234 protein-coding genes, 2 tRNA genes and 1 riboswitch (2 of these 237 only partly in view) are annotated in these 224905 nt (G+C 65.5%); of the genes, 95 read left to right on the top strand and 141 right to left on the bottom strand.

Annotation, left to right across the window (positions count from 1 at the left end; all coding sequences use genetic code 11):
* The 4 genes in view from U9J33_RS05345 to U9J33_RS05330 are tightly spaced (each overlapping or abutting the next) and all read right to left on the bottom strand, a layout consistent with a single transcriptional unit that may run on beyond the window.
* A protein-coding gene (locus tag U9J33_RS05345) for a xanthine dehydrogenase family protein molybdopterin-binding subunit (RefSeq protein WP_324698364.1) crosses the window boundary here: on the bottom strand, window positions 1–172 show its start. The gene continues 2579 nt to the left of window position 1, outside the view; 172 of the gene's 2751 nt are visible here — the first part of the coding sequence; its start codon is at window positions 170–172; the stop codon falls past the left edge of the window.
* On the bottom strand, window positions 169–672 hold the full coding sequence (locus tag U9J33_RS05340; protein WP_324698362.1) for a (2Fe-2S)-binding protein: 504 nt from the start codon (window positions 670–672) through the stop codon (window positions 169–171). Before U9J33_RS05340 ends, U9J33_RS05345 begins: the two co-directional genes overlap by 4 nt.
* Window positions 669–1538: a xanthine dehydrogenase family protein subunit M gene (locus U9J33_RS05335; protein WP_324698360.1), complete on the bottom strand. Its 870-nt coding sequence runs from the start codon at window positions 1536–1538 to the stop codon at window positions 669–671. Before U9J33_RS05335 ends, U9J33_RS05340 begins: the two co-directional genes overlap by 4 nt.
* Window positions 1535–2278, bottom strand: coding sequence for a CoxG family protein (locus U9J33_RS05330; RefSeq protein ID WP_132469489.1), 744 nt, complete (start codon window positions 2276–2278; stop codon window positions 1535–1537). The genes U9J33_RS05335 and U9J33_RS05330 overlap by 4 nt, the downstream gene beginning before the upstream one ends.
* 201 nt (window positions 2279–2479) lie before the next feature.
* Between U9J33_RS05330 and U9J33_RS05325 the strand changes: the two genes are divergently transcribed.
* A complete protein-coding gene (locus U9J33_RS05325; protein ID WP_324698357.1) occupies window positions 2480–3271 on the top strand; it encodes an SDR family NAD(P)-dependent oxidoreductase in 792 nt (263 codons plus the stop codon).
* Between the two features lie 30 nt (window positions 3272–3301).
* Here U9J33_RS05325 and U9J33_RS05320 read toward each other — a convergent pair whose 3' ends face one another.
* The 14 genes from U9J33_RS05320 to U9J33_RS05255 form a co-directional block, all read right to left on the bottom strand.
* Entirely contained in the window at window positions 3302–3670 is a 369-nt protein-coding gene (locus U9J33_RS05320) for an EthD domain-containing protein (RefSeq protein WP_324698355.1), read from the bottom strand.
* Window positions 3671–3836: 166 nt separating this feature from the next.
* On the bottom strand, window positions 3837–5528 hold the full coding sequence (locus U9J33_RS05315; RefSeq protein ID WP_054440066.1) for a flotillin family protein: 1692 nt from the start codon (window positions 5526–5528) through the stop codon (window positions 3837–3839).
* 165 nt (window positions 5529–5693) lie between these two features.
* The gene (locus U9J33_RS05310; RefSeq protein ID WP_324698352.1) at window positions 5694–6332 is read right to left on the bottom strand and encodes a YqiJ family protein; all 639 of its coding nucleotides are present in this window, start codon (window positions 6330–6332) and stop codon (window positions 5694–5696) included.
* Complete coding sequence (locus U9J33_RS05305) at window positions 6325–7011, bottom strand: hypothetical protein (protein WP_243692691.1); 687 nt, start codon at window positions 7009–7011, stop codon at window positions 6325–6327. The genes U9J33_RS05310 and U9J33_RS05305 overlap by 8 nt, the downstream gene beginning before the upstream one ends.
* A 41-nt stretch (window positions 7012–7052) precedes the next feature.
* Window positions 7053–8267, bottom strand: coding sequence for a toxic anion resistance protein (locus U9J33_RS05300; RefSeq protein WP_054440060.1), 1215 nt, complete (start codon window positions 8265–8267; stop codon window positions 7053–7055).
* 92 nt (window positions 8268–8359) lie between these two features.
* Window positions 8360–9196 (bottom strand): formate dehydrogenase accessory sulfurtransferase FdhD, encoded by an 837-nt coding sequence (gene fdhD, locus U9J33_RS05295; RefSeq protein WP_324698349.1) that lies wholly within the window; start codon window positions 9194–9196, stop codon window positions 8360–8362.
* A 38-nt stretch (window positions 9197–9234) separates the two neighbouring features.
* The gene (locus tag U9J33_RS05290) at window positions 9235–10140 is read right to left on the bottom strand and encodes a formate/nitrite transporter family protein (RefSeq protein WP_054440056.1); all 906 of its coding nucleotides are present in this window, start codon (window positions 10138–10140) and stop codon (window positions 9235–9237) included.
* Window positions 10141–10191: 51 nt separating this feature from the next.
* Window positions 10192–11181 (bottom strand): aldo/keto reductase, encoded by a 990-nt coding sequence (locus tag U9J33_RS05285; protein WP_324698347.1) that lies wholly within the window; start codon window positions 11179–11181, stop codon window positions 10192–10194.
* Window positions 11182–11183: 2 nt separating this feature from the next.
* On the bottom strand, window positions 11184–12140 hold the full coding sequence (locus U9J33_RS05280; RefSeq protein WP_324698345.1) for a Gfo/Idh/MocA family oxidoreductase: 957 nt from the start codon (window positions 12138–12140) through the stop codon (window positions 11184–11186).
* Window positions 12141–12205: 65 nt separating this feature from the next.
* The gene (locus U9J33_RS05275) at window positions 12206–13105 is read right to left on the bottom strand and encodes a class III extradiol dioxygenase subunit beta (protein WP_324698343.1); all 900 of its coding nucleotides are present in this window, start codon (window positions 13103–13105) and stop codon (window positions 12206–12208) included.
* A gap of 1 nt (window position 13106) precedes the next feature.
* Window positions 13107–13559 carry a protocatechuate 4,5-dioxygenase subunit alpha gene (ligA, locus tag U9J33_RS05270; RefSeq protein ID WP_324698341.1) on the bottom strand — a complete coding sequence of 151 codons (453 nt, stop codon included), beginning with the start codon at window positions 13557–13559 and terminating at the stop codon, window positions 13107–13109.
* Complete coding sequence (locus tag U9J33_RS05265) at window positions 13556–14581, bottom strand: amidohydrolase family protein (RefSeq protein ID WP_054440050.1); 1026 nt, start codon at window positions 14579–14581, stop codon at window positions 13556–13558. The genes ligA and U9J33_RS05265 overlap by 4 nt, the downstream gene beginning before the upstream one ends.
* 2 nt (window positions 14582–14583) lie before the next feature.
* The gene (locus U9J33_RS05260) at window positions 14584–15447 is read right to left on the bottom strand and encodes an NAD(P)-dependent oxidoreductase (protein ID WP_324698339.1); all 864 of its coding nucleotides are present in this window, start codon (window positions 15445–15447) and stop codon (window positions 14584–14586) included.
* Between the two features lie 78 nt (window positions 15448–15525).
* On the bottom strand, window positions 15526–16680 hold the full coding sequence (locus U9J33_RS05255; protein ID WP_054440047.1) for a LysR family transcriptional regulator: 1155 nt from the start codon (window positions 16678–16680) through the stop codon (window positions 15526–15528).
* 102 nt (window positions 16681–16782) lie between these two features.
* On the opposite strand from U9J33_RS05255, the gene U9J33_RS05250 reads away from it, so the two are divergent.
* From U9J33_RS05250 to U9J33_RS05240, 3 genes are all read left to right on the top strand, one after another.
* The gene (locus U9J33_RS05250; protein WP_054440045.1) at window positions 16783–17856 is read left to right on the top strand and encodes a 4-oxalomesaconate tautomerase; all 1074 of its coding nucleotides are present in this window, start codon (window positions 16783–16785) and stop codon (window positions 17854–17856) included.
* Between the two features lie 121 nt (window positions 17857–17977).
* Window positions 17978–18487, top strand: coding sequence for a c-type cytochrome (locus tag U9J33_RS05245; RefSeq protein ID WP_207906124.1), 510 nt, complete (start codon window positions 17978–17980; stop codon window positions 18485–18487).
* Entirely contained in the window at window positions 18484–19155 is a 672-nt protein-coding gene (locus U9J33_RS05240; protein WP_324698336.1) for a cytochrome b/b6 domain-containing protein, read from the top strand. The genes U9J33_RS05245 and U9J33_RS05240 overlap by 4 nt, the downstream gene beginning before the upstream one ends.
* A gap of 77 nt (window positions 19156–19232) precedes the next feature.
* Here U9J33_RS05240 and U9J33_RS05235 read toward each other — a convergent pair whose 3' ends face one another.
* The 3 genes from U9J33_RS05235 to U9J33_RS05225 all read right to left on the bottom strand — a co-directional run bounded on the left by U9J33_RS05235 (window position 19233) and on the right by U9J33_RS05225 (window position 24553).
* Complete coding sequence (locus U9J33_RS05235) at window positions 19233–21023, bottom strand: acyl-CoA dehydrogenase C-terminal domain-containing protein (RefSeq protein ID WP_324698334.1); 1791 nt, start codon at window positions 21021–21023, stop codon at window positions 19233–19235.
* A 69-nt stretch (window positions 21024–21092) separates the two neighbouring features.
* Entirely contained in the window at window positions 21093–23420 is a 2328-nt protein-coding gene (locus tag U9J33_RS05230) for a 3-hydroxyacyl-CoA dehydrogenase/enoyl-CoA hydratase family protein (RefSeq protein ID WP_324698333.1), read from the bottom strand.
* On the bottom strand, window positions 23417–24553 hold the full coding sequence (locus tag U9J33_RS05225) for a thiolase family protein (protein WP_324698331.1): 1137 nt from the start codon (window positions 24551–24553) through the stop codon (window positions 23417–23419). The genes U9J33_RS05230 and U9J33_RS05225 overlap by 4 nt, the downstream gene beginning before the upstream one ends.
* Before the next feature lie 188 nt (window positions 24554–24741).
* Here U9J33_RS05225 and U9J33_RS05220 point away from each other — a divergent pair, with 188 nt between their 5' ends.
* From U9J33_RS05220 to U9J33_RS05200, 5 genes are all read left to right on the top strand, one after another.
* Complete coding sequence (locus tag U9J33_RS05220) at window positions 24742–25188, top strand: DUF2147 domain-containing protein (RefSeq protein ID WP_054440036.1); 447 nt, start codon at window positions 24742–24744, stop codon at window positions 25186–25188.
* Between the two features lie 59 nt (window positions 25189–25247).
* A complete protein-coding gene (locus U9J33_RS05215) occupies window positions 25248–26546 on the top strand; it encodes an OmpP1/FadL family transporter (protein ID WP_185997935.1) in 1299 nt (432 codons plus the stop codon).
* The gene (locus tag U9J33_RS05210) at window positions 26546–28255 is read left to right on the top strand and encodes a long-chain-fatty-acid--CoA ligase (RefSeq protein ID WP_054440032.1); all 1710 of its coding nucleotides are present in this window, start codon (window positions 26546–26548) and stop codon (window positions 28253–28255) included. The genes U9J33_RS05215 and U9J33_RS05210 overlap by 1 nt, the downstream gene beginning before the upstream one ends.
* 71 nt (window positions 28256–28326) lie before the next feature.
* Window positions 28327–28740, top strand: coding sequence for a MerR family transcriptional regulator (locus tag U9J33_RS05205; protein ID WP_185998849.1), 414 nt, complete (start codon window positions 28327–28329; stop codon window positions 28738–28740).
* Window positions 28733–29587, top strand: coding sequence for an acyl-CoA thioesterase (locus U9J33_RS05200; RefSeq protein WP_185997936.1), 855 nt, complete (start codon window positions 28733–28735; stop codon window positions 29585–29587). The genes U9J33_RS05205 and U9J33_RS05200 overlap by 8 nt, the downstream gene beginning before the upstream one ends.
* 101 nt (window positions 29588–29688) lie before the next feature.
* Here the strand turns inward: U9J33_RS05200 and U9J33_RS05195 are convergent, their stop codons facing one another.
* Window positions 29689–30849, bottom strand: coding sequence for an isovaleryl-CoA dehydrogenase (locus U9J33_RS05195; RefSeq protein ID WP_324698326.1), 1161 nt, complete (start codon window positions 30847–30849; stop codon window positions 29689–29691).
* A 118-nt stretch (window positions 30850–30967) separates the two neighbouring features.
* Between U9J33_RS05195 and U9J33_RS05190 the strand changes: the two genes are divergently transcribed.
* Window positions 30968–31870 carry a LysR family transcriptional regulator gene (locus U9J33_RS05190; RefSeq protein ID WP_324698324.1) on the top strand — a complete coding sequence of 301 codons (903 nt, stop codon included), beginning with the start codon at window positions 30968–30970 and terminating at the stop codon, window positions 31868–31870.
* Here the strand turns inward: U9J33_RS05190 and U9J33_RS05185 are convergent.
* The 4 genes from U9J33_RS05185 to U9J33_RS05170 all read right to left on the bottom strand — a co-directional run bounded on the left by U9J33_RS05185 (window position 31846) and on the right by U9J33_RS05170 (window position 38214).
* On the bottom strand, window positions 31846–32955 hold the full coding sequence (locus U9J33_RS05185; protein ID WP_324698322.1) for a purine nucleoside permease: 1110 nt from the start codon (window positions 32953–32955) through the stop codon (window positions 31846–31848). The two genes, U9J33_RS05190 and U9J33_RS05185, sit on opposite strands and share 25 nt — an antisense overlap.
* 68 nt (window positions 32956–33023) lie before the next feature.
* A complete protein-coding gene (locus U9J33_RS05180; RefSeq protein WP_324698320.1) occupies window positions 33024–35447 on the bottom strand; it encodes a TonB-dependent siderophore receptor in 2424 nt (807 codons plus the stop codon).
* 203 nt (window positions 35448–35650) lie between these two features.
* Window positions 35651–37213 carry an adenosine deaminase gene (locus U9J33_RS05175; RefSeq protein ID WP_324698318.1) on the bottom strand — a complete coding sequence of 521 codons (1563 nt, stop codon included), beginning with the start codon at window positions 37211–37213 and terminating at the stop codon, window positions 35651–35653.
* Window positions 37210–38214: a purine nucleoside permease gene (locus tag U9J33_RS05170; RefSeq protein WP_324698316.1), complete on the bottom strand. Its 1005-nt coding sequence runs from the start codon at window positions 38212–38214 to the stop codon at window positions 37210–37212. The genes U9J33_RS05175 and U9J33_RS05170 overlap by 4 nt, the downstream gene beginning before the upstream one ends.
* A gap of 386 nt (window positions 38215–38600) precedes the next feature.
* On the opposite strand from U9J33_RS05170, the gene U9J33_RS05165 reads away from it, so the two are divergent.
* Together U9J33_RS05165 and U9J33_RS05160 are read left to right on the top strand one after the other, a co-directional pair.
* Window positions 38601–39521: a LysR family transcriptional regulator gene (locus U9J33_RS05165; RefSeq protein WP_054440025.1), complete on the top strand. Its 921-nt coding sequence runs from the start codon at window positions 38601–38603 to the stop codon at window positions 39519–39521.
* A 112-nt stretch (window positions 39522–39633) separates the two neighbouring features.
* Complete coding sequence (locus tag U9J33_RS05160) at window positions 39634–40167, top strand: phosphoribosyltransferase (protein ID WP_054440022.1); 534 nt, start codon at window positions 39634–39636, stop codon at window positions 40165–40167.
* Window positions 40168–40225: 58 nt separating this feature from the next.
* On the opposite strand, the gene U9J33_RS05155 is transcribed toward U9J33_RS05160, so the two are convergent.
* From U9J33_RS05155 to U9J33_RS05070, 18 genes are all read right to left on the bottom strand, one after another.
* Window positions 40226–41332, bottom strand: coding sequence for a nucleoside hydrolase (locus tag U9J33_RS05155; RefSeq protein ID WP_324698313.1), 1107 nt, complete (start codon window positions 41330–41332; stop codon window positions 40226–40228).
* Window positions 41329–42348 (bottom strand): adenosine deaminase, encoded by a 1020-nt coding sequence (locus U9J33_RS05150; RefSeq protein WP_324698311.1) that lies wholly within the window; start codon window positions 42346–42348, stop codon window positions 41329–41331. The genes U9J33_RS05155 and U9J33_RS05150 overlap by 4 nt, the downstream gene beginning before the upstream one ends.
* Window positions 42345–43631, bottom strand: a complete 1287-nt coding sequence (guaD, locus tag U9J33_RS05145; protein ID WP_324698309.1) for a guanine deaminase — start codon at window positions 43629–43631, stop codon at window positions 42345–42347. The genes U9J33_RS05150 and guaD overlap by 4 nt, the downstream gene beginning before the upstream one ends.
* 36 nt (window positions 43632–43667) lie before the next feature.
* Window positions 43668–44000, bottom strand: coding sequence for a hydroxyisourate hydrolase (gene uraH / locus U9J33_RS05140; protein ID WP_132469494.1), 333 nt, complete (start codon window positions 43998–44000; stop codon window positions 43668–43670).
* Window positions 43997–45424 carry an NAD(P)/FAD-dependent oxidoreductase gene (locus U9J33_RS05135; RefSeq protein ID WP_324698307.1) on the bottom strand — a complete coding sequence of 476 codons (1428 nt, stop codon included), beginning with the start codon at window positions 45422–45424 and terminating at the stop codon, window positions 43997–43999. Before U9J33_RS05135 ends, uraH begins: the two co-directional genes overlap by 4 nt.
* The gene (gene uraD / locus U9J33_RS05130) at window positions 45421–45861 is read right to left on the bottom strand and encodes a 2-oxo-4-hydroxy-4-carboxy-5-ureidoimidazoline decarboxylase (protein ID WP_324698305.1); all 441 of its coding nucleotides are present in this window, start codon (window positions 45859–45861) and stop codon (window positions 45421–45423) included. The genes U9J33_RS05135 and uraD overlap by 4 nt, the downstream gene beginning before the upstream one ends.
* Window positions 45858–46238: an oxalurate catabolism protein HpxZ gene (hpxZ, locus tag U9J33_RS05125; RefSeq protein ID WP_324698303.1), complete on the bottom strand. Its 381-nt coding sequence runs from the start codon at window positions 46236–46238 to the stop codon at window positions 45858–45860. The genes uraD and hpxZ overlap by 4 nt, the downstream gene beginning before the upstream one ends.
* Complete coding sequence (puuE, locus tag U9J33_RS05120) at window positions 46235–47116, bottom strand: allantoinase PuuE (protein ID WP_324699008.1); 882 nt, start codon at window positions 47114–47116, stop codon at window positions 46235–46237. Before puuE ends, hpxZ begins: the two co-directional genes overlap by 4 nt.
* 14 nt (window positions 47117–47130) lie before the next feature.
* The gene (locus U9J33_RS05115) at window positions 47131–48336 is read right to left on the bottom strand and encodes an alanine--glyoxylate aminotransferase family protein (protein WP_324699007.1); all 1206 of its coding nucleotides are present in this window, start codon (window positions 48334–48336) and stop codon (window positions 47131–47133) included.
* 43 nt (window positions 48337–48379) lie between these two features.
* Window positions 48380–49690 carry an allantoate amidohydrolase gene (locus U9J33_RS05110; RefSeq protein WP_324698301.1) on the bottom strand — a complete coding sequence of 437 codons (1311 nt, stop codon included), beginning with the start codon at window positions 49688–49690 and terminating at the stop codon, window positions 48380–48382.
* Window positions 49684–51267: a gamma-glutamyltransferase family protein gene (locus U9J33_RS05105; protein ID WP_324698299.1), complete on the bottom strand. Its 1584-nt coding sequence runs from the start codon at window positions 51265–51267 to the stop codon at window positions 49684–49686. The genes U9J33_RS05110 and U9J33_RS05105 overlap by 7 nt, the downstream gene beginning before the upstream one ends.
* 4 nt (window positions 51268–51271) lie before the next feature.
* Window positions 51272–52198 carry a 5'-methylthioadenosine/S-adenosylhomocysteine nucleosidase gene (locus tag U9J33_RS05100; protein WP_207906125.1) on the bottom strand — a complete coding sequence of 309 codons (927 nt, stop codon included), beginning with the start codon at window positions 52196–52198 and terminating at the stop codon, window positions 51272–51274.
* On the bottom strand, window positions 52198–53565 hold the full coding sequence (locus tag U9J33_RS05095) for an NCS2 family permease (protein WP_054440136.1): 1368 nt from the start codon (window positions 53563–53565) through the stop codon (window positions 52198–52200). The genes U9J33_RS05100 and U9J33_RS05095 overlap by 1 nt, the downstream gene beginning before the upstream one ends.
* A gap of 11 nt (window positions 53566–53576) precedes the next feature.
* Window positions 53577–54920, bottom strand: coding sequence for an AtzE family amidohydrolase (locus U9J33_RS05090; RefSeq protein WP_324698297.1), 1344 nt, complete (start codon window positions 54918–54920; stop codon window positions 53577–53579).
* Window positions 54917–55075: a hypothetical protein gene (locus U9J33_RS05085; RefSeq protein WP_156336725.1), complete on the bottom strand. Its 159-nt coding sequence runs from the start codon at window positions 55073–55075 to the stop codon at window positions 54917–54919. The genes U9J33_RS05090 and U9J33_RS05085 overlap by 4 nt, the downstream gene beginning before the upstream one ends.
* A gap of 274 nt (window positions 55076–55349) precedes the next feature.
* Window positions 55350–56630, bottom strand: coding sequence for a spinster family MFS transporter (locus tag U9J33_RS05080; protein ID WP_420719862.1), 1281 nt, complete (start codon window positions 56628–56630; stop codon window positions 55350–55352).
* Window position 56631: 1 nt separating this feature from the next.
* Window positions 56632–57501, bottom strand: coding sequence for an alpha/beta hydrolase (locus U9J33_RS05075; RefSeq protein WP_324698295.1), 870 nt, complete (start codon window positions 57499–57501; stop codon window positions 56632–56634).
* A gap of 89 nt (window positions 57502–57590) precedes the next feature.
* Entirely contained in the window at window positions 57591–59939 is a 2349-nt protein-coding gene (locus tag U9J33_RS05070; protein WP_324698293.1) for a TonB-dependent receptor, read from the bottom strand.
* Window positions 59940–60132: 193 nt separating this feature from the next.
* Between U9J33_RS05070 and U9J33_RS05065 the strand changes: the two genes are divergently transcribed.
* Both U9J33_RS05065 and U9J33_RS05060 read left to right on the top strand, forming a co-directional pair.
* Entirely contained in the window at window positions 60133–60732 is a 600-nt protein-coding gene (locus tag U9J33_RS05065; RefSeq protein ID WP_324699006.1) for a TetR/AcrR family transcriptional regulator, read from the top strand.
* 134 nt (window positions 60733–60866) lie between these two features.
* Window positions 60867–61508, top strand: a complete 642-nt coding sequence (locus U9J33_RS05060; protein ID WP_054439992.1) for a L,D-transpeptidase family protein — start codon at window positions 60867–60869, stop codon at window positions 61506–61508.
* Between the two features lie 38 nt (window positions 61509–61546).
* Here the strand turns inward: U9J33_RS05060 and tilS are convergent, their stop codons facing one another.
* The 5 genes from tilS to U9J33_RS05035 all read right to left on the bottom strand — a co-directional run bounded on the left by tilS (window position 61547) and on the right by U9J33_RS05035 (window position 67443).
* Window positions 61547–62566 carry a tRNA lysidine(34) synthetase TilS gene (gene tilS / locus U9J33_RS05055; RefSeq protein WP_324698291.1) on the bottom strand — a complete coding sequence of 340 codons (1020 nt, stop codon included), beginning with the start codon at window positions 62564–62566 and terminating at the stop codon, window positions 61547–61549.
* Window positions 62547–63494: a hypothetical protein gene (locus U9J33_RS05050; protein WP_324698289.1), complete on the bottom strand. Its 948-nt coding sequence runs from the start codon at window positions 63492–63494 to the stop codon at window positions 62547–62549. Before U9J33_RS05050 ends, tilS begins: the two co-directional genes overlap by 20 nt.
* A 140-nt stretch (window positions 63495–63634) precedes the next feature.
* Window positions 63635–64567 carry a helix-turn-helix domain-containing protein gene (locus U9J33_RS05045; protein WP_324698287.1) on the bottom strand — a complete coding sequence of 311 codons (933 nt, stop codon included), beginning with the start codon at window positions 64565–64567 and terminating at the stop codon, window positions 63635–63637.
* Window positions 64568–64790: 223 nt separating this feature from the next.
* Complete coding sequence (gene ptsP, locus U9J33_RS05040; RefSeq protein WP_054439983.1) at window positions 64791–67067, bottom strand: phosphoenolpyruvate--protein phosphotransferase; 2277 nt, start codon at window positions 67065–67067, stop codon at window positions 64791–64793.
* 220 nt (window positions 67068–67287) lie between these two features.
* Window positions 67288–67443, bottom strand: a complete 156-nt coding sequence (locus tag U9J33_RS05035) for a DUF465 domain-containing protein (RefSeq protein WP_082370483.1) — start codon at window positions 67441–67443, stop codon at window positions 67288–67290.
* Between the two features lie 222 nt (window positions 67444–67665).
* Between U9J33_RS05035 and U9J33_RS05030 the strand changes: the two genes are divergently transcribed.
* Window positions 67666–67863 (top strand): YdcH family protein, encoded by a 198-nt coding sequence (locus tag U9J33_RS05030; RefSeq protein ID WP_054440133.1) that lies wholly within the window; start codon window positions 67666–67668, stop codon window positions 67861–67863.
* Between the two features lie 136 nt (window positions 67864–67999).
* Window positions 68000–68500: a DUF1465 family protein gene (locus U9J33_RS05025; protein ID WP_054440131.1), complete on the top strand. Its 501-nt coding sequence runs from the start codon at window positions 68000–68002 to the stop codon at window positions 68498–68500.
* On the opposite strand, the gene glpK is transcribed toward U9J33_RS05025, so the two are convergent.
* A complete protein-coding gene (glpK, locus tag U9J33_RS05020) occupies window positions 68466–69944 on the bottom strand; it encodes a glycerol kinase GlpK (RefSeq protein ID WP_324698282.1) in 1479 nt (492 codons plus the stop codon). The genes U9J33_RS05025 and glpK overlap by 35 nt on opposite strands.
* A gap of 62 nt (window positions 69945–70006) precedes the next feature.
* On the opposite strand from glpK, the gene U9J33_RS05015 reads away from it, so the two are divergent.
* The 3 genes from U9J33_RS05015 (at window position 70007) to nadA (ending at window position 72789) form a co-directional block, all read left to right on the top strand.
* Window positions 70007–70894 (top strand): MBL fold metallo-hydrolase, encoded by an 888-nt coding sequence (locus tag U9J33_RS05015; protein WP_324698281.1) that lies wholly within the window; start codon window positions 70007–70009, stop codon window positions 70892–70894.
* 76 nt (window positions 70895–70970) lie between these two features.
* Complete coding sequence (locus U9J33_RS05010) at window positions 70971–71690, top strand: hypothetical protein (protein ID WP_324698279.1); 720 nt, start codon at window positions 70971–70973, stop codon at window positions 71688–71690.
* A gap of 112 nt (window positions 71691–71802) precedes the next feature.
* Window positions 71803–72789, top strand: coding sequence for a quinolinate synthase NadA (nadA, locus tag U9J33_RS05005; protein WP_054439973.1), 987 nt, complete (start codon window positions 71803–71805; stop codon window positions 72787–72789).
* Between the two features lie 22 nt (window positions 72790–72811).
* Here the strand turns inward: nadA and U9J33_RS05000 are convergent, their stop codons facing one another.
* The 3 genes from U9J33_RS05000 to U9J33_RS04990 all read right to left on the bottom strand — a co-directional run bounded on the left by U9J33_RS05000 (window position 72812) and on the right by U9J33_RS04990 (window position 74645).
* Window positions 72812–73360 (bottom strand): pseudouridine synthase, encoded by a 549-nt coding sequence (locus tag U9J33_RS05000; protein ID WP_185997959.1) that lies wholly within the window; start codon window positions 73358–73360, stop codon window positions 72812–72814.
* 44 nt (window positions 73361–73404) lie between these two features.
* A complete protein-coding gene (locus U9J33_RS04995) occupies window positions 73405–74388 on the bottom strand; it encodes a TerC family protein (RefSeq protein ID WP_185997960.1) in 984 nt (327 codons plus the stop codon).
* A gap of 71 nt (window positions 74389–74459) precedes the next feature.
* Window positions 74460–74645 carry a DUF465 domain-containing protein gene (locus U9J33_RS04990; RefSeq protein WP_054440127.1) on the bottom strand — a complete coding sequence of 62 codons (186 nt, stop codon included), beginning with the start codon at window positions 74643–74645 and terminating at the stop codon, window positions 74460–74462.
* Between the two features lie 287 nt (window positions 74646–74932).
* Between U9J33_RS04990 and U9J33_RS04985 the strand changes: the two genes are divergently transcribed.
* The 6 genes from U9J33_RS04985 (at window position 74933) to U9J33_RS04960 (ending at window position 78150) form a co-directional block, all read left to right on the top strand.
* A complete protein-coding gene (locus tag U9J33_RS04985; protein ID WP_054439968.1) occupies window positions 74933–75847 on the top strand; it encodes an SPFH domain-containing protein in 915 nt (304 codons plus the stop codon).
* Between the two features lie 13 nt (window positions 75848–75860).
* Complete coding sequence (locus U9J33_RS04980; protein ID WP_324698273.1) at window positions 75861–76070, top strand: toxin-antitoxin system HicB family antitoxin; 210 nt, start codon at window positions 75861–75863, stop codon at window positions 76068–76070.
* Window positions 76067–76336: a hypothetical protein gene (locus U9J33_RS04975; protein WP_324698271.1), complete on the top strand. Its 270-nt coding sequence runs from the start codon at window positions 76067–76069 to the stop codon at window positions 76334–76336. Before U9J33_RS04980 ends, U9J33_RS04975 begins: the two co-directional genes overlap by 4 nt.
* Before the next feature lie 67 nt (window positions 76337–76403).
* Window positions 76404–77351, top strand: coding sequence for a right-handed parallel beta-helix repeat-containing protein (locus U9J33_RS04970; RefSeq protein ID WP_324698269.1), 948 nt, complete (start codon window positions 76404–76406; stop codon window positions 77349–77351).
* 76 nt (window positions 77352–77427) lie between these two features.
* Complete coding sequence (locus U9J33_RS04965) at window positions 77428–77787, top strand: hypothetical protein (protein ID WP_054439959.1); 360 nt, start codon at window positions 77428–77430, stop codon at window positions 77785–77787.
* 63 nt (window positions 77788–77850) lie between these two features.
* A complete protein-coding gene (locus U9J33_RS04960) occupies window positions 77851–78150 on the top strand; it encodes a hypothetical protein (RefSeq protein ID WP_054439957.1) in 300 nt (99 codons plus the stop codon).
* A 113-nt stretch (window positions 78151–78263) separates the two neighbouring features.
* On the opposite strand, the gene ribA is transcribed toward U9J33_RS04960, so the two are convergent.
* The 8 genes from ribA to U9J33_RS04920 all read right to left on the bottom strand — a co-directional run bounded on the left by ribA (window position 78264) and on the right by U9J33_RS04920 (window position 87481).
* Complete coding sequence (gene ribA / locus U9J33_RS04955; protein WP_082370482.1) at window positions 78264–79394, bottom strand: GTP cyclohydrolase II; 1131 nt, start codon at window positions 79392–79394, stop codon at window positions 78264–78266.
* Complete coding sequence (gene xth / locus U9J33_RS04950) at window positions 79343–80131, bottom strand: exodeoxyribonuclease III (protein WP_054439955.1); 789 nt, start codon at window positions 80129–80131, stop codon at window positions 79343–79345. The genes ribA and xth overlap by 52 nt, the downstream gene beginning before the upstream one ends.
* Window positions 80132–80606: 475 nt before the next feature.
* Window positions 80607–81263, bottom strand: a complete 657-nt coding sequence (locus U9J33_RS04945; protein ID WP_324698266.1) for an outer membrane lipoprotein carrier protein LolA — start codon at window positions 81261–81263, stop codon at window positions 80607–80609.
* 60 nt (window positions 81264–81323) lie between these two features.
* Window positions 81324–81491, bottom strand: a complete 168-nt coding sequence (gene rpmG, locus U9J33_RS04940) for a 50S ribosomal protein L33 (protein WP_039391223.1) — start codon at window positions 81489–81491, stop codon at window positions 81324–81326.
* A gap of 146 nt (window positions 81492–81637) precedes the next feature.
* Window positions 81638–82432, bottom strand: a complete 795-nt coding sequence (gene ppk2, locus U9J33_RS04935; RefSeq protein ID WP_054439951.1) for a polyphosphate kinase 2 — start codon at window positions 82430–82432, stop codon at window positions 81638–81640.
* 15 nt (window positions 82433–82447) lie between these two features.
* The gene (locus tag U9J33_RS04930; protein ID WP_054439948.1) at window positions 82448–83260 is read right to left on the bottom strand and encodes an undecaprenyl-diphosphate phosphatase; all 813 of its coding nucleotides are present in this window, start codon (window positions 83258–83260) and stop codon (window positions 82448–82450) included.
* A gap of 75 nt (window positions 83261–83335) precedes the next feature.
* On the bottom strand, window positions 83336–85501 hold the full coding sequence (locus U9J33_RS04925; protein WP_324698261.1) for a M13 family metallopeptidase: 2166 nt from the start codon (window positions 85499–85501) through the stop codon (window positions 83336–83338).
* A 129-nt stretch (window positions 85502–85630) separates the two neighbouring features.
* Entirely contained in the window at window positions 85631–87481 is a 1851-nt protein-coding gene (locus tag U9J33_RS04920) for an ABC transporter transmembrane domain-containing protein (protein ID WP_324698259.1), read from the bottom strand.
* Between the two features lie 189 nt (window positions 87482–87670).
* On the opposite strand from U9J33_RS04920, the gene U9J33_RS04915 reads away from it, so the two are divergent.
* The 5 genes from U9J33_RS04915 (at window position 87671) to U9J33_RS04895 (ending at window position 92035) form a co-directional block, all read left to right on the top strand.
* The gene (locus tag U9J33_RS04915; protein ID WP_324698257.1) at window positions 87671–88915 is read left to right on the top strand and encodes a polyhydroxyalkanoate depolymerase; all 1245 of its coding nucleotides are present in this window, start codon (window positions 87671–87673) and stop codon (window positions 88913–88915) included.
* A 260-nt stretch (window positions 88916–89175) separates the two neighbouring features.
* Window positions 89176–89754, top strand: coding sequence for a murein L,D-transpeptidase catalytic domain-containing protein (locus U9J33_RS04910; RefSeq protein ID WP_243692695.1), 579 nt, complete (start codon window positions 89176–89178; stop codon window positions 89752–89754).
* Window positions 89755–89845: 91 nt separating this feature from the next.
* A complete protein-coding gene (locus U9J33_RS04905) occupies window positions 89846–90448 on the top strand; it encodes a TetR/AcrR family transcriptional regulator (protein WP_185997970.1) in 603 nt (200 codons plus the stop codon).
* 1 nt (window position 90449) lies between these two features.
* A complete protein-coding gene (locus U9J33_RS04900) occupies window positions 90450–91451 on the top strand; it encodes an XdhC family protein (protein WP_324698254.1) in 1002 nt (333 codons plus the stop codon).
* Window positions 91448–92035, top strand: coding sequence for a nucleotidyltransferase family protein (locus U9J33_RS04895; RefSeq protein WP_324698252.1), 588 nt, complete (start codon window positions 91448–91450; stop codon window positions 92033–92035). Before U9J33_RS04900 ends, U9J33_RS04895 begins: the two co-directional genes overlap by 4 nt.
* A gap of 25 nt (window positions 92036–92060) precedes the next feature.
* Here the strand turns inward: U9J33_RS04895 and U9J33_RS04890 are convergent, their stop codons facing one another.
* Window positions 92061–92570, bottom strand: coding sequence for a YqgE/AlgH family protein (locus U9J33_RS04890; protein ID WP_185997973.1), 510 nt, complete (start codon window positions 92568–92570; stop codon window positions 92061–92063).
* A 154-nt stretch (window positions 92571–92724) separates the two neighbouring features.
* Here U9J33_RS04890 and U9J33_RS04885 point away from each other — a divergent pair, with 154 nt between their 5' ends.
* The 6 genes from U9J33_RS04885 (at window position 92725) to U9J33_RS04860 (ending at window position 97896) form a co-directional block, all read left to right on the top strand.
* On the top strand, window positions 92725–93417 hold the full coding sequence (locus U9J33_RS04885; RefSeq protein ID WP_324698250.1) for a fumarylacetoacetate hydrolase family protein: 693 nt from the start codon (window positions 92725–92727) through the stop codon (window positions 93415–93417).
* 7 nt (window positions 93418–93424) lie between these two features.
* Window positions 93425–95452 carry a TonB-dependent receptor gene (locus U9J33_RS04880; protein WP_132469498.1) on the top strand — a complete coding sequence of 676 codons (2028 nt, stop codon included), beginning with the start codon at window positions 93425–93427 and terminating at the stop codon, window positions 95450–95452.
* Window positions 95452–96186 (top strand): metallophosphoesterase family protein, encoded by a 735-nt coding sequence (locus U9J33_RS04875; protein WP_324698248.1) that lies wholly within the window; start codon window positions 95452–95454, stop codon window positions 96184–96186. Before U9J33_RS04880 ends, U9J33_RS04875 begins: the two co-directional genes overlap by 1 nt.
* 61 nt (window positions 96187–96247) lie before the next feature.
* Window positions 96248–96820 carry a (2Fe-2S)-binding protein gene (locus tag U9J33_RS04870; RefSeq protein ID WP_054439936.1) on the top strand — a complete coding sequence of 191 codons (573 nt, stop codon included), beginning with the start codon at window positions 96248–96250 and terminating at the stop codon, window positions 96818–96820.
* On the top strand, window positions 96817–97161 hold the full coding sequence (locus U9J33_RS04865) for an arsenate reductase family protein (RefSeq protein ID WP_054439934.1): 345 nt from the start codon (window positions 96817–96819) through the stop codon (window positions 97159–97161). The genes U9J33_RS04870 and U9J33_RS04865 overlap by 4 nt, the downstream gene beginning before the upstream one ends.
* Window positions 97162–97263: 102 nt before the next feature.
* Complete coding sequence (locus tag U9J33_RS04860; protein WP_054439932.1) at window positions 97264–97896, top strand: class I SAM-dependent methyltransferase; 633 nt, start codon at window positions 97264–97266, stop codon at window positions 97894–97896.
* A gap of 79 nt (window positions 97897–97975) precedes the next feature.
* On the opposite strand, the gene U9J33_RS04855 is transcribed toward U9J33_RS04860, so the two are convergent.
* Window positions 97976–98788, bottom strand: coding sequence for a hypothetical protein (locus tag U9J33_RS04855; protein WP_054439929.1), 813 nt, complete (start codon window positions 98786–98788; stop codon window positions 97976–97978).
* A gap of 93 nt (window positions 98789–98881) precedes the next feature.
* On the opposite strand from U9J33_RS04855, the gene lipB reads away from it, so the two are divergent.
* Together lipB and U9J33_RS04845 are read left to right on the top strand one after the other, a co-directional pair.
* Window positions 98882–99565: a lipoyl(octanoyl) transferase LipB gene (lipB, locus tag U9J33_RS04850; RefSeq protein ID WP_185997979.1), complete on the top strand. Its 684-nt coding sequence runs from the start codon at window positions 98882–98884 to the stop codon at window positions 99563–99565.
* Entirely contained in the window at window positions 99562–99900 is a 339-nt protein-coding gene (locus U9J33_RS04845) for a hypothetical protein (protein WP_292636172.1), read from the top strand. The genes lipB and U9J33_RS04845 overlap by 4 nt, the downstream gene beginning before the upstream one ends.
* A gap of 36 nt (window positions 99901–99936) precedes the next feature.
* Here the strand turns inward: U9J33_RS04845 and U9J33_RS04840 are convergent, their stop codons facing one another.
* Window positions 99937–101103: an N-acetyltransferase gene (locus tag U9J33_RS04840; RefSeq protein ID WP_132469499.1), complete on the bottom strand. Its 1167-nt coding sequence runs from the start codon at window positions 101101–101103 to the stop codon at window positions 99937–99939.
* 184 nt (window positions 101104–101287) lie between these two features.
* Between U9J33_RS04840 and U9J33_RS04835 the strand changes: the two genes are divergently transcribed.
* Window positions 101288–102379, top strand: a complete 1092-nt coding sequence (locus U9J33_RS04835) for a fatty acid desaturase family protein (protein ID WP_185997980.1) — start codon at window positions 101288–101290, stop codon at window positions 102377–102379.
* An 89-nt stretch (window positions 102380–102468) separates the two neighbouring features.
* On the opposite strand, the gene lptG is transcribed toward U9J33_RS04835, so the two are convergent.
* On the bottom strand, window positions 102469–103566 hold the full coding sequence (gene lptG / locus U9J33_RS04830; protein WP_185997981.1) for an LPS export ABC transporter permease LptG: 1098 nt from the start codon (window positions 103564–103566) through the stop codon (window positions 102469–102471).
* 1 nt (window position 103567) lies between these two features.
* Window positions 103568–104794 (bottom strand): LPS export ABC transporter permease LptF, encoded by a 1227-nt coding sequence (gene lptF / locus U9J33_RS04825; RefSeq protein WP_054439920.1) that lies wholly within the window; start codon window positions 104792–104794, stop codon window positions 103568–103570.
* 468 nt (window positions 104795–105262) lie between these two features.
* On the opposite strand from lptF, the gene U9J33_RS04820 reads away from it, so the two are divergent.
* On the top strand, window positions 105263–105571 hold the full coding sequence (locus U9J33_RS04820; RefSeq protein ID WP_324698238.1) for a hypothetical protein: 309 nt from the start codon (window positions 105263–105265) through the stop codon (window positions 105569–105571).
* Between the two features lie 22 nt (window positions 105572–105593).
* Here the strand turns inward: U9J33_RS04820 and clpS are convergent, their stop codons facing one another.
* The 3 genes from clpS to U9J33_RS04805 form a co-directional block, all read right to left on the bottom strand.
* Window positions 105594–105971 (bottom strand): ATP-dependent Clp protease adapter ClpS, encoded by a 378-nt coding sequence (gene clpS, locus U9J33_RS04815; protein WP_324698236.1) that lies wholly within the window; start codon window positions 105969–105971, stop codon window positions 105594–105596.
* A gap of 187 nt (window positions 105972–106158) precedes the next feature.
* Window positions 106159–107232: a phasin family protein gene (locus U9J33_RS04810; RefSeq protein ID WP_324698234.1), complete on the bottom strand. Its 1074-nt coding sequence runs from the start codon at window positions 107230–107232 to the stop codon at window positions 106159–106161.
* 410 nt (window positions 107233–107642) lie between these two features.
* A complete protein-coding gene (locus U9J33_RS04805) occupies window positions 107643–109511 on the bottom strand; it encodes a class I poly(R)-hydroxyalkanoic acid synthase (RefSeq protein ID WP_324698232.1) in 1869 nt (622 codons plus the stop codon).
* A gap of 217 nt (window positions 109512–109728) precedes the next feature.
* On the opposite strand from U9J33_RS04805, the gene U9J33_RS04800 reads away from it, so the two are divergent.
* Both U9J33_RS04800 and U9J33_RS04795 read left to right on the top strand, forming a co-directional pair.
* Window positions 109729–110928, top strand: a complete 1200-nt coding sequence (locus tag U9J33_RS04800) for an LL-diaminopimelate aminotransferase (protein ID WP_054440116.1) — start codon at window positions 109729–109731, stop codon at window positions 110926–110928.
* 196 nt (window positions 110929–111124) lie between these two features.
* On the top strand, window positions 111125–111802 hold the full coding sequence (locus U9J33_RS04795) for a response regulator transcription factor (protein ID WP_324698230.1): 678 nt from the start codon (window positions 111125–111127) through the stop codon (window positions 111800–111802).
* Window positions 111803–111830: 28 nt separating this feature from the next.
* On the opposite strand, the gene mobA is transcribed toward U9J33_RS04795, so the two are convergent.
* On the bottom strand, window positions 111831–112355 hold the full coding sequence (gene mobA / locus U9J33_RS04790; RefSeq protein ID WP_185997983.1) for a molybdenum cofactor guanylyltransferase: 525 nt from the start codon (window positions 112353–112355) through the stop codon (window positions 111831–111833).
* 159 nt (window positions 112356–112514) lie between these two features.
* Here mobA and U9J33_RS04785 point away from each other — a divergent pair, with 159 nt between their 5' ends.
* Window positions 112515–113900, top strand: coding sequence for an RNB domain-containing ribonuclease (locus tag U9J33_RS04785; protein ID WP_324698227.1), 1386 nt, complete (start codon window positions 112515–112517; stop codon window positions 113898–113900).
* A 72-nt stretch (window positions 113901–113972) separates the two neighbouring features.
* Window positions 113973–114046: transfer RNA gene (locus tag U9J33_RS04780), tRNA-Cys, on the top strand.
* Between the two features lie 343 nt (window positions 114047–114389).
* Here the strand turns inward: U9J33_RS04780 and U9J33_RS04775 are convergent.
* A tRNA-Ser gene (locus tag U9J33_RS04775) sits at window positions 114390–114480 on the bottom strand.
* A gap of 78 nt (window positions 114481–114558) precedes the next feature.
* Here U9J33_RS04775 and U9J33_RS04770 point away from each other — a divergent pair.
* Window positions 114559–115494 carry a peptidylprolyl isomerase gene (locus tag U9J33_RS04770; RefSeq protein WP_324698225.1) on the top strand — a complete coding sequence of 312 codons (936 nt, stop codon included), beginning with the start codon at window positions 114559–114561 and terminating at the stop codon, window positions 115492–115494.
* Window positions 115491–115814, top strand: a complete 324-nt coding sequence (locus U9J33_RS04765; protein WP_420719861.1) for a DUF1905 domain-containing protein — start codon at window positions 115491–115493, stop codon at window positions 115812–115814. The genes U9J33_RS04770 and U9J33_RS04765 overlap by 4 nt, the downstream gene beginning before the upstream one ends.
* 16 nt (window positions 115815–115830) lie before the next feature.
* On the opposite strand, the gene U9J33_RS04760 is transcribed toward U9J33_RS04765, so the two are convergent.
* Entirely contained in the window at window positions 115831–117924 is a 2094-nt protein-coding gene (locus U9J33_RS04760) for a RelA/SpoT family protein (RefSeq protein WP_185997986.1), read from the bottom strand.
* 278 nt (window positions 117925–118202) lie between these two features.
* Here U9J33_RS04760 and U9J33_RS04755 point away from each other — a divergent pair, with 278 nt between their 5' ends.
* The 6 genes from U9J33_RS04755 (at window position 118203) to rutA (ending at window position 121723) form a co-directional block, all read left to right on the top strand.
* Window positions 118203–118388 carry a hypothetical protein gene (locus U9J33_RS04755; protein ID WP_324698223.1) on the top strand — a complete coding sequence of 62 codons (186 nt, stop codon included), beginning with the start codon at window positions 118203–118205 and terminating at the stop codon, window positions 118386–118388.
* On the top strand, window positions 118385–118672 hold the full coding sequence (locus U9J33_RS04750; RefSeq protein ID WP_324698221.1) for a hypothetical protein: 288 nt from the start codon (window positions 118385–118387) through the stop codon (window positions 118670–118672). Before U9J33_RS04755 ends, U9J33_RS04750 begins: the two co-directional genes overlap by 4 nt.
* Window positions 118673–118751: 79 nt before the next feature.
* Entirely contained in the window at window positions 118752–119501 is a 750-nt protein-coding gene (gene rutB / locus U9J33_RS04745) for a pyrimidine utilization protein B (protein ID WP_324698219.1), read from the top strand.
* The gene (rutC, locus tag U9J33_RS04740) at window positions 119501–119884 is read left to right on the top strand and encodes a pyrimidine utilization protein C (RefSeq protein WP_054436454.1); all 384 of its coding nucleotides are present in this window, start codon (window positions 119501–119503) and stop codon (window positions 119882–119884) included. The genes rutB and rutC overlap by 1 nt, the downstream gene beginning before the upstream one ends.
* Window positions 119877–120662, top strand: a complete 786-nt coding sequence (rutD, locus tag U9J33_RS04735) for a pyrimidine utilization protein D (protein ID WP_324698216.1) — start codon at window positions 119877–119879, stop codon at window positions 120660–120662. Before rutC ends, rutD begins: the two co-directional genes overlap by 8 nt.
* Before the next feature lie 2 nt (window positions 120663–120664).
* Window positions 120665–121723 carry a pyrimidine utilization protein A gene (gene rutA, locus U9J33_RS04730; RefSeq protein WP_324698214.1) on the top strand — a complete coding sequence of 353 codons (1059 nt, stop codon included), beginning with the start codon at window positions 120665–120667 and terminating at the stop codon, window positions 121721–121723.
* Window positions 121724–121797: 74 nt separating this feature from the next.
* On the opposite strand, the gene U9J33_RS04725 is transcribed toward rutA, so the two are convergent.
* The 6 genes from U9J33_RS04725 to hemF form a co-directional block, all read right to left on the bottom strand.
* Entirely contained in the window at window positions 121798–122157 is a 360-nt protein-coding gene (locus U9J33_RS04725; RefSeq protein WP_054436456.1) for a hypothetical protein, read from the bottom strand.
* 209 nt (window positions 122158–122366) lie between these two features.
* Window positions 122367–123152, bottom strand: a complete 786-nt coding sequence (locus tag U9J33_RS04720) for an SDR family NAD(P)-dependent oxidoreductase (RefSeq protein ID WP_132469908.1) — start codon at window positions 123150–123152, stop codon at window positions 122367–122369.
* A gap of 108 nt (window positions 123153–123260) precedes the next feature.
* Window positions 123261–123656 carry a hypothetical protein gene (locus U9J33_RS04715; RefSeq protein ID WP_324698211.1) on the bottom strand — a complete coding sequence of 132 codons (396 nt, stop codon included), beginning with the start codon at window positions 123654–123656 and terminating at the stop codon, window positions 123261–123263.
* A gap of 62 nt (window positions 123657–123718) precedes the next feature.
* Entirely contained in the window at window positions 123719–124057 is a 339-nt protein-coding gene (locus U9J33_RS04710) for a hypothetical protein (protein WP_054436458.1), read from the bottom strand.
* A 70-nt stretch (window positions 124058–124127) separates the two neighbouring features.
* Window positions 124128–125249 carry an adenosine deaminase gene (gene add / locus U9J33_RS04705; protein WP_324698208.1) on the bottom strand — a complete coding sequence of 374 codons (1122 nt, stop codon included), beginning with the start codon at window positions 125247–125249 and terminating at the stop codon, window positions 124128–124130.
* A 137-nt stretch (window positions 125250–125386) separates the two neighbouring features.
* Window positions 125387–126253, bottom strand: coding sequence for an oxygen-dependent coproporphyrinogen oxidase (gene hemF, locus U9J33_RS04700; RefSeq protein ID WP_324698206.1), 867 nt, complete (start codon window positions 126251–126253; stop codon window positions 125387–125389).
* Window positions 126254–126313: 60 nt separating this feature from the next.
* On the opposite strand from hemF, the gene pdeM reads away from it, so the two are divergent.
* Together pdeM and infC are read left to right on the top strand one after the other, a co-directional pair.
* On the top strand, window positions 126314–127018 hold the full coding sequence (gene pdeM / locus U9J33_RS04695) for a ligase-associated DNA damage response endonuclease PdeM (protein WP_185997993.1): 705 nt from the start codon (window positions 126314–126316) through the stop codon (window positions 127016–127018).
* 162 nt (window positions 127019–127180) lie between these two features.
* Window positions 127181–127702 carry a translation initiation factor IF-3 gene (gene infC / locus U9J33_RS04690; protein ID WP_054436461.1) on the top strand — a complete coding sequence of 174 codons (522 nt, stop codon included), beginning with the start codon at window positions 127181–127183 and terminating at the stop codon, window positions 127700–127702.
* A gap of 139 nt (window positions 127703–127841) precedes the next feature.
* On the opposite strand, the gene U9J33_RS04685 is transcribed toward infC, so the two are convergent.
* From U9J33_RS04685 to hisB, 17 genes are all read right to left on the bottom strand, one after another.
* Window positions 127842–129140 carry a chloride channel protein gene (locus U9J33_RS04685; protein WP_324698203.1) on the bottom strand — a complete coding sequence of 433 codons (1299 nt, stop codon included), beginning with the start codon at window positions 129138–129140 and terminating at the stop codon, window positions 127842–127844.
* Window positions 129141–129299: 159 nt separating this feature from the next.
* Window positions 129300–129833, bottom strand: a complete 534-nt coding sequence (locus U9J33_RS04680) for a J domain-containing protein (RefSeq protein WP_132469909.1) — start codon at window positions 129831–129833, stop codon at window positions 129300–129302.
* Window positions 129834–129953: 120 nt separating this feature from the next.
* The gene (gene pal, locus U9J33_RS04675; protein WP_231635780.1) at window positions 129954–130487 is read right to left on the bottom strand and encodes a peptidoglycan-associated lipoprotein Pal; all 534 of its coding nucleotides are present in this window, start codon (window positions 130485–130487) and stop codon (window positions 129954–129956) included.
* Between the two features lie 136 nt (window positions 130488–130623).
* Window positions 130624–132042, bottom strand: coding sequence for a Tol-Pal system beta propeller repeat protein TolB (tolB, locus tag U9J33_RS04670; protein ID WP_185997995.1), 1419 nt, complete (start codon window positions 132040–132042; stop codon window positions 130624–130626).
* A complete protein-coding gene (locus tag U9J33_RS04665; protein WP_324698200.1) occupies window positions 132039–133016 on the bottom strand; it encodes a hypothetical protein in 978 nt (325 codons plus the stop codon). Before U9J33_RS04665 ends, tolB begins: the two co-directional genes overlap by 4 nt.
* Window positions 133017–133030: 14 nt before the next feature.
* Window positions 133031–133489 (bottom strand): ExbD/TolR family protein, encoded by a 459-nt coding sequence (locus U9J33_RS04660; RefSeq protein ID WP_054436464.1) that lies wholly within the window; start codon window positions 133487–133489, stop codon window positions 133031–133033.
* Window positions 133489–134199 carry a protein TolQ gene (gene tolQ / locus U9J33_RS04655; RefSeq protein ID WP_132469911.1) on the bottom strand — a complete coding sequence of 237 codons (711 nt, stop codon included), beginning with the start codon at window positions 134197–134199 and terminating at the stop codon, window positions 133489–133491. Before tolQ ends, U9J33_RS04660 begins: the two co-directional genes overlap by 1 nt.
* Entirely contained in the window at window positions 134196–134660 is a 465-nt protein-coding gene (locus U9J33_RS04650; protein WP_185997997.1) for a YbgC/FadM family acyl-CoA thioesterase, read from the bottom strand. The genes tolQ and U9J33_RS04650 overlap by 4 nt, the downstream gene beginning before the upstream one ends.
* Before the next feature lie 144 nt (window positions 134661–134804).
* Window positions 134805–135182 carry a histidine triad nucleotide-binding protein gene (locus U9J33_RS04645; RefSeq protein ID WP_054436465.1) on the bottom strand — a complete coding sequence of 126 codons (378 nt, stop codon included), beginning with the start codon at window positions 135180–135182 and terminating at the stop codon, window positions 134805–134807.
* A gap of 41 nt (window positions 135183–135223) precedes the next feature.
* Window positions 135224–135550: a phosphoribosyl-ATP diphosphatase gene (locus tag U9J33_RS04640; protein WP_324698195.1), complete on the bottom strand. Its 327-nt coding sequence runs from the start codon at window positions 135548–135550 to the stop codon at window positions 135224–135226.
* A gap of 55 nt (window positions 135551–135605) precedes the next feature.
* A complete protein-coding gene (locus U9J33_RS04635) occupies window positions 135606–135776 on the bottom strand; it encodes a PEP-CTERM sorting domain-containing protein (protein WP_292637113.1) in 171 nt (56 codons plus the stop codon).
* Between the two features lie 170 nt (window positions 135777–135946).
* Window positions 135947–136708: an imidazole glycerol phosphate synthase subunit HisF gene (hisF, locus tag U9J33_RS04630; protein ID WP_132469913.1), complete on the bottom strand. Its 762-nt coding sequence runs from the start codon at window positions 136706–136708 to the stop codon at window positions 135947–135949.
* Between the two features lie 4 nt (window positions 136709–136712).
* Window positions 136713–136958, bottom strand: a complete 246-nt coding sequence (locus U9J33_RS04625) for a hypothetical protein (protein ID WP_054436467.1) — start codon at window positions 136956–136958, stop codon at window positions 136713–136715.
* On the bottom strand, window positions 136955–137683 hold the full coding sequence (gene hisA / locus U9J33_RS04620) for a 1-(5-phosphoribosyl)-5-[(5-phosphoribosylamino)methylideneamino]imidazole-4-carboxamide isomerase (protein ID WP_054436468.1): 729 nt from the start codon (window positions 137681–137683) through the stop codon (window positions 136955–136957). The genes U9J33_RS04625 and hisA overlap by 4 nt, the downstream gene beginning before the upstream one ends.
* 4 nt (window positions 137684–137687) lie before the next feature.
* Window positions 137688–138326: an imidazole glycerol phosphate synthase subunit HisH gene (hisH, locus tag U9J33_RS04615; protein WP_054436469.1), complete on the bottom strand. Its 639-nt coding sequence runs from the start codon at window positions 138324–138326 to the stop codon at window positions 137688–137690.
* The gene (locus U9J33_RS04610; RefSeq protein ID WP_054436470.1) at window positions 138323–138616 is read right to left on the bottom strand and encodes a YciI family protein; all 294 of its coding nucleotides are present in this window, start codon (window positions 138614–138616) and stop codon (window positions 138323–138325) included. The genes hisH and U9J33_RS04610 overlap by 4 nt, the downstream gene beginning before the upstream one ends.
* Window positions 138616–139218, bottom strand: a complete 603-nt coding sequence (hisB, locus tag U9J33_RS04605; RefSeq protein ID WP_324698189.1) for an imidazoleglycerol-phosphate dehydratase HisB — start codon at window positions 139216–139218, stop codon at window positions 138616–138618. The genes U9J33_RS04610 and hisB overlap by 1 nt, the downstream gene beginning before the upstream one ends.
* 188 nt (window positions 139219–139406) lie before the next feature.
* Here hisB and U9J33_RS04600 point away from each other — a divergent pair, with 188 nt between their 5' ends.
* The 8 genes from U9J33_RS04600 to U9J33_RS04565 all read left to right on the top strand — a co-directional run bounded on the left by U9J33_RS04600 (window position 139407) and on the right by U9J33_RS04565 (window position 143856).
* Window positions 139407–139916, top strand: a complete 510-nt coding sequence (locus U9J33_RS04600; protein WP_054436472.1) for an SspB family protein — start codon at window positions 139407–139409, stop codon at window positions 139914–139916.
* A 34-nt stretch (window positions 139917–139950) separates the two neighbouring features.
* Entirely contained in the window at window positions 139951–140430 is a 480-nt protein-coding gene (locus U9J33_RS04595) for a hypothetical protein (RefSeq protein ID WP_185998000.1), read from the top strand.
* A gap of 107 nt (window positions 140431–140537) precedes the next feature.
* Window positions 140538–141191 (top strand): guanylate kinase, encoded by a 654-nt coding sequence (gene gmk, locus U9J33_RS04590; protein ID WP_054436474.1) that lies wholly within the window; start codon window positions 140538–140540, stop codon window positions 141189–141191.
* Window positions 141192–141407: 216 nt separating this feature from the next.
* Complete coding sequence (gene dapD, locus U9J33_RS04585) at window positions 141408–142244, top strand: 2,3,4,5-tetrahydropyridine-2,6-dicarboxylate N-succinyltransferase (protein ID WP_054436475.1); 837 nt, start codon at window positions 141408–141410, stop codon at window positions 142242–142244.
* 137 nt (window positions 142245–142381) lie between these two features.
* Window positions 142382–142669 (top strand): hypothetical protein, encoded by a 288-nt coding sequence (locus U9J33_RS04580; RefSeq protein WP_324698186.1) that lies wholly within the window; start codon window positions 142382–142384, stop codon window positions 142667–142669.
* Between the two features lie 3 nt (window positions 142670–142672).
* Window positions 142673–143113 (top strand): DUF1810 domain-containing protein, encoded by a 441-nt coding sequence (locus U9J33_RS04575; protein ID WP_185998002.1) that lies wholly within the window; start codon window positions 142673–142675, stop codon window positions 143111–143113.
* Between the two features lie 108 nt (window positions 143114–143221).
* The gene (locus tag U9J33_RS04570) at window positions 143222–143428 is read left to right on the top strand and encodes a hypothetical protein (RefSeq protein ID WP_054436527.1); all 207 of its coding nucleotides are present in this window, start codon (window positions 143222–143224) and stop codon (window positions 143426–143428) included.
* Between the two features lie 116 nt (window positions 143429–143544).
* On the top strand, window positions 143545–143856 hold the full coding sequence (locus tag U9J33_RS04565) for a hypothetical protein (protein WP_324698183.1): 312 nt from the start codon (window positions 143545–143547) through the stop codon (window positions 143854–143856).
* A 3-nt stretch (window positions 143857–143859) separates the two neighbouring features.
* Here the strand turns inward: U9J33_RS04565 and U9J33_RS04560 are convergent, their stop codons facing one another.
* Window positions 143860–145119: a dipeptidase gene (locus U9J33_RS04560; protein ID WP_324698181.1), complete on the bottom strand. Its 1260-nt coding sequence runs from the start codon at window positions 145117–145119 to the stop codon at window positions 143860–143862.
* A 459-nt stretch (window positions 145120–145578) separates the two neighbouring features.
* Between U9J33_RS04560 and U9J33_RS04555 the strand changes: the two genes are divergently transcribed.
* Entirely contained in the window at window positions 145579–147168 is a 1590-nt protein-coding gene (locus tag U9J33_RS04555; RefSeq protein ID WP_324698179.1) for a GMC family oxidoreductase, read from the top strand.
* Window positions 147169–147215: 47 nt separating this feature from the next.
* Here the strand turns inward: U9J33_RS04555 and U9J33_RS04550 are convergent, their stop codons facing one another.
* The gene (locus tag U9J33_RS04550; RefSeq protein WP_324698177.1) at window positions 147216–148046 is read right to left on the bottom strand and encodes a sugar phosphate isomerase/epimerase; all 831 of its coding nucleotides are present in this window, start codon (window positions 148044–148046) and stop codon (window positions 147216–147218) included.
* Between the two features lie 94 nt (window positions 148047–148140).
* Between U9J33_RS04550 and U9J33_RS04545 the strand changes: the two genes are divergently transcribed.
* Window positions 148141–148623, top strand: a complete 483-nt coding sequence (locus tag U9J33_RS04545) for a cupin domain-containing protein (RefSeq protein WP_324698175.1) — start codon at window positions 148141–148143, stop codon at window positions 148621–148623.
* 36 nt (window positions 148624–148659) lie between these two features.
* On the opposite strand, the gene U9J33_RS04540 is transcribed toward U9J33_RS04545, so the two are convergent.
* From U9J33_RS04540 to U9J33_RS04530, 3 genes are all read right to left on the bottom strand, one after another.
* Window positions 148660–149184, bottom strand: coding sequence for a hypothetical protein (locus U9J33_RS04540; protein ID WP_324698173.1), 525 nt, complete (start codon window positions 149182–149184; stop codon window positions 148660–148662).
* 90 nt (window positions 149185–149274) lie between these two features.
* Window positions 149275–149586, bottom strand: coding sequence for a hypothetical protein (locus U9J33_RS04535; protein WP_324698171.1), 312 nt, complete (start codon window positions 149584–149586; stop codon window positions 149275–149277).
* 176 nt (window positions 149587–149762) lie between these two features.
* Complete coding sequence (locus U9J33_RS04530; RefSeq protein WP_231635781.1) at window positions 149763–150233, bottom strand: hypothetical protein; 471 nt, start codon at window positions 150231–150233, stop codon at window positions 149763–149765.
* Window positions 150234–150284: 51 nt separating this feature from the next.
* On the opposite strand from U9J33_RS04530, the gene U9J33_RS04525 reads away from it, so the two are divergent.
* The 3 genes from U9J33_RS04525 (at window position 150285) to U9J33_RS04515 (ending at window position 151414) form a co-directional block, all read left to right on the top strand.
* Window positions 150285–150515 (top strand): DUF2061 domain-containing protein, encoded by a 231-nt coding sequence (locus tag U9J33_RS04525; protein ID WP_054436483.1) that lies wholly within the window; start codon window positions 150285–150287, stop codon window positions 150513–150515.
* Between the two features lie 110 nt (window positions 150516–150625).
* Complete coding sequence (locus U9J33_RS04520) at window positions 150626–151054, top strand: OsmC family protein (protein WP_054436529.1); 429 nt, start codon at window positions 150626–150628, stop codon at window positions 151052–151054.
* A 51-nt stretch (window positions 151055–151105) separates the two neighbouring features.
* Complete coding sequence (locus U9J33_RS04515) at window positions 151106–151414, top strand: alkylphosphonate utilization protein (protein ID WP_054436484.1); 309 nt, start codon at window positions 151106–151108, stop codon at window positions 151412–151414.
* A 251-nt stretch (window positions 151415–151665) separates the two neighbouring features.
* On the opposite strand, the gene U9J33_RS04510 is transcribed toward U9J33_RS04515, so the two are convergent.
* Window positions 151666–152142: a COG3650 family protein gene (locus U9J33_RS04510; protein WP_054436485.1), complete on the bottom strand. Its 477-nt coding sequence runs from the start codon at window positions 152140–152142 to the stop codon at window positions 151666–151668.
* 324 nt (window positions 152143–152466) lie between these two features.
* Here U9J33_RS04510 and U9J33_RS04505 point away from each other — a divergent pair, with 324 nt between their 5' ends.
* Window positions 152467–152754, top strand: a complete 288-nt coding sequence (locus U9J33_RS04505) for a hypothetical protein (RefSeq protein WP_054436486.1) — start codon at window positions 152467–152469, stop codon at window positions 152752–152754.
* A 95-nt stretch (window positions 152755–152849) separates the two neighbouring features.
* On the opposite strand, the gene U9J33_RS04500 is transcribed toward U9J33_RS04505, so the two are convergent.
* Entirely contained in the window at window positions 152850–153248 is a 399-nt protein-coding gene (locus U9J33_RS04500; protein ID WP_054436487.1) for a hypothetical protein, read from the bottom strand.
* Between the two features lie 139 nt (window positions 153249–153387).
* Here U9J33_RS04500 and U9J33_RS04495 point away from each other — a divergent pair, with 139 nt between their 5' ends.
* A complete protein-coding gene (locus tag U9J33_RS04495) occupies window positions 153388–153981 on the top strand; it encodes a hypothetical protein (RefSeq protein ID WP_324698165.1) in 594 nt (197 codons plus the stop codon).
* Window positions 153982–154010: 29 nt separating this feature from the next.
* Here U9J33_RS04495 and U9J33_RS04490 read toward each other — a convergent pair whose 3' ends face one another.
* The 8 genes from U9J33_RS04490 to thiC form a co-directional block, all read right to left on the bottom strand.
* Complete coding sequence (locus tag U9J33_RS04490) at window positions 154011–154397, bottom strand: YybH family protein (RefSeq protein WP_185998011.1); 387 nt, start codon at window positions 154395–154397, stop codon at window positions 154011–154013.
* Window positions 154394–154708, bottom strand: a complete 315-nt coding sequence (locus tag U9J33_RS04485) for a YciI-like protein (protein ID WP_324698163.1) — start codon at window positions 154706–154708, stop codon at window positions 154394–154396. Before U9J33_RS04485 ends, U9J33_RS04490 begins: the two co-directional genes overlap by 4 nt.
* 216 nt (window positions 154709–154924) lie before the next feature.
* Window positions 154925–155524 carry a hypothetical protein gene (locus tag U9J33_RS04480; RefSeq protein WP_324698161.1) on the bottom strand — a complete coding sequence of 200 codons (600 nt, stop codon included), beginning with the start codon at window positions 155522–155524 and terminating at the stop codon, window positions 154925–154927.
* A gap of 131 nt (window positions 155525–155655) precedes the next feature.
* Window positions 155656–156318: a hypothetical protein gene (locus U9J33_RS04475; RefSeq protein WP_132469915.1), complete on the bottom strand. Its 663-nt coding sequence runs from the start codon at window positions 156316–156318 to the stop codon at window positions 155656–155658.
* 167 nt (window positions 156319–156485) lie between these two features.
* A complete protein-coding gene (locus U9J33_RS04470) occupies window positions 156486–156842 on the bottom strand; it encodes a hypothetical protein (RefSeq protein ID WP_324698158.1) in 357 nt (118 codons plus the stop codon).
* A 71-nt stretch (window positions 156843–156913) separates the two neighbouring features.
* Window positions 156914–157681, bottom strand: a complete 768-nt coding sequence (locus U9J33_RS04465) for a DUF72 domain-containing protein (protein WP_324698157.1) — start codon at window positions 157679–157681, stop codon at window positions 156914–156916.
* Window positions 157678–157974: a hypothetical protein gene (locus tag U9J33_RS04460; protein WP_054436494.1), complete on the bottom strand. Its 297-nt coding sequence runs from the start codon at window positions 157972–157974 to the stop codon at window positions 157678–157680. Before U9J33_RS04460 ends, U9J33_RS04465 begins: the two co-directional genes overlap by 4 nt.
* A gap of 115 nt (window positions 157975–158089) precedes the next feature.
* Window positions 158090–159973: a phosphomethylpyrimidine synthase ThiC gene (gene thiC, locus U9J33_RS04455; protein WP_324698155.1), complete on the bottom strand. Its 1884-nt coding sequence runs from the start codon at window positions 159971–159973 to the stop codon at window positions 158090–158092.
* A 49-nt stretch (window positions 159974–160022) separates the two neighbouring features.
* Window positions 160023–160168, bottom strand: a riboswitch (TPP riboswitch).
* Between the two features lie 44 nt (window positions 160169–160212).
* On the opposite strand from thiC, the gene U9J33_RS04450 reads away from it, so the two are divergent.
* Window positions 160213–160839: an SOS response-associated peptidase family protein gene (locus U9J33_RS04450; protein WP_132469918.1), complete on the top strand. Its 627-nt coding sequence runs from the start codon at window positions 160213–160215 to the stop codon at window positions 160837–160839.
* An 18-nt stretch (window positions 160840–160857) separates the two neighbouring features.
* On the opposite strand, the gene U9J33_RS04445 is transcribed toward U9J33_RS04450, so the two are convergent.
* Window positions 160858–161157 (bottom strand): hypothetical protein, encoded by a 300-nt coding sequence (locus U9J33_RS04445; protein WP_054436495.1) that lies wholly within the window; start codon window positions 161155–161157, stop codon window positions 160858–160860.
* A gap of 528 nt (window positions 161158–161685) precedes the next feature.
* Here U9J33_RS04445 and U9J33_RS04440 point away from each other — a divergent pair.
* Window positions 161686–164067 (top strand): arylsulfatase, encoded by a 2382-nt coding sequence (locus tag U9J33_RS04440; protein ID WP_324698151.1) that lies wholly within the window; start codon window positions 161686–161688, stop codon window positions 164065–164067.
* A gap of 78 nt (window positions 164068–164145) precedes the next feature.
* Here the strand turns inward: U9J33_RS04440 and U9J33_RS04435 are convergent, their stop codons facing one another.
* Complete coding sequence (locus tag U9J33_RS04435) at window positions 164146–165234, bottom strand: Gfo/Idh/MocA family protein (protein WP_185998019.1); 1089 nt, start codon at window positions 165232–165234, stop codon at window positions 164146–164148.
* A gap of 30 nt (window positions 165235–165264) precedes the next feature.
* On the opposite strand from U9J33_RS04435, the gene U9J33_RS04430 reads away from it, so the two are divergent.
* The 4 genes from U9J33_RS04430 (at window position 165265) to U9J33_RS04415 (ending at window position 170995) form a co-directional block, all read left to right on the top strand.
* The gene (locus tag U9J33_RS04430) at window positions 165265–166185 is read left to right on the top strand and encodes an aldo/keto reductase (protein ID WP_324698148.1); all 921 of its coding nucleotides are present in this window, start codon (window positions 165265–165267) and stop codon (window positions 166183–166185) included.
* The gene (locus U9J33_RS04425; protein ID WP_324698146.1) at window positions 166182–167264 is read left to right on the top strand and encodes an LLM class flavin-dependent oxidoreductase; all 1083 of its coding nucleotides are present in this window, start codon (window positions 166182–166184) and stop codon (window positions 167262–167264) included. The genes U9J33_RS04430 and U9J33_RS04425 overlap by 4 nt, the downstream gene beginning before the upstream one ends.
* A gap of 136 nt (window positions 167265–167400) precedes the next feature.
* Window positions 167401–168636 (top strand): MFS transporter, encoded by a 1236-nt coding sequence (locus U9J33_RS04420; protein ID WP_132469919.1) that lies wholly within the window; start codon window positions 167401–167403, stop codon window positions 168634–168636.
* Window positions 168637–168709: 73 nt separating this feature from the next.
* On the top strand, window positions 168710–170995 hold the full coding sequence (locus U9J33_RS04415) for a TonB-dependent receptor (protein WP_054436499.1): 2286 nt from the start codon (window positions 168710–168712) through the stop codon (window positions 170993–170995).
* Window positions 170996–171041: 46 nt separating this feature from the next.
* On the opposite strand, the gene U9J33_RS04410 is transcribed toward U9J33_RS04415, so the two are convergent.
* Window positions 171042–172406 carry an FAD/NAD(P)-binding protein gene (locus tag U9J33_RS04410; RefSeq protein ID WP_324698144.1) on the bottom strand — a complete coding sequence of 455 codons (1365 nt, stop codon included), beginning with the start codon at window positions 172404–172406 and terminating at the stop codon, window positions 171042–171044.
* A 173-nt stretch (window positions 172407–172579) separates the two neighbouring features.
* Here U9J33_RS04410 and U9J33_RS04405 point away from each other — a divergent pair, with 173 nt between their 5' ends.
* A complete protein-coding gene (locus U9J33_RS04405) occupies window positions 172580–173185 on the top strand; it encodes a uracil-DNA glycosylase family protein (RefSeq protein ID WP_324698142.1) in 606 nt (201 codons plus the stop codon).
* Between the two features lie 8 nt (window positions 173186–173193).
* On the opposite strand, the gene U9J33_RS04400 is transcribed toward U9J33_RS04405, so the two are convergent.
* Entirely contained in the window at window positions 173194–173751 is a 558-nt protein-coding gene (locus U9J33_RS04400; protein ID WP_054436500.1) for a GNAT family N-acetyltransferase, read from the bottom strand.
* 95 nt (window positions 173752–173846) lie between these two features.
* On the opposite strand from U9J33_RS04400, the gene crtY reads away from it, so the two are divergent.
* The 6 genes from crtY (at window position 173847) to U9J33_RS04370 (ending at window position 179093) form a co-directional block, all read left to right on the top strand.
* A complete protein-coding gene (gene crtY, locus U9J33_RS04395; protein ID WP_324698140.1) occupies window positions 173847–175040 on the top strand; it encodes a lycopene beta-cyclase CrtY in 1194 nt (397 codons plus the stop codon).
* Window positions 175037–176515, top strand: a complete 1479-nt coding sequence (locus U9J33_RS04390; RefSeq protein ID WP_132469920.1) for a phytoene desaturase — start codon at window positions 175037–175039, stop codon at window positions 176513–176515. The genes crtY and U9J33_RS04390 overlap by 4 nt, the downstream gene beginning before the upstream one ends.
* Window positions 176512–176946, top strand: coding sequence for a hypothetical protein (locus U9J33_RS04385; protein WP_054436502.1), 435 nt, complete (start codon window positions 176512–176514; stop codon window positions 176944–176946). Before U9J33_RS04390 ends, U9J33_RS04385 begins: the two co-directional genes overlap by 4 nt.
* 3 nt (window positions 176947–176949) lie before the next feature.
* Window positions 176950–177546 carry a TIGR00730 family Rossman fold protein gene (locus U9J33_RS04380; RefSeq protein ID WP_054436504.1) on the top strand — a complete coding sequence of 199 codons (597 nt, stop codon included), beginning with the start codon at window positions 176950–176952 and terminating at the stop codon, window positions 177544–177546.
* A gap of 69 nt (window positions 177547–177615) precedes the next feature.
* The gene (locus U9J33_RS04375) at window positions 177616–178629 is read left to right on the top strand and encodes a phytoene/squalene synthase family protein (protein ID WP_324699004.1); all 1014 of its coding nucleotides are present in this window, start codon (window positions 177616–177618) and stop codon (window positions 178627–178629) included.
* Between the two features lie 314 nt (window positions 178630–178943).
* Window positions 178944–179093 (top strand): lmo0937 family membrane protein, encoded by a 150-nt coding sequence (locus tag U9J33_RS04370; RefSeq protein ID WP_132268417.1) that lies wholly within the window; start codon window positions 178944–178946, stop codon window positions 179091–179093.
* Between the two features lie 60 nt (window positions 179094–179153).
* Here U9J33_RS04370 and U9J33_RS04365 read toward each other — a convergent pair whose 3' ends face one another.
* On the bottom strand, window positions 179154–180413 hold the full coding sequence (locus U9J33_RS04365) for a multidrug effflux MFS transporter (RefSeq protein WP_185998025.1): 1260 nt from the start codon (window positions 180411–180413) through the stop codon (window positions 179154–179156).
* Between the two features lie 91 nt (window positions 180414–180504).
* On the opposite strand from U9J33_RS04365, the gene dinB reads away from it, so the two are divergent.
* Window positions 180505–181626, top strand: a complete 1122-nt coding sequence (dinB, locus tag U9J33_RS04360) for a DNA polymerase IV (RefSeq protein WP_324698132.1) — start codon at window positions 180505–180507, stop codon at window positions 181624–181626.
* 10 nt (window positions 181627–181636) lie between these two features.
* Here the strand turns inward: dinB and U9J33_RS04355 are convergent, their stop codons facing one another.
* The 7 genes from U9J33_RS04355 to U9J33_RS04325 form a co-directional block, all read right to left on the bottom strand.
* Window positions 181637–182161, bottom strand: a complete 525-nt coding sequence (locus U9J33_RS04355; RefSeq protein ID WP_185998027.1) for a GNAT family N-acetyltransferase — start codon at window positions 182159–182161, stop codon at window positions 181637–181639.
* A complete protein-coding gene (locus U9J33_RS04350) occupies window positions 182154–182642 on the bottom strand; it encodes an NUDIX domain-containing protein (RefSeq protein ID WP_324698130.1) in 489 nt (162 codons plus the stop codon). Before U9J33_RS04350 ends, U9J33_RS04355 begins: the two co-directional genes overlap by 8 nt.
* The gene (locus tag U9J33_RS04345; protein ID WP_324698128.1) at window positions 182630–183250 is read right to left on the bottom strand and encodes a 6-phosphogluconolactonase; all 621 of its coding nucleotides are present in this window, start codon (window positions 183248–183250) and stop codon (window positions 182630–182632) included. Before U9J33_RS04345 ends, U9J33_RS04350 begins: the two co-directional genes overlap by 13 nt.
* A gap of 124 nt (window positions 183251–183374) precedes the next feature.
* Window positions 183375–183833 (bottom strand): Dps family protein, encoded by a 459-nt coding sequence (locus tag U9J33_RS04340; protein WP_054436512.1) that lies wholly within the window; start codon window positions 183831–183833, stop codon window positions 183375–183377.
* Between the two features lie 98 nt (window positions 183834–183931).
* Window positions 183932–184489 (bottom strand): hypothetical protein, encoded by a 558-nt coding sequence (locus U9J33_RS04335; RefSeq protein ID WP_324698126.1) that lies wholly within the window; start codon window positions 184487–184489, stop codon window positions 183932–183934.
* Window positions 184490–184517: 28 nt separating this feature from the next.
* Complete coding sequence (locus U9J33_RS04330; protein WP_054436516.1) at window positions 184518–185270, bottom strand: HAD-IIB family hydrolase; 753 nt, start codon at window positions 185268–185270, stop codon at window positions 184518–184520.
* Between the two features lie 142 nt (window positions 185271–185412).
* Window positions 185413–186459: a mannose-1-phosphate guanylyltransferase gene (locus U9J33_RS04325; RefSeq protein WP_324698124.1), complete on the bottom strand. Its 1047-nt coding sequence runs from the start codon at window positions 186457–186459 to the stop codon at window positions 185413–185415.
* Window positions 186460–186689: 230 nt separating this feature from the next.
* Here U9J33_RS04325 and otsB point away from each other — a divergent pair, with 230 nt between their 5' ends.
* The 4 genes from otsB (at window position 186690) to U9J33_RS04305 (ending at window position 191246) form a co-directional block, all read left to right on the top strand.
* Window positions 186690–187502, top strand: coding sequence for a trehalose-phosphatase (gene otsB, locus U9J33_RS04320; RefSeq protein ID WP_324698122.1), 813 nt, complete (start codon window positions 186690–186692; stop codon window positions 187500–187502).
* Window positions 187499–189313: a glycoside hydrolase family 15 protein gene (locus tag U9J33_RS04315; RefSeq protein ID WP_132469400.1), complete on the top strand. Its 1815-nt coding sequence runs from the start codon at window positions 187499–187501 to the stop codon at window positions 189311–189313. Before otsB ends, U9J33_RS04315 begins: the two co-directional genes overlap by 4 nt.
* A gap of 58 nt (window positions 189314–189371) precedes the next feature.
* Complete coding sequence (otsA, locus tag U9J33_RS04310; RefSeq protein ID WP_054436544.1) at window positions 189372–190787, top strand: alpha,alpha-trehalose-phosphate synthase (UDP-forming); 1416 nt, start codon at window positions 189372–189374, stop codon at window positions 190785–190787.
* 162 nt (window positions 190788–190949) lie between these two features.
* The gene (locus U9J33_RS04305; protein ID WP_231635786.1) at window positions 190950–191246 is read left to right on the top strand and encodes a hypothetical protein; all 297 of its coding nucleotides are present in this window, start codon (window positions 190950–190952) and stop codon (window positions 191244–191246) included.
* Between the two features lie 6 nt (window positions 191247–191252).
* On the opposite strand, the gene U9J33_RS04300 is transcribed toward U9J33_RS04305, so the two are convergent.
* Window positions 191253–191666 (bottom strand): hypothetical protein, encoded by a 414-nt coding sequence (locus U9J33_RS04300; RefSeq protein ID WP_324698117.1) that lies wholly within the window; start codon window positions 191664–191666, stop codon window positions 191253–191255.
* A 159-nt stretch (window positions 191667–191825) separates the two neighbouring features.
* Between U9J33_RS04300 and U9J33_RS04295 the strand changes: the two genes are divergently transcribed.
* Window positions 191826–193610: a right-handed parallel beta-helix repeat-containing protein gene (locus U9J33_RS04295; protein ID WP_324698115.1), complete on the top strand. Its 1785-nt coding sequence runs from the start codon at window positions 191826–191828 to the stop codon at window positions 193608–193610.
* Window positions 193611–193632: 22 nt separating this feature from the next.
* Here the strand turns inward: U9J33_RS04295 and U9J33_RS04290 are convergent, their stop codons facing one another.
* The 4 genes from U9J33_RS04290 to U9J33_RS04275 form a co-directional block, all read right to left on the bottom strand.
* Window positions 193633–195168 (bottom strand): lipopolysaccharide biosynthesis protein, encoded by a 1536-nt coding sequence (locus tag U9J33_RS04290; protein WP_185998035.1) that lies wholly within the window; start codon window positions 195166–195168, stop codon window positions 193633–193635.
* Window positions 195161–196417, bottom strand: coding sequence for a hypothetical protein (locus tag U9J33_RS04285; protein WP_324698112.1), 1257 nt, complete (start codon window positions 196415–196417; stop codon window positions 195161–195163). Before U9J33_RS04285 ends, U9J33_RS04290 begins: the two co-directional genes overlap by 8 nt.
* A 254-nt stretch (window positions 196418–196671) precedes the next feature.
* Window positions 196672–197556: an N-acetylneuraminate synthase family protein gene (locus tag U9J33_RS04280; RefSeq protein WP_054436556.1), complete on the bottom strand. Its 885-nt coding sequence runs from the start codon at window positions 197554–197556 to the stop codon at window positions 196672–196674.
* Window positions 197557–197913: 357 nt separating this feature from the next.
* Window positions 197914–198039 carry a hypothetical protein gene (locus U9J33_RS04275; RefSeq protein WP_255351627.1) on the bottom strand — a complete coding sequence of 42 codons (126 nt, stop codon included), beginning with the start codon at window positions 198037–198039 and terminating at the stop codon, window positions 197914–197916.
* A 32-nt stretch (window positions 198040–198071) separates the two neighbouring features.
* On the opposite strand from U9J33_RS04275, the gene U9J33_RS04270 reads away from it, so the two are divergent.
* Window positions 198072–199343, top strand: a complete 1272-nt coding sequence (locus tag U9J33_RS04270; protein WP_132469404.1) for a hypothetical protein — start codon at window positions 198072–198074, stop codon at window positions 199341–199343.
* On the opposite strand, the gene U9J33_RS04265 is transcribed toward U9J33_RS04270, so the two are convergent.
* From U9J33_RS04265 to U9J33_RS04225, 9 genes are all read right to left on the bottom strand, one after another.
* Window positions 199310–200302, bottom strand: a complete 993-nt coding sequence (locus U9J33_RS04265) for a hypothetical protein (RefSeq protein WP_324698108.1) — start codon at window positions 200300–200302, stop codon at window positions 199310–199312. The two genes, U9J33_RS04270 and U9J33_RS04265, sit on opposite strands and share 34 nt — an antisense overlap.
* On the bottom strand, window positions 200302–201486 hold the full coding sequence (locus U9J33_RS04260) for an acylneuraminate cytidylyltransferase (RefSeq protein WP_324698106.1): 1185 nt from the start codon (window positions 201484–201486) through the stop codon (window positions 200302–200304). The genes U9J33_RS04265 and U9J33_RS04260 overlap by 1 nt, the downstream gene beginning before the upstream one ends.
* Window positions 201487–201502: 16 nt before the next feature.
* On the bottom strand, window positions 201503–202603 hold the full coding sequence (locus U9J33_RS04255) for a glycosyltransferase (RefSeq protein WP_185998040.1): 1101 nt from the start codon (window positions 202601–202603) through the stop codon (window positions 201503–201505).
* A gap of 27 nt (window positions 202604–202630) precedes the next feature.
* Entirely contained in the window at window positions 202631–203908 is a 1278-nt protein-coding gene (locus U9J33_RS04250) for a hypothetical protein (protein WP_185998041.1), read from the bottom strand.
* Window positions 203909–203943: 35 nt separating this feature from the next.
* Window positions 203944–206109: a GumC family protein gene (locus U9J33_RS04245; RefSeq protein WP_054436568.1), complete on the bottom strand. Its 2166-nt coding sequence runs from the start codon at window positions 206107–206109 to the stop codon at window positions 203944–203946.
* A gap of 53 nt (window positions 206110–206162) precedes the next feature.
* Entirely contained in the window at window positions 206163–206825 is a 663-nt protein-coding gene (locus U9J33_RS04240; protein WP_324698103.1) for a polysaccharide biosynthesis/export family protein, read from the bottom strand.
* 549 nt (window positions 206826–207374) lie between these two features.
* Window positions 207375–208505 carry a hypothetical protein gene (locus U9J33_RS04235; RefSeq protein WP_324698100.1) on the bottom strand — a complete coding sequence of 377 codons (1131 nt, stop codon included), beginning with the start codon at window positions 208503–208505 and terminating at the stop codon, window positions 207375–207377.
* Window positions 208502–209938 carry an O-antigen ligase family protein gene (locus U9J33_RS04230; RefSeq protein ID WP_324698098.1) on the bottom strand — a complete coding sequence of 479 codons (1437 nt, stop codon included), beginning with the start codon at window positions 209936–209938 and terminating at the stop codon, window positions 208502–208504. The genes U9J33_RS04235 and U9J33_RS04230 overlap by 4 nt, the downstream gene beginning before the upstream one ends.
* Before the next feature lie 164 nt (window positions 209939–210102).
* A complete protein-coding gene (locus tag U9J33_RS04225; protein WP_054436577.1) occupies window positions 210103–210360 on the bottom strand; it encodes a hypothetical protein in 258 nt (85 codons plus the stop codon).
* 213 nt (window positions 210361–210573) lie between these two features.
* On the opposite strand from U9J33_RS04225, the gene U9J33_RS04220 reads away from it, so the two are divergent.
* The gene (locus tag U9J33_RS04220; RefSeq protein WP_324698096.1) at window positions 210574–211392 is read left to right on the top strand and encodes a M48 family metallopeptidase; all 819 of its coding nucleotides are present in this window, start codon (window positions 210574–210576) and stop codon (window positions 211390–211392) included.
* 63 nt (window positions 211393–211455) lie between these two features.
* On the opposite strand, the gene U9J33_RS04215 is transcribed toward U9J33_RS04220, so the two are convergent.
* Together U9J33_RS04215 and U9J33_RS04210 are read right to left on the bottom strand one after the other, a co-directional pair.
* Complete coding sequence (locus tag U9J33_RS04215; protein ID WP_132469408.1) at window positions 211456–212766, bottom strand: UDP-glucose dehydrogenase family protein; 1311 nt, start codon at window positions 212764–212766, stop codon at window positions 211456–211458.
* A 51-nt stretch (window positions 212767–212817) separates the two neighbouring features.
* Entirely contained in the window at window positions 212818–213831 is a 1014-nt protein-coding gene (locus U9J33_RS04210; protein WP_185998046.1) for an SDR family NAD(P)-dependent oxidoreductase, read from the bottom strand.
* Between the two features lie 255 nt (window positions 213832–214086).
* Between U9J33_RS04210 and galE the strand changes: the two genes are divergently transcribed.
* On the top strand, window positions 214087–215091 hold the full coding sequence (gene galE / locus U9J33_RS04205) for a UDP-glucose 4-epimerase GalE (RefSeq protein WP_054436580.1): 1005 nt from the start codon (window positions 214087–214089) through the stop codon (window positions 215089–215091).
* Between the two features lie 93 nt (window positions 215092–215184).
* Here the strand turns inward: galE and U9J33_RS04200 are convergent, their stop codons facing one another.
* From U9J33_RS04200 to U9J33_RS04190, 3 genes are all read right to left on the bottom strand, one after another.
* The gene (locus U9J33_RS04200; protein ID WP_324698092.1) at window positions 215185–218343 is read right to left on the bottom strand and encodes an autotransporter outer membrane beta-barrel domain-containing protein; all 3159 of its coding nucleotides are present in this window, start codon (window positions 218341–218343) and stop codon (window positions 215185–215187) included.
* Window positions 218344–218408: 65 nt separating this feature from the next.
* On the bottom strand, window positions 218409–219350 hold the full coding sequence (locus tag U9J33_RS04195) for an intradiol ring-cleavage dioxygenase (RefSeq protein ID WP_324698090.1): 942 nt from the start codon (window positions 219348–219350) through the stop codon (window positions 218409–218411).
* Between the two features lie 151 nt (window positions 219351–219501).
* Window positions 219502–220296, bottom strand: a complete 795-nt coding sequence (locus tag U9J33_RS04190; protein WP_054436586.1) for a response regulator — start codon at window positions 220294–220296, stop codon at window positions 219502–219504.
* Window positions 220297–220973: 677 nt separating this feature from the next.
* On the opposite strand from U9J33_RS04190, the gene U9J33_RS04185 reads away from it, so the two are divergent.
* From U9J33_RS04185 to U9J33_RS04170, 4 genes are all read left to right on the top strand, one after another.
* A complete protein-coding gene (locus tag U9J33_RS04185) occupies window positions 220974–223124 on the top strand; it encodes an ATP-binding protein (protein WP_324698087.1) in 2151 nt (716 codons plus the stop codon).
* Window positions 223124–224107 carry an autotransporter outer membrane beta-barrel domain-containing protein gene (locus U9J33_RS04180; protein ID WP_324698085.1) on the top strand — a complete coding sequence of 328 codons (984 nt, stop codon included), beginning with the start codon at window positions 223124–223126 and terminating at the stop codon, window positions 224105–224107. Before U9J33_RS04185 ends, U9J33_RS04180 begins: the two co-directional genes overlap by 1 nt.
* Window positions 224108–224228: 121 nt before the next feature.
* Window positions 224229–224399 (top strand): hypothetical protein, encoded by a 171-nt coding sequence (locus U9J33_RS04175; RefSeq protein WP_324698083.1) that lies wholly within the window; start codon window positions 224229–224231, stop codon window positions 224397–224399.
* A gap of 133 nt (window positions 224400–224532) precedes the next feature.
* On the top strand, window positions 224533–224905 hold the beginning of the coding sequence (locus U9J33_RS04170) for a glycosyltransferase family 2 protein (protein WP_324698081.1). The gene runs 560 nt beyond the window's last position; only the first 373 of its 933 coding nucleotides appear in the window; its start codon is at window positions 224533–224535; its stop codon lies beyond the right edge, outside the window.

Below are 224905 nucleotides of genomic sequence, written 5' to 3'. Positions count from 1 at the left end.
CCAGCCTGCCGCGCGCCACCGGACTGCGCACGAACGCGACGTGAAGCATGCCGGGCAGCACCACATCATCCGTGAACTGGCCGCGCCCCGTCAGCAGGCGCGCGTCTTCCTTGCGCGGAACCCGCTTCCCGATCCAGCGCGCAGCGCCAATGCCCGAGGGTTCTGCGTTCATGCCGCCTCTCCCGCGCCGGAGACGGATTGGGCCAGTGCCTTGGCCGCGCGGCGTATGCCCTGATATCCGGTGCAGCGGCAGATATGGCCCGACATCGCCTCGATCATCTCCTGCTCGCCCGCGGCGGCCTCTCCCGCCGTCAGCGCGGCAAAGGTCATCAGCACGCCGGGCGTGCAGAAGCCGCACTGGAGCCCGTGCGCATCGCGCATCGCCTGCTGGACCGGGTGGAAAGTGCCGTCAGGCGCGGCAAGGCCCTCCACCGTGGTCACCTCCGCCCCATCGGCCTGGACCGCCAGCATCAGGCACGATCGTACCGCCCTGCCGTCCACCAGCACCGTGCAGGCACCGCAAACCCCGTGCTCGCAGCCGAGGTGGACACCGGTGCAGCCCGCCTCCAGCCGCAGATAATCGCCAAGGCTCGTGCGCGGCTCGACGGTGGCGCTGCGATGCTGGCCGTTGACGGCGAATTCGATCCGCCATTCGCTTTGAGGCTCGCTCATGCCGCATCCCTCAGGTCGAGTGTTTCACGAAGCGTCCGCGCGAAGATCCTGCGGCCCACGGTCCGGCGGTATTCGGCGCTGGCGTGGTGATCGTCGAACGGTGCGGCGTCGGCCACGGCCAGTTCCGCCACGGCGCCGGGATCGATCTCGGAAAGGCTCCTGCCGATCAGCGCGGCTTCTGCCCCGCGCATTCGGATCGGGGTCGGGCCCATGCCGAACCAGGCCAGCCCGGCCCGGGAAACGACGCCGCCATCCAGAACCACGCAGCCCACCATGCCGACCAGCGCGAAATCGCCCGGTCGCTGCGCCACTTCGCGAAACAGCACGAGGTGGCCCTCGGGCCAGTCGGGATAGACGATGCCGGTCAGCAGTTCGTCACTCTCCAGCACAGTCATGTAAGGGCCTATGTAGAAGTCCGTGGCGGCAACCGTTCGACTGCCGCGCACCGAGGCGATCTCCAGCGTCGCGCCGAGCGCCACCGCCGTGGCCGGCATTTCGGCTGCAGGCTCGCCCAGCGCCACCGAACCACCCACCGTTCCCCGGTTCCGCGTCTGGTAATGCCCGACATGGCCAAGCGCCGTCACCATCGCCGGCAGATGGCGCGCCAGCGTGGCATCGGCCAGGGCATCGGCCTGCCTTGTCATCGGCCCGACGCGGATGCCGCCCGTGACGTGGGACACGCCGGTGAGTTCGGGAATGCGGTTGATGTCCACCAGGATGAAGGGCTGGCTCATCCTGAGATTGAGCAGCGGCATCAGCGTTTGCCCGCCCGCGATCACGGTTGCGCCGCCGCCGGCCTCGGAAAGTATGCGGCAAGCCTCGGCCACGCTGGATGGCCGGGCATAGTCGAAGGGAGCAGGCTTCATCGGCGCGCACCTCCAACGTTTCCGCGTCGCCCGGCCTCGAAAGCCGCTGCCGCAGTCACCACGAGCAGCATGAGCACCACCAGCATCTCCGCATGGAGGCCGCGCGCGCCCAGCGTGAAGCCGGCGAGCAGTGCCAGCACCAGTGCGGCGATCCAGCCCCAGATGGTGCCGCGACCAGCCGCCGCATCGGTAACGACGGGCCTGAAGGCGGCAGGTGCCGCTGCCGCTGCGGCTGCCTCAGGCTCTGCCTGTCCGGCGCCGGTTGCCTGCTCCCCCGCAGCAACCGGCGCCGGAGCGCCCCCCGTGACCACATCGCCGAACTTCGAAAAGAACTTCCCCGCAAGGTTTCTTGCCGTGGCGTCGATGATCGGACCGCCAAGCTGCGCCATGCGCCCGCCCACTTCCGCCTCCACCTCATACACAACCAGCGTACCGCCATCGCCGGTGTCGCTCAGCCGGACGTTCGCGCCGCCTTTGGCGCTTCCGGCGATCCCGCCGTTACCCGTTCCCGTGATCCTGTAGCCGTTGGGCGCATCGAGATCGGAAAGCTGCACCTGCCCTTTGAACCGCGCACCGATCGGCCCGATCTTCACTTCGGCCGCCGCGACGAAACGGTCTTCGCCATCGCGTTCGAGGCTCTGGCAGCCGGGAATGCACTGTGCGAGCACTGCCGGATCGTTCAGCGCCTCCCAAACCTTTCGGCGCGGTGCTGCGACCCTCTGCTCGCCATTCATCTGCATCCGCGCACTCCCAGATCGCTGCCGTCTTGCCCGCGGCCCATAGGCGCGGATGAAACGACGGGATGCGGTTCAATGCAAGAAGTATGAGCGACACTGTATCTTATTCCCCGGGGCGATGAGTGCCTCAGGCGCTGGCTAGACCTCCCGGCGCCCGTTACCACTTCGCCCGATGCCGAAGGAACGGCGCGAAAAGGAGAGGTCATGAGCGCAACCGTCATCATCACTGGTGCCGCCGGAGGCATGGGCCGCCCGGCCGCAACCCGTTTCGCCGCGCAGGGCTATTCCCTGCTCCTGTGCGATGTGAACGCCGAACGCCTTGCCGCGCTCGCATCGGAACTTCGCGCGGGCGGCACCGAAGTCTCGACCCTCGCCGGGGACATTTCCGCAGCGGAGTTCCCGCAGCAGCTGCTGGACGCATTGGGCGACGCCCCGCTGTTCGCGCTCGTTCACACCGCCGGGCTCTCGCCCACCATGGCAGAAGCGCCGCGCATTCTCGAAGTGAACTATTTCGCCACCGAAAGGCTTGTCGCCGCCCTCCTGCCCCGCTTCGAAGCGGGCGGATGCGCGGTGCTGATCTCGTCGATGTCGGCTTATCTGCTGGGCGACCCCGCCATGGTATCGGCTGTGCAGGACCTCGTCGCCGGCAAGGGCCGCGAAGGGGTGGACGGGCACGCAACCAATCCCGGCATGGGCTACACGCTTTCCAAGCGCGCAGTGATCGGCCTCGTCGGACGCGAAGCTGCAGCCTACGGTGCACGCGGCGTGCGGATCGTCTCGATCGCGCCGGGCTTCATCGATACCGAAATGAGCCGCGCCGAAGCCAAGGCCAGCGAACAGATGGTGCGGATGATGGGAATGACCCCGCTCGGCCGCCTCGGCGTGGGCGACGAAATCGCCTCGGTCGCGGAATTCCTCTGCTCTCCGGCGGCAAGCTACGTCAGCGGGTGCGACATCAAGGTGGATGGCGGAATCATGGGGCGGCTGGGAATCTGATCCCCCCGCCGGGGTGATTGCCCGCGGCTTTCACCCCGTCGATGCGCTTTCGTATTCCACCACCGTCGCGATCCGAAAAGAGGCGCGGTCGAACAGATTGCGCTCATCGGCAACGATCTCATCCGGCATCAGGCTGGTGGTGATATAGCCGAGCGTGGCGCGATAGATCGCCTCGTCCTCGAACCAGAGTTCGGTAATGACGTCCGGCCCATCAAGGAAGGCGCCGGTTTCGGGATGGACTTGCGGATCGACATAACGCCGGATGTAGCGACTGACCCCGCGCGAATAGCGTTCCGCCAGCGGCGCATGACGCGTCTCGTAATAAGCGCGGAACTGCTCGACCGTCAGATCGGGCCGACGCTTCATGAACAGCAGGATCTTGTGGAATGGCCCGGCCATGACGCATATCTCCCGTTCCACCGGTTCGTCCGGCGTTCGCGGGATGGCCTAACATGGCCTTTCTCCGGAAGGCAGGGCGGGCCGTGCCGCCACGGCGATAAGGGACGCCAGGCGGTCCGGCGTCCCTTTATTCTGTCAGGCAAACCATTCCAGCCGCCCGATCACCTCATTCGGCTTCGCCGAGCGGCGCGCCCCTGGCATCATTTGCGGCGGCTACGATCGGAACCGAAGCGGGCGCCTGCACCGCGCCCTGCACCAGATTCGCAAGCGAAGCACCGTCGAGCCCCAGTTCCTTCATCAGCCCGTCGATCACCGGCGCCTGTGCCCGATAGGCCAGCGCCGCGCTGACCGCGTCGTTGGCCAGATTGCCCGAACCACCTGCCGCAGCCGGGGAAGCTCCCGCGCCGCCCTTCTGGGTCAGCCCGTCAACCTGCACGATCTTGATCGAATCGATAGCCTCCAGCGGCCGCACGGATTCGCGCACGATTTCCGGCAGTACCTTGAGCAGCGCCAGCTTCATCTGGAGCGAGATCTGGTCGGACGAAAGGAGGTTCGCCGCCTCGTTGACGGCACGCTGACCGGCCGCCTCGACCTCGAAGCGCACGCGCGACGCTTCGGCGCGGAGCTTTTCCGCTTCGGCCTCACCTTCGGCGGCCAGCCGGAAGGCTTCCGCCCGGTTGGCAGCCGCCTCGCGCTCCGCCTCGGCCTCTACCTTGATGGAGATCGCCTGCCGCTCGGCTTCCTTGCTGGCCTCGATCAGTTCGATACGCTTGACGCGCTCCGCCACCTCGGTTTCACGGCTGGTGACGACCTGTTCCTCTGCGGCGACCGCCTTGGCGCGCGCCTCATCGGCCTCCGCCTTGGCCTGGCTTTCCTCGCGGCTCTTGTTCTGGATCGCGATCTGCTGGCCCTGCCGCGCCAGTTCGACGGCCTGCGCCTGCGCGATCTTGGCCTGCTGGATGGTGCGGTCCGATTCGATCTGCTGGGAATCGACCTGCTGCTTGGCGATGATCCGGGCTTCTTCCGCCTCACGGCTGCGCAGCGCCTGTTCGCGCGCCACTTCCGCGGCCTGTTCCGCGCGGCGCATCTCGATCTCGCGCTCCTGCTCCAGCTTTGCGAACTCGTTGTCGCGCTGGATCGAAAGCGAAACGCGCTCCGCTTCGAGGTTCTTCGTCTCGATCTGGACGCGGGTGTCCTGCTCGATGTCGTTCCGGGCCTTCTTGCGCAGTTCGATCTGCTCGGTCAGCTTGGTCAGACCCTCGGCATCGAAAGCGTTGTTTGCGTTGAAGTGTTCGATCGAGGTCTGGTCGAGGCCGGTCAAGGAGACCGATTCCAGTTCCAGCCCGTTCATCGCGAGATCGGACGAGGAGACCTGCTGCACCTTCTGCACGAAATCCGCGCGCTGTTCGTGAAGCTGGTTCATCGTCATGCCTGCCGCCACCGAGCGCAGCGCATCGACGAACTTGCCTTCGACGAGTTCCTTCAGCGCCTCGGGATGCATGGTCCGCGCGCCAAGCGTCTGCGCCGCCATGGCGATGGCGCCCGCATCCGGGCGGACGCGGACGTAGAATTCCGCCTTCACGTCAATTCGCAGTCGATCGAGAGTGATGAGCGCATCCTGGTTCTTGCGCTCCACCGCGAGACGCACGGTGTTCATGTTCACCGGCATCGTCTCGTGGAATACCGGCAGGACCAGCGCGCCGCCGTTCATCACGACCTTTTCACCGCCGAAGCCCGTGCGAACGAACCCGATTTCCTTCGAGGCACGCTTGTAGAGCCGCGCCAGCATGAGGCCGAGCGCCAGGAACAGGACCAGAGCGATGCCGGCCAGAATCGCGATGCCGACGAGGTCTTGCATGTTAAGAATTCTCCCGTTGATGCCCGCCCGAGAAAAATGGCGCGCGAGCATTGAATTTCACGGAAGTTCTTATCCGAAATTCGCAAAATCTTCCATAAAAACCGGGCCGGTTTGCTCGATTTTCAGTGCTTTAATCGAACCGATCCGGAGTTTCCCATCCTCAATTCAGTCAAGGCGCGGAAGATAGTGGTCGCCCCGGGCGATGCCCTTGAATACATCGCCATCGCGGCGGACCAGCAGGACCTTTTCGCCCTGCACGAAGCGCTGGCCGTGCTCGTCGGGCTCGACCATGACATTGTGGGGCTGCCCATGGAAATCCACCACCCGGCCCCGCGCGGGACTGCCCGGCGTTGCCGTGCCGACGAGAATCTCCGCCTCCCGGCCGACGAGGGCGGAAATGTCGATCGCGGTCGTCTCGTCCTGCGGGATGATCCGCCCCAGCCCGCGCGACAGCATGCCGCTGACCGGCAGCGAAGCGAGGCCGACGACCGGGGCGACCAGCCATGCACTCCAGGTGTGGCCCGTCAGCGAGAGCAGCAGTTCCTGCGCCGAAATGCCCACCAGCCCGAATACGGTGAGCAGCAGCATCAACCACATCAGGAACGGCACGCGGCCGATGCCGAGAACCGAAAGCAGGCCTGCGTCGATCCCGCCATGCGCATGGACGCCGGCATGGGCATCGACATCCGCGTCACCGCCCAGAAAGTCGCCCGCGCCCACGATCTGGAGCAGCGCAAACATCAGCATCAGCGCCAGCGCGACGGAGAACGGCAGGCTCCCCGCCCGCGTCAGCAGGTCAACCATCGTCGCGGGCGTCGATATACTTGGTTTCGAGAAAGCGTCCGCGCGTCGCCAGCGCGTCGAGATCGTTGCGCGACAGATCCAGACTCATCGTCTCGATCTGCCCGGCGATGACATCGAGGCCCTCGACCAGTTGCTGCGAAGGCGTGGTTCCCCCGGCATGGGGCTTGTTCCGCAGTTCTGCGGGAATCCGGGTATAGCTGTCCACCAGCGAGGGCAGGTGTTCGGACAGCAGCTTCCGCACCTCGCGCGCGGCGGGGCCGCTATCCTCCAGCGTGGCGAGTTGCGGCGCCAATTGCTCCAGGCGCACGCCGATCATGTCCACCGCGTCCACCGCGGCATTGGGCAGGGCGCGGCGGCGGCTTTCCAGCCAGAGTTCGGTCGATCCCGCCAGTTCCGGCAATGTCGCGCTGCCGAGTTGCTCGGCACGGGGCCGGGGCGAAGAAGGATAGATCGAGAGAACGATGAACACCGCAAAGGCAAGCAGCGTGGTGAGCACCGTCGTCGTGAAGGAAAGCCCGCCCAGGATGAGGCCCGCCGTCAACGCCACGATGAAGATGCCGAACAGCGCCAGGAACGCCCGACGAATGCGGCGCCAGCGGAAGTTCCAGCGCTCCTTGCGCGCGTTATAAAGCCGCGCCGCGCGCTGGCGGCGGGCGGCGCGGATGATTTCCTGGTTCACGGCACTGCGATTGCGGGGAGTGACGGGATTGGCCATGGCGGTCAGTCGAGCGCCTCCAGCATGGCTTTCGCCGCCTTGTCGCTACCCAGCGCGGTGCCTTCGGCCTGCCCCTGCGCGCGGGCGATATAGGCCTTGGACTTCGTGACCTCGCCTTCGAGCGATTGCACCGTCTGCTTCATCGAATCGAGCGCCTGCATCTTGAAGGTGTCGATCGAATCCATCGTGTCGTAGATGTTCTGGAAGGCGCGGCTGAGGGTTTCCAGCGGGATCGTGGAATTCGCCGCCTGCTCGTGGATGCGGGCGGTGTTGTCCTTCAGCATCTGGCCGGTGCCGTCGATGATCCGCGCGGTCGTGGTGTTGAGCGCGGTGATCTGGTCCAGCACCAGCTTCTGGTTGGCCATCGCCTGCGCCACGGTAACCGCGGTGCGCAGCGCGCCGACGGTGGTGGTGGAAGCCCGGTCCACGCCCTTGATCAGTTCGACGTTGTTCTTCTTGACCAGATCGAGCGCGAGGTAGCCCTGCACCGAAACCGCCATCTGCGTCAGCAGGTCCTGCGTCCGCTGGCGCACGTAGAACAGCGCGGATTCGCGCACCGCCTTGGCCTTGGCAGGGTCGGTATGGTCGAGATCGTTGGCCTTCTGCTCCAAGGTCTCGTCCAGCGCCTTCGACATGAAGATCATCTGTTCGAGCTTGCCCATCGCCGCCCAGAGGTTCTGCCGCTCCACGTCGATACCGGCATTGTCCATCAGCAGTTCGTCCTTGCCCCCCTGCAGGCGGGCGAGGATCGCGCTGATGTGGCCCTGCGCGCTCTGATAGCCGTCGAAGTAGTTGCGCAGCTTGTTGCCCATCGGGATGATCCCGAAGATCTTGCGGCGCGAGAGCAGGTCGCCCTTGGTCGAGGGGTCGAGGTCTTCCACCGTGCGGCGCAGCTCGGCAAGGTCGGCGCCGACGCCGGCGTCCTTGTCCATCGCCCGCACCGGACGATCGAGGAAGCGGTTGGACTGGCCGGCGGCCTCGGAAATCTCCTTGCGGCCCATGTTGGTAATCTGGTCGACACGGCGGCCGAATTCGGGCGAGTTAACGTCCTGGGACACCAGGTCGTTCACGAATTCATCGACGCGGACCTGCAACTTGGACTTCTGCTCGTCGCCCACGGGGACGAGACCGGCCGCCTTCTCTGGCTGGACCACCGGCACCGGATCGGGAGGCGTCAGCTTCAGCTCGCCTGTGGTCGCCTGATCGGTCGTAGTGGCCATGGAAGAAAGTCCCGTCCTTCAAGAAGTGTAGTCGTCGTCTGCGAATCTAGGATTGCGCGCGAATACTGCAAGCAAAACAGGAAGACGCCGGTTTACGGTTCGACGAGCCGCATGGCACGTTCGTCGGTCTCGTCGCAGTCGTGTACCAGCAGCATCGTATCGTCCCGCGCCACGAAGCACAGCTTCAGCCCCGCCGCCCGCGCCCGGCGAACGGCCAGGTCGGTGGGTGCGGAAATCGCGACGAGCAACGGGCAACCGGCGCGCGCGGCCTTCTCCACCAGTTCGTAGGAACAGCGCGAGGTGACGATCATGAAGCCCGCGCCCGGATCCATCCCGGCCCGGGCGAGCGCGCCGACCAGCTTGTCCAGTGCATTGTGCCGCCCCACGTCCTCGCGCACCAGCACCATGCGGCCGGACTCGTCGCAGAAGGCGGCGGCATGGGTGGCATGTGTCTCGCGCCCCAGCGCCTGCCCGGCCTGCAAACCGTCAAGCCCGCGCCGGATCGCCGCTGCCGTCGCCCTGCTCGGCCGCTTCAGCACCGGCAGCGGACGCAATGCCGCTTCCACGCCTTCGATGCCGCAGATGCCGCAGGAACTGTCTCCCACGCGCCGCCGCGCCCGCGCCACGATCGCGCCGATGCGCTCAGGCGGCAGGTTCACGCGGGCCACGTAGCCGGTGCCCCATTCGCCGTTCTCCACCCGGTGCACGGCCACTTCGCCGACTTCGTCCGCCTCGGCGAGCCCCTCGGCCATCAGGAAGCCGGTCACGAAATCCTCGATGGCGGTCGGAGTCGCCATCATCACGGCATAGGCGATGCCGTTGGTCTCGATGGCGATGGGCGCCTCTACCGGAATGGCGAAACGTTCTCCCGCGCGCAGGTCCGTCCCGTAAGCATTGCGGCGGACCGTGATCGTCTTTGCACCATTCATCTCGCCGTCCTAGCCTGCATGCCGGGCAAGGTCATCCGTCAGATTTCGGCCTTGATCTGCGCAAAGGCCAGAAGCGCGAACAGACCGGTGCCGCCGATCACATTGCCGACCAGCGTGGGCGCCAGATGGAGAGCGAAGGCATCGAGCATCGGTATCTCGCCGTGAAGGACGAGGAGGAACATCTCCGTCGATCCCGCCACGACATGCGCGAAGCCGCCCGCCGCGATCAGCCAGGCGAAAAGACCGACCACGAAAATCTCGAAGCCCTTGGAACTGGGCAGCATCCACACGAATGCGGCGATGAAGAAGCCCGCGGGAATGCCGTCCAGCAGCGCGGTCAAGCCGCTGGCCTGCGCGGCCTTGCGAGAGACATCGAGCATGCCCGCCAGCGTGGGATGCGCGGGATCGGCGAAGATGTCGATCAACAGCGCTGTCAGGAAAGTGCCCACGAGGTTGGCGGCGAGCACGATCGCCCAGAGCCTTGCCGTGCGCCATAGCCGCTCCACATTCGGCCCTGCCAGCAGCGGCAGCACGGCCGTGAGCGTGTTCTCCGTGAAGAGTTGCAGGCGTGAGAGCACCACCAGCACGAAGCCCATGGCATAGCCGAACGCGGAAATGAGTTCGCGCTGGGGGTGATCCGCGAAAGACTGGTGGAGCAGGCCCTGCGCGAAGACCGATGTGGAAATGCCGATGCCCGCGGCGATGCCGGACCACCAGAGCGACATGGCGGGGCGGTGGAGTTCCTCCTCGCCCTCGCGCCGGATCACCGAGAAGACGGTGATCGCCGAAAGCCGCAGGTTGTCCTTGATCTGGCCGCGTTCGTGGCCGGTCAGGCCGGATTCGTCGGCCTCGATCTCGCGGTCGGATTGCCGGCGCTCGGGATCGTCGTGCGAAAGATCGCTGGCGTCGTCGGTTTCCGGGTCGGTCTGGGCGGCATTGTCCATGCCGTCAGAACCGTCCCGGAGAGCCTATGTTCCGTCAGGGCTATCGGCCGGTCAGGCGTAGTCCTCGGTATCGATGGTCGGCTTGATCATGTCCGGGTAGCGATGGCCGGCAATGGTCTGCTGGTTCATCAGCGCGCCCGCCTTCTCCAGAACGGCCGCGTCGATTTCCAGCGCGGCGGCCGCGTGATTCTGGTCGAAGTGGGGAATCGAGCGGGTGCCGGGGATGGCATGGACGTGCCCGGCCTGCGCGAGGACCCAGGCCAGCGCCAGCTGCGCCGGGGTGACGCGGATCGAGGAGGCGAGAGCGTTGAATTCCTCGATCAGCGCCAGATTATGCGTCCAGTTCTCGCCGACGAAGCGCGGGAAATTGCGGCGCAGGTCCTTCTCGGTGAGCGTGTTCACATCGGCCAGCTCGCCGCCCAGCGCCCCGCGCGCGACCGGCGAGAAGGCGACGAGCGCAATCCCGAGTTCGCGCGTGGCGTCCAGCACGCCCAGTTCGACATTGCGCGTCCAGAGCGAATATTCGGTCTGCACCGCCGCCACCGGATGCACCGCGTGTGCCTCACGGATATGCGCGGTGGACCATTCGGACACGCCATAGGCGCCGATCTTGCCCGCCTCGATCGCGCGCACCATGGCGCCCACCGACTCGGCAATCGGCACCTTGGGATCGAAGCGGTGCATGTAGAACAGATCGATGTGATCGGTGCCCAGCCGCTTCAGGCTGGCGTCAAGCGAGGCGGTGATGCTCTCCGGCGCGCAGTCGATGCCGCGGCGGGCGCCGTCGATCAGGATGCCGGTCTTGGAGGCCAGCAGGAACTCGCCGCGCCGGTCCATGATCGCTTCGCCGAGGATTTCCTCGCTCAGCCCCATGCCGTAGATATTGGCGGTGTCGAAGTGATCGCAGCCCGCGTCCAGCGCGTGGCGGAACAGGCGGGCCGCCTCCTCGCGAGACGGCGGATTGCCGTAGGCCCAGGCCACATTCATGCAGCCGAGACCGACGGAGTGGACCGGACGGCCCGCGAGGAGGCGTTTTGCCATGATCAGGACCAGCCGTCCTGCGCTTCGAGGCTCTGCGCCAGTTCGCCGATCACGCGGTAGCAATCGAGCACCTTGCCGACCGACGAGTTGGGCTCACGCCCTTCGCGGATGGCGGCGACGAATTCGCGGTCCTGAAGCTCGATGCCGTTGTTCGACACGGTGACGCCGGTGAGGTCGATCGGCTCTTCACGGCCGTTCACCAGATCGTCGTAACGCGCGATGTAGGTCTCGCTGTCGCCGATGTAGCGGAAGAAGGTGCCGAGCGGGCCGTTGTTGTTGAACGAGAGCGAGAGCGTGCAGATCGCGCCGGTCTCAGCCTTCAGCTGGATCGACATGTCCATGGCGATTCCCAGTTCCGGGTGCTTAGGCCCCTGCAGCACGTTGGCAGCAACGATCTTGCCCGACTGATAGGCGAACAGGTCGATCGTGTGCGCGGCGTGGTGCCACAGCAGGTGGTCCGTCCACGAGCGCGGCTGGCCCTTGGCGTTCATGTTCTTGCGGCGGAAGAAGTAGGTCTGCACGTCCATCTGCTGGACGTTGAATTCGCCCGCGGTGATCTTGTTGTGCACGTACTGGTGCGAAGGATTGAAGCGGCGGGTGTGGCCGACCATGCAGACGAGGCCCGTTTCCTTCTGCTTCGCCACGACGGCTTCGGCATCGGCCCAGCTGTCCGACAGCGGAATCTCGACCTGCACGTGCTTGCCCGCGTTCATGCAGGCGATAGCCTGCTGCGCGTGCATCTGCGTGGGGGTGCAGAGGATCACGGCATCGACGTCGGGCAGCGCCAGCGCTTCGGCCAGATCGGTGCCGGAGTGCAGCGCGCCGTACTTGGCGGCGACTTCGGCAGCCTGCTCGGCCGAGCGGCTGATGACCGAGGCGATCTCTACGCCATCGATGTTCTTCAGGCCGTCGAGATGCTTTTCACCGAAAGCACCCGCGCCTACGAGGGCAATACGCATGGAAATCTCCTTGGAAACTCTATCAAGGGAAGGAGCGTGCCGGCGTCAAGCACCGGCACGCGGAATCAGTCTGCGAGATGCTGCGAGGCCGCGCCTTCGACGGTCGTCGAGGACGGCACGTCGCCATTCACCGGCTCCAGCACGATGTGGCCGACCGCCGTGTTGCTGGCAGGCACATGGTAGAAACGCCGCAGTTCGCGGGTTTCCTTGCCCAGCGCGCCGCGCATGATCAGCCACATGACCATCTCGATGCCTTCGCTGCCGGTTTCGCGCAGGTATTCGATATGCGGAATGCACCGCAGTTCCTGCGTGTCGCCCGACAGCTTGTCGAGGAACATGTTGTCCCACTCGGCATTGATGAGGCCCGCGCGCGGACCCTGAAGCTGGTGGCTCATGCCGCCGGTGCCCCAGACCTGCACGTTCAGGTCCTCATCGAAGCTTTCGACGGCGCGCGCGATCGCCTCGCCCAGCGCCCAGCAGCGGTTGCCCGACGGCGGCGGATAGGTGACGACGTTGACCGCCAGCGGGATCACCTTCACCGGCCATTTTTCCGGCTTGCCGAACATCATCGACAGCGGAACGGTAAGGCCGTGATCGACGTCCATCTCGTTGATGATGGTCATGTCGAATTCGTCGAGGATCAGGCTCTGGGCGATGTGCCAGGCAAGGTCCGGATGGCCTTCCACGTCGGGCACCGCGCGCGGGCCCCAGCCCTCGTCCGCCGGCTTGTAGCTTTCGCCGCAGCCGATCGCGAACGTCGGGATGATCTTCATGTCGAAGGCCGAAGCGTGATCGTTGTAGACCAGGATCACGACGTCCGGCAGGTTCTCCGCTTCCCACTTCTGGGTGGGCGCGAAGCCTTCCTGGATCGGCTTCCAGTAGGGATCTTCCCACTTGTCGAAGTCCGACGCGACGCCGAGCGCCGGGATGTGGCTGCAGGCGATGCCGTGCGTAATGCGGGCCATCTCAACGGTGCTCCTTGATGGAGCGCTGGCCCTCGGGCGAGCGGCCCCCGGCGATCATCATCGCCTGATAGTCTTCCAGCTTCATGCCGGTCATCGTCGAGACGGCCTGAAGGAAGCTCAGGCCATCGGTCGAGAAGACCTTAGCGAGGAAGTAGATGTTGCCGCCCAGATCGAGCAGGCGGTTGTAATCGCGGGTGAGAACGCCCTGCTTCTGGTCCTCGGTCATCGGCCATTCGTCGAGATAGGCGCGCTCGTCCGCCTTCCAGCGCTCGCGGTTTTCCGCCTTCATCAGGCTCATCGCGAACTGGTTCAGGTGATAGCCCTGCCGCGCGCGCTTAGCGGTGTAGACGCGCGTGCCCGGAATATCGTCGAACTCGCCGAGATAGGCGTGGATGTCGATCGGACCACCCGCATTCTCGCAAGGATTCTTGTCGGTCGGATTCTTGTCGGTCACAGGCCACGTTCCTTGAGCTTGGCGTCAAGGCGCGGGAAGACCTTGCGCACGTTGCCTTCGAAGATCGCGTGGCGCTCCTCGTCGGAGATGTCGAGCGCATCGACATAGCGCTTGGTGTCGTCGAAGTAGAAGCCGGTCTGCGGGTCGATCCCGCGCACCGCGCCGACCATTTCGGAGCCGAACAGGATGTTCTTGTTGTCGATCACGTCGGCCAGCAGGTTCACGCCCGGCTGGTGGTAGACGCAAGTGTCGAAGAACACGTTGTTCATGATGTATTCGTCAAGCGAAGGCTTCTTCAGCATGTCCGCCAGACCGCGATAACGGCCCCAGTGGTACGGCACCGCGCCGCCGCCGTGCGGGATGATGAAGCGCAGCTTGGGGAACTTCGCGAAAAGATCGCCCTGCATCAGCTGCATGAAGGCCACGGTGTCCGCCGCGATGTAGAAGCCGCCGGTGGCGTGCATCGCCGGGTTGCACGAACCCGAGACGTGGATCATCGCCGGAACGTCCAGCTCGCTCATCGCCTCGTAGATCGGGAACCAGTATTCATCGGTCAGCGGCGGATGCTCGAAGTGGCCGCCGCCCGGATCGGGGTTGAGGTTGCAGCCGATGAAGCCCAGTTCCTCGACGCAGCGGCGCAGTTCCTTCACCGAGGCGGAAAGGTCCGCCTTGGGGCTCTGCGGCAGCATGCACACGCCCACGAACGTCTCGGGGAACATGTGGACCACGCGGGCGATAAGATTGTTGCAGTGGACCGCCCATGCCTCGGACATGGCCTGATCGCCGACATGGTGCGCCATCGCGCTGGCGCGCGGGCTGAACACGGTAAGGTCGGCGCCGCGCTCCTTGATGAGGCGAAGCTGGTTGTCCTCGATGGTCTGGCGGATCTCGGCGTCCGAGATTTCCGGGTAGGGCGGCGCGGCTTCACCGGCCTTGAACGCGGCGATCTGGGCTTCGCGCCAGGCGTCATGCGCCTTGGGCAGGACGGTATAATGTCCGTGACAGTCGATGATGAGCGACATGCTCAATTCTCTCCCTTGAGTACGCCTGCCGCGACTGCCGCCGCGAGCTTGGCTTCGAATCCTTCGGGCGGCGGCACCAAGCCCAGCGCGCCCAGCGCCTGCTGCCAGGCAACGGTGTTTTCGGTCATGAGCGGCGGGATGCCCAGCGAACGCAGCATTTCCGCCGCCTCATCCATCTCGGCGGCGCGGCGGCGGCCGTGGACCAGCATACGGTCGAGATTGTAGTCCGCGCGGCTTGCCCAGGGAATGGTCTTCTCGCTGGCGTCGAGCGAGGACAGTACCTCGTCCGCCACGCCTTCGGCATGGGCGGCCATCATCATCTCGGCGGTCAGCGCCTCAAGCCCCTTGACCATGACCGAGCGCACCAGCTTGATCGCCGAAGCCCGGCCGACCGCATCGCCGACGACACGCACATTGGTGAAGCCCACCGCCGTCAGCGCGCTTTCCGCCTCTGCGGCATCGGGGCCGGACACCAGCAGCGGCACCTTCATCCGCGCGGGGTTCACAGGCGCGAGCACGGCCACGTCGACATAGCGGCCCTTGCCTTGAGCGATCACCTTTGCGGCCGCCCGCTTGGTGCCCGGCGCGACCGAGTTCATGTCGCAGAACAAGGCGCCCTCGCCCAGGAGCGGTGCGACCTGTTCCGCCACCAGCGGCGCAGCATCTGCGGTGACGAGCGAGAGCACCAGCGAGGCGCCCGCAAGCGCCTCGGCCGCGCTGTCGCAGGCGGTGATACCGAGTTCGGCCATGACGTCACGGCACGCGGGAAGAATGTCGAAGGCACGAGCCTGCGCCGACCAATCTCCTGCTCCCGCGAACGTCGATCCGGCTTCTCCAAACCCGATAAGGGCGATCGATCTGTCCATGCCTCCTGTCATGCCCCGATTGGCTGAAAGCGGCCAATTGGAACCACCCGGAAGCTATAAGCCCTGCCTAAAAGCAGCTCAGCGCGAAACCTCCCGCGCCGCCCATTCCAGATCGGCGAAAAATTCGCTCTGAACCTCGGTCGGACGCAGGGAAGCGCGGGTCGTCATGCCGATATGGCGGGTGAATTCGGCCGGAAGCCGCGATAACTCGCAGAGCCAGCCCGCTTCCAGTTCCACCGTCACCTGATCGGGCGAGAGCACAGTAAGGAAATCACCGCCCATCATCACTTGCCGGATCATCATCACCGATCCCGATTCGACCGGCACTTCCGGCAGCGGCACGCCGTGCTCCTCGAAATAACGCTCGAAACTGTCGCGCAGCGGCGTGCCGCGCGGCGGCAGCGTGAAGGGAAAGCGGGCGACATCGGCAGCGCGGGGGTTCGTACCTTCCAGCGGATGCCCCTTGCGGCCGTAGACCGCCGGACGATCCTCGAAAAGCGGATGCTGGATCAGGTCGCCCTCCACCAGCGGATCGCGCAAGGCGCCGACCATGAGATCGAGCGTGCCGTTGCGCAGCGGTTCGACCAGCTCGGCGCGCGATCCCTCGACGATGTTGAGCTTCACCCTGGGCCGCCGCGACAGGAATCGGGCCACGGCGGCGGGCAGGATGCGGGCACGGGAAAGCGGCATGGCGCCAATGGCGATGCGCCGCGTTTCCAGCCCGCGCAGCGCCTCGACCTCGGAAAGACCGGCCTCCAGTTCGACTTTCGCCAGGCGGAATTCGCGGGCGAGCTGGGTGCCGGCCTCGGTGGTGATCACGAACTTGCCCTGCCGCGCCACCAGCGGCCGCCGCAGCGCCAGCGCCAGATCGTTGACGGCGCGGTGGATCGAAGGAAGCGACAGCCCGGTTTCCTGTCCGGCCCCGGCATAGCTGCCCGTTTCCGCCAGCGCGAGCAGCGCCCGCAGGCGCGACATGGTGACGTGCGGGCTCTGGATATGGGAAAGCGCCGCGCCGATGCGGGGGGCGAGGATTTCTCCGGCCCGGGTCGGGATCATGCCATCGTGACGACGCTCGAACAGCGGCAGCCCTATCATTGCCTCAAGCCGCCCCAACGCCTGTGTTATCGCAGGCTGACTGAGGTTTACGGCCAGGGCGGCGGCATTGACCGTCCCCAATTCGGCGATCTTGGCGACTGCACGCAGATGCCGAAGGTTGAAGTTCCAGATGTCCATGGGGCCACTCTTAGCCAAATCCTATGGCGCGTCCAAAGTTTCTCTTTCCCCCTTCCCGCACGCTCCGGCAGGAAGCCGACTGCGGGACAAGGAGATGGCGTGATGAGTGCAACCGGGCCGGTCGAGCAGGGCGTTCGCTGCATGTGGATGCGCGGCGGCACTTCCAAGGGCGGCTATTTCCTCAAGAGCGACCTTCCCGAAGACACCGCGGCCCGCGACGCGTTCCTGCTTTCCATCATGGGCTCCCCCGATCCGCGCCAGATCGACGGCATGGGCGGCGCCGATCCGCTGACCAGCAAGGTGGCCGTCGTCAGCAAATCCACGCGCGAGGGCATCGACGTCGACTACCTGTTCCTTCAGGTCTTCGTCGATCAGGCGCTCGTCAGCGACCAGCAGAACTGCGGCAACATCCTCGCCGGGATCGGCCCTTTCGCCATCGAGCGCGGGCTGATCGAGGCCCGGGGTGACGAAACCGCCGTAGCCATCTTCATGGAGAATACCGGGCAGGTCGCCGTCGCCACCGTGCAGACGCCCGGCGGTATGGTCTCCTACAAGGGCGAGGCCGCGATCGACGGCGTTCCCGGCACCCATGCCCCGATCCCGCTGGAATTCCGCGACACCGCCGGTTCTTCCTGCGGCTCGCTCCTGCCCAGCGGCAACGCGGCCGACGAAGTGAACGGCGTGCGCGTGACCCTGATCGACAACGGCATGCCCTGCGTCGTCATGAAAGCCGAGGACGTGGGCGTAACCGGCTACGAGGACCGCGAGAGCCTTGACGCCAATACCGAATTGAAGGCCAGGATCGAGGCCATCCGCCTTGCCGTGGGCGAACGGATGAACCTGGGCGACGTCAAGGACAAGTCGGTTCCCAAGATGATGCTGGTCGCCCCGCCGAAGCACGGCGGCGCGGTGACCGTGCGCAGTTTCATTCCCCACCGCGCCCACGCCACGATCGGCGTGCTCGGCGCGGTCTCGGTGGCCACGGCCTGCCTGATCGAAGGCTCGCCCGCCGCCGAAGTCGCCCAGATCCCCGAGGGTCGCCGCAAGACGCTGTCGGTCGAACATCCGACCGGCGAGATGTCTTGTGTCCTCGACACGGACGAGGGCGGCGCCGTCAAGAGCGCCGCCCTCCTTCGTACCGCGCGCAAGCTGATGGACGGGGTGGTTTTCGGGTAAGCATCAAAAACCATTCGCTGCATGGCAACAACAACGGTTATCAAGCGCTTGGGACCAAGGCCGACGGGCAAACAAGTACGGCCTCCCCGCTTTTTGGAAGATAACTGCCAGGAGCAGCGACATGGCATCGAAGACCATCCTGACGACAACCCTAGCCGCATTTGCGCTGGCAGCCGCCATGACCGGCTGCAAGGGCTCCGAACCCGCCGCGACCACGACGAACGCCTCGGGCGAGCCGGTGGACGTTTCCGAGACGATCGAGGCGCGCGAAGCCAATTTCAAGGCGATCGGCAAGGCCAACAAGGCCGCAAAGTCCGCACTGGAGGCCGCAAGCCCCGACTTCGCCACGGTCGCCGCCTCGGCAACCTCGATCCAGACCGATGCGGGCAAGATCGTCGGCCTGTTCCCTGACGGCAGCGGCAAGGAATCGGGCGAGAAGACCGAGGCCCTGCCCACGATCTGGCAGAAGCCTGCCGAATTCAAGGCTGCGGCCGACAAGCTGGCAACCGCAGCCGGCAACCTCAAGGTTGCGGCCGACGCCAAGGACGCCAAGGCCGCGACACTGGCGATGGGTGAGATCGGCGGAGCCTGCAAGGGCTGCCACGACACCTTCCGCGAGAAGAAGCAGTGAGTTCACACAAGGGTGCGGCGACCGTCCGCACCCCGCTGTGGGACTGGCCCGTCCGAATCATCCACTGGAGCTTCGCCCTGTTGATCCCGGCGCTCTGGTGGACGGCCGAAAACGGCGAGATGGGCTGGCACACCAGCATCGGCACGATCCTGATGCAGTTGGTGGTGATACGCGTGCTCTGGGGTTTCGTGGGCAGTTCGACGGCGCGATTCTCCTCGTTCGTGCGCGGGCCGCGGGTGGTGCTGGGACATCTGCGTTCACAGAACGACACGCCGACCGCCGGGCATAACCCCGCAGGCGGCTGGAGCGTCGTCGTCCTGCTCGGCCTGATGGCACTGCAAATCGGGCTAGGCCTCTTTGCGGGCGATCCCGACGACGGCACGACGGGGCCGCTTAATCACCTCGTCTCCTCGACGGCGGCGAGCCGCGTGACCGACCTGCACGAAACGGTGTTCTACCTGATCCTCGCGATGATCGTGCTGCACCTTGCGGCGATCATCTATTACCGCGTCATCAAGCGCGACAACCTGATCGCACCGATGATTACCGGCGCCCGCGCCATGCCCGCCGGGACGACCAGCATGGTGAAGGCACCGGTCTGGCGGCTGATCGCCTGCATCGTCGCGGCCTGGCTGACAGGCTGGGTGGTCTGGGTCGGCGCGGCCTGAGATTGCGCTATAAAAAAGGGGGCGGGCAAATGATGCCCGCCCCCCCTTTTCATTTCGGCGATCCTGAACGCGCTACCTCAGAACATGTCCGCTTCGAGCGCCATCATCGAAGCCTTGCCCGACTTGATGGCGAAGAACGCTGCAGTGGCCTGTGGCAGCAGACGGTCGAAGAAGAACCGGGCAGTCGCGATCTTGGCGGTGTAGAACGCCGCCTCGCCCGTGCCTTCGTCCAGCCGCGCCTTGGCGATCAGCGCCGCCTTGGCGAAGCAGTAACCCATGGCGACAAGACCGAGCAGGCGCAGATAGTCGGTCGCGGCGGCACCGGCTTCCTCGGGGTCCTTCATGCCCTTCTGGGCAATCGTGCCGGTCGAGAGCTGCAGCGCACCGAAGGCCTTTTCCAGCCCCTCGATCATCTTGCCGAAGGTTTCGTCCGCCTTGTTCGCCTCGATGAAGTCCGAAACGGGGTGGAAGAACGAACGCAGGTAGCGACCCGCGTGCGCGGGCATCTTGCGGCCGACGAGGTCGAGCGCCTGAATGCCGTTGGTGCCTTCGTAGATCATGGCGATGCGGGCATCGCGCACGAACTGCTCCACGCCGCTTTCGGCGATGTAGCCGTGGCCGCCGTAGACCTGCACGGCAAGGTTCGCGCTTTCATAACCGCAGTCGGTGAAGAGCGCCTTCACCACCGGGGTCATCAGCGCGATGAAGTCTTCCGCGCGGGCCTTCACGGCGGGATCGGTCGCGTGCTTTTCGGCGTCGAGCGCGCGGCTGACCCAGGCGCCGAGCGCGCGGCAGCCTTCGTTGTAAGCGCGCGCGGTCATCAGCATGCGGCGCACGTCGGGGTGGACGATGATCGGATCGGCCGGGCCCTTGGGGTTCTTCACGCCTGACAGCGAGCGGCCCTGCACGCGGTCCTTGGCGTACCACACGGCGGACTGATAGGCCGCTTCACCCACGCCAAGCCCCTGAATGCCCACCGAAACACGTTCGGTGTTCATCATCTTAAACATGGCTTCCATGCCCTTGTTCGCGGTGCCGACCAGCCAGCCGATCGAATCGTCGAAATTGAGCTGGCACGTGGCCGAGGCCTTGAGGCCCATCTTGTGCTCGATCGCCGCGACCGAAACGCCGTTGGACGGGCCGGGCGTGCCGTCTTCCTTGGGAAGATACTTGGGCACGAGGAACAGCGAAATACCCTTCACGCCTTCCGGGGCATCGGGAAGCCGCGCGAGGACAAGGTGGATGATGTTCTCGGTCAGGTCGTGCTCGCCCGCCGAGATGAAGATCTTCGCGCCGGAGATCTTGTAGCTGTCGTCACCCTGAGGAACGGCCTTGGTGCGCAGCATGCCGAGGTCGGTGCCGCAGTGCGGTTCGGTAAGGCACATCGTGCCCGACCATGTGCCCTCGACCATCTTGGGCAGGTAGGCCTGCTTCAACGCGTCGCTGGCGTAACCCTCGATCGCGGTGGTCGCGCCGTGGGTGAGGCCGGGATAGAGGCTGAACGACAGGTTGGAGGAGCAGATCATCTCCTCGGTCAGCTTGTTCAGCGCTTCGGGCAGGCCCTGCCCGCCCCACTCGGGATCGGACGCCAGCGCGCACCAGCCGCCTTCGCGGAACATGTCGTAGGCTTCCTTGAAGCCTGCGGGAGTGCGGACCACGCCGTTCTCCAGCGTGCAGCCCTCGATGTCGCCGCTGCGGTTCAGCGGCAGCAGGACTTCCTGCGCCACCTTGGCGGCCTCTTCCAGCACGGCGTCCACCAGATCAGGCGTGAATTCGGCCAGGGCTTCGAGATTGCCGAAGCCGTCATCGTTGTGGAGTTCGTGGAGCACGAACTTCATGTCGCGCAGGGGCGCTTCGTAGACTTGCATGTCACTCTCCTCGCGCGCGCCGCCGGATCACCGACGGGCGCGCATTCATACCTTATCAGTTACGCAGCATCAGTTCCGCAGGGGCTTGCCGGTTTCGAGCATGTGCTCGACGCGGGCGACCGAACGGCCATCGCGCAGGCGGCCCATGAAGGCATCGCGTTCCAGCTTGAGCAGTTCGCCCTCGCTCACCGTGTCGACGAGGTCGAACTCGTCGCCGCCGGTCAGCACGTCGGCCAGCACGCCGGAGACGACCACGTCGTAGTCGGTCGCCATGCCGCGCTTGTGGAAGCCCTCGACAGCCAGACCAAGCGCCGTGCGGCCACCGGCGCCGGGCAGCTTGAACTCGGGTGCTTCGGGCGGGGTGTAGCCTTCCACCAGCGACAGCGCCTTCTGCTTGGCATCGTAGAGCAGGCGATCGCGGTTCATCGAGATGCCGTCATCCTTGCGCAGGATCATCATCTCGCGCGCCTGCTGGGCAGACTTGGAGACTTGCGCGGTGGAGACCATCTCGAACACCTTGGCCACCGCCGGCATCGGGCCCTTGGGCATGCCCGGGGCCTTGCGCCAGCGGTCGATCATCTCGCCATTGCCGCCCCAGCCCGGAACGAGGCCGACGCCGCATTCCACGAGGCCGCAGTAGAGTTCGGCATAGGCCTGGATCGCGTCGCAATGCAGCAGGATCTCGCAGCCACCGCCCAGCGCCATGCCGGCAGGCGCGCCGACGACGGGGAACGGAGCGTACTTCAGGCCCTTGTAGGCCAGCTGGCCGCCGGCAACGAGCTTCTCGATCTCGCTCCACGCCGCGATGTTCACCGCGAAGAGCGCGAGGCCAAGGTTGGCGCCTGCCGAGAAGGTATCGGCATCGTTGTAGACGACGAGCGCCTTGTACTGCGCCGCCACCAGCGGAATGGCCTGCCCGATCAGCTTCATGACTTCGCCGTCGAGCGCGTTCATCTTGCCGGTGAATTCAAGGCAGACGACACCGTCGCCAATATCCCAGAGCGCCGCCGAGGCGTTCCTGAGGATGGGCCTCGACGAAAGCTTCACGTCGGCAAGGCGCATCACGCCTTCGGGGCGGACGATGTCGCGGTATTCGCCGTCAAGGCCGAGGAACTGGCGCTTGCCGTTCTCGATCCGGTAGAACGTGCGGTCTCCCGCCACGGTCAGAATCTCCGGCACGGCCTTGCCTTCGGCGGCGAGGCGTTCGGCAAGATACCTGGCGCCGAGCTTGTCGATCATCTCGAACGGGCCGGCCTTCCAGTTGTAGCCCAGCTTCATCGCATCATCGACGGCAACCACGTCATCGGCGGCCGAGGGCACGAGGCTGGCGGCATAGGCCAGCGTGGCGCCGAGCACGGCCCAGGCGTAAGCGCCGATATCGCCCTTGCTTTCGACCAGCGCCTTGAGGTCGCCCTTGGCGGCAGCACCGCGCGGGCCCTGCGCGGTCACGGTCGGGCGATATTCGCCGGTCTGGAGGTCGATGGTTTCCTTGCGGCGACCGGCCTCCTTGTTGAGGCGGTAGAAACCGCCCTTGCCCTTGCGGCCGGTGTAGCCTTCGCCGATCATCTTGTTGATCAGCGGGATGTCGCGGGCAATGCCGTGATAGAGGTCGCCTGCGGGCAGCGTCGAGGTGAGGCTGGCCTGCAGGTGCGGCATCAGATCAATGCCGACCAGATCGACAAGGCCGAAGATGCCGGTCTTGGGCACACCCATCGGCTTTCCGGCAATGGCGTCGGCCAGTTCGACGGTGATCCCCATGTCGAACGCGGCGTTAAGGCCAAGCTGGATCCAGTAGGTGCCGATACGGTTGGCGATGAAGCCCGGGGTATCCTTGGCCTTGACCACCGTCTTGCCGAGCGAAATGTCGGCGAACCGTTCGACCCTGGCGGCAACGGCAGCGTCGGTGGCGGGGCCGGTGACGATCTCCAGCAGGCGCATGTAGCGCGGCGGGTTGAAGAAGTGGGTGATCAGGAAGTCGCGCTTGAACGCATCCGAACGCCCTTCGACCAGATTGGCAAGCGGGATCGTCGACGTGTTCGACGAAACGGCGGTGCCGTCGCGCTTCACTGCTTCGAGCTTGGCGTAGAGGCCCTGCTTGATGTCGAGACGCTCGATCACCGCCTCGATCACCCAGTCACACTCGGCAACCTTGTCCAGATGATCTTCGATGTTGCCGGTTTCGACCAGCTTGGCGGCGGACTTGCTCATGAACGGCGCAGGCTCGGTCTTCAGCATCTTCGCCACCGCGCCTTCGGCCACCACGTTCCTGTTGGTCGCGTCCTTTGGAACGATGTCGAGCAGCAGCACCGGCACGCCGGCATTGGCGACCTGAGCGGCGATCCCGGCACCCATGGTACCGGCGCCGATCACGCAGACTTTTTTGATGGTGTCGCTCATTCCACCGACTCCAGGATCGTGGCGATGCCCTGACCGCCGCCGATGCACTGGCTGGCGAGTGCATACTTGCCGCCTTCGCGCTTCAGCAGCGAGGCCGCCTTGCCGACGATGCGCGCGCCGGTGGCGCCCAGCGGGTGGCCGATGGCGATCGCGCCGCCGTCGATGTTCACCTTGGCAGTGTCGAGGCCGAGGTCCTTGATGCAGGCCAGCGCCTGCGAAGCGAAGGCTTCGTTCAGTTCCACCACGTCGAGATCGCCGGCAGCGATGCCCGCGCGCTCAAGCGCCTTCTGGCTGGAAAGGATCGGGCCAAGGCCCATGGTTTCCGGCGCACAGCCCGACACCGCGACCGACTTGATGCGGGCGAGGATCGGCAAGCCGTGGGCGCGGGCATATTCCTCGGTGGTGACGAGCACGGCGCTGGCGCCGTCCGTCAGCGGCGAGGAGGTGCCGGCGGTCACCGATCCTGCGGCATCGAACGCGGGCTTCAGGCCGGCAAGGCCCTCTGCGGTGGTTTCGCCGCGAATGGTGCCGTCTTCGCTGACGAGGCCGGTCTTGGTCTGGATCGGCACGATCTCGTCGGTCAGCTTGCCGGCGTCACGCGCGGCCGAGGCCTTCTGCTGGCTGGAGACCGCAAGCGCTTCCTGATCGGCGCGCGAAATCTGGTACTTGGTGGCGACGTTCTCGGCGGTCTCACCCATCGACATGTAGGCCGCGCTCTTCGCCGCCAGCGCCGGGTTGGGCAGCGGGTTGAAGCCCATCATCGGCACGCGGCTCATCGATTCGACGCCCGCGCAAACGAACACTTCGCCCGCGCCGATGGCGATCTGGCCCATGGCGTAGTGGATCGAGCTCATCGAGGAGCCGCAGAACCGGTTCACGGTCATGCCGCCGACCGAGATCGGCAGGTCTGCCAGAAGGCCGATGAGGCGTGCGACGTTGAAGCCCTGCTCGCCTTCGGGGAATGCGCAGCCGACAATTACGTCTTCGATATCAGCAGCTTCCACGCCGGTCTTCGCGATCAGGCCGCGAATCACCTGGGCGGCAAGGTCGTCGGGGCGGACGCGGGCCAGCGCGCCCTTGTTGGCCAAGTGGAAGGGCGAGCGGGCGTAACCCGCGATCACGACACTTTGCATGCACTCTCTCCGTGGGCGGACGCGCCTTGGGCTTTTCCCGAAGCTGCGTCGTCGTCTTCCCTAAGGGTGCAATTCTTTCCCTATACGTCAAGCAAATTTTGGGTTACGACAAATCAGCATCCCACCGTAAGGGCCCCGTCCCGCCGGTGAGAAGATGTCCGATTGGAGAGACGATGGAGAGGTCGCTCATGAGAAATTGGAAACCCGTGGGGCTGGCATTGGTTGCCGGCGCGGTGCTGCTCGCTCCCGGCATAAATCCGGCGTTCGCGGCCGGAAACGACTCCGTCGTCGGCAAGTGGCGCACGCCTTCGAAGCACGGCGTGGTCGAACTGGGCCGCTGCGGCGAATCGGTCTGCGGACGAATCGTCGATTCGGATGGGCTGAAGGCCAACCCCGACCTTCGAGACATCAACAACAAGGACACCACCAAGCGCACCCGCAAGGTGAAGGGCCTGCAGATCGTCGGCGGGTTCAAGGCCAAGGGGAACGAATGGGTCGAAGGACAGATCTACAACCCTGAGGACGGCGGCACCTACAAGGCGACGATAACGCCTGTCGGCGCCGACACCCTCAAGCTCAAGGGCTGCATCGTCTGGCCCCTGTGCAAGACCCAGACCTGGACGCGCATTCCCTGAGGCGCGCCGGGAAAACGACAGAGGTTCAGGGAATGAAGATGAATTGGGAGATTAGGGACATGAAACGCACTTCGGGCCGCATCCTTCTTGCAGGTACCGCATCGGCCATCGTGCTCGGCTTCGCCGGCTCGGCCCATGCACAGGCCTTCTACCTTCAGGAACAGTCGGTACGCGCACAGGGACGCGCCTTCTCGGGCGAGGCCGCCGATACCGGCGTCGACTCGCTCTGGTGGAACCCGGCGGCAATCGGCGGCCTCGATGGCGGCCAGGCCTCGGTCCACGCCAGCGTCATCCTGCCGCGCGGCAAAGTGGTGGACGACGGCACCGTGATCGTCCGCCCCGGCCAGGCTCCCGCCCCCGTCGGCGGTAACGGCGTGGCCAAGAACCCCATCAACAACGGCGTGCTGCCTTCGGGCTCGATCGCTTATGGCACCGGCAAGTTCGCCTTCGGCCTGACGGTGACTTCGCCCTATTCGTTCACCACCAACTATGATGCCGACAGCTGGGCGCGCTACTCGGCCGACAAGACCAAGCTGCGCACGATCGACATCCAGCCGAGCGTGGCCTTCCAGCCCTTCGAAGGCTTCTACGTCGGCGCCGCCGCCAATGTCGAATATGTCGACGCGACCCTCGGCAACTACCTGCCCAACCTCTCGCCCCTGCTCGCGGACGGCCATCAGCAGCTCAAGGGCAATGGCTGGGATGTGGGCTGGTCGGTCGGCGCGCAGTACCACAACGGCCCGGCCTCGATCGGCGTCGCCTACAAGTCGGCGATCAAGCACAAGCTCAAGGGCACGCTGACCATCGACGGACTGCTCGGCCCGCTCGCCCCGCAGAACACCTCGCTCGACGCCAACGCCGAATTCTCAACCCCGTGGCAGGCGATCATGTCCGGCCGCATCAAGGCGACGAAGCAGCTCACGCTCAATGCGCAGGTCGTGGCCTATGGCTGGAGCAAGTTCGATTCGATCGACCTCGGCGCGCCGATCAACCAGTCGATCCCCGAGAACTACAAGGACGGCTTCTCCTACGCGTTCGGCGTGGACTACGACGTGAGCCCGAAGTGGACGGTTCGCAGCGGCGTCCAGTACGGCGAGACCCCGACCTCGAACGGCAACCGCGATGCCCGCGTGCCTGACAGCAACCGCTGGAATTTCTCGGCCGGCACCACCTACAACATGAGCGAGAAGATCGCGATCGACGCGGCCGCATCGTACATCACCTTCAAGGATGCACCGATCGACCGCATCACCGCGGCCTATCCCGGCACCGCCGCGCAAACGCCCGTCATCACCAACGGCAGCCTCCAGAACGCTTCCGCTCTGGTGTTCTCGCTCGGCGCGCGGGTGTCCTTCTGATGGGCGCCGCGGCGACGATCGGCGGCCACTCCGTCCCGGAAACCTCCTCCCAACACCCGGAAGAGATGCCGCCGATCGCGCCGCGGTTGCTCACCGACCTGCTCGACCATGCCGTGGAAGCCCACGGCGCCTGGCCGGCGATCGACTTCATGGGCCGCAAGTGGACCTACAGGGAGATCGGCGACCTGTCCCGCCGCGCGGCGCGGGGGTTCCAGGACCTCGGCGTCAAGCGGGGGACGCGGGTGGGGCTGTGCCTGCCCAACACGCCCTATTACGTGATCTGCTACTTCGCGATCCTGCGCATCGGCGGGATCGTGGTGAACTTCAACCCGCTCTACACCGAGCGCGAGATGGCGCATCTGGTGGACGATTCGGGCGCGGAATTCATCGTCGCCTCCGACCTTGCGCTGTCGCTTCCCAAGATCGAGCCGCTCGTGGGGAAAGGCGCGCTGCGCCGGGTCGTGGTCTGCCCGATCGCCGATGCCCTGCCCCGGCTCAAGGGCCGCGCCTATCGCCTGCTCAAGCGCAAGGACATCGCGCATGAGCCGCATGACCTGCGCTTCCTGCGCTTCGCTGACCTCATCGCGCGCGATGCCGATCCCGATCCGGTGGAGCGTTCGCCTTCCGACCTTGCCGTGCTCCAGTACACCGGCGGGACCACCGGCGTGCCCAAGGGGGCAATGCTGAGCCACGCCAATCTCGCCGCCAATTCGGCGCAGATGATCGCGCACGTCGGCCACATGCCCGAACAGCAGGAGCGCACGCTCGGCGTGCTGCCGCTGTTCCACGTCTTTGCGCTGACCACCGTGCTCAACTACTCGGTGGACACCGCGGCGGAGATGATCCTCCTGCCGCGCTTCGAGATGAAGTCGTTCCTCGCGACCGCCAAGCGCACGAAGCCCACGCAGTTCTTCGGCGTGCCCACGCTCTACACCGCGCTCAACAACCAGCAGCTCCACGGCGAATTCGACCAGGTGCGCGTCTGCATCTCCGGCGGCGCGCCGCTGCCGCTGGAAGTGCGCCAGAAGTTCGAGCAGCGCACCGGCGTGCGCGTGGTGGAGGGCTACGGCCTGTCCGAAGCCTCGCCGATCATCGCCTGCAATCCACTGGAAGGCGATGTGAAGGACAACTCCTGCGGACCGGCCTTCCCCGGCACCGCGCTGGAGATCCGCGATCCCGACAATCCGCACCGGATCATGCCCCAGGGCGAGCGCGGCGAAGTCTGCGCGCGCGGGCCGCAGGTCATGTCCGGCTACTGGAACCGTCCCGAGGAATCGGAAAAGACCTTCATCTTCGGCGCCTTGCGCACCGGAGACGTTGGCTATCTCGACGAAGACGGCTATCTTTTCCTCGTGGACAGGATCAAGGACATGATCCTGTGTGGGGGATACAACGTTTATCCGCGAACGATCGAGGATGCGCTTTACGAGCATCCGATGGTTCACGAGGCGATCGTGATCGGCGTGCCTGACGCCTATCGCGGGCAAGCCCCCAAGGCATTCGTGGCGCTGCACCCGGGGGACGTCTTGGACCAGGATACATTGATGGCCTTCCTCAAGGAGCGGCTCAACAAGATCGAGATGCCCAGCAGCATCGAGTTTCGCGACAGCCTGCCCAAGACGCTCGTCGGCAAGCTCTCCAAGAAGGAACTGGTCGAGGAAGAAGCCGCGCGCCGGGCCGCGGGATCGGCCCAAGGGTCCGCTGCGTGACCGGAACCGGGGCAGCCTTGACACCTGAAGAGAACACGCCGGCCGCCGAGGCGGGCGGCGTGAACCCCGATATGCTCGGCATCCAGGAAGCGGCCACCGAGCTGGGCGTTACCATGCGCACCTTGCGCTTCTACGAGGACAAGGGCCTGATCGCGCCGCAGCGCGTCGGCACCACGCGGATCTACTCCCGCCGCGAGATGGGCCGGATGCAGCTGATCCTGCGCGGCAAGCGGCTCGGCTTCTCCATCCGGGAGATCAAGGAATTCCTCGACCTCTACGACGTCGACCCCGAGCATCACGAGCAAGTGCGCGCGCTTCTGGTCAAGGTCACGGATCGGGTAAACGAGCTGCGCCAGCAGAAGACCGCGATCGAACAGACACTGGAAGAATTGCTCTCGATCGAACGCCAGTCGCTCGCCTGGCTGAAAGGCACGCCGGTCGAACCGATCGAGGCCGCGCTCAGGGAAAACCATGCCGATGACTGATGACGCCCGCCTTGCCGTGGCGGAACTGCGCGGCCTGCTCTCCGTCGAGGAAATCGACACCGGCATCTTCCGGGGCGCCGCTTCCGCCGAGCAGCCCGGCCGGGTCTATGGCGGGCAGGTCGTGGCCCAGGCGCTGGACGCCGCCGCGCGCGGGATCGATCCCGAGCGGCAGGCCCATTCGCTCCACGCCTATTTCCTGCGTGCGGGCGATTCCGGCCGCCCGATCATCTACCGCGTCCTGCCCGATTTCGATGGCGGCAGCTTCTCCAACCGCCGCGTCGTCGCCATGCAGGGCGGCAAGCCGATCCTGAACCTCGCCGCCTCGTTCCACCGGCACGAGGAAGGGCTTTCCCACGCCGTGGCCATGCCGGACGTACCCGCGCCCGAGCAGTGCCCGGATTTCCGCGATGCGCTGGCCGCCGCCGGACAGAAACTGCCGCCGTTCCTGGTGGACCGCCTCGCCTCGTTCGACATCCGGCCCTGCCCGCCGGTTCGCGGCGGCGAGCTGCCGCAGCGCCACCAGTGGTTCCGCCTGGCGCACCCGCTGGATGCCGAGCCGGCGATGCAGCGCGTGATCCTTGCCTATGCGAGCGACTTCGCGCTGGTCTCCACCGCGCTCATGCCGCACGGGCTCGGCTTCTTCTCGCCCGGCGTCTCGGGCGCGAGCCTCGACCACGCGGTGTGGTTCCACCAGACCCCGCCGATGGACGACTGGCTGCTCTATACGATGGACAGCCCCTGGTCCGGCCATGCGCGCGGCTTCGCACGCGGGGCGATCTACTCGCGCGGCGGGATGCTGGTAGCAAGCGTGGCGCAGGAAGGGTTGCTGCGGGTGAAGCAAGGGTAGGACGAACACGAAAGCGCGCCGCGATTCGGCGGCGCGCAATTCAGAGGCAAGGCAGCGATTCCGCGAGTTCCGGGGGATCGCCCCCGGAAACGCTGTTGTTCTCAAGCCCCGATCAGTTCCCGCCCGATCAGCATCCGCCGGATCTCGTTGGTGCCCGCACCGATATCCAGCAGCTTGGCATCGCGCAGATAGCGTTCGACCGGCCAGTCCTTGGTATAGCCTGCACCGCCCAGCGCCTGCACCGCCTCGCCCGAGACGCGGAAGGCGTTCTCGCTCGCCAGCAGGATCGCGCCGGCCGCGTCGAAGCGGGTGGTCTGCCCGGCATCGCAGGCCCGCGCCACCGCATAGACATAGGCCCGCGCCGATTGCAGCGCGACGTACATGTCCGCCACTTTGGCCTGCATGAGCTGGAACGTGCCGATGGCCGCGCCGAACTGGCGGCGTTCGCGCACATAGGGAATCACCGTGTCGAGGCAGGCCTGCATGATCCCGATCTGCAAGCCCGCAAGCACCACGCGCTCGTAATCGAGGCCGCTCATGAGAACCTTCACGCCGCCGTTCAGCGGGCCCATGACGTTCCCTGCGGGCACGAAGCAATCGTCGAACACCAGTTCGCAGGTCGGCGAACCGCGCATGCCCATCTTGTCGATCTTCTGGCCGATGGAGAATCCGGCCATGTCCTTCTCGATCAGGAAGGCGGTGATACCCTTCGATCCCGCTTCGGCATCGGTCCGGGCATAGACGACCAGCACATCGGCATATGTGCCGTTGGTGATCCAGAACTTGGTGCCGTTGAGGCGGTAGCCGCCTTCCACCGCGTCCGCCCGCAGCTTCATGCCCACGACATCGGACCCGGCGCCCGCTTCGGAAATGGCCAAGCTTCCCACGTGCTCGCCCGAGATCAGCCCCGGCAGGTACTTCGCCTTCTGCGCATCGTTGCCCCAGCGGCGGATCTGGTTGACGCAGAGGTTGGAGTGCGCCCCATAGGACAGCCCCACCGAAGCCGAAGCGCGGCTGACTTCCTCCACCGCGATCACATGTTCCAGATAGCCGAGGCCGGTTCCGCCCCATTCCTCCTCCACGGTGATGCCGTGCAGCCCAAGCTCGCCCATGGCAGGCCAGAGCTCACGCGGGAACCAGTCCTCGGCGTCGACCCTGACGGCAAGCGGGGCGATCTGTTCGTCGGCGAAGCGGGCAACGCTTTCGCGGATCATCACGGCGCTTTCGCTCAGGCCGAAATCGAAATCGGGGGTGGCTTTCATCTCTCTTCCCAAACTTTCAAGGCCCGCCGGAGATGCGGGCCATCGTTGCCGGCAAGCTATCGAAACCCCTTCACGCAAACAAATTGAAACTTGCACGGCATTTGAATAGATTTTTCCAATGATAAAGCGCGCGCATATCCGCCATTTCCTTGCCGTTGCCGATTCCGGCAGCTTCAAGCAGGCCTCGGCGCGGCTGCATGTCACCCAGCCCACCGTCTCGACCAGCATAGCCGAACTGGAACGACTGGTCGGCACGCCGCTGTTCGTGCGCGACCGGCGCCATGTCCGGCTGACGGAATCCGGCGGGGCCTTCCTGCCGATCGCCCGCGACCTCGAAGCGGGTTTCCGCCGCGCCGACCAATTCGCCCGGCCAGTCCAGGAACAATGGCCGGGACTGAAGCTGGGCGTCATTCCCACCGTGTCCGGCGCGATGCTGGAGCGGGTGGCCCGCGAACTGGCCCGCGAATTCGGGATCGAACTGGTCGAGGGGGACGACCGGGATCTGCGCGGGCAACTTGCCAGCGGCAAGATCCACCTCGCGCTCACGCTCATGGCAGAAGACGAAGGAGCGTCGGGCGAGGTGCTGGAGGAGCCTTACCTGCTGGTCATGCCCGCCGCGCACCGCTTTGCCGGGCGAGGGGAGGTCGCTCCGCAGGAACTTGCCGGCGATATCATGATCGCGCGCCGCTCCTGCGAGGTGCTGCAGCGGACCAGCCGCTTCTTCACCGATGCCGGCGTCCGCCCCCGCTTCGCCTTGCGCAGCGAGAACGAGGACCGCTGCCTGAGGATGGTCGCAGCGGGGCTCGAGGTGACGGTGGCGCCGCGCTCGCTGGCGGGGCAAGGCACCGTCACGGCCGCCATCACAGGCTATGGGCTGCGCCGCCGGCTTGGTTTCCTGCGCGGCCCCGGCCTCCCGGCCGAGGCGGGAGAACGACTGACGGCAGCGCTGGAGATCGCCGCCGCCAGTCTTCCCTCCCTGGCTCGTGATCCCGCCGCTTATTCCGGCAGTTCGTCCTTGTAGCGATCCCAGTCCGCCAGCCACGCATCGACCACCTTCGAGCCGACGAGATAGAGGCTCTCGACCGAGGCCTGGAGCCCGGCGTAGCCTTCGTTTTCCCGCAGCAGATAGGAGGCCGCATCCACGCCGGGCGGCGGCATCGTGTAGTTCGAGCCCGCACGCAGCACGAGCACGCGGTCCTTGTCGGCCCGGCCGATCCGGTCGAGATACGTCATCGCCTGAAGCACGCCGGTGTCCTCCATCGCGGAAGTCACGAACTCGCCCTTGCCCTGTGTCCAGTAATGGACCCAGTCGTTGGCCCAATCGGTCAGCAGCTTGCCGTGCCAGAAGGTCATCGCGGAAAGCTGCTCCCCTTCCAGGACGAACGGCGGCTTCTGTGCATTGGGATATCCGGTGAAGCGCATGCGCTCGGCCCGGATTTCCGGGCTGTCGGGGATATTCACGTCCTTGGTCAGGTTGAAGGCCCAGCGCTCCAGCCGGGGGTTGATCTGGTAGACTTCGCCGCCCGAGGTATCGATCGGGGTGGTCTTGTCGTTCGGCCCCTTGAGGTGTCTGGGGAAGAAACCGCTCTTCCAGTCCTTCGGGATTTCGCGCGCATCGATCTCATGCGCAAGGTCGCCGTCCACCACCCAGCGCGCCCAGGCGGCCGAGCCGATCGAGGCATCCTGGGGATCGATCCCGGCAATGCCCGCGACGAGCCAATAGGACTTGGACAGGTCGAAACGCGGATCGAGGCCGAGCGCCATGGTCGCCGCGGTCGATCGTGCGGTGCCGACGCCGGTGACGACCCCCAGCACTTGCGTCTCGGGATTGTAGTAGAGATCGTGGAACGATTGCGGGAAGGGAATCCGCATCGTCAGCCCCCGCCGTTCCTTCCAGAGCTGGAACTCTCCGGCAGTGTCGCCCTCGTCCTTGCCGATCTCGAACAGGGAGACGACCACGACCTTGACCGGCAGCGGCGCGGCGCAGGGCTTGCCGGGCTCGCAGGCGGAAATATCGGGAACCGGCGCGGCGGCCTGGGCGGAGACGCCGAAGGCCAGCGAAGCGGAAGCACCGGCAAGCAGCACGGCGCGGGTCAGGAATGTCATCGCAGGATTCATCTTTTCGTCGATGGCAGCGGGGACGCCGGTAGGGAGGCGCCCCCGCCGCTTTGAGGTCAGAACTTGTAGACGATCGAGCCCTGCCAACTGCGCGGGGTTTCCGGCAGCACGATGGTCGAGCCGAACAGTTCGGTGAAGTTCGCGCGGAAGTAGCGTTCGTTGGTGGCGTTCTTCACCACCACGCGGAACAGCCACGGCCCGGTCTCGTAAGATGCCGAGACGTCGACCTTGGTATAGGCGGGCAGCTTCACGACCTGCGACTGGCCCGAATAGACCGAATCCACCTTCACGGCGCTGGCGCTGAGCGCGATGCCGTTGTCGAAGGCGTAAGTGGCCGTCAGCGAGTAGAGGTTGGTCGGAATGCCCGCGCGGCGCGAGGCGTTCTTGTCGGGGATCAGCACCAGGCCGATCGGCTGCCCGCCGAGATAAAGCGTGGGGTCGGTGACGTTGACCAGATCCTCGATGCCGAAGAAGCTGAACAGCGTGCCGTTCTCCAGCGCGGTCAGGTTGTAGACCTTGGTGCGGGTATAGCCGCCGGTGATGAGCAGGTGGTCGTTGACCGACCAGCGCGCCTCGGCTTCGAGGCCCTTGGTCTCCACCGACTGGTTTACCGTGATCGACTGGATGTTGTAGTCGGTACGCTTCTGCTTGTAGACCGACAGCGCAGCGTAGAGACGGTCGTCGAGGAAGCTGCCCTTGATGCCGCCTTCATAGAGCTTCGACGCCGAGATGAAGGTCTTGCCCGCGATGTCCCCGGCGTAAAGCTCGGCACCCTGCCCCGCGATCACCGTGGACTGGCGGGCGATCGTGGCATAGGGGATCAGGCCGAAGGGCAGCTTGTAGTTGGCGCTGGCCGACCATGACCAGGCACCCTTGCTGCCGCTGGCGCTGTAGAGCCCGCCAAGGTCGGCGACGTCCGCCGGGAGCATCTTCGTGATGTCGTATGTGGACTTGGCCTTCACGTAATCGTAGCGCGCGCCCACGGTAATCCCGAGGCCGAACGCGAAGTCGATGTCGGCAAGGCCGGCCATCGCATAGTCGGTATAATGGCCGCTGACGTAATTGTTGTAGCCGCAATCCGCCGCCGTATAGCCGGGCTCGTCGCTGAGCGGGCATTCGGTGGCCAGCAGGCGGTCGGAGGCGGCGGTGTAGCCCTTGGTCAGGTCCACGCGGTGGAAGTATTCGTAGTCGAAATCGTCACCGTGCTTGAAGTTGGTGTAGCGGATCGACGGCGAGAGCTGGAAGGCGAACTTGCCGAGGTCGTTCTCGAACTTCTTGGCGACGACGATCTTGTCCTCGAACACCCAGGAATCGTGGAACTGCGCGAAGCCGTAGCTGTTCTCGTTGATGTTCTCGTAGCTGTCGTAGAACGCCTGGTTCTTGACGCTCCAGTCGTCGTCGCCTTCCCAGATCAGGTCGGCATAGAGCGTGGTGGCGCGGGTATCGAGGCGGTCGTTCTTGCCTGCCAGCACGTCGCGGCGGCTGAGCTTGGCGGTGCCGGTATCGGTAAGCGCCATGAGCGGGTTGAAGGAACTGTCGGTGAAGGAGGAGGCGGGGACGCCGAACGGCCCGAAGTTGTTGCCGTGCGCGATGAATTCGCCCGCCGATATCTGGCCGTCGCCGTTGTCGTCGATCGATTGCGCGGAACCGGTGATGTAGGTGCCGTTATCGACGAGATCCTGCGTCAGGCGGTTCCAGCCGCCGTTCTGCACGCCCTTGAAGTTCTGGTACATGCCGCCGAATTCAAGCCGCAGGTTCGGCGTGAAGTCGGTATCGAACGCGGCCTGGAGGACGGTGTTCTTGGTGGAGATGTTGCGGTAGTAGCTGCCCGAATCCTCTACCTCGGCAAACAGGCTGTAGCCGAATTCCTGCGAGCCGATCTTGCCGGGGCCGCGCATTTCGGCCTTGAGGTCGGCCTTGTCCCACGAACCGCCGGTAAAGCTCACTTCGCCTTCCGGGTGGCTGAGATAGGAACCGCCCTTCACGCGCGCGGTCTTGGGAACGAAGTTCATGTAGCCGCCGGTCTTCGACGGGCCATAGATCGGCGAGGCCGGGCCGCGCACGATGTCGATGCGGTCGGAAGCGCCGATCGGGGTCGGGTAGTTGCCCGGATTGTCGAGACGGCGCATGCCGCGGAAGTAGACTTCGCCCGGCGTGCCGCGAATGTCGAGCGCGCCGCCGACACCGAAGAACGAGTTGGTGAACGTGCCCGGCGCCTGCGCGACGAGATCGTAGATGTCGCTGATGCCGAAGCGTTCGATCTGCTCGCTGCTGATCGTCGATGCCGAGCGCGGCGTCTCGGTCAGCGTCTTGTCGAAGCCGAAGACCGATCCGACATCGGCAACCGGCAAGGCGCCCAGCGAACCGGTGACGACGATTTCCTTGCCCTCTTCAGGCGCGGGTTCTTCTGCCGCCGCTTCCGCCGCGAAGGCGGGAGCCTGGATCGCCGTGCAGCACAGCAGCGTGGCGGCGAAACTCAAGGCGGATCTGCGCAAGGCATGACGCCGCGGCGCGGTACGGGATTCCATGTGCGTATCAATCGATGCGGCCATCGTGCCAGCCCCCTGAAACCGTACGGATAATCGCGCCCCTCGCGGTTCCGCCGGCCTGTTGTTGAACCCCGTCTCCCGTGAGGTTGTGATTGTTGCGGCGCACCGTGACCGGGCGCGCCGGGTACTCGAAACTATCCCTTGCCGCCCGGTGCGGGCATGAGCCGTTCAAGGCCCTGCTCGAACGCGTCGAGCCGCTGTTCCAGCGTGACCTGAAGCCGAGCCTTCTCGCTGCGCGCCAACAGCGCGCGGCATGGCGCGGCATCGAACCCGGCGGTACAGGCGGCGACCGGCTCACCGGGCACGCGCCCGCGCCAGAGGCTCTCACCGGGCACGAAGGCGAATTCGAGGCTGGCGCGCGTCACCTGCTTGAGGTCCGCATAATGCAGCCCCTGCTCGCGCGCGGCGCGCATGTATTCCTGGGTAAGATCGGTGCGCAGGATGCCCTGGTCATCGGTGGAAAGCGTCACCGGCACGCCGAAGCGGCGGTAGAGCTGGATCGGATGCTCGCCCCCGCGAACACCCAGGATCACGTCGTTACTGGAAAGGTTTATCTCCACCGCAACGTGATCGCGCGCCATTCGGCGCAGCGTGCCGGCGGCATCGTCCTCGTAAGCGATGGCCACCCCGTGGCCGATGCGCTCCGCCCCGGCATCGAGCGCCTTGCGCATGTGATTGCGGATACCGGCAGGCGGCACCAGTCCGAAGGCAAGCTCGCCCGCATGCATCGTGCGGTGGACGCGCGGATACTTGCCTTCGAGGAAGCGGAACATCGCCATGTGCAGGTCGTAGTCGCGCATCGAGACCGGCCAGTCCTCGGGCTGGACGATGTTGACCCCGACATAGCGCGGATCGGCATCGGCCAGCGCGAACGAGGCGATCAGCGAGCGGAACACCTGCGCGGGCGGCAGCGCGCGGAAGGCGCTGGCAAGATAGTGGACCGCAAGGCCGCAGGCTGCCTCGGCCGAGGACGTGCCGCAGCCCATGTCGGCCCGTACCTGCTTCTCGTCCCGGTCCAGTTCGGCGCGGGCCTTGGCGATCGCCGGGGCAAGACCGGCCAGTTCCTGCGCATAGCGCGCCTCAAGCCCCGTCTCGTCCAGCGGCACATCAGGCGCGGCGAGGATATAGGCCATCATCGCATCCGGATTGTGCATCAGTTCGAGGTACGTCGCGCTGTCGCCCGCGGACGTGCGCAGCGCGACTTCCATCGCCGGAACCGTATGCCCCGGCGCAACCGGGCCGAAGCGCTCGAAACTGATGAAGAACTGGGTGTGCCCGGAAACCTCGTCCCGGCCGATCCCCTTCTGCCAGCCGCGCGTGCCGAGGTGATCGACCAGCCGCGCATAGTCGAAGGGCCGTTCGGCGGCGATGCGGGTGATCCTGTCGGCATCGGCGCAGGGCGGCGGCAGCAGCTTGAGATCGCTTCCGGCGCAGAAGCCCGCCTTGCCCGCCCAGTCCAGCCAGTCCTCCGCCGAAGGGGTGCCGCCAAGGTGGTTGTGCAGGTCGCCGCCCTTGGGCATCGCCTGAAGGAACAGGCGCAGCATCGCCGCGTTGCCGGACAGTTCGTCGAACAGCGCCGAGGCTTTCGCCTCGCCCGCCGCATCGGCATGAGCGACCGACGCCGACGCCAGCGCCGCCGCCAGCACCGCCGCCGCGGCAAGCCCCCTGGCAAGCGCGCGTCTCGGGGCCGGCTTCACGGCCGGGGCGCTCCCGGAACGGTATCGCGATACTTCGCCCAGCCCGCCAGCAGTTCATGCACCACCGGCCCGCCAACGCGGTAATTGGCCTCATAGGCGACAAGCTGGCCGGGGCCTTCGTCACCCACGCTGTTCAGCGCATCGACGCCCGGCGGCGGCATGGAAGGGTTGCTGGCCGTGCGCAGCACCAGCACGCGCCGGGGATCGACGAGCCCCTGCGCCGCGCCGTTCAGCATGGCGCCCGCCATCGACTGGCTCTCCATGTTGGTCATGACGAAGCGGCCCTTGCCGCCGGTCCACAGCCTGACCCAGTCGCGCGCCCATTGCGTGCGGGCCGGGCCGTGCCAGTAGCGCACCGAGCCCAGCGTCTCCCCCATGAGCACGAATGGCGGCTTCTGGGCATTGGGATATCCGGTCCACGCAGCGCGCGCCCTGGCGAGATCGGCGTTGTCGGGGATCGGCACGGCTTTCGTCATGTCGAAGGCCCACTGCGCAAGCCCCTGGTCGAGCGTGACCGCCATCGACAGCGCGCCCGCATCGGTCATGCCGGCGAAACTGTCGGGATTGTCGGGAAGCTGGTTCGGAGCCTTGGCGCCGATGGCGAAGAGCCCGTAAGGCCAGTTCTTGGCCACCTCGCGGTCGTCGAACTCGCGCAGGGTATCGCCCGAGACCACCCAGCGCGACCAGGCCGCACTGCCGACCGAGGCCACTTGCGGATCGACCCCGGAGATGCCGGTGAACAGCCAGTAGGTCTTCGAAAAGTCGAAACGGGGATCGAGCAGCAGCGCGGTAAGCTGTTCACCCACGCCGCTCAGCAGCGAACCGGCATTGCCCCAGACGATGCCGTAGAGCCCATCCTTGTTACGCAGCAGTGGATGAAGCACGCCGCGCACGGCGATCTTCTCGTCCAGATGTTCGCGCTCGGCCCAGAGCTGGAATTCGCCGGGGGCATCGCCCTTGTCCTCGCCCGGTTCGAAATTGGCGACGACCACGACCTTCACCGGAATCGGCGCGATTTTCGGAAGCTGCGGCACCGGCGGTTGGGCAGCCGATGCCGTAGCGCATGGAACCGAACCGGCCATCGCCAGCGCAGCCAGAAGCCGCCCCCACCGGGGACGTTTTTCGCAAACCCTCATCATTGCCCTGAACCCCGCAAGCGGGGGCGCCTCCGCGTCGGGTGTCCCTTTTACAACCCTTCGCGGAAGATGCGCCCCCTACCGTCATGCGCTCGTGCACCGGCCGCCACCTCTTGGGAGAGGAGAAATCGCTGCCGGTGCCGTCGCACGTTTCGGTGTTGCCCATTGCGTAAGGGCTTGACACGGTGCGAGCAAACGCAATGAATTCGACACATCATTGCAAAAATTAGAGCGGGTCCAGAAACACCACCATGCCGGCATTTTCGCGCTTCCTGCGGTACTTCATGGCGGTGGGCCGCCTCGGCTCGATCCGCAAGGCCGCCGACGAACTGAACGTTTCCGCCTCGGCGATCGACAGGCAGATCCTCAACGTCGAGGCCGAACTGGGCCTGCCGCTGTTCGAACGCCTGCCCACCGGCCTCCGGCTGACGGCGGCGGGCGAGATGATGATGGCATCGGGATCGCAGTGGCAGCAGGGCATGGTCAGCCTGCGCACGCGGATCGAGGACTTGCGCGGGCTGAAGCGCGGCCACGTCGAGATCGCGGTGATCGACGCGCTGGCCAAGGGGCACGTTCCCGCCACCATCCACGCGATCCAGCAGCGCTATCCCGGCATCACCATCGGCGTGAAAGTGCTGGGCAACGACGCGGTGCGGCGCGCGGTGAGCGACGGCACCGTCGATTGCGGCATCCTGTTCGAACCGCATTCCTATCGCGACCTTTCGGTCCGCGCCTTCACCGAAGTCGTGCTGGGGTTCATCACCCCGCCCGAGCACCGGCTGGCCACCCTTCCCGAAGCGCGTTTCTCGGCCTGCGCGGGCGAACCGATGATCGTCCCGGCGGACCCGCTTGCAGTCTACCAGCAGATCGCGGTGCTCGAAGGCGCCACCGGCATCACCCTCGACCGCAAGGCCAGTTCGGACAATATCCAGATGATCACCTCGCTGGTGCTCCAGGGCACCGGCATCGGCGTGCTCACCTCGCTGGACGTGCGCACCGAGGTCCAGCGCGGACTGCTGAACTTCACGCGCATCTCCGATTCGCTGCTCAGACCCATGACTCTGGCCCTCTGCACCGCCACGGCACGCACTCCGTCCTATGCCGCGACCATGGTCCTGGGTGAATTCGAGAACGGCTTTGCACAGCTTGGACACGCCGCATCAAAGACTTAGGTGCGACATATTCGATTACGCGACGTGCGGAAAATTGCCGTGATTGCGAATTCCGCATGAAATCGATAACCGGGCTACTTTCCCGACATGATCGTTTCAGGATTCGCCCCGCATGAGTGAAGCCGCCGAGCCCCAGCTCCATTTCCTCGAATACTACGAAGATTTCCTCGCCAAGGTCCGCCAGCTTTCGCGGCAGATCCAGCAAAACGAGTGGCAACCCGAGTTCGTGATCGGCGTCGGGCGCGGCGGACTGGTGCCGGCCGTCTACATCTCGCACCAGCTCGGCCTGCCGATGCTCTCGATCGACCATTCGGCCAAGATCCCGGGCTTTGCCGACGAACTGATCGCCAAGGTCGCGGCGATGAGCGCACAGGGCACCCGCCTGCTGTTCGTGGACGATATCAACGATACCGGCGGCACCATCGAATATATCCGCGGCCAGCTCACGCAGGGCGGCGGCGATCATGACAACTTGCGCTTCGCCGTCGTCATCAACAACAAGAGCTCGAAGGTCGAAGTCGACCTCTGGTCCGAAGTGATCGACCGCGCCGACGACAAGCGCTGGTTCGTGTTCCCCTGGGAATCGGTGGGCACCCGCGACAGCATCGTGGAAGAAGCGCTTTCGGTCCCCGAACGGCTGGCCTGAACGCTTCCTTCAAGCACCGGTGAGCCGGGCCGAGCGCCCAGCTTGCCGGTGGCCCAGCTTACCGGCGGCTGGCGGCCATCACTTGCACCATCAGCGCGTCCAGCCGCGCCGCGTCGATCTTGCGCACCACGGTTGCCTTGCGTTCGCCAAGGCCGGGCTGATATCCTTCGCGCCAGCTCAGCATGTCGCCATAGCCCGCGCCGAACTGCGCGTTGTAGTCAACGTAAAGCTCTTCCGCCTCGGTCACCATGCCCGGGTCGAGCAGGACACCGGCGGCGATCTCGTCCCACATCGGGAAGCCTGCCTCCATGCCGCCGATGAACCGGCCCAGTTCCGGCGCGGCCGCCGCGCTCATCGCCTTGACCAGTTCCGGGGTCAGCTGCGTGCCGGTGGCGGGATCGGCGGGCACCACCGTGATCTTGCGCCAGGGACTGCGCGAAACGATGCTCGCCGCCTCGGGATCGAAACGGGCGTTGAATTCGCGGCGCGGCGAATTGGCATATTCGCGCGCGAACTGCGCGGCCGAAACGTTGTCCAGTTGCTGCTGCGGATTGAGGCTCCCGCCCATGTAGACCAGCTCTCCCGCCAGCGCGGCGAACTCGGGATCGAGCCGCTGCGCCAGCGCAAGGTTCGTCAACGGGCCGCAGGCGACGATGGTGATCTGCCCCGGATACTTGTGGACCATGCGGATCAGGAAGTTCGCCGCGATTTCGGGCGAGGCCTTCAGTCCTGGATTGCCCCAGGGCAGGTCCACCGGATCGGTCGGTCCATGGTAGGCAGGCGTCGATTGCCGGGTAGGCTCGACCCACTGCTTCATCCACGCGCCCTTCCACGTCAGCTTGCCGTAGAGCGCTTCCCAGCGCTCCGTCAGCGCTTCGGAATTGAGCAGCGGATAAGTCGCGCCCTGAACCACCGGCACATCGCCGCGATGGGCGATCTCCAGCCCGCGCAAGGCCATCGCGGTTGCCCGATTGGCCCAGGTATTGCCGGAGACGGTGGTGATGCCAAGCACATCGACCCGATCGCTTTCCAGGAACATCAGGTGCATGAGCGCGAAGCCCTCGTCATCGATGATGACCTTGCGCCTCGCGCCGTCGGCATGGGCGGCAACCGGCAGCAGAGCCGCAAGCACCGCCAGCAATACGGCGCGAAGCAGGGCCTTCATCGGCGATGGTCCGCCATGTAGGCGTCAAGCGCGCCGAGATGCGCCGCTACCGCGCTTTCTGGCAGGAACGAGCCGGTGAAGCTGTTGCGCGCCAGCGTGGCCAGCGCTTCCTTGCCAAGCCCGCGAGCCGCCGCGACGGCGCGGTAATTGTCCGCGACATAGCCGCCGAAGTAGGCCGGATCGTCAGAATTGATGGTAGCCTTGAGCCCGTGAGCCAGCATCGCGTCGATCGGGTGATCGGCCAGGTCGTCCACCACGCAGAGCTTGTGGTTGGAAAGCGGGCAGACCGTCAGCGTCATCTCCTCGCGCACCAGCCGCTCGATCAGGGCCGGGTCTTCCAGCGCGCGATTGCCATGGTCGATGCGGTGGACGCCCAGCAGGTCCAGCGCCTGGTGGACATATTCGGGCGGACCTTCCTCGCCCGCATGCGCGGTGATCCTGAGGCCCTTCGCGCGCGCGGCGGCGAAGACGCGGGCGAACTTCTCGGGCGGATGGCCGACTTCCGAGGAATCGAGCCCCACCGCCTCGATCCGGTCGAGCCACGGCTCCGCCTGGGCCAGGGTGGCGAAGGCCGCCTCTTCCGAAAGGTGCCGCAGGAACGAGAGGATCAGGCTGCTGGACATGCCGAACGCCGCTTCGGCGGCGGCCATGGCGGAAAGCAGCCCCTCGATCACTTCGGCGAAGGGCACGCCCCGGTCGGTATGGGTCTGCGGATCGAACATCAATTCGGCATGGACCACGCCGTCCGCCGCCGCCCGCGCGAAGTAGGCCATCGCCAGATCGTGGAAATCCTGCCGCTTCAGCAGCACGTTCGCGCCCGCGTAATAGATGTCGAGGAAGTCCTGCAGGTTGGAGAATTCATAAGCAGCGCGAACTTCCTCCACGGTGGCGAAGGGGATCGACACGCCGTTGCGTGTCGCCAGCGCGAACATCAGTTCGGGTTCGAGGCTGCCTTCGATGTGGAGGTGAAGCTCGGCCTTCGGCAGGCCGGCGATGAAAGTGTCGAGGTCGGTCATTCGGTATCCCTGTCCCAGGCGCAGCGGCCCAGCAGATAAGTGCGCGCGACGGCGCGGTCGTCGCCCAGCACCTGCAACGCGAAGAGCCGTTCGGCAAGGTCGGCGTGGCGGGTGCGACGGGCGAGCAGCGGTGTCGCCTGCGTATCGAGTACCACGAAATCGGCCTCCTGCCCCACTTCGAGGCTGCCCACCCGGTCAGCGATATGAAGCAGGGCGGCGCTGCCCGCCGTCGCCAGCCACAGCGCCCTGAACGGATCGAGCGCGGTGCCTTTCATCAGCGCGGCCTGATAGGCGATCCCCTGGGTGTGCAGCAGCGAGAAGGTCGTCCCCGCCCCCACGTCCGAGCCGAGGCCGAGGCGTATCCCGTGCCGGTCGGCCTGTGCGAAATCGAAGAAGCCCGAACCGAGGAACAAGTTGGAACTGGGGCAGACCGCGATCCCCGCCCCGCTTTCGTGCAGCCGCCGGCAGGCGCGATCCGGCAGGTGAATGCCATGCGCGAACACCGATCGGCCGGTGACGAGGCCGAACCGGTCGTAAGCGTCCAGATAGTCCGCCGCCGCGCTGAAGCGCGCTGCCACTTCGGCGCATTCGCGGCGGTTCTCCGCAAGGTGGGTGTGCATCAGCACGTCCGGATGCTCGGCCAGCAGGGCGCCCGCATCGGCAAGCTGGGCATCGGACGAAGCCAGCGCGAAACGCGGCGTCACCGCGTAGCCCAGCCGCCCGCGTCCGCGCCAGCGGCGGATCAGCGCCTCGCTGCCCGCCCGGCCCGAGGCCACGGTGTCGTTCAGGCCGTCGGGCCCGAGGTCCATCAGCACTTTGCCCGAGATCAGCCGCATGTCCCGGTCAAGCGCGGCCTCGAACAGGGCATCGACGGACTGCTCGTGCACGGTTGGGAAGACCAGCGCGCTGGTGGTGCCGTTCCTCAGCAGTTCGCCCAGGAAGAAGGCGGCGACGGCATCGGCATGGGCCTTGTCCGCGAAGGCCTTTTCCGCCGGAAAGATGTGGCGCTCCAGCCAGTCGAGCAATTGTTCGCCATGAGAGGCGATGCGGTCCGTCTGCGGATAATGGACATGGGAATCGACGAAGCCCGGCACGACGAGGCCCGGCAGCGCTTCCACCGGGACACCGGCATATCGCTCCGCCAGTTCGGCATGGGGGCCGCGCGCCGCGACCACGCCGTCCTCGACCACCAGCAGCCCGTCCGCTTCGTGGCGGACGGCCTGGGGATCGCTGCGCGGGTCTCGGGAAACGGACAGGAATTCGCCGCGAAAGGCGCGGATCATGCAGCAGGCCTCTTCAGGATCGGACGCGGCGCCATCTCAGCTTCCCCGGTAAGTCGAATAGCCGAAGGGAGAGACGAGCAGCGGAACGTGATAGTGCCCCTGCCCGTCCGCCACGCCGAAGTCGATGGACACACGGTCAAGGAACGGCGGTTCCGGCAGGGTCATGCCCCTGCCGCGAAAATAGGCGGCCACCGCGAAAGTCAGGCGGTAGGCCCCCGGATCGAGCGCGGGAATGCCCGGACAGCGGCCATCGGCATTGGTCGTGCCGGTGAACAGCACCGCCCCGCCGGCGCCGGCGAGTTCCAGCGCGATTCCCTCGGCCGGGCAGCCATGGGCCGTGTCGAGAACGTGCGTGGAAAGCGTGCTCATGCGGCAAACTCCGGCAGCACCGGCCAAGCGCCCAGGAACTCGTGCTCGTCATAAGTCAGGAACTCGGCCACCAGCACCTCCCGGTCATCGAGGAACAACTGGTCCGCCACGCCCCTGACAAGGCGCGGCAGGGCGTTCTGCAGGCCCGAAAGCGCCGATGCGGAAAGGCCGAGGCTGACGAGCGCGGAATAGTTGAACGCGAACAGCCCGTGCAGCGGCGCGGGGTCCACGCCCTGCCGCGCGGTGAACTCGAACGCGGGGCCAAGGTAGGGATGTGCGTCGATCAGGGCATTGCGCGGCCCGGTCGGGACCACCCGCTCGCCCCAGCGCTGGATAAGCCCGGCCACTTGCCCCAGTTCGGGGCGCAGGCCCGGATCGCTGACGAGACCGGTGGAAACCACCACGAAGTCGAATTCGTGGAAGCCCTGCGGCGTCGTCACCCGCACGCGGCCCTCGTGCTCCGTCACGTCGAGCCACGGCGCGCCAAGGTGCAGCGCAAAGCCGGGCCATGCGGCGGCACGTTCGAAAGTGTCGTTGGTAGGCGGCTGGTTGTGGCCCAGGAAGCAGTCCATCGCCGCATACTTGGTGGCATCGTCCAGCGCGGGATAGCGCGCGGTGAACCCCACCCGTTCCATGAAGCGGATCGGATTGACGCGCGGCAGCGCCTTGCGGCGAATGAAGACTTCCGCCGCCGCCACGCCCTGCGAAAGCGCGAAGTTGGCATTGTCGAAAGCCGAAGCCCCGCCGCCCAGGATGCCGATGCGCTTGCCGTGCAGCGCGGCGAAATCGATCGGCTCGCTGGTATGCGCCCAGAGCGATCCCGGCAGATTGTCGCGCACCATGGCGGGCGTGTGCCATTCCCCCCCGCCCTGGATGCCGGTGGCGAGCACGACCTTGCGCGCCTGTTCCACTTTGCCGTCCGCGAAGTGCAGGCGGTGCAGCCCGGCTTCGGGCAAAGGCTCTATCCGCAGCAGCTTCGCGCCGTTCGTCACCGGCAGGGCGAGCGCGCGGCGATACCAGCGCAAGTATTCCATCCAGTCGCCACGGGCGATCTTGTCCACCGCCGCCCAGCCTTCCGCGCCGTGCTGCGCTTCCCACCATGCGCGATAAGTGAGCGAGGGAATGCCGAAATCGATCGGGTTGAGATGCTTGGGCGTGCGCAGCGTGACCATGCGCGCATAGGTTTCCCACGGCCCTTCGAACCCGGGCTCGTTCTCGTCGAACACCATGACATTGCGCACGCCTTGCGAACGCAGCCCGAAGGCGGCCGAAAGCCCGCACTGCCCGCCGCCGATCACCGCGACGTCAAGCACGTCCGCGCCCTCGAACATGCGCGGCCGTACCCATTCGGGCCGGTCATGACCGATCAGCTCCAGCTCGCGCGCCAGCCGCTCTTCGAGCGCGGCCAGTCCGACCTCGCTCATGCCGCATCCTCCAGCCGCAAGCGCACGATTTCGCCGATCTGTTCCAGCGCCGTCGCCACTTCGGCGTCGCGTTCGTTGCCGAGGCGGCGCTCCATCGCGGCAAGGATGCCCGCCTTGTCGGTCAACCGCACGCAGATGATGAAGGGAAAGCCGAACCGGGCGCGGTAGGCGGCGTTCAGCGCGTGGAAGCGTTCGTATTCCCCCGGCGTCAGGCGGTCGAGCCCGGCACTGGCCTGTTCGGCGGCCGAAGCCTCGGTCAGGGTCCGGTCGATCGCCGCCTTGCCCGCCAGTTCGGGATGCGCGCGGATCAGGGCGAGCTGTTCCCCGGCGCTGGCCTCATGCATCACCGCCAGGAGATCGGCATGGCGATCCCCCGAGAAAGGCCGCGCATCGGCGCGCTCCTCCACCCAGGGGCTATGTTCGAAAAGCGCGGTCACGACGTGCTCCCTTCGAGGCTGACATGAGCGGAAACGACCTTCCAGCCGTCATCGAAACGCACCCAGCTCTGCGTCTGGCGGCCGCGACTGTCGGAACCCTCGCGGAAGAATTCGGCATCGGCGGTGGCGAAGCTGTCACCATAGACGGTGATGGCGACACGCCCGAGCCGGCGCTGCGGCGAGCCGCCGCGTCCCTTGCGGAATGCGCGGATTTCCTCGATCCCGTAAAGCACTTCGCCCACGCCGTAGCGGTTGGTGGTGGGCGCCTGATGAAACAGGGCGTCCATCGCCGGAACATCGTCCGCCATCAGCGCGCGCTCGTAGGCGCGAAAGGCAGCGGCCACTTCGGCGTGAAGCACGGGATCGTCGATCTTCATGCCGGGAAACGCTCCTGCCAGTGGCGCGCGATATCGATGCGCCGGGCAACCCATCCGTCACCGCTGGCGACGACATGATCGAGGAACCGGGCAACGGCGCGGGCGCGGCCGGGCTTGCCGGCAATGCGGCCGTGCAGGCCCACCGACATCATCCGCCCGCCTTCCTCGCGAAGCTGATCGTAAGTGTCGCGCATGTGGCGGAAGAACTGCTCCCCCTCGGTAAAGCCGTTGAGCGCCACGATCTTCATGTCGTTCACGTCGAGCGTATAGGGCACCACGAGCTGCGGTTTGCCGTGCCGCCTGTCCCAATAGGGCAGGTCGTCGGCATAACTGTCCGCATCGTAGAGGAAGCCACCCTCCTCGGCGACGAGCCGCGCGGTATTGGGCGAGGTGCGGCCCTGATACCAGCCGAGCGGGCGGCTGCCGGTGAGCCTTTCGTGAAGCGCGATGGCTTCGGCGATGTGAGCGCGTTCCACCGCTTCGGGCACGTTCTGGTAATCGATCCAGCGCAGGCCATGGCTGGCGATTTCCCAGCCGGCCTCCAGTATCGCGGCGACGGCTTCGGGGTTCATCTCCATGGCCCTGGCCACGCCGAACACCGTCACCGGCAACCCGCGCCCGGTGAACAGCCGGTGCAGCCGCCAGAACCCTGCGCGGCTGCCATATTCGTAAAGGCTCTCCATCGCCATCGCCCGGTCGGCATGGCTGGCCGCGCCGACCATCTCGCTGAGGAAGGCCTCGGAGCGTTCGTCGCCGTTGAGGACGGAATTCTCCGCGCCTTCCTCGTAGTTGATGACGAACTGCACCGCCACGCGCGCCCCGCCGGGCCACTGCGGATCGGGAGGCGTGCGGCCATAGCCGACGAGATCGCGGGCCATGTCCGCCCCCTTGCTCATGCCCGCTGCTCCCCAACTTGCGGAAAGTCCCATGCAGCCATGGCCGCCGGAACCGCCTTGCCCGGCGGCAGCCTGAAGCCTTCCATGCCGAGGCACGCTTCCAGCGCCGCCAAGGTCAGCAGCACCTTGTGCTTCATGGCATTGTACCCCATCGCGCCGATCCGCCAGATCCGGCCCTGCAGGGGACCGAAGGCGGTGCCGATCTCGATCTCGAACTGCTGCCGCATCGCCATGCGCACCGCTTCGCCGTCCACGCCTTCGGGAATGAACACGCCGGTGACGTTGGTCATCCGGTGGGCATCGTCGCCGAACAGCGAGAGCCCCATGGCGCGCAGCCCCGCCGCCATCGCCCGGCCCGCAGCGGCATGGCGGGCATAGCGGGCCTCCAGCCCTTCCCCCAATGCGATGCGCGCACATTCGCGGGCGGCATAGAGCATCGAGGTCGCCTCGGTATGGTGATTGAGCCGCTTGTCCGACCAGTAGTCCATCACCATGGCAAGGTCGAAATAGTTGGAACCGATGCGCGGCCCCTGCCCGTCCACGATGTCGTCGCGGCGGATGCCCTGTTCCACGTGGCGGCGGCGTCCGATGTGCTCGGCCGCCTTGTCCGAAATCGTGATCGGCGCCGAGCCGGAGGGGCCGCCCATGCACTTCTGCAAGCCGCCGGTGACGACATCCACGCCCCAGCGGTCCGCCGCCAGTTCCATGCCGCCGATGGTCGCCGTGGCATCGACATAACTGAGCGCGCCCGCCTGGCGGCAGAGTTCGCCGAAGCCGTCGAGCGGCTGCGCCATCGTCGTCGAAGTGTCGCCGTGAATGGTGGCCACAACCTTGGGATGGCAGCGGGCGATGGCCTCGGCCACGCGTTCCAGCGGCACGACCTCGCCCCAGGGCGCGTCCACCGTCTCGATCACCGCGCCGATGCGGGTGAGGATTTCGGCCAGCAGCAGGCCGAAACGCCCGAAGTTCACCACCAGCACCACGTCGCCCGGCGCCACGAGGCTGACCAGCGCCGCCTCGATCCCCGCACGCGCGGTGCCGTCCACCAGCATGGTCCACTGGTTCCGCGTGCCGAAGATCGGACGGTAGAGCGCCATGACCTGGTTCATGTAGCCGGTCATTTCCGGGTCGAACTGGCCCAGCAGGTCCGCGCTCATCGCCCGCAGCACGCGGGGGTGCGCGTTGATCGGCCCCGGCCCCATGAGCAGGCGCTGGGGCGGGTCGATCTCGCCGAAGAGCAGCGGATCAAGTTCGGTCGGCAAAGCTGTCTCCCAAGTGTTTCTGGCCCAGTTTCTCGATGAAGCCCCGCATGACCCGCAGCGCCGCATCGGCGTCGGCGGGTTCGACATGCTCGGCGGGATTGTGGCTCACGCCGTCCTTGCAGCGGATGAACAGCATCGCCGTGGGGCAGAGCGATGCCATGACCATGGCATCGTGCCCCGCACCCGAGACGAGACGGCGCACCGGCTGGCCAGCCTCGATCATGGCCGCGTCCAGAAGGTCCATCAGCACGGGATCGCAAGGGCTGGCAGGCAGGTCGTGGACCAGCGCCAGATCGAGCACGAGGCCGCGCTTCGAGGCGATCTGCTCCAGCCGCGAGAGAATTTCCCCCGCCGCACGGTCCCGCCGGGCCGCCTCGCCCGAGCGCACATCGATGGTGAAGCGCACTTCGCCGGGGATCACGTTTGCAGCGCCGGGCATGGCCTCCAGCCTGCCGACGGTGGCGACGAGATCCGATCCATCCGCGCGGGCGATCTCCTCGATCGCGAGCACCATTTCGGCCGCCCCGGCCAGCGCATCGCGGCGCAGCGGCATCGAACTCGTGCCCGCGTGGCCCGCCATGCCGCGCACGGTGGCGGCATAGCGCAATTGCGCGGCGATCCCGGTGACGGTGCCAAGCGCCAGCCCTTCCGCCTCCAGCGCCGGACCCTGTTCGATATGGGCTTCGAGATAGGCCACGATGTCTTCCGGCGCGCGGCGCGCGGCGCGGTAGGTCCGTGTCGAGAAGGTGTTCGTCGGCGTCTTGGCCGTCACCACGTCATAATCGGTCTTGAACGAGCCGAGCGCCACTTCCATCGACACCCCCTCGGCATCGGCAATCGCGCCGAGATCGACGTCCAGCGTTCCGGCCACGGCGCGGCTCGTCAGCATGGCGGCGGGAAAGCGCGAGCCTTCCTCGTCCCCGAAACCGTAGACCTCGATGGCGAAAGGCAGGCGGCGGCCCTGCTCGTTGAGCGCGGCGACGCATTCGATGCCGAGCATGACCCCCAGCGGGCCATCGTAGCAGCCGCCGTCCCGCACGGAATCGAGGTGGCTGCCGATCACCAGCGCCGGGGCGCCGGGCGCCTCGCCTTCGTAGCGGCCATGGAGATTGGCGGTCGCATCGAGATCGACATCCATCCCCGCATCGACCATCCACGCGCCGACGAGGTCCACCGTGGCATGGTAGGCCGGGGTCAGGTAGCCGCGATAGAGGCCCTGCTCCAGCTCGCTGTAAGGCGCCGCGCCAAGGGCATCGCAGCGGGCGACGGCGCGGGCTCCGCCGGCCTCTACCATGCGGCCACGCCGCCATCGCTGCGAGGGTCGGTGGCGCCTTCGAACGTGCCGCCGGGCAGACGTACCACGGCGCCCGCATGGCCCATCGTCGCGGTCGGCGGGCCGACCCGCTCGACGTCGTGCCCGGCCTGCGCCAGCGCGGCGTAGAGCGCCTCGTCGAAACCGTCCTCCAGCTTGAGCGAGGTCGTCGCCTCACCCCATGTCCGGCCCAGCAGCCAGCGCGGCGCGCTGATCGCGGCCTGGAGGTCGGCGCCGTAGCGGGCATAGCGGCTGAACAGCGCCGCCTGCGTCTGTGGCTGCCCCTCGCCCCCCATGGTGCCATAGGCCATGACGCGCCCGTCCTCGAACACGGCGAGCGCGGGGTTGAGCGTGTGGAACGGCTTGCGACCGGGCTTGAGCGCATTCCACCCCGTTTCGGCCAGACGGAACGAGCTGCCCCGGTTCTGCCAGACGATCCCGCTGCGCGGCAGCACCAGGCCGGAACCGAACTCGAAATAGGTGGACTGGATGGAGGAGACCACGCGCCCTTCCCCGTCCGCCGCGCCGAACCAGCAGGTATCGCCCCACTGCGGCGGCTGCGGCCAGGGCAGCGCGCGGGCCGGATCGATCCGCGCCGCCATGGCATCAAGCGCCTGCGGATCGTCAAGCAGGGCCTGAAAATCGTAATCGGTATAGGCCGGATCGCCCACGTGCGCGTCGCGCAGCAGGAAGGCCTGCTTGGTCGCCTCGACCAGCCCGTGGACATGGGCGAAACCGTCCGGCCCATCGGCGGCGAGCCGGTCGAACAGCGCAAGGATCACCAGCGAGGCGAAGCCCTGCGTCGGCGGGGCGCTGTTGTAGAGGCGCGCGCCGCGGATGGGGACGGAAAGCGGCTGCGGCCGGGTGGCGCGATGCGCGGCAAGGTCCGCCGCCGAAACGGGGCTGCCCAGCGCGGCAAGGTCCTCGGCGATCGCGGCGGCCAGTTCGCCCCGGTAGAAACTGTCCAGCCCCTCTCTCGCCAGCGTGCGGAAGGTTTCGGCAAGCGCGGGATTGCGCAGCACGTCACCCTCGGCAAGCGGGCGGCCTTCCGGCTCGAACACCGCGGCATAGGCTCCCGGCGCGGCGCGCAGTTCGGCGCCCTTGCCAGCGGCGATCGCAGCGCCCCCGGCGGTCACGGTCACACCTTCCCCGGCATGCCGGATCGCATCGCGCAGCAGGCGTTCGAGCGGCAGTGTCCCTCCCGAGGTTTCCAGCGCCGCCGCCCAGCCGGAAATCGTCCCCGCCACCGTGTTGGCCGCCAGTGGCCCGCGCGTGGGCACCGCGTCCAGCCCGGCATAGAGCGCAAGGTCGGCGCTGCCCGCCGCGCCGCCGCAGCCGTGTACCGAATGCACGGCGCCGTCCGGTTCGCGGATCAGCCAGAAACCGTCTCCGCCGATCGCGGTCATGTGCGGATAGACCACCGCCAGCGTGGCGGCCACCGCAACGGTAGCCTCCACCGCATTGCCGCCGTCCATCAGCACCGCCAGCCCCGCTTCGGCCGCAACGCGATGCGGCGCCGTGACGATGCCGCGCGTTCCGGTAACCGTCGTCAGTTCCATCGCCTCAGTCCGGCAGCGCGGCGACGAAGGCGCGCACGACATGGGCGGAATTGACCGAGGCCAGCGCCATGAAGGCATTCATCTGGTTCGCCCCGGCATCCCCCCCGGCGAGATCGGAAAGGCTGCGGAACACGATGGCCGGCACCCGGTTGGCATAAGCGACCTGCGCCACCGCCGCGCTTTCCATGTCGAGCACGCGGGCGTGCCAGGCCTGCTGGAGATAGCCGCGAAACTCGGCATTGTCGGCAAAGACGCCCGCGCTCACCCCGGTTCCGCCCACGACGATGCGCGGCGTCTGCGGCAGGCACGGCCCGGCCTGCTCGGGCGGACCATCCTTGGCGCAGCGGCGCAGCGTGACTTCGGACGTGACCTTGCGGGCAAGATCGACGAGGCCGGGATCGACCGCGATCGTATAGTGCCGCTGCATCGGTTCCGCCGCATTGCCCAGCCGCACGCCGCGCGGGAACATCATGTTCCAGTTCTTCGGCGCCCCGGCATCGACTTCCTCGGGCACGACCCAGCCCTGTTCGGTCTGGCGCGCGAAGGAAACCTCAAGATACTGGGCCCAGTCCTGCGCCACCACCACGTCGCCGATGGACAGTTCGGGATCGACGCCGCCGGCGATCCCGGAAAAGACGATCCGGCGCACGTTGAAGCGATCCAGCACGAGCTGCGTGTTCATCGCCGCGTTCACCATAGACACGCCGCTGGCCATCAGCACCACCGGCTTGCCCTCCAGCTTGCCGGTGAGGAAGGTAAGCCCGTTGACCTTGTATTCGCGCGGCTTGCTGATGGCCGGGGCGAGTGCGTCCCATTCGGGCGAAAACGCGGTCATCACCACGGTGCGCGGCGTATCGTCAAGCCGCTTCGCTTCGGCGGGAACGGCGCCGCAGACGGCGGCAAGGGCGAGGAACATTGCAATGGCGCGCATCAGGCGGCTCCCATCCAGACGAAGCGGGCGATGAACAGCAGGGCCAGCACCAGCAGGAACCAGTCCTTCTTCTCGATGGTGCCGCGCACGATCTTGAGCCCGGCATGGGCGGTGATGCCGAAGGCGAGGCCGTTGGCGATCGAGAAGGTGAGCGGGATCATCGCCACCGTGAGGAAGGCGGGGATCGCCGCCAGCGGATCTTCCCATTCCACCTCGGTCAGCGGCAGCAGCATCAGCCCGCCGACGATGATGAGCGCGGGCGCGGTTGCCGCCAGGGGAATGAGCTGGGCGTAAGGCGCCACGAACATGGTGGCCAGGAACAGCAGGCCGGTGACCACGGCGGTCAGGCCGGTGCGCCCGCCTTCCTGCACGCCCGCCGCGCTTTCCACATAGGAGGTCACCGTGCTGGTGCCCGCCATCGAGCCGACGATGGTGGCGGTGGCATCGGTGATGAGGATGCGGTTGAGGCGCGGGATGCGGCCGTTCTCGTCCATCAGCCCGGCGCGCTTGGTCACCGCCACGAGGGTTCCGATATTGTCGAACAGGTCGACGAAGAGGAACACGAAAAGGATCTCCAGCAGACCCAGGCCATGGCTGCCGGAAAGGCCGAAGACGCCCGCAAGGTCCAGCTTGAAGGCCGTGCCGGTCAGGGCTTCGAGCGAATAGGGTTCCGGCGAGACCGAGACCATCCCGCAGAGCCAGCCGACCACGCTGGTCGCCAGGATGCCGATCAGCATCGCCCCGCGCACGTTCCACACGCTGAGCGCGCCGATCACCGCCAGCCCCATCAGCGCCAGCGCCGCGCCGGGCGCCTTGAGATCGCCGAGCGCCACGAAAGTCGCGGGATTGGCAACGACGATGCCGGCATCCTTGAAGCCGATGAAGCCGATGAACAGGCCGATGCCGCCCGCCACCGCCGCGAAGAGATATTGCGGGATCGAGGCGACGATCAGCTGGCGCACGCCGGTAACGGTCAGGACGAGGAACGCCACGCCCGATATGAACACGCAGCCCAGCGCCACCGGCCAGGGCACGCCCATCTGCTGGACGACGGTGAAGCTGAAATAGGCGTTGAGCCCCATGCCCGGCGCCAGCGCCAGCGGCGTATTGGCCACGAAGCCCATCAGGATCGAGGCGAAGGCGGCGGCAAAGCAGGTTGCGGCCGCGACCGAGGCGACCGGCATTCCCGCCGTGCCCAGGATCGCCGGATTGACCAGCACGATATAGGCCATGGTCAGGAACGTGGTCACGCCCGCCAGAACCTCGGTACGGGCGGTGGTGCCGCGCTCCTTCAGCGAAAACCAGCGCTCCAGCGCGCCCGCGCCGGGTCCTGCGGGCGGCGTGCCCGGTTCGTCGTCCGCCGTCATGTCCACTTGTGTCACCTGTCTGCCCCTTGCAGCGAGCGGATGGGCTCGCTCACCCCGATAATTCCCTGTCGTTCAAGCTGCGCGGCGCAGCGCAGCAGGGCCGGTTCCCCGTCCGGCGCGCCGATCAGTTGCAGGCCCAGCGGCAATCGCCCCGGCCGGTGCAGCGGCACGGCAAGCGAGGGCAGGCTGGTGAAGCTGATCGGCTGCGTGTGAATGCCCAGATCCGCCCGCGCGGGCGAAAGCGCGCCGTCGATCTCGATGCGCGGATCTGCGATGAGCGGGGCCGCACAAGGCGTTGCGGGCGCCAGCAGCACATCGAAATCCGCCATCATCAAGGCGATCCGTTCCCGGAAGGCATGGCGGAAAGCTACCGCCTCCTCGTAGAGCGCGCGGGGCAGCAACGCACCTGCGAGGAGACGGTCCCGCGTTGCGGGATCGAAGGCCATGGCCTGTTCGGTCAGGGCATGGCGATGGAGGTTGCCGCCTTCGAAGGCGGTAATGAGGAACGCCGCCGAACGGGCGCGGGCGATGTCCGGCAGTTCGACCTGCGGGGCATCGGGCGCGATGGCGTCGATCGCGGCGAGCTGGTCGGCATCGGCATTCTCGCGGAAGCGGCCGCCCAGACGGCCGAGGCGCAGCGGACGATCCCCGTCTTGCGCGCTGCGGCCCGATAGCACTTCCCACACGAGCGCCATGTCCGCCGCTGTGGCGGTGAACGGCCCCACGTCGTCGAAACTCTCGGCGAAGGGAAACACGCCTGCCAGCGGAAGGTCGCCATGCGAAGGCTTAAGCCCGTAGATCCCGGTGAGGCTGGCGGGCACGCGCACCGAGCCGTTGGTGTCCGATCCCAGCGAAAACGCGAGCAGCCCGGCCGCGACCATCGCCGCCGAGCCGCCCGAGGAACCGCCGGCAAGGCGGGAGGGATCGTGAGGATTGCGGGTGGTGCCGTGGCGCGCGTTGATCGTGGCGAAGCCGTAGGCGAACTCGTCCATGTTGAGCGTGGCCACCATCACCGCGCCGGCAGAGCGCAGCCGCGCAACAGCCTCGGCATCGGCAAGCGCGGCCGGCGCCTCGGCATAGATCGAGGAGCCCGCCGTGGTCGGCAGCCCGGCCACGTCGAACAGGTCCTTCACCCCGTAAGGCACACCGGCGAGCGGTCCGGGGTCCTTGCCCGCCGCGATCGCGGCGTCGACCGCCGCCGCCTCGGCAAGGGCACGCGCGGGCAGCAGCCGCGTGATCGCCACCAGCGGATCGGCGCCGGGGGCGGGCAGCGCGGCAAGGCACTGCTCCACCACCTGCACGGCGCTTGTCCGGCCGCTGCGAACGGCCTCGGCAATCTCGCGGGCGGATTTCACTTCGTCGTCCCGCGAAGGGTCTCGGCATGGCGCGCCAGCAGCGCGAGATTGGTCATGACGCCCGCCATGCAGGCCGGCGCGACGACGAGCCCGCGCTGGTCGGCAGCACGCGCCACTTCTTCGAGGGTCAGGGGAATCGCGGGACGGTCGGACACGAAAAACGGCCTCCTCAGCAGCGCCCGCCGCGCCGACGGGCACGGACCTCGGACACCGCGCGATCATGCCCGGCGGGCCTGGGACGGACAAGCGGGTTCGGGAGGTTTTCCGGGTTTCGGAACGGGAGGACACGCGACATGACCAAGGCTCTGCCCGTTGGCCAGTGTTCGATCAAACGCTATGATCGGGATGGATCGTTGCAAAAATTAGAGCGGCCTGCAAACCGGCCGCTCCGGCTTGCGCGGGAACCTGCGGGCGATCCCGCCCGGCGCCCTAGTTCTCGGCGACCCATTCCCGCCGCAGCGCCGGTCCGGCCAGGCTCATGAGCACCGCCGCCAGCAGGTAGAGGCCAAGCCCCAGCAGCATGGAATAACGCAGCGATTCTGCTCCATAAACCGGTGCCAGCGTCTTTGACAGCGCACCCAGCGCGTAGATGCCGCCGCCAAGGCCGATCAGGTTGTTGATCAGCAGGAACAGCGCCGAGGCAGTCGCCCGGGCGGGCGGCTCGACAAGATGCTGGACCGCGCTCGTCACCGGGCCGAGCCAGACATAGGCGAGCGCCTGCGGGACGATGAACAATGCGAAGGCAAGCGCCACGCTGGACGTCCAGATTCCGCCCGCGAAAAGCGGCACCGCAACGACATAGGCCAGGGCCGGAACACGGCCGTACCAGGCGCGGTCGGCCTTGCCGAGACGATCCGCCAGCAGGCCGCCCGCAAGCACCCCCACCGTCCCCCCGATCAGCAGGACCGCGCCGATGAACCACGATGTCTGCACGAGATCGAGCCCGAAACTGCGCTGGAGCAGGCTCGGCAGCCAGAAGGCAAGGCCGTAGCCCAGCATCGAACTGGACGCGGCGCCGAAGCTCAGCAACCAGAACGCCCGCTTGCGCACGAGCAGCGCGGCCACTTCGCCGAAACGAACGGCGGGCGCGGCGCGGGCGGGACGGGGCTTGTCCCTGACCACCAGCCTGAACAGCGGCGCGATCAGCAGTCCGGCCAGCCCAACGGCGACGAAGGCCGCCCGCCAGTCCACCCGCGCGGCAACATAGCCGCCCGCCAGCACGCCCGCCGCCGATCCCAGCGGAATCCCCAGCGAATAGACCGAAAGCGCGAAAGCCCGCCGCTCGCTCGGGAAATGATCGCCGATCACCGCATAGGACGGCGCAACGCCGCCAGCCTCGCCCACGCCCACGCCCAGCCGGGCAAGGAAGATATGCCAGAACCCGGTGGCCGCACCGCACAGCGCGGTGAACAGGCTCCAGATCACCAGCGAACCGGTGATGACCCACGACCGGCTGGTCCGATCGGCAAGCCAGGCAAGCGGAACCCCCAGCGTGGAATAGAGCATGGCGAAGGCGAGACCTCCCAGCATGCCCATCTGCGCATCGTCGAGCGCAAGCTCCTTCTGGATCGGCGCGGCAAGGATGGCGAGGATCTGGCGGTCCACGAAATTGAAGATGTAGACCAGAAGCAGCATCGCCAGCACCAGCCGGGGCGAGGTTGACTTGTGTACCGTTTCGGTGCCGTTCTGGCCGTGTTCTGTGCCGCTCATGTCAGCTTACGTATTCCTTGAGAAACGCCGAGATTGCAGCCAGTGCGGGCAACTCGTCGAGGATCGGGGCATGGCCGACGCGCGGCACCTCGACATGGGCATAAGGGCCGGAGTGACGGCGCGCCATCTCGCGGACGGTTTCCATTCCGAGCAGGTCGGACAGCGCCCCCCGCACCACCAGCACCGGCGCGGCGCCCAGCAGGTCCCACAAGGGCCAGAGGTCCGGCGGCACGGTTGGCGGGGTGTCACCGTCCATGCTTCTGGAAATGGCGGGATCATAGTCGAACGAGACGGTCCCCCCGGGATTCTCCCGGCAAGTGCGCCGGGCGAAGGCCAGCCAGTCCCCGCCGCCGAAATCGGGGAAGGCCACCGCGTTGATCGCCCTGCACCGCGCCGCCGCCTCTTTCCACGAAGCCATCGCCCCGCCCGGCCCGACATAGCCCTGTATCCGCGCAAGTCCCGCAGGATCGAGGACCGGACCGATGTCGTTGAACACGAATCCGCTGGCGAGCCCGGGCCGCAGCGCGTTCATCACCATGGCCATGAGCCCGCCCATCGAAGTGCCGACAAGGCAGGCCCGCGCAATGCCGAGCCCGCCAAGCAGCGCCAGCATATCCTGTGCATAGACGTCGGGCCGGTACTGCGCGGGATCGGGGTCCCACTGCGAAAGCCCGCGGCCCCGCTGGTCCGGCACGACCAGCCGGTAGCGCCCGGCGAGATGCCTCGCCAAGGGCTCGAAATCCGCGCTGTTGCGGGTCAGGCCGTGCATCATCAGCAGAACCGGCGCCCCGGCCTCCGCCGCCGGATAGTCGCGCGCGACAAGATCGAGCCTCCCGCAGGCGCTGCGGTAGCGGTGGAGGCGATATTCCATCGAAAGCTAGTCCTTTCACCGCTGCCGGGCCGAACGGGTGGCCTCGGTCTCCCCGCAAGACCGGGGAAATCCGAGGCCGCCGGGCGCGATCAGAATTCCAGCGTTCCGGTCACGAAGACCTGCCGGGGGTTGCCGTAGAACGCGGTCAGGGTTCCTTCCTTGCCCAGGGTCGGGATCAGGCTGCCGTCCGCGCCGGTGCCGACGAAGGTATAGCCCGAGGTCTTGTATTCCTTGTCCAAAATGTTCTTGCCGTGAACGCCAAGGCTCCAGCGACCGCCCGGAGCGGTATAGACGAGGCTGGCGTCGAGCAGGACATAGCCCTTCTGGTCGATATAGGGATTGGGAATCTCGAACTGGTAGGTCTTGCTGCGGTAAGACAGCGTGGTGTTCAGCGAAACGTCGCCATCGCCCACCGGGGAGGTATAGGCCAGCGTCGCGCTGCCGTTCCACTTGGGGGTGTTCTGCACCTTGCGGGCATCGGCAACGTCCACCGGGCCGACACCGGGAACCTGCGTGATATATTCCTTGTAGCGCGCATTGATGTAACCCAGCGAGCCCGACAGGTTCACCCTGTCGCCCGAACTTGCCAGATTCTGGCCGAGACGGGCATTCGCCTCCAGTTCGATACCGTCGATCTTGGCCTTGCCGGCATTGGTGATGACACCGCAGAACGTTGCGATCCCGCCCACCGTGCAGCCCGCCGATCCGGGAACCTGGACGTCCTTGTAGTCCATGTGGAACGCCGCCAGCGCAATATAGAGGCCGCCGCCGAACAGGTTGCCCTTGTAGCCAAGCTCATAGCTATCGACCGATTCCGGCTTGAAGCTGAGATAGCTGGCGATCTCAGCATCGCTCGGAATGCCGCTGGGGTTGGTGGTCGGCGCGTTCACGCCGACACCGCGCGGATCGAAGCCGCCGCCCTTGAAGCCTTGCGAAAAGCTGGCGTAGAGGTTGTGGTCGGGCGTCGGCTTGAAGCTGAGCGAGGCGCGCGGCGTGAACTTCTTGAAGGTCGCCTTGCCCGAAAAGTCCGTGCTCGGCGCCCCGAACGGCACGCCAAGCCCGCCGAACACGGGCGATCCGCCGCCGAGATAGTTCTGACGGAGGATCTGCGCCTTGCGCTGGTCCCAGGTGTAGCGCCCACCCACCGCGAGGCTGAGCTGGTCGGTGAAGTCGAACGTGAAGTCACCGAAGACCGCCCAGGTATCGGTATCGACATCGGCCTGGGTATAGGCGGTAAGCCCGTTCAGCGTGGTGAAAAGTCGCACATCGAAGGCGGTATCGGCCTTGGCCGCGAGATAATAGCCGCCGATCATGCCCTGGAGCCAGCCGCCGTTATCATAAAGCAGCTGGAATTCCTGGCTGATCTGCTCGTTGTTGTAGAACGCCGGCACATCGACATCGACGGCGGGCAGCGCATCGAAATCGATCGGCGAAGCGCTCTTGTCCTTGCGCCAGGCACTGATCGAGCGGAACGTCAGGGCATCGGTCAGTTCGGCACTGGCGTTGACGGCAAGGCCATAGGCTTTCACGTCCTGCCGGGGATCGTCGAGGCCACCCTGGCTGTCGAACACATCGTCAAGCACCGGCGTGCCCGAGACCAGGGCAGGGATCAACCGGTGACCGCCCCGTGAATTGGACTTGTCGCGCGTGTAGTCGCCCGAAATACGGATCAGGACCGGCTGGCCGTTGCCGCCGATCTCCACAGTGCCGCGTCCGGCCCAGATATCCTTGTTGTAGTTGTCCTCGCCGGTGGTCAGGTTCTTGCCGAAACCGCCGCGCGACAGGCGCGCCACCGATCCACCGACCCGCAGGATATCCGTGATCGGAGCGGAAACGGTCAGCACGCCGTCCGCCTGGTCATACGTTCCGTAAGTGCCGCGAAGCTTGAGCGAGAACCGGTCCGGGAGCGACTTCGTCACATACTTCACCGCGCCGCCGATGGTGTTGCGGCCGTAAAGCGTGCCCTGCGGTCCGCGCAGCACCTCGATCCGTTCCACATCGTAGATGTCGAGCACGGCGGCCTGGGGGCGGTTCAGGTATACGTCGTCGAGATAGATGCCCACGCCCTGCTCGAAGCCCGAGACGGGGTCCTGCTGGCCGATGCCGCGAATGAAGGCGGAAAGCGTGGAATTGGTGCCGCGCGAAACTTCCAGTGTCACGTTCGGGGTGGACTGGGCAATGTCGGTGATGTCGATCGCGCCGGACTTCGCAAGCTGCTCCCCGCTGAAGCTGGTCACGGCGATCGGCACATCGACGAGGCGCTCCTCACGGCGGCGCGTGGTGACGACGATCTCGCCCACGCTCACTTCCTCGCCGGAACGGGATGCCTCGGCCGACTGACGCCCCTGCTCCTGAGCCAGGGCGGGAACGGCAACGCCGATCGCGGCGGCCAGCGCCAGACAACTCGAACCCATGCTGCGGAATCGCACCTGCTGCATCCCCGTTACTCCCAATGAACCTTGTTGTTGTCCGCCCCTGATATTGAAAGTTGAACCGTGTTTCAACATTGAAGGTTTGCCAAGCTGCCGATCTGGGTCTAGCTGTGCTCTTGTGATCACAGATGACACCCAGCCCCCTCTGCCCGAACCCAGGGAAGAATCCCGCCGGCAGGATGCGGGGCGCGAACCGGCGATCTCGGCCAAAGTGCCGCGTACCGAACGGGGCCGGCGAACCTTGCGCAAGCTGCTGGATGCGGCCGCCGTGGAGTTCGGCGAACGCGGCTTTCACGAAGCCTCGATAACCGGGATCACCAAACGGGCGGGCACGGCGCTCGGCAGTTTCTATACGTACTTCGATTCAAAGGATGAAATCTTCCGCGCGCTGGTGGACGACCTCAGCAGCAAGGTCCGGCAGGCCGCGCGCGAAGCGCTTGCCGAGCCGATGCCTGCGCTGGAAGCGGAAAAGGCGGCGTTGACCGCGTTCCTGCGCTTTGCCCGCGAACACAAGGAAATCTACCGGATCATCGACGAGAGCGAATTCGTCGATCCCGCCAGTTTCCGCATCCACTACGAATCGACCGCCCGCCGCATCCGCGAACGACTCGCCGACGGTGCAAGCAAGGGGGAATTGCGCGAAGGTCTTGGGGAAGCCCATGCCTGGGCGATCATGGGCATGAATGTGTTTCTCGGTCTGCGCTATGCCGTATGGTCAAACGACGGTACGCCGGAGGAACTGGCCGATCTGGCGAATTCGATCCTCCGCTCCGGGATCGCCGCGCCCGGCCCGGAATGACGCCTTCCCCGCGTTAACTTTCAGCCCGGCCAAGTCCCCTTGCGGGACACCGCTGAAGCCGCACTGGCGCTCGCCCACCTCCTGCGCGATGATAACGACGTGACAAGCGCCTCAACCACAGGATTTCCCGCCAGGTGACACCCCGCCTTCTGCTCACCTCGGGCCTGCTGGCCATCGCCGTGATCGTGGGCGTGTTCATCATCACCTCGCGCCAGACAGCCCGTGACCACACGCCTGCCCCTGTCGTTGCCCGGCCCGCACCGGTAACTCCGCCACCGGTACCGTCCCCATCGCCTGCCGCCAGGGACGAACCCTTCGTCATAAAGCACATCCTGCCGATCGAAGGGCCGATCAAGTATGGCGAATGGCACTGGGACGAGGCGAAAGTTCCCGCCGGGCCCATCGTCGTCACCGTCGATCTCGAAGCACGCGTCCTCTCGGTTTTCCGAGGCGGCTACGAGATCGGCACAACCGCGGTCCTGCTCGGCACGGAGGACAAGCCCACCCCGCTCGGCGTGTTCCCGATCACCCAGAAGGACAAGGACCACGTCTCCAACATCTACACCGGCGCGCCGATGCCTTACATGCAGCGCCTGACCGACGACGGCATCACCCTTCACGGCTCCAAGGTCGAACTGGGCTATGCCAGCCATGGCTGCGTGGGAATGCCCGAGGATTTCGCCGCCAAGCTTTTCGCGACGACGAAGATCGGCGACAAGGTCTACATCACCCGTGGAAAGCAGGTCGGGCTTGGAGACAACCTGGTCGGCGGCTAAGGCATCCTTCGCGTCACCGGCACTCGCTGACCGGAAACCTAACCCTCGCTCTTCACCGGCCGGGTTCTCTTCGCTGCCCGAACGGGCGCCTTCGCAAAACTCCAGCCGCCGGCATTGGGCCGCACGACCAGTTCTCCGATCGAGGCGGGCCGCCCTTCCTGCAAGCTTGCCAGCAAGCGCGCCACCGCGCTTCCGCGCGGCTCCTCGCCGCCAAGTTCGACCACGCAGCGCGCCAGCACGCGCAGGACCACCGCGCGCGGCGCCTGCGGGCGGTAGCGCAGTCCCATGGGCTCTCGGGTGATGCAGGACCGCCATTCCAGTGCCGCCATCCAATCCAGCGCAGCATCGGCCTCGGCAAGATGTTCCGCGCTCTGGGCAATGGCGGCAACGTCCAGCCAGTCGGCCGAAGCAAGCGCCTTGCGGATGCGCACGCGGTCGAACCGGTCGTTGGCATTGCTGGGGTCTTCCGCCGGAACGACGCCCGCGGCCGCTACCACCTCGGCCAGTTCCTCCCGCCGCCAGCCCAGTACCGGGCGCAGCAGGGGAATGGCGGTTCCCGGCACCTGCCCCCGCCCGCGCGTTCCGGCAAGGCCGCTGACCCCGCTCGCCCGGTTGAGGCGCATAAGCAGGGTCTCGGCCTGATCGTCGGCATGATGCGCGGTCGTGAGCGCGGCGAGACCGCGCTCCGCGATCCATTCCGCCATGGCCGCATAGCGGGCGGCGCGGGCCTCGGCCTGTACGTTGCCGGGCGAAACCTCAACCTGCAACGTTGCATGAGCCACGCCGAGCCGGGCGCAGAGCGCTGCGACCGCCGCAGCTTCCGCCGCGCTCGCAGCGCGAAGCTGATGGTCGACGGTTGCGGCCTCGATCCGGCCGGGCAAGGCGGCCTGCGCCAGCAGCAGCAAGGCCGTACTGTCCGGCCCGCCGGAAACCGCAACCGCAAGCCGCGCCCGCGGCTCATCGATCGCTTCGCCCCAGATCGCAGCCAGCCCCGCCCGAAACCGTGCAACGGCTTCGGGCGTCGGCATCAGCATCGGGTCAGGCGCAGCCAAGTCCATTGCGCGTGGAATCGTACGTGCCCTTCAGGCGACCGGCGGCCTCGCTGGCGTAAGTCTCGCTGAACTCGGCGAGAGCGATGCAGGCCCGCTTGTTGTCCTTGAGCTGCTTCATCGACACGGCGAGATAGAGCAGGCTGTCAGGCGCACGATCGCCCCGCTTGTCGGTCTGGTAGTTCTGGACGAACCACTTGGCGGCCTCCAGAGGGTTGCCGTCATCGAGATAGGCACGGCCCAGCAGGTTGCGGCCCCAGCTCGCGCGGGCATGACGCGGGTACTTTTCAAGGTAGAGCTTCAGCTGCTGCTGTGCTTCGGGATAGAACTTCGCTTCCCAGAGACGGAAGCCGTAGCTGTACTCGTCATCGCCCGGATCGGCGGACTGCGGCTTCACGATAGCCTTCACCGCCTCGATCCGCGAGTTCGACGGTGCCGCCGGACGCGGCGTGGAGGGCTGCGCGGCAGGAGTCGTCGAAGTCGGCGCGGGGCTGGCCCCGCCGCTCATCGCATTGAGATTGGACTGCGCGGCAGGGCCCCCCGACAGAGGCGCCGGAGCCGGCACACCTGCGGCAAGGCGCGCCTCAATCTGGTTGATGCGGTTGGTGTTCTGTTCGACCTGCGAGGTCAGACCGCGGATCTGCGCCTCGATCGAATCCATGCGCAGAAGAATATCGCTGACCGGCGTGGTCGCGGGCTGGCCCGGTGCCGGGGCAGGCACCGGCGTGCCGGGCGTGATTTCAGGCTGGAAGAACTTGCCGTCTCCGCCCGGGAACACCTTGCGCTGAAGTGCGCGAACCTCGGACTCCACCTTCTTGAGGCGGGAATCCGTGGATTCCTGGGCCTGGGCCGGCAGGCTCATGCCGACCAGCGCCAAAGCAACGGCACTCGTCGCGGCCAGGCGCATCGAGCGGATTGCCACAAGGGAACGATTCATCGCCAGGTCTACTCCGTATCGGGGCGCCCCGCGCCCATCGCGTTCCGTCACGCCATGCAGGGGCGCGACAGAACCGCTCGTTAACCAGAATTGTCTTGCGACCGATGTGCCGCAAGCCCCGCCCCCTTGTCGAGGCGGGCCTATTGGGAAGTCGTGGAAAGCGGCGCGGCAGTCTGTCCCGCATTCGGCCCGACAGTAGGCCCGGCAGTGGGAACCGCAGCCGTTGGAGCGGCGATTCCGGTTGCGCCTGCCGGCGCCCCGGCCTGTCCACGCGCCAGCAGGTCGGCAGGAACCAGCGAAACACCCGACATCGTCATCGGCTTGGCCGCGAGCGCCGGAATGGCCTTTCCGCCGACCGTGATCGCCAGCCCATCGGGACGGCCGGTACGAAGCTGCGGAGCCTGCGCGCCCTCGGGCACGGTCCAGGTTTCACCCTGCTTCAGCACCTTCTCCACCAGCTTGCCCTTGGCATCGGTGACACGCAGCCAGACGCCCTCGACCGTGGCAGCTAGCACCACCGGACCGTTGGTGGGCTGCACCGCAGGCGCAGCGGGCTTCGCGGCCACGACTGCGCTCGGAGCAGGCTTGGGCGCATCGGAGATCAGGTCGGGCAACTTGCCTTCAGGCGCGAGATAGCTGCTCCAGAACACCAGCAGCAGCACGATGACCACCAGCGCCCCGGCGGCGGCCACCCAGGCGAGGCGCACCGAAGGCACGCGCGCGGGATCGCCCGGCTCGAAATGCGGAACCATGACCGGTTCGCGACTGTGTCCTTCAGCATCAAGCTGCCGGCGCACCTGCTCCGCAATGGCCTTGTCATCGAGCCCGAGCGCGCGGGCATATGTGCGGGAGAAGCCCACCGCATAAGTCCGTGCGGCAAGGTCACCCAGCCGATCTTCCTCGATCGCGGCAAGATGACGCTCGGCGATGCGGGTCTGCGCGGCGATGTCAGGAAGGCTCAGGCCCTTGGCTTCGCGCGCCTTGCGCAAGGTCGCACCGACGGTGGACGCCGAGCCGCCGGCCGAGACACTGGCCAAACCTTCGGACGGGCCCTGATTTTCAACGTGTTCCATTCCGCTCCCGAAGGGACTGGTAAATCTGATGATGAACGGAATCTACCAAACCGCGCGAGAATCCAAAGTCAATCACGACGCGGGCGATTGTTCGAATTTTTTGCGGTGGATGCGACCCCGTGTACGGCGAGTAGCATTCCCGCAAGACTCCTTCGTGTCAATCGCACCACGGTGCAAAATCCCGTGGGATCAGCCTGCTGCCCCGTTCGATCCACGGCTCCGTTCAGTCCACCGGGATATCCCGCTCCACAGCCCAGGCCGTGAGCGTCGCGCGCATGTCCGCTGGCGGCGCGGCAAGCCATTGCTCCATCGCCGCGCTGATCTCCGCGAGATTGACCTTCGCGACGAGGTCCTTGGTGGGCCCGACCGAGGCCGGCGTGATCGAAAGGCGCCTGATTCCCAGCCCCAGCAGCGCGAGAGCTTCCAGCCGGCGCCCGCCCATTTCGCCGCAGACCGCAATTTCCACGTCATGCCCTTCAAGGCTGCGCACAACGCGCCGCAGGAAGCGCAGGATCGCCGGGCTCAGCCAGTCATAGCGCTCGGCCAGCTTGGGGTTCGACCGGTCGGCCGCGAAGAGGAACTGCGTGAGATCGTTGGTCCCGATCGACAGGAACGATATCTTCGGCGCCAAGAGATCGAGTTGCTCGGCCAGCGCAGGCACTTCCAGCATGATGCCGTAGTGGATCGCCTCGGGCAGCAGCTTCTTCTGGCCGCGCAAGTAGGCGAGCTGCTTTTCGAATACGGCCTTGGCCTGGTCGAATTCCCAGGGTTCGGCCACCAGCGGGAACATGACATGAAGCGTGCGACCGGCAGCCGCCTCAAGCAGCGCGCGGGCCTGCACCTTGAGCAATCCCTCGCGTTCGAGGGCAACGCGCAGCGCGCGCCAGCCCATCGCCGGGTTCTCCTCCCCCTCGCCGTCGTCGTGGCGCAGGTAGGGCAGCGTCTTGTCACCGCCGATGTCGACCGTGCGGAACTTCACCGGCTTGTCACCCGCCGCTTCCATGACATCGCGGTACAGGCGGGTCTGGCGTTCGCGAGAGGGTAGCGTGGCCGATACCAAGAACTGGAACTCGGTGCGGAACAGGCCGATGCCGTCGGCCCCGGTCATGGCGAGATTGGCGATATCGTCGCGCAGCCCCGCGTTTATCATCACCTGGATGCGCGTGCCGTCCAGCGTGGTGGGCTGGACTTCGCGCAGGGCGGCATAGGCCGCCTGGCGCTGCCGGCTCTTGGCGAAGCGGGCCTCGAACGCCTCGACCACGCCGGCCGGAGGGCGCACCATGGCGCTGGCCTGGTCGGCATCGAGCAGGAGCTGGTCGCCTTCCCTCACCACGCCGCGCAGGCCCCGCACACGGCCGAGTACCGGGATGCCCATGGCCCGCGCGACGATCACCACATGGCTGGTGAGCGAGCCTTCCTCCAGGATCACGCCCTTGAGGCGGCGCTTGTCGTATTCGAGCAGTTCGGCCGGGCCGAGATTGCGCGCGATCAGGATCGCGTCGTTCCGCAGGCCCATCGATGCAGCCGTGCCCATCTGGCCGGACACGATCCGCAACAGGCGGTTCGCCAGATCCTCCAGATCGTGCATGCGGTCCGCCAGCAGCGGATCGTCGATCTGGCGCATGCGCATGCGGGTGCGCTGCTGCACGCGCTCGATCGCGGCTTCTGCGGTGAGGCCGGAATCGATGGCTTCGTTGATCCGCCGGGTCCAGCCTTCATCGTAAGCGAACATGCGGTAGGTTTCGAGCACTTCCTCATGCTCGCCCCCCATGCCGAATTCGGCCTGGCTAGCCATCCGGTCGATCTGTTCGCGCATCTTGTCGAAGGCGTGGATAACGCGCTGCCGCTCCGCCTCGGTATCCTCGGCAACGACATGCTCGATATTGACGCGCGGCTGATGATAGACGGCCTGTCCCGAGGCAAGACCTTTCACCAGCGTGAGCCCACGCAATTGCTCCGGCCCCGTCTGCGCGGAGCCGAGGGCATGAACATCCACCTCGTCGATGAGGTCGGCATTGGTGATGACTTCGGACAGGACCATGGCGACGGTCTGAAGCGCCTCGATCTCCACTTCCTCGTAGCGGCGCGGCTCTACGTGCTGGACGCAGAGCACGCCCACGGCGCGTTCGCGCCGCACGATCGGCACGCCTGCGAAGGAGTGGAAACGGTCTTCCCCGGTTTCCGGGCGATAGGAAAAGTCCGGATGAGTGGCGGCTTCGGCGAGGTTGAGCGTCTCGATCCGTTCCCCGATCATGCCAACAAGGCCTTCGCCTATGGCCATGCGGGTAACGTGGACGGCTTCCTGGGCCAGGCCGCGCGTGGCGAAAAGTTCCAGCATCCCCTCGCGCAGGAGATAGATCGAACAGACCTCGCTGTTGAGGCATTCGCCGATCACTTCCACCACGGTATTCAGCTTGGCTTGCGCGTGGTTGCGCGACGCCATGACCTCATGGAGGCGGGTGAGGATGTTTCGTGCTGCTTCTACGGCTCCGCTGGTCATGGCAACCCGAGTAACCCAAAGAGTCCGCTTTGGGAACGCAGCGTGCGGTTAAAAGATCAGTTAGTTCGCCTTGGCGCGCACAGCGATCAAGCCCGCGCTCCGGCGATCATTCGCGCAGCATCCCCCCATTTGCGCAGCACCCCCGATGCGTCGACGCACCGGGGGCACCTCTGGAGCGGCGCCCGGTCCCTTCAGGCAGACCCGTGGGGGACGCGCCGGCTCAATGACGCAAGAGTTCTTCCTTCAGCTTCAGCTTTCGCTTCTTGAGGGCCTGGATCATGACGGCGTCAGGCATGGGTCGGCTCAACTCGTCATGAATCTGTCTTTCGATTCCGGCATGTTTGAGCTGCAAGGCGCTGACGTGCGAACTATCCATGGACGGTTCTCCTCTTTTCCGGGGGGTGGGCCGTATCCTTGCCGGCGACCATTGTTGGCGACTCGGCATCATCGATGCGGCGCAAAAAGGATGGAACCACATCCTGCCCATCTTGCGAAGACCGCTAATGCTACATATCGGTGAATCGCACGCCTGCTGCGTCAAGCGGGAGGCGGCGAAAGACGCAATGATGACAGCCATTCGATGACAGGGAATTCCGGCGTGACCGAAGAGGAAATGCGCAAGCGCCTGGAAATTCTCAGGATTGAACACCGCGATCTCGATGCCGCGATCGATGCGCTGAACGCCGCCGGTGCCGGCGACCAGATGCAGATCGCCCGCCTCAAGAAGCGCAAGCTCAGGCTCAAGGACCAGATTTCGGTGATCGAAGATTATCTGATCCCCGACATCATCGCCTGACTGGCACAATCACGACAAGGCGAACCGGACGCCAGGTTCGGAAAAGCGTGCCGAACGGGGACAACGCCCGGATTTGCTTCGGAAAATGGCATTCGGCCAGTTGCCCGGGACTCGCTGTTCCGAAATATGAATGCCGATGCCCAATTCCGCGACCATAAACCCGCGCATCGTCGAGGCGCTCTATTGCGAGGCGTTGGTGCTTTCGGACGAGGTGCGCCACGCCTTCACGCTGGCGCGCCGCCTTGAAGGCTCGATGGCGGAAGAGGATCTCGCCCGTGTCGCGCTCTCGAGCGAGGGCCTGCGCACCACCACCCGCATGATGCACGCGATTGCCTGGCTGCTGAACCACCGGGCGTACTTCATGGGCGAACTTACCGAATTCCAGCTTCGCCGCCATGGCCGGCTTTCGTCCATGCTGCGCAACTCCGAACCCGCCCAGCTCGCCCTGCTCGAACCGCAGGTTGCCGAACTGGTGGAAACGACCCGCCGGTTCTACGACCGGCTCATGAGGCTGGACCAGCGCTGGCGGCTCACCGAAGAGGCCGAGCCCAGCGGGATCGAGCGCCTGCGCGAACGGATCGAACGCCGGCTCGCCGATACGCTCAAACCGAAGCCAGCGCCTTTTCCCACAACCTGACGCGCTCGTCGCGCACCGCTCCCGCCATATCGGGCGAAAATGCCCGGCGCTTTCCGCCCATGGCCTCTACCGCTGCCTCCAACGACGGGAACAGCCCCGCGCCGTGCGCAGCCAGCACCGCAGCACCAAGCGCAGTGGTTTCGACGAATTCCGGACGCTCCACCGTGAGGTCGAGCACATCGGCAATATCCTGCGCCATCCAGTCGTTTGCGCTCATGCCGCCATCGATCCTGAGCGAAGTCCAGCGCGCACCGTCTGCGGCGAACGCTTCGGCAAGGTCGCGGGTCTGCATCGCCATGGCCTCCAGCGCCGCACGGGCCAGATGCGCGCGCGAACTGGCAAAGGAGAGCCCGGTGATAGAAGCCCGCGCCTCCGCCCGCCAGTGCGGCGCCCCCAATCCCGACAGCGCCGGTACGATGACCACGCCGCCACAATCCGGCACCGAGCGGGCGAGAACTTCGGTTTCGGCCGCAGCATCGACCAGGCCGAGACTGTCGCGAAGCCATTGCACAAGGCTACCCGCCACGAAGACCGAACCTTCGAGCGCATAAGTCCGCACGCCGCCAAGTTGGCACAGCACTGTCGCCAGGAGGCGGTGACGCGAGGCAGGCACTTTGTCGCCCATGTTCGCCAGCACGAAAGCACCGGTGCCGTAAGTCGCCTTGGTCGCGCCGGGGGCAAGGCAGCCCTGCCCCAGCGTTGCCGCCTGCTGATCGCCCGCGATCCCGGTGACGGGTACGGCCGCGCCGAACCACTGCGCCTCAACCATGGCCAAGTCTCCCGCGCTGTCGCAGACTTCGGGAAGGGCCGCGCGCGGCACCCCGAACAAGTCGCATAGCGCCTCGTCCCAGCAAGCGCCCTCAAGCGGCAAAAGCGCGGTGCGGCTGGCATTGGTGGCATCTGTCAGGTGCGCGCCGCCGGTAAGGCGGAACAACAGCCATGAATCGACGGTTCCGAAAGCCAGCCTTCCGGCATCTGCCGCGTCACGGACTTCAGGCACTTCATCCAGCAGCCAGCGCATCTTCGTGGCGGAAAAATAAGGATCGAGCAGCAGGCCGGTGCGGGCCTGGACCACCGCCTCGTGCCCGTCCCGGCGCAGCTGCGCACAGGCCGGTTCGGTGCGCCGGTCCTGCCAGACCAGAGCGCGGGCGAGCGGGGCGCCGCTCTTCTTGTCCCAGGCAACCACCGTTTCGCGCTGGTTCGTCACGCCGACCGCCGCGATCCGGGCCGCGCCGCCCACTTGCGCCACGGCCTGCCGGGCGCAGGCAAGCACCCCCTGCCAGATTTCCTCGGCATCATGCTCGACCCAGCCTGCGCGCGGATAGTGCTGCGTCAATTGCCGCTGGGTCAGCGCCCGCAAGGCTCCGTCAGGCGCGAAGACCATGGCCCGGTTCGAGGTCGTCCCCGCATCGATGACCAGAATCAACTCGGCTTCGGACGCCATGCCTGCTTCTCTCCCCACCCGGGCGTCTCGACACATGCCCGGCGAATGACCATATCGGCCACATGGACGCGCTGAAAGACATCGACAAGCCCTATGCCGTATCCGAGCGGATCGCCCCGCTGGTGCGCCGCGTGCTGGCGCGCAACCCTTCGCCGTTCACTTATACCGGCACCCAGACCTATCTCGTCGGCGACGGCGCGGACGTAGCGGTGATCGATCCCGGTCCCGCCGATCCCGAGCATATCGAAGCGATCCTCGAAGCCGTGGGCAAGGCGCGGATCGCCGCGATCTGCTGCACGCATACGCACCGCGACCATTCGCCGGCCACCGTGCCGTTGAAAGCACTCACCGGCGCCCCGATCGTCGGCTGCGCACCGCTGACGCTCGATGACGACGGCCCCCGCGCCGACGCCGCCTTCGACCCCGACTATCGCCCCGACCGTGTTCTGGCGGACGGCGAAACGATTTCGGGAGAGGGCTGGACGCTCGAAGCCGTGGCGACACCCGGGCACACCTCGAACCACTTGTGCTTCGCACTGCCCGAAACCGGGGCCATGTTCACCGGGGATCACGTCATGGGCTGGTCCACCAGCGTCGTATCCCCTCCGGATGGCGACATGACCGCTTATCTCGCCAGCCTCCAGAAGCTCTACGAGCGGGAGCAGGACGCGATCTACTTCCCCGCCCACGGACCCGCCGTGGAAAAGCCGCGCCAGCTCGTGCGCGGCATGATCGGCCATCGCCGCCAGCGCGAACGGCAGATACTCAGGCAGATCGAGGCCGGCCGAGAGACCATCGCCGAGATGGTACCGCTCATGTACAAGGGCGTGGACGAAAGGCTCTGGCCTGCCGCCGGGCGCTCGGTGCTGGCGCATCTCCTTGATCTGGAAAGACGAAACCTCGTAAAGCGCCATGAAGAGGCATGGTCTCTGATGGATAAATTACAGTAATCTGTGGAATTACCGTATTTTTACTTGAGAACATCCATTAAAACTCCGCCACTCCTGGGATGGCGGGGAAATCTTCATGGCAACTTTGCATCGCGTGCGCCTTGGCACCTTGTCGTTCTGGCAGAAAATGGCGATCGGCCTGTCGGCCTTCATCGTCCTGGCTTTCGCGCAGTTCGCACTTAGAGGCATGGCCGATTATCGTCATGCTCCACTTGTCATGCACCTGCACGGCGCGGCGATGCTGGCGTGGCTCGGCCTGCTGGTGACCCAATCGCTACTCGCCGGACATGGCGGGATAGCCCTCCACCGCCGACTCGGCTGGGCCAGCGCGGTGATGGTGCCGCTGATCTTCGTGCTGGTCATAACGCTCAACGTGACGGCGATCAGGCTCGGCATCCAACCGCCGTTCTTCAGCCCGGCCTACTTCCTTGCGCTCGGCATCGTCAGCGTGACGATGTTCGCATTGCTCGTGACGATGGCCGTATCCCGGCGCGGCCAACCGGACTGGCACCGGCGACTCATGCTGGGATCGACCGTGATCCTGCTGGACCCCGCATTGGGCCGGGTACTGCCGATGCCTTTCATCATGCCCTGGGGCGAATGGCTCTCGCTGGCGATCCAGCTTGGCGTCGTGGCGATCGTCGCGCGCCATGACCGCGAAACGACGGGCCGTACACATCCGGCAACGCTGGCCGTCGCGATCTGCGCAGTCCTCACGCACGTTCTGGTGGAACTGCTGGCGGTCATGCCGTGGTGGGGCGATTTCGTCGGCCGGATAGCCCTCGCCAGCGATTGACCGGGGAGGCGCATATTTCCCTTGGGCATTACGGCAAGCATCCCTAGATAGGCCGCAAATCCCGGCAGCCGGATTCCGGCAGGTGACCGGAGCGACCAGACAGAGGGATACCATGACCGTAATGCCCGCCGACCTTTCCGGTATCGACGTGCGCGCCGAAATCGAACGGCTGCGCAAGGAACGCAACGCGGTCATCCTCGCGCATTACTACCAGCGCCCCGAGCTTCAGGACATTGCCGACTTCGTGGGCGACAGTCTCGAACTCAGCCGCAAGGCCGCCGAAACCGACGCTGAAGTGATCGCCTTCTGCGGCGTGAAGTTCATGGCCGAAACCGCCAAGATCCTCTCGCCGAACAAGATCGTGGTCCTGCCCGACCTCGAAGCCGGTTGCAGCCTTGAGGATTCCTGCCCGCCGGAGAAGTTCAAGGCCTTCCGCGAAGCGCATCCGGATCACATCGCGCTCACCTACATCAACTGCTCGACCGAGGTGAAGGCGCTGTCCGACATCATCGTCACCAGTTCCAGCGCCGAGACGATCCTCCAGCAGATTCCCGCCGACCAGAAGATCATCTTCGGCCCGGACCGCCACCTCGGCGGCTACCTCAGCCGCAAGTTCGACCGCGAAATGCTGCTCTGGCCCGGCGTCTGCATCGTGCATGAGGCATTTTCGGAAACCGAACTGCTCAAGCTCAAGGCGCAACATCCCACGGCGCCGATCGCCGCGCATCCGGAATGCCCCCCGCACATCGTCGACCATGCCGATTACGTCGGTTCGACCAGCGGCATCCTTCAGTATGCGAAGACGATTCCCGGTGATACGCTGATCGTCGCCACCGAGCCGCACATCATTCACCAGATGCAGCTCGCGATCCCGAACAAGACCTTCATCGGCGCGCCGGGTGCGGACGGCAACTGCAACTGCAACATCTGCCCTTACATGGCGCTCAACACGATGGAGAAGCTCTACGTCGCCCTGCGCGACTTGGAGCCACGCATTGAGATTGAGGAACAGCTCCGCCTCGATGCCAAGCGCAGCCTCGACCGAATGCTGGAAATGGCCAGCGGCACGGTGGGCAAGGGCGATCTCGGCACCCGCTGAGCGTCCACGCGCACCCAGGTCGTCAGACAGAAACCTCGCGCCATTCACCCGGCGCGAGGCCATCCAGCGCCCACTCGCCCACCCGCTGGCGCACGAGGCGCAGGGTGGGATGGCCGATCGCCGCGGTCATGCGGCGCACCTGCCGGTTGCGACCTTCCGTGATGGACAGCTCTATCCAGCAGTCCGGCACCGTCTTGCGGAAACGCACCGGCGGATTGCGCGGCCAGAGCTGCGGATCGTCCAGACGCTTTGCCCTTGCCGGGCGGGTCGGCCCATCGTTGAGCATCACCCCCTTGCGCAGCGCTTCCAGAGCAGGCTCATCGGGCTCTCCTTCAACTTGTGCGAAGTAGGTCTTGGCGATCTTGAATTTCGGGTCGGCGATCCGTGACTGGAGCCGCCCATCGTCGGTCAGCAGCAGCAATCCCTCACTGTCACGGTCAAGCCGGCCTGCCGGGTAGACTCCGGGCACGTCGATATAGTCCGAAAGAGTTGCGCGCGGCGTGGGCGAGCGCACATCCGTAAACTGCGAGAGGACATCGTAGGGCTTGTTGAACAGGATGAGGCGCGCCATGGCCTATGCCCTAGCAGGGCGCCTCATCCGTTCATAGCCACGCGTCAGTGTCCGATCCGGGGCTCCTCCCCGCGCGTCTTCCACAAGGACCAGCCCACGCCGCCCGCGATCAGCGCCAACGTGACGCCCAGGCTGATCAGCGGCGGGAACTTCGCCCCGCCCATCACGAAGTCCGCAACGAGAATCTTGGCGCCGATGAACACCAGCACGAGTGCGAGGGCATACTTCAGGTAATGGAAACGGTGCACCATCGCCGCCAGCGCGAAGTATAGCGCGCGCAGGCCGAGGATCGCCATGATGTTCGAGGTATAGACGATGAAAGTGTCGGTCGTGATCGAGAAGATCGCCGGCACCGAATCCACTGCGAACACCAGGTCGGCCAGGTTGATGATGACCAGCGCCAGGAACAGCGGCGTGGCCGCCCAGACGAGCCTGCCTGCCTCATTCCTCTCGCGCACGAAGAAGTGCTCTGCGTGATGCGCCTTGGTCACGCGCATGTGGCGTGAAATCCAGCGGATCACGGGGTTGTTGCCGATATCGGGATCCTGCTCTTTCGCGAACAGCATCTTCACGCCGGTAAACACGAGGAACGCGGCGAAGATGTACATCACCCAGTGCGCCTGCGACACGAGCGCCACGCCGCCCGCGATCATCAGTCCGCGCAGCACGATCACCGCCATGATGCCCCAGAGAAGCGCGCGGTACTGGTACTTGGGCGCAATCGCGAAGAAGCCGAAGATCATCGAGATCACGAAGACGTTGTCGATCGAGAGCGCCTTCTCGATGAAGTAGCCGGTGAAATAGGCAATGCCGTCTTCCGAGCCCTTGGCCCACCAGACCCACGCCCCGAAAACCGAGGCGATGGCAATGTAGAAGACCGAGAGCCGCAGCGATTCGGCAATGCCCATTTCCCGGTCTTCCTTGTGCAGGAAGCCGAGATCGAACGCGGTCAGTACGAAAACGAGGCCGGCAAACGCCAGCCAGAACCAGGCGGGCGTACCCAACCAGTCATAGAAAAGAAAATCCACGGCGATCACCTGAAGCAGGAGAAGAAGGAAGCGCCGGCGCGAAAAGGGGGGGGATCACGCCGGCGCAAGGGTTACAGGCTGTGCGCAACGGCGCTGGGGGGGAGTAGCAACCGTGCCAGCCTGCCCCTGAACTCCTGTTTCCTTCTCTTCAGCTTCGCGATCTCGAGAGGATCGGCGATGGGCCTGCCCTGCGCGAAACGCAGCAGGGCATCGAGCTTCTGATGGCGCTCGAGCAGTCGGAACATATGATCGGTCATTGTCAAAACCCTATCGAACTTGAGTTGGTTCGATCGGATGACCCGAAGCAAGGTTCCTGTGCCGGAGCTATTTTGGGCTTGGAAGACCCCCGGAACCTGCATCGGTTTCACCCGATGCGGTCCGACATCACGAGGCGCCCGCGTGGATGAAACCACGACCGACGCCGCGCCAGAGGGGCCCGGCCCGCAACGCCCAGATAGCGGCGAATCGTCTGTTTTTCAACCCCGCTTGACCGAATGTGCACATTTGATATTAAAGTGATATCACTTTCAAGGGAGCGTTTTCGATGTCCGAGTCGCATTTGCCCATCAATTCCAGCCGGGAATCGGTGGCTTCGAGCATAAGCGGATATCTGATGCTGGCGGTTCTCGTCGCGCTTCTGGTGCTGGCGGTGGCAAGCATCGCCATGCTCGCGGGCAGCAACGATCCCGCGGCGGGCACGGTGTTCGCAACCCTCGCCCTGATCGTCCCGCTCGTTGTGGTGGCAATTCTGATCGCCTCCGGGTTCTACATGATCCAGCCCAACATGGCGGCCGCGATCACTCTGTTCGGCTCATACCGTGGTACCGACCGCGCCGCCGGACTGCGCTGGGTCTGGCCGTGGATGGCAAAACGCCGGATTTCGGTTCGCGCCAACAACGTGGTTTCGGAAAAGCTCAAGGTGAACGACTTGCGCGGCAATCCGATCGAAATCGCCACCAACGTTGTCTGGCGCGTCGCGGACACCGCTCAGGCACTTTACGACGTGGACGACTACAAAGCGTTCGTGAACGTGCAGATCGAGGCGGCGGTCCGCTCGATCGGTTCGCGCTATGCCTATGACGATGTCGAGGATGCCGAGATCACCCTGCGCGGCAGCCATGCCGAAGTGAACGCCGAATTGCGGGCCGAACTGATCGAGCGCCTGCACGTCGCCGGCCTCACCGTGGACGAATGCGGCCTCACCCACCTGGCTTACGCCCCCGAGATTGCCGGCGCCATGCTGCGCCGCCAGCAGGCCGAAGCCGTGATCGGCGCGCGCCGCAAGCTGGTGGAAGGCGCGGTCTCGATGGTGGAGATGGCGCTGGCACAGCTCTCGGAAAAGAACGTGGTCGAACTCGACGACGAACGCCGGGCAGCGATGGTGTCCAACCTGATGGTGGTGCTCTGCGGCGAACGTGACACGCAGCCGGTGGTCAATACCGGCACGCTCTACCAGTAAGGCTTTCGGGCGAATGGCCAGTCCCGGCAAGAAGGCGTTCGCGCTGCGGCTCGACCCGGTGCTCCACACCGCACTGGAGCGCTGCGCCGCAGCCGATTTCCGTTCGGTCAACGCCCAGGTCGAGGTGCTGCTGCGCGAAGCGCTTGCCCGGCGCGGGATCAAGGTCGAGGCCAGCGAGCCGGCCCGGCGCGGCCGGCCACCGGTTCAGGAGGACGAAGCATGATGCACGAATCGACGAAAGACGGCGCCTGGTTCGCGCCCAAGCGCTTCGGCTACGGCGCGGGCGTGCCGATCGCATGGCAGGGCTGGGCGCTACTGCTGCTCTATGTGGCCTCGGTCGCCGGAATCGCGCTGCTCAACCGTGCCGGCACCACAGGCGCGCGCATGGCCGCCCTAGCTCTGTTCCTGCTCGTGACGGGACTGTTCGTCGTCATCGCGGCAAAGCGCACACGCGGCGGATGGAAGTGGCGCTCCGGCAAGCGCGACTGACCGTCCTGTTCCGGGACGCAGCAAAAGCCGTTAACACAGAGGCGCTTCCGCCGCGCTAGGCAGGGGCATGAACCGCCTAGTTCGACTCGCTCTCGCCTCCGGCGCCCTGCTGCTGACCGCCCTTCCCGCCACCCTGTCTTTCGGGCAAGGCGCGCCGTACACCGTGGTCGAAACCGGCCGCAGCTACACGCGCCTTCAGGATGCGGTGGACGCCATCGGCGAAGGGCGCGGAACCATCCGCTTCGCCTCCATGCGGTTTGCCGACTGCGCGGTGCAGGGCAAGGGGGACGTGACTTACCAGGCGCAGGCTCCCGGCCAGTCGGTGCTTGATGGGGTCGCCTGCGAGGACAAGGCCGCACTGGTCCTGCGCGGGCGCAACGCCCGGATAGAAGGCATGGTCTTTGCCAATATTCGCGTTTCGGACAAGAATGGCGCCGGCGTGCGCCTCGAACACGGCAACCTCTCGATATCGCAGGCCTGGTTCCGCGACAGCGAACAGGGCCTGCTGACCGGCGACGATCCGCAAGGCTCAATCGCGATCGACAAGTCGACCTTTTCGCGCCTCGGCACTTGCGAGGGGTCGGGCTGCGCGCACTCGATCTATGTCGGCAACTACGGCGCGCTGTCCGTCACCCGCAGCCGGTTCGAGGCAGGCACCGGCGGCCATTACCTCAAAAGCCGCGCCGCCCGCATCGAAGTGCTCGATTCCAGCTTCGACGATGCGGCCGGTCGCTCCACCAACTACATGATCGACCTGGCAGACGGTGCAACCGGGCGCGTCGTGGACAACTGGTTCGTCCAGGGGCGCGACAAGGAGAACTACTCCGCCTTCATCGCCGTCGCCGCCGAACACCGCAACCACACCTCGCAAGGGCTGGTCGTGGACGGCAACAACGCCCGCTTCGCACCCGGTATCGACCGCAAGAGCGCCTTCGTGGCCGACTGGTCGGGCGATGCGGTGAAACTGGGTGCCAACACGCTCGGCACCGGACTGGTCCGTTACGAGAAACGCTGAGCCCCTGCATCGCCCGGGCCGATGGATGCCGTGCCGCCGGCTTGTCACGCGCGCCGCGAACCCCTAGCTAAATCACATGCCCCTGGGCTTCGCCTCGTTCCCGCGCTTTCACTTCTGGGCGCTTCTCCTGCTGGCCGCGATCGGCCTTCAGGCCGGCGATCCGATTCGCGCACCCCTGGAACGCACGCAAGGATCGGCGTTCAGCGCGGCCACGCTTGATCTTGCGCTGACTTCCGGCCGCCGTGTCGAAGCAGGCCATGTACAGGCGGTCCCGATGCCGCCCGCGCCGCCAAGAGCCATCCGCGAGATTGCCGTCGTCCGGCTGACAACGCTGGTTCCGGCATCGCCCAGGCACCTGCAACCCGATGTGCGCGGCCCCCCGCCGCGCCACCACCCCGCACGGGTTCCCGACAGCACCGCACCGCCGCTGGCCTGATCCGCTCCTCGCCCGGCGCGCCCAGACGCGCGCCGCACACGAATGCAGATCAAGGGTCATACCATGTCACCAGAAATCAGCGACGCCGCGCGCGTTGAAGATCGAGAGCGCATCTCCGCGCTGCTATCCCGCTATCCGGCGCTGACCGAAGCGGAACTTCAGGAAATCGACATCTGGTTCAAGCGCAGGGCCAGTTCTCTGGACCTCGGCATTCTCGCCGGAACGCCGGAAATCTCACAGCAATACCAGGACTACCGCGCCCAGCATCAGGACCGCTTCAAGCCGAGCGACATCGGCAAGGCAGCCCTGTTCATAGGCGCGGTCGCAGCCGTGGTCGGATCGATCGTACTCATGATCCCCTGACGACGGTGCCGGGGCGCGGCATCCCCCTCACCCCTCGTTCGCGCCCCGGCCTTTTTTCGGATGCACCGCCGCATTGACGGTATGTTCGCCCGGATCGCACCCGGGCGGACGAATCAGAGGATATGCCCCGTGCGATCGCGCTTGGTTTCCAGGTAGCGCGCATTGTGCGGGTTGGCCGGCAATTGATGCGGAACCCGCTCGACCACGTCCACGCCGACACCCTCTAGCGCGGAGACCTTGGCGGGGTTGTTGGTCATCAGCCGGATCGACGATACGCCGAGCAGGTCCAGCATCCGCGCCGCCACGGGAAAATCGCGCGCCTCGGTCGGCAGGCCCAGCCGGTTGTTGGCATCTACGGTGTCATAACCGAGATCCTGCAGACGATAGGCCCGCAGTTTGTTGACGAGGCCGATCCCGCGCCCTTCCTGACGCAAATAGAGCAGCACGCCCCAGCCGCCGTTCTTCGCCTCATCGGCCATGGCGCGCAGGGCGGCATCGAGCTGAGGCCCGCAATCGCACTTGAGGCTGCCCAGGATATCGCCGGTCAGGCATTCCGAATGAAGCCGCACCAGTGGGGCGCGATCGCCGTCCTGCGTGCCGATCACAAGGGCCACATGCTCGCGAAGATCATCGAGCGCGCGGAAGGCAACGATCTCGGCCTCCTCGCACGCGGCAACCGGCAGGCGCGCACGCGAAGCGATCGCAAGCCGGTCGGTATCCTTCCATTCGGCCAGATCGGCCGGCGAAACGGGCTGCACCTCACCGCCCAGTTCGGGTGCGATCAGGAATGCGGGCAGGATGCCCGCAAGGCGTGCCAGCTCCATTGCGGCGCGGGCCATGTCCATGTCGCCGATGTGCTCGGCCGCGAACGGCCCCTTCATCGGATGGGCGAGGTCCAGCGCGGGATCGGCCACCGCGCGGGCGGTTTCCAGATCGAAAGGCTCGGCAGCACGAATCAGCACCGGTGCCTCGGGCACGGCGGCCTCGCGCTGGTTGGCCAGCTTGAGCGTCACCGCGCGGGCGGCCGAGATCAGCATCCGCGGCGCGGTTACCCCCGGCGCGAAGCCGGTTTCGGCCGGCAACAGGATGGCGCCCCCGCCTTGGCCGTCACCGATTCGAATCGCCCAGCCGTGACGCAGCGCATCGAGCGCCAGTGCGACACGGCGAGCCCCGGCCGAAGGTTGCGCCGCGCTCAGAGCGCGAACTCCGTAATAAGCGGGATGTGATCGCTGGGCTGCTCCCAGCGGCGGGTTTCCTCCACGAAGCTGTGTGCACGCGCCTGCTTCGCGAGATCGGGAGAGGCCCACATGTGGTCGAGCCGGCGCCCCTGGTCCTTCTGGCGCCAATAGCTGCGGTAGGACCACCAGGAATAGTTGCGTTCGGGCGCGGGAATGAACTCCCGGCCGAGATCGACCCAGCCGTGCGCATCCTTGAAACGGGTCAGCGTCTCAACCTCGACCGGCGTGTGACTGACGACCTTGAGCAGCGCCTTGTGATTGTAGACGTCCGATTCCAGCGGGGCGATGTTGAAATCGCCGACGATCAGGGTCGGCCGGTCGACCTTGTCGGCCCAGCGCGTCATCCGTTCGAGGAAGTCCAGCTTCTGACCGAACTTCAAATTCACCTCACGGTCGGCCACGTCGCCGCCTGCGGGGATGTAGACGTTTTCGAGGATCATCCCCTGCCCGGCGCCCTGAAGCTCCACGCCGACATGGCGGGCTTCGCCATTGTCCTGCCAGTCATGCCGGCTGAACTCGGTGAAAGGCACGCGGCTGACGGTGGCGACACCATGGTAGCCCTTCTGCCCGTGGATCGCCCGGTGCGTGTAGCCGAGTCGCTCGAACATCTCGTGCGGAAAAAGCGGCTCGGCGACCTTGATCTCCTGAAGGCAAAGAACGTCGGGCGACTGTTCGGTCAGGAAACGCTCGACCTGGTCGATGCGAAGGCGGACAGAATTGATGTTCCAGGTGGCGATCTTCATGCCGCAGGCTTTAGGCATGCCCTTGGCGAATTTCCAGAGCCACGCCGCAAGAAAGCGGGCCCCCTGCCTTCGCGGGCAACATATGACCCAAATCACGAGCGCGTTTTTCTGGCCGATTTTTTCGTCCGGCGGGAGCGAGAATGCTGCCGATTGAGAACCGGAGCGGAGCGGCCTTGATGGCCGTGAGCACCGGAAGCGCAGAGCGGTAGCGTTCGCAGCCCCGCTGGGCGGAAAAAGCAGCCAGAAAAACAAAAACCCTCGGTCCGGGGGCAGAGGACCGAGGGTTCATGTAAGCGTTCGTCACGCTAAATCAGAGGGCCCTGTGGGAGGCGTGGGCAACAGGGGGGAAACCCGCCTCGAACCGCTCTGACCATTTCAATCTAGGCGCTGTTGGCTTGCTGCCAAGTGAACGGAATTCAGAAAAGTGTCGCATTCCGTCGCACGGAGCACTCAGCTCGCGACAAAGCGTTGCACTCTATCGACGGTTGCGGGGACGCGGGTCGTTCCAGCGGAAGTCCGCATCGCCAACCGGCACGCCATAGCGCTGGTTCGAAAGCGAGATCGTGGTGCGCTTGTTCTGCGAATCGAGCGCGACCCAGTAGCTCAGCTCCAACCCACCCGGCGCCGAAGCCTTGCGGGTGAAGATCAGGGTGATGACGCCGTATTCCGGGTGCGAACGATCGCGGACCTCGATGCTGACGACATTGGGATTGCCGGTCTGCCGGACCGTGCCGTATTTCGTCATGTCGCGCCGGGGGTCGATGATCGGTCCCAGCGGAGTATTGCTGATCGGCCAGCGCTGTACCTGCTTCACCGAGTAGTCGATCATGGTCAGCGCCTTGCCGTCGCTGACGATCAGCAACTGGGCGCTCTTCTCGTACTGGAAGCGGATCTTGCCGGGACGCATCAGCGTCAACTGGCCGGTCAGGCTCTGGCCGTTACGGTCAGTCTGGACGAAATCGGCCTTCATCGTCGAGATCGCGCGCAGCGCCTCGACGGCCTGGCTCAACTGCGCCGAATCATCGGATGGCGCGGCCAGTGCGGGCGTCGCCGGAAGGAGGGCAGGAACGGAAAGCGCGGCCAAACTGGCCGCGCCTACGCAAGAGCGAAAGATCTTGAAGGTGCGGTTCATGATGCTCCCATTGGGTTTGCAGGCTTGAACCGCCCCTGAATTGTAAGGTTCCGAAAAACCTTACTTGATCTTGGCTTCCTTGAACTCGACGTGCTTGCGCACGACGGGATCGTACTTGCGGAAGTTCATCTTCTCGGTCGTGTTGCGCGGGTTCTTCTTCGTGACGTAGAAGAAGCCGGTGTCGGCGGTCGAGACAAGACGGATCTTGACGGTTGCGGGCTTCGCCATGGCGGTTTCCTGTATCTCTCGTTTCAGCCGCCCTGGCCGGCCGGCATGTTCCGTTGAAAAATTTCAGGGCGGCAATCGAGCGCCGCCCCCCAAGGTTGCGGCCCATGCGATAGTGACAGCCCAAAGTCAAGCGGAAGAGGCCCGACTTACTCCGTGTCGAAAGGCGTGATCGGCTTCAGAACGCCGAATTTCTCATTGTAGGGCGAGTGATTCAGTTTCGGCATTTTGATCGTCTGCGGCTCGACCTTGGTATCGGGCAGCCGGTCCAGCAGATCGCGCACCAGCGTGAGTCGACCGATTCGCTGGTCGTTGAAGTCCACCACCGTCCACGGCGCGTGCTTCTTGTGCGTGGCCTTGAGCATGACCTCGCGCGCCTTGGTATATTCTTCGTACTTCTCACGCGCCGCCACGTCGATCGGCGACAGCTTCCAGCGCTTGAGCGGATCGTCGAGCCGTTCGTGAAGGCGCTCCTCCTGCTTCTCCTGATCGCAGGAGAGCCAGTACTTGAACAGCAGGATACCGTCATCGACGAGCATCCGCTCGAACACGGGGGCCTGCTGGAGAAAGCGCTTCACTTCCGAGCCGGTGGCGAAACCCATGACTTTCTCCACGCCGGCACGGTTGTACCAGCTGCGGTCGAAGAGGACGATTTCGCCCCGCGTCGGCAAATGTTCGGCATAGCGCTGGAAGTACCACTGGCCCTGCTCCCGCTCGCCCGGTGCGGTGAGGGCGACGGTGCGGCACTGGCGCGGATTGAGTTGGCCGCCTACGGCCTTGATCGCCCCGCCCTTGCCCGCCGTATCGCGCCCCTCGAACAGGACCACGATGCGGGCGCCGGTGGAGGAAGCCCAGCGGGCCATCCCCACAAGCTCCTCCTGCATCGGCTCCAGCAGCTTTTCGTATTCCTTGCGGCCGAGCTTCCTGTGATCGTTCTCGGCCATGGTTCAAACCCCTGATCAGACCCGCGAAAGCAGGAAGAGCGCGAGTGCGCCGGCGACGATACGATACCAGGCGAACGGTGCAAAGCCCGAGCGGCTGACGAAGGCCATGAAGGCCTTGATGACGACCAGCGCCACCACGAACGAAACGGCGAAGCCGATGCCGATCTCGCCCCAGCCGACCGGGCCCGTGCCCGCCATGAGTTGTTCGCGCGCGCCCAGCAGTTCGAGCGTGGAGGCACCCATCATCGTGGGAACGGCAAGGAAGAAGCTGAATTCCGCCGCAGTACGGCGTTCGACGCCCATCGCCAGCGCGCCCATGATCGTCGCGCCGGAACGGCTGACACCCGGCACCATGGCAAGGCACTGCGCGATGCCCACGCCGATGCACTTCACCATCGGCAGCTCGGCAACGCCGGTGAGCGGACCGGGCTTTGCCACCTTCTCGATGGCGAGGATGGCGATGCCGCCCACGATCAGCGCCCAGGCGACGACCGAAGGCTCGCCCAGCAGGCCCTCGATATGGTCCTTGAGGATCAGGCCCAGCACCGCCGAGGGGATGAAGGCCAGCAACACGTTGCGCACGAAGCGGATCGATACCGGGTCAAGCCGCAGCAGACCCACGCCCACCGCCCAGAACGTGCGCCAGAACTGCACGATGACAGCCAGGATCGCGCCGAGCTGGATCACGATGTTGAAGGTTGCCCACTGCGAAGCGTCGTACCCGAACAGCTGCGTGGCAAGAATGAGGTGCCCGGTCGAAGAGACTGGCAGGAACTCGGTGAGGCCCTCGACAATGCCGAGGAGGATCGCGGTTAGGGTCAAGCTCATCGGCGAGAGGTCATGCCGCACACACCGGGCAAGTCAACCCGAAGCGTGCGGCATGAGGCATTTAGGCGATAAAAATCACCAGATACGCACGCGCTCGGCAGGCGGAAGATAGAGAGCATCCCCCGGCTTCACGTCGAACGCCTTGTACCATTCGTCGAAGTTACGGACGATGCCGTTGATGCGGTAATGCGCCGGCGAGTGCGGGTCGGTGATGAGCTGCTGGCGCACCGATTCCTCGCGGTACTTGCTGCGCCACACTTGCGCCCAGGCCATGAAGAAGCGCTGGTCGCCGGTCAGGCCGTCGATCACCGGGGCTTCCTTGCCGTTCAGCGAGAGCTTGTAGGCGCGGTAGGCGAGGCTGAGACCGCCGAGATCGCCGATGTTCTCGCCCATGGTCAGCTTGCCGTTGACGCAGGTCTTGCCGTCGTCGAACGGGCAGAAGCTGTTGTACTGGGCTTCCAGCTTGTCCTGCAGCTTCTGGAAGTTGGCCTTGTCGGCCGGGGTCCACCAGTCGCGCAGGTTGCCGGTGCCGTCCGACTTGGCGCCCTGGTCGTCGAAACCGTGGCCCATCTCGTGGCCGATCACCGCGCCGATGCCGCCATAATTGACCGCGGGGTCCGCCGAAACGTTGAAGAACGGCGGCTGGAGGATGGCGGCGGGGAACACGATCTCGTTGTAGGGCGGGTTGTAGTAGGCGTTGACCGTCTCGGGCAGCATGAACCATTCGGTCTTGTCGACCGGCTGGCCGATGCGCTTCATCTGGTCGTCGTTCTCCCACGAACCCGCGGCAATGGCATTGCCGAGCGGATCGGTGGCCGAGAAGGTCAGGCCCTCGTATTCCTTGAACTTCGCAGGCGCGCCGATCTTGGGGGTGAAGGCATTGAGCTTGGCTTCGGCTTCCTTGCGGGTTTCCGGGCCCATCCAGGCGAGGCTCTGCAGGTTCACCGCCATGGCCTTGCGCAAGTTCGAGACGAGGTCGGTCATCGCCGCCTGCGCTTCGGGCGGATAGTACTTCTCGGCGTAGATCTTGCCGACCAGTTCACCGGCCATGCCTTCGACTGCGGCGACGCCGCGCTTCCAGCGGGCGCGCTGCTCCGGCTGGCCGCTCATGGTCTTGCCGTAGAAGGCGAAGGTGGCGTCATCGATGTCGGTGGGAAGAACCGAGGCATGGCCGCGCAGGAAGTGCGCGGCAAGCCAGGCCTGCCATGTCGAGACCGGAACCTCGGAAACCAGCCGGGCGACTTCCGGCACACCACCGCCGAACAGCGTCTGCGCCTTGGCGGGATCGATGCGGGCGACCTTCAGTTCCTCGGCCGTGGGCGGCATCTGATCGACGAGGATATAGGCGGCCTTCCCGGCGCCCATCGTCTCGATGAAAGTACGCATCAGGCCGGGTGCGGCAAGGCCCTCGAACTCGGCGACGGAAAGCTTGTTGTAGGTCAGGTCCGGATCGCGGCTGGCTGCGCGGTCCCAGTCTGCCTGCGCCAGCCGGGTTTCCAGCGAGAGCACGGCCTTGGCGGCGCTCGACGGGTCGGCATAACCGGCCTTGCCGAGGACGAAGGTCAGATACTCGACATACTTGGCGCGGATGTCCTGCGAACGCTTGTCGATCTTCAGGTAATAGTCACGGTCAGGCAGGCCGAGACCGCCGACGCCGACTTCGAAGGCATTCACATCGCTCTGCTTGGCATCGGCCGTCACATAAGCGCCGAGCGGCGAGGCGAAGCCCGGGGCCGCGAAGATCTTCATCAGGTCGTCGGGCGTCTTGGCCGCGAAGATGCGTTCGAGGTAAGGCTGCGCCGGAGAGAGCCCGGCCTTGTTGATCGCATCAACGTCCATGAAGGCCGCATAGGCCGCCTCGACGCGGGCAGCGTCGGTACCGGCGGCGGGCTTCGAGGCGATCAGGCCATCCATGATTCCGTGAACGCGCTGTTCCGAAAGGTCACGCAGGGCGGTGAACGACCCCCAGTTGGTGCGGTCGGCCGGGAGCACGACAGCGGCTTCCCACTTGCCGTTCACGAACTTGTCGAAGTCCGCGCCGGGCCTGGCGGTCTTTTCCTGCCACTGGGTCTGGATGCCGGCCTTGCCCCAATCCATCTTGCCGGGATCGAACTGCATCGCATCGGAGGACGCGCCTGCCGACGCCGGCGCCGGAGCGTCGGCAAGAGCCGGAACAGCGGAAAAGCTCAATGCGGAAACGAGCGCTGTCGAAGCGAGCACCCGGCCGAGAATGCGGGTCATGGTCCCACCTTTCTGAATTGCAATGACACGAACGGTCTGGCGACGGACCGGAACGGCCCGTCGATAGCGGCGCAACATAATTGCCATATTCGGCAACGCCAGCCCTGAAATGTCGTTCGTCGTCGCAGGTCAGGCGTTCGTCGAACGCGCGAAGGCCGATGCGGTATCCATATCGAATTGCAGCGAAGCCAGCCGCGCATAGAGCCCGCCGGCCTGGCCAAGGCTTTCGTGCGTGCCCTGTTCCACGATCCGCCCTCCGTCCATCACGACGATGCGATCCGCCTTGCGCACGGTGGCGAGGCGGTGCGCAATGACGAGAGTCGTGCGGTTCTCCATCAGGTGTTCGAGAGCGTCCTGCACCAGCCGCTCGCTTTCGGCATCAAGCGCGCTCGTGGCCTCGTCCAGCAGCAGGATCGGCGCGTCGCGCAGCAGCGCGCGGGCAATCGCCACGCGCTGACGCTGGCCGCCGGACAGGCGGGCGCCGTCCTCGCCAAGGAAAGTATCGAGCCCCTGCGGCAATTCGCGCAGGAAACGCTCGGCATTGGCGGCGCGCGCGGCGGCCCAGATGGCCTCGTCGTCCGCTTTCCAGTTGCCGTAGCGCAAGTTGTCGCGCGCGGAGGCGGCGAACAGTACACCCTCCTGCGGCACCAGTGCGATGCGCTGGCGGATCTCTCCGGGATCGGCGGAAGTCAGCGGGACGCCGTCGATCTTGATCGCCCCGCCCTGCGGATCGTAGAACCGCTCGGCGAGCTGGAACAGCGTGGACTTGCCGGCCCCGGAAGGGCCGACGATCGCCACCGTCTCGCCCGGTTCGATCGACAGGCTGAAATCATGCAGCGCCGCCATTTCCGGGCGCGAAGGGTAGCGGAAGGTCACGCGCTCGAAGGCCAGCTTGCCGCGCGCCGGCAGAGGAAGCGCCTGCGGGCGGGCGGGAGCGGTGATCGCAGGCATCTCGCCCAGCAGTTCGGCAAGGCGGCTGGCCGCGCCGGCGCCGCGCACGAGATCGCCGTAGACTTCGGTGAGCGAGCCGAAGGCGCCCGCCACGATGCCGGCCGTCACCACGAAAGCGGCGATCGTACCGCCCGTGATGGAACCTTCGGCAACGCCGATGGCACCGCGCCACATGATGACGGTGATGGAGCCGAAGATCAGGAACATGATAACCGCCGTCATCGCGGCGCGAATGGTGATGCGATGCTTTCCGGTCTCGAACGTGCGCTCCACTGCGCCGGCGAAGCGTTCCATCTCGCGGCCTTCCTGGTTGAAGGCCTGCACGACCCGCAGTGCACCGAAGACTTCGCTGGTGGTAGCGCCGATATCGGCCACGCGATCCTGGCTCGCCCGCGCCACGGTGCGCAGGCGGCGGCCGAAGGCGGCGATCGGCAGGATCACCACCGGGATGGCGACGACGAGCCCCAGCGTCAGGTGCGGCGCCAGCATGAAGAGGTAGATCACCCCGCCCACCGCCATGATGGCATTGCGCAGCGCGACAGAGACCGTGGTGCCGACCACCGTTTCGATGATCGCGGTGTCCGCCGTCATCCGGGACGCGATTTCCTTGGGGCTGTTTTCCTCGAAGAAACTGGGCGACAACGTGAGCAGGTGCCTCTGCACGCGCAGGCGAACGTCCGCCACCACGCGCTCACCAAGCCAGGAAACGCTGTAGAAACGCACCGCCGTGGCCACCGAAAGCACGATCACCACGCCCAGCAGCATGATGAACCACCAGCGGATTGCCGAAGGGTCGGCGCCCTGCGCAAAGCCCTGGTCGACGATCTGGCGGAACCCATAGGGAATCGCGAGGGTCGAAGTTGCCGTGGTCAGCAGCGCGAGCCCCGCAACCGCCATGCGGCCGGGATAGTGGAACAGTTCCCGCCAGACCATGCGCAGCGCCCCAAGGCTCCTTCGGCGCGGAGCCTTGGCATCGGTGGTGGCGTTCTCGTTCTCAGGCAATCCTGCCTGCCCCGCGTTGGCGTCCATGCGCGCGGCCTTATCCTGTCCATGGCTTCAGGAAAAGATATATGAAAAGCGCCTTTACGATCAGAGTGATCGGGCGGCTCGAATGCCGAAATCGGGTGCGCCGCATTGCGCCGGTAACGTTTCGGCCCCAAATGGCTTTCATAACCTTTGCAGGACGGAAGGGTCGCTTCACCGTCCGGGAGACGCACCTTGCTCTATAATGCCTACGAATTGCAGCGCACGATGCTGAGCGGCGCCGCCGCATGGGCCTCGGTCGGCGCTGAACTGCTTGCCAACCCTGCGCTGCCGATGGGTTACTTCGGATTCGGCCCGGTGATGGCCTCCGCACTGGACGTCTTCGCCCATGCCGCCGCCCCGCGCGGCAAGCCCGCTTTCGACATCGAGGACGTGACCACCGGTGGCAAGACCTGGCCCGTCACCGAATCGATCGTGCTGCACCGCCCATTCGGGAACCTGCTGCGCTTCGATCATCCCGGCCTGCCCAAGGATGCGCCCAAGCTGCTGATCGTCGCCCCGATGAGCGGCCACTTCGCCACTCTCCTGCGCGGCACCGTGGCGCGGATGGTGGAAAGCTGCGAGGTCTACATCACCGACTGGGCCGACGCGAAGATGGTCCCCGCCGCCGCCGGGCACTTCGACCTTGACGATTATATCGATTACCTGATCGGTTTCCTCGAACATATCGGCCCCGGCACGCACATGCTCGCAGTGTGCCAGCCCTCGGTCCCGGCGTTCGCCGCTGCGGCGATCATGGGCAAGCAGGAGCATCCCTGCCGCCCGGCAACGCTCACCATGATGGGCGGCCCGGTCGACACCCGCGAGGCGCCCACCAGCGTCAACGACGTCGCCATGGACCAGCCGCTTTCCTGGTTCGAGAACAACGTCATCGCCACCGTGCCGCTGGCCTATCCGGGGGCCGGCCGCAGGGTCTATCCCGGCTTCCTGCAACTGGCCGGCTTCATGGCGATGAATCTCGGCAGCCACATGATGAGCCACTACGGCATGTTCAAGCACCTTGTCGAAGGCGACGGCGAGGGCGCGGCGTCGACCAAGGCATTCTACGACGAGTATCGCTCGGTCTGCGACATGACCGCCGACTATTATCTCCAGACCATCGAGCACGTGTTCCAGAAGCATTCGCTGCCCAGGGGCGAATTCGTCCATCGCGGTGAGCGAATCGATCCCTCGGCCATTCGCGATACCGCGCTGCTGGCAGTCGAGGGGGAGCGGGACGACATCTCGGGCATTGGCCAGACCAGGGCAGCGCTCACGCTGGCGACGCATCTTTCCGAGAGCCGCAAGAAGTACGTGCTGGCCGAAAATGTCGGACATTACGGTATCTTCAACGGCAGCAAGTGGCGCACCCGGATCGCGCCGGTGCTGGAGGACTGGATCCACCAGCATTCCCGCAAGCCGCTCAAGGTCGTGGCCTGACGAATCGCTGGCAGGTGCCGGGCGGGTTCGCACGGCATCTGCCCACCCGGCGACTCGCCGCAATCGGCGAATCGTGGGAACGATACGATGGCCCGCCTTCGCGCCGGGAACTCTTCCTGTCGGAGTAACTGGCGCTTCCGATCCAATTGAGTTAACTTACTGCGATGGAACAGACGTTGGGTCGGCGTGCTGTCCTCATGGGCGGATTGGTTGCGGGCGCAAGCCTGGCAATACCTTCGCGTGTGCTGGCAGCGGAAAATTTGGCAGGAACAGCTTCGGGACAGATTGGCCCGGTTGCCGCGGTGCCGAGCGCCCTCACGCCATATCAGCGCCGCGTCCTCGATGTCGCCACGCAGCAGGTCCAGCGGACGCAGGGCCATATCTGGCGCACCGATCTCGTCGGTATCGCCGATTTCGCCCAGCCTTCGTGGAAACCGCGCCTGCACTTCGTCAATATCGAGAACGGGACGGTGCGCTCTTTCCTGCTGGCCCACGGGCGCGGATCGGACCCGGCGCACAGCGGCTGGTTGCAGAGCTTCTCGAACATGCCCGGCTCGGAAGCCACTTCGCGCGGGGCGTTCCTCACCTGCGAATGGTACACCGGCAAATACGGCACTTCGATCCGCCTCAAGGGGCTTGACCCGGATAACTCCATGGCGCTCGAACGCGCCATCGTGATGCATCCGGCGTGGTACGTCGATGCCGCGATGATCGAGAAATGGGGCAAGCTCGGCCGCAGCGAAGGCTGCTTCGCCATGAGCAATGCAGACTTCAACGAGGCGCTGTGGCACCTCTCGGGCGGGCGCCTGCTCTTCGCGGATCGCATCGGGGAATATTGAACCCCATTCATGGCTTCATGCCGAAATCCGCCATGTCGAAGTCTGCGCAGGCGGGTTAGACACCCTTGCAGCAGGGTGTTACGGATCGATCATGAACGGAAATCTCGCGGGATTCAGGAAAGACGCGCCTACCGACGCGCGGCAGGTACGCTCGCGCAAGGCGCTCAACGCGGCCATGCTTTCGCTGCTTGAGGAAAAGGCCTTCGACCAGATCACCATCCGCGAAATCTCGGCCCGTGCCGGCACCGGCTATGCCACCTTCTTCCGTCACTACCCGACCAAGGAAGCGCTGCTGGGCGATGTCGCCTCCGAGGAAATCGCCGGACTGCTGGCGCTGTCGATCCCGATCCTCCACGCCTCGAACAGCTACGAATCCACTCTGGCGCTCTGCAGCCACGTCGGCCAGCACAAGGCCTTGTGGTCCGCGCTTCTGGCAGGCGGCGCCGCGGGCATCGTGCGCGATGAGTTCATCCGGCAAGCCCGCCGCCTCATCGAAGGCGTCGCCAATCCGGCGGACTGGTTGCCACAGGACCTGGGGGTCATCCATGGTACCGGTTCGACGATCGACATCCTCGCCTGGTGGCTCACGCATGGAGAGGACCAGACCCCGGAAGCCACGGCCCGCATCCTCCACCGCCTGGTGATCGCGCCGCTGGTCGGCGACCGCGTAGAGGCACGCGCCTCGGCAGGATGACGTGAGCGGTAGCATCGACAGTGCGGACTGGCCGCTGTTCGGCTGGATCGACGACATTCGGCGACCACTGGCGGAGGCTTTCGGTGCCGGGCATCCCGTCGCCCTTGCCACGCTCTATCGGGTCGGCGGCAGCGCCCCGCGCGGCCCCGGTGCGCAAATGCTGTTCGTCGCGCCGGAGAATGCCGGCGGCGGGAGCGACATTGCCGCCAGCGGCTACTTTTCGGGAGACTGCATCGAAGGCGACGTGGCCAGCCACGCCGCGCAGGTCCTGGCCGATGGTGAGCCCCGGCACCTCCATTACGGCGCCGGAAGCCCGTGGATCGACATCCGCCTGCGCTGCGGCGGCGCGCTCCACGTCATGGTCGAACGCATCGCCCCGGATAGTCCGGCGGCCACCGAATTGCTGCGCCATGCCGCCGAACGTCGGAGCTGCCGCTGGCACAGCGACGGCACGCGGCAATGGGTCACGGTGGACGAAGGCCCCCTGCTGGCCGTGGAGGAGAAACCCTTCCTGCTTTCGCGCCGCTACGATCCGCCCCGCCGCCTAGTCGTTTCCGGCGGCGATCCCGGCGCTCTGGCCGCGGCACAGCTCGGCGCGCTCGCCCAGTTCGAGACGATCCTGCTCCGGCCGGACGGGCCGCACCAGCCGCCGCCTTTCCCGGTTTCGCGCTACTTGCGCGCCGATCCCACCACTGCGCTCGATGAACTCGGCGTCGATCGCTGGACAGCCTACCTCGGCGCCACGCATGAGGATCACCACGACCTCGGCGGCTGCCTTGCCGCGCTGCGGGGCGGCGCCGGTTACGTCGCCATGATCGGCGCCAGATCGCGCGCGGAGACAAGGCTCGGCGCCTTGCGCGCCGCGGGCGCCACGCCGGAGGAACTGGACCGGCTTCACCTCTCGCCGGGTGTACCCGGTCTCGGAAAATCGCCTTGGGAAGTGGCGACGGGGATCATGGCAGAGATCATGCAGGCCCTGAACCCGGCGCGGGAACGCGCATGAACCGGGCGGCGATCGTCCTTGCCGCAGGATCGTCGCGCCGCTTCGGGGGCGACAAGCTGTCGGCACCGTTCGAGGGCGAGCCACTGCTGTTTCACGCGGTCCACGCCGCGCGCGCGGCGCCGGTGTCGCGCATTCTCATCGTCGCCCGCCCCGACCTCGATTGCGGAACGTGGGACGGCGCGCCGGCGGTAGAGGTGCTGCGCGTGGAGAGCGATGCCCTTTCCGATTCCCTCAAGGCCGGCATCGCGGCTCTCGGCGAACCCTGCGATGTCTTCGTGTTCCTGGGCGACATGCCCCGCCTGCCTCACGGCGAGGCCGCCCGTCTTGCCGATGCGCTGGGAAGCGGCGCCGCTGCGATGCCTTGCCGCCAGGGCCGTCCAGGCCATCCGGTCCTGCTGTCCGCGCGGCTTCTGCCGGAGCTTGCCGGGCTGACCGGAGACGAAGGCGCCGGACGGCTGCTGCGCGGCCGCGACGATGTAATCTTCGTGGAATGCGACGATCCCGCCATCCATCTCGACATCGATCGCCCGGAGGATCTCTCCGCCCTCTCGGAAAGCACGCCCCCTTCGCCCGCCCGGACCTGATCCGGGACAGCCGCAAGACAGGCGATCAGGCGCGGCCGGTCTGGCTCGACAGCAGCGCCGGATCGATCCCTTCCGCCCGCCAGGTCGCGGTCCAGCGGGAATCGACCGGCGTATCGAACAGGATCTCCGGATGCGGATCGGCCGCATGCCATCCGTGCTGCCGCATCTCGCCTTCGAGCTGACCGGGCGCCCACCCCGCATAGCCGAGCGCCATGAGCCACCGGCTCGGTCCACGGCCTTCGGCAATCGCGCGCAGCACGTCCATCGAGGCCGAAAGCGCGCAAAGCGGCTGCACTTCCACGGTGTCGCTCCCGCCCCAATCGGTCGAGTGCAGCACGAAGCCCCGGCCCGGCTCCACAGGGCCGCCGTCGTGAACCTCGCAATCGGGGGCGACGCCGGGATCGATGCCCAGTTCCTCCAGGATTTCATGGAAGCGCACGCCTTCGCGCAGCCTGCCGACGCCGATGCCCAGAGCGCCACTTTCGTCGTGCACGCAAAGCACGCTTACAGTGTGATCGAAGCGGGGGTCGAACATGCCCGGCATCGCGAGAAGGAGTCGCCCGGATAAGTATTGTTTCTCTGTCACACCGGCAAATGTAAGCGCTTCGCAGGGGACGGCAAGCCGGTTGCGCTTTCCCCGCACGCCATCGCGCTCTATGCCTCCGCCGCAACCAGGGAGGAAATCGCGAGTGAGCCTGCTGTTCGAACTGCCCGAAGTGCCCAGCGTCCCCGTCGTCGGTGAGGAAGCGCGTTATCCGGTGCGCCGCGTGTTCTGCGTCGGCCGCAACTACGCCGCCCATGCGCGCGAACTGGGCAACGCGGTGGACCGCGAAGCGCCGATCTGGTTCACCAAGGCGCCCGCCGCCATCTGCGCCTCGGGCAGCGCGATCGCCTATCCGCCGGGAACGCAGGACTGCCACTACGAGATGGAACTCGTCGTCGCCATCGGCGGCCACGGCTTCGAGATTCCCGCCGAACAGGCCATGGCGCTCGTCTACGGCTATGCCTGCGGCCTCGACATGACCCGGCGCGACCTTCAGAACGCCGCCAAGGCCAAGGGCTACCCCTGGGACACCGGCAAGGACTTCGAAAACGGTGCGGTGATTGCCCCGATCACCCCGGCTGCGGCATTCGGCGCCCCCGGCGAACAACGCATCACCCTCGCCCGGAACGGCGAGACGAAGCAGGATGCGCCGCTCTCCGAAATGATCTGGAGCCTGCCGGAACTCATCGCCGACCTTTCACGCCTCTATCACCTCGCGCCCGGCGACCTCATCTACACCGGCACACCCGCCGGCGTCGGTCCGGTGGCGCCGGGAGATCGGCTCGAAGGCCGCGTGGAAGGGCTGGAGCCCGTCGTTCTGGCGATCGAACCGGCCTGACCGATAGATGACGTATCAACGCTCCTTCCGGCTCGTGGGCGGCCTGCTTGCCGGCTGTCCGCTGCTGCTGCTTGCCGCGCCTGCTCTTGCCGATGAAAACGCGGAGCCTGCCGGGCCGATCATCGTCACCGGCCACGGCCTGGAATCCGGCCCGGCGACACCTGCCTACGACGTGGAAACGATCGAGCGCGACGCGGTGATCGCCAGCGCCTCGGGACGGATTGAGGACGTACTCAACTCGGTGGCGGGCTTCGCGCAATTCCGCCGCTCGGACAGCCGCTCGGCCAACCCCTCGTCGCAAGGCGCAACCTTGCGCGCGCTCGGCGGCAATGCGTCGAGCCGGACGCTGGTATTGCTTGACGGCGTGCCCGTGGCGAACCCGTTCTTCGGCTACATCCCCTTCAGCGCCATCGCCCCCGAACGACTCTCCTCGATCCGGGTGACGCGCGGCGGCGGTTCCGGAGCATTCGGAGCCGGCGCCGTCGCCGGAACCATCGAGATGACCAGCGCCGGGCCGGACCAGATCGGCGCGCTTCAGGGCATCGCGCTCGTCAACGACCGGGGCGAGACACAGGCGTCGGCCAGTGCCGCACCCAAACTCGGCGCGGGCTACCTCGTGGCCAGCGTGCAGTGGGACCGGGGCGAAGGTTTCTGGACGACCCCCGCCAGCCAGCGCGTGCCCGCATCGTCGCGCGCCGCCTATGACAGCTGGTCGGCATCGCTGCGGGCCGTGGCACCGCTGAACGCGGACGTGGAACTTCAGGCATCCGCCCTCGCGTATGGCGATACCCGCAGCCTGCGCTTCAAGGGCGCCGATTCCACCTCCGACGGGCAGCAGGCCTCGCTCCGTCTGGTCGGCCGGGGAGACTGGCAGTTCGATGTGCTGGGCTACGTCCAGGCGCAGGATTTCTCGAACGTCGTCATCAGTTCCAGCACCTTCAGGAAAACGCTCGACCAGCGCCGCACGCCGACCACGGCGATAGGCGGCAAGGCCGAACTGCGCCCGCCGGTGGGCAAGGATCATGTCCTGCGCATCGGCACCGACCTGAGGCTGACCGAAGGCCACCTGCTCGAACTGCCGTACAACGCAACCGGCGCCTTCACGGCCGTGCGCCGTGCGGGCGGCAACCAGTCCGACCTCGGGTTCTACATCGAGGATGACTGGACGCTGGGCGACCTCGTCATCACCGCCGGGGGACGGGCGGACCGCTGGACGATCCGGAACGGCTTCTACCGTTCGGTCAGCCCCGCAGGCGCGGTGACGCAGGACAGCGCCTATGCCGATCGCTCCGGCTGGATGGGCAATGCGCGGGGCGGGCTCGTCTGGAACGCGGGCAAGGCCGTCAGCCTGCGCGCCGCGGCCTATACCGGCATGCGCCTGCCCACGCTCAACGAACTCTACCGCCCCTTCGTGGTCTTCCCGGTAACGACCCAGGCCAACCCCGACCTCAAGCCCGAACGCCTGCGCGGTTACGAGGCGGGCGTGGACATCCATCCGTTCGAAGCGCTGACGCTTTCGCTCACGGCCTTCGACAACAAGGTGAAGGATGCCATCGCCAACGTCACCGTGGCCACCAACCAGCGCGAGCGGCAAAATGTCGATTCCGTCCATGCACGCGGACTGGAAGCGGCGGCCGCACTCGATCTCGGCAAGGTCAGGTTCGACGGTTCGCTGGCATGGACCGACGCCAAGGTCAGGGCGCAGGATCCCGACCTTGACGGAAAACGCCCGGCGCAAGTCCCCAGGTTCGCCGCCAGCGCGACGCTGGCCTGGCTGCCGGCCGATGGCTGGCGCTTCGCGGCCACGCTGCGTCATGTCGGCGCGCAATACGAGGACGACCTCCAGAGCTACGTCCTCCCCGCCGCGACCACGCTTGACGGTTATGTGCAAGTACCTGTCACAGGCCCGGTCTCGCTGGTGCTGCGCGCCGAAAACCTGACCGACGAGGACATCGTGACCCGCAATCAGGACGGCTCCATCGACCTTGGCACGCCGCGCACATTCTGGGCAGGCGTGCGGGTAGCCCTGCGCTGATGCGCCTGGCGGTCCTCTCGGACATCCACGGCAACCTGCGCGCGCTCGATGCCGTGCTGGAGGACGTGACGGCACGCGGCATCACGCGCATCGTCAATCTGGGCGACATCCTGAGCGGCCCGCTCCAGCCCGCCCGGACCGCCGAACGCCTGATGGCGCTCGGCCTCGAGACGATTCGCGGCAATCACGAACGGCAATTGCTCGAACTGCCGCGCGAACGCATGGGCCTGTCGGACGCGCACGCCGATGCAAGGCTGGAAGACCACCACCGTGCATGGCTGGCTGCGCTGCCGGATACGCTCTGGCTGGAGGAAGACCTCTACGCCTGCCACGGATCGCCCGGCAGCGACCTGCAATATCTGCTGGAAACCGTGGAGCCGGGCGGCTGCCGTCAGGCCACGATGGCGGAAGTGGAAGCCCGCGTTGCCGGCCTCGATGCCGCCATGATCCTTTGCGGGCACACGCACCTGCCGCGCAGCGTCCGCCTTGCCGACGGACGTCAGGTCGTCAATCCCGGCTCCGTGGGCCTGCCCGCCTACGACGATGACCACCCCTATCCGCACGTGATGGAAAGCGGATCGCCCCATGCGCGCTATGCCGTGATCGAGCGCGCGGAGGGGGAATGGCGCGCCGAGCTGGTTGCCGTGGCCTACGACTGGCAGTCGGCAGCGGAGGATGCGCTGGCGGCCGGGCGCGGCGATTGGGCGCGGGCACTGGCGACAGGCCGTGCATGAGCACCGTTCCGCCGCACATGCCGCACTGGCGCATTGCCGCGTGCGCGCATAAGGAGGGCCGATGCCGCGCCTGACCGTCAACGATCACCCGGTCGAAATCGCCATGGACCCGCAGACGCCCCTGCTTTGGGGCCTGCGTGACGGCGCGAACCTCACCGGCACCAAGTACGGCTGCGGCGTGGGAGATTGCGGCGCCTGCACGGTCCTGGTCGACGGCGCGGCGCTGCGTTCCTGCCTCGTCTCGCTGGGCGAATGCGAAGGGCGCTTCGTTACCACCATCGAAGGTTTGTCCGCCGATCGCTCGCACCCGATGCAGCAGGCGATGGTCGCCGAACAGGCGATCCAGTGCGGCTTCTGCACGCCCGGCATCGTCATCGGCGGTGCGGCGCTGCTCGCCCGCAATGCCGATCCCAGCGATGCCGAAATCCGCGAAGCGATCCCCAACCTCTGCCGCTGCGGCGTCTATCCGCGCCTGATCGCCGCCGTTCAGCGCGCCGGCCGGGCCATGCGCCGCGAGGAAACGCTGAGCGCCGCGCCCGCGCCCGGCATCTCGCCGCAGGATGCCGCACGCGCGGTCCCGGCCATGGCGCCGCTGCAAACGACTTCCCAAGGACAACAGGAGACACGCCCGTGAAGGCGACCATCTGGCACAACCCCAATTGCGGCACCTCGCGCAAGACGCTGGCGATCCTTCAGGAAACGCCCGGCGCCGAAGTGGAAGTGATCGAGTATCTGAAGAACCCGCCCTCGGCGGAAAAGCTTGGCCAGCTCTACAGGGACGCCGGGATTTCGCCGCAGCAGGGCCTGCGCATGCGCGGCACCGATGCAGCGGAGCGCGGCCTCCCCGATGCCGACGACGGCACCGTTCTGGCCGCCATGGCTGCGGAGCCCGTCCTGATCGAGCGTCCTTTGGTGGAGACCGACAAGGGCGTGCGGCTGTGCCGTCCGCAGGAAAAGGTCCACGAGATTCTGTAACTCCCCCGTAACATTGGGCCGACGCTTGCTTGCAATATCGGCCCCGATCTGTCACCGAATCGCCCTTCGCCGGACGACAACTAAGCGAGAGCTTCCGCCAGCATGACCAGTACCGAGCTTGCCCGAGAGGCGCTGCCCCAGCGGATCAAGCGGAAGATCAAACACAGCCTCGGACCATGGGGCGTGTTCATTGAAGGCTTCCTGCGCAATCCCGTGATGGTCGGCTCGATCGTCCCGTCCTCGCGTTTCACGATCAACCGCATGCTGGGTCCAGTCGACTGGGCCAACTGCAAGCTCTTCGTCGAATACGGCCCCGGCGTCGGCACGTTCTGCCGCCCGGTGCTGGACCGCCTCGGTCGCGACGGGCAGCTGATCGTGATCGACACGAACCCGCTGTTCATCGACTATCTGCGCCGCACGATCACGGACAGCCGCTTCATCGCGGTGCTCGGATCGGCCGCCGACGTGGAAGATATCGTGCGCGCCCATGGCCACGAAAAGGCGGACTACGTGCTGTCGGGCCTGCCGTTCTCGACCCTGCCCGACGGTGTCGGTCCGGCGATCGCTTCGGCAACCTACCGCGTCATCCGCAAGGGCGGCGCGTTCCTGGTCTATCAGTTCACGCCCAAGGCGCGCGAATTCATGGCCCGCCACTTCACGCGGATCGACAACGGCATGGAGCCGATCAACGTCCCCCCCTGCTTCCTGTTCTGGGGCTGGAAGGACGAGGATTGAGGCAGCGCCCTGCGGCGCGCTTCCTGCCTCCTCACACAAAAAGGCCGGCGCCATGGCGCCGGCCTTTTTCGTTTTCGGCTTATTCGAACGTGCCCGCTATCCGCTCGGGCGAAGGGCCGGCAAGCTGGCGATGCACCTGCCCGATCACCGCAACGAAATAGAGCGCCATGATCGTTGCCAGGATCGATTCGAGCACTGCTCCCGCAACGCGCGCCACTTCGGCCGGAGCCAGCAAGGCGATCGGCAGCGTCAGGACATTGGCGAAGATCATCAGCACCATCATCGCCAGCATCAGCAGGGCGTAGAAGCCGAGCAATCTGCCCGTGTTCCCCTTGGTCAGGGCCCAGGATCGAGCCAGCGCCGCGATCGGGTTGAGCGTCTTTTCGACGGCGACGACCGGCGCCGTCACCGACAGGCGCACGCCGATCGCGATGGCGAGAATCAGCGCAAGGCCGAGGCCGATGGCCGCACCGGCCTTCCCGCCCGCCACGCCCAGAACGCCGCCGACGACCATGGCGACCATGGCCAGCGCCAGTCCGGCCACGATCTGCGCCAGCAGGTAGGGCAGCAGGCCCTTCAGGCCGGAGCGAATCGCCTCTCCCACCGTCGGGCGGCGATCGGTGTCGAGCAGGCAGAGCAGCGAAAGCGTGCCCAGCGCCTGAAGCAGGGCGACCGGGATCATCACCGGCAGCACCGAGTTCCAATAGGCCCTCACCGCTTCGACGACCTGCGTCTCGCTCAGCCCCGAGCCCATTTCCGGCTGCGGGAAGAAGATCGCGAAAACGAGTTGCGGCAGCAGGAAGAAGACGCCCGCCAGTGCCAGAACCACCTCCCGATTGGCGGAAACCGCCAGGGACGCCTGGCTCCAGGCCTTGTTGCTGTCGAACCTCATAGATGCTCCTGATACGCCGTTCGAGGGCGCCATGTTAGCGCGGCGCCTCAAAGTGACTTGATAACCGCAGGGAATGACGCCACGCAACGCGGCATGACTTTTCCCGACACGCTTCCCGGTGATATCGAACTGCGGATCAGCGCCGAACCCGTGCCCTACCGCGCCGCGCTTGACGAAATGACCGAGCGCAACGCCCGGATCGCCGCCGGAGAGGCGCGCGAACTGGTATGGCTGCTCGAACACCCTCCCGTCTACACGGCCGGCACCAGCGCCGACCTGACCGAACTGCTCGATCCGCGCTTCGAGGTCGTGGAGGCCGGTCGCGGCGGGCGCTATACCTATCATGGGCCGGGCCAGCGCGTGGCCTATGTCCTGCTGGACCTGCGCAAACGCGCCCGCGACGCACGCGGCTTCGTCCATGGGCTCGAAGGCTGGGTGATCGAAACGCTGAAGGATTTCGGAGTCGAAAGCTTCCGCAGCGAAGGCCGGATCGGCATCTGGACCCAGGACGTGGACGGGCGCGAGGCCAAGATCGGCGCGATCGGCGTGCGCATCCGCAAATGGGTGACGATGCACGGCTTCGCGGTGAACATCCGACCCGACCTGTCGCATTTCACCGGCATCGTTCCTTGCGGGATCGACGAGTTCGGCGTCACCAGCCTTGCGCGCCTTGGACGCACGGTGGAGTTCGCGACCTGGGACGAAGCCCTGATCGCCCGCGCGCCCGCCTTCCTCGCCGCGCTAGACCGCCCATGCCCACCGGAGCAGCCAGCATGACCCGTCTTTCCCGGATGCTGCCCAAGGCCGCACTGACACTCGCCCTGACCGCTGGCACCGCCCTGGGCGGCTGCAACCAGCAGGACGCGCCAAGCGAAAAGGCCGCCAGCGGCGCGAAGCTCCTGCCCCGCTCCGTCAGCGACGACATGCTGCCTTACGATACCGTGCGTTCGCAATCGCCGCTGGCGGCGCCGACCTACTCGGGCTCCGGCTCGGCATTCCCGCGCAGCAGCGCCACGGAAGCAGCCCTGCCCGAGGACGACACGGCCAATGCCGCAGCCGCTGCCGCCGCCGAAGTGGAAGCCGCCGCCGCCGAGCCTGCGCCGCAGCAATAAGCCCCGGCGCACGGCCCGGCAACCGCGCCGCCCGTTTCAGAGTGCCTTTTCGTAGATCGCGTATTCGCGGTTCACCTTGCTGTCGATGGCCCCTGCAATGGCGACCATCCCCTGGTTGTCTTCGAGAACCCAGCCGATCTCGCCGCGCCTGGCGCCGAACTTCGCCGTGGCCGACCGGCGGATGTACTCGATCATCATGAAGGCGAGCTGGCTGGCCAGACGCGAGGATTGCAGCTTCTTGCGCACGCCCATCAGCGGCACGCGCATGTCGGCCGGCTTCGGCTTGCGCAGCCAGAGCAGCAACTTGATGAGCCCGAGGATCGACGGCTTGCCCTTGGTGCCGTTCAGCCGCTTCTGTGCCTGGTTGAGATCGGGCCAGGTCATCATGAATGCCACAGGCTCACCTTCGTATTCGGCGATCCGAATCAGTTCGGGATGAACCAGCGGCTTGAGCGCCTTTCCGGTGTAGGCGATCTCGCGGTCAGTGAAGGGCACGAAGCCCCAGTTGTCCGACCAGGCATCGTTGAGGATGTCGCAGATCAGCGCCGCTTCCTCGTCGAATCGACTGGGATCCACTTCGCGGATGCGGATCTTGGCGTTCTTCTCGCCCGAGGAGACGATGCGCTGGATCAGCGGGGGGAAATTCTTCGTCACGTCCAGATCGTAGGTGAACAGGGTCTTCACCCGGTCATAGCCCGCACCCTCGATCCATGGCTGATAGGCCGAATCGTGGTGCGCCATCATCACCATCGGCGGATGATCGAACCCGCGCACCTGAAGGCCGGGCTCTTCCCAGACCGAAAGGTTCATCGGCGCCAGAACCCGGGTCATGCCCTGCTCGCGCAGCCAGTTCTCGGCCGTTTCGATAAGCAGTCTCGCAACCGCCTCATCGTCCGCCTCGATGGCGCCCCAGTTGCCGGTTCCCGGCCCCATGCCCTGCTCAGGCGGCTGTTTCAGCGCCAGTTCATCGATATGCGCCGAAATGCGCCCGACGACGGCACCACCGCGCTTTGCCAGGAAAAGCTGGCCGCGCGCATGGTCCCAAAAGGGGTTCTTGCCCGGCGTGAACTTGGAAATCTCTTCCGAGCGCAGGTTGGGTACCCAGTTTTGATCTGCCGCATTGTGCCGATAAGCGTAATCGACAAAGGCGATGCGGTCGGCCTTGCTGGAAACGGGTGTGATGACTAGTTCGGCGTTGGCCACGATCCTGCCTTTGTTCCGCTATATGGGGAATGCTTGGATCGCGACCTGCGGTCGGTCCCGTCACCTTGTCAAGCAGGACCGCACGGCAGTGCCGCTGCAAAACACGCACCGGGGCCAATTTTGCCCCGAGACTTTGGGCTTGCACCGATCTTTCGGGCCCGCCCTGAACTTTGGACCCGATTGTATGATTGCCCAGGAAGCCATCGACCTGTCACCCACCGCACCGCGCGAAGCTGCTGCTCGCCCGCGTTCGTCGGAGATTCCCGACGACAAGGCGATGCTGCGCGCGGCAGTCGAACTGACCCGCGACATCTCGGCCGCGCGGCCCGAAATCTACTGGCCCGACATGCTGGCCTCGGCCGCGGTCGGCTATGGTGCGCTGGCCGGTGCAATCCTGGTGGACAACACCTGGGCGGCGCTCGGCTGTGGCCTGCTGGCGGCGCTGGGACTCTACCGGGCGCTGCTGTTCATTCACGAACTGAGCCATATTCACCGCGATGCCCTGCCCGGCTTCCGCTTCGGCTGGAACCTGCTGGTCGGCATACCGCTGCTCACGCCGTCTCTGATGTACGAGAACGTGCACACCATCCACCATACCCGCACGCGCTATGGCACGGTGGAGGACCCTGAGTACCTGCCGCTGGCGCTGATGAAGCCCTGGAGCCTGCCGGTCTTCGCGCTGACCGCGATCCTGCTGCCGGTGGCGCTGCTGATCCGCTCGGCTGTGCTGGTGCCGCTGGGCGCCGTGATCCCGCCGCTGCGCAAGCTCGTGTGGGAGCGTGCGTCCGCGCTCGCCATCAACCCGCAGTTCCGCCGGCGGCCCGCTGAGGGCAAGTTCGCTCGCATGGTCTTCTGGCAGGAAGTTGGCTGTTCGGCCTGGGCCATCGCCGTGCTTGCCGCAAGCGCCGCATATGGCTGGCGCCCGCTGCTGATCGCGCTCTGCGTGGTTTCACTCACCGCATTCCTCAACCAGGTCCGCACCCTTGTCGCTCACCTCTGGGAGAACGACGGCGACGCCATGACGGTGACCGCGCAGTACCTCGATTCGGTGAACGTTCCGCCCCCCGCGAAGTTCTCCGAACTTTGGGCGCCGGTGGGCCTGCGCTATCATGCGCTGCATCATCTCCTGCCCTCGATGCCATATCACTCGCTGGCCGAAGCCCATCGCCGCCTTGCCCGGCAACTGGGAACCGATTCCACTTACGCGAAGGCGAACTACCCCGGCCTGATGCCGCTGGTCGGACGCCTGATCCAAAGCACCATGCGAACGCGCTGATCGTCCGTTGGGACAAGAAAGAAAAAGGGGCCTCGCGCAATCCGCGCGAGGCCCCTTTTTCATATCCGGTGATGTTGGAAGAAGACGGGCTATTCCTCGGTTCGGATCAGCACCGTCTCACCGATGAGGGCGAAGAGCACGAACGGCGCCCAGGCCGCGATCAACGGCGGATAGCCGCCGAAGTTACCCATCGCCAGCGCTGCATTGTCGAGCACGAAATAGGCAAAGCCCAGAGCCATGCCGATGACCGCGCGGATCAGAAGCTGGCCCGACCGCGCCAGACCGAACGCGGCAACTGCGCCGAGCAGCGGCATCAGCACCGAGGAGAACGGCCCGGAAAGCTTGTGCCACCACGCGGCTTCAAGCTCGCTCGTCCGCCGTCCGGCGACCTTCATGGCTTCGATCGAAGCGGAGAGTTCGAACAGGTTTTCCGAATCGGCATCGACATTGGTGATCATGATCTTCGCCGGCGTGATGCCCGGGGCGACAGTGGCGGAGGCGAGCTTCGTCGTCGTGGTCGTCGCCACTTCGAAACGGGTGGGTTTCTCGAAACGCCAGCCCGGGTTCTGGTATGTCGCGCGGTCCGCACGCAGCTGCTCGACAACCATGTCGTTCGCATCGCGGCGATAGAACGTCACGCCGTTGAGCGTCATCTGGCTGCCGTTCCCGGATAGACTCGCCGCCATCAGCAAGTCCTGCCCGTCGGCCAGATAGAGATTCACCTTCGCCTTGGTGTCCTTGGGAACAGGCCCGTACTTCACGGCCTGCCAGGCATCGAGCGCCGCCGAGGCACGTGTGACCACGCGCTCGTTGAAGGCAAGGCTACCCACGGAAATCACCATCGCGGCGAGAATCAGGGGTGCCAGCACCTGATGCGCCGAAAGACCCGCCGCCTTCATCGAGATGACCTCGCTGTTCTGGTTCAGCGTGGCGAGCGTGATGATCGTCGCCAGCAGCACCGAGTACGGCAGGAACCGCGCGACGAGCTGCGGTATCCGCAAGGTCACATAGTAGAACAGCTGGGCTTCGCCGTTACCGGGATAAGCCAGGATGTCTCCGCTTTCGCCCAGCAGGTCGAGGACCTGAAGCACGAGAACCAGCATCAGCAGCACCGCCAGGATGCGGGTGATGAACAGCCGCGCGAGATACCAGGTCAGGGTGCGCGAGGGAAAGAATTCGAACTGCATCTCAGGAAGGGTCCGCGGGTTCAGGCAGGAGCGGTCCGCTCTGGCGGCGCTTCAACAGGGACTTGAGGCGTTTGACGACAATCTCGACGCCCTTCTCCAGCCAACCGATGGCCTGACCGCCGGGGACGTAGGCAACCCGCCAGTACATCCAGAGGATCAGCGCGGAGAGCATGAGGAACGGTCCCCAAAGCCCGAAAATCGGATTGATCTTGCCCAGGGAGGCAACGTCGGCCGCGTACTGGTTCACCTTGTGATAGGCGACGACCATGACGATAGAGACGAACAGGCCCAGCGCGGACGTAGAGCGTTTCGGCGGAATCGCCAGAGCCACCGCCAGAAGCGGAAGCAGCAACATCATCACGACCTCAACCATGCGATAGTTGAAATTCGCCTGGCTCGAGACCCGCTCCTCCTTGGGAAGGCTGTCATTCCAGCCGAGCTTGGCAAGTTCGGGCAGCAGATATTCACGGTCCTGCCCGCCGCGCTGGCGGAATTTCTCGATCTGGGGAAGTTCGATCGGCAGGTCATGACGCGTGAACGACAGGACGCGCGGCTCCTTGCCGGGCATGTCCTGAATGATCTGCCCCTGATCGAGCCGCAGGATGATCGTATCAGGTGCCCCCTTGAGTGCCAGGAATTGCCCCTCCCGCGCAGAAATCGAAAGCACCTGGCCCTTCTCGTTCGCGACGCGGGCGAAAATACCGATGAGACGACGCCCGTTGTCACGGCTTTCGTCGATGCGCAGCGCGATCCGGTCCTTGAGCGAAGTGAATTCACCGACCTTGATCGAGGCTCCCAGCGCACCCGATTTCAGCTCGTAGTTCAGCTCTTCGTAGTAATATCGCGCCAGCGGCTGCAGATATCCGACGATCGCGAAGTTCAACGCTGCCAGAACCAGAGCGATGATATAGGGCACGCGCAGAAGGCGGGTGTAGCTGAGGCCCACGGCACGCATGACGTCGAGTTCGCTCGACGTGGCGAGCTTGCGGAATGCGAGCAGGATACCGAGCATGAGCCCCAGCGGAATTGCAAGGCTCGCATATTCCGGCAGCAGGTTTGCCAGCATCTTGAAAACGACGCCGATCGGCCCGCCTTCGGTCGCCACGAAGTCGAACAGCCGCAGCATCTTGTCGAGCACGAGCAAGGATGCCGCGAGCAGAAAAATGCCGAGCATCGGCATCAGCACGAGGCGGAAGATATAGCGATCGATGGCGCTGAAGAATTTCACGCTGAGAGGTTCACCGGGGCGTCGTGAGAAAATCGTGCTCCCAGCCCTTAACGGCTTGGCGCGAGTGGGCAAAGCGAATTGTCTTTGCAAGCGGAGGGAACATTCGCGCAGGCCGTTGTAGAGCGACAAACGGGCATTCGGATGCGGCGGACGGAGCCCCCAAAAGCTTCGCCGCCCGGGCGCGCCCGACCTTGCGCCATTTCACGGTTAAATCAGCCCGTTTCACGTTGCCAGCGTCAACCTTCCGCCGAATGGGGCGATCCCCGCGAGCGGCCTCACCCGCACTCGCATCGCCCCCCGACGAAAGCCGCCATGCCGTCCGACAATCCTGAAGCCATCCCCCAGCCCCCCATTCCCCAAAGCCCGCCTGAAGCCGCCATACCAGGCCTTACCGACGGGTTTCGGCACTTTGCCGCCAGAGCGCAAGCCGCAACACGATCGGACACTCCGATAATCGTCCGCGAAGCGATGCTGGTCCTGGGTCGCTGGCGGCGGCCTGCGAACCCGGAAAGCTGGAATGTTCAGGAACGGGAAGCCGCGAGGCTTCTGGGCAGGAACGACTGTGCCGGCGCTGCGATAGCGTTGCTGCCTGTCGGCGCGCTCTTGCGCATCGAATCGCTCAACCCGTTGCACGACTGGGCGGAAGTGACGTTACCGAATAGCGGACCGTCCGCAGAAGCCACGGCACAATCATCCGCAGCAGCGATCATCGCCGCTCTCTTCCGCGCTCTGGCCGAAAAGTATGAGGTCCCGCCCGGCAAGGCCACCACGCCCTGACCGGATCAGGCGAATCAGCCGTTCAGGCCTTTTCCAGCGTGCACTGGAGAGGATGCTGGTTCTGCCTGGCAAAATCCATCACCTGGTTCACCTTGGTTTCGGCGATCTCGTAAGGAAAAATCCCGCATACGCCGACGCCCTTCTGATGGACATGAAGCATGACCCGCGTCGCCTGCTCCAGGTCCATGTGAAAGAAACGCTTGAGGACCAGCACCACGAATTCCATCGGGGTGTAATCGTCATTGAGCATCAGCACTTTGAACTGGCTCGGCTTTTTCGGCTTGGCCCGCGTCTTGGTCGCGACGCCGAGCTGATCGTCGTCACCGCCCCCCCGATCGGGATCCTGATCGTCTCCCGCTCCCACCGGTGCGGAAAGCACACGTTCGGCGCGCGCGGACATGATGTGCGCAGGCACGGAAAGGGGCAGCTGGGAATCGACGACAGGGGAAAGCATGATGGCAGAATATCGTATCGGAGCGCCGGGAAACAAGATGTCCCGCCAAGATTGCGTCGATTGACGGCAGAACGGTCGGACGAGTTGCCTCGTCCGACCGTCAAATGATGGCTGCGAAATAACCCAAAGCGGCTTAGGCAGCCGTCTGGCGGGCCTTTTCCACTGCGAGGCTAACGCGGCCCGAAAGCGGCGCGAACACGTCGCTCATCAGCTTGAGAACGGCTTCGCTGTTCTTCGAACCGTAGGCAACGGCGCTGTCGAAGTTCTTGCGGGCCAGATCACCCTGGAGCTTGAAGAAGTCGTTGGGAGACTTGGCAGCGGCAAGTTCCTTGATGTCGCCGGTCAGCGTCTCGAAAGCACTGCGACCTTCAGCGACGAACTCGGAACCGAAGCCCTGGAGGCCTTCAGCGAAGATCTTGCCCGATTCCAGCACGGCTTCGACATTGCCCTTGGTGAAATCGCCCACTTCGCCGAACGCGACAGCGCTCTTTTCGAATGCGGCCTTCGCCTTGGTCTGAGCTTCGGTAATGGCATCCTGGAAGCCGGCGAAGTTAGCGCTCATGTCCATCGTTTTTTCCTCGAGCATGAATGGTGTGAAAAGTCCTGCGAACTTGACTGTCTTGGTCTCAGCGGTCTTTTTTGCCGCGTTGGCTTTTGGCGCCAAAGGCTTCGTCACGGCCACGAGGACCGGCTTCGCCTTGGCGGCCTTGATGACCGGCTTTGCCGCTACGGGCTTGGCCGGAACAACTTTCTTCGGCGCGGCGGGCTTGGCCACCGCAGCGATCTTTGCCGCAGGCGCAGCCTTGACCTTGGCCACGGGCGCCTTTGCCGGGTTCGCCGCAGCCAGGACCTTCACAGCCGGTTTCGGCGCCTTCGCAGGCTTTGCCTTTACAACCTTCGCCTTGGCAGTTTTCGGAGCAGCAGGCGGGCTGGCCTTGGAAACAGCTGGAGCCGGCTCGGCCTTGGGAGCAGGAGCGGCAACAACCGATTTCGGCTCAACGGCCGCTTCCGCGATGTCGGAGATGGGCTTTGCCGATTCCCTCTTCGGAGCAGGAGGCACTGGCTTGGGCACCTCTACCGGCGCTTTTGCAGCGGCAGCCTCATAGGCCTTTTCAGCAAGTACCTCATCCTTCGTCTCTTCCTGGCCGGCCATATGACTGTTCCTGCGTTCCTGCTGGCAAACGGGTCTCGGGCGGATCGCGATCAATCATGAGGCGGCGGATAATTTTCCGCCATGGGGCCCCGAAGCTGAAAGATTGCGATTCGGAAATATCTTTGTTGCAATGCACAATATGATTTCGCAGGAGCGAAGTCAATGCCCTCATGCTGCACTGCAGCGTAAACGTTGCAACGCAGCATCCGCGGCGAACTGTGGCTCCCGCGGGGTTTTCGAACGGCGAATGGGCGACGCATCGTCCCGCAAGCAACGGCTTAACGGCAACGAAGTTTCAGTAAAATACGGACAAATCCTTGGATGCCACCATTTTCGCGCGGCAATTGCGAAGCGCTCTATCACGGCAATCTGAGGCGAAGGGACTACTCCTGCGCCGGACTGGCACTATTGATACCGCCGGTCCGGATGCGAAAGTTCCGGACCGTCTCCGCAATGGGGCAAAATCAGCGCGTGGCCACGTAACGGCCCGGCGCATCCTCGATCACCTTATCCCCCCGGCCGCCGGGGCGCCGCTTTCCACGGGCGGGAATCTCAGCCGAATCCAGCGCCCGCAGCCACTCTGCCCAGTGCGGCCACCAACTTCCGGGATGCTCATGAGCCCCTTCGATGAAAGCACCGAGAGTGTCCGGCCGCGCATCGTTGACCCAGTACTGGTACTTGTTCGAACTGGGCGGATTGACCACGCCGGCAATATGACCTGACCCTGCAAGCAGGAAGGTCCAGGGACCTGCCAGATAGTGGGTGAGCTTCCACACGCTCTGCGGGGGCGCGATGTGATCTTCGCTTCCCGCCTGAATATAGACCGGCGTAGCGATCCGGTGAAGGTCGATCGGGACACCGCAAGCCTGCATCGAATCGGCAACGACCAGCCGGTTATCGCGATAGAGGTCCCGCAGATAGTCCCGGTGCCATCCCGCCGGCAGGTTCGTCACATCGCCGTTCCAGTGGAGCAGGTCGAACGCCGGATATTCCTCGCCCTTGAGGTAGTTCTTCTCGACGTAGCTCCAGATCAAGTCGTTGCCGCGCAGGATGTTGAACGTGGCGGCAAGGTAGCGCCCATCGAGATAACCTTCGGGCGAAAGCTTGCCGAGCGTCTCGATCTGCTGGTCGTCCACGAAGTTCTTCAGGTCTCCCGCTTCCTCGAAATCGACTTGTGCGGTGAAGAAGGTGGCACTGGCAACCTTGTCAGCCTCGCCCTTGCGCGCCAGCACGGCCAAGGTTGCAGCAAGCGTGGTTCCGGCGACGCAGTATCCGATGGTATGAACGGAAGGTACGCCGAGCCTTTCGCGCACATGGTCGATCGCTTCGACCTGCGCGGCGATATAGTCGTCCCACACGACACCGGCCATGCCCGCATCCGCCGACTTCCACGAAACCATGAACACGGTCACGCCCTGCTCAACGGCCCAGCGCACGAAGCTTTTCTTCGCGTTGAGGTCGAGGATGTAGAACCGGTTGATCCAGGGCGGGAAGATCAGCAGCGGGGTCTTGAGCACCTTGTCCGTTGTCGGCGTATACTGGATCAGCTGGTAGAGCGGAGTCTCGAACACGACCTTGCCCGGCGTTACCGCGATGTTCTCCCCCAACACGAAGGCACCGGGCCGAGTGTGGGTGAGTTGTCCCTTGCGCATATCATCGAGCATGTTCTCGAAGCCGCGGACCAGGCTTTCACCCTTGGTCCGGCTCGCGGCTTCCAGAGCGACCGGATTGGTCAGAGGGAAGTTCGCCGGGCTCAGCGCATCGACGACCGCACGCGCCGCGAACATGAGCTGCGCCTTCTTCGCCGGCTCCAGCCCCTCGACCGCCCCGGCCATGCGCGTCACCTCGTCCGCGAACAGCAGATAGAGTTGGTGAAGCACCGCGAAGAACGGCTGGCGGCGCCATTCCGGATCGGCAAAACGGCGATCGCTGCGAGGCAGTTCGGGCTGCGCCTCTCCGTTGTCCTGCTTCAACCCGGCTCGCGGGCCAAGGCCGTACTGACCGAGCACCCCGTTGACGAGATCCACGGCTTCGCCCCACAGCCGCTGCTGGATCTGCGGATCGGAAAACGGCAACTGGCGCACGACCGCCTCGGCCGTGGCAATCCACTTCATGGGATCGGCATAATGCGGCGTGCCCTTCGCCTTGCCGAGTTGCTCCACCTGGAACTCGGTCCAGATCGAATGCATGCGGCTGGCGATCTCGGCCCACTGAACGGCAGTCTCGGCCTCGGGCGTACCTTCGGCCGGGACAAGCTGCCCGAACAGGCCAGTGACCTGCTGGGCCTGGCCCCGGAACATCTCGGTGAACAGGTCGGTGGCGTCGGTCGCCATATGCGGTCGAACTCCATTTGCAGCGGGCGATCCCGGGCGAATCTCCTCCCTCCGATACCTATCGACTGCACCGCCCGCCGCCAACCGGACAAAAGTTGCGCGGGACATCATTTGCACGTCGCACAATTGCGTATCGGCCATTTGCGCCGGGGCCTTATTCCCCTACAGGAACCCGCGCGGCACTTCTCGCCGCGTGTTTTATGGATTCACCGAGGTCATGGAAGACGAGTTCTACCGCATCAAGCGCCTGCCACCCTACGTTATCGCCGAAGTCAACGCGATGCGTCATGCGGCACGCCAGGCGGGTAAGGACATCATCGACCTCGGCATGGGCAACCCCGACCTGCCCCCGCCCGCCCACGTGATCGACAAGCTCTGCGAAGTCGCCCGCAAGGAAGACGCGCACGGCTATTCGGCATCCTCGGGCATTCCGGGCATTCGCCGCGCCCAGGCGAACTACTACGGCCGCCGCTTCAACGTCGATCTCGACCCCGAGACCGAAGTGGTAATGACGATGGGTTCGAAGGAAGGCCTCGCCAGCCTCGCCACGGCGATCACCGCCCCGGGCGACGTCGTGCTGGCGCCCAACCCCAGCTACCCGATTCACACGTTCGGCTTCATCATCGCCGGGGCGACGATCCGCTCGGTGCCGACCACGCCGGACGAACGCTACTGGGAATCGCTTGACCGCGCGATGGCCTTTACGGTGCCGCGTCCCTCGATCCTGATCGTGAACTACCCGTCGAACCCGACGGCCGAGACGGTGGACCTCGCCTTCTACGAACGCCTGGTCGCCTGGGCCAAGGAGAACAAGGTCTGGATCCTGTCCGACCTTGCCTATTCGGAACTCTATTTCGACGGCAACCCGACCCGCTCGATCCTCGAGGTGCCCGGCGCCAAGGACGTCGCGGTGGAATTCACCTCGATGTCGAAAACGTTCTCGATGGCAGGCTGGCGCGTCGGATTCGCGGTGGGTAACGCCAAGCTGATCGCCGCGCTCAAGCGGGTGAAGTCCTATCTCGACTATGGCGCATTCACGCCGATCCAGGCTGCCGCCTGCGCCGCGCTCAATGGCCCGCAGGACATCGTGGAAAAGAACCGCGCGCTCTACCAGAAGCGCCGCGACGTGATGGTCGAGGCGTTTGGCCGTGCCGGCTGGGACATCCCGAGCCCCAAGGCTTCGATGTTCGCCTGGGCGCCCCTCCCGCCTGCGCTGAAGGAAATGGGGAGCCTGGAATTCTCGAAGCAGCTTCTCACCGAGGCCGAGGTCGCAGTCGCGCCGGGCGTCGGTTACGGCGAGGACGGCGAAGGCTTCGTCCGCATCGCCATGGTCGAGAACGAACAGCGCCTCCGTCAGGCCGCGCGCAACATCAAGCGCTTCCTCGCCTCGAAGGGCGTGAACACACCGGCAGGCTGATTTGGACTACAGGCAGGCCATGACAGACGTTCAATGGCCTGCCTGTAAGAATTTAGGTGTTGTTCCCTAGGGCACATAGCCCAGTATATAGACTTCTTTTAACACCACTGGGGCTGATCAGATTGGGGGGGGAATGACCTATCTGGGAAAGAGCGAATGCCACGCGCCAAGATTTCGATGGCTGGCGCCTGAGACAATGCCTGAAAGACTCGACCTGCAACGCTGCGGCTGGATACTCGATCCAGACGGGCAACCATCGTCCGACTGCGTCGGGCTGATAGACGCCGCCGAACTCGACAGTGTCGAGTGGATGCGCCTGCTATCGTCGCTTCATCAGGAAGTTCGCAGATGCGTCCTGATCGTGGGCGTCCAGGAAGCGCGGGAACGCACGTCACTGCTCGAAATCGGCTTTGGCGATGTGGTGACCGATCGCATCTGCATCGAAGAGCTTGGCGCCCGCGCCAACCGACTCGTGCAGTTCACCCAATGGCTGCCCCGCAGCCGGCGGATCGGCCGACTGACCCTTGACCTGCTCGCTCGCGAAGCATTCGGGGACGGCAAGCCGCTCAATCTCAATCCACGTGAGTTTGCTCTGATCTGGCGCCTGGCCGATTCGCTCGACCAGTTCGTCAGCAAGCAGGAACTCATCTACGATGTGTGGCGCATGGGCTTCGTGCCCGAAACCAACAGCGTGGCTGTCCACATGTCGCGCCTGCGCCGCAAGCTCGCTTTCGTGGGGCTGGCCGGAGTTATCGAAACCTCGCCTTCCGGCGGTTACCGCCTGAGGGTTCCAGATGGTTGCCCCGTCGACGAAGCGTCGGCGCAAACCGAAGGGGCGCCGACGTCCGTGAAGGTTCGCGCAGTCGCGCACTGATGCCGAAAGGCCTGACGCCGGACATGCGTCAGGCCTTTCGAGCCAGCCTCGCAAGATCCTGCGGTGTGTTGATATTCGATACCGGAACCGCCGTTTCGATCGGCCGCGCACCGACCAGTTCGGCAAACCGCCGCATGGAATGACGCTCCTCGCTATGGAGCAGAGCTTCCAGCACTTCCAAGGTAGCGGCAGGCCATAGGCCGATGACCGGCTGCCCTGCGAGGCAGGCAGGACCTCTTCCCAATAGCTCGAGCAGGTTGTCCGGCAGGACGGCAGCATCCACCCCGCAGCTCAAAACCGCCTCGTAGCCTTCGTCGCGCGCATGGTGGAGCGCTGCGGCCAGGCCGCCCAACGGCCCCATGCCGCTCCTCGGCCAATCCGGAAGCGTGGGCGCCGGCGCGGTTTCGCGGCCGACCACCACAACATGCTCGCACCAGCCCGAAAGCGCATCTACGGCAAGTGCGATCAATGTATGGCCGCCGAATTCGGCCAGTGCCTTGTCGCTACCGAAGCGACTGGACTTGCCGCCCGCAAGGACTGCACCGAGGATCATGGTCGAACTCCGTGAAGAAATGGGAATGCCGGGACTGCACCCTAGCGCCTGAGTGAACAGTTCAGGAAGTGCCCTCAGGCGGTTTGGTTCCGCATCCTCTTGCCCCCAAGGCGCCCGCCTCTGCTTGCCACACCCCCGATATTGCGCTCCAATACCGCCATGAAGACATTGCGCGATCCCGGTTGCCTGCTTCGTGCAGGGCTGGAGCGAATTCGGACCCAGTTCTCCGTCCCGGAGTCATTCCCACCCGAAACGCTGGAAGCCGCACAAGCGGCAGCCGCTCGCACGCCGCAAGATCATGCGGACCGGACTTCTCTCCCTTTCGTCACGCTCGACCCGGCAAGCTCCACGGATCTGGACCAGGCATTCGCAATCGAGGCATCGGGCGCCGACTGGCTGCTCCATTATGCCATCGCCGATGTAGCCTGGTTCGTGAACGATGGTGACCCGATCGACCGTGAAGCCTGGAATCGCGGCACGACGACCTACCTTCCCGATGGAAAGGCCAGCCTCTATCCACCGATTCTCAGCGAAGGAGCGGCCAGCCTTCTACCTCAGGTAGACCGCCCTGCCGTGATACTGACCGTGCGGATCGATCCCACCGGCGAAGCGAAGCTGGACGGCGCCGAACGGGCCATGATCCGCAGCCGCGCCAAGCTGGCCTATGAAACCGTCCGCGACGACGAACTGCCGGACGGTTTCCTCGACATCGCCAGACGGATCGATCGCGCCGAGGACAGGCGCGGCGCCGAAAGGGTGGACCCGCCGGAGCAGGTCGTCGAAGTTGACGGATCGGGCGCCTTCACCCTGGCATTTCGGCCCCAGTTACCCTCGGAGCGCCGTAACGCCGCGCTGTCACTTGCCGCCAATCTCGCGGTCGCCCAAACGATGCTGGATGCGAAGACCGGCCTCTTCCGCATCATGGCCATGCCGGACACCAAGGGCGAGGAAAAGCTGCGCACAACGGCACTGGCACTTCACTTGGACTGGCCCGGCGCCATGCCCCTCGCCCAGTTCCAACGCCGCCTGAACCCTTCGCGGCCCGCAGAGGCTGCGTTCATGCTGGCGATCCGCCGTTCCGGCCAAGGCGCCAGTTACCGTCCTTTCGTTCCCGAGGAACTGCCATGGCACGCCGCCATAGCTGCCCCCTATGCGCACGCGACAGCCCCGCTGCGGCGCCTCGCCGACCGCTACGTCCTACGCACCGTCCTCGCTCTCACGCAAGGCCGGACGGTGCCTCGGGAAGTGGCGGAAGCTTTCACTACCCTTCCCCGGATCATGGCCCGCGCCGCCTCACGCGATTCCCGAATCGAAAAAGCCGTAGTCGACCTCGCCGAGGCGACCATGCTCGCGCATATGGAAGGCACCTGCTTCACCGCAAGAGTGACGGACGTTCGTGAAGAGAAGGTCCAACTCCAACTCCAGGACCTCCCCGTTATGGCCAGCGCCCGTGTACCGGGGGCCTTCCCCGGCGATCTGGTTCGCATCCGCCTGACTCACGCCGACACGATAAACGGGAGCCTCACGTTCGAACCTGTCGACTAATTTCACCTTGATGGAGAATCTGCGTTGCACATCGCACGATCCGTTGTTAGGGGCGCCTCTCTCCACACGGATGGCCCGATGGCGGAGTGGTGACGCAGAGGACTGCAAATCCTTGCACGCCGGTTCGATTCCGGCTCGGGCCTCCATCTACAGCCTTTCCAAAGGCGCCTAATGGCGCCGGATAAAGTGGCTGTTTCCGCCAGTTTTGCGCGGCATATCCCCGAAGCCCACCTCGGATTTATTTAGCGCTCCCGTCCGGGGGTAGCGCCCTCTTCATGGTCTTCGGAAATCCCAAGCAGCGCGGAAAAAATGCCGGGTGGGTAAAATGCAAATTCCACCGGAAAACTCTGAACGAGTAATTCCAGGCGGAAGCAGCAGCGCCCTTCATCGCATCACCCAGGCCACACGCAAAGCGCACCTCGGAAATCACCGAGCCCCGAGCACAGCGATCAGGCCCTTGCGGGCTGGAATACATTTGTTCGAGGGAAATGGCGGAGCGGGAGGGATTCGAACCCTCGATACGCTTTTGGCGTATACTCACTTTCCAGGCGAGCGCCTTCGACCACTCGGCCACCGCTCCGCATTGCACTGGTAAGGCGGGCGCCCTAGCCTGCGACGAAGGGTTTCGCAAGCCGTCTGGTCGTGCCACACGCACTTGATGCACAAATTCTTTTCCGCGCTCGCGATTTGCACCTTTCTTGCCACCCCTTTGCTCGCGGACGAAGGGCCTTCTGCGCGCACTCCGAACGATGTCGTCGCAGCGGCACCGGCAAAGGACTGGGTGCGGATCGCACCATCGAATCTCCTGGTCATGGACCTCGCGCCCGACGGTTCGGGGAAAGGCCGGCGCGTGGTGATCCAGTTGATGCCGGCCCCGTTCTCGCAAGGCTGGACCGGCAACATCCGCAAGCTCGTTGCCGCACGCTGGTACGACGGGATCGCGGTGGTTCGCGTTCAGGACAATTATGTGGTGCAGTGGGGCGACCCGGAAGGCGAGAATCCGGCGAAGGCCAAGCCGCTGCCGAAAGGGCTCACGGCCGTGCCTGAGGACGAATACGTAGCGTCGATCGGCAAGGCAGGCGCCGGCATTTCGAGCAAGGATTCCTACGCTGCCAGCACGATGTTCGTCGATGGCTGGCCCGTGGGCGTGGGTGTGGGGCCTGGAGCGAGCGGCACGGCGGCCTGGCCTCTCCATTGCTATGGCGGGGTCGGCGTGGGCCGGAACAATTCGCCCGATACCGGCACCGGCGCAGAACTCTACGCCGTGATCGGGCAGGCTCCGCGCCAACTGGACCGGAATATCGCCGTCGTAGGACGGGTGATCTCGGGAATGGAAAACCTTTCCGCCCTGCCGCGCGGCACCGGCGAGATCGGCTTCTACAAGACAGCTGCCGAGCGCGTGGCGATTCGCTCCGTCCGCATGGGCAGCGAGGTGCCCGGATTGCCCACCTACGAATACCTCTCCACCGACAGCCGCAGTTTCGCAGCCTATCTCGAGAAGCGCGCAAACCGGAAGGACGACTTCTACATTCAGCCCGCCGGAGGCGTGGACGTGTGCAACGTTCCCGTGCCGATCCGCGAGGTCAGGCCGTGACGCTGCTCGAGCAGCTCTCCCACACCGGGCGACTTTGGCGCTGGACGGAGGGATCCGGCAATGGGACCTGGCACTTCGTCACTATCGACGGCGAGGCAGGAGAGGCGCTCTCCGGCACGGCCGTGATGCGCAAGCTGGAAGGAACGGCGCGCGGCTTCGGCTCGCTCAAGGTCCAGGCACGAATCGGCGACACCTGTTTTGCCACTTCGGTATTTCCCAGCAAGTCCGACGGTGGCTGGCTGCTCCCGGTAAAGGCCAGCGTGCGGCGCGCCGAAGGACTGGCGGAAGGCGACGAGGTCGGGGTCAGCCTGGAATACTGACCCCTGAACCGCGCCGTCAGATGCGCTCGGCCTCGGCAACGGCCTCGCTCGCCCGCAGAGCTCCGACGATCCGCGTGAGATGCGCAAGGTCGCTCACCTCCAGATCGACTTCGTACGTACCGAAAGGCTCGTCGCGATGAACCATCTGGAGGTTGGTCACATTGGCGCGGTTGGTCGCGAGAATCTGCGTGACCTCGGCAAGCGTGCCCGGCCGATTGTAGAGCACCAGACTAAGGCGCCCCACCGCGCCGGTCGTGCGCTCGCCCCAGGACAAGTCGAGCCAGTCGAAATCGGTACCGCTGGCGAGCGTCATACAGTCGATCGCATGGACCTCCACCTTGTGATCCGGCCGCCGCAGGCCGACGATGCGGTCCCCGGGGACCGGGTGGCAGCAATCGGCCAGTTCGAAACCCATCCCCGGCGTCAGGCCGCGTATGGAGATTGCGCGTTCGGTATGCGCCCAATCGCTGTCATCGGGTAATTCGGCGGTGCTGCCCGGCACCAGCGCTTCCATCACCTGACGGTCGGTAAGACGCGCCGAGCCAACGGCAAACATTAGGTCCTCGTCGTCGCGCATGTCGAGACGCTGGATGGCGCCGTCGATCGCCTTCTTGCCGATGCGGCCAGGCAGGCGGCCCATGATCTCGTCGAGCAGCTTGGCGCCGATCTCCGCCACTTCCTGCCGTTCCTTCGCGCGAACGGCGCGGCGAATGGAGGCGCGCGCCTTGCCAGTGACGACGAAGCCCAGCCACGAAAGCTGCGGCTCGGAATTCGGGCTCTTGATTATTTCCACCACATCGCCGTTGGCAAGCTGCGTACGCAGCGGCATGTGGCGGCCGTTGATCTTCACGCCGACCGCCGCATTGCCGAGATTGGTATGGACGGCATAGGCGAAATCCACCGCCGTAGAACCCTTGGGAAGCTGGAACAGCGCACCCTTGGGTGTGAATGCGAAGATGCGATCCTGATAGATCGCCATCTTGGTGTTCTCGAGCAGTTCCTCGGCGTCGTGGCTGGCGTCGACGATCTCGATCAGGTCGCGCAGCCAGCCGACCTGCCCGTCGGGTCGCGCCCCGCCCTGCTTGTAGGCCCAGTGCGCAGCGAGGCCGAACTCGTTCGTCCGATGCATCTCGCGCGTGCGGATCTGCACTTCCATGCGCATCGAGCGCTCGAAGATCAGCGCCGTGTGGAGCGACTGGTAGCCGTTGGACTTGGGAGTGGAGATGTAGTCCTTGAAGCGGCCCGGGATCATCTGCCAGGTCTGGTGGAGAATGCCGAGCGCCTTGTAGCATTCCTCCGGCGTATCGGTGAGGACGCGGAACGCCATGATGTCAGTGATCTGCTCGAAGGTGACGTGACGTTCCGCCATCTTGCGCCAGATCGAGTAGGGGTGTTTCTCGCGCCCCGAAACCTCGACGTTCATTCCCGCTTCGGCCAGCGCCTGCTTGATGGAAAGGGCGATGGAATCAACCTGGCCGCCCTCCTCGCTGCGAATCTGCTCAAGCCGGCCGGTGATCGTGGCATAGCCTTCCGGTTCGAGTTGCTCGAACGCCAGCATCTGCATTTCGCGCATGTATTCGTACATGCCCACGCGCTCGGCGAGCGGGGCGTAGATATCCATGGTTTCGCGGGCGATGCGGCGGCGCTTGTCCTCCTTCTTGATGTAATGAAGGGTGCGCATGTTGTGCAGCCGGTCAGCCAGCTTGACCAGCAGGACGCGCAGATCCTCGCTCATCGCGAGCAGGAACTTGCGCAGGTTTTCGGCCGCGCGCTCGTTCTCGGTCATCACGTCGATCTTGGAGAGCTTGGTAACGCCGTCCACCAGCCGGGCGACGTCGGGGCCGAACAGCTTCTCGATCTCCTCGATCGTTGCGAGGGTATCCTCCACCGTATCGTGGAGCAGCGCGGTGATGATCGTCTGCTGGTCGAGTTTCAACTCGGTCATCAGGCCCGCGACTTCGACCGGGTGGCTGAAATAGGGGTCGCCGCTGGCGCGTTTCTGCGTCCCGTGTTTCTGCACCGTATAGACATAGGCACGGTTGAGCAGGGCCTCATCGGCCTGGGGCGCGTATTCCTTCACGCGTTCGACAAGTTCGTACTGACGCAGCATTCCAAGGCTTCATGTCAGGATTTTTCGCAGCGCGGCAAGGGGGCGATATGCGAAGTGCAAATTATGCAATGAAACTGTGACTTCCGCACCACGAGCGGGATTGCTTGGCTCCAATCGATTGCTGCGGAGAATTCCGATGCGGCAGCTTAACGCCGGCGGAAGGTCCCGGACAGCACCATGGCGGCGGGACCGGGACCATGGCGATGCAGAGCCCCGACGTATCTGGTGACGGTCCCAACCCCCGATCTTGTCCCAATCTGTCCCAGCAGGAGGTGTTCATGGCGAGTTCTATGGAAACGGCGGTTTACGCCGCCATCCTGGGGATGACGGAGGCGGAACTCCTCGATGCGGCATTCCTTCCCGTCCGGCGGCTGAGGCCCCGCGCGCCGCGGATGCGGACGCTGATCGGCGCCAGCCTTCTGCGCCAGTCCCCGCACAGCAGACTGCCGCCGAGCAGCCGGTGATCGTGCGCAACGTCTCGGAGCGGGGCATGTGCCTTGCCCTGCGGGGCATGAAACCGCAGGAATCCGCGCTTCGTCATGACGAGATCGTCTGCATCCGCATGCCGGAAAACGTGGAGCACGTCGGCCAGGTGCGCTGGGTGGAAGACCGCGCTTTCGGCGTGGAACTGTTCCATACCCTCGATATCGAGGCGCTGGGATCGGAAAACCAGCGCCGGAACGCCCATTTCCTCGAAGTGCTTGAGCAGCAGTACAAACCGACACAAACGGTACAGAACGCATACTGAAACACCCCCGACCGGAACCGGCGCGCCGCGCGGCCGCAACCGCTTGATCTCCTGTTGCAACTGCACAATAGTGCGAAGGGTGAACGAAGCGATCGTCGATCCCGTCCCCGCCGGCACCGGTCCCTCGGTGACCCTGCCGGCACGTCCCGAACCGATCAGGCTGCACCCCGAAAGCACGGCGATCATCGTCGTCGACATGCAGAACGCCTATGCCAGCAAGGGCGGCTATGTGGACGAGGCGGGTTTCGATGTCGGCCCCGCCGCGGCAACGATCGGCCGGGTTGCCGAAGTGCTCGACATTGCCCGCCATGCCGGGATGCCGGTGATCTTCCTCCAGAACGGCTGGGATGCGGACTATGCCGAGGCCGGCACCCCGCAGTCCCCCAACTGGCACAAGTCCAACGCGCTCAAGACCATGCGCAAGCGGCCCGAACTGGCGGGCCGTTTCCTGGCCCGCGGCGGTTGGGACTATGAGCTGGTCGAGGCGCTGACCCCGCAACCGGGGGACCTGCGCGTCCACAAGCCGCGCTACTCGGCGTTCTTCAACTCGCAGCTCGATTCTGTGCTGCGCGCGCGCGGCATCCGCACGCTGGTGTTCACCGGCATCGCCACCAACGTCTGCGTCGAATCGACCCTGCGCGACGGTTTCCATCTCGAATATTTCGGGGTGCTGCTGGAAGACGCGGTCCATCACCTTGGGCCGGACTTCATCCGGGAGGCAAGCCTCTACAATGTCGAGAAATTCTTCGGCTGGGTAAGCAGCGTCGCCGATTTCCGCACCGCCGTCGGCCAGCTTCCGGCGCGCGAGACACCATTGGGGGAGCCGTAATGCCATTCGAACCGATCAACCCGCCGCAGTTCCCCGCGCCCATCGCGCCTTATTCGGCGGGCGCCAAAGCGGGAAACACGGTCTACGTCTCGGGCGTGCTCGCGCTTGGCGAAGGCGGCACGGTGCTGCACGTCGGCGATGCCGCCGCGCAGACCCGCCATGTCCTGGACGTCATCAGGATCACCGTGGAAGCGGCCGGCGGCACCATGGCCGACATTGCCATGAACCACATCTTCCTCAAGGACCTGGCAGACTATGCCGCCTTCAACGCCGTCTATGCCGAGTACTTTCCCGGAGACAAACCGGCCCGCTACTGCATCAAGTGCGAACTGGTGAAGCCGGACTGCCTGGTCGAGATCGCCTCGGTCGCCCATCTTGGCTGAGGTTGCCGGGCTCCATTACGAAATCCACGGCAGCGCCGATGCGCCCGCGCTGATCCTGTCCAGCGGCCTCGGCGGCTCGGCGGGCTACTGGGCGCCAAACCGCCCTGCCCTTGCCGAACACTTCCGCGTCATCGCCTACGACCATCGCGGCACCGGCCGCAGCGACCGCACCCTGCCGGAAACCACTTCGGTAGCAGACATGGCGAGCGACGTGATCCTGCTGATGGACGCTCTCGGGGTCGAGCGCGCGCATTTCATCGGCCATGCGCTTGGCGGTGCGATCGGCGTGGAAACCGCCATCCGCACCGGCAGGATCGAGCGGCTGACCGTCATCAACGGCTGGCGCGCGCTTTCTCCCCATACCCGCCGCTGCTTCGCCGCCCGCCTCGCCCTGCTGCACGGCGCCGGGCCGCAGGCCTTTCTCGAAGCCCAGCCGCTGTTCCTCTTCCCGCCGGACTGGATCGCCGCGCATGACGATGCGCTGAAGGCGGAACTCGCGCATCACCTTGCCGCATTTCCCGGCGTGGCGACCACGGCCAAGCGCATCGCCGCCGTGCAGGCCTATGCCCCCGATCCCGCCGGTCTTGCCGCGCTGGAAAACCTGCTGGTCATTGCCGCCCGTGACGATTTCCTGGTGCCCCATGCCACCGCGCTGGATCTCGCCGCGCCGGTGGAGAGCGCCGAAGTCGCCCTGTTCGAATGGGGCGGCCACGCCTGCAACGTCACCGATCCCGTAAACTTCAATCGCCTCGTCCTCGATTTTCTCAGGAGCAGCTAATCATGCAGGTCGGCGTTTTCGTTCCCATCAACAACAACGGCTGGCTGATCAGCGAGAACGCGCCGCAATACAAACCCAGCTTCGATCTCAACAAGCAGATTGCGCAAAGCGCCGAGAAGCACGGGCTGGATTTCCTGCTCTCGATGATCAAGCTGCGCGGCTTCGGCGGCAAGACCGAGTTCTGGGAATATGGCCTGGAAAGCTTCACCCTGATGGCCGGGCTCGCCGCCGTGACCGAGAAGATCAGGATCTTCGCCACCTGCCCCACGCTCATCATCCCGCCGGCCTTCGCCGCGCGCATGTGCAACACGATCGACAGCATCAGCCACGGCCGCTTCGGGCTCAACCTCATCACCGGCTGGCAGCCCCCGGAATATACCCAGATGGGGCTCTGGCCGGGCGAGGAGCACTTCCGCAACCGCTACGAAGTGCTGGGCGAATATGCGCAGGTCCTGCGCGAACTCTGGGAAACCGGCCGCTCCGACTTCAAGGGCAAGTACTACCAGATGGAAGATTGCCTCGTCCGCCCCCAGCCTGAGGCGGAGATGAAGATCATCTGCGCGGGCTCGTCCGATGCGGGGCTGGCCTTCTCGGCGAAGTGGGCGGACTATGCCTTCTGCCTCGGCAAGGGGGTGAACACGCCTACCGCCTTCGTCTTCAACAACGAACGCCTCGCGAAATTCACGGCAGAGAGCGGACGCGCAGTCTCGGTCTTCGTCCTCGTCATGGTGATCGCCGCCGAAACCGACGAAGAGGCCATGGCCAAGTGGAAGAGCTACAACGACGGCGTCGACCTTGAAGCCATCGCCTGGCTGGCGGATCAGGGCGCGAAGGACACCGTGAACACCGACACCAACGTCCGCCAGCTCGCGGCACCCGAAGGCGCGGTGAACATCAACATGGGCACGCTGGTCGGCAGCTACGAAAGCGTGGCGCGGATGCTGGACGAAATGGCGCAAGTGCCCAACACCGGCGGCGTCCTCCTCACTTTCGACGACTTCATCGAAGGCGTGGAAGCCTTCGGCACCCGCATCCAGCCGCTGATGGAAAGCCGCCGCTGACAGTGGGAAAGCCCATCATGCCGAGGCTGTCGCGATTGGTCTGCGTCTATCCCGGAAGACATCCGCAAGGACGGCTAATACTTGAACCCCGTAATGACGCCGTCGCGGGTATCGCACTTGATGGTCTTCTGCGTGGTCTTGATCTTGCCGTCCTTCTCGCGGGTCGTCACATCGACCTCGGCCCGGAGCGAGGCGCGGCCGTCGCTCTTCTTGTCGGTGTCCTCGACCTTGCGGATGGCGACGTCCACCGCGCCCTGCTTTTCCCCGCGCGCCTTGGCTTCGGCCATGCAGACCTCCACGACCTTGTCGCGGGCATCGGCCCCGGACGACACCGCAGGCGGCGCCGGGTCCTGGCTCCACGCCTTGGGGATCACCGCAAAGACCAGCAGCAGGAAAGTGGCGCCGGTGAAGATTTTCCACGATTGATCCTGCATGATACAGCTCCCGTCATGCTGCCGAAGCGACAACACTCGCAAGGCTGGATCATGCACCGTGCAGTCCGGGAGCCCCATCGGGACAAATACCGAGACGCGGCTGGAAGATTCCCGTGGTGGGCCCCTGAGGTTGGCCCCCCATGGCCGGCGCCCATAGTCTGCAAGGGCAGGACGCGGCTTGAACCGCGCCCTGCACCGGTCTTCATGGATCAGGCGATAGTCGGCAGGATCCCGCCCTCTGCCCGGATCGCCGCGCCGTTGGTCACGGCGGCGAGCGGGCTGGCGAGGAATGCGGTCATCGCCGCCACTTCGTCCGCCTCGATCAGGCGGCGGATCAGCGAGAGCGGACGCAGCCGGGAGAAGAACTCCTCCTCGCGCTCGGCTTCGGAGGCGTCCTTGTTCTCCACCACCGAGCGGATGAACTCGACGATGCCTTCCGAACGCGTCGGCCCCGGCAGCACGCTGTTGACGGTGACTTTCGTGCCGCGCGTGGCGTCGGCCATGCCGCGCGCGACGGCAAGCTGCGCGGTCTTGGTCATGCCGTAGTGAACCATCTCGCCCGGCGTCATCAGCCCGCTTTCGCTGGAGATGAAGATCACGCGGCCCCAGTCACGCTCCAGCATTCCCGGGAAATAGTGGCGCGAAAGACGGATGCCGCTGAGGACATTGACCTCGAAGAAGTTCAGCCATTCCGCGTCGGTGATCTCGACGAAGGGCCGCGCCTCGTAGATGCCGAGGTTGTTGACGAGGATATCGACCTCGGGAACCGCCGCGATCAGCGCCTGCGCACCTTCGGCAGTGGCGGGATCGGCGAGCACCGGGCGCACCTTGCCAAGGCGGCCGACAACCTCGGCAGCCGCATCGAGCTTGGCCTGGTTGCGGCCGGTAACCACGACTTCGGCCCCTTCGTCCGCCAGCCGGGCGGCAATGGCAAGGCCGATGCCGGCGGTCGATCCGGTGACGAGAGCGGTCTTGCCGGCGATCTTGAGGTCCATGGGAAATCCTTCCTGATAATTGCGTTCGGCGGAAAGATAGGCGCGGCGGCTACGGTCGATTAGGAGGCTGCGGGGCGTTTCAGCTTTGCGCCCGGCGCACAGGTGGCGTCAGGCCTCCGCGCCGCGGTGATAGCTTTGCGCGGCATCCGCGTCCTGCACGTCATAGACGAACCAGGCGGCCGATCCATGGTCGTAGACCTGCACGAGCCCGTCGGCCACTTGCGCCTCGTAGAACTGCGAGGATCCCCGGTCGAACCCGCGCACTTTCGCGCCTTCGACCTCGAACGAGATGAAAGCGCCATCTGCGGCATCGCGGATTTCAGGAAGGGTGCCGCCGAACTTCGCGCCGCGATCGCCGTCGAACCCCTGCAACTGGTCGCCGCGGGATTCGGCGGCGATCCGCCGATCGCGTCCGGCCGAGTGATCGTAAAGGCCCCCCACCTTCTTTCCGGTAAGGAAGGCAAAGGCGGCGGCGGCGATCATCGCGCGAGTGTGTTCCTGCATGGCTTCATCTGGCACCCTGACGGCGGCGAGATCAAGCCATGTTTGCAGGATCGGCTACCGGGTCAGCGGCGCTTCTTGGTGATGGTCGCGGTGAAGTCCGGGTCCTTGTTCGCCACCCAGTCCACGAACTTGCGCACGCTGGGATTGTCCAGCAGCCCCTGCACGTCCATCCCGTGGCGCTGAAGCTCGGAATTGGTGAAGTTGGCGATCAGCGTCTGCTGGCAAATCGAGTGCATCGGCACGACATCGCGCCCGCCACGGCTCTTGGGAACCGGGTGGTGCCAGACGATGGTCTTGCCGGTGGGGCGGCCGCAGAGCCAGCATGGCACCGGCGGCGGCGCTTCCTCTTCCTCGTCCTGCACGTCGTCGTAAGGGCCGTGTTTCGAATATTTGCGGGCCATGCCTCTACCTGAACTGTCTGAGCTTTCGCGCGCCACCTACAGCGATGTGCCCGGCATTGCCACAACCGCGTCAGGCAGCGCCCCATTCCCGCGCGAAATCGCCGAGCCGGGCCTGGAACCGCGCGCGGCGCTCCGGCGCGATCCACGCGGTGTCGAAGGCATTGCGTTCTATCCGGACGAGTTCCGCTTTGGTCAGGTTGCTGCGCGCCTGTGCCTTTACCAGCACTTCGTTCACGTATTCGCTGCCCATGTAGGCCGGATCGTCAGAGTTGATCGTGACTTTCAGGCCCTGGTCCAGCATGCCGCGCACCACGTCCACCGGCTTGCCCGCCACCATGATCTGGCCCGAGAAGGTCGGGCAGACCGTGAAGGTCACGTCCCGCTTCCTGGCGATGGCCATGAGTTCGGGCGATTGCAGGATGTTGCCGCCATGATCGATCCGGTCGACCGCGAGATCGACCAGCGCCTCGCGGATGTGGTCCAGCGTGTCCTTCTGGTTGACGTCGCAATGGGCCGTGACATGGAGCCCCGCCGCGCGTGCCTTGGCGAAATGGGCCGCGAACTTGCCCGGCGGATTATCCTTCTCGTCGGAATCGAGGCCGACGCCGACCAGACTGTCCCGGTAAGGCAGCGCCGCATCGAGCGCCTTCATCGCATTGTCCGCCGTCAGGTCGCGCATGAAGCAGAGGATGAGCTGGGATTCGATGCCGAGCTTCGCCTGCGCATCGGCCCGCGCCCGAGTGATCCCGCCGATCACGGCCTCTACGGGGATGCCCCGGTCGATATGCTGCTGGGGATCGAAGAACATCTCGGCATAGAGCACGTTCTGCGAATGGGCCTTGGCCAGATAGGCGTAAGCGAGGTCGTAGAAATCCTGATCCTTCAGCAGGACGTTCATGCCGTCATAGTAGATCGCCAGGAAGCTCGGCAGGTCGTGATAGACATAGCTGCGCTTCATCGCCGCGACATCGGCATAGGGCAGCTTCAAGCCGTTGCGCTGCGCCAGCGCGAACTTCATCTCCGCTTCCAGCGTGCCTTCGAGATGGACGTGATATTCCGCCTTGGGCATCGCGGCGATGAAGGCGGCCATGTCCTGCGCAGGCGGCGCGGCCAGCGCGCGCGCCGCGCCCGATCCGTAAAACGCGGGCGCGCAGAGGGCCGCCTGCACGAGGGTACGTCTGCTCAGGTTCATGCCATACTCGCGGGAGCTGTCCCGGCCGGATCGGCCGGAGAAGGAAGCCCTTCTATCCGCGAGCGAATTGCCCCCTGTCCATCGACGAAAACCTCACGCCCCGTTCCAGAAAAGCGCGCTCGATCTTCCGGCCCGCTTCAACTCCAGCTCGCCTCGGGCGGCAGGCTCATCAGGATCGCGTCGATATTGCCGCCGGTCTTGAGCCCGAACAGGGTGCCCCGGTCGTAGACGAGGTTGAATTCGGCATAGCGGCCGCGCCATTCGAGCTGGCGCACCTTGTCGGCTGGCGTGAACGCCATGCCCATGCGCCGCCGCACAAGGCGCGGGAACACCGCGAGGAACGCCTCGCCCACCGCGCGGGTATAGGCGAAGTTCGCCTCCCATGCCGCTTCGTCCGCGCATTCGAGGTGATCGTAGAAGATGCCGCCGACGCCGCGATGGACCTTGCGGTGCGGGATGTAGAAATATTCGTCCGCCCACGCCTTGTAGCGGTCGTAATAGTCCACTCCGTGCGCGTCGCAGGCGGCCTTGAGCTCGGCGTGGAACTCGGCCGTGTCCTCGTCGTAGGGCAGCGGCGGATTGAGGTCGGCGCCGCCGCCGAACCACGCCCTGGTGGTCGTCAGGAAGCGGGTGTTCATGTGCACCGCGGGAACATGCGGATTGGCCATGTGCGCAACCAGGCTGATGCCGGTGGCGGAAAAGGCGTTCTGTTCGGCAGACGCGCCGTTGATGGTTCCCGCGAAATCCTTCGCCAGCGAGCCGACGACGGTGGAGACGTTGACGCCCACCTTCTCGAAGACCCTGCCCTTCATCAGGCCGCGCGTGCCGCCGCCGGTCTCCCCGGCTTCGCCGCCTTCCACCGCCGCGCGCTGCCACGGGGTATAGCCGAAGGACGCCGGCGAGCCCGCCTCGCGCTCAATCGCCTCGAACTCGGCGCAGATCCGGTCGCGCAGGGTTTCGAACCAGTCACGGGCACGTTCGGTTTGGGCGGTCCAGTCGGTCATCGCATCTCCTCTTCAGCCGGGGCGCTTGCCAAATCGCGCGGCCTGCGGCAAGGGAAAGCCATGGTTCCCTTTTCGTTCTGCACGCAGGAATTGCGTCTGGTCCCCACGCCGGCGGGATTCGCGGCCGGACGCGGCGCGGCGCTCTACTGGCCGCGCGAACAGGCCCTGCTCGTTGCCGACCTGCACCTCGAAAAGGCCAGCTATTATGCCAGGGGCGGGCAGATGCTCCCCCCGTATGACAGCCGCGAAACGCTGGAGCGCCTTGCCCTTGCCGTGCGGCAGACAGGCGCCCGGCGGGTCTTTGCGCTTGGGGACAACTTTCATGACAGCAAGGGAACGGAGCGGCTCGAACCGCACGCCGCCGGGATGCTGTCGGCGCTGACCCGCGCGCTGGACTGGGTGTGGATCACCGGCAACCACGATCCGCACCTCGGCAGCGAAGCCGGCGGCACGCGGGTGGAGGAGATCGCCGTGGAAGGAATCATGCTGCGCCATGAAGCCCTGCCGGGAACCACCGAACCCGAGCTTTCCGGCCATTTCCACCCCCGTCTGGTGGTTCACGCAAGGGGCCGCCGCATCGCCCGCCCCTGCGTGGTGCATAGCGGCAACCGCCTGATCCTGCCCGCTTTCGGCGCGCTCACCGGCGGCATGGACGCGGCCGATCCGGCTATCCTGAAAGCGCTGCAACCGGCACGGGAAATAGACGCACTGGTGGCCGCGAAGGACCAGCTTCTGCGCTACCCCCTATGGCGATCCGCAGCCTGACACCCTATATTGCAGGTCGGCCGTTTCACACGGCCCGGGCGTCCTGTAGAATTTGCGTGAAATCGTGCTTTGCGTGCGGACGCGATTCGCATTAATGACCCCGCACTCGCCTAGCGACAGAAACGATTCAGGAGAACGCTTATAGCACCCCCACCCCGGCGCATGATGACGCCACCGGTCAAGAGCGGACCGCGCTACAATAACATGATCCAGTCGGACAAGGTCCGCGTGATCGACGAAAACGGCGAGAACATCGGCGTGATGTACACGCGCCAGGCGATCGAGCAGGCGGCCGAAGTCGGCCTTGACCTGGTCGAAGTCTCGCCCAACGCGGACCCGCCGGTGTGCAAGTTCCTGGATGTCGGCAAGTTCCGGTATGAGGCCCAGAAAAAGGCCAATGCCGCGCGCAAGACCCAGAAGACGCAGGAGATCAAGGAGATCAAGATGCGTCCGAACATCGACGATCACGACTATGACGTGAAGATGCGCAATATCCAGCGCTTCATCGGCGATGGCGACAAGGTGAAGGTGACCCTGCGTTTCCGCGGCCGTGAACTTTCGCACCAGCAGCTCGGCATGAACCTGCTGCGCCGCGTGCAGGAAGATGTCGCGGACGTCGCGAAGATCGAGGCTTATCCGCGCATGGAAGGCCGCCAGATGCTCATGGTGCTTTCGCCCAAGTAAGCATCGGCTTCAGGCATCGGCTTCGGCCGGTGCAAACCGCAAAGGGCGCGCCGCAAGGCGCGCCCTTTGTGTTTGTGCGGCCGTCATGCGGTGTGGACGGCCGCCCGCGAGACGGGCGGCGGCGCGGGGCGGTCCGCGATCAGGCGCCCTTTTGCAGGAAGCGCTGCGACAGCCCGTGGTAGAGCTTCTCCTTGCTCACGAGCTGTGCGGCAAAGTCTCCGATCAGCGCGGCGGCCAGCAAGGGCATCATCAGCCCGCGACTGGCCGTCGTCTCCGAGATGATGATGACCGCCGTCAACGGCGCGCGGACCACGCCGGTGAAATAGGCCACCATGCCCAGAAGCACGATCGCGCCGGGGGGATAGTCGGGAAAGATGCCGCGCAGCAGGTCACCGATCCCGGCGCCGATGGACAGCGACGGGGCGAAAATGCCGCCGGGAATGCCGGAAACCGCCGTCGCCAGAGTGGTCGCGAACTTCGCCGCGCCGAACCAGAGGGGCACGTCCTGACCGGCGATGATTCCATGGGCGGTATCGTACCCGGTCCCCCAGGTCAGCCCGGTCGAGACGCCAAGGACCGCGACGACGATACCGCAGCCCGCAGCGAACAGCACCGGACGCGCGCGCAGCCAGACCATCGGGCGCATCGCGCTCGTGCCCGAGGCCAGCATCAACCGCGAGAAACCGCCGCCCGCCATCCCGCCGAGGATTCCGGCAACCGGCGTCACGACAAGCGCCTGCTGGAACCCAAGGGTCTGCCGCATGGCGCCGAAGTAGATGTAATCGCCTGCGATGCCCAGGCTGACCATGCCGGCGATGAGCACTGCGGCCATGACCAGCAGCGTCATGCGCTGCTCGTAAGCGGCGGCCAGTTCCTCGATCGCAAAGGCGACGCCCGCCAGCGGCGTGTTGAACGCCGCCGCCACGCCGGCCGCTCCGCCCGCGATATAGACCGACGAACGCAGCGGCACCCGCAAGATGCGGTGCATGCGGCCCATGATGGCGGCGGCGATCTGGACGGTGGGCCCTTCGCGGCCGACCGAAGCGCCGACCAGCAGCCCGCCCACGGTCAGAAAGAACTTGGCGATGGCGGCCCGCGCGGAAACCAGCGTCGACATCGCCGCTTCGGGATTCTTCGTGGCCGCCATGACCTGCGGAATTCCCGAACCTCTGGCCAGCGGTGCGAAGCGCTGGGTCAGCCAGGCGATGGCGGCAAATCCGGCGGGCGTGGCCAGCAGCGGCGCCCACCACCAGTCCCGCGCGAGGATATGGAACAGCGCATTCGCCCGGTCGGCCATTTCGGCGAACACCAGGGCCACCAGCCCGACCAGCACGGCGCCGCCGACGATCGCCACCCTTCTCCGCCAGACCAGCGCTTCGGGACCGTGGCGGCGCAGGACGACGCGGACACGGCGAGGCAACAGGCGGCTGGATATCATCACGACTCTCGGTGGACGACCTGGGGCGCGGTCGGGGGGTGGCAGCTTCTTGGAGCCGTTCTCCGGGCATGTCCACCCGCGCGGCTGCCATGGCCGCAATATCGCATCGATCCGCGAAACAGCCGCCGCGCCCCGGTCAATCCGGGCGGGCGGCGCCCGTCATCCCTTCCACTCGCGGCGTTCTTCCGCCGCGCGCAGGACTTCGTAGGCAAGCTGATAGGTCTGGAACGCCTTGGCCGCCTCGGGATCGTTGGGGCGCACGTCGGGGTGGACTTCCTTGGCCTTGGCGCGCCAGGCCCTGCGCACGGCATCGAACTCGGCATCCGGGTCGAGACCCAGCGCTTCGAGCGCGCGCAGTTCGTCGCCGCTGCGCGAACCGTCGCCCGAACCGGCCCAGCCGTAGTGCGAGGATTCCTTGTAGCCCGATGTCTGCGCCTGCTCGTCCTGCTCGCGCCGGGCGGCTTCTTCGGCGTCGAGACCGGCGAAATAGTCCCACCCGGCGTTGTATTCGGCGGCATGCTTCTGGCAGAAGTACCAGCGGTCGGGGCTGTTGGGGCTCTTGGGCGCGGGGCAGTTGCCCGGATCGGTGCAGCCGTGGCGATCGCACAGGCGCACCTGGGCAGCCTCGTGCGAGCTGCCATAGCCGCGCCAGCGCGGGAAACCCCAGTCCTGTGATCGACCTGCGCGACTCATTCGAACGCCGATACCTGCCGACTCGAAGCCAATGCAAGTGCGTATGGCTTGCCCCGCATGCAAAAAAGCCCGGCTCGCTGACGCGAACCGGGCCGATTTGCTGCGCCGGAGCGCGCCCGATCAGTCGATCGTGACGGTAACCGCGCGGCGGTTCTGCGCCCACGACGCTTCGTCCGAACCGAGCGCGATCGGGCGCTCCTTGCCGTAGCTCACGGTATTCAGGCGCGAGGCATCGACGCCCAGACTGATGAGGTAGTTCTTGGCCGCATTGGCGCGGCGCTCACCCAGCGCGAGGTTGTATTCGCGGGTGCCGCGTTCGTCGGCATGGCCTTCGATGGTGGCGCGCTTGTTGGGGTACTGAAGCAGCCACTGGGCCTGCTTCGAAAGCGCTGCCTGGTCGGCCGAATCGATGGTGTCCTCGTTCAGCTGGAAATAGATGGTGTCCGAACCCATCATGCGGGCGAGGAAGTCCGCCTGGCTGCCGGCCTGCGGGCCGCTCGGTTGGGTGGGGCCAGTGGTGGTGGTTGCCGGGCCCGGCTCGGGCGGCAGTTCCTTCGGCGCCTTCGATGCGCACGCCGACATGGCGAGCGCGCCGGCGAGGAGGAGCATTGTCGATCCGGTCTTCACATGGCGGGGGGACATGAGGGCAGGCATGAGGCAATCTCCTAAAGTGCGCAGCCAATTATGAATGGCCTGCGATTGTTGAAGTTCCGTATAATTTCAAATGCTGTCAACCTGAACGAACGCCCCTTTTCAGGGACGTTCCTTCAGGCTGCAATAATCGCTGGCCTCAGGGGCGAACGGGGCCCCAGGCCGGGTCCGAGGCGCCCACCGGGGTCGGCAGCCTGCGCTCGTTGCGGCCGGTAAGATCGACCTGCCAGATCGACGCCGTTCCCGCCGTCTTGGCGGTGCGGAAGAACTGGATGATGCGGCCGTTCGGAGACCAGGTGGGCGCTTCGTCCTGCCACGAATCCGTGAGGTGGCGCATGCCGCCGCCGTTCGGGTTCATCACCGCGATGCGCAAGTTTCCGGCAACGTGCGTGAAGGCGATCTGGTCTCCGCGCGGACTCCATTCGGGCGTTGCGGAGCGGCCGCCGAAGAAGCTGATGCGGCGCTGGTTCGAACCGTCCGCGTTCATCACGTAGATCTGCTGGTTGCCCGAGCGGTCGCTTTCGAACACGATCTGGTTGCCGTCAGGCGAGTAGGACCCGCCGATCGAGATGCCCGGCGTGTTGGTCAGGCGCTGCGGGGTGCCGCCGCCGGCCGAGGAGATGCGGTAGATGTCGGTGTTGCCGCCCGAGGCCATCGAGTAGAGCACCCACTTGCCGTCCGGCGACCAGCGCGGCGCCATCGTCGGGTTGCCGGTGCGCGCGATCAGCTTCTGGGTGTTGCTGGCCAGATCGTAGACATAGATGCTCGGCTGTCCGTTGAGATAGGACAGGTAGAGGATCTTCGAATAGTCCGGCGAATAGCGCGGGGTGAGCGCGGTCGACTGGCCGCTGGTTAGGTAGCGGTGGTTGGCGCCGTCCGAATCCATGATCGCCAGCCGCTTCATGCGGTGGTCCTTCGGACCGGTCTCGGCGATATAGGCGATCTTGGAATCGAAGAACGGGCTTTCGCCCGAGAGGCGCGAATAGACCATGTCGGCGCACTTGTGCGCGGCGCGGCGCCAGTCCCCGGCGCCCACCTTCCAGCCGCCTTTGGTGAGTTGCTGCTTCAGGGCGACATCGTAGAGATAGCAGCCGACGGTCAGGTCGCCGTCGGGATTGGCGCGCACGAAGCCCTGCACCAGCATGTCCGCGCTGCGGGCAGACCAGGTGGGGAAGTCGGGCGACTGGATCTGGCCGAAAGCGGGCTGCGGCAGACCGTCCGGGCCGGAGGGCTTGAACAGGCCGTTGTTCTTGAGATCGGCGGCGACCACTTGCGACAGCGCGCGGCCGAGCGCGGCGGTGGACCCGGCATTGGTGCGGGTCGGCACGTCGGCGTCCGTGGCGAACGTGGTGATGGCGATGCCGAGATCCTGCCACTCGTTCTCGTCGGAAACCGAGCCGGTCAGGCCGCCGTCATCGGGCTGCACACCCATGTCGGCCCCTGCGGGCGGTCCGGGAATGGCGACCGGCGTCGCATTCTGCGCGGCAAGCGGTGCGCCCGCCAGCGCGAAGACGAGAGCCAGCGGAAGCAGTCGTGTCGAAAAGGTCCGGTGGGTCATTGTGATAGCCTCTTGTCGAACTTGAACGACGATACGCGCTTCCACGCATCGAAGTATTCATCGGGAAGGTTGAACGGCGCCGCAAGCTGCACCGCGCGGATCGCCTGCTCCGCATGGCGGGCGGCCTGGTTGCGGTTGGTGTCGGTTATGCCGGTCTGGCGCACAACGGTCGGCTTGCCGGCAAGGCTGCCATCCTTGTTCAGCGTGAAGGCAAGGTAAGTCACCAGTTCCTCGGCGTCCGGTCCCTGCGGCGCCTGCCAGTGCGGCTTGAGCTGGCGGGTGATCGCACCGGACAGCGCAGACTTCACCTCGGGGCCAAGCGCCGCGGCCGGAGTGCCCTTGCCCTGCGTGGCCGTGGCGCCGGAAACGCCGGCGAGGAAGTCCGCTCCCACGCGGCTGCCGCCCGCCTTCTTGGGCGGGGTGGTGGCCTTGCTGTCCGCCGCGCCCGGCTTGCTGACAATCCGGTCGATAGCGCTGCCCTTGGACGGCGCCGACTTTGCAGGCGCAGGCTTTGCCGGCGCGGGTTTGGGCTTCGCGGGAGCGGGCGCAGGCTTGGGAGCCGGCTTCGGCGCGGGCTTCGGCCTCTCGGCCGGCTTTGGCGGCGCGGGCCTCGGAGCGGGCCTCGGAGCGGGTTGCGGCACCGGAGCAGGCTGCGGCTTCGGCGGTTGGGGCCGGGGCGGCAGCGGCGCGGGCTGGATCGGGGCGGGTTCCGGGGCAGGCGCCGGCTCGGGTGCCGGCGGCGGAGCGGCCTCGCCCAGTTCGGGCGCGATGTCGGGCGCGGCCTGGCTGTTCGGATCGGGCGAGGTCGAGGTGAGCCCCACTTCGTCGCTGATCGTCACTTCGATACGCTCGGGCGGCTTCACCACCTCGTTCTGCGCCGGACGCAGCATGATCACCGCCAGCACCCCGAGGTGCAGCGCGACCGCCACGGTGAGGCCCAGCCCCTCGTCCTTGCGCAATCCCAGCATTGCCATCGTGCCAGCCTAACTCAGCCGCCTGAACCGCTGCTGACACCCGTCACCAGCGAGATCGACGTGAACCCGGCGTGATTGAGTTCGCCCATGACGTCCATGACGCGGCCGTAGTCCAGCGCCTTGTCGGCGCGCAGCGTCACTTGCGGCTTGCGGCCGTCGGCGCCTGCGGGGACCGATGCAAGACGCTCTGCCAGTTCGCCCGGCGCCAGCGCCGCTTCCTCGTAGTAGACGGTGCCGTCGCGCTGGACCGTGATCGTGATCTGGTCCTGCTCCTCGCTCATCGCCTTGGCCCGGCTGTCAGGCAGCTCGATCGGCACCGCGGCCTTGAGCAGCGGCGCGGTGACCATGAAGATGATCAGCAGCACCAGCATGACGTCGACCAGCGGCGTCACGTTGATTTCGGCCATGGGGGTACGTCCCCCGCCGCTGCGCCGGCTACCTCGCCTGCCGCCGCCGGAAACGCCCATGCCCATCAGCGCTGCTCCAGCTCACGGGTGAGCGCGGAGTGCAGACGGTCGGCAAAGCGCTGGAGGCGCGATTCGAACAGGTTCACGCGGTGCGAGAAGCGGTTGTAGGCGATGACCGCCGGGATGGCCGCGAACAGGCCGATGGCCGTGGCGAACAGGGCTTCCGAAATGCCGGGAGCAACCACCGCGAGCGAGGAATTCTGCTGCTGGCCGATCTGGAAGAAGCTGTTCATGATGCCCCAGACGGTGCCGAACAGGCCCACGAACGGCGCGACCGAGCCCACCGTGGCCAGGAAGTTCAAACGGTTCGAGATGATGTCGCTTTCCTCGCCGACCGAAGAGGTCATGGCCAAGGCAATACGCTCGCGCGCGCCTTCGGGATCGAACTTGGGCATCGCGGCATTGCGGCGCCATTCGGCAAGACCGGCGCCCGCGACCTTGCCCATCGGCACGTCGCCGCGGCGGCGTTCCTTCTGGTAGGCCTCGAAGTTCTGGGCCTCCCAGAAGCCTTCCTCGTAATCCGCGCACTTGCGGTTGAGGCTGCCGATGCGCAGCATGAAGCTGATGATGATGGCCCAGACCCAGACGCTCGCCAGGATCAGCCCGGCCATGATCGCCTGCACGACGATATCGGCGTGCAGGAACAGCTTTACCGGGTTGAGGTGATCGGAATCGCTGCCGATGGTTACGGCGGCGGCGAGCATTTCAAACGTCATTCTTGTCCTTTCGGATGCTCACCCAGGAGCGAGGCGAAAGCATGTTGCCAGTCGGCGGGCTGTCTGCGCGGTCGTCCTTCAGGGCTGATGAACCCGACCTTTACCGTGGCCTCGGCAAGGCGGATTTCTCCGCGCCGGGCCACCTGGCGAAGGGTGCAGCTCACCCGGCCGACCTGCAGCGCATGGGTATCGATCACCACCCCGTCGCCCAGGCGCGCGGGCGAAAGGTAGCGGATGTTCACTTCCGCCACGGTGTAGAGCCCTTCCCCGGATTCCAGCGCGGCGCGCTGGTCGATGCCGAGAAGGTCGAGAAGGTCGGAACGGGCCCGTTCGAACCAGCGGATGTAGTTGGCGTGATAGACCACGCCGCCCGCGTCGGTGTCCTCGTAGAACACGCGAAGCGCATAGCGGTGGACCGGACCGTCGAGGACGCCGCTGGGAGGAAGAGGATCGCTGCTCATGCCGTCAGGTTGTGTAGCGGGCGAGGCCGGCAGTGCAATCCACTCGTCGCAGTTATCCCGCGCGTGCGGGCAAGCCGACGGTTAATTGCGTCGTAATCGTCGGACTTGTCGGAATTTCCGCAGCGCTGCCGCCGCCCCCGGCCGTTATTCCGCGATCATCTGGAAGAACTGGCGTCCGCCGAAGATGTGGACATGGAGATGCGGCACTTCCTGATGGCCGTTGGTGCCCATGTTCACCATCAGCCGATATCCCGGCCCGTCCATTTCGAGCTGGCGCGTCACGTTGCCCACCGCGCGCATGAAGCCCGCGATTTCCGCATCGCCGGCCTTGGCGGTGAAATCGTCCCACGAAACGTAGGGCGCCTTGGGGATCACCAGCACATGAATCGGCGCCTGCGGGCGGATGTCGTTGAAGGCCAGCGCGAATTCGTCCTCGTAGACCTTGCTGCACGGCAGTTCGCCGCGCAGGATCTTCGCGAAGATGTTGTTGTCGTCGTAAGGCAGCTTGGGGTCGATCGGCATCGGTTTCTCCCGAAAGATTTCGAATGCGGCCGGACTGGGCCTCAGTCCCTGGGACGAGCAGCCTTCTCGGCGATGCCCGAGACGCCTTCGCGGCGATCCAGTTCGGCCAGGACAGCGCTCAGCGGCACATCGCGGGCACCCAGCAGGACCATGAGGTGGAAGATCAGGTCCGAAGCCTCGCCGACCAGCGCCTTTTCATCCTCGGTCAGCGCGGCGATCACCGTTTCGGTGGCTTCCTCGCCGAGCTTCTGCGCGATCTTGCCCAGCCCTTTGGCATTGAGCCGGGCGACATAGCTGCTTTCGGGATCGGCGGCGCGGCGCGCGGCGATCGTCGCCTCCAGGCGCGCGAGGGTGTCGGAGCTGCTCATGTCATGCCCATGCGGCGCAAGGGCGATGGGGTCAAGACTTCGTGGCCCCGCCGCCTCAGTCGGAGCGCTTCGACGACAGCCTGCGGCCCACCGCCACGCCGATGACGCCCATCGCCAGCAGGAACAGCCCGCTCGGCTCGGGCAGGCTCGTGGCATCGGCCGCGAACGCGGGAACGGGTGCGAGGAATACCGCCAGCATGGCGGGCAGGTAGCGGTAGTGATGCACGACAGGCTCCTGCGGATGACTTGACTGAACCCTTGGACCCTTGGCGCGGGGCTGCAAGGGGCGATCGGGGCGTGTCCCGATCCGGGGCAATGAAACGGGTGGAAGTTTCGAGGAAAGGCGGCGGCGGGAAACTACATTCCGGCCGCCTGCGCCCGCCCCCCTGCGGATGCCTACCCCCGCGCCGGCAGGCCTGCCGAGCGCAGCGCCGCGTGGGCTTCCGCGATCGAGTGCTTGCCGAAGTGGAAGATCGAAGCCGCCAGCACCGCACTGGCCCTGCCTTCGGTCACGCCCGCCACGAGGTGGTCGAGATTGCCGACGCCGCCGCTGGCGATCACCGGCACCGAGACGCTCTCGGCGATGAGGCGGGTCAGTTCGAGGTCGTAGCCGTTCTGCGTGCCGTCTCCGTCCATCGAGGTGACGAGCAGTTCGCCCGCGCCGTAGTCGGCCAGTTTCACCGCATGTTCCAGCGCGTCGATCCCGGTGGCCTTGCGGCCGCCGTGCGTGAAGATCTCCCACTTGCCGGGCGCGACCTTGCGCGCATCGACCGAGGCGACGATGCATTGCGAACCGAACTTCTCGGCAATGTCGGCCACGACTTCGGGCCGCGAGACGGCGGCGGAATTGACCGCCACCTTGTCCGCCCCGGCCAGCAGCAGCGCACGGGCATCCTCGGCCGTGCGCACGCCGCCGCCGACGGTCAGCGGCATGAAGCAGACCTCTGCGGTGCGCTGCACGACGTCGAGCAGGGTGCCGCGCCCTTCGTGGCTGGCGGAAATGTCAAGGAAGCACAGCTCGTCCGCCCCGGCCGCGTCATAGGCGCGGGCCTGCTCCACCGGATCGCCGGCGTCGACCAGATCGACGAAGTTCACGCCTTTCACCACGCGCCCGTCACGAACGTCGAGGCAGGGGATGACGCGGATACGAACGGTCATGAGCTCACTCCTCGGGCTTCAGGAACAGCAGCACGCAGAACACCCCGACCATCAGGCATACCGCGAGGTTGAAGGCGGAGTAGGCCCAGAACTTGCGCGAATTTTCCGCCAGCGAGGTTTCCACTTTCGAGCGTGCCCGGCTGAACAGCATCAGGCGCGCCTTGCCCTTGCGAAAATCGCCCAGGGCCATGACCGCGCCCGGCACGAGGATGGCCAGCGCCAGACCCGCGACGAGGCGGTTCTCGTTCACGCCTTTTCAGCCATGGCGATCGCCGCCGCAAGGTCCAGCCGGCCGTCGTAAAGCGCGCGCCCGGTGATGACGCCCTCGATGCCGTCGTTCGCATGGAGCGAGAGCAGGCGGATGTCGTCCAGCCCCTTCACCCCGCCGCTGGCGATGACCGGCAGGTCGGTGCGGCGGGCAAGATCGACGGTGGCATCGATGTTCACGCCCTTGAGCAGCCCGTCGCGGCCGATATCGGTGAACAGCAGCGAGGCCACGCCCGCATCCTCGAACCGGCGGGCCATGTCGACGATCGAGACGTCGGAGACTTCGGCCCAGCCCTCGGTGGCGACCATGCCGTCGCGCGCATCCACGGCAACGACGATGCCGCCGGGATAGGCCTTCGCCATGTCCTTGACGAACTGCGGGTCCTTCAGCGCCGCCGTGCCCATGACCACGCGGCTGACGCCAAGGTCGAACCAGCCCGCCACCGCCTCGGGCGTGCGGATGCCGCCGCCAAGCTGGACGTGGCCGGGGAACACCTCGAGGATGGCTTCCACCGCTTCGCGGTTCTCGGCCCGACCCGCGAAGGAACCGTCGAGATCGACGACATGCAGGTGCTGCGAGCCCGCTTCGGCAAAGAGCATGGCCTGCGCGGCGGGATTGTCGCCATAGACGGTGGCGCGGTCCATATCGCCTTCGGCGAGACGCACGACCTGACCCTGCTTGAGGTCGATGGCGGGAAAAACGATCATGATTCTAGGGCTTCCATTCGAGGAAACGGGTCAGCAGCGCGAGGCCGTAGGCCTGGCTCTTCTCGGGGTGGAACTGCACGCCCACGACATTGTCCTTCGCCACCGCCGCCACCAGGCCGCCGCCGTGGTCGGTCATCGCCGCCACATGCGCACCGTCATCGGGCTGGAAGTGGTAGGAGTGCAGGAAATAGGCCTCGCCGGGCTCGATCAGCCCCTGCGCCGGGTCCTTGCGGCCGAGCAGGACATCGTTCCAGCCCATGTGCGGGATCTTGATGTGGGGGTCGGTACGCTCGATCATCCGGACCTGCCCGCCGATCCAGTCCAGCCCCCGCGTCACCCCGTGTTCGAGGCCCTGGGTGGCGAGCAGTTGCATGCCCACGCAGATGCCGAGGAACGGCGCCCCGCCGACATGGACCCGCTCGGCCATCGCCTCGACCATGCCGGGAATGCCCCAGAGCCCTTCGGCGCAGGCGCGGAACGAGCCCACGCCGGGAAGGACGATGCGGTCCGCCGCGCGCACCACGGCGGGATCGGCGGTGATCGCCACGTCCTCGGCTCCGGCCGCCCGCAGCGCGTTGGCCACCGAATAGAGGTTGCCCGCGCCGTAGTCGATCAGCGCCAGGGTCGGGCGGCCTCCGGTCATCCGGCCAGACCGGCGATGCTGTCGTCGAGGAAGCCGTGCGCCCATTCGATCACTTCGACTTCGGCGACCCCGCCCGCCACGAAGGGATCGCTGGCGGCCAGGATCTCGACTTCGTTGATGCTGTCGCCCCGGGCGAGAATGATGCCGCCTTCGCGCGGAACCTTGCGGCCCCAGCCCAGGAAGCGGCCTTCGGCGTGGTTGGCCCGCAGCCAGGCGACATGATCGGCCAGCAGGCCGTCCACGTCCTCGATCGGAGCGGTGTAGCGAAGCGAGATGATGAAGCTGGCCATCAGAGCGTGTCCTGTCCGAGAATGCCCTTGGTCGAGGGGATTGCCCCGCCCTTGCGCGGATCGAGCTCCACCGCGCTGCGCATGGCGCGCGCGAAGCCCTTGAAGATACCCTCGCAGATATGGTGATTGTTGGTGCCGTAGAGAAGCTCGATATGCAGGGTGATGCCCACGGCCTGCGAAATCGAATGGAACCAGTGCTCGACCATCTCGGTGTCGAACTCGCCCAGCTTCTCCTGCGTGAAACCGGCCTTCCAGACCAGCCACGGGCGGCCCGAGATATCCAGCGAAACGCGGCTCAGCGCCTCGTCCATCGGCGAATGGACGTCGCCGTAGCGGCCGATCCCGGCGCGGTCGCCCAGCGCCTGGCTGATGGCCTGCCCGATGGCGATGGCACTGTCCTCGGTCGTATGATGCTGGTCGACGTGAAGGTCGCCCTTGATCCGGCAGGTAATGTCGATCAGCGAATGGCGGCTGAACTGCTCGATCATGTGATCGAGGAAACCGATCCCGGTGGAGACCTGATAGGCTCCGGTGCCGTCGAGGTTGACCTCCACGGCGATGTCGGTCTCGTGAGTCTTGCGGTTGATCGAGGCGGTGCGCATGGCATGGGCCTATAGCCCGGTACGCCGGGGAATCAATTCCACCCGGCACCAAGTGTGCGCGAAAAGCGTTCCTGAGGTAATCTTCGGTCGTCCTTTTCCGAAACGACCTAGGGAAAACCCGCCGGGGCGTGCTATTTTACGCTTTAACACGCTTGACCGACCAAGGAACCATGAGCACCTAGGGCGCGATGAACGATACGACACCAGACAGCCTGATCCCCTATGACGAAATCGTCCAGGAGGCCCTGCGCGCCGTTGTCGGCCGCGTGCTTGGCCAGGTCGAAGACGCCGGCGGCGTCCTTCCGGGTACTCACCACTTCTACATAACCTTCAAGACGGGTGCGCCCGGCGTGTCGGTTCCCGGAGAGCTGAGAGCCCGCTTCCCCGACGAAATGACCATCGTTCTCCAGAACAAGTTCTGGGATCTCGCGGTGCGCGAAGATGGCTTCACGGTCAGCCTCAGCTTCAACCAGATGCCGTCCAAGCTGGTGATCCCCTTCTCGGCGATCACCGCCTTCGTGGACCCTGCGGTGGACTTCGGCCTCCAGTTCCAGGCCGTGACGGACGACGAGGACGAAGACGATCTCGCCGGCCACCCCGAGAACGATTCGGCCACGGAACGCGACGTCGCCTCGCGCATTATTCCCAGCGACGACGGATCGAACGTCGTTTCGGTCGATTTCGGCAAGAAGAAGTAAAGCGGGCGGGACAAGGCCCGGGAAAGCAAGGTCCATGGGCGTCACCACTGTTCCCCGGAAAGTCGGAAAAGGCATCGGCAACGGTGTGAGCAAGGCCGGAACGGCGGTGAAGAACACCGCTGCCAGGGCCCGCGACAAGGCCGTTACCCTGCGCGGCCCCAGCCCGAACACCGCCACCAACCTTGCCATTGCCGACATCGCCCTGCGCGGCGGCACCGCCATCGCGCGCCGCGCGGTCGAACATGCGCTGCTCGGCAAGCGCTATACCCCGGCGAAGGCCAAGGACATCCTGCGCGGGCGCTCGTTCGCCCAGTCGATGCTCCACACCGCGATAGCCCGTGTCGCCATGGGCTCCGCCCCCGGCGCCGCGCTGGTGATCGGCGGCCTTGCCGCAAAGACGCTCTACGAACGCAGCAAGGCCCGCAAGCAGCGCGCGCGCGGGGAAGCGGAGATCCAGGACATGGCCGAAGAGGGCGAAGGCGAATCGGACCTGGTGCCCGACCTCGGCGCCTGACCCGGCGCGCCGGGAATTGCCGAACCTTTATTCCCGGTAGCGCCGCAGCACCCCCGGCCGCTCACGTCACCCCTTGATTTGCGCGCCGGTCATCGGCATCGGGGCACATGGTCAACTCTCCGGACAATCCCGCCGGCCCCCTTGCCCGGCGCGGCCTCATGCTCATCATGTCCTCCCCCTCGGGCGCGGGGAAGACGACGATCTCGCGTATGCTGCTCGAACACGATGCGCATATCTGCAATTCGGTTTCCTGCACCACGCGCACGCCCCGTCCCGGCGAAGTGGACGGCAAGGACTATCACTTCGTCAGCCAGGCCCAGTTCGACCAGATGGTCGAAAACGAGGAATTCCTCGAATGGGCAACCGTCTTCGGCAACTCCTACGGCACGCCGAAAGCGCAAGTGAAGGCGGGCCTCAAGGATGGGCAGGACTATCTGTTCGACATCGACTGGCAGGGCACCCAGCAGCTCTACCAGAAGCTGGAACGCGACGTCGTGCGCGTGTTCCTCCTGCCGCCCAGCATCGACGAACTGCGCCGCCGGCTGACCGGCCGCGGCACCGACAGCATGGACGTGATCGCCGCCCGCATGGAACGCGCCCGCTCGGAAATCAGCCACTGGGACGGGTACGACTATGTCGTCGTCAACGATGACATCGACCACTGCTTCGAGAAGGTGAAGACGATTCTCGACGCCGAGCGCATGCGCCGCGCCCGCCAGACCGGCCTGATCGGCTTCGTCCGCGAATTGATGGCCCCCTGATCGAGCACGCCCCTGGCATCCGCCGGGGTGGATTTTCGAACAAGTGTCCGAACGGAAAATGCGCCACCGCGCACTTTCCGTTCAGCGCCATGAACTTCCGATACTTTCCTGTGCGGTGCTTATAGCCGCCGCATCCTTCCTGCTTGTCGCGCCGGTTCCCACCCTCTAGGCGCGCCTGCAAACATGCCTTTTGGCCGACTTTCTGGAGACGCGAACATGTCCGAACTCGAAACCGCGATCGAAGCCGCCTGGGAAGCGCGCGACACCGTCACCCCCGCCAGCGCGGACGTGCGCAAGCTCGTCGACGAAGCGCTGGGCCTGATCGAATCGGGCGCTGCCCGCGTCGCCGAGCCCGACGGCAACGGTGGCTGGAAGGTCAACCAGTGGCTGAAGAAGGCAGTGCTCCTCTCGTTCCGCCTCAATGACAACGCCCCCGTCGCTCACGGCGCCGGCGGCGCGCCCGCGTTCGACAAGGTGCCCGTGAAGTTCGACGGCTGGGCCGAGGACGACTTCCGCAAGGCCGGCTTCCGCGTGGTTCCGGGCGCCGTCGCCCGCCGCGGCACTTTCATTTCGAAGGGCGTCGTGCTGATGCCGAGCTTCGTGAACATCGGCGCCTACGTTGGCGAAGGCACCATGGTAGACACCTGGGCCACCGTCGGTTCCTGCGCGCAGATCGGCAAGAACGTGCACATCTCGGGCGGCGTCGGCATCGGCGGCGTGCTTGAACCGCTGCAGGCCGGCCCGGTCATCATCGAGGACAACTGCTTCATCGGCGCCCGTTCGGAAGTGGCCGAAGGCGTGGTCGTCGGCGAAGGCGCGGTGATCTCGATGGGCGTGTTCCTCGGCGCATCGACCAAGATCGTCGACCGTGCAACCGGCGAAGTCCACATCGGCAAGGTTCCGCCCTACTCGGTAGTCGTTCCCGGCTCGCTGCCCGGCAAGCCCCTGCCCGACGGCACCCCCGGCCCGTCGCTCTACTGCGCCGTGATCGTCAAGACCGTGGACGCGCAGACCCGCTCGAAGACCGGCATCAACGAGCTTCTGCGCGACTGATCCAACCGGCCGCAACGCAGGAACAGCCGAAGGGGCCGGATGCCAGCGCATCCGGCCCCTTCGCGCATCTGTGCCCTGCTGCACGGAACGTGCCCCGGCCATGGGGCGTTGACCTGAGGAAGCCGGCCCGCGCCGGCATGACGGGAGATGCAGGCATGGAGCGACCGGGCGAGGAAATTCATATCGACAAGACGGATGCGCGCGCCGGTTCGGCGCCGAACGTGATGCGCTATGTCCTGCTCGTCAGCCTGGCGCTGGCGATCGTGGCGCTTTCCGCGATCTGGATCACCGGATCGGTGCAGGCCCCCGAAAGCACCGGCGGCGACGCGGATACCGCGGCAGCCGTGCGGGACGGAGAAGCCAATCCGCAGGACCAGCCCGGCGCCCAGGCCCCGGATGCGCCGCAATCCCCACCCTCCCGCTGATCCATGAGCGGGCTTGACCGCTTCGTCGAGGCCCAGCGGCGGGACTACGCCGCCGTCACTTCGGAACTCGCGCGCGGGGTGAAGCAAAGCCACTGGATCTGGTACGTCTTTCCGCAGCTTGCCGGCCTCGGATCAAGTGAGACCTCGCGGTATTACGCGCTCTCCGGGCTCACGGAAGCACGAGCCTATCTTGCCCATCCGCTGCTTGGCGCGCGGCTTGGCGAATGCACCGATGCAATGCTCGGCTGGGCAGGAGAGCGCAGCGCCTCTGCCATACTGGGCGAACTGGACGCGTTGAAGTTCGGCAGTTCCATGACGCTGTTCGAGGCGGCCGGCGGCGGCGAACGCCATGCCCACGCCCTTGATGCCTTCTGCCAGGGCCGCCGCGACGAGCGCACCCTGCGCCTGCTCGGCCTCGGCTCCTCATCGAGGGATTTACCCTAGGCCCGGCACCCGCTTCCTTGCGGGAACTCCGGGCGTGCTGACGCGTTATACTTTCCGGCCCGTAATGCAATGTGGCCCAGACGCCGCCGGGCCGACGGGAGAGCCACCATGCAACGCATTGGCGATGAAGTTCATCTGGACGAGGACGAAGCACGCTCGGGCAGTACGCCCCATATCGTGCGGTACGTCCTGATCGCGAGCCTGCTTCTCGCCATACTGGCCATGTCGGCAATATGGATTTCGCGGGCATGGTGGGATCAGGCCCCGCCGCAGGGACATCCGGTCACGGCGGAAGAGCACGCCCTGGGTAGCTGATGCCCAGCGGGCCGTTCGCACCGCACATTGCCCGGCCGCACATTGCCTGAAAGTCACGAAAGGTTGACAGCCGCGGCAGCTTGCGGTGATCTCCTCTCCGGACACTCCGCGCATGCATGCCGATCAGGGTTTGCGGGAACGTGGGGGCCGAAACGCCCGATTCCGGGTGGAGAGAGGAAATCTGGATGGGACCGGATACCGAATTTGCTGAATCGCGCGTAGCCACGGTGCAGGGCAATGCCCCGGGCAACAATCATGCGGGCACGTCGCCCAAGCTGTCTCACATGCTGATCGCGATCTTCGCCATTTTCATCTTGGCGATCTCTATCCTCTGGTTCTCGACCAGCCTCTGGCAGCGCCCCGGCGTGGAGCAGCCGATCTCGGCTGGCCAGCAGGCACCGATCGAGGAGAGCCGGATGGGGCATTAGCCCCTAGAAAACCGTAGGCGATTCGATCGGCGGATCGCCGCGGTGGCCGGCCGCATATGCCTCGGCGGCCTTCATCACGCGCATCATGTTGCGGCTGGCGATCTTCTCCAGATCCGCCTGCGAATGGCCCCGCCGTGCGAGCTCGGCGAATAGCGCGGGATAAGTGGAAGCATCATCCAGCCCCGCTACCGTGGTCTCCACGCCGTCAAGATCGCCGCCGAGGCCGACGTGATCCACGCCCGCCACCTTGATGACATGTTCGATATGGTCCGCCACGTCACGCAGCGAGCCGCGCGGCATGGGGTGCGCGTGCTCCCACGCCGCCAGCGCCGCATCGGCCGCCGCCGGATCGCCCACGTGGAGCGAAGCCAGCCGCGCCTTCTCGCCGGCCCTTTCCGCCTGCCATTGCCGCGTGGCCTCCACCACGTATGGCGGATAGAAATTGACCATGACGATCCCGCCGTTCGCCGCCAGCCGCGCCAGCACGTCATCCGGCACGTTGCGGGCATGGCCGTTCACCGCGCGGGCATTGGAATGGCTGAAGATCACCGGCGCCCCGGCTACATCCAGCGCATCGTTCATCGTCGCCGCGCTGGTGTGGCTGAGATCGACCAACATGCCGATCCGCTGCATCTCACGCACCACGTCCCGCCCGAAATCGGTAAGACCGTCATGAGCGGGTGCATCGGTGGCGCTGTCGGCCCAGGCCGTATTCCGGAAATGGGTGAGCGTCAGATAGCGGGCGCCCAGTGCATACATCTGCCGCAGCACCCCGAGCGACCCGCCGATCGAATGGCCGCCCTCCATGCCCAGCAGCGAGGCGATCCGGCCCGCCTTCATCGCCTTTTCCACATCCGCGCTGCTTTGCGCAAACTGCATCGTATCGGGATTGGACGCGATCAGCCGCTTCGCCACGTCGATCTGCTCCAGCACCGCCTGTACCGCGTGCTGTTCGTCAAGCTCGGCAGAGACGTAGACCGACCAGAACTGCGCGCCGACCCGGCCCTTGCGCAGGCGCAAGAGATCGGTCTGCATGGCGGCGCGTCCGTCGCCGGCCGTATTCGCGGTGTCGCGGAAGTCGAAGCCCGCCAGCATGTCCTTGCGGCGGTCGCGCAATTGCTCGGGAACGTCGTTGTGCCCGTCCCACACCGGCGCGGCGCGCAGTGCGGCTTCGGCCACCTGTTCGGGAGAAGGCGCCGCGATGGCGCCCGTCGCCCAGATGGAGGCCAGCGCCGCACCTGCCAGCCAATATCCCTGCCGCATCGTCATTACCCCTGTGAACGATCTGCACGGCAGGAGAATCGATCACGCATCCGCGCGCAAGAGGCTGACCGGGCTTTTACGACATTTCCCGAAAGTGCGATGCGCTGAGGAATGCGCCGAGAAATGCAATGAGCCGCCGGCGGAAGCGTGTCCCGAGCCCGACACCGAGTATCGTGCTCACGCCCCGGACCGATCGTTCGCCCCCCGACGACGATCTGTCCCAAGCACCGGCGGCTCCTGTCAAAAATGGCGCCGAGACGCCATTCTCTAACTCGCGATGCTACGTTCGTGGGCTGGTGTATTCGTCAATGCGGGCCGCAATGACAGAGCGTTTCAGAAATTTAACAATCCGGGGCGGGAACCCCGGACAGAGGCCGCCCCAAGGCATCGCCGGAGCGGGTTTCACGCCAGTTCCCGCGAACGCTTGATCCACGTGAAACGGCAGCCTAGCCCTTGGAAATGGGAGAGTTCGACTACATCGTCGTGGGCGGCGGCAGTGCGGGCTGCGTGCTCGCCAACCGGCTGAGCGCCGATCCGCGAAACCGCGTCCTGCTGCTGGAGGCCGGCGGCAAGGACGACTATATCTGGATCCGCGTGCCGGTGGGCTACCTCTACTGCATCGGCAACCCGCGCACCGACTGGTGCCTCTCCACCGAAGCGGAAGCCGGGCTCAACGGGCGCACTCTGCGCTATCCGCGCGGCCGGGTGCTGGGCGGCTCGTCCTCGATCAACGGCATGATCTACATGCGCGGACAGGCTGCCGATTACGACCACTGGCGGCAGGCCGGCAATGCCGGTTGGGGCTGGGACGACGTGCTCCCCTATTTCCGGCGCGCCGAAGACCATTACGAAGGGGCAAGCGAATTCCACGGCGCCGGCGGCGAGATTCGCGTGGAGAAACAGCGGCTGCGCTGGGACATCCTCGAAGCCTTCCGCGAGGCCTGCACTGAGCAGGGTATCCCCGCCGTGGCCGACTTCAACCGGGGCGACAACGAAGGCGCGGGGTTCTTCCAGGTCACCCAGCGCCGGGGCTGGCGGTGGAGCGCCTCGGACGCCTTCCTCAAGCCGGTGCGCAGCCGCGCCAATCTCAAGGTCGAAACCGGGGCACTGGTGGACCGCGTGATCCTTGAGCAGGGGCGCGCCGTGGGCGTGGCCTACAGCCTCGGCGGCGGCGAGGCTCGAGTGGCGCGTGCGGGCGGCGAGGTCATCCTTGCGGCCGGAGCGATCGGCTCCCCGGCGATCCTCGAACGCAGCGGGGTGGGCGATGCGCAGCGGCTATCGGCGCTCGGCATCGCGCCCGTGCAGAACCTGCCCGACGTGGGCGAGAACCTTCAGGATCACCTGCAACTGCGCTGCGCGTGGCGGGTCTCCGGTGTCGCCACGCTCAACCAGCGGGCGGCCAATCTTTTCGGCAAGGCGCTGATCGGCATGGAATATGCCCTGCGCCGCAGCGGGCCGATGGCCATGGCCCCGAGCCAGCTCGGCGTCTTCACCCGCAGCCATGCCCGCTACGCGACGCCGAATCTCGAATATCATGTTCAGCCGCTCAGCCTCGAGGCCTTCGGCGGCGCGCTCGATCCCTTTCCCGCCTTCACCGCCAGCGTCTGCAACTTGCGCCCCGAAAGCCGCGGCTCCACCCATGTCGTGGCTGGAGAGGCGGCAACGGCGCCCAGCATCCGGCCCAATTATCTCGCCGCCGAGGAAGACCGCGCGGTTGCCGCCCAGTCGATCCGGCTGACGCGCGAGATCGTGAACCGCCCTGCCCTCGCCCGCTACCTGCCGCAAGAACTTCGACCGGGCGCGGACTTCGCCAGCGAGGAACAACTGCGCGAGGCTGCGGGTGCGATCGGGACGACGATCTTCCACCCCGTCGGCACTGCGGCCATGGGCCGCGTGGTCGATCCCGCGCTGCGGGTCATGGGGGTTGGCGCGCTGCGGGTGATCGACGCCTCGGTCATGCCCACGATCACCTCGGGCAATACCAATGCGCCAACGATGATGATCGCGGAAAAAGGCGCGGAAATGATCCTCGCGGACCGCCGCGCCTGACGGCCTGGCCCTGTTTCAAACCAACAGCATTTCAGGCCAGCAGCGTTTCAGGCCAGCAGCGCGCGGGTCCGCGTCACGACCTCGACCAGATAGTCCCGCGCCGCCTCCACGCCGAGCGCGGCCTGCGGCAGCGAAAGGTCCAGGCCAAGCGTCTTGCCGCGCGGCAGGGCGTCAACGAATTCGCGCAGGGGCAATTCGCCCTCGCCCGGAATGAGGCGGCTGTCCCGCGCTTCCGAAGAGGGGGCTCCAGTTCCGTTGAGCGCAGCATCGCAGAGCCGGACATGCCCGATCAGCGCTGCATCCAGTTCGGCCAATTCGCGTGCAGCACCGCCGGAACGGAAGAAATGCAGGGCATCCACGGTCACGCTCACCCGGTCTCCGCCGATATGCCGCACCAGATCCAGCGCGCCCTTGAGGTTTCGCACGGTCATGCCCGGCGAAAACTCGAAACCGAAGTCCATGTTACGCTCCCGCGCCATTTCCGCGAAGCGCGCCATGGTGTCGAAAGCGCGATCCCGCTCCAGCCCACCGTCGCGCACGCCGATCCGGCGCGTGCCCAGTTCGGCGAATATATCCATGTCGGCAGCATGGTCCTCCGGCGCTCGCAGATTGTCGCCCTCACCGATACTGACACCGATATCGGCACCGATCCCTTCGCCCAGCCCGATGCGGATCGCGGCATCGGCCAGCGCCGCCTTCACCTCGCGCCGCAGCCCGGCATCCTCGCGCAGGGACCAGGCGGGATAACCCTGCGGCCCGGGCGCCTGCTCAAGGCTCATGGAAACCGCCTTGCATCCCAGTTCGGCGGCCAGCCGCACGTGTTCGACCGGGCCCATGCCCGCAACCGTGCGCATGTCGATGCCGAGAGGATGGGGCATGATCGAATCCTTGAACCTGTTGAGGGGTTGTGAAGGCGTCCTGAATAGCCTTCATTGGGGTAGCCGCGAACCCTTCATCAGACGAAAGGCCACGATGACACCCCCTGTCGCCGAACCGAACGGAGAAGCCGCCGAACTGATCGCCCGGCTCGGGCTCAAGCCTCACCCCGAAGGCGGTTGGTACGGCCGGACCTGGACGGCGCCCATGACCGCGGCGGCGCTGGCCTCCACCGCGGAAGGCGAGCGGCCGCTGGCCACCGCCATCCATTTCCTGCTGGAAGCCCACCAGCGCTCGCACTGGCACCGGGTAGACGGAGAGGAACTGTGGTTCTGGCACGCCGGAGCGCCCATCGCCCTCTCCATCGCCCCGGCGGACACCGGCCCGGTGCAGCGCCATGTGCTGGGCGGGCATCTGCTCCGGGGCGAAGCGCCGCAACTGCTCGTTCCCACCGGACACTGGCAAGCTGCGGAGCCGCTGGGCGGCTGGGCACTGGTAAGCTGCGTGGTGTCGCCGGGCTTCCACTTCGGCGGCTTCGAACTGGCCGCGCCCGAATGGGAGCCCGGCCAGACGGCATGAGGGTGAAGCGAGGCGGGCCGATGATCCAGCGCCGGTTCACCCGACGGAACAGCCCCCTCCTTCGCTGACCTTGGCGCCATCGGGCTTGTACCAGGTGGCAATCGGCCCGGCCTTCTCGTCATAGTAGCAGACCGAAGTGACCTCGTTCGTCGTCGCATCGACGTGGATGGCGTAGTTGTGCGCCCCGCAGTTGTGCAATTCGCACCGCGAGGCGGCAATGTCGTTATCCTTGCGCAGGACCGGGCCGACCGGCCCCTCCATCGCCGCGATAGCCCCGGCCACGCGAGGATCGGTGACGGCACGGGTCACGCCCTCCTGCACCTTGGGGTGATCGAAGAAACCGTACGCACCCACCTTGTCGAGCGGATACTTGCCGACATAGACCGAGAGACTGTCGGGCGCGCCGGAGTCTACCGCCTCGGTCGCCTCGACGGCGGCGGGCGAAGCATCTTCCGACATGGTCGGCGAAGCGCCCGGGCCGGGCTCAGCGCCGCCCTTGCACCCCGCCATCAGGACAAGCACGGCGCCTGCCACCGCCACTCGCCAGTTTCCATTCCGCATCGGGCTCTCTCCTTCGCCGCTGTGATCGGCTTCGATTCCCGGCGGAGCATCCCTCTTTCCCGAGGCGGCGGCAATAACCCAGGCCGTAAACTAGCCGCGAATGGCAGGCCGCAGGCGCATCGCGAAGGAAATGACCAAGGGCCAGAACAGTGTGGCGATCACGTCGCCGATCGTATCGTGCCAGGACCAGGAGCCATGGGCGAGCCGGTCGATATATTCGTTCCCCAGTTCCGCCAGCACCACCACGGCGAGCGGCCAGTTCGAGCTGAGCTTCTTCTTGAGGAGTATCGCAGTGAGCAACCAGATCGTCAGCCCCGCATAAGTGTGGGCGAACTTGTCCGGCGCGGGACACTGGGCAACGATCCAGGTGATCGCGCGCTCATACTGGTGAACGAATTCCATGCTTCCTTATGCTGCGGCGCATCAATCCGGTCCAGCAGGCGGGCGGCATAAGTCACGTTCATTTCGGGAAATATCAGGCCGAACGGCATCAAGGCGCGACGGACTGTGGCCCGACGCGCCTTGACCTTCTCCCTTTCCCTCGGCCTTGGCGTTTCCGCCCGGCATACTCCCTGTTGTCAGGCCAGCTTGCGCTGCAACCTGACGAGTGCGTGATCGATGGCGTCACGCGCAGTATCGTCCACTGTCCCTGAAACCACCCGATAGACGATCCGCCCTTCCGCCAGCGAATAGGCCACTGTCGCCATGCCATCGTTGAAGCTGGCAACGTACAGCGCCGGTTTGCGCTGGATAAGAGCGAGATCGTCCGCTCGGGGAACCAGGGTATCCCGCATGAAGTAAGCACCCGTCATCTCATCGGACGACATTGCGGCAGTATCCGCGCCGTTCAGATCGCCAGCTTGGCGACCTGTATCGCTGGCCGAGCCTACGCCCGACCAGGCCACGGCAAACAGGACAAGTCCAGCCTGCAATGTTGCCAGGAACTTCTCCATGACAGCATCCTCTTCCCATGGACGATACCATCGTTGTGGTCCGTCCTTATTGTTGGTCATGCATAGCAGCCGATCAAAGAAATCGGAAGCGATCATTGGCCGTAACCCGCGCAATTCCGATATTTTGCACTGCGAAAGGAATTCGTCATGCCTCGTGATCTTGCCAAGACCCTGACCTACCTGTGCCTTCATCTGACGGTGGGCTTCACGGTTGCCTATGCAATGACGGGATCGCTGGCGCTTGCGGGTGGTATCGCGCTTGTCGAACCCTGCATCAACGCAGTAGCCTTCTGGTTCCACGAGCGTGCCTGGAAGCGGGTCGATGCTGCATCCGCTAACGTGGAAAACGTGGCCGCAAGGGCGCTTCACCCCGCCTGAGCACCGGATCGGTCCTCGCCGCTTCGCGAATCGGGAACAGGTCCGGGCCGGCCGCGTTGGCCGATCCGAAGCATACCCCCCTTCTGCGAACACTGGAAAAGGACACCCGGATGACCACGAATTCCGCTTCCGCCCGTTACCTCGGCCTCGGCAAGGAGGGCAAAGGCGCGATCACCACGCGTTCCGGCGTCCTCAGCGAACAGCCCTACGGCTTCGGCACCCGCTTCGAAGGGCAGCCCGGCACCAACCCGGAAGAACTGATCGCCGCCGCGCATGCCGCCTGCTTCACCATGGCCACGAGCTTTGCCCTGGCCAAGGCCGGCTATGCGGACGGCACGCTCGACACCCAGTGCACCGTGACGCTCGACAGTGCCGACGGCGGCTTCGCCGTCACCAAATCGGCGCTCACGCTCAAGGCCAGCATTCCCGGGATCAGCGCGGAAGAGTTCGAGAAGCTGGCTGACGAAGCCAAGGCCGGCTGCCCGATCTCGAAACTTTTCAACTGCGAGATCACCCTCGAAAAGTCGCTCGAAGGCTAGAACTCCGATCCCGTCCCTGCCATGGCGGGCTTCCCAACCGGAAGGACCACCATGGCAGGCGACGACGAGGATTACGTCTACGACGAGGAAAGCGGCGAATGGCTGCCCGCATCGGAACTTGCGGCGAAGCGCGCCGCCGAGAACGCGGTCGAGGTGCGCGATGCCGTCGGCAACCTTCTGGCCGATGGTGACCAGGTCACGCTCATCAAGGATCTCGAGGTCAAGGGCGCCGGCCAGACGCTTCGGCAGGGCACCCTCATCAAGTCCATCCGCCTGACCGGCGATGCCCAGGAGATCGACTGCAAGTATCCCGGCATCAAGGGCCTCGTGCTGCGCGCCGAGTTCGTGCGCAAGCGATAAGGCCCCTCAGGCGATCGCACCACGGAACAGCCCGCGTTTCCCCGCGTTCAACCATAGCGAGAGGGAAAGCGGAGAACGCCATTGCCGATGTCGACGAATGTTCTGGGTGCGATCGCCGCCGCCGTTACCCTCGGCGCCCTGGCTGGTGCGTGCCTGCCTGCCGGTACGGATACGGGTAGCGGAGATTCAACCAGCCCGGATTCGCAAGTTGCCGGCACCGATGGTTCCGGCGCCCGGGCCGGGCGGCAGGCTCAAGGCCTGCCCGCAGCCGAGCCTTCACCGCCGATAGGCGGCTGACGATCGGTCCAGGCGCAGCCGCTGCGCGTTTCTTCCCCGATCTTCAGCATGGCCACGAAGGGATAGCGGCGATCCGACATTCCATCGCTGCAAGAGCCCGCCGTAATCGCCAGCGTCATCTGCACGCCCTTCGCCTCACCATTGAACGATAGACCGCCACGGCCCGCGAAGCGGCTGACCTCGATCACATCGCCGCCGGGATTTTCCGGCGTGGAATAGGTCATCCGGGTTCCCGAGACATCCCCGCCCCAAAACGGCTCGGTCCCGGTGAAGCGAACGTGATCTTCCGCCGAAATGGCATGAAACGGCGCGTGATCGTCAGCGTCGCCAGGCATGTCCTTCGCATGGTTGCCGCCATGGCACCCGGCAAGGACGATGCTCGACATCAGGCCAAGCGCGATACGCTGCAGGGCAGCACGGGTCACTTCCATGGCGCGATATCTATCGGCCCACCGCAAAAGACGCAATCGCCGGCCTTCGCAAACCGCCCCGACATTCGGCCTCTGAGATGATTCGGCCGAAAGAGAACGCCGGTCCCATGCGGAATCGTTGAAATTTTCGGCTCCGAGAACGCCGGGCTCATTTTACGATAGCGCTAACATCATCACTTGGCGGGGAATTTTCAGCAGATGCAGTAAACGCAACACCGGTGGCAAGTAATTCCATTGCGACGATGGTGCGAGATAGCGATGTTGCACCGCAACAAGATAAGAGGTGCCCGAGGCAATCTCCTATCCCCTACAAAGGACATTGCCATGCTGAAGACCGTTTTCGCCGCCGGCGCCGCTTTCGCCGCCCTTGCCACCACCGCCGCTCACGCTGAAGATCCCCGCAGCTTCTCGCACGACGGCGTGCACTACAACTACACGACCGAGCAGAAGGGCAAGGTTACCGTGATCGAAGGCATGGCCTCGGGTCAGGTTCCCTTCCGTCTCTACGTGAGCGGCAACCGCGTTACCGGCACTTACAACTCGCGCAACGTGAACTTCCGCCTCGCCGACGCCAAGGGCGCTCTGGCTGAAGCGGCACTCTCGGGCCAGTAAGTCTCGGGCCACCGAAGAATTGGGGCGCCTTCCTTCAGGGAAGGCGCCCTTTTTCGTGCGTGCTCTCAAGCCTGAAACTCTAACCCGCTACCGGGTCAATGGCGCTTCTGGAGGACGTCCTCGTGCCGGACAAGGCGGATCTCGATCCCGTCTCCCTGTTCCACGCCATGCTTGGCGGCGATGTTCTGGCGCATTTCCGCAATCGCCGCCTCGTCCGCGCCCGCAGGAAGCTGGTAGCGCGCCAGGATCATTCCATCGTCCACGTCCACGACGCTGAAATGGCTGGAGATGCACGATGCCGCCAGCGCATCGAGATCGAGCCCGTCGGCCAGGTTCCACCTGTCCCCGCCGCGTGATCGAATGCGCTTGCGGCAGTAGCGGCAGGTGCAGACCAGCGTGCCGTCGTCGTCCCGCTCGCGCCGCCCATCGGGCTCGTGCACGCGCGTGAACCAGCAGGGGGTCAGCGAGTAGGCGTCGGTTCGGTTCTTAAACATGCATTCACCATGTCACCCGGGAATGACCGAAACCTTGCGTTTCTGCCCCGTATCTTCCCTCATGCATTCACCTCACCGACATGGCGGCTCGTTTAGTCCTATAGTGGAAGGTGAGGCAGGCCATGCCGTTGGAGTTGAAATGGGTTTCGGAAAGTGGGTTCTGGTTTTGGTTGCCGGCGGCGTCGGTGCGGGCATCGTCGCCGCAGGGATGACCACCGGGAAAATGCAGAAGTTCCCCGAGGACTATGCGCTCTCCGGCTCGCGCGGTGCCAGGCACGATGATGGCGACTATGCCGCAGGCAGCAGGGCCGACCGCGAGGATTACGCCTTGTCCGACGAGCAGATGCCCGGCCCTCGCGACTATCCCGGCGAGGAGGAAGGCGACTACGCCGCTTCCGACCATTCCGGGTTCGGCCCGCCGCGCGGCCGGATGGTCATCCTCGACGGTTCGGGCTGGGCAGAGGACGACAGTGCCGCCCCGTCCCGCCGCCACTGGCGCGGTGACGAGGATGACGAGCGCATTTACGCCGAGCAGGGCCGCCCCTTCATCGCGCCGCAGCGCTCCTTGGCGCAGCCCGGCCCGCGCGCCTACGCGCCGCAGCCTTCCGCCCCGCAGATGGGCGCCCCTGCCCGTCCCGCTGCGCCGCCTGTCCGCGATTCCGCCGCAGATGCCGCCGCCCGCGCCGCCGGAGCGGCCGCCGATGTCCTTGCCGCCGAGCGCGAAGGCGCCTGATTCAAGCGGCCTGACTCAGGCGGTCCGTCTCAAGCCAGGGTCAGGAATATCTCCGCCTCGATCACCCATTCACCGCCCAGTTCGCGCCACTTGGCGGTGTAGGTGCCCGAGGCCGTCAGCACGTCGGAGGTGCTGTCGATCCCTTCCCAGTGGCCATGCTCCATCGCGATCGGTTCCACCGGCGAGACCGTGACCTCCTTCGGCGTGCGGGTGTAGACCAGCCGCGCCGTCCCAGCGAATTCGCGCCGCCAGACCTTCACCTGCCCCATCCGGCCCGAGATCAGCGCGCTGTCGGTGCCCGTGACCATCACGCAATCACGCGCGAGGATCGGACCGATGGCGGATGCATCCCCCTCGGCAATGGCGCGGTTGAACTTTGCCCGGCGGGAGCGGATGGCAAGCTCGGCCCCGCTCACGCCTGTCGCTCCGCGCGCACCGGATGGGCGGCATGCTCGCCCACCACCGTTGCCCAGCGTCTGACTGTCCAGCGTTCGACGATGCCCTCCGTCACATAGGGATCGGCCCTGGCGAAGGTCTCCGCCACCTCGGGCCCCGCGCCCGCGAAGAGCAGCAGCGCCATGTCCACCGGGTCCTCCACCGCGCCGCCCAGCACCAGTTCGCCGCGCTCAGCCGCGGCCCAGGCCAGCGCCAGATGCGGCTCCCGGAACTGCGGCCGGCGCTCCAGATAGTCCGGCGCGAGATGGTAGGTCAGCAGATAGTGATTCATCGCGGGCGTCTCTCGTGCTTCGAAGTGAGGCCGCCGGGTTTACACGAAACGCACCGAATGTGTCGCGCCACCTTGTCATGCCCACACCCCCGCGCCAAACCGGCCGCAAGCGCGGTCGAGCCGCGCCATCAGCCGCAGAAGCGCGGAATCCCGGGCCATCGCCCACGCTTACCGGAGCGGCGGGGCTGTAGGAAAATGGAGAGCCGCCCAAGGCGCTCAGGAACAGCCCTCGACATAACCCAGCACCGGCATCGTGCCGACGTGGATGAGCTTGACCTTGCCATCCTGCCCGATCTCGAACCGCAAGGCCGGATCGCCGCTTCTGGCATTGGGCGCGGTGAGGTACTTCGCCGGGGCGGGTTCATACTTGTGCGGCTCCTCGCGGAAGCCCGCGAACCACTTCTTCACGTCCGCCTCGCTGGAGCCGACGCCGATCCCCTCGACCAACCTGACCTCGGATCGCTGGCCGAGCGTGATGCGCCGGACCTTGCCTTTTTCCACGATGGCATAAACACCCGGATAGTCCGGCGACGTCACCGTGCGGCAGGCATCGGACGCCTGAGCACCGCGCTCCGCCCAGGACGAGCCGGCGGGTACCGCCTCGCCGATCCGGAGATCGCCAAGCCCCTCCAGCGCCAGCACCCTCGCGCCGGCAGCACCATCGGTGGGCGCGGCGAGCGGCGCTTCGGAAACGGTTTCGTCCGGCAGGGCGGAAGATGTCGCCGCTTCGCTAGCCTGCTCGGGCGCCTTCGCAGGCTCGGACGAACAGGCTGCAAGAGCGACGGCGAGCACGGAGGCGGTGAGGAGGTTTTTCATGCCCGGAACAACGAAAAGGATAGCCCCGTTGTTCCGCAAAAAAAGGCGCCCCGGATTGCCGGGGCGCCTCTTGCTGCGCTGGCACCGCCCGTAAGGATACCATCCTGCCGGGCGCGCCTGCCGGGTGCGCCTTATTGGGCGTGATCACCCGACGAAACCGTCGCAACCGCCGGCGAGGTGCCCTGCGAGACGACAGCGCTACCCGGAACGACAGCGGCCTGCACCGGCGCCGGGGCGAGACCGGCCGCCTGGAACTGGATCGGCTCAGCCGTATAGGCCTTCAACTGCATGCCGTTGGGAATGACTGCGGACTTGCCGGTCACGAAGCCCGCGAACACGCCTACCGCAAGCACGGTACCGAGGGTCGCGGCGGTATTGCCCTGTCCTTCCTGGCGATGCTTGCCCTCGATCACGACGCGGCGGCCGCCGATCTCCAGCCACTCCATGGTGACATCCATCTTCGCAGACTTGCCGAACGCCCCCTTGCCGGTCCGCCACGTGATCTTGCCCTGTCCCCGCGTGCCCTTGGGGATGACCACATAGCCGTTCATCATCACGTCGTAGACCGTGGTGATGGTGAAGACGTCGCCCTCACGCATGGACTTCGAGGACACCTCGCTATTGGGCGTCACTGTCAGTTCCGAATTGGCCGGCAGCGTGAGAGAGCCTGCCGGGGCTACCGACAAGGCGGGTTGGGCGGCAACGACCGCCGAACTGACAGCCTGCTCCGCCGCCAGAACCGGACTGGCAGCCGTCATCGCCGCCGCAATGGCGGCGAGGCTCGTGAATTTCATGATTTCCCCCGTTTCAAATCGGCCACGACAGGCCGATTCTCAAGCAGCTAGAACAATGTTGGCGGCTGGAAAAGCAGTGCCGCGACAATGGCCGGTGAAATTCCTGTAATCGTTCACACCGGCCTGAAGACTATCCGCCCCTCGGGTTATGACCGGCCGCGCGATTGTCAGCCCTGAATGACCGCCCATTCCACAAATGCGACCAGTAGCCAGTTGAATAGCAGTGCGCCTGTCGTGAAGATCTTCCAGCCGGAGGAAGCCTCGGACATTCCTCTTCCGAAAGTCCAGCGCCAGATCCCGACGCTCACGAGCGCCGAGGTCAAAAGCGTATAGGCCATGGGCTTGCCCAGCAGCAGGACGAACAGGAACAGCAGCAATCCGACTTGCGCGAACCAGGCCCCGGCAAACCAGACGATCGGAATGGGACGATAATATCCAACAGGCATGAACGTGCCCATGTCGGAATACTGCACGACCTGCTCAGCCGGCCCTACATATTCGCCCCTTGCTGCTTCTTTCTCCATAACGCCCCCTTCGCGATGAAATCATTTGCCCTTTGGCATCATTATCGAAGGCAAATGATCTTGCGAAGTGGTTAGGCGCCTTGCAGTTTCCCGATCAACGCCATCGCCGCTGCGGGAGCCCGCTCCTTTGCGCCGTTTATGAAGAACATGAACACGTCGCGTCCGGCTTTCGACCAGTCCTGCGCGCGCGCCGCCCAAGGGCTCAGTTCGGCGTCGGGATAGCCTTGCTCGATTTCGGAGCGGGCATTCTGGAGGCGGACGTAAAGGAACGGGCCTGCCTCGGCCGCCTCTTCGAAAACCGGGTACTTGGGGCTGTCGGCAAGGATGACGGCGACGCCGGCCTTGCGGGCGAGGTCGAGGAAGGCCGGGTCGCGGAAGCTCTCGTGGCGGGGCTCGATGGCGTGGCGCAGGGGCAGGCCCTCGTGCTTGTCCGGCAGCAGGGCCAGGAACGCGGCGATCTCGTCGGGATCGAATTGCTTGGTGGCGGCGAGTTGCCAGTTGATCGGGCCGAGCTTGTCGCCCAGTTCGACAAGGCCCTGCTCCACGAAATTGGTGACGCTCTCACCCGCTTCGCCCAGGTTCTTGCGGTTCGTGCAGTAGCGTGAGCCCTTCAGCGCGAACCTGAACCCGTCGGGCACCGTGTTGCGCCACTTGGCGAAGCTCGCAGGTTTCTGGCGGCCGTAGAACGTGGCGTTGATTTCGGTGCCGGTGAGGTGCTGGCCCAGATATTCCAGCTCCCGCGCCCTGGAGACGCCCTTGGGATAGAAAGTCTCGCGCCAGGGATCGTAGCTCCAGCCGCCGATGCCGACGTGGATCTCTCCCGGCGCCTTCGCGGTCATGGGGTTTTCTTCCGCGAGAGGCGGCGGCGGTTGGCGGTCACGCGCTTGCGATAGTGGCGAACGGCCTTGTGCGCGGTCTTCTCGGGAGAAGTCAGCCCGCCCATCGCCAGCGATACCGCCAGTTCGGCGTTGGCCTGCAGCTTTTCGGTGACCATCAGCACGTTTTCGCGATTGCTGCCTCGGCCGGTCATCATGTCGGTTGTGCGCATACCCATGACCATCATGGATTCGGCCCAGAGCCAGTAGCTGTCGTGGGCGAGTTTCATCCAGTCGCCATTGGCATTGCGGGACATGCAGGAACCCTTCGTAATGGAGAGCGACCCTAGCAGCGCAATCGATTCCCGCGAAGGGGAATTGGTGGGAGCGGAACCGCCGTCCCGGATTCGATCCGGGACGGCGGTTTCCAGGTCAATCGTGCTCGCGGTCTCCGGCGCCCATGTAAAGCTCGCTGCCGGTTTCCCTGAACACCTTGCTCATTTCGGCCATCCCCGCCTCCGCTTCGGAAATGGCGAGCATGCCCCCTTCTTCGGCGGCGATGAAGCCGGTCGAAGGCTGGTTCTGCTTCGCCGCGAAGTCCCGCACTTCCTGGCTGATCTTCATCGAGCAGAACTTCGGCCCGCACATCGAGCAGAAATGCGCGGACTTGGCGCCTTCGGCCGGGAGCGTCTGGTCGTGGTACTGTTCGGCCGTGTCGGGATCGAGGCTGAGGTTGAACTGGTCGCGCCAGCGGAATTCGAAACGGGCGCGGGACAGTGCATCGTCGCGGACCTTGGCGGCCGGGTGCCCCTTGGCCAGATCGGCGGCATGGGCGGCCAGCTTGTAGGTGACGACGCCGACTTTCACGTCATCGCGGTCCGGCAGGCCAAGGTGTTCCTTGGGCGTGACGTAGCAGAGCATCGCCGTGCCGTACCAGCCGATCATGGCCGCGCCGATGCCGCTGGTGATATGGTCGTAGCCCGGCGCAATGTCGGTCACCAGCGGCCCGAGGGTGTAGAACGGCGCCTCGCCGCAGGCCTCAAGCTGCTTGTCCATGTTCTCCTTCACCTTGTGCATCGGCACATGGCCCGGCCCCTCGATCATCACCTGAACGTCCTGCGCCCAGGCGCGCTTGGTGAGTTCGCCCAGGGTGTAGAGTTCGGCGAACTGCGCCTCGTCATTGGCGTCCGCGATCGAGCCGGGGCGCAGGCCGTCACCGAGCGAGTAGGCGACGTCGTAGGCCTTCATGATCTCGGTAATCTCGTCGAAGCGTTCGTAGAGGAACGATTCCCTGTGATGGGCAAGGCACCACTTGGCCATGATCGAGCCGCCGCGGCTGACGATGCCGGTCACGCGCTTGGCGGCGAGCGGCACGAACGGCAGGCGCACGCCGGCGTGGATGGTGAAGTAGTCCACGCCCTGCTCGGCCTGTTCGATCAGGGTGTCACGGAACACCTCCCAGGTCAGGTCCTCGGCAATGCCGCCGACCTTTTCCAGCGCCTGATAGATCGGCACGGTGCCGATCGGCACGGGGCTGTTGCGGATGATCCATTCGCGGGTGTCGTGGATGTTGCGCCCGGTGGAGAGGTCCATCACCGTGTCCGCACCCCAGCGGATCGACCAGACCATCTTGTCCACCTCGCTCGCCACGTCCGAGGCGACGGCGGAATTGCCGATATTGGCGTTGATCTTGACCAGGAAATTGCGGCCGATCGCCATCGGCTCGGATTCGGGGTGGTTGATGTTGGAGGGAATGATGGCGCGACCACGAGCCACTTCCTCGCGCACGAATTCGGGGGTTACGTAGTCCGGGATGGCGGCGCCCCAGTCTTGCCCGTCGCGCGCATATTCCTTCAGCATCGCCCGGCCGAGGTTCTCCCGCTCGGCGACGTATTCCATCTCCGGCGTGATGATGCCGCGGCGAGCATAGTGCATCTGGCTGACGTTCATGCCTGCCTTCGCGCGCAGCGGGCGTTTCACCACGTTGGGGAAGGCCGGGACGCCGCCCGAACGATCCGGGCCGAGCTGGCCGTTATCCTCGGGCTTCACTGCGCGGGCGTCGTATTCCTCGACATCGCCGCGTGCCACGATCCATTCGCGGCGCTTGGCGGCAAGGCCCGCTGCAATATCGATGGTGACGTTCGGATCGGTGTAGGGACCGGAAGTGTCGTAGACACGCACCGGCGCCTCGCCCGATCCCGGCTCAAGGCGGATTTCCCGCATGGCAACGCCTAGCGGTCCGACGTGAATCTTCTTCGACCCACGAATGGGTCCGGTGGTAACGCCGATCTCCAGCTTGGAGTTGATGTCGGCCATAAGCGATTTTCCTTCGGCTTATGGACGAAAGAAAGGTCGCGACAGAAGTGTCCTGTGGCCCGCCCTTCCCTCCGCCCGTGTTAACGGGTTCAGGTTCAACGGGTCGGGCAGCGTGACCTGCCCCTCTCAGCCATTTGTTTCCGTCCGGCTTTCGGGATTCGAAAGCCCTGGGCACAAGCTCCCCGGGGATGGCGGGGACGATAGACGCGGCTTTTCCAGCCGTCTAGGGCCTCACAGACATGCCGATCATCTATCGCCTCGACGCGCCCGCCCGCGAAGTCGCCCGTGCCATGGGCGCCGAAGCCGGTGACGATCCCTGGCCCGGCGGTTCGGTTTCAGGCGGCGGATTCGCGCCGGTGGTGACGATGGGCCGCGAGTTCGTGGCCGGGCCGCGCCCCGAAAAGCGCCTGCCGCGCCGCATGGTGCCGCGCCTCTGGGGCGTGCCGCCACCGCCCGCCGCCTTCGACCAGCGCCGCCACGGCATCCTCACCGTGCGCAATCTCGAAAGCCCGTTCTGGATCGGCAACTTGCGCAACAGCGAGTTCCGCTGCCTGGTGCCCGCCACCGCTTTCATGGAATGGGGCAAGGCAAGCCCGACAGACGGCAAGCGCCGCCAGAACTGGTTCGGCGCGGCCGACCAGCCGATCTTCGCGATGGCGGCGGTATGGAAGGACAGCGAAGTGCCGAGTTTCGCCCTGCTCACTTGCGAGGCGAACGCCGCCTTGCGGGCGGAAGGGCGCGATACGATGCCGGTGATCCTGCCGCCCGAAGCGCACGATCTCTGGTTGCGCGGCGACTGGAAGCGCGCCGCGCAACTGGTCCTGCCCTATTCCTCCTCCCTCATGACCCTGCGAACAGCGTCCTGAGCGACGGGAGAAACCGGCTCAGATCGCCAGGATAAGGGTATCGTCGGAACGCGGGGCCGCCGGTTCGAACGAGGGCAACGGGTCGAAGCTTTCGTCCAGCAGTTCGGTTGCGCCAAGCCCTGCCAGCTTGAACTGGCCCAGCCTCCGGTCTTCCTCGCTCCGCCAGTTCTTGCTCATGTTGAGCGCGCTGACGAACAGGTCGCCATGCCGCTCGAACAGCAGGTGCGGGGCAAGCTTGATGACGCCGCCATTGTATTGGGCGGTGACGGTGCGCTTGCGGGTGATCGCCTCCATCAGCTTCAGGCGTGTTTCACTCATGGACGGCATACCGGATAGGATTGGACAGGACTGTTGTGCACCGCAGCATAATGCCGGACCCGGCCGCCAGATGCAAGTCCGGCGCCGTCACTGCCGGAGAACTCCCGACGGATCAGGCCCACGCCGGGACGATGGTGCGGCGGCGCGGGCTTGACTCACATTCTCTATCAATTAAGTTGAGAATACACCCAAGGGGGAGCGATGGTCGGTCGCCCCTGCGTTCAATTCAGGTGCCGACCCGCGGCTTTTGATCGGGATGCAGCTTGCTCCGCGTCACCAACAGCTAAAGCGCACGATGCCCGGGCGACCGCGCCAGCATCGTGATTCCCTCCTCATGAGGTGAAACGATGCGCATGAACATGATCCAGACCTGAGGCCGAAAACCGGAGCCCAGACTTGTGGGCCCGGCCTTCCCGCGCCGCTCCCGGCCCCCGCAGGGGCCGGCTGTTCCGGCACGCGCCATTTCCACGATCGGAACGTTCGTCACGCGCCGGCAGATGCCCGCGCCATGATACTTGGGGTAATTCCATGCATGTCTTCACAAGGGCAGCGCTGCTGCTTGCCGCGTCCTCGCTCGCCACGTCCGCGCTCACCACAGGCGCCATGGCGCAGGAAGCCAGAATAAACGTGGCCGAGGTGTTCACCGGCAGGGTCGGCCTCACCCGCGCCGATTCCGCCCCCGCTTTTCCGGCGCCGCCGCAGGCGCCCAAGGGCGCGCCGAACGTACTGCTGGTCCTGCTCGACGATGCGGGCTTCGCGGCAACTTCTGCCTTCGGCGGCGTGCCCCGCACCCCCGCGCTGGAAAAACTGGCGGCGGAAGGGCTTCGCTACAACCGCTTCCATACCACCGCGATCTGCTCGCCCACGCGCGCATCGCTGCTGACCGGGCGCAACCAGCATCAGGTCGGCTTCGGCAACCTTGCCGACATTCCCGCCGGTTTCCCAGCCTACAACACAATCTGGAAGGCCGAGACCGCCTCGATCGCCCGCATCCTGCAAGGCAACGGCTATTCCACCGCCGCCTTCGGCAAGTGGCACAATACGCCCAAGTGGGAGATTTCCTCGGCCGGGCCGTTCAACCACTGGCCGACCGGGCTGGGCTTCGACCATTTCTACGGCTTCATGTCCGGCGAGGACAACCAGTGGGAGCCGCACCTCTACAACGACACCACCGCGATTCCCGCCCCGGCCACACCCGAGCAGGGCTACCACCTCACCACCGATCTGGTGAACAAGGCGGTCGGCTGGGTGGACGAACATGACGCGCTGGCCCCGCAGAAGCCCTATTTCCTCTATTTCGCCACCGGCGCGGTCCATACCCCGCACCATGTCCCGCAGGAGTGGATCGACCGTAACAAGGGCCGCTTCGACGGCGGCTGGGACAAATACCGCGAGGAGACTTTCGCCCGCCAGAAGAAGCTCGGCATCATTCCCGCCGATGCCAGGCTGACACCCCGGCCCGAGGGCATTCCGGCATGGTCCAGCCTCTCGGCCGACGAACGCAAGCTCTATGCCCGGCAGATGGAGATCTACTCCGCCTTCGTGGAACAGACCGACTACGAAGTGGGGCGCCTGATCCAGACCCTGCGCGCGCGGCCGGGCGGCGACAACCTGCTGGTGGTCTACGTCGTGGGCGACAATGGCGGCAGCGCAGAGGGCGGGATCGAGGGCCGGATCACCAACGAAGGCGCCTCCGCCAGCGGTGCGCCGCACGACCTGCCGACCCAGCTTGCCCATATCGATGCGCTGGGCGGGCCGGAACTTTCCAACCACTACGGCGCGGGCTGGGCCTGGGCCACCACCACGCCGTTCCAGTGGATGAAGCAGGTCGCCTCGCACTTCGGCGGCACGCGCAATCCGCTGATCGTCTCGTGGCCCGGCCACACCAGCCAGCCGGGTGCCGTGCGCAGCCAGTTCGGCCACGTCAACGACATCGCGCCGACCATCCTCGACGCCGCGCACATCGCCTTCCCCACCGAAGTGGACGGCGTGAAGCAGACGCCTTTCGCCGGCCACAGCCTGCTCGCCACCTTCACCAACCCCAAGGCACCCGAAGAGCATACCGAGCAGTATTTCGAGATCTTCGGCAACCGCGCCATCTACAAGCAGGGCTGGGTTGCCGCCGCCAAGCGCAACTACCGCCCGTGGGAACTGCTGGAGAACCTCCAGCGCGTGTTCCTCGACGATCCCGGGAACGACCGCTGGGAACTCTACGACGTCGCGCACGACTTCAGCGAAAGCAAGGACCTCGCCGCCACGAACCCGGCCAAGCTGGAGGAACTCAAGGCCGAGTTCGTCAAGGAAGGCCAGCGCAACGGCGTCTTCCCGCTCGTCCCGCTGCCGATGGGCGTGCCGACACTGCTCGATCCCAAGCGCAGGAGCTTCGTCTATCAGGCGGATATCGGCCCGCTTCCGCAGAATGCCGTCCCGGACCTATCGAAGGCACATAGCCTGACGGTCGCGATCAAGGGCAATGCCGCCGCCGGACAGGGCGCTCTGGTGGCAGAGGGCGGAAGGCTGGGCGGCTTCGTGCTCTATGCCAAGGACGGGCAGCTGGTCTTCGAGAACAACGCCTACGGCCTGCGCCGGGACCGCGTGGTCTCCGCCACGAAGCTACCGCAAGGCGCGGCGACCGTGGGCTACGAATTCGTGCCCGCCCAGCCCCCCGGCGGACAGGCCCCCGGCGGACAGGGCGCGTTCTTCTCCCGGCCCGCTTCGGGAACGATCCGGCTCTTCGTGAACGGCCAGCCGGTGGGAGAGGGCAGGATCGCGGACTTCCCGACCAGCATCGGCGCGTTTTCGGAGAGCTTCGATATCGGGCAAGACCGGAACTCGCCGGTCGGCTCGGAAGCGGCGGCACGCCAGCCCTACAGCGAGGTGCTCGGCGAGACGCGGCTGGAATTGAAATGAAACGGCACGTCGTCCCGGACCAGGTCTGGCCGGATCAGGTCTGGCCGGATCATGCCCGGGACGACGCCCTGTTCGGCATCAGCCCAGCAGTTCCGCCATCTCCACCACGCGCTTCTCGCGCGCGCTGAGTTCCGCCGCCGCGCCGATGGCCACGGCCATCAGGCCGTCGCGCGCGGTCACCTGAACCTCGCCCTCGCCGCGAACGGCGCGGGCAAAGGCTTCATGCTGATAGAACGTCGCGCCGTGGTGCGAACCGGCATCCATCGCCGCCTCGTCCACCGCGACATGCCAGCGCTCGACCGACTTCGGCCCCGGCCACGGCACGCGCGGCGACCAGACGAGATCGCCCGGCGGGATCAGCACGTCGAGACGGCCCTTGTCGCCGGTGGCGCTCATCTCTTCCTGATGCTCGGCGCCTTCCGCGAACATGCACAGGTCCAGCAGCGCGCGGGTGCCGTCGGCAAAATCGACGGTGGTGAAGCTGTTGTCGATGATGTCCGGCTGGCGGCCGTCATAGCGCTCTTCGATATGGTTCACGTCCATGGCGCCCGAGCAATAGACACGCACCGGCTCCGAACGGGTGATGAGCCGCATGAGGTCGAAGAAGTGGCAGCACTTCTCCACCATGGTGCCGCCGGTATTGGCCGAGAAGCGGTTCCAGTCCCGCACCTTCACCAGGAACGGGAAGCGATGCTCGCGGATCGAGAGCATCTGCAAACGGCCGACCTTGCCGCCGTGAATCTCGTCGATGAAGGCCTTGGCGGGCGGCATGAAGCGATATTCCATGCCGGTCCAGAACAGGCCCTTGCGCGCCTCTGCCCGCTCGACCACCCAGCGCGCATCGTCCATCGTGGTGCAGAGCGGCTTTTCGCAGAGGATCGCCACGTCGCTGTCCAGCAGCGGCTCCAGCACCGCGCGGTGCGTGAAGTTGGGCGAGACCACCACCACGGCATCGAGGCCCGCGTTTTCGATCATGCTGGCGCTATCGGCGAATTCCCGGACGCCTTCGGCCTTGTCGCCCAGGGCATCCTTCGCCCAGCCGAGCGAGGTCGGCTCAGGGTCGGCGATGGCGACCACTTCGGCGCCTTCGAGGATATTGAGGTTGTGGATGTGCTCCACACCCATCATCCCGGTTCCGACAATTCCGTAACGCAGCGTCTCTACCATTTCGCAACTCCGTGTGCCATGTGGCGACCCATGACTTCCCCCACGACGACGCGCCTATCGGCCCAATCCGTCCCGCTCGGCAAGAGCGGAATTTCCGTTTTTCCGATTGCCTGGGGCATGTGGCGGCTCGCCCGCCCCGACGGCAACGACGATATCGGCGCCATCGTCGCCCGCATCGAGGCGGCGCTTGAAGCGGGAATCACCCTGTTCGATACCGCCGACATCTACGGCTGCGACGCCGCGCTCGGCTTCGGCGGCGCGGAACTGCTGCTGGGCAAGGCGCTGGCCCTGCGCCCCGACCTTCGCGAGCGGATGACGATCGCCACCAAGGGCGGCATCGTGCTGGGCGTGCCTTACGATTCGAGCCCCGACTATCTGAACAAGGCCCTTGAAGCCTCGCTCGAACGGCTCGGCCTGCCTTCGGTCGAACTCTACCAGATCCACCGCCGCGACTTCCTGGCCCACCCGCGCGACGTGGCGGCCACCCTGGCTGCCATGGTCAAGAGCGGCAAGGTCAAGGCCATCGGCGTTTCCAACTACAGCCCCGCCGAATTCGACGCGCTCCAGACCTACCTGCCCTTCCCCATCGTCTCGACCCAGCCCGAATTCTCGGCCGCCCGTTATGCGCCGCTCTATGACGGCACGCTCGATCAGGCGATGGCCCGCGACGTGGCGGTGCTGGCATGGTCGCCACTTGGTGGCGGCCGCCTTGCCGCGGATTCGGAAGACCCGGTGGCGAAGCTGGTAGCCGCACAGGGCGAGCGCTACGGCACCGATGCCGCCGCCGCCGCGCTGTCGTGGATCATGGCGCACCCCTCGCGCGCGATCCCCATCGTCGGTTCGCAGACCCCCGAACGCATTCTCGCCTCGCGCGATGCGCTCAAGGTCGAATGGACCGCATCCGAATGGTACGCGGTGCTCGAAGCATCGATGGGAGCGCGCCTGCCGTGACACTGGACCCTTGCGAGATCAGCTGGTTTTCGGCGCTCTGCGACGATGACTACGAGTTCCTCGGCCAGCCGGACCCCATGCTGCGCTCCAGCTGGGAACACTGCCGCAATATCGTGACTGCCGCCGAGGAAGGCGGGTTCGACAATGTGCTGCTGCCTTCCGGCTATGCGCTCGGGATAGACACCACCGCCTTCGCCGCCGCCATCGCCACGCAGGTCCGCCGTATCAAGCTGCTGATGGCGGTGCGCATCGGCGAGATGTGGCCCGCCCAGCTTGCCCGCCAGATCGCCACGATCGACCAGATTCTTGGCCAAAGGAACGGGGGCGGCCGCCTCAACATCAACATCATCTCCAGCGAGATGCCGGGTGAAACGCTGGATGGCGGCGCCCGCTACGAGCGCACGACCGAGGCCATCGAGATCCTGCGCACGCTGCTGTCGGGTCAGTCGCTCGACCATCAGGGCCGCTTCTGGAACCTCAGACTGGATGCCCCGCGCATGATCGCGCCGGGTTCGAAGTGCCCGCCGCTCTACTTCGGCGGCCTCTCCGAACCCGCCCGCGAAGTCGCCGCCAAGGGCTGCGACGTCTATCTCATGTGGCCGGACCGCATGGAAGCGGTAAAGGAAACCATCGCCGACATGCGCACCCGCGCCGCGAAGTATGGCCGCACCTTGCGCTTCGGCTACCGCGTCCACGTGATCGTGCGCGAGACCGAAGCCGATGCGCGCGATGCGGCGAACCGCCTGCTCTCGCGCCTCGACGCGGCAGAGGGCGCCGCGATCCGTGCCCGCTCGCTCGATTCCCAGTCGGTGGGCGTACAGGCTCAGGCTGCGCTTCGCGAAACCGCCAGCGACGACGGCTATGCCGAGGACAACCTCTGGACCGGCATCGGCCGTGCCCGCTCGGGCTGCGGCGCGGCGATCGTCGGCGATCCGGATCAGGTCCTGGCGAAACTGCAGGCCTATCGCGAGGCCGGGATCGATGCCTTCATCCTCTCGGGCTATCCGCATGCGGCAGAGGCGGACCTGTTCGCACGGCACGTGCTGCCCCGGATCGATCACGGGCCCCTGGCGCTTTAGGAACAAGGGAGAGGCAGGGGGCCGAACACCCCCTGCCTCTCCCTTGCCGCCCTAGAATTTCTTGTTCGCCCCTGCCCCTCGCCATCGCTAGACGATCCGCGATGCAGAAATCCCCCAAAACCCGGATGCGCCGCGCATGACCCTCTCCCCGCGCCGCCGCTGGCTGCTGTTCACGCTGGCCCTGACGGCGGGCGTGCTCAATCTCGTGGACCGCCAGATCATCTCGGTACTGAAGCCGACGATCGCCGCCGACCTCGGCTGGAGCGACGACGACTACGGCACCCTGGCCGCCTGGTTCCAGGCGGGCGCGGCGTTCGGCTTCCTCGCAGCGGGCTGGATCGTCGACCGGCTGGGCGCGAAGTGGGCCAACGCGGCAGGTGTGGCGGCATGGTCGCTGGCGGCGATGACGCATGGGTGGGCGCACAGTTTCAGCCAGTTCGTGCTCTGCCGCATCGGGCTTGGCGCCACGGAATCGATGGGCACGCCGGCGAACGTGAAGACCATTGCAACGATCTTCCCGCCGAACCTGCGCTCCATCGGATTTGGGCTTTCCAACGCGATGAACAGCCTTGGCGCGATCCTCGCGCCGCTGGCGATCCCGCTGGTGGCGGCGGTCTGGGGCTGGCGCGCGGCTTTCGTGCTGGCGGGCGTGGTCGGGCTGTTCTGGGTCGCGGCGTGGCTGGCCGCCTCGCGCGGGGTGGATTTTGGCGACCGGCAGCCCGGCGTTTCCGGCAATCTCGTTTCGGGCGACAAGCTGTTCCTCAAGGAAGGCCGCACCTGGACGATCGCTCTCGCCAAGGTGCTCTCGGACGCGACCTGGTGGCTCATGCTGTTCTGGATGCCGGACTATTTCAACCGGCAGTTCGGCCTTTCCGGCACCGAACTCGGCCCGCCGCTGGCGCTGGCCTACTGCGGTTCGGCCGCGGGTTCGCTGATCTCCGGCTTCGCGGCGAACCGCCTGCTGTCGAGCGGCTGGAGCGCCAACCGCACGCGCAAGACCCTGATGCTGATATCGGCGCTTTGCGTGGTGCCGGTGCCGCTGGCCCTTCACGTGGACGGCTATTGGCCCGCGGTGGGCCTGATGGCACTGACCCTGGCCGGACACCAGGGCTTCTCGACCAATCTGTTCGGCCTGATCGCCGACGTGACGCCGCGCCACAAGGTGGGCCGGGTAACCGGATTCGGCGCTTTCTGCGGCAATCTGGGCGGCACCGCGATCAGCAAGATCGCCGGTCTCGTTCTGGCAGCCGGGCTCGGCTACGGGCCGCTGTTCGCCTTTGCGGCCGTTTCCTACCTGCTGGCGCTGGGCTGGATCCAGCTTACCATGCCCCGCATCGTCCCGGCAGAGGACGCCGGTTCGTCTCTCGCATAGGGCGACTAAAGGAAAACTATCTTTCTCAACCGAAACGGTTGAGTATAGCTCCGCGGGTTCCAGGGAGATCCAAATGACAATGACCCCGCTCCGCGCCGCCCGCACCCTGCTGCTGGCTTCCGCGGTCCTGTTCCCGGCAACTGCTTATGCCGATGAAGCCGCCGAACCCGCTTCCGGCGAGATCGTCGTGACCGCGCGCTACCGCGACGAATCGCTCCAGCAGGTGCCGATCGCCATTACCGCCGTCAGCGGCGAATCGCTCAACGACCGGGCGATCCACAACCTGCAGGACCTGAGCGCCTCGGTCCCCTCGATCGATTTCCGCAACGGCGCCTCCAACAAGGACCGCACCGTCTTCGTCCGCGGCGTGGGCACGATCAGCACGTCGCCGGGCGTCGAATCCTCCGTTTCGACAGTTCTCGACGGTGTCGTCCTGACCCGTCCGGGGCAGGCGACGCTCGACGTGGGCGAAGTCTCGCGGATCGAAGTGCTGCGCGGACCGCAGGGCACGCTGTTCGGCAAGAACGCCTCGGCCGGCGTCATCAGCGTCGTCACCGCCGCGCCTTCGCAGGAATTCCACGCCTATGCCGAGGGATCGGCCACCACGGACGAGGAATACCGCATCAAGGCAGGCGTGACCGGCGGCATCGCCCCGAACGTCTCGGCCCGGATCGACGGCCTCTACGCCAACTATGACGGCAACGTGCGCAACGTCACCACCGGCAACGAAGTGAACGGCTACGAGCGTTACGGCGCCCGCGCCAAGATCGAGGCGACGCCGACCGACAACCTGAAGCTCACGCTTTCGGGTGACTACCTCCATTCGCACGACACCACGCCGAGCGGCGTCTACGCGCGCACCAGCCAGATCGCCTATCCGACCGGCACCGTCACCGATTCCGCCGCGCTTGCCGCATTCCTCGCCGGCAAGGGCATCACGCCCGGCAGCGAGAACCGCGAAGTCAGCACCAACTTCGACACCGACGTGCGCGACAAGAACTATGGCGGCTCGCTGACGGCCGAGTGGGGCCTGGGCGATTACACGGTGACCTCGATCACCGCCTATCGCGAGTGGAAGAACCGCCAGCACCAGGATTACGACGCGCTGTCCGAACTTTCCGCGACCTTCCCCGAAGGTGAGGATTACGGCACCGTCAACAACAAGCAGTTCTCGCAGGAACTGCGCCTGACCTCGCCCAAGGGCAAGTTCATCGACTATGTCGTGGGCGCCTATTACCTCCACGCCAAGACCGACGAGGTTTATACCCGCACGCTCACCCGCCTGATCTCCGGTGCGGAGAACACCGTTTCGGGCGTGGCGAACTACGGCGTCACCAGTGACAACTACGCCGTGTTCGGCGAAGCCAACGTGAACTTCACCTCCTGGCTGCGCGCCATCGCGGGCTACCGTTCGACCTGGGACGATCTCAGCTACTACCACGTCCGCACGTCCAGCAACGACCCGACGAACTCGGGCGCGACCGCGCTCGACGTGGCAGGCATCCGCGCCTACCACAATTCGGCAGGCTCGACCTCGAAGCGCGGCGATTCCTATCGCGGCGGCCTCCAGCTGGACTTCGCGGCGAACAACCAGGCCTATTTCACCTACTCGCGCGGGTACAAGGGCCCGGCCTACAATGCCTATTTCAACATGCGCTCGCTTAACGCGACCACGCCGCTGGACGAAATCGCGCTGAAGCCGGAAACCTCGGATTCGTTCGAAGGCGGGATCAAGGGCTCGGCGGTGGACCGCAAGATCACTTACGCGCTGGCCGTCTATTCCACCAAGTTCCACAACTACCAGGCCAACTACAACGACGTGGTCGGCGGGGCGCAGGTCACGCGTCTCATCAACGCCGGCACCGTCCAGACCAAGGGCGTGGAACTCGACTTCGGCGTGCGCCCGATCCCGGGCCTCTCGCTCGACACCTCGGTGGCCTATACCGACGCCAAGGTGCTGAACTTCATCTGCCCCGAAGGCGCTCCGTCGAGCTGCAACATCAACGGCGAAGTCCTTCCCTTCGCACCGAAGTGGAAGCTCTACAGCAATGCGGCCTATCGCTTCGCGCTGTCGGATTCGATCGACCTCGAATTCCAGTCCGACATCACACTCAAGAGCCGCACGCAGTACCAGCTGACGCAGACGCCGGGCACGATCCAGCCGGGCTACTACATCTGGAACGGCAGCGTCGCCCTGATCGGCACGAACGACGGGTGGCAACTGCGCGGTTTCGTGAAGAACATCACGAACCAGAGCTACTCGAACTTCCTCGCCAACGGCACGCTCGCCGGCATCGTCCGCTATGTCCCGCGTGACGACAAGCGCTACGGCGGCATCATGCTGCGCAAGGACTTCTGAGGAAAAGAAGGCCCGGGGGAATCGTCTCCCGGGCCTTTCTTCCGTCTTACAGACCCTCGCCGCCCACCCAGTGCGCATCCGCCAGATAGCGCGCGAGATTCCAGACCTGCCGCCGGATATCCGGCACCGCGACGATCTCCCACGCCTCGCCCTTGGTAACGGGGCCCACCGCGAAGAGCGTATCCTGCGGCTCTCCGTCGATATCGCGCACCCGGCCGAGATGATCGACATCGAGCCCCAGCCTGTGCGCGTCGGAGCGCACCTTGCCCTGCGCCAGAAGGTCCTTCACCAGCGGCGCGCCGCTGCGCATCAGGTCTCCTTCCGGGCCGGTGCAGTTGATCGTGCGCGATACGCCCAGCCGCACCAGTTCGTCCTTCCCGCGCGGACGATAGGCCACCGAGACCCCGCTTTCGGTCGGCTCTGCGCTCACGAGTTTGCCTGCGACGAACTCCAGCCGGCCTTCCGCCTCGATCTCGGCGATGCGCTTCGCCACGTCAGGCGCTAGACGGTGGCGATGGACATCCCAATAGGGACGCAAGTGATGCAGGAACCGCCGCTGCCCCGCCTCGTCGTGGCGGCGCCAGAGGTTCTGGGTGTGCGGCCGCAGCTCGTCCACAGCCGCGCGCCAGCCGATTTCCGCCGCCCGCGCACGCACCCGGCGCACGAGCTGCGATCCGCGTTCCTCGGGCGCGGGAACGTAATCCACCGACGGCCCGCTCTCGGCATGGGCAAGCGGCTTGAGCCCGCGCCGCGAAAGCGCGGTAATCCTGCCCTTGAACCCGGCCTTGTCGAGCGAAAGCACCATGTCGGCGGCGGTAAGGCCGGTGCCGATCAGGAGGACATGATCGACCTCCTCGATCTTCTCCAGCGTGCCGGGCTGCCACGGGTCGGTGAAGCGGCGATCCTCGGGTATGGTGGCCAGCACCGGATGAGGCGAAGGCGGGAAATTGCCGAGGGCAAGCACCAGGGCCCGCGCCTCGATCTCGTCCCCGTCCGCCATCTCCACCAGGACGCGGCCATCCTCGAAGCGGGCCGAACAGGCTTCGGCATTGACGATCAGCGCGTTCGGCCCCGCTTCCGCCAGCGCCCGGATGAGCAGCTCGCGCAAGTAGAGCCCATAGGACAGGCGCGGCACGAAGCGGTTCGCCTGCTCGTCGCCGCTATGGCCGATCCAGCGCAGGAAATTCGCCTGGTCGTCCGGGAAGGCGCTCATGTTGGCGGCGCGCACGTTGAGCAGGTGCTCCGGCCAGCGGGTGCCGAAGGCGAGCCCCTTGGCAAGCTGGGCATCCTTGCGCTCGATCAGGACGACGCGGACGCCGTTGCGCAGGAGGTTGATCGCCATCAGGGTTCCGCTGAACCCCGCGCCGACGATCGCGACGGGAAGCGCGCCGTTTCCATTCCGATTATTCAAGGGCAAGCTCCGTGGCGTATTCTGTGCGATGCCTGTCTAGCGAAGGCATCGGCCTATTATCAACTAAATTGGTTGAGAATATGACATAACGGTTTGGACGGCAGACGAGCCGCCTGCGAACGCCAGCTTAGCAGTCCTTGCGCGAAGGCCAACCTCTCGCCATCTGCCCATGGGTGACAGATCTCCCCGAACTGCTGGAAGCGATCCGCGCCTGCCGGGCCTGCCGGCGCGTGCTGCCGCATGAACCGCGCCCGGTGGTGCAGGCGGGACGCGGCGCGCGCATTCTCGTGATCGGACAGGCACCGGGGAGCAAGGTCCACGCCAGCGGCCGGGCCTGGGATGACGACAGCGGCGACCGGCTGCGGGAGTGGACCGGGATCGATCCCGCGACATTCTACGACCCGGACCGGATCGCCCACATGCCCAGCGGCTTCTGCTATCCCGGCAAGGGCAAGGGCGGAGACCTGCCGCCCCGCCCCGAATGCGCCCCGCTCTGGCACGATCGCCTGCGCGCGGCGCTGCCCGATGTGCGGCTCACCCTGCTGGTCGGCCAATATGCGCAGAAACGTTACCTTCCGCGCCATTTCGCGCCGAACCTGACCGAAGCGGTCCATCGCTGGCAGGAAGCGCCGGAGGGGTTCTTTCCGCTGCCTCACCCCGCCTGGCGCAGCCGCATCTGGATGGCGCGCCATGCATGGTTCGAAGCGGAAGTGCTGCCGGACCTGCAGGCCCGCGTCAGACATGTGCTGAAAAAGGATCTGCCGGTGGGGTCAGGCTAGGTCGTAAACTAGGCGGAATGCACCGGCAGCGTGTGGTCCCCCTCGCCAAGCTGGCGCTGCATCACGAAGACGTCGAGCCACTTGCCATGCTTCCAGCCCGCGCCGTCAAGCGTGCCGACGGGCCGGAAACCGGCCCTTGCGTGAAGCACGACCGAGGCCGGTTCGCTTTCCGCGATCACCGCGAAGGCCTGCCGGAAGCCGCGCTTCTCGCATTCTTCCAGCAAGGCGTTGAGCAGTCTTCCGCCGATCCCCCGGCCCACGCTTTCCGGCCGGACATAGATCGTGGTCTCGACACTGTAGAGATAACCCGCGCGCGGACCGTAGCGGTGAGCGAAACCGAAACCGAGCACTCGCCCTTCGCCTGCCTCGTCATCGGAATCGGCGCGGACGACAAGAAAAGGATAACCCGCATCGACGATATCGCGAATGCGGCGTTCACTTTCCATGATGTCAGGCGGTTCTGTCTCGAAAGTCGCGGTGCTTTCGATCACATAGTGAGCGTAGATCTCGGCAATGGCTGCAGCATCTTCGATCGAAGCACCGCAGACGGTCAATTCCTCGGTCATTGTCATGACAATGCCGCAAAGCACCCGCCCTGCCAAGTTGCAGCAGGCACAACCTGTCCTTAAACGGTACCAAGATGGCAATTATTTCCTGCAACATGGCAATTCTGGGCGGAGGCCTCGCCGGTTCGCTGATCGCGCTCGCAATGGCGCGCCACCGGCCGGACCTGCGCGTACTGTTGATCGAGCGCGGCGAAAGCCTGGGGGGCGAGCATGTCTGGTCTTTCTTCGAAAGCGATGTAGCGCCCGCGCACCGCGATCTGGTGGAACCGCTGATCGCGCGGCGCTGGCCCGGCTACGACGTCCATTTCCCCGGCTACTCGCGCCGTCTCGGCACGGCCTATGCCAGTGTGACCAGCCGCCGGCTCGACGAAGTGGTCCGCGCGGCGCTTCCCGCAGACGCCCTGCTGACCGGCGCCGAAGTGCGCCAGGCCGCTCCGACCGGCGTTATCCTGGCGGACGGGCGCGAAATCCGCGCCGATGCCGTGATCGACGCTCGCGGCGCTCACGGCCTGCCGCACATGTCCGGCGGCTGGCAGAAGTTCCTTGGCCGGATGCTGCGCCTCGCCGCGCCCCACGGGCTTGACCGGCCGGTCGTGATGGATGCCCGCGTCGCCCAGCACGACGGCTATCGCTTCATCTACTGCTTGCCTTTCTCGCCCACCGAAGTCTTCGTCGAAGATACCTACTACTCAGGGGATACCGCGCTCGACGTTGCCAGCCTGGGCGAGAGGATCGGGGATTACGCCGACGGGATGGGTTGGCACATCGAATCCGTCACTTATGAAGAGACCGGCGTGCTGCCGGTCATCGCGGGCGGTGATTTCGAGGCATTCTGGAACCACGCCGACTGGAACCATGCGGGGGGCCTGCCGGTTGCCCGTGCAGGAGTGCGGGCCGCGCTCGTCAATCCGATGACGTCCTATTCGTTTCCTGATGCCGTAAGATTCGCCATGCACGTGACCGCACTCGACAAGCTCTCCGGCGAGAGCCTAGGAAGGACAAGTCATGCATGGGCCGCAAATCACTGGCGCGGGGGGCGCTTCTACCGGATGTTGACGCGCATGTTGTTCGGCGCCGCCCGTCCCGATGAGCGGCGCGCCGTTCTCGAACGTTTCTACACCCTGCCCGAAGGACTGATCGAGCGGTTCTACGCCGGCCGCCTCACACCGGCCGACAAGGCCCGCGTGCTCTGCGGCAAGCCTCCGGTGCCGATGGGCGCGGCGATGGCCAGCCTTGCCGGGCGCGGCCACCCACTGGCGGACCTCGACCCGAAAGGCGGCAATCGATGAAGAAGGCCTGCGTCATCGGCGCCGGGTTCGGCGGCCTTTCCCTCGCCATCCGCCTGCAAAGCGCCGGGATCGACACCACCCTTGTCGAAGCGCGAGACAAAGTGGGCGGCCGAGCCTACGTCTGGGAGCGTGACGGCTTCACGTTCGACGCCGGCCCCACCGTCATCACCGATCCCGACGCCCTGCGCGAACTCTGGACGCTTTCCGGGCATGAAATGGCCGACGATGTCGACCTGATGCCGGTAATGCCGTTCTACCGGCTCAACTGGACCGACGGCGTCACGTTCGATTATTCCAACGACGAAATCGCCCTGCGCCGCGAGATCAACCGCGTCGCCCCGCGCGATGTGCCCGGCTACGACGAATTCGTGCGCTATGCCGCCGGGGTCTATCAGGAAGGCTACGTCAAGCTGGGGCACGAGGCGTTCCTGGACTTTTCCAGCATGGTCAAGGCCGCCCCGGCGCTGGCCCGCTACCAGGCCTGGCGCTCGGTCTATTCGATGGTCAGCCACTTCGTGAAGGACGAGCACCTGCGGCAGGCGCTCTCGTTCCACACCCTGCTGGTGGGCGGCAACCCGATGACCACGAGCGCGATCTACGCCCTGATCCACAAGCTGGAGAAGGACGGCGGCGTCTGGTGGGCCCGTGGCGGCACCAACAAACTGGCGCAGGGCATGGCCCGCCTGTTCGAGCGGCTGGGCGGGCAATTGCGCCTCGGCGAGAAGGTCGTGCAGATCCACACGCTCGGCGACCAGGTGACGGAGGTCGAGACGGACAGCGGCTGGAAACAGCGGTTCGATGCCATCGCCAGCAACGGCGACCTGATGCACACCTACCGCGACCTGCTCTCCGGGAACCAGCGCGGGCAGGACATGGCGCACAAGCTGAAGAAGAAGCGCTTCTCGCCAAGCCTCTTCGTGGTTCACTTCGGCCTCGAAGGCACCTGGCCCGGCATCCCGCACCACACCATCCTGTTCGGCCCGCGCTACAAGGGCCTGCTCGACGACATCTTCGAGCATGGCGTGCTGCCGCGCGACTTCTCGATCTACCTCCACCATCCGACCGTTACCGATCCCTCGATGGCGCCGGCGGGCAAGAGCACGTTCTACGCCCTCGTCCCGGTAGCCAACATGGGCAAGTTGCCGATCGACTGGGACGAAGCCGGTCCGATCCTCGAAAAGCGCGTGCTCGCCGAAGTCGGTCGCCGCCTGATCCCCGACATCGACGACCGTATCGTCACCCGGTTCCACTACGCCCCGCCTGACTTCGAGCGCGATCTGGGCGCGTATAACGGCAACGGCTTCAGCCTCGAACCGCTGCTGACGCAGAGCGCCTACTTCCGCGGCCATAACCGCGACGACAAGCTGAAGAACTTCTACCTCGTCGGCGCCGGAACGCATCCCGGCGCGGGCATTCCCGGTGTCGTCGGCTCTGCCAAGGCCACCGCCAGACTCATGCTGGATGCCCTGAAGTGAGCCGCGCGCTCCACGCCCTGAAAGTCGCCTGGGGGTGGACCGGCGTGGACTTCGCCGAAGAGGTGGCCCACAGCCTGATGGGCCACATGCTGCTAATCGACCGCGAAGGCATTTTCCACTACCTCGACCCCGATCTCCTCAGCCTGTCCCGGCTGGGCGACGAAGCCGCGGCGCAGGCCCACATGGCGCTGGACGAAACCAAGGCCATCTGGCGCGCAGACGCCCTTGTAGACGCGGCGACGCAGCGGCTCGGCTTCACCGCCACGGGGGAAGTCTACAGCCGGACGCTTTCCGCGATCCTGTCGGGCGACTATGGGCATGAAAATCTGGTCCGGATCGACCTTGTCGACCTGATCTACCTGACCGGCGACCTCGCCCGGCAGACCCGCGATCTGCCGGACGGCGCGCGGGTACAACTGAAGGCTACCTGAGTCATGAAACGCATCGCCGTCTACTGCGGCTCCGCCACCCCCGCCGATCCCCGCTACGTCCAGCTTGCCCATGACGTGGGCGCCGCCCTTGCCGCGCGCGGCATCGGCGTTGTCTATGGCGGTGGCCGCCTCGGCCTGATGGGCGCCGTGGCCGCCGGCGCGCTCACGCAGGGCGGCGAAGTGATCGGCGTGATCCCCGAAGCGCTCACCGGCGCCGGCGGCAAGGGCGGCGAAGTCGCCAATCACGATTGCACCGAGCTTTACGTCGTCAAGACCATGCACGAGCGCAAGGCGGAATTCACGCGCCTGTCGGACGGCTTCCTGGTCCTGCCCGGCGGCGTCGGCACCATGGACGAACTGTGGGAAGCGGTGAGCTGGGCCCAGCTCGGCTATCACGACAAGCCGGTGGGCGTGCTGAACTCCTTCGGCTTCTATGACGGCCTGCTCGCATTCAACCGCCACATGGCCGAAGTCGGCTTCGTTCGGCCCGCCCATCAGGGCATCATCCTGGCCGAGACCGAGCTGGACCTCCTGCTCGACCGCATGCACGCGCACGAGCCGATCGTCCCGATCGTCAGGATGGACCCCAGCACGCTGTGAGGCTTTCGGGTGCCGACTGAGAAGCTCCTCGAAGCCGCCCTGCGCGGCGCCGCCCTCCGCTCCGGGCCGCTGGACCGCGCGCACCTCGTCAAGGAGGCGCGCCGGTCCATCCGCAAGGGATCGAAGAGCTTCGCGGCGGCCAGCCGCCTGTTCGACCGCGAAACGCGCGAGCGGGTCTGGCTGCTCTACGCCTGGTGCCGCGCCTGCGACGACATCGCCGACGAACAGGACCACGGCCACGCCATCGGCCCCGTGCGGCTCGGCACCCGCCTCTCGCCCGAGGACCGGCTGGCAACCATCCGCACGCTGACCGAGCTGGCGATGGCGGGCGAAACCACCGGCACGCCCGCTTTCGACGCGCTCGGCCAGCTCATGCGCGAAGTGCCGCTGACCGCCGCCATGGTGGATGACGTGCTGGCCGGCTTCGCGCTGGATGCGGCCGACTGGCGGCCTCGCTGCGAGGCGGACATGCTGCGCTACTGCTATCACGTGGCAGGCGCGGTGGGCGTGATGATGGCGGCGGTCATGGGCGTATCGCCCGACGACGACGACACGCTGGACCGGGCCTGCGATCTCGGCATTGCCTTCCAGATCGCCAATATCGTGCGCGATGTCTGGGAGGACGACGCGCGGGGCCGCTGCTACCTGCCGGTCGAATGGCTGGTGGAGGCGGACATCCCGCCCGGCGAAGTCACCAAGCCGCACTATCGTGGCGCGCTGGTGCCGATGATCGCCCGCGCCTGCGCGCTCGCGCGGGACTATGAGGCATCGGCAAGGATCGGAGCTGCCCGGCTGGCCTTCCGCCAGCGCTGGGCGGTGCTGTCGGCCGCGAACATCTACGGCGGCATCGCCCGCGAGGTGGAGCGGCTCGGCGCCCATGCCTGGGACCACCGCGTACACACCACCCGCGCCGAAAAGCTCGCCCATGTCTGGTCCGCATGGAACGAGGCGCAGGCGGGTAATCAGAACGATCCCGACCGGATGGCGGGCGGCGGGCCGGAAAGCGCAGCCGAGCCTGCGGGCACAGCGCCCCGCCCGGCGCTGTCACGCCGCGAGCTCAGGGAAATGGGCCTGCGGAAATAGTCTGGGCTGGCGTGGCGAGTGTCGCGGGCCGGCACAGGATGCGCCATGCCCGCGAACTGTCGTCGTTGCGACGTAATTGGGTGGACCCGAAGAATTCGCGGCGAGATGCGCCCAAGGGCGATTCGCGGTCGCGAGGCGACCATGCCTTGGCCGCCGCTGTCCGGCAATCGTCGGCCATGGCAGCATTCCATCGCCTGCCCCGAAGCCGGGACGAACCGTTTTCCCGGTGGAGATCGCGGAGCTTACCAAAAAAATCCGGGAGCCTCGAACGATACCGAGCGTTGCTGCTTTGTAACGAACAAGGGAGAATCGCCATGCTCTTCACCATTGCCGCCATCCTGCTGGTCCTGTGGCTGCTCGGCTTCGTGGTGTTCCACGTGTCCAGCGCGCTGATCCACGTCCTGCTGGTGATCGCCATCGTCGTGGGCCTCGTCCAGCTGTTTCGCGGCGGCCGGGCCGTCTAGCCCTCAGGCAGGTAAGCGGGGGGCACCGGCTCCCCGTATTACCGAATAAAGGCCCCTCGCTCAGGGCCGCTTGCCTGGGGGATAGTAGCCGGCAGGATAGTTGAGGCGCCGGAACAGGCGGCCTCGCTCGGAATAGAGCACGAAGACAAGCGCCGTCAGCCCCGCTGCCACCATCGAGCCCAGGATCGGTCCGGGCGTGCCGTCGTAGGCCTGCCCGATCAACGCACCCAGAACCGCGCCCATCACCATCCGCACGAACGACATGATCGAGGCTGCTGCCCCTGCCGTGCGCGCGAAAGGCTGGATCGCGATCGACTGGAAGTTCGAGCCGATGAAGCTCATCATGCACATGGAGAAGGTCATGAGCGGGACAAAGACCCACAGCGTCTCCCCGTTCAGGGCCAGCACGAAGTGCAGCACCGAACTGGCGATATAGCCGAACAGCGCCGTCTGCGACACGCGCCGCGCACCGAAGCGCTGGACGATACGCGAATTGGCGAAGTTGGTCATGGCCATGACCAGCGCCATGCCGCCGAACACCGCCGGGAAGAAGAACCCCGCGCCGAAGTGCTCCGCCACCAGCTGCTGGGCACTGTTGATGTAGCCGAACATCGCCCCCTGCACGAAAGCGACGCCGAACAGGTAGCCCACCGCCTCGCGCGTGCGCAGGGTCAGCGCCATGTTGGTGGCGATCACCCGGGGCCGGATTTCCTGCCGGTAATCGGGGTGCAAGGTCTCCGGCAGGCGCAAGGCCGTCCATGCGTAGACACAGGCACCCAGCACGCTGATGAGGCCGAAGATCCAGCGCCAGCCGGCAACCAGCATCACGCCCTGCCCCACCATCGGCGCGATCATCGGCACGACCATGAAGGTCATCGACACCAGCGACTGCATGCTGGCCATGCGATCGCCTTCGAACCGGTCGCGAATGACGGTCATCGGCATGACCATCAGCGCGGACGTGCAAAGTCCTGCCACCGCGCGCGCCGCCAGCATCATCGGAAAGCTGGTGACCAGCGCGCAGGCCAGAGCGCTCAGCACATAGGCGCAGATCGCGAAAAGCAGCACGGGGCGGCGGCCGTAACGGTCCGCCAACGCGCCGGGAACCAGCGAGCCGAGCCCGGTGCAGATCAGGAACACGCCGACGATCAGCTGCCGCTGGTTGGGGTCAGGGACCGCCAGGTCACGGCTGATCTCGCCGAGCGCGGGCAACATGATGTCGATCGAGAGCGCCTGAAGTGCCTGCAGGGCGGCCATGAGGGCGACGAACTCGACCCCCCGCATCGGAAAGGGCGCGGGATTCGCTGTGTCGGAGGTCATGCACGGCGCATTGCAGCACTTGCGCCGCAGTGGCCAGCAATTTCGCGCCGCGGATAGCGCTTTTCCCGGCGCAGGGACTATATCTGCCGCCATGTCATCGCGCGAAGCAGAATCGGCAGAGGGCCGCGAGGCCGACGGCCTGCGCAAGGTGATCCATGTCGACATGGACGCGTTCTACGCCAGCGTGGAGCAGCGCGACGATCCCTCGCTGCGGGGCAAGCCGGTGGCGGTGGGCGGTTCCTCCCTGCGCGGCGTGGTGGCGGCGGCCAGCTACGAAGCGCGAAAGTTCGGCGTGCGCTCCGCCATGCCTTCCGCCCGCGCGGCGCGGCTCTGCCCTGACCTGATCTTCCGCAAACCCCGTTTCGAGGTCTACCGCGAGGTCAGCCAGCAGATCCGCGCGATCTTCCACGAGTATACCCCCCACGTGGAGCCGCTCTCGCTTGACGAAGCCTATCTCGACGTCACCGCCGACCTCAGGGGAATCGGGTCAGCCACCCGCATCGCCGAGGAGATCCGCCGCCGCATCAAGGCCGAAACCGGGCTTACCGCCAGCGCCGGGGTGTCCTACAACAAGTTCATCGCCAAGCTCGCCAGCGACCAGAACAAGCCTGACGGTCTCTGCGTGATCCGCCCCGACCAGGGCGCGCAGTTCGTGGCGAGCCTGCCGGTACGCCGCTTTCACGGCGTCGGCCCGCGCGGCGCGGAAAAGATGGCCCGCCTCGGCATCGAGACCGGCGCGGACCTGCGCGAAAAGGACATCGCCTTCCTGCGCGCCCATTTCGGCAGCTTTGCGGAGTATCTCTATCAGGCCGCCCGGGGCGTGGACCTGCGACAGGTGCGCGCCAACCGCCCGAGAAAATCGGTCGGCGGGGAGCGCACCTTCTTCGATAATATCCAGGGCACCGAGGCCCTGCGCGAAACGCTGGACAACATCGTAGACATCGTCTGGGACCGCATCGAGCGCGCCGAGACCCGTGGCCGTACCGTCACGCTCAAGCTGCGCTACGCCGACTTCCAGACCCTCACCCGCGCCCGCTCGCTCCATCATTTCGTGGCCGACAAGGCGGAATTCTCCGCACTCGGTCATGGACTGCTGGAGGAACTGCTGCCGCTGCCGCAACCGATCCGCCTGATGGGCCTGACCCTCTCCGCCCTCGAACGCGGGGAAGAGGACGTTCGCCCGGCCAGGGATGGGCAGCTTTCGCTTCTTTAGGCCTGGACTTTCACCCCTGCCTGACGAGCACGATCCGGGCGCCGGCTTCGCCCGCCAGCCGGTCAACTTCCCGATATCCAAGCTTTCGGGCCAGCCCGAGCGAAGGCAGATTCGCCTCAGCAATCACGCAGGCGGTGCGGCGGGGGCCGCGTCCCTCGAACCACGCGATCGCGGCCCGGCCTGCCTCGCTCCCATAGCCCAGCCCGTGAAACCCCGATGCCAGCGTCCACGTCATCTCGATCTCGGTCTCCGCCAGAGGTCCAAGATCGCGCAGGAAGCGTGCATGCCCCAGCTTGCCGACGTAACGGCCCGAAGCTCTCTCCAGAACCGTGAACTGGCCGAAACCCTCCAGCGTCCAGTGCCCCACGTCTCGCTGAAACCGCGCCCATGCCTCGGTACGCAGGAGCGGACTGCCTCCGATATGGGCGACCACCAGCGGATCGCAGAACATCTGCCGCATGGGCTCGAAATCCCCCCGCTCTGGCGGGCGAAGGCAGAGACGCTCGGTCTCCAGCATGATCCCCGCATCAGGCATATTCGGCGATCCACTGCGCCAGTTCGGCGGGAAGCCGCGCCGGTATCCGATCGGGCAGCGCCCCCAGCGGGAAGAACCGCGCCTCCACGAGTTCGCGGCCATCCACGCGCGGCACATCGTTGGTCCTGCCGGCAACGACATGGACATGATTGCTCGCGCCGACGAGATCCTCGGTGACGAGAACGAGCAGGCGAACATCCGCAAGCGCGCAGCCGGTCTCTTCCAGCAGTTCCCGCCGTCCGGCGGAGAGCGCATCTTCACCGCGATTGAGCCCGCCGCCGGGGGGCATCCAGCGGCCGGAGCCATAGGAATGCCGCACCAGCAGCACCCGGCCTTCACCATCGAGCGCAAGCACGCGCACGCCGTGCAGTTCCGGCCGCCACACCTTCCACACCTGCCGCCGGCCCCAGTGTGCCGCGCGGTAAAGCGTACGGTGGAGCGGCGCCGGAAGCCGGTGCAGCAGCCAGTTCAGCAGAAACACGTGACCTTGTGCCGCGCCGCGCGCAGCAGCCGGGCAACCGGCAGATCGTGCTCGCCCTTGACCGCGGCATCGAAGACCGCGCGCTTGTCAGCGCCGCGGATCACGAACATCAGCTCGTCGCTGTCCGTCAGCGCCGGGATGGTCAGGCTTAGCCGGTCGAAGGGCGCCTCGGGCGGCAACGGATCGGGCGTAAGGCGGCGGATTTCGCGGGGATCGTCGATCTGCGGATCGGTGTTCGGGAACAGCGAGGCGATATGCCCGTCACCGCCCATGCCAAGCCAGGCGACCGCGAAATGCGGCGGCCGAGCCTGTTCGGTCAGCGCCACGACGCGCGCGCCCACAGGCTCGAGCCTTGCCCGGATCTTGCCGACATTGCTGGCGGGGTGATCCTCGTCAACGATGCGATCGTCCCCCGGCCAGACCGAGATGCGGTGCCAGGGAAGGTCCATCTCCGCCAACCGGTCGAAAATCGGGAAAGGCGTCGAACCGCCGGGCACGGTGATCGCGATGTCGTCGGGACTGGTTGCAAGAGCAGCCTTGAGGCGCTCCGCGAACCAAGCGGCAATGGCGCCATCGTCGGCACCTTCGATGATTTCGAGTTTCGGCATGAGCTGGACTTAGGCCGGTTTTTGTCTCTGCGCGAGGAGAGACTTCGGGTTCGGTCCGCGTTGGCGGTGCCGAAATGCCGGTGCGACCGGCTCGCCACGGCTGTAGCGAGCCGGTCGCACATTCTCAGGCAAGAATCTCGCGAAGGAACCAGGCGCGCTGTTCGGCCTGATCGGTCCAGTCATCGATGATGCCGTCGGTGGCATTGTCGCCTGCTTCGCCTGCCAGTTCCTTGGTTTCCTTCAGCGTGGCGACGTAAGCGGTGTTGTCCTCGAACAGTTGCTTGACCATGCCCTGCGCGTCGAGCGAGGTGTCATCCTCGTCCTTTACGGAAGTCTTGGCGGCGATCGAGCCGATGGAGGTCAGGGTGGTGCCGCCCAGCTTGCGGACACGCTCGGCGATCAGGTCGGTCAGGCCGAAAATCTCGGTTGCCTGGGTATCGAACAGCAGGTGCAGGTCATGGAACTGCGGGCCGCGAACATGCCAGTGGAAGTTCTTCGTCTTGACGTAAAGCGCGAAGGTGTCGGCGAGCAGCCCGTTCAGGCTGTCGATCAGAGCGGCCTTGGAATTGTCCTTGGAAGTCATGCCGTGTTTCCCTCGTTGCTGTTCGGCCTATGCCGTCCGGTGAACTATGTAGATTTGTGAACGCGGAAGTGAACCCCCGGTTCTCTATCAATTTCCGATCAGAGTATCGAAGATTCCCGAAGGAACAGCATGAGCGCAGCGCAGACCAGCAGGAGGCCGACGCCCCGCCTGATCCAGCCCGCCGCCGGAGCGCTCGAAAACTGCGGGAAGGCCCAGGCCATCCCCGCCAGTATCCCGCCGCCCAGCGCGCCTGCCACCCCGGATGCCACAGGCGCTGCCATACCCACGCCCATGGCGAAGACGATGAACCGGGCGGCATCGGCGATCTGGCTGGCCAGCAGCACCAGCAGCAGTGCGCCGAGCGAATTGGTGGGCTCCTTCGGCCGGCGGCGCGGGACTAGGATCAGGGACTCAAGCCCGGCAAGACCCACGGCGAATGCGGCGAAGATCATCCGTGCCGGAGGCGGTAGCTGGGCGAGCATGAAAGCCGCCGCCCATGCCGCACCCGCGGCGGTCAGCCCTGCACTGAGCAGGGCCGCCAGCAGGACACCGGGCCGCTGCCCCTGCCTTGCGGCGAGGCCGGATATGGTCATCTGGTCCCGCGCACCGAAACCGGCGAGCAGGACGGCGATGAAAGTCAGGTAGAAAGCGGGCATCCGGCTTCCCGCGAAGGCGCCGCTGCCGTCAGCCCGCCTTCTGGCAGGCGACGATCGCGGCGACGACGTTGGCGGTATCGGCGGGATCGCGCACGCAGATCGTGTCGAGCCCCATGGCCTTGGCCGGATAGTCGTTGCCACCGGGGAAGATGGCATCGCCGATGAACAGCATGTCGGCTTCGGCCACGCCGCTATGTTCGGCAAGCCGCTTGAGCCCCCAGGCCTTGTCCACGCCCGGCTGGGTCACGTCCACCGAAGTGGCACCGCCGAGATTGACCGAGACGCCGGGCAGGCGCTTCACGAGATCGGCCTGGATCACCTTGCGCTTGGCGAAGTCCGGGTCCCAGAGCTCCTTGGCATGAAGCGGAGCCTGCTGGCCCAGGGCGGAGAAAGTGATCTGGCTGCCGCGATCCTCGATCCGCTCACCCCAGGTTTCCTCGGGCGTGAAGCCGGTGGCGGCAAGCGAAGCGTCGAACGCTTCGAGAATCTCGCGCTTCTGTTCTTCAGTGAACAGTTCGGCATAGACCGGCGTCCAGGCGCCGTCGCGGTGGACGTAGAGCTTGGCGCCGCTGGTCGGCATGAGCCAGAGCCGCGAACGATCGGCATCGGCGGGAAGACGGCTGGCCACCTGCTTGTCGAACTGCGGCCAGTCCCCTCCGGAGATCACGGCAACTTGCGCCACTTCGAGCAGCCGCGCCATGAGTTCGGCCATTTCGTCGGTCAACGGCTGCTTGCTCAGCGCCAGGGTCCCGTCGAGGTCGAACGCTACGATCTGCTTCATTTCATGCCTTCCGCGATGCGATAATCCGGGCCCCTGCCATCATCCGGCCGGGAAAGAAATGTCGGACCTGCACCATTACGATGACAAATCCCCTACCGTTGCTCCCGATGTCCGGCCCCCGGACCCGGGCGCCTGCCGTCCCTTACTGGTTGACGGCACCGGATAGCTTGCCGACCTTTTGCACACCTTGGACGGTGGTGACCAGTATGTCGTTTCCATCGACGACGACGACGACGTTTTCGAGGCCGATGACCGAGACGCGCGGTCCGTCGCTGTCGACCAGGACATTGCGGCAATCCACCAGTTCCGCATCACCCGCGCCGCGCACCGCGTTGCCGTGGTCGTCGCGATCGAGCGCTTCGTGCAGGGCGTGCCAGTTGCCGATGTCCGACCACTCCATGTCGGCCGGCACCAGCGCCGCGCGGCGGGTGTTTTCCATCACCGCATAGTCCACCGAATCGCTTTCCACTTCGGCGAAAGTCGCCGCGTCGGGATGGAAGCGGTGGCCGTCGAGCGTGCCTTTCGCCACGGCCTCGCGCACCTTGGCGGCGATCTGCGGGCGGTGCTCGGCGAGTTCGGCCATGAAATCGCTCACCCGGAAAGCGAAGATGCCTCCGTTCCAGGCGTAATTGCCCTCAGCCAGGAAGGCGCGGGCACGTTCGAGGTCGGGCTTCTCGACGAACTGGGCCGTGCGGAAACCGGGCGTGCCCTCGATCGCCTCGCCGCGCCTGAGGTAGCCGAAGCCGGTTTCCGGCGCGGTCGCCTCGATGCCGAAGGACACCAGCCAGCCGTCCCTGGCAAGCGCGGCGGCAGCAGCCGCGGCACGGGCAAACACGTCCGGGCGGCCGATATGGTGGTCGCTCGGGCAGACCAGCATCACCGCGTCATCCGGCAGGCGGCAGGCGGCCAGCGCGATGGCGGCAGCGGTGTTGCGCGCGGCCGGCTCCACGATCACCGAGGCACCTTCCTGCCCGTGAAGCTGCGCCTCGACATGTTCGAGGTGCTGCCGTCCCGTCACCACCACCGGCGCCGCGAAACCCAGATCCGGCGGGCAGCGCGACACCGTCGCCTCGAACAGCGTGCTCTCTCCCACCAACGGCAGGAAAGGCTTGGGCTTGGCAACGCGGCTGCGCGGCCAAAGCCGCGTGCCGCTGCCTCCGCACAGAATAACTGGAACGATCTGGGACATGGGGCTCGATGAATGCCAGGGAAGTCTGGCTTTCGCTGTGCCAATACTAGCCCCTCGCCGGATTGCATAGAGGACTCGAAGCGACCTTCCACATCGGCCGGAACCCTGCCCCATCCCGTTCGTTTGACCCTTCTCCGGCGCCGCTGCCCCCGGCGGATAACGCCCAACCTCGACCGGATCGGCCGCTTTTCGGGTGGCCATCCACTTCCGAAGGTGCAAGACTGACCATAATGACCGATCCAGGCGAATGTCCCTCGCTGGCGGAACATGGCGCTTTTCCGCGCGATCTGCCCCCTCCTCTGCCGCTTGGCGCGGCCGTGCCCACGGCTCTGTTCCTCGATTTCGACGGCACGCTCGTGGAAATCGCGGACCATCCCGACGACGTGATCGTCTCTCCGCATCTGCCCGACCTGATCGCGCGACTGGCCGATCGGCTGGACGGCCGGCTCGCGCTCATCACCGGCCGTTCGCTGGAATCGCTGGAGGAGATGCTGGGCCATCTCGATGTCGCTGCGGCAGGTTCGCACGGCGGTGAGTTCAGACCGGCAGGCAGCCGCGAAATCCTTCCCCTTGCCGAGCCGCTGCCAAAGGCCGTCGTCGACCGTCTCTCCGCTTTCGCGGCCGACAACGGCGGCCTCCTCGTCGAACCCAAGCCCTTCAGCATCGCCGTGCATTACCGCCGCCACCCCGAAGCCCTGCCCGGCCTGCTCGCCTGCGCCGACGAGACCGGCAGGGAGTTCGGGCTCAGGACGAAGCACGGCAAGCAGGTTATCGAGCTGTCCATGCCCGGTTCCGACAAGGGCAGCGCCGTCGCACGCTTCATGCAGATGCCGCCCTTCCTCGGCGCTCGCCCCGTCTTCATCGGCGACGACGTGACTGACGAGGACGCCTTCGCAGCCGTCGCCCGCCTCGGCGGAGACGGCATCCTTGCGGGGCCGATGCGCGAAACGCTCGCCCATGCCCGGCTCGGCGGCGTCAGCGCGGTGCACGCGTGGCTCGAAACCATCATTCACGATCACGACCAGGAGAACAGCCGAACATGAGCTCGCTCGAACTCTGGCCCATCGGCAATTGCCAGGTCTCAGGCCTGATCGACACCAGCGGCGCGCTCGTTTGGGGCTGCGTCCCCCGCGTGGACGGCGACCCGACGTTCTGTGCCCTGCTGCGCGGCCCGGAAGGCCAGGACGCGGGAACCTGGCGCTTCGAACTGGAAAACCAGGTCTCCGTCACCCAGCGTTACTCGCGCAATACCCCGATCCTCATCACCAGGCTGGAAGATGCGCAGGGCGGCGCGGTGGAAGTGATCGACTTCTGCCCGCGTTTCGAACGATCGGGCCGCACGTATCGGCCGGTCGCCTATGCGCGTATCGTCCGTCCGGTGGCGGGCTCGCCGCGCATCCGCACGGTGCTCACGCCGATGAGCGGCTACGGCGCCCAGCTTGCCGCCATCACGCGCGGCTCCAATCACATCCGCTACCTGGTGGAGCGCAACACCCTGCGCCTCACCACCGATGCCCCGATCGGCTACGTTCTCGACGAACGCTACTTCCGGCTGGAAACGACGCTACACTTCTTCCTCGGCCCCGACGAACCCTTCAGCGGCGATGTCGAACACGAGATGGAATCGATGCTGCGCCACACCGGCGACTACTGGCGGCTGTGGGTGCGCGGCCTCGCCACCCCGCTCGACTGGCAGGACGCGGTGATCCGCGCCGCCATCACGCTCAAGCTCTGCCAGCATGAGGAAACCGGTGCGATCGTCGCCGCGCTCACCACTTCCATCCCGGAAGCGCCCGGCAGCCAGCGCAACTGGGACTACCGATACTGCTGGATCCGTGACGCCTACTACACGGTGCAGGCCCTCAACCATCTCGGCGCACTGGACGTGCTGGAGCGGTATCTCGCCTATCTGCGCAACATCGTCGACGATGCCGAGGGCGGTGCGATCCAGCCGCTTTACGCGGTGAGCGGCGCGCGCGAGATCATCGAATGGGAAGCTCCCGACCTTTCCGGCTATCGCGGCATGGGGCCGGTCCGGGTCGGCAACGCCGCCTATTATCAGGTCCAGAACGACTGCTACGGCCAGATCGTCCTGCCCGCGATACAGGCCTTTTCCGACCAGCGCCTGCTGCGTATCGCCACGCCCGAGGATTTCGCCAGCCTCGAACAGGTCGGCGAACTGGCCTGGCAGACGCACGACCAGCCTGACGCCGGCCTCTGGGAACTGCGCACGCGCACGGCCGTCCACACTTATTCCAGCGTCATGAGCTGGGCCGCCTGTGACCGTCTGGCCAATGCCGCCGAGTTCCTCGGGCTCGACGAGCGGGCCGCAATCTGGCGCGAACGCGCGGCCACGGTGCGCAAGCACATCGACGAACACGCCTGGCACAAGATCGAGGCACCGGACTTCGACGACAGCGGCGCGGGAGGTCACTATGCCGCCAGCTTCGGCGGCTCGCAGCTCGATGCCAGCCTGCTGCAGATGGTCGAGCTGCGCTATGTCGAGGCCGAAGACCCGCGCTTCCGCGCCACGCTCCAGGCCGTGCAGAAGGCGCTGCGCCGGGGCGAACACATGCTTCGCTACGACAGCGAGGACGATTTCGGCCTGCCAGAGACCGCCTTCAACATCTGCACCTTCTGGCTGATCGAGGCGCTCCATCGCAGCGGCCAGGACGAGGAGGCGCGCCGCCTGTTCGAGGCGATGCTGGATCATCGCACCAGATCGGGCCTCCTTTCGGAGGATATGGATTTCGAAACCGGCGAACTGTGGGGGAACTTTCCGCAGACCTATTCGCTAGTAGGTATCATCAATTGTGCCGGGCAGCTGTCCCGGTCTTGGCGGGACTGGCGATAGCCGGCCCCGCAAAACGCGTCTTCCGCACATCTGGTCGGCGCGGCACAGGGGATTTGAAATGAGCAGACTGATCGTCATCTCCAACCGGGTATCGGTTCCCAAGGCAGCGGGAGCCGCCGGGGCGCAGGGAGGACTGGCAGTGGCGCTCAATTCGGCACTGCGCGAACATGGCGGCATCTGGTTCGGCTGGTCGGGGCAGGAAACCGAGGAGTTCACCGGCCACCTCGACATGCAACGCAACGACGGCATCACCACGGCTACGATCGATCTCGAACCGCAGGACATCGACGAATATTACAACGGCTACGCCAACCGCACGCTCTGGCCGCTGTTCCACTACCGCATCGACCTGACCGAGTACGACCGCAACTTCGGCGAGGGCTACGAACGCGTAAATGCCCGTTTCGCCGATGCCGTCCTGCCGCTGATCGAGGAAGAGGACCTGGTCTGGGTCCATGATTACCATCTGCTTCCGCTCGGATCGCTGCTGCGCGGAAAAGGCGTGAGGAACCGGATGGGCCTGTTCCTCCACACGCCCTGGCCGCCCACCCGTCTGCTGGTTTCGCTGCCCTTCCACGAACGTCTGGTTGCCTCGATGCTGGAATACGACGTGATCGGCTTCCAGAACACCGAATGGCTCGAAAGCTTTCTCCACTACGTGCAGAAAGAGATGGGCCTTAAGGTCAATCTCGACAATTCGGTGGAGTACAAGGGCCGCAAGGTCATCGCCCGCGCCTTCCCGATCGGCATAGACTTTGCCGAGTTCACCGAAGCCGCCGCCGGGCCGGAAGCCCGCGAAGCCCACGACCGGCTCAAGTCCAGTGTGCGCGGTCGCAAGATCCTGATCGGCGTGGACCGGCTCGACTATTCCAAGGGCCTGGGCGAACGCTTCGAGGCCTTCGGGCGCTTCCTGGCGGATTACCCCGATCAGGCCGGCGATGCCGTGCTGCTCCAGATCGCACCGCCATCGCGCGGGGACGTCGCCAGCTACCAGCAGATTCGCGAAGACCTCGAACGCAAGACCGGGCACATCAACGGCGCTTATGCCGATGTGGCGTTCGTGCCCATCCGTTACGTCAACCGGGGTTTCCCGCGCGATCAGCTCGCCGGGTTCTACCGCGCGGCGGACATCGGCCTTGTCACTCCCCTGCGCGACGGGATGAACCTCGTGGCGAAGGAATATATCGCGGCGCAGGATCCGGAGAACCCCGGCGTGCTGATCCTGTCGCAGTTCGCCGGCGCCGCGCATCAGCTCAAGGATGCGCTGCTGGTGAACCCGCACTCGATCGAGCATGTCGCCGAAAACATCAAGAAGGCGCTCGAAATGCCGCTGGCCGAACGCAAGAAGCGCCATGCGAAACTCCTTGCCTCTGTGCGCGACAATGACGTGCAGCGCTGGCGCGAAGACTTCCTCGGCGCCCTTTATGGCAAGGCCAGGGGCAAGACCCCCACGCCGCAGGACGAAGTCGCCTGAAGCATTCGGCCTAACCCATAAGAACAGGCGTCCGTCATGAAATCGGCTGCCATCATCAAAACGACACTCGCCTGCAACCAATCTGACCTTTAAACGGGCTATAGGAGAGTGTGCGGGATACCGATCCCGCTGATCCCCGGAAGAATGCCGGGGATCGCACGAATGACAACAAGGAGCCCGGACGATCCGGGCAGCGTGATGAGGATGGGCATGATTCTCTACGGGGAATGCATCGGCGCGCACGGTTCCGCGCGAGTCCGCATTTCGGACCTTGCCGATCTTGGCTGCGATCTGGAAGCGGAAGCGCTTCCCTGCGCGCTTGATGGCGATTTCTCGCTATGGATCGGCGCGATCGGTCCCCTGCCGGCAACGGTGGCGAAGAAGGACACGAGCAACCTCGAAATTCGCTTCAAGGAACCGCTCGACACCCGCATCGTGGAGCATTTCCGCGGTCGCTGACCACGGCTATTCCCGGTTTTCTATCGCTTCAGGCGCAACCGGCTCCTCGCGACCTTCGCCCATGTCTTTGTCCATCACCGTCTCGCCCGCATTGCGCCCCGCAAAGCGACTAGCGCCGATATAGAGGACCGTCGGCCACAGCAGCGTGTTGAACAGGTCGTAACCGGTATCCCGAAGTTTCCACGGACGATCGATCGGCCACATCGAGATGATGTCGGCCCCCTCGGTGCCCAGCGCCACCACCCAGAGCAGCGCCAGCGCCCAGCCACTGGCGATACCCCGTCGCGACACGAATGCCAGGAACAGGAAGAGCAGCATCCCGCCGTGGATGTGAATCACCGCACGGATCACCTGATCCTTGGGAACCAGCAGATTCTTCAGGCTTTCCCAATCGGCAACGAGGGCGAGGATGTGATTCAAGCAGGCGTTTCCCGGATAGGTCGTTGTTGAAGGCAAAGTTGGGGCGAAGAACGGGCAGTCGATCGTCCCGCCGCCCACAGCCGTTCATGCAGCGTTGCGGGCCACGCGATTAAACGACCGTGAATATTGCAGCGCAACAGGAAACGAGGAGTTTTCGACATGGCCCATCCCGCGAACCCCTTCGCCGTCGACCGCCGCTCTCTGTTCGCCGTCTCCGCTCTGGCGCTGGGCGCGGCGTCCTTGTGGCGCCCCACTTCGTCTTTCGCCGCCTCGCAGCCGGGCGACTGGCCGGCCTGGGCACCCCCGCAATCGCGGCTGGAGAGCGATATCGCCGCGCTTCGCGCCCGCGCGTTGGACATCAGGCGTTTCGGCGCAGCCTGCAACGGAACCACGGACGACAGCGCCGCCCTTGAGCGTGCCATCGCCGGCGGCGCGCCCGCAGTCATGATTTCCGGCCCGATGCGCCTCACCCGTCCGGTCGCGATATCCCGTGGTTTCGGGATATTCGGCCAGGGCAAGGGGCCGCACCTGATCTGGGCAGGTCCAACGGGCTCCCCCCTTTCCGTCAGCCCCGAAAGCAACGATCCCGCCAGCTTCGTGCGAAACATCGTCGTCGATGGCATTCATGCGACGACCATCGCTTCCCAGCGTTCCAAGACCGTGATGCTGCGCGCGGTCAACATCCGGGGGTTGAAGGTCACGCGCTGCACGGCCGACGGGATCGGCCTTGCCTCGGTAGGCCACCTGCGGATGGACGGCAGCGGCTATGACCGCGCCAAGGGTTCCGTCACTGTCGATCCCGCCGTCCTCGCCGGATTCTCGCCCAACAGCCTCGACGACCTCAACGAGGACATCTACATCTCCGACAACACGGTGGACTACGGCGCCTACCAGGGCTCGATCCTGCGCTTCAACATGGCGCGGCGCGTCATTGCCGTGGGCAATGAGGGCAAATACGCCAAGATCAGTTGGTGGGGGGGCGGCGCGAAGCACGACCAGGGCGGAATGCCGCAGTTCCTGCGCCGCGTCAGCGAGGTCTACATCGCCGACAACACGATGCGCGGGGCCAATGGCGGGGTCTACGGCAACAACGGCCAGAAGGTCGTCGTCGCCCGTAACCGCATCAGCGACATGTCTGATGTCGGCGTCGACTTCGAGGGCTGCATGGACTGCATCGCCTATGACAACCGCGTCACCAACGCCGGCAACTTCTGCTATTCCACCTTCTACGTCGCCCGGAACATCGTCTTCAGGAACAATTACGGCGAGCAGGACGGCACGATCCCGGAAACGATCCGGCGCGAGAAGATGTCCAAGATCGGGGCCCAGCGCGGCCTGTCGATGGCCGCTTTGCAAAGCGGCGGCTTCGCAACCAGCCTCGATGCGATCACCGTCAGCTTCATCGGCAACGAGTTCGTCTATTCCGGCCCCGGCCAACTCGGCGTCTGCACGCCCAGTTACTTCGGCAGCATGGTGTTCCAGGGCAACCGCCTGCGCAACGTGACGGTCGACTGGACCTACCGCGCCACCGACAGGCTGGTCATCAAGGACAATGTGCTGCTGTTCGACCGGCCGGGGAACAAGCCAATGGTCCTGATCGGCGGGTCCGCGCCGAAAGGCGAGATTTCGGGCAACCGGGTCGAACTGGCCACCGCGCTGCCTGCGGAAAGCGTGGCGATCGGCTATACCGTCGCCTCCAACCGGATCGACCTTGCCATCCGTAACAACGCCGTGAACGCTTCGGCCGCCCGCGCGCTACCCCTCGTCGTCAGCGTGAAGCGCAACATCCAGGGCAACGCCCAGATCAGCGGCAATACCGTTGGCGGCGTGGTGGTCAGCCCGGTACTCAAGCGGCCGAACTCGCGCTTCGACGGGAACAAGACCGGCGAAGGCCGCGCGATCACCCCGAACTTCATGGCCCGGGGACTGCTGCCGACGCCGTGAACGACGGCAGCGATTCCGGGCGTCAGCCTTGCGGCCCGGTGGAGGTCGCCCCTCCCCCACGCCGGATTATCTTGCCCTTGTCCTGATTTATCCTTTCCCGGACCAGCAGGACAAATTCCGGGTGCCGCAATGCGAAGAGCCAGGCGATGCCGACAATGGCCCCGCCGAAGATCAGGCCCCTTACCGGAATGCTTGCGGCGCTCATCCAGAACTCCGGCATCGCGAACGGCAGGAGACTGGCGCCGGTAACGACCGTCGTGAGCATGATCGCGGCCCTGGAGGGGAAGAAGCGCGTGTGGTGGAGACGCTTCACAAGGAACCACGCGAAGACAGACCCGTAGACGGACATCATCACTTGTCCCGCCATGGCGCCCGTCAGGCCGAACAGGTGCGCCAGCAGGGCCATCGTGGAAAGCCCCAATCCGGTCGCGACGGCAAGCACTACGGGAACCAGCCTGACCGCCCCGAACGCGAACAGCGCGCGGATCGAAAGGCTCTGCGTCGCCTCGACAAAGGCAGCCGTAAGGGCAAGCGGAGCATAGAGGCTGGCGCTGTGGTAATCCTTGGGGAACAGGATGCGGAACACTTCCGGCATCACCGCGATGACGCCGAGCGCCAGAACGGCCTGAACCACGAGATAGCCTGCGCCCATGTCACGAACGACAGCCTCGGCCTCGGCGGTTTCCTCATTGGCCTTGCGGTAGAAGAACGGCTCGAATCCGCGATTGAACGATTGCCCCACCAGCGTGAGAATCTGTCCCGGCGCCGCTGCGGCATTCCAGATACCGAGAGCCGTCAGGTTGAAGGCGCCGGCAACCGCCAACCGGTTGCCACGACTGCGGCCCCAGGCGAGAAGATCGAAAGGAAGCATGGGAACGGAAAAGCGTTTGACCGAATCCCGCACGAATTCCTTGGTCCGGCGGTGCTCTTCACCCGTGAGGCGCAGCTTCCAGGCGTTGCGCGATTCGTACAGTGCGGTCCCGCCGAAAATCACGATCCGCGAGGCAAGGATTCCCAGCAAGCCGACCTTGAACACGAAGATCAGGAGCAACGTCAGCGTCGTCAGGCCGATCATTCGGGCCAGCGCAAGAACCGCGAAGGAGCGGGCATCTTCCTGAGCGCGATAGGTCGTCGCCGCGAAAGTGTTGATGCGCTGCAGCCATGCGGAAACGACGGTAATGGCAAAAGCAGAGACAACGAGTTCCGGCTGAGGGAAGAACTGGTCCAGAACAAGGAGCACGCCGGCAAGAACGAACATCGCCGCGAAGGATATTCCCAGCGACAAGCGCTGGAAGTAACCGATCAGGACCGGGCCGGTCATGAAAGGCAGGTCCTGGCGTGCCTTGTCGTGATATGTCCTGACCGCACCGCCGGACAGCCCGCAGTCCATGAGCAACAGGAAAAGTTGCTCGAGCGAGAGCACAAGCGCCAGCAGGCCGAACTCGCTGACGGGCAGGATATGGGCGTAGGCCGGCAGGAGGATCAGCGATAGCGCACTCTGCAACGAGCCCAGGCCGAGATAGATCAGCATCCTGTGATGCAACGCCGTCTTAGCCATCGGATCGATCTTTCAGCAGCTTTGCGATTGCCTCGGCGGCCCTGTCGGTCGCCTTGCCGTCCATCGGGCCGGTTTCGGCAGTGACGTCGGTCGTGGAAGGTACGCCGTGTGTCAATGCGTCGATCAACAGTTCAGCGAATTCATCGGCCGTTCGAGCATAAGGCACGCCAGCTTCATCGAACCAGAGCTGCTTTTCGCCCTCGAGCCGCTCCGTAAACGCCTCGATCGGGATGGGCATGCTGACGACCGGCACGCCCATCATAAGACTTTCCAGCAGACCGATCGAGTAGTGCCCGACGCTGCACGAGGCACCGGCCACTTCCTCGTCCAGCGGCCCTCCGGCCGAACGCGAGTAGGGGATCGTGAGACAGCCTTCGAAATGCCCGAAGGTTTCATGGTCGCTGCGGGGATGCGGCCTCGTCACGAGTGTGAAAGGCATTCGCTCGTAAGCGATTGCAAAACCCTTCGCCATCTCGGCCAGCGTTGCCCTGGCGGCGCTTCCCGCCACTCGCCCCTGCGCAACGAATGGCTGGAACACATAGATGACGCGCGGCGGGTCGGATCGGCTTCGCGCGATCTGGAGCAGCGGATCGAACCGGGGCACGCCGATAAACCGGATGGTGTGCGGCGCGACGCCTGCCGCCACGAAGCGGCCCGCATAGTCCTGCGAAGTGGCCAGGACCATCGAATGACCGTAAGCGCCATAAGGCATCGTCGGCGGGATCAGGCCCAGCTTGCGCGCGGCGAGAGCCATCTTCGGGATCAGCCCAGGACGCGGCCCGGCTTCCTTGGAACGCACGATCGTGAACGGCCCTTCCTGGACCAGCACCGTATCCGCACCCATTTTGCGCGCCGCGCTGAGGAACGCGCGCTGCGCATAGAACGTGTCGTTGCAGGTCACGACGAGATCGGGCCTGACATGCGCCAGATCCTTCTCAATCCGCCGGACCAGCCTGTCGAAAGCGAACTGGCCGCCATTCAGCAGGAGGTTCACCCGGCCGGGCAGCGCCCGCCGTTTGGAGAAGTTGATGAGCCCGAGGTCTTCGGGAGCCAATCGCAGGACTTCGCCCGGTGCATCCCAGACAACCTTCGACCGCGTCTGGGTGTTGAACGCCTCACTGTCGATCGCGACAATTCTGGCATGGGGATGGTCATGCAATATGCGTTTGGCGACGAGCGCCAGAGTCGTGCTGGCCGAACCCGCAACGACGAGAAACCAGATGGTCGGACCGCTGGTCTTGTCAGACAACTTCACATCCATTCCGCTTGGCACCACCGCGACAGGCTCGGGTTCGACGCTGTCCCGAACGCGAAACAGCTTGAACACGAGCCGAGGCAATGAAGAGATAGATTGGCCCTGGTAGCAAGGCCGATGACGCAGTGCCGAGGAGACATCAGCGTGCGTCGGGCCTGGCTCGTGCTCCCCGCGAGCGAGAAGCAGTGCCGCTCACGAAAATGGGCGGCCCCCGCGAAGGCGCCGCCCATCTTTCTAGCTGGCTAAGCTCAGGCCGCTGCAGCGGGCTTCGGGCGCGGGCGCCACTTGAGCTTGTCGCGCTGGACCTGCTCGACGGGGAGAACTTCCGTCGACTTGGTGGCCAGCGACTTTTCCACGGCCTTGAGGTCGCGGCAGAGGCGGCGAAGGCCGTCCGGCTCGAGCGAGGCGGCGTGGTCGGTGCCCTTCCAGGTGCGGTCGAGCGTGAAGTGGCGTTCCACCCACTCCGCGCCGAGAGCCAGCGCGGCAATGTCGGCGGCGATGCCGAGGTGATGGCCCGAGAAGCCGATCGACTTCACGCGATCGCCGAAGGATTCGATCAGGCGGGTGATTTCACCGAGGCAGATGTCCTCGAAGGCCACCGGGTAGCCCGAAGTGCACGAATAGATCACCACGTCCTTCGCACGGCCGTGCTGTTCGAAGAACTGGACGATCTTTTCTTCTTCGTCCTGCGTGGTCATGCCGAACGACAGGTGGATTTCACCCGAGTATTCGTTGGCGAGAACTTCGAGCATTTCGAAGTGCAGGTTGCAGGCCGAGGGAACCTTGATGAGCGAGGGGTTCAGCGCGGCGATTTCGCGGGCCGAGGTCACGTCCCATACAGAGGTCGAGTACTCGATGCCGTTGCGCTTGCACTCTTCCATCAGCTCGCGGTGCTGCTCGGGCGTGAACTCGAGGTATTCGCGGTGAGCACCGTAAGTGTCGCCGTAAGAATTCGCGGGGTTCGGGTGCGGCGCATTGTACTGCTCTTCGGTGAGAAGTTCGCGATTGGTGCGCTTCTGGAACTTGACCACATCGGCCTTGGCGTAAACCGCCGCGATCCGGATGTGCTCCTTGGCGATTTCCATATCTCCCTTATGGTTGCAACCAACCTCGGCGATGATCTTCACACTCATGAAATAGCCCTTCTTTGAGCGATATGATTACCCAAAAAGGTCTATCAGGGAACATACCTAGGCGCAAATCCATTTTTGTGCGACGCACAATCCCCTTTCGAGACAACCAGATAACAGTAAATCACAACAACTCCATTTAATATCGCCTATTTCTGCCGATTAGGTCTGCTCAAATTTAGGTGGAATTAAGAACTTTTCGCCCGGTAAAGCCCGGCGTTGACCTGCAGCATCGCTCTTCTCCCGTCTCAATTGCTGCACGTCACGTCGTCATGAGAGGCGTTTGCAGCTTCATTAAAATACCCATCGAAAACCGCACAGGTATGACGCAAAACAGGGAAAAACAGCCATCATCAATACCTAACGGCCGGAGGAATCGCCCTGCCTTTCCAATAGCGCCTTTCGGCGGATCGGATGCTGCAAGGGCTTCTTCAACTGAATCGCCGCGCCTATTGCATCTGCGAGCAGTTTGATTTCGATGCGCACGCCGCCTCGATCCCGTTGGAAGGAATGATTGAATGACAATTGCCCTCGCCGGCGCCAGCGGATCACATCCGGAGACGCTGAAGCTGCTGGCACGTGAAGTCCGCGAGATGGCGCCTTCGATGGCGCTGACGGTCTTCGACATGTCGGCCTTCGACCTGCGCGGCACCGCCCGCTACGAGGATGCGGAGGGCGAAGTCATCAAGCCGACCCCGCGCGACGTCGGAATTCGCGCATGGTTCAAGACTGCGGGACCGAACGTAGCGGTCTCCGGCGGCACGCGCGCCTTCGCGCGGATGCAGCGCTATTTCGAGTCCGAACTCACCCGCCGCGGCACCCGCGTCCTGCTGCTCTCGCATTGCTGGGGCTTCCCGGAGCAGGCCCTGCTCAAGGCCGCCGCCGCCCTGGGCATCAGGATCGCCATGATCGACGAAGGGCCGTTCAGCCTGCCCCTCAATGGACGCGAGAGGGCTGAAGCCAGACGCGGGCTGCGCGGAACGCTCGCCCGCATCCTGCACCAGGCCGGACTCGTCCCCCGGCGCGACCTTACAGGGCAGGATTTCGATCGCCTGTTCATCACGGCCCAAGGCCGCGCGGATGAGCTTGTCCGGCGCGGTGTCGATGCCGACAAGATCCGTGTGGTCGGCTCGCCGCGATTCGATCGGATCGCCGCCACCGCCCGCGCACGGCAAGAACACCGCGACACTGCCGCGAAGCCGATCCGGGTTCTGTGGCTGCACCAACCATTCCGCAGTGACGGCAAAGTTTCGCGGCAGGAGGTAGACCGCGCCGAGACCATGCTCGCACAGGGCCTCGCAGCATTCTCGCGCGGCCGAGACCTCGTTGTCGGCCTGCGCCTTCATCCCCGAACCGAACAGGCGGAACGGGAACGGATGGCCCGGTTGATGGCAGAGCACGGCATCGCCAGCGAGATGGCCGAGGGGCCGCTATACGATCACTTCATAGACTGCGACTCTGTGGTGGGGTTCTACTCTTCGGCATTGCTGGAAGCGGCAGCCTGCGCCATCCCGGTGATCGTGGCGCGGCTCGCGCCCACCGCCTTCGCCCAGCAGGGAGAAGCCGCCAAGGCCCTGGCGATGACCGAAGTGGGTTTTGCCGTCGCCGACCAGCCAGACGATGTCGTCACCGCGCTCACGGCCCATCTGGAAGGCGACGACAGAGTGGATGTGGAAGCGCTGATCCGCGCGGAACTCGGCCCTCTCGAAGGTACCGGGACGGCCACGGTCGCCCGCTGGCTGATCGAGCAGCAGGCTCAGCCTGCGGGCGAGGCTTCCGCCCGGAGCTGATGGAGGGGTGCGGCCTTCCGCGATGACAGGAACGCCGCGGCCTCGTTCACGTCGGCCGCGACCTTCACCGGATTGGCCGACCACGAGCGCAGGGCCTGATCCATGCGCTTTTCGCCGAAGAGCGCGGGCACGAACAGACTGTTGTCGAAAGCTCCGAGATCGAGCAGCGCGGTGGAGACCGGGGCGACGAAGGCCCGGTAGCCGTGCTGCGTCACATGGCGGGTCAATCCATGCGGATCGGGCGCCATCGCGACATTGTCGATACCCGCCAGCATAGGGAGCAGCCCCGACCTGTCCTCACGCGGATGCGGCAGGTAATGGAGCGGCACGCCGGCAATCCGCGCGACTTGCGCCAGCCCGTCGGCAAGCTGGTCGCGCGTCAGTATTCCGTCGTCGACCAGCGGCGAACCGATGAACAGCACGGCATCCTCGGGCGCGGCGAGAACCGGATAGTCCCACGCGAGATTGCGCCGCTCGAAACGGTCGCGCACGATCATCCGGCCGCGATCCGCGCGGCGGCGCAGCGCCCCTCTCGGGTAGAAACCGGATACGATCTGCGCCGCACCGCGCGCCGCGTACCAGAGCGGGCTGGTCAGATCGATGTAATGGGAAAGGCCTTCTTCCCAGAGTTCGATCGGGCCTTCGAACCAGTCCGCGATCATCCGCTCCAGCGGCTCGCCTTCCAGGAACAGGATGAGCCGTTCAATCCCCAAGGGTTCGAGCATTTCGCGGACCCGGCCGTAATAGGCCCGGTTTTCCGCGATCTGCCGCATGGCGCCCCGGGGATTGCGAGGCAGCCGCCCTTCCCTGCCGAGATAGACCGCCTTACCGGGGTAGCGCCGCTCGATATCCTCGCGCAGATGGCTGTCCCGGTAGAGCACATGGTCGATCCGTGGATCGTTCGCATCGAGCAGTGCCAGATGCAGTGATGAACGCGGCAGGACGGCGGTGACCGTCATTACTGGGCAGCCTCCACACAGCCCTTGTCGAGCAGCAGTTCCGCCAGTTCCCGCAGCGCGCCCCTGCCACCGGAGCGCTCAAGCACGATCCCCGCCGCCGCAAGCGCGCGCGGATGCGCATCGGCCGGGGCAACCGAGCATCCCACCGCCGCCATGCATTCGAGGTCGTTCACGTCGTTGCCGACATAAACTGCCTCTTCCGGTGCAATGCCCTTCTGCGCCAGCCAGCGCAGCATGAGCGGAAGCTTGGTCTCGACCCCGTGCGTGCATTCGATCTGCAGCTTGGCGCAGCGCGCGGCGACGACCTTGTTCTGCTCCTTGGAGATCACCGTCATGGCAAGGCCTGCCTTGCGCAGCAGTTCGATCCCCATCCCGTCCGAACGCGAACAGGAAACCGCTTCTTCGCCGGATGTCGAAACGAGCACACGGTCATCGGTATGGACACCGTCGAAGTCCATGATGAGCGCCCGGACCCGGGCCGGCAGGCCCGCACCCACGGCATCGCGGCGCAAGCGGCGAATACGATCCTCGGCGATGCGGAAATCGGCAGGCTCATCGATCTCCTGCCAATGCTCGACCGGGATCTCGTGCATCGCGGTGCGACCGAAGAACCGGAATTGAACGTCCCGGAACTGCGGCACCTTCATGACATAGACCGAGCCGGTCTCAACGAACTCGGGCGTACGCTGTTGCCGCATGAGGCGGAAGGACTTATCGTGATTCACACCATCGGCGCCGGACTGCTCATCGCCGTGCCACAGGAAATAGTGGAACGGCACGACCGACAATGCGGTATCGGCCTGCTCCTCGATGAGCTTGCCGACCGTTCCGTCGATATCCCCGCTGCTGGTGAGCGGTGACGTGCATTGCAGGAACACCAGAAGGTCGGGCCGGTAGCCTTCCGTCTGATCGAGGTGATCCAGCACGTGCAGCAGCGCGTCTTCCGACTTCGCCATGTCGGAGGCGAGTTCAGGCGGCCGCATGATGACTTCGGCACCATAGGCGCGCGAAACCGAGGCGATCTCCTCGTCATCCGTGGAGACGACCACCCGATCGACGCTTTCCGCCAGCAGGGCGGCGTGGATCGTGTGTGCGATCAGCGGCTTGTCGAGCAGCGGAAGCACGTTCTTGCGCGGGATTCCCTTGGAGCCGCCCCGAGCGGGGATAATGGCTAGCGTCTGCATAGGTTCTGCTCCTTGGTCAGGCCCTGCGCCGGGCGCCAAGCGCCTCATGATAGCAACGCAGGATTTCGGCATTCATGCGCTCGCTGGTGAAGCGCTCCTGGAAACGGAGCCGGGCCTTTTCGCCCAGCATTTTCAATTCGGCACGGTCGAGCCGCGAAATGGCGTAGGACAACGCCTCGGGGTCGCCCGGGCGCACGAGCATGCCCGCCTCGCCGACGACTTCGGGAAGCGCATCGACCCGGCTGGCCAGAACCGGCCGCCCCTGCCGCATCGCCTCGATCGCCACCAGGCCGAAGCCCTCCCAACGCGAGGGCATGACGACCACGTCGGCCTTCTCGATGAAGCCCGGCACCTGGCTGCGGTCCCGCCAACCGTAATGGGTGACGTTGGGCAGGCTGGAGACCAGGCTTTGCCCGTTGGAGACCACGCGGTCGCCAATGACGTGGAGATGCACCGGCCGGTCCACCAGCGTGGCCATCGCCGCTTCGAGCACGTCGAAGCCCTTCTGCTCATCGAGACGGCCGATGAAAAGAAGATTGAGGACGTCGGATCGCATGTCTGCGGCGGGCAGGAGCAACTCCGGCGGCGCCGCGCTCACGCCGTTCTCGACGACCACCATGTTCTCTGCGCGAATGCCGCGGGACAGGGCGGACCGCCGTTCGAAATCGGAAATCGCGATGGTACGCTGGCCGAGCGGCGCCAGCAGGCGCTCGACGCCCGCATAGCAGCCCCGCTTCCAGTTCGCGCTGTCCATGTTGAAGGCCCAGCCATGCGAGCAGTAGACGACGGCCGGGCGCCGCGATGCCGGCAGCGCGGCGATGGGAAGGCGCAGCAATCCCGGAAACGTGCTGTGGAGATGAACGACAGTGGGCCGCTCGGCAAGAAGCGCGGACATCGCCGTCCGCATGAACCCCAGAAGCGCAACCGGCCCACGCCCCGAACTGTCGAAAGCATGGACAGAGGATCGCGGAAACCCGGGCAAGTGCCCAAGCTCATCCCCGCAGGCGACGAGCGACACATTCGCATCGCCCAGAGCCGCGCGCTGATAGGGAAGCAGTTCGCCGAGATAGCTCGCCGGGCCACCCGGCAGCTTCTGTGTGACGTGAAGGACTTTCATGGGTGCGCGAAGACCGATCCCGCCGGCTCAGGAAAGCCCGGAGCGAGCGGGATATGACTGCCTCACCCCGTTGTCGAGCGAGAAGGACTTCCGCTCCGGCCTCAACCCACGGCGATAGATCAGGCTCGTCACGAAAAAGAACTGCGCGAGCACCGGCGGGAATACGAAGCACCCGTCGATCGCCGCGAGAACGACATAGCCCAGCGCGCCTGCGGTAGCGGCCCTGCGCAGGGGCGAAAGCGACTTCAGATGCAGGAAGCCGAAGACCGGCCCGGCCGCGAATGCACAGACGGCGAAAAAGGTGCCGACGAGGCCGAATGAATTCAGGAAGCCGAAATAGATCACTTCAGGAATCATCAGCGTCTTGCCGCCCAGGACGGTCATTTCGAAATTCGTGAAGGTCTTCACACGCCCGCCGAGATTGGAATCGACGAGCTTTTCCGGCGTCCACCCCATCAGCGGCAGCAGCATGATCAGCAGGCCGCCCGCAACGACGAGACCGATCCAGACGCGCGGGTTGCGAACCTTGATCTGGCCGGTCAGCATCATGATCCCGGTGACGCCCACCATGCCGAACCACACGGTGCGGCTCAGTGTGCAGACCAGTGCAATGATGAACAAGGCGAGCAACAGGCGTCGCTTCTCGAACAGGAAATAGATCGGTGCGAGCATGACCATGCAGGCGCCGAAGATATTGCCGTTGTTGTAGGTCGACACCAGCTTCATCAAGATGCCGCGCCGGTTGTTCTTTCCGTAGATCTCACCATAATCCGCCGCGTTGACGGTGAGGTATGGGATCTGGATGATGTCCTTGATGATCGGGTAGAGGACGAAATTCACGATCCCCCAGATCACGGCAAATCGTACGCACCACAGCAGGGTGGTGGCGATGATGTCCGCAGGAACTTCCTCGAGGTAAGGCCCCAGGATCACCAGGACGCCGACCGGGAGGAAGAAGAACAGCACTTCATGCACGGCCAGCGCCGAAAACGTGAGGTGGTAGACCACGGACTTGACGAGGATCAGCAGGGCAACCGGCAGGAAGAACAGGATGACCTGCAGAAGCGGCTGGGCAAGCGGCATCGGCCTGCGCAATGCCCCGATCAACCCCACGGGCACCAGCAGGAACAACATCAAGTAGCCCCAGGTGATCGGCAGATCGCCCGCCTTGATGCCGCCCTTGGGGATCGCGACATTGAACACGATCAGCAGGACGGCGAGCGCAACAACGAACTTGCGCGCGCCGCTCAGGGAACTCCACGTTCCGGCACTACGGTTGCTGCCGGCGCCACGCGAAAAAGGCACCGGCACCGATACAGGCATGCTTGCCGAGGCCACGCTCAGTTCTTTCCTTCTCCACCCGCCGTGTACTGATAGTAATACTGCGTGTAGCCGTAAGACGAATGGCCACCGCGATCGAAGTCGAACTTGGTCAGGATGACCCCGATCAGGTTCGCGCCGCCACGGGCCAGACGCCGCAGGGCGGTCTGGGCCTGGTGCTGGCTAGCCTTGCCCGCTTCGTGCGCGAACAGCGTTGCCTCGACGCAGGAGGTCAGCTGAAGAGCGTCGGCCAGGCCGAGGACCGGCGGACAGTCAAGCATGATGACGTCATAATACTTCCCGAGTTCGGCAAGCGCCGGCACGAGAACTTCATGAGTCAGCAGGCGCGGCGCGCTGAGCGGAAGCGGTCCGCTGGGCAGCACTGACAGGTTCGCCGTATCGGTCTGGACGATCAGGCCGTCGAACGGAGCCTGGCCGGTCAGGTAGTTGGAGAACCCCTGGTCGTTTTTCAGGTCGAACAGCGCATGAAGCGATGGACGTCGCAAATCGGCGTCGATCAGCAGCGTACGCGAGCCCGACTGTGCGATCTCCCGTGCAATCGCCATGGAGGTGGTCGACTTGCCTTCACCCTGCTGCGTGCTGGACATGGCCAGCGTGCGCGGCAGGCCGTGCGCCGTCGCCATCTGGAGCGAGGTGCGAATGGAGTAGATCGATTCAGAGAACGCCGAACCGGGATCGTTGAGTTCGTCGCGCACACTGCCGGCCTTGGAAAGCGGCAGCAGCCCGAGCAGCGGAAGCCCGAACTTGCGCTCCACTTCGTCCGGAGAGCGGATGCTGTCGTCAAGCCGTTCACGGACGAGCGCGATGAGCACACCGAGCACGACGCCGATGATGGCGCCGATCAACGCGTTGAACAGCGGCTTGGGCCAGACCGGCGAACGCGGAATTTCCGCCTTGTCGATCACCGAGATATTGTTGATCGTGACGCCCGAAGCAGCATTGATCTCACGATAACGCTGCAGCAGGGCATCATAAAGCGCACGATTGGTATCGGCATCGCGGCGCAGGATCGACAGTTGCACGCCGCGTCCCTGCTCGGCCAGGCTCTTCTGGCGCATCTCCTCGACGCTGCTCTTGAGGCTGTTTTCCTGGTCTACAGCGATCTGGTACTGGTCGCGGATGGACCCGCGCACACGCTCCGCGGCATTGTTGATCACCGCATCGATCGCGGCGAGTTCAGCCTTTGCCTTGATGACCGTGGGATAGGCCTCCGCGTGGCGCTGCATTTCGCCCTGGAGGACGGCAGCCTTCTCGCCGCGGCTGCTCATCATGCCCTGGATGCTCGAATTGGAGAGCACATCGGGGATTTGCAGAAGCGGTGAGCGCGAGGCCTGTTGCCATTTCTGCTCAGCAAGGATGCGGTCGGTCGAAGCCTTGGCGTAGGCAGCATTGATGGCTTCGAGGTTCGAATCGGTCAGCGACTTGCTGCCGGATCCACCCGCAGCACTTCCCGAACCACCGCTATCAACTTCGGTGATGCCAGCCTGCTGGGCGAAAATGATGAGCGCGCGTTCGCTGCGTTCAAGCTGGACCCGGGTACGTTCGATCTGGTCCTGAAGGAACTTGCGGGAATAGTCCGAAGTGTCGAAGCGACGCTTCAGCGTGCTGTTGATGAACTGGACGCCGAACTCGTTGGCGATGATCTGCGCCAGCTTGGGGTCCGGGCTGGTGAAGTGGACTTCGACGAGGCGGGTGCCCGGTATCAGCTCAACCGAAAGGTTGGACTGAAGCATGTCGATGACGGCACGCTGCCAGCCTTCGCTTCCCGGAGCGCTCGTCGGGGGATCGCGGTCCATCCGCGTGAAGAACGTGGCATCGCGGAAGAGGTTCTGCGCGCGGGCCACCCGTTCGACCAGCGAACGGCTGGAAAGCAGGTTCACCTGGGTTTCGATATAGCTGTCGTCCCGGCCGGATTCGTCCAAAGACTGGCCGGAATTGCCGAGAACCTGCGGCGCCTGCTGCTCGATCTGGAGGGTGGTCTTCGCCTCATAGATCGGCGTGGAAAGCATGGCCACGAGCACGCCGACGAGAAGGCAGGCGATGGCCGTGCCGATCAGGATCCAGCGATTGCGGATAATGGCGGCGCGGATCGCATTGAGGTTCAGATCGACGCCGCCGAAGCCGGCGGCATCGTATGCCCCGGCAAAGCGGTCGTTGATGTTCATCGCCCCTTCCGGTGCGGACGGATATGGATTGTTCATCTCTATCGAGACCTTTTTCACATCACCAGGGGCCGGAAGAGCGCGAAGACCGGGACCATCTGCCTCAGGTCTCGCCAGAACGCACGCGACGACGAATAGCCGACGACAACCACGTCATTCCCCAGAATCGGAATATCCGGCTGTTCACCGCTCATGAGTGCGGCGACATCGAAGCGGGCCGCCATGCGCTGGCCATTGATCGTGCGGAAGACGATCACTTCGTCGAGCTTGGCGATCTCCGTTTCGCCGCCCGCACGGGCAACCGTTTCGATCAGCGTGGTATCGAGGCTGATCTCGTACACGCCCGGCTTCTGGACCTGACCGGTCACCACGACACGCTGACGTGCCGAACTCGTCACTGAAACGGCAACCTGCGGGTCACGCAGCAGGCGCCCCCGCAATGACCCTGCGATAGCGTTCGCCAGTTCCGTCGTGGTCAGGTCCTCGGCCTTCATCGGGCCAATGCCCGGAAGGGCGATCTGCCCCGAGGGGTCGACCTTGACATTGGCAACCGAAAGATCGGGTTCGAAGAACACGTTGACGCTCAACGTATCTTCCGGGCTGATGCGATAGGGGCCGCTCTTAACCTGTTCCGCCGCGCCGTTCATCATGGCGTAGGCTTCGGCGGCAGCCGGGATCGTGGGCGAAGCCTTGTAGGGCGCGGCGCAACCTGCGACCAACCCAACGCCAGCCACACACGTCAGAATTCTTGGCAACACTGCCTGTCTCCATGCGACAGCCCGGCCGTGGACCATCTGGCCCGGCCCGGACGGCTGCGTTCTACTTGATGGGATGACAATTCCGGGTTTCCTCGGAATGGAACGTGTCAGGACATTCGTCCCGAACAGGATCATGGCTCGATGCTCGGACGGCACGTGAAACGAGTTCCGTCCCTCGCCGAAACCTGGCGGGAACGCACCGACCGACTTGCTTGCATTCGATGTGATCCCCGGCTTGTCTCGTTCGTAATTGTGCCTAACCCGATTTGGAGTGCAGCGCAATATAGCCGCCCAGAATGGCGGCCTGCTTATAATGGATTGTAAAACCGCGTTTTACTGCGGGATAGATCATGCAGCGCGCCGATGCGCCCGAGCCATACCCCCCGCAGAAACACCATGTGCCGTGCGAGCCTTGCGTCGGCACGGTCAAACAAACGATTGTGCAGTGCGGAATTCGCCGCCGAACCCGCACAAAAGTTCGCCGGCCCCGAGACCGGCGAAGGGGTCGGATCACTCGACCACGATGGAGGAAACAGTACCGCTCCCGCTCGGCACCAGTATATCGACGGCCTGTGCAGGACAGGTGCCCGCAGGGATCACGAACCGCGCAGGGCTTTCCGAGAGTTGCAGGCGAATGATCAGGCCCGCGCCGTTGCCGGGGTTGTTGCAGGCAATGCGTATGGCAGGCGCCTCTCCGGTGAAGCGAGCCGAGACGTCATGAGGGCCCGGCTTCAGGGCGGAGAACCTCGAGGCGAGCGGCAGCGACATATTCTCGCCATTCTCGTACCGGATCGCAACCGACCGCCCCTCATCGACGAACTGGCGATCGATGCCGCCATCGCTCGGATAACTCCAGCCGAAAGGACTTTCCCGCTTGGCTGCACCGACGGGCCGCGAGAATGCGAAGCTCGTGGATTCGCCATCGGCCCCACACGATCCGTACCAGAGCTTTTCCGCAGCTTCCGCAGAACCACCGCGGAGCAACCTGACTGCGGCGCCCTGGATATTGCGGCAATCGAAACGCGCGCCATGCGCGCGGGCACGGTGTAACAGGTCCAAGTAGAGCGAAGGCTCAACGGCACCTGCCGCCCAGTTCACGAAGTCTCCTCGCCAAAGCGGATTGCTGCCGAGGATTGCAGCAAGTGCCTCCCGAGATCCATCTTCGGCCAGGACTGCCTGGGTCGCCGCATAAACGGCGTCACTTGCATCGCCCGCCCCCCAGAGCGCCGCCACACGCTCTGCCGCGACCTGATGGGCTTCTGCCGACTGGGCGAACATGACCATGCTGAGCTGCGCAACACGATCGCGCCACCCTCTTCCGGCTGCCATGACCAGCGCTTCGGAAGCCAGCGCTTCATCCTGCCGGGCCGATGCAGCCACACCGAGCAGCGAGAGGCTTTCCGACGGTACGGGACGGCGACGAACCAGTTCGCGCGCGATCGGCATTGCTGCCGCGGCGCCCTGGTCCTGCATCGCCTGATATCCGCTGACCTCCAGCGACATGTAGCGGAAAGCATCGGGAATATCGTCGGCAAGGCCGAACCGGTAGCGACTGAGGTAGTCCGCCTGAAAGCCGGCAGTAACCACGCCCACCAGCGCAAGCGCTGCGATCCACACGGTGTGGCCGAGCACCTTCTTCACGCCGGGATATCCTGGCCGGGTTCCGACGCCGGGCGCTGCTCGGCCTGCCAGACCGGGCCACCCGAGACGCCAGGAACCATTTCCCTGCGCGAACGACGAATGCGCGAGGGGGAATCCTCCAGAACCGATGCCGGCCGCGCGAGCAGCCCCGCCATCACTGCCGCAACGCAGATCATGGCCATGTTGCGCAGCGGATAGTCGACCCCGGATTGAAGCGCGATACACGCCAGAACGCCGCCGGCGCCCAACCGCAAGGCGGCATCGGGCTCTCGCCGCCCCTTCCAGATGCGGACAACAAACCAGAGCATCCAGCAGGCGACCAGCCCGAGACCGAAAACACCCGCCTCGACCGCGATTTCGAGATAGTCGTTATGGGCGCGGCGCGCCCGGCCGGAGCGGATGTTCTCCAGCGATTCGTCGACCTGGAAAACCTCGTCGAAAGACCCCATGCCCGCGCCGACCGGCCAGTAACGCCCCGCCGCGCTGAAGGCATCCTCCCAGATGAGCGCGCGCGCGTCTTCGAGACTGGAAAACCGGCCAAGCGAATTACCGATCGTGGACGTACCGATGGCACCCAATACTGCCGCCAGCAGGAGCACAGCCCCGGCGATCACGACGAGCGCCTTGCGCGGGAGCTTTGCCAGCGGAACGCGCAGGACGCGGAAGAACGGGAACACCAGAACGATCAATGCAAGCGCGGTAATACCCATCGACGAGCGCGACTGCGTGAGCACGACCGCCACGACCAGGAACAGAGCACCAGCGACGACCGGCATCAGCCGGGCAAGTACGCGGTCCACCGGCCGAGCGATGAATGCAGCCACCAGCGCCACCAGCGACAGGCACAGGAAAAGGCCGGTGCTGTTGTGATTGGCGAAGGTGCCGTAGAGCTGGTCGGGACGGGCATTGGCGTAGAAGTTGCCGACCCTGTTGGCGGTCGACAGCTGCACGAGGCCGAACAGGACGTTCACGCCGCCCAGCACGGCAACGCAGCCCAGCACCCGGCGAGCCTGAGCACCGTTCAGATTGATGGCCAGCACAATGGCGGCAAATGCGGGAATCAGGGCGCTGGCAGCGATGGCCGTGCGATAAATCGCGAGCGAGACCGGAGCGCTCTGGTCCTGCGCGCCCACCAGCGACAAGGACTGGGTAACGATCTCCCGCCCCGGCAGATGCGCCCAGATGGATGCCGGCAGCGGGACCAGCTGCAACAGCGGCAGCAGTACGGTTGCGGCAAAGAGGACGGAGAACAGCCGGGGGGCGGCTCGGATCGCTTCGATCACGCGCGGCCCGTTGACGGCGAGGATCAGCAGGGAAACGAGCTGGATCAGGAAATTCAGCGAGGCCGCACCGAGACCTCCGCCACCCAGCAGCACTCCGGCTGCAAGAAGGAAGCAGAGCTGGGCATCTGGCCTGACCGCGACATCGAGCAACTGGCTCAGCGCGCCCTGGCGAGAAACATCTCTCCGTGAACGCGAGCTGACGTGCCTTGAAGGGGCCTTACGGATGCGTCGGCGAGATGTTTGATCCTGCATATACATAAAAACCCGGCCACCAACGAGTTGATGACCAGGCTTTCATTTAGTCGACAGGTCGATCAGTTCGAACCGTTCGACTTATCGTTGCCATTGTCGATGGCCTTGTAAAGACCAAAGCCAGCAGCGCCGAGCGCCAGAGCGCCAAGCACGTAGGCGCCAGCGGTCGCCTTCTGCTTCTTGTCAACCGAAGTCGTGGTGCGGCTGCCATAAACCGGCTTCACAACCGATGCCGAAGCCGAGGTGCCCGCCTGGGCAGCAACCGGGGCGAGGACCATCGTAGCAGCCGTAATACCGGCCACGAGAGAGCCAAACTTCATGTGTTTTGTCTCCTATTATTGCTCGATCTGTAGACCGACTAGGCTTGTCGCCCTATATCGCGCTGCACAATGAAACACAAGCACAAACACTTAGTTCCGAAAGCGCAGCGACTCGCCGCGTCTGCAGCATTGGCCGGTTTCATGCTTGTCATTGCGGTTCCCCCTGCCGTTGCTGCCGACACCGAATCATGGCCGATTGCATTGCGCACGGTCATGAAAAGGCTGGCTAACGTGGAGTGGCGATTGCACGAGGCGGCAGGTCAGACCTGCCCCCGCGAAGCCTCCGCCACGGGACTGACTATCGATGATCTAGGTAGTTACAACAAGGCCGACCGGACACTGCTCACCGCAAGCCTCGGGCTATCCGCCTTGCCGCAGGTGGCGGTCGTCGCGGCCGGAAGCCCGGCAGAAAGGGCTGGAATCCGCGAGTTTGACGAGATCGTCGCCATTGATGACACGCAGATGGCCACGCTGCGCGATGCAACCGATGCGAAGGGGACCATGGCGGAGCGTGTCGAGGAGATGCTGGCGGCCCTGCCGGCCGATCATCCTGCCATGATCTTGCTGCACCGCAAAGGCGAGGAAGTCCGCGCGAGCCTAACCCCTCTGCGGCGCTGCGGCGTGCGCTTCGTACTCAAGACCGAAGGCGGGATCGATGCCTATTCCGATGACGACAATCTGGCGGTAACCGCCCGCTTCGTGGACTTTACCAAGACGGATGACGAGATCGCGCTCGTAGCCGGGCACGAGCTTGGCCACGTGATCGCGCTGGACCGTGATGCCAAGAGCATCGGCCAACGCCGAAGCATGGAAGATCGCGCCGATATTCTCGGCGTGGAACTGGCATCATGCGCCGGTTATGATATTGAAAAGGGTCTGGAATTCTGGCGACGCTTCAACCAGCGCGACTGGCTGCGCTGGTTCCGCGATCCGAGCCATCGCAACGTGCCCGAACGCATCCGCCGCATGCAGGCGCACCCCGCGCCCGCAAGCTGCCCGGTTTCGGCGATTCCCGCACTGCAGCCCGACTGAAACACGAAATGGAGCGGCACCCTGCGCGCCGCTCCATTTCGCACTTGCGAATTCGCAGTAAATTCAGGCGCGTCCGACAGACAGATAAGTAAAGCCGGCCGAACGCATGTCTTCCGGTTTGTAGATATTGCGAAGATCGACCATGACCGGCGCCTTGGCGAGATCCTTGACCCTGCCAAGGTCGAGTGCGCGGAAGGCATCCCATTCGGTAACGATGACGACCGCATCGCTATCAGCGATGGCGGCATAGGGATCGCCCACCATCTCGACGAAAGGCATCAGCGGGCGGGCCTGCTCCATGCCTTCCGGATCGAAGGCGACGACCGATACCCCGGCGTCGAACAGGGTCTGGGCAACCGCGATCGACGGACTGTCCCGCATGTCGTCGGTGTTGGGCTTGAAGGTCAGGCCGAGCAGCGCGACGCGCTTTCCGCGCGCCGCATCGGCGCCGCCGAGCGCCTCGACCACCTTGCGGCCCATGGCGCGCTTGCGGGTATCGTTCACCTTCACCACGGCTTCGACGATCCGGACGGGGCTGTCGTAGTCTTCCGCCGTCTTGAGCAGGGCCAGCGTATCCTTCGGGAAGCACGAGCCGCCATAACCCGGGCCGGCATGCAGGAACTTGGAGCCGATGCGGCCATCGAGACCGATCCCTCGCGCCACGTCCTGCACGTTGCCGCCAACCTTCTCGCAAAGATCGGCCATCTCGTTGATGAAGGTGATCTTCACCGCGAGGAAGGCATTCGCGGCATACTTGGTCAGTTCGGACGAACGGCGGCTGGTGAACAGCAGCGGCGATTCGTTGAGGAAAAGCGGGCGGTAGACTTCGCGCATGACCTCGCGGCCGAAATCGTTCTCGGCGCCGATGACGATGCGGTCGGGCCGCTTGAAATCGCCGATGGCCGCGCCTTCGCGGAGGAATTCCGGGTTGGAGACGACGGCGAAGCGATGCGTCGTACCGCTTTCCCGCAGGATGCGCTCCACTTCGTCGCCGGTGCCGACCGGCACGGTGGACTTGGTGACGACGACGGCATCGTTGGCGAGATGCTCGCCGATTTCGCGTGCCACCGCATAGACGAAGGACAAGTCGGCATGGCCGTCGCCGCGCCGCGAGGGCGTGCCCACGGCGATGAAGATCGCCTTGGCATCGCGGATGCCTTCGGCCAGGTCCGTCGTGAACGAGAGGCGCCCTGCCTTAACATTGCTGGCGACCAGGGCATCGAGCCCCGGTTCATAGATCGGCATCACGCCTTCATGCAGGCGATCGATCTTGGATTGGTCCTTGTCGATGCATACGACGTCGTGACCGAAATCGGCGAAACAGGCGCCTGAAACCAGTCCGACGTAGCCAGAACCAACCATCGCAATTTTCATGTAAACACCACCTTGCAGCTCACGGCGCCCTTACACGCCGGTTCGATGGAATCAAAGCGTGCGGACATAGCCCCGATACCAGTCAACGAAGCGCGGCACACCCACCTCGATCGGAGTACTGGGCGTATATCCAGTATCGCTCGTAAGTGCTGTAATGTCGGCATAAGTCGCCTCGACGTCACCCGGCTGCATGGGCAGCAACTGCAGTTCCGCGCGGACCCCGCATGCCTCTTCGAGCACCTCGATAAGCCGCATGAGATGTTCGCTGCGGTGGTTGCCGATATTGTACAGCGCATGGGGCTTGATGCTCCCACCCGCCTTTTCCTGCCCGTCATCGGCGGGTGGACGGTCGATGCAGGCCAGCACCCCGCCGACGATATCGTCGATATAGGTGAAGTCCCGGTACATCTCGCCTTGGTTATATACCTCGATAGGGCGGCCCGAGAGGATACGTTCGGCAAACTTCCACAGCGCCATGTCCGGCCGGCCCCATGGACCGTAGACGGTGAAAAAGCGCAGACCCGTCAGCGGGATGCGGAAAAGGTGGGCATAGGTCTCGCTCATCAGCTCGTCCGCCTTCTTGGTGGCCGCATAAAGCGAGACGGGATGATCGGCACGATCCTCCACCGCGAAGGGCAGCTTGGCGTTGCCGCCGTAGACCGAACTGGAACTGGCATAGACCATGTGCGCAACCTGGCGCGCACGCGCCAGTTCGAGCATGTTGACGTGCCCGGCAAGGTTGGAGGCGACATAGGCCTGCGGGTTTTCGAGTGAGTAGCGCACCCCTGCCTGCGCGCCGAGGTGAACGATCACCTCGAAGCGGTAGGGTTCCAGCGTCGCCGTCAGCCGGTCCATGTCCGAGAAATCGAGCTGGTGGAACGTGAACAGATTGCCGAAGCGCGCAGCCAGCCGGTCTCGCCGGGCTTCCTTGAGTGAGACGGCGTAGTAATCGTTCATGTTGTCGATACCGATCACCGGCGTTCCCTTCGCCATCAGGGCTTCGGCAACGGCGGCGCCGATGAAACCGGCGGCACCGGTCACGAGAATGGCGGATTGGGAAAGCATCGAAACTCCAGTCGGTACGGCAGCGGTTGGGCGGAGCGGGGTGGCGCCCACCTTCTAGAGATCAACCATGAAGCAACGATTGCCAAGGGCCCTGCGCCGGGGAACTGCACCGACAGCTCTCGTCTCCGGATGTTGCACCGTTATGGCGCCGTTCCCCTCGACGTTTCGTTTGACGCTCCGTGACGCGCGGCATATCCCTCCGAAAAGGCTGCAAACTGCCTTCCAGTCCCTATTGCCGTCGGACATAGCGAGACCATGACTTCCAGACCCCCCGTTCTCGTCACCGGCGGTGCCGGCTATATCGGCAGCCACGCCGTTCTTGCGCTCAAGGACGCCGGCTGGCCCGTCGCCGTGATCGACAACCTGACGACCGGCTTCCGTTTCGCCATTCCCGAAGGCGTCCCGCTTTACGAAGGCGACATCGAGGATGCCGACCTGCTGGCCCGGATTTTCGCCGAACAGGGTACAAAGGCCGTCATGCACTTCGCCGGATCGATCATCGTGCCGGAATCGGTCGAGAATCCGCTGAAGTACTACCACAACAACACGGCCAGGAGCCGGGCGCTGATCGATGCCGCGGTCAAGGCGGGCGTGCCGCACTTCATCTTCAGCTCTACCGCGGCCACTTACGGCATTCCCGAGGTTTCGCCCGTTACCGAGGACAGCCCGAAGCTGCCGATCAATCCCTACGGCATGTCCAAGCTGATGACGGAGATCATGCTGGGCGACGTCGCGCGGGCGCACCGCTTCAACTTCTGCGCGCTGCGCTACTTCAATGTCGCAGGCGCCGATCCACAGGCCCGCACCGGCCAGTCCACGGCGGGCGCCACGCACCTCATCAAGGTCGCCGTGGAGGCCGCCCTGGGCAAGCGCAGCCATGTCGCCGTATTCGGCACCGATTTCGATACTCCCGACGGCACCGGTGTGCGCGACTACATCCACGTATCCGATCTCGCCAATGCCCACGTCCTTGCGCTGGAAGCGCTGATCGCCGATCCGGCGCGGTCGCTGACGATGAACTGCGGATATGGCCAGGGCTTCTCCGTCCTCGACGTGCTGGATGCGGTGGACCGGGTAACGAACCTCACGATCGACCGCCGCCTCGAAGGCCGCCGCGCGGGCGATCCGGATTCGCTCATTTCGGACAATAGCCGCATCAAGGCGACACTGCCCTGGACGCCGAAATACGCGGACCTGCCCACCATCGTCGAACACGCGCTCGCGTGGGAGCGCAAGCTGGACCAGATTCGCGAAGGATGAACGAAAAGGGGATGAACGAAAAAGGCCCCGGCAGGATGTCCTGCCGGGGCCTTTTCGGTTTGCGCCGCAATCCGTTCGGCAGCCAACGCCCGATCAGAACGCGATGCTGAGAGACGCGCGGGTCGAAAGATCGGTAGCGTCGCTGGTGCGTTCCATGCGGGCAGTGATCTTCCACGTGAAGTCGAGTCCGCCCGCCAGCATCGAGACCTCGCTGACCCAGGCTCCCTTGAGGCTTTCCGGCGTGATCGTGAAGGCATCGCCGGCATCGTAAGTGTCGCCGCCGTTGAAGTAGGCAGTCGTGCTGCCGAGCTTGCCGGAGACGAGTTCGCGGCGGCCCGCCTCCACCTGGAACGTCAGCGGGTGCCAGTCGGGAGAGATCGTGCCCAGCGAGTAGGAGGCCGTCAGTGTCGGCGTTACCGTGGTGGCCTTGCTGGTGCGGCTTGCCACGGTCAGCGCCATGGCGTCGGTGTCGGCGGTTTCGCTGTAGCCGTTCTCCTTCAGCCAGAACTGCTCGAGTTCGACCTTGGGCTTGAGATTAAAACGGCGCGACATGTCGAAGCGGTAGGACGCGCCGGCCAGGCCCGAGAACAGCCAGCCGCTCCACTTGCCGTCCGCGGCATAGGTGAAGTCGGTATCGTCGATGGTGCCGGTGAAAGTGCGCGTCGAATCCACCGAAATCCGCGAGGCGCCGATACGCGCCCACGCCATGAACGGCCCCTTGGCATTGCGCCAGAACAGGCCAAGGTCATGCTGGCCCACATCGAGATTCCCGGTGCCGCCGTTGTCCGTCACGCTGCCCTGCAACCACGCATAGGACACGCCGAAGTAGCCCAGCGAAGTGCGCCGCTCGACGCCGCTGGAAAGCCCCCATCCGCTGGCCTTGTAGCCCGCGGTCGACCCCGCATCCTTGCTGGTGCGCCAGTAGACCGGCTCGAACCAGCCGCCGATGTCGGAGATGGAGAACATCGACGATTCGTCCGAAAGATGCCGCGCGGCCATGCGGTCGCCGTGAGTCACCGCATCGAATACGCCGCCCGAATGATCGGGAAGCAGCGCCGAGACCTGGGTCTGGAGCGTTGCCGAATCGTCCACGTCGAGCAGGCTCGCCGTCAGCGAATCATCGTTCTGTGCGGTCGAGTAGATCGCATCCCAGGCCGATGCTTCGCTGCGCGTCAGGCCGAGTTCGGCGGTCGTCTTGCGCTCGATGGTAAGATAGACGCTGTTGTCATCGGTCGAAACCTCGCCGTTGTAGATGAACGGCAGGTCGGTCTCGGTCGAGTTCAGCGTGCCCTGAACATCGAGGCTGCTGGCAGTCAGCACCGTGTAGGTGCCCTCGGCATCGCCGAGGTCGGTGACTGTGGCCGTGATCTTGGTCCCGCTTTCCAGCGTCGCGTTCGCCACGTTGATGAGCGAACTCGTACCTTCCTGGGGATCGACGTAGACCCCCAGGATACCGCCGGACTTCACGATGAGGTTGCCGAAGCTGATGTTCTCCGCCTCGCTCGCTGTAAGCTTGGAACCGCTGCCGACCGTGACGGTCAGGTTGTCGGCATTGCTGAAGTTGCCCGAATAGACCGAAGTGCCGGAAAGCGACAGCGTGCCGTCGTTTCCGGCAAAGTCCATGGTGCCCACGAAGCTCGACGTGCCGGCAAGCGATGCCGTTCCCCTACCGCTGCCGAAGTAGACATCGCCGGTGTAGACGGTGTTGCCGGACAGGCTGAGCGTGTCATCGCCGTTGCCGAAATAGGTATCGCCGGTGATCGTGCCGGTCGAAGCACTGAGCGTGTCATTGCCGGAACCAAGCAGGATGTTCCCGGTGATGCTTGCATAGATGGTCGGATCGGTATCCGTGTCGTTGTCTTCGAGATATTCCGCGCTGGTCTCGGCGTCCGCATCGTTGAGGTACTGGCTGATGGTCACGCCGGTCGTGTTCGCGGACAGGTCGAGCGCGGTCGTCGTGTCGGTGTCGGAGCCGGTTGCGGAAATGAAACCGGTGTTGTCGATCGTGGTCAGCGTGCCGGAAAGATCGCGGACCGCGGTGGAGGAACCGTCGCCCTGCGAGGTGATGCCCGCCGCGATCGAGCCGCTGTTGTAGAGGCTGGTGACAGTGCTGCCCTTGTTGATGAGCAGGGCGGTCGCCGCCGAATCGTATGTCGTGGCGCTGAGAGTGCCGGTCACGCCGATGCCGTCTGTCAGGGTGACGTTGCCACCCTGCCCGCCGATCACCAGGCCATAGGCGTCGGTCTTGCTGTAGTACGAGTTGGAACTGACGGTTCCGTCGATGGCGATCGAATAGGTCCCGGAATTGCTGGAAACGCCGCCGACCGTGATGTCGCTGGTGCCGCCCACCTGGATGGCCGGGCCATTGCCGTAGGACACGACCGCGCCGGTGCCTTCCTCGTCGTCATCGACACCGTCATTGTCTTCATCGTCGTTGGTGCTGTCATTGTCGACCGGCGGAGCAGCCACATAGATGCCACCTGCAACGTTGCCGGTGATGTCCACCGTCGCAGTGCCCGAGCGCAGCGCGGCGCGTGAAAGCACGACGGTGTTGCTGTCGTCATCGGTGTAGGAGGCCCGATTGGCCACCGTGCCCTGAATGGTCACGGTGCCGGTCACGTCTCCGCCGACCGAGAGCGCGGTCGCCCCGGCGCCGGTCGCATAGACGGTGCCTTCCACGGTAACGTCACCGTCCACCGCCTTCGTCGAGATGCCTACGGAATTGTCGCCGATCACGCTGATGGTGCCGGTGTTCGTGATATCGCCCACATAGTCGCTGTCCACGACGATGCCGCCGGAAACCTGGCCTTCCACCGTGATCGTGCCGGCGTTGAGGATCGAGCCGCTGGTCGCCGCGCCGGACAGGACATGAATGCCGTAGCGATTGCTGGCCGAGGCGCTGTCCGAGCCGGTCGTCTCGGGAACGTAGTCCTCGGTCACCGCGATCGAACCGTCCTCACCAACGGCAATCGTCGAGGTGGTGCCGGCATTTACGGTGATGCCGGTCGCACCGTCGGCATCGTCGAGCACGAGCCCGCCTTCGACGTCTACGGCGTTGCTGCTGTCGACGGTGACCGCCGACCCGCCGGCTAGCGTGATCGTGCCGTCCTCGGTCACGGTAACATCGCCTGCGCTGGACGTTACCAGCGGCGCGGTCGTGTCGGTGGAAACCTTTGTGGCGGCAAGGGTGGGAGCGGCGACGAGGGCAAGGACCAGCGCGCCGATGCTGGAAGACGTGTGAAGCGAGTTCATGTCTGGAATCTCGTGATGAGCGTGAAAGCGGTATCCGGTGCCGCCTCTCGGCCGGCGCCGGAGATTCAGGCGGCGATGCCGATGAGCGCGGTGCCGGTGTATCCGGCCGTCAGGCTGCCGCTCAGCGTCGGCGTCATCTGCGCCAGTTGCGCGGAACTGTTGTCACCGAAGACATTGTCCGACGACAGCGAGATCGCGTTGTAGTTGGCGATGCTGGCCGTATAACGCGTATCGCCGGTGAACACGGCGGTGTTGGTGGCAGCCGGCATGGCAAGCTGCGAGATGAGACTGGCCGTGCGGCCGGTGCTTGCCGAAGTCAGGCCGCCCGTGAAGATCTCGAAATGAATGTGCGGCCAGCGTCCCGAGTAACAGGCGGGATAGATGGTCGTGAACGTCACCTTCCCCTCGCTGTCGGTCACCTGCACGCCGCGCAGGTAGCTTTCGGTGGTGACGCCGCTCGAATAGAGCGAGTACTTCCCGGCGGCATCGCAGTGCCAGACATAGATCGCCGCGCCTTCTATCGCCGCGCAGCCGTTGTTCACGTCGACGAGTTGCAGTGTCAGTTCCAGTGCGACACCGGCGGCGGTCGTCGTCGAATTGATGAAGCTGGAACGGATATCCGAGCGCACCACACCGCTCACGGTCAGCACGTTGGAGGTCGAACCGCTTGCCGTGTTGGTGCCATCGGCGGGATAGGGGCCGTTGGTTTCGGTGGGATCGGCGATGCAGGTATCGGCGGAACTTCCGCCCGACGAGGTGGACGAAGAACTGGTCGACGAAGTGCTGGACGAAGTCGTGCTGGAACTGCTGGTGGAACTCGTGGAACTGGACGAGCCGGAGCTTCCCGAAGACGAGGCACCGTCATCCCCTCCACATGCCGCAACGCCCGCCACACTGCCCGCGCTGGCAAGAATGGCCAGCGCCCGGCGGCGTCCTATCAGGTTCTCGCCGAATGCCCGCCCGATGGTCTGAAGATCATGGGCAAGCCCGCGGTCATGGTCGTCCATTGAAATATCCCCTCGTGTCGCAATTCGCGCGACGCCCGGAGGACCGGTGCCGCGGATCAGGTCACGACGAGGATTGAAAGCCGGCAGTTGCCACCGGATTTCAGATGCATTTCATCTCTGTAGCCGCACGGTCCGTCCCGGCGGCCGATGCTCATCTGGCTGAAATGTCGCCCGAGACCGAGGGCACGAAGAGATACCCCTCATTGCGCACGGTGCGGATGATGTCGCCGCCACCATCGCCTTCGGCAAGCTTGCGGCGCAGGCGGGAAAGCTGGACGTCGATGGCGCGATCGTAGTGATCGCTGTCTTCCCCGCGCGACCAATCGAGCAACTGGTCGCGCGTGAGGACACGTCGCGGGTGCTCGGCGAATGCCCGCAGGAGGCGGAACTCGCCATCCGAAAGCGAGATCAGCCGGTTGCCGGGATCGAACAGCAGGCGCAGGCCCAGGTCCATCCGCCATCCGCCAAAGTGCAGACACTCCCCGGAATGCACGTCGTTGACCGGCGTCGCTTCCAAAGGCGCGGCCGCAACGACCCGCTCGGCCACCCCGCCCACTGCCGCGCGGCGGCGCAGGACGGTGCGGATGCGGGCCAGCAGTTCGCGCGGATTGCACGGTTTCGCCAGATAGTCGTCCGCACCCATTTCCAGGCCGACGATGCGATCGACGTCGCTTCCCACGGCCGAAAGCATGATGACCGGCGGCGCATCGGGTCCAAGCTGGCGGAGTGCGGTAAGGCCATCTTCGCGCGGCATCATCACGTCCAGCACGATGAGATCGAAATCCTCGCGCGCCAGCAGTTCGCGCATCGCCGAAGGATCGGCGGCAGTCTGCGTGGCGTAGCCATGCTTGCCCAGGAACTCGCCGATCAGCGAGCGGATGCCTTCATCGTCGTCGACGATGAGGATGCGGGTCTGAAGGTCCATCGGAGCACGTTCTAGGATCATTGTGCGCCAATAGGAACCCCGCGTTCCACCCGGATTTCAGCCCCTGTTACAGCTTGTGACAGCCCGTAACAGGCGTGAAATGCCGGTGAAATCCGCAGGCAAAGTCCCGCGCCGAACAAGATGGCCATGAACAACCCAGTTCGTCAGGTTCCGTCTTGGATGGCCTGCAGCGCGGACCCCGTCGCATCCCCCGCGACTCCCGCAATGATGCTGCATGTCTCCGATACGGCCGGAACCACCGTCCGGTTAGCCACCGCCAAGGCGCCGGTCGGTGCCGGGCCCGTCGCAGCGGCAGGTCACGTAGTCGCACCCGCCCTGTCCTGCGACGGCCCCGGAACTATATCCACGCATCGGGGATGGTGCGGAACCGGACCCGATAGTGACACAATCGCATGGTACCGGCCGCTCAAGCCCAGTCGCGGTGCCCGGCGCCGCGCGACAAGAGTTTTCCTTCCAGCCTCGCGAGTGAGGGCACCGCTGCTGGAACGGACCCGAGGTGACCGTCCTCGCAGGCTGGCCTTGTGCCGGCTCGCGGGGGCGCGGAGCGGGGTCGGAAGGGACGTGTCCCTCCTTTCCGAGCCCGCTCCGCATCTCTCTTCCCCATCCCGCAGCGGAACGGCGCGCAGCCACATGGTGACGTCTCGAAATCGCCGCGAATTCGTGGCATGGGGCCTGAAATGAACCTGCCCCGCCTTTCGAACCGGATCGGCCTTCCCCTGGCGATGCAGATGATCGCCATCCTGGTCTGCGCCCTGATCGGCGCCCAACTCGTCACGCTCGCGCTTACCGTGCTGCTGCCGCCCAGCCCGACCGCGCGCTGGAACATCGACGAGGTGGCCAGCGCCCTCACCGCCAGCGACGTGCCAGACCGGCTCGAGCGCAAGCCGATGATGGGTCCGCCCGACGTGAGCGGACAGGGCTGGCTCGTTTCCGAATCGTCGCGCGACGCACTTGCCAGCCGCCTTGGCCGCGAGGGCAAGGACGTGATTCTCGCCTTCTACACCCAGCTTCCCGTCGGCGGCGTCGCCGTGCCGAGCAACACCCGCTCGCCCCTCGCCATGGTGCAGGGCAAGGCCGCACCCGCCTCGCTGTCCTCGGTTCTGGTCGGCTCGGCGGAAGCGCAGTCGATTCCCGGCGGCCCTCCCCCCGGTGGAAGCCCCGGGCCGAGCGGAATGCCCGGTGGCCACTTCCCCGGCGGAATGCCTCCCGGCGGCTCGATGCCCCGCGTTCCCGCCATGCCCGGTGGAGCCCGTCCGGGAGGACGCATCCCCGGCGGCGCGATCCCCGCCGCCACCGCACCCGGTGGCCACCGCCCCGGAAGCGCCGGTGCAGGCGGTCAGCCGGGTGGGCAGGCCCCCGGAGGCGGCATCGGCCGCCCTGGCGGCGGCCAGCCCTCGCAGGGCCAACCTTCACAGGGACAGCCTTCGCAGGGACAGCCCGGCAACGCCGGCGCCCAGCCGGGCAGGACGCCGAACCAGGACGGTCAGCCCGGACAGATCGTCGGCCCCGGCGGGCGTCCCGGCGGGATGATCGGTCCGGGCGGCGCCGCTGGGCTGGGCTCGGGCCTTCTCTCGCCGGCCATGCCCACGATGACCGACATTCCCCGCGCCACCCTGCCGATCGCCACGCCCGATCCGCTGCCGACCCCCGTCGCGACAACGCGCCCCCTGTCTCTCCAGATTCCCCAACCCCCGGTCATGCTCGCATCCACGGCCGCTCCGGCAACCACCGTGGCAACGGCAGCGCCTGCCACGCCGCCTGCCGCCGCGACGCGCACCACACCGCTGCCCGTCGTTCCCGGCACGCCGCAACCGATCCCCTTCCGCCACGTCGACAGCGGCTTCTTCGCGCTCACCTCGCCGCCGTTCATCGAAGGCGATTTCGTGGCCGCCGCACGCCAGCCCGACGGACAATGGCTTGCCGTAGCGCCGCGCGCGGAGCCGTTCCCCAACGCCTGGCAGAAGCGGGTCATGCTGTGGTTCGCACTGTCGTTGGCGATCATCAGCCCGCTGGCATGGCTGTTCGCCCGGCGCATCGTGGTTCCGCTGAAGGACTTCGCGCAAGCCGCCGAACAGCTCGGCCGCGACCCCTCGGCCACCATCCTGCCGCTGTCCGGCCCTGCCGAGATCGGGCGGGCGGCCAATGCCTTCAACCAGATGCGCAACCGCCTGCGCGCCTTCGTGGATGACCGCACCGCGATGGTCGGCGCCATCAGCCACGACTTGCGCACTCCCCTCACCCGCCTTCGCTTCCGCATCGAGGACGTTCCCGACGAGCAGCGCGAAGGCCTGCTGAAGGAAGTGAGCGAGATGGAAGCCATGATCAGCGAGGTCATCGCCTTCATCCGCGATGCCTCGACCCCGGGACCGCGCGAACGCGTCGATTTCGCGGAACTGATCGCCGGCAGCGTCGCCGACGCACAACTCGTAGGCGGCAAGGTGACGATCGAGCACAACCTGCACATTCCGGTCGATGTCGATCCGGTCGGCATCCGCCGCCTGCTCGGCAACCTGCTGGAAAACGCGATCAAGTACGGCGAGAGCGCAAGGGTCCGCGTGAGCCTGCACGATGGCGAGGCCGTGGCGGAAATCGTCGACACCGGGCCCGGCATTCCGGAAGACGAGTTCGACCGCGCTTTCGAGCCGTTCTATCGTTCCGAAACGGCGCGCACCTCGGGTCAGAAGGGCAGCGGGCTCGGCCTTGCGGTGTGCCGCTCGATCGCGCGCGCCCATGGCGGCGATGTAAGCTTCGTTCATGGCGGCGACGGATTCGCCGCCCGCGTCACGGTTCCGGCCGCCTTCGATCCGACGCTGCGAAAGGCGGCCTGATGCCCGCAAGATCGATGGCCTGCCTGCTTTGCGCAGGCCTTGCGGCAGCGTGGTTGCCCGGCTGCGCCGCAGCGCAGGAGACTGCCACAGCGCAGGACACTGCCGCCGCACCTGCCCCCGAACTCGCGTCGACCGACGCCACTTCGCAGGCTGCATCAGCCGATCCCGCCGACACGGCTCCCCCGCAACCCGTCGATCCCTGGACGATCACGCTGTCCGCCGGGCTGAGCAACCGCGACGACGGCCCCGATGGTTCGTGGCAGACGCTGTCCCTTACCCGCCAGATCGGGCGCGGATACGTGCGCGGCGGCGTGATGCGCTATCACGGTACCCTGATCCAGGCCGACACCGCGCTCCCGTCCGATTACTACGTCGGCACGCTTGGCGCAGGCGGCAACTTCGACAACTGGGTCGTCGACGGCTGGGCCAGCTACGGCCGTCAGGTCTACGGCAAGATCAGCACCGACTGGGGAAGCCGCCAGAGTTCGGGAGCCAGAAGCAGCGCCTATTATGCACTGGGCGGTGACTTCGGACGGATTTTCCCGCTTTCGCCCCGATGGTTCGTGACGCCGACGATCGTCGGTTCCTACGCACAGGGACGCCTGCTCCGCCCCGCCCCCACCGGAACCGGCCTGGTCGATCTGGAAACCCGGGAACCGACATGGACGCTGGGCAGCACTGTCCGCCTCGATCATGCGTTCGGCGAAAATGGCGACCATTATGCCGGCATCTCGCTTTCCCGTAACTGGACCAGCAACGCCGTCTCGCAAGTCAAAGTCGGCCAGTTCGAGAGCCTCGAAGAGATCCCCCGCAGCGGACTGCTGGATTCGCGCCACTATTCAGACGGATGGTGGGAGGTGGGCATCAGCGCCAACATGAAGCTGGCGGACAGGCTCCATCTCGACCTCTACGCCTCTCGCAGTTTCGATGCGCTCGCGGGCAACACGATTTCCGGCGGCATCTCGCTACGAAAGGCATTCTGACGGCGGAGCCGACGGAACATGCCGGGCCCGCCCGCGCGCAAATGAACCATTAGCGGGAACCGGCAAGGCGTTCATCCATTTGTTTCTCAACGGCAAATCGCCGAACGCACAGGAGAAGCACATGTACCGCAGACTGGGCTGGGGCCTCGGCATCCTTTCCGCCACCACCATCCTGCTGTCGGCCTGCCATGACGACCGCCCCGGACGCCACCATCCGCCCCGGCACGAACACGGCGACCGCGACGGTCACCGGGACCGGGACGATCATCGTCCGCCGCGCCGCCATAACTGAACGACTGCGGCGGTTGCGCTCCTGCCGCCACAAGGACGAGCGACTCACCCCTTCGTCCAGCTAGTCCCGCGCCGCGAAGACCCGTAATAATCGCCGGGAACGGCAACTTTGCCCGTCTTCAGGAGCGCCAGCGATGCCACGGGCTTCCATCACGGTCGTCGTGCCTGCCTATCAGGCCGGGCATACCATCGAGCGGACGGTCCGCTCGGTGTTCGGCCAGCCCCATGTCGATACGCGGGTCATCGTGGTCGTTGACGACACGGGCGAGGAAACCCGGTCCGCCGCGCAGTCCATCGCGGATACGCGCCTTTCCGTGATCTTGAACGAGGCCAATCTGGGCGCGCAGAAGAGCCGGAATCGCGGGCTCGCCCTCGTCGAAACCGATTACGTGATGTTTCTCGACGGCGACGACTTCGTGATGGGCGACCTCTTCCGCGGCCTGCTGGACGCCGTGGAGAACGGAGCCGACGTCGCATTCGGCCCCTGGCTTCGCTACAATGAAGCGG

This window comes from Novosphingobium sp. RL4, from assembly GCF_035658495.1.
Taxonomy (GTDB): Bacteria; Pseudomonadota; Alphaproteobacteria; order Sphingomonadales; family Sphingomonadaceae; genus Novosphingobium.
The sequence above is the reverse complement of the archived record's forward strand: the minus strand, read 5'-3'. Positions and strand labels throughout refer to the sequence as shown.

Coding starts and splice junctions, on each gene's coding strand:
- U9J33_RS05340 (WP_324698362.1), bottom strand. CDS start 672: ATGAGCGAGCCTCAAAGCGAATGGCGGATCGAATTCGCCGTCAACGGC.
- U9J33_RS05335 (WP_324698360.1), bottom strand. CDS start 1,538: ATGAAGCCTGCTCCCTTCGACTATGCCCGGCCATCCAGCGTGGCCGAG.
- U9J33_RS05330 (WP_132469489.1), bottom strand. CDS start 2,278: ATGCAGATGAATGGCGAGCAGAGGGTCGCAGCACCGCGCCGAAAGGTT.
- U9J33_RS05325 (WP_324698357.1), top strand. CDS start 2,480: ATGAGCGCAACCGTCATCATCACTGGTGCCGCCGGAGGCATGGGCCGC.
- U9J33_RS05320 (WP_324698355.1), bottom strand. CDS start 3,670: ATGGCCGGGCCATTCCACAAGATCCTGCTGTTCATGAAGCGTCGGCCC.
- U9J33_RS05315 (WP_054440066.1), bottom strand. CDS start 5,528: ATGCAAGACCTCGTCGGCATCGCGATTCTGGCCGGCATCGCTCTGGTC.
- U9J33_RS05310 (WP_324698352.1), bottom strand. CDS start 6,332: ATGGTTGACCTGCTGACGCGGGCGGGGAGCCTGCCGTTCTCCGTCGCG.
- U9J33_RS05300 (WP_054440060.1), bottom strand. CDS start 8,267: ATGGCCACTACGACCGATCAGGCGACCACAGGCGAGCTGAAGCTGACG.
- fdhD (WP_324698349.1), bottom strand. CDS start 9,196: ATGAATGGTGCAAAGACGATCACGGTCCGCCGCAATGCTTACGGGACG.
- U9J33_RS05290 (WP_054440056.1), bottom strand. CDS start 10,140: ATGGACAATGCCGCCCAGACCGACCCGGAAACCGACGACGCCAGCGAT.
- U9J33_RS05285 (WP_324698347.1), bottom strand. CDS start 11,181: ATGGCAAAACGCCTCCTCGCGGGCCGTCCGGTCCACTCCGTCGGTCTC.
- U9J33_RS05280 (WP_324698345.1), bottom strand. CDS start 12,140: ATGCGTATTGCCCTCGTAGGCGCGGGTGCTTTCGGTGAAAAGCATCTC.
- U9J33_RS05275 (WP_324698343.1), bottom strand. CDS start 13,105: ATGGCCCGCATTACGCACGGCATCGCCTGCAGCCACATCCCGGCGCTC.
- U9J33_RS05265 (WP_054440050.1), bottom strand. CDS start 14,581: ATGTCGCTCATCATCGACTGTCACGGACATTATACCGTCCTGCCCAAG.
- U9J33_RS05260 (WP_324698339.1), bottom strand. CDS start 15,447: ATGGACAGATCGATCGCCCTTATCGGGTTTGGAGAAGCCGGATCGACG.
- U9J33_RS05255 (WP_054440047.1), bottom strand. CDS start 16,680: ATGGACATCTGGAACTTCAACCTTCGGCATCTGCGTGCAGTCGCCAAG.
- U9J33_RS05250 (WP_054440045.1), top strand. CDS start 16,783: ATGAGTGCAACCGGGCCGGTCGAGCAGGGCGTTCGCTGCATGTGGATG.
- U9J33_RS05245 (WP_207906124.1), top strand. CDS start 17,978: ATGGCATCGAAGACCATCCTGACGACAACCCTAGCCGCATTTGCGCTG.
- U9J33_RS05235 (WP_324698334.1), bottom strand. CDS start 21,023: ATGCAAGTCTACGAAGCGCCCCTGCGCGACATGAAGTTCGTGCTCCAC.
- U9J33_RS05230 (WP_324698333.1), bottom strand. CDS start 23,420: ATGAGCGACACCATCAAAAAAGTCTGCGTGATCGGCGCCGGTACCATG.
- U9J33_RS05225 (WP_324698331.1), bottom strand. CDS start 24,553: ATGCAAAGTGTCGTGATCGCGGGTTACGCCCGCTCGCCCTTCCACTTG.
- U9J33_RS05220 (WP_054440036.1), top strand. CDS start 24,742: ATGAGAAATTGGAAACCCGTGGGGCTGGCATTGGTTGCCGGCGCGGTG.
- U9J33_RS05215 (WP_185997935.1), top strand. CDS start 25,248: ATGAAACGCACTTCGGGCCGCATCCTTCTTGCAGGTACCGCATCGGCC.
- U9J33_RS05210 (WP_054440032.1), top strand. CDS start 26,546: ATGGGCGCCGCGGCGACGATCGGCGGCCACTCCGTCCCGGAAACCTCC.
- U9J33_RS05205 (WP_185998849.1), top strand. CDS start 28,327: ATGCTCGGCATCCAGGAAGCGGCCACCGAGCTGGGCGTTACCATGCGC.
- U9J33_RS05200 (WP_185997936.1), top strand. CDS start 28,733: ATGACTGATGACGCCCGCCTTGCCGTGGCGGAACTGCGCGGCCTGCTC.
- U9J33_RS05195 (WP_324698326.1), bottom strand. CDS start 30,849: ATGAAAGCCACCCCCGATTTCGATTTCGGCCTGAGCGAAAGCGCCGTG.
- U9J33_RS05190 (WP_324698324.1), top strand. CDS start 30,968: ATGATAAAGCGCGCGCATATCCGCCATTTCCTTGCCGTTGCCGATTCC.
- U9J33_RS05185 (WP_324698322.1), bottom strand. CDS start 32,955: ATGACATTCCTGACCCGCGCCGTGCTGCTTGCCGGTGCTTCCGCTTCG.
- U9J33_RS05165 (WP_054440025.1), top strand. CDS start 38,601: ATGCCGGCATTTTCGCGCTTCCTGCGGTACTTCATGGCGGTGGGCCGC.
- U9J33_RS05160 (WP_054440022.1), top strand. CDS start 39,634: ATGAGTGAAGCCGCCGAGCCCCAGCTCCATTTCCTCGAATACTACGAA.
- U9J33_RS05155 (WP_324698313.1), bottom strand. CDS start 41,332: ATGAAGGCCCTGCTTCGCGCCGTATTGCTGGCGGTGCTTGCGGCTCTG.
- U9J33_RS05150 (WP_324698311.1), bottom strand. CDS start 42,348: ATGACCGACCTCGACACTTTCATCGCCGGCCTGCCGAAGGCCGAGCTT.
- guaD (WP_324698309.1), bottom strand. CDS start 43,631: ATGATCCGCGCCTTTCGCGGCGAATTCCTGTCCGTTTCCCGAGACCCG.
- uraH (WP_132469494.1), bottom strand. CDS start 44,000: ATGAGCACGCTTTCCACGCACGTTCTCGACACGGCCCATGGCTGCCCG.
- U9J33_RS05135 (WP_324698307.1), bottom strand. CDS start 45,424: ATGAGCGAGGTCGGACTGGCCGCGCTCGAAGAGCGGCTGGCGCGCGAG.
- hpxZ (WP_324698303.1), bottom strand. CDS start 46,238: ATGAAGATCGACGATCCCGTGCTTCACGCCGAAGTGGCCGCTGCCTTT.
- puuE (WP_324699008.1), bottom strand. CDS start 47,116: ATGGCCCGCGATCTCGTCGGCTATGGCCGCACGCCTCCCGATCCGCAG.
- U9J33_RS05115 (WP_324699007.1), bottom strand. CDS start 48,336: ATGGGGCCGGGGCCGATCAACGCGCACCCCCGCGTGCTGCGGGCGATG.
- U9J33_RS05110 (WP_324698301.1), bottom strand. CDS start 49,690: ATGGTAGAGGCCGGCGGAGCCCGCGCCGTCGCCCGCTGCGATGCCCTT.
- U9J33_RS05105 (WP_324698299.1), bottom strand. CDS start 51,267: ATGGAACTGACGACGGTTACCGGAACGCGCGGCATCGTCACGGCGCCG.
- U9J33_RS05100 (WP_207906125.1), bottom strand. CDS start 52,198: ATGCGCGCCATTGCAATGTTCCTCGCCCTTGCCGCCGTCTGCGGCGCC.
- U9J33_RS05095 (WP_054440136.1), bottom strand. CDS start 53,565: ATGACGGCGGACGACGAACCGGGCACGCCGCCCGCAGGACCCGGCGCG.
- U9J33_RS05080 (WP_420719862.1), bottom strand. CDS start 56,630: ATGAGCGGCACAGAACACGGCCAGAACGGCACCGAAACGGTACACAAG.
- U9J33_RS05075 (WP_324698295.1), bottom strand. CDS start 57,501: ATGGAATATCGCCTCCACCGCTACCGCAGCGCCTGCGGGAGGCTCGAT.
- U9J33_RS05070 (WP_324698293.1), bottom strand. CDS start 59,939: ATGCAGCAGGTGCGATTCCGCAGCATGGGTTCGAGTTGTCTGGCGCTG.
- tilS (WP_324698291.1), bottom strand. CDS start 62,566: ATGGACTTGGCTGCGCCTGACCCGATGCTGATGCCGACGCCCGAAGCC.
- U9J33_RS05050 (WP_324698289.1), bottom strand. CDS start 63,494: ATGAATCGTTCCCTTGTGGCAATCCGCTCGATGCGCCTGGCCGCGACG.
- U9J33_RS05045 (WP_324698287.1), bottom strand. CDS start 64,567: ATGGAACACGTTGAAAATCAGGGCCCGTCCGAAGGTTTGGCCAGTGTC.
- ptsP (WP_054439983.1), bottom strand. CDS start 67,067: ATGACCAGCGGAGCCGTAGAAGCAGCACGAAACATCCTCACCCGCCTC.
- U9J33_RS05035 (WP_082370483.1), bottom strand. CDS start 67,443: ATGGATAGTTCGCACGTCAGCGCCTTGCAGCTCAAACATGCCGGAATC.
- U9J33_RS05025 (WP_054440131.1), top strand. CDS start 68,000: ATGCCCAATTCCGCGACCATAAACCCGCGCATCGTCGAGGCGCTCTAT.
- glpK (WP_324698282.1), bottom strand. CDS start 69,944: ATGGCGTCCGAAGCCGAGTTGATTCTGGTCATCGATGCGGGGACGACC.
- U9J33_RS05015 (WP_324698281.1), top strand. CDS start 70,007: ATGGACGCGCTGAAAGACATCGACAAGCCCTATGCCGTATCCGAGCGG.
- U9J33_RS05010 (WP_324698279.1), top strand. CDS start 70,971: ATGGCAACTTTGCATCGCGTGCGCCTTGGCACCTTGTCGTTCTGGCAG.
- nadA (WP_054439973.1), top strand. CDS start 71,803: ATGACCGTAATGCCCGCCGACCTTTCCGGTATCGACGTGCGCGCCGAA.
- U9J33_RS05000 (WP_185997959.1), bottom strand. CDS start 73,360: ATGGCGCGCCTCATCCTGTTCAACAAGCCCTACGATGTCCTCTCGCAG.
- U9J33_RS04990 (WP_054440127.1), bottom strand. CDS start 74,645: ATGACCGATCATATGTTCCGACTGCTCGAGCGCCATCAGAAGCTCGAT.
- U9J33_RS04985 (WP_054439968.1), top strand. CDS start 74,933: ATGTCCGAGTCGCATTTGCCCATCAATTCCAGCCGGGAATCGGTGGCT.
- U9J33_RS04980 (WP_324698273.1), top strand. CDS start 75,861: ATGGCCAGTCCCGGCAAGAAGGCGTTCGCGCTGCGGCTCGACCCGGTG.
- U9J33_RS04975 (WP_324698271.1), top strand. CDS start 76,067: ATGATGCACGAATCGACGAAAGACGGCGCCTGGTTCGCGCCCAAGCGC.
- U9J33_RS04970 (WP_324698269.1), top strand. CDS start 76,404: ATGAACCGCCTAGTTCGACTCGCTCTCGCCTCCGGCGCCCTGCTGCTG.
- U9J33_RS04965 (WP_054439959.1), top strand. CDS start 77,428: ATGCCCCTGGGCTTCGCCTCGTTCCCGCGCTTTCACTTCTGGGCGCTT.
- U9J33_RS04960 (WP_054439957.1), top strand. CDS start 77,851: ATGTCACCAGAAATCAGCGACGCCGCGCGCGTTGAAGATCGAGAGCGC.
- xth (WP_054439955.1), bottom strand. CDS start 80,131: ATGAAGATCGCCACCTGGAACATCAATTCTGTCCGCCTTCGCATCGAC.
- U9J33_RS04945 (WP_324698266.1), bottom strand. CDS start 81,263: ATGAACCGCACCTTCAAGATCTTTCGCTCTTGCGTAGGCGCGGCCAGT.
- rpmG (WP_039391223.1), bottom strand. CDS start 81,491: ATGGCGAAGCCCGCAACCGTCAAGATCCGTCTTGTCTCGACCGCCGAC.
- ppk2 (WP_054439951.1), bottom strand. CDS start 82,432: ATGGCCGAGAACGATCACAGGAAGCTCGGCCGCAAGGAATACGAAAAG.
- U9J33_RS04930 (WP_054439948.1), bottom strand. CDS start 83,260: ATGAGCTTGACCCTAACCGCGATCCTCCTCGGCATTGTCGAGGGCCTC.
- U9J33_RS04925 (WP_324698261.1), bottom strand. CDS start 85,501: ATGACCCGCATTCTCGGCCGGGTGCTCGCTTCGACAGCGCTCGTTTCC.
- U9J33_RS04920 (WP_324698259.1), bottom strand. CDS start 87,481: ATGGACGCCAACGCGGGGCAGGCAGGATTGCCTGAGAACGAGAACGCC.
- U9J33_RS04905 (WP_185997970.1), top strand. CDS start 89,846: ATGAACGGAAATCTCGCGGGATTCAGGAAAGACGCGCCTACCGACGCG.
- U9J33_RS04895 (WP_324698252.1), top strand. CDS start 91,448: ATGAACCGGGCGGCGATCGTCCTTGCCGCAGGATCGTCGCGCCGCTTC.
- U9J33_RS04890 (WP_185997973.1), bottom strand. CDS start 92,570: ATGTTCGACCCCCGCTTCGATCACACTGTAAGCGTGCTTTGCGTGCAC.
- U9J33_RS04880 (WP_132469498.1), top strand. CDS start 93,425: ATGACGTATCAACGCTCCTTCCGGCTCGTGGGCGGCCTGCTTGCCGGC.
- U9J33_RS04875 (WP_324698248.1), top strand. CDS start 95,452: ATGCGCCTGGCGGTCCTCTCGGACATCCACGGCAACCTGCGCGCGCTC.
- U9J33_RS04870 (WP_054439936.1), top strand. CDS start 96,248: ATGCCGCGCCTGACCGTCAACGATCACCCGGTCGAAATCGCCATGGAC.
- U9J33_RS04860 (WP_054439932.1), top strand. CDS start 97,264: ATGACCAGTACCGAGCTTGCCCGAGAGGCGCTGCCCCAGCGGATCAAG.
- U9J33_RS04855 (WP_054439929.1), bottom strand. CDS start 98,788: ATGAGGTTCGACAGCAACAAGGCCTGGAGCCAGGCGTCCCTGGCGGTT.
- lipB (WP_185997979.1), top strand. CDS start 98,882: ATGACTTTTCCCGACACGCTTCCCGGTGATATCGAACTGCGGATCAGC.
- U9J33_RS04845 (WP_292636172.1), top strand. CDS start 99,562: ATGACCCGTCTTTCCCGGATGCTGCCCAAGGCCGCACTGACACTCGCC.
- U9J33_RS04835 (WP_185997980.1), top strand. CDS start 101,288: ATGATTGCCCAGGAAGCCATCGACCTGTCACCCACCGCACCGCGCGAA.
- lptG (WP_185997981.1), bottom strand. CDS start 103,566: ATGCAGTTCGAATTCTTTCCCTCGCGCACCCTGACCTGGTATCTCGCG.
- U9J33_RS04820 (WP_324698238.1), top strand. CDS start 105,263: ATGCTGGTCCTGGGTCGCTGGCGGCGGCCTGCGAACCCGGAAAGCTGG.
- clpS (WP_324698236.1), bottom strand. CDS start 105,971: ATGTCCGCGCGCGCCGAACGTGTGCTTTCCGCACCGGTGGGAGCGGGA.
- U9J33_RS04805 (WP_324698232.1), bottom strand. CDS start 109,511: ATGGCGACCGACGCCACCGACCTGTTCACCGAGATGTTCCGGGGCCAG.
- U9J33_RS04800 (WP_054440116.1), top strand. CDS start 109,729: ATGGAAGACGAGTTCTACCGCATCAAGCGCCTGCCACCCTACGTTATC.
- U9J33_RS04795 (WP_324698230.1), top strand. CDS start 111,125: ATGCCTGAAAGACTCGACCTGCAACGCTGCGGCTGGATACTCGATCCA.
- mobA (WP_185997983.1), bottom strand. CDS start 112,355: ATGATCCTCGGTGCAGTCCTTGCGGGCGGCAAGTCCAGTCGCTTCGGT.
- U9J33_RS04785 (WP_324698227.1), top strand. CDS start 112,515: ATGAAGACATTGCGCGATCCCGGTTGCCTGCTTCGTGCAGGGCTGGAG.
- U9J33_RS04770 (WP_324698225.1), top strand. CDS start 114,559: ATGCACAAATTCTTTTCCGCGCTCGCGATTTGCACCTTTCTTGCCACC.
- U9J33_RS04760 (WP_185997986.1), bottom strand. CDS start 117,924: ATGCTGCGTCAGTACGAACTTGTCGAACGCGTGAAGGAATACGCGCCC.
- U9J33_RS04755 (WP_324698223.1), top strand. CDS start 118,203: ATGGCGAGTTCTATGGAAACGGCGGTTTACGCCGCCATCCTGGGGATG.
- rutC (WP_054436454.1), top strand. CDS start 119,501: ATGCCATTCGAACCGATCAACCCGCCGCAGTTCCCCGCGCCCATCGCG.
- rutA (WP_324698214.1), top strand. CDS start 120,665: ATGCAGGTCGGCGTTTTCGTTCCCATCAACAACAACGGCTGGCTGATC.
- U9J33_RS04725 (WP_054436456.1), bottom strand. CDS start 122,157: ATGCAGGATCAATCGTGGAAAATCTTCACCGGCGCCACTTTCCTGCTG.
- U9J33_RS04720 (WP_132469908.1), bottom strand. CDS start 123,152: ATGGACCTCAAGATCGCCGGCAAGACCGCTCTCGTCACCGGATCGACC.
- U9J33_RS04715 (WP_324698211.1), bottom strand. CDS start 123,656: ATGCAGGAACACACTCGCGCGATGATCGCCGCCGCCGCCTTTGCCTTC.
- U9J33_RS04710 (WP_054436458.1), bottom strand. CDS start 124,057: ATGGCCCGCAAATATTCGAAACACGGCCCTTACGACGACGTGCAGGAC.
- add (WP_324698208.1), bottom strand. CDS start 125,249: ATGAACCTGAGCAGACGTACCCTCGTGCAGGCGGCCCTCTGCGCGCCC.
- hemF (WP_324698206.1), bottom strand. CDS start 126,253: ATGACCGACTGGACCGCCCAAACCGAACGTGCCCGTGACTGGTTCGAA.
- pdeM (WP_185997993.1), top strand. CDS start 126,314: ATGGTTCCCTTTTCGTTCTGCACGCAGGAATTGCGTCTGGTCCCCACG.
- infC (WP_054436461.1), top strand. CDS start 127,181: ATGATGACGCCACCGGTCAAGAGCGGACCGCGCTACAATAACATGATC.
- U9J33_RS04685 (WP_324698203.1), bottom strand. CDS start 129,140: ATGATATCCAGCCGCCTGTTGCCTCGCCGTGTCCGCGTCGTCCTGCGC.
- U9J33_RS04680 (WP_132469909.1), bottom strand. CDS start 129,833: ATGAGTCGCGCAGGTCGATCACAGGACTGGGGTTTCCCGCGCTGGCGC.
- pal (WP_231635780.1), bottom strand. CDS start 130,487: ATGCCTGCCCTCATGTCCCCCCGCCATGTGAAGACCGGATCGACAATG.
- tolB (WP_185997995.1), bottom strand. CDS start 132,042: ATGACCCACCGGACCTTTTCGACACGACTGCTTCCGCTGGCTCTCGTC.
- U9J33_RS04665 (WP_324698200.1), bottom strand. CDS start 133,016: ATGGCAATGCTGGGATTGCGCAAGGACGAGGGGCTGGGCCTCACCGTG.
- U9J33_RS04660 (WP_054436464.1), bottom strand. CDS start 133,489: ATGGGCATGGGCGTTTCCGGCGGCGGCAGGCGAGGTAGCCGGCGCAGC.
- tolQ (WP_132469911.1), bottom strand. CDS start 134,199: ATGACGTTTGAAATGCTCGCCGCCGCCGTAACCATCGGCAGCGATTCC.
- U9J33_RS04650 (WP_185997997.1), bottom strand. CDS start 134,660: ATGAGCAGCGATCCTCTTCCTCCCAGCGGCGTCCTCGACGGTCCGGTC.
- U9J33_RS04645 (WP_054436465.1), bottom strand. CDS start 135,182: ATGCCGATCGACCCCAAGCTGCCTTACGACGACAACAACATCTTCGCG.
- U9J33_RS04640 (WP_324698195.1), bottom strand. CDS start 135,550: ATGAGCAGCTCCGACACCCTCGCGCGCCTGGAGGCGACGATCGCCGCG.
- hisF (WP_132469913.1), bottom strand. CDS start 136,708: ATGACCGTTCGTATCCGCGTCATCCCCTGCCTCGACGTTCGTGACGGG.
- hisA (WP_054436468.1), bottom strand. CDS start 137,683: ATGATCGTTTTTCCCGCCATCGACCTCAAGCAGGGTCAGGTCGTGCGT.
- hisH (WP_054436469.1), bottom strand. CDS start 138,326: ATGACCGGAGGCCGCCCGACCCTGGCGCTGATCGACTACGGCGCGGGC.
- U9J33_RS04610 (WP_054436470.1), bottom strand. CDS start 138,616: ATGGCCAGCTTCATCATCTCGCTTCGCTACACCGCTCCGATCGAGGAC.
- hisB (WP_324698189.1), bottom strand. CDS start 139,218: ATGCGCACCGCCTCGATCAACCGCAAGACTCACGAGACCGACATCGCC.
- U9J33_RS04600 (WP_054436472.1), top strand. CDS start 139,407: ATGAACGATACGACACCAGACAGCCTGATCCCCTATGACGAAATCGTC.
- U9J33_RS04595 (WP_185998000.1), top strand. CDS start 139,951: ATGGGCGTCACCACTGTTCCCCGGAAAGTCGGAAAAGGCATCGGCAAC.
- gmk (WP_054436474.1), top strand. CDS start 140,538: ATGGTCAACTCTCCGGACAATCCCGCCGGCCCCCTTGCCCGGCGCGGC.
- dapD (WP_054436475.1), top strand. CDS start 141,408: ATGTCCGAACTCGAAACCGCGATCGAAGCCGCCTGGGAAGCGCGCGAC.
- U9J33_RS04580 (WP_324698186.1), top strand. CDS start 142,382: ATGACGGGAGATGCAGGCATGGAGCGACCGGGCGAGGAAATTCATATC.
- U9J33_RS04575 (WP_185998002.1), top strand. CDS start 142,673: ATGAGCGGGCTTGACCGCTTCGTCGAGGCCCAGCGGCGGGACTACGCC.
- U9J33_RS04570 (WP_054436527.1), top strand. CDS start 143,222: ATGCAACGCATTGGCGATGAAGTTCATCTGGACGAGGACGAAGCACGC.
- U9J33_RS04565 (WP_324698183.1), top strand. CDS start 143,545: ATGCCGATCAGGGTTTGCGGGAACGTGGGGGCCGAAACGCCCGATTCC.
- U9J33_RS04560 (WP_324698181.1), bottom strand. CDS start 145,119: ATGCGGCAGGGATATTGGCTGGCAGGTGCGGCGCTGGCCTCCATCTGG.
- U9J33_RS04555 (WP_324698179.1), top strand. CDS start 145,579: ATGGGAGAGTTCGACTACATCGTCGTGGGCGGCGGCAGTGCGGGCTGC.
- U9J33_RS04550 (WP_324698177.1), bottom strand. CDS start 148,046: ATGCCCCATCCTCTCGGCATCGACATGCGCACGGTTGCGGGCATGGGC.
- U9J33_RS04545 (WP_324698175.1), top strand. CDS start 148,141: ATGACACCCCCTGTCGCCGAACCGAACGGAGAAGCCGCCGAACTGATC.
- U9J33_RS04540 (WP_324698173.1), bottom strand. CDS start 149,184: ATGCGGAATGGAAACTGGCGAGTGGCGGTGGCAGGCGCCGTGCTTGTC.
- U9J33_RS04535 (WP_324698171.1), bottom strand. CDS start 149,586: ATGGAATTCGTTCACCAGTATGAGCGCGCGATCACCTGGATCGTTGCC.
- U9J33_RS04530 (WP_231635781.1), bottom strand. CDS start 150,233: ATGATCGCTTCCGATTTCTTTGATCGGCTGCTATGCATGACCAACAAT.
- U9J33_RS04525 (WP_054436483.1), top strand. CDS start 150,285: ATGCCTCGTGATCTTGCCAAGACCCTGACCTACCTGTGCCTTCATCTG.
- U9J33_RS04520 (WP_054436529.1), top strand. CDS start 150,626: ATGACCACGAATTCCGCTTCCGCCCGTTACCTCGGCCTCGGCAAGGAG.
- U9J33_RS04515 (WP_054436484.1), top strand. CDS start 151,106: ATGGCAGGCGACGACGAGGATTACGTCTACGACGAGGAAAGCGGCGAA.
- U9J33_RS04510 (WP_054436485.1), bottom strand. CDS start 152,142: ATGGAAGTGACCCGTGCTGCCCTGCAGCGTATCGCGCTTGGCCTGATG.
- U9J33_RS04505 (WP_054436486.1), top strand. CDS start 152,467: ATGCTGAAGACCGTTTTCGCCGCCGGCGCCGCTTTCGCCGCCCTTGCC.
- U9J33_RS04500 (WP_054436487.1), bottom strand. CDS start 153,248: ATGTTTAAGAACCGAACCGACGCCTACTCGCTGACCCCCTGCTGGTTC.
- U9J33_RS04495 (WP_324698165.1), top strand. CDS start 153,388: ATGGGTTTCGGAAAGTGGGTTCTGGTTTTGGTTGCCGGCGGCGTCGGT.
- U9J33_RS04485 (WP_324698163.1), bottom strand. CDS start 154,708: ATGAATCACTATCTGCTGACCTACCATCTCGCGCCGGACTATCTGGAG.
- U9J33_RS04480 (WP_324698161.1), bottom strand. CDS start 155,524: ATGAAAAACCTCCTCACCGCCTCCGTGCTCGCCGTCGCTCTTGCAGCC.
- U9J33_RS04475 (WP_132469915.1), bottom strand. CDS start 156,318: ATGAAATTCACGAGCCTCGCCGCCATTGCGGCGGCGATGACGGCTGCC.
- U9J33_RS04470 (WP_324698158.1), bottom strand. CDS start 156,842: ATGGAGAAAGAAGCAGCAAGGGGCGAATATGTAGGGCCGGCTGAGCAG.
- U9J33_RS04465 (WP_324698157.1), bottom strand. CDS start 157,681: ATGACCGCGAAGGCGCCGGGAGAGATCCACGTCGGCATCGGCGGCTGG.
- U9J33_RS04460 (WP_054436494.1), bottom strand. CDS start 157,974: ATGTCCCGCAATGCCAATGGCGACTGGATGAAACTCGCCCACGACAGC.
- thiC (WP_324698155.1), bottom strand. CDS start 159,973: ATGGCCGACATCAACTCCAAGCTGGAGATCGGCGTTACCACCGGACCC.
- U9J33_RS04450 (WP_132469918.1), top strand. CDS start 160,213: ATGCCGATCATCTATCGCCTCGACGCGCCCGCCCGCGAAGTCGCCCGT.
- U9J33_RS04445 (WP_054436495.1), bottom strand. CDS start 161,157: ATGAGTGAAACACGCCTGAAGCTGATGGAGGCGATCACCCGCAAGCGC.
- U9J33_RS04440 (WP_324698151.1), top strand. CDS start 161,686: ATGCATGTCTTCACAAGGGCAGCGCTGCTGCTTGCCGCGTCCTCGCTC.
- U9J33_RS04435 (WP_185998019.1), bottom strand. CDS start 165,234: ATGGTAGAGACGCTGCGTTACGGAATTGTCGGAACCGGGATGATGGGT.
- U9J33_RS04430 (WP_324698148.1), top strand. CDS start 165,265: ATGACTTCCCCCACGACGACGCGCCTATCGGCCCAATCCGTCCCGCTC.
- U9J33_RS04420 (WP_132469919.1), top strand. CDS start 167,401: ATGACCCTCTCCCCGCGCCGCCGCTGGCTGCTGTTCACGCTGGCCCTG.
- U9J33_RS04415 (WP_054436499.1), top strand. CDS start 168,710: ATGACAATGACCCCGCTCCGCGCCGCCCGCACCCTGCTGCTGGCTTCC.
- U9J33_RS04400 (WP_054436500.1), bottom strand. CDS start 173,751: ATGACCGAGGAATTGACCGTCTGCGGTGCTTCGATCGAAGATGCTGCA.
- crtY (WP_324698140.1), top strand. CDS start 173,847: ATGGCAATTCTGGGCGGAGGCCTCGCCGGTTCGCTGATCGCGCTCGCA.
- U9J33_RS04390 (WP_132469920.1), top strand. CDS start 175,037: ATGAAGAAGGCCTGCGTCATCGGCGCCGGGTTCGGCGGCCTTTCCCTC.
- U9J33_RS04380 (WP_054436504.1), top strand. CDS start 176,950: ATGAAACGCATCGCCGTCTACTGCGGCTCCGCCACCCCCGCCGATCCC.
- U9J33_RS04370 (WP_132268417.1), top strand. CDS start 178,944: ATGCTCTTCACCATTGCCGCCATCCTGCTGGTCCTGTGGCTGCTCGGC.
- U9J33_RS04365 (WP_185998025.1), bottom strand. CDS start 180,413: ATGACCTCCGACACAGCGAATCCCGCGCCCTTTCCGATGCGGGGGGTC.
- dinB (WP_324698132.1), top strand. CDS start 180,505: ATGTCATCGCGCGAAGCAGAATCGGCAGAGGGCCGCGAGGCCGACGGC.
- U9J33_RS04355 (WP_185998027.1), bottom strand. CDS start 182,161: ATGCCTGATGCGGGGATCATGCTGGAGACCGAGCGTCTCTGCCTTCGC.
- U9J33_RS04345 (WP_324698128.1), bottom strand. CDS start 183,250: ATGCCGAAACTCGAAATCATCGAAGGTGCCGACGATGGCGCCATTGCC.
- U9J33_RS04340 (WP_054436512.1), bottom strand. CDS start 183,833: ATGACTTCCAAGGACAATTCCAAGGCCGCTCTGATCGACAGCCTGAAC.
- U9J33_RS04335 (WP_324698126.1), bottom strand. CDS start 184,489: ATGCCCGCTTTCTACCTGACTTTCATCGCCGTCCTGCTCGCCGGTTTC.
- U9J33_RS04330 (WP_054436516.1), bottom strand. CDS start 185,270: ATGAAGCAGATCGTAGCGTTCGACCTCGACGGGACCCTGGCGCTGAGC.
- U9J33_RS04325 (WP_324698124.1), bottom strand. CDS start 186,459: ATGTCCCAGATCGTTCCAGTTATTCTGTGCGGAGGCAGCGGCACGCGG.
- otsB (WP_324698122.1), top strand. CDS start 186,690: ATGACCGATCCAGGCGAATGTCCCTCGCTGGCGGAACATGGCGCTTTT.
- U9J33_RS04315 (WP_132469400.1), top strand. CDS start 187,499: ATGAGCTCGCTCGAACTCTGGCCCATCGGCAATTGCCAGGTCTCAGGC.
- otsA (WP_054436544.1), top strand. CDS start 189,372: ATGAGCAGACTGATCGTCATCTCCAACCGGGTATCGGTTCCCAAGGCA.
- U9J33_RS04305 (WP_231635786.1), top strand. CDS start 190,950: ATGACAACAAGGAGCCCGGACGATCCGGGCAGCGTGATGAGGATGGGC.
- U9J33_RS04295 (WP_324698115.1), top strand. CDS start 191,826: ATGGCCCATCCCGCGAACCCCTTCGCCGTCGACCGCCGCTCTCTGTTC.
- U9J33_RS04290 (WP_185998035.1), bottom strand. CDS start 195,168: ATGGCTAAGACGGCGTTGCATCACAGGATGCTGATCTATCTCGGCCTG.
- U9J33_RS04280 (WP_054436556.1), bottom strand. CDS start 197,556: ATGAGTGTGAAGATCATCGCCGAGGTTGGTTGCAACCATAAGGGAGAT.
- U9J33_RS04270 (WP_132469404.1), top strand. CDS start 198,072: ATGACAATTGCCCTCGCCGGCGCCAGCGGATCACATCCGGAGACGCTG.
- U9J33_RS04265 (WP_324698108.1), bottom strand. CDS start 200,302: ATGACGGTCACCGCCGTCCTGCCGCGTTCATCACTGCATCTGGCACTG.
- U9J33_RS04260 (WP_324698106.1), bottom strand. CDS start 201,486: ATGCAGACGCTAGCCATTATCCCCGCTCGGGGCGGCTCCAAGGGAATC.
- U9J33_RS04255 (WP_185998040.1), bottom strand. CDS start 202,603: ATGAAAGTCCTTCACGTCACACAGAAGCTGCCGGGTGGCCCGGCGAGC.
- U9J33_RS04245 (WP_054436568.1), bottom strand. CDS start 206,109: ATGAACATCAACGACCGCTTTGCCGGGGCATACGATGCCGCCGGCTTC.
- U9J33_RS04225 (WP_054436577.1), bottom strand. CDS start 210,360: ATGAAGTTTGGCTCTCTCGTGGCCGGTATTACGGCTGCTACGATGGTC.
- U9J33_RS04220 (WP_324698096.1), top strand. CDS start 210,574: ATGAAAAGGCTGGCTAACGTGGAGTGGCGATTGCACGAGGCGGCAGGT.
- U9J33_RS04215 (WP_132469408.1), bottom strand. CDS start 212,766: ATGAAAATTGCGATGGTTGGTTCTGGCTACGTCGGACTGGTTTCAGGC.
- U9J33_RS04210 (WP_185998046.1), bottom strand. CDS start 213,831: ATGCTTTCCCAATCCGCCATTCTCGTGACCGGTGCCGCCGGTTTCATC.
- galE (WP_054436580.1), top strand. CDS start 214,087: ATGACTTCCAGACCCCCCGTTCTCGTCACCGGCGGTGCCGGCTATATC.
- U9J33_RS04200 (WP_324698092.1), bottom strand. CDS start 218,343: ATGAACTCGCTTCACACGTCTTCCAGCATCGGCGCGCTGGTCCTTGCC.
- U9J33_RS04195 (WP_324698090.1), bottom strand. CDS start 219,350: ATGGACGACCATGACCGCGGGCTTGCCCATGATCTTCAGACCATCGGG.
- U9J33_RS04190 (WP_054436586.1), bottom strand. CDS start 220,296: ATGATCCTAGAACGTGCTCCGATGGACCTTCAGACCCGCATCCTCATC.
- U9J33_RS04185 (WP_324698087.1), top strand. CDS start 220,974: ATGAACCTGCCCCGCCTTTCGAACCGGATCGGCCTTCCCCTGGCGATG.
- U9J33_RS04180 (WP_324698085.1), top strand. CDS start 223,124: ATGCCCGCAAGATCGATGGCCTGCCTGCTTTGCGCAGGCCTTGCGGCA.
- U9J33_RS04175 (WP_324698083.1), top strand. CDS start 224,229: ATGTACCGCAGACTGGGCTGGGGCCTCGGCATCCTTTCCGCCACCACC.